The sequence below is a fragment of the Spirosoma gilvum genome (assembly GCF_054776815.1).
Genome location: NZ_BAAHBH010000007.1, coordinates 171,096 through 401,781, shown reverse-complemented (window position 1 = coordinate 401,781; position 230,686 = coordinate 171,096). Strand labels below are relative to the sequence as shown.

Below are 230,686 nucleotides of genomic sequence, written 5' to 3'. Positions count from 1 at the left end.
AAGCAAACCATATACGTCAACGTCATCTGTGAACGTCTTTACTGACAGGAAATTACGAATCATTGGCCCATTTGTCCTGTTTCTGGTGGGCACACTGTTCTTTCGGCTCGACTGGTATCTGGAGCGATCGACGGGTAGGCTGATTCGTTCGGACCTGATCGCACTGACGGCTGGGTATATCTGCTGGAATGTGACTCGATGGGCCGTGATGCGATTACAGAAGCGCTATCCTGGTCTGGATAATACCCGCAAAAGGCTGATCTGGATGGCTGTGTTGCTGCCTGTGCTGGTCAATTTCGCCTGGCTGATTCGGCAGGTCGCCCACATGGCTTTCAATAACCTACAATACCTTACCCAAACACTGCCTGACTACACCTATTCGATTGGCATTCAGATTTTTTACCATTTTGTCTATTATATCATTTACGAAGGAGGCTATGTATTGCGTGAGTGGCAGCAGGCCTACGAGCGCAATGAACGGCTAAAAAAGGCAAAACTACGTCACCAGCTCGACACGTTGAAAAGCCAGATCAATCCGCATTTTCTGTTCAACAGCCTTAATTCACTGTCGATGCTGATTTACGACAGTCCCCGTCAGGCCGAAGTATTTGTCGATGAACTGAGTAGCGTATATCGGTATTTGTTGAGGGCCAATGATCAGGAGCTGACCACGCTGAATCGGGAATTGCAGTTTATCCGGTCGTACTTCCAATTACTAAAAACTCGGTATGGCGCTGGAGTCGATCTTTCCATCAGCGTTGATGAGGATTTGATGGAGCATAGTTTACCCCCTCTGACCTTGCAGTTGCTGGTGGAAAATGCGGTTAAACACAACATCATCTTACCCGGTCGGCCCCTCGTAATTAAGATTCAGACAGTAGAGGATACATTGGTGGTGCAGAACAATTTACAACGCAAAACAACGGCCGTTCTCTCCAATAAAGTAGGCCTAGCTCATATAGCTGCCAAATACAAACTGCTGGGACAACGCAATATCACCATTCAGGAAGATAATGGATTGTTTGTCATTACGCTGCCGTTGCTGGCAACTCAACCCGAATCGAAAGCGACCTTATGAAACCCTTACAAGATCGTTGGCTTCGGTGGTTCGGTCCGGTAGGACTTTATGTGTTCGTCAGCGTATTTTTTCGGTTCGACCTGTATAGGACGATTAAAGTACAGGCGTTGTTGGCCAACGTTTTTATTGCTCTAACGGCAGGAATCGCCTGCTGGCAGCTTGCCCGTTGGGTCGTGTTAACGATTCAGCACCGTTACCCTGGTCTGGCCAATATTCGTCGGCGGCTGCTATGGCTGTTGGCTGTATTGCCAGCTCTGGTAGGATTTGCCTGGTTGCTGCGGCACCTGCTACGCTTCCTGATTGATGGGACATTCGACTATTATACGACCGCCGTTGAGCTAAGTCGTAACCTCGGCATCCAGATATTTTATCACTTCATTTATTTCGCCATCTACGAAGGATGGTACATTTTGCAGGAATGGCAACGGGAAACGGTACAAACCAGCACGCTCGAAAAAGTATCCCTGCAAAGCCAGTTGGCGTCGTTGCAGCATCAGGTCAATCCGCACTTTCTGTTTAATAGCTTAAACTCACTCTCGTCACTTATTGGCGATAGCCCTTTGCAGGCCGACGCGTTTTTGGGAGAGCTAACGGCTGTGTTTCGGTATCTGCTTCAGGCTAGTGAGCAACAGCTCGTGCCGTTGAGCGACGAAATTGCCTTTATCCGTTCGTATGCTCATTTGCTACAAACCCGCTATCAGGAGGGACTAGTGCTTGAACTGGACGATGATTTAGTAGACAAGCACGGCCTGATTCCGCCCCTGGCGTTGCAGGTGCTGATCGAAAATGCGGTACGCTATAACGTGATTCTGCCCGACAATCCACTGCATATCCGTATCTACACCACCCTCGATCAGCGACTACACGTGGCCAATACACTCCAGCGCAAAAACCTTCGGGTCGAAACCGCCGGGGCTGGATTGAGTAACCTGGCCACGCGTTACGAACTCCTCAACGAAGGCAGTCTGCTGATTGAAGAAACACCCGGCTGGTTTGTGGTTAGCCTGCCATTAGTTAGTGAAGGGCGGCTGGCCGAAGTTGGGTAATTGATTGATTTGGGCCGATACTCACATTGATAGCAAAGGCTTGATGATTGAATGACGAGGGCTACCGGAATCAATGATGCCGGTCGGATAACGTTTCTCAACAGTAAGATCAGACCAACGAGAATGGCTGGTAGGCTCAGCAACTGCCCCATATTGAAGTTCAGACTATCTTCAAAAGCCACTTGATTTTCTTTGAAGAATTCCCAGATAAAACGAAAGCCAAACACCCAGACCAACGATATGCCTAACATCGTACCTGATGCGAATTGATTTCGATACCGTTTCCAGTACCAAAATAGTCCAAAGGCTAAAATCAGGCACGATAACGATTCATAGATCTGGGTAGGGTGACGAGGGACCTGGCTAAATTCATGGTCGCGAAGAAAAACAAAAGCCCAGGGTACGTTCGTCGGTTTTCCAACTATTTCTGAGTTCATCAAGTTGCCAAACCGGATGAATGCTCCGGCAAGGGCCGCCATGATACAGATGCGATCTGCGACCCATAAAAACGTTTGCCCAGTTGCCTGACTGGATGCACGTTGCGAATAGAACCACAAACCAATACAAACACTTAGTATGCCTCCATGGCTGGCAAGACCGCCGAACGGGGGCGTTATGATTCGTAACGGGTCCTGAATGAGCATGTAAGGCTCATAAAATAAAAAGTGTCCTAGTCTCGCTCCCAAAATAGTTGACACCACCATGATCAATAGTAAGGAGTCAATATCAGAAAGAGGCTTCTTTTCGGTCTTGAAAATGTGCGTCATCATCTTAACGCCAATCAGGAAGCCGACAGCGAATAGTAGGCCATACCACCTCACCGGCCAGGAGCCAATACGAACGATTTCGGGATCAACATTCCAAATGATGTACTGAAGCATATTCGGTTAGGGATAAGGAGTTTGAGACTAGTTGACAGTTGATAGATACAGGTAATACATCTCGTCTCCTCCAAAGTAAGGAGAGACTTTGCCTAAGGTATTTCGAAATTCACCACTGAAGCTCACCTCTTTGCCAACAACCTGATAACTAGTAGGCAAATTACAGACTAGTCCTACCCATCGGCTATCAATTGTTCCGGGTACGGTATAAGCAACGGTGTACATACTCATATCTTTCCGGTAGCCAACAATGCCTTTGAGGTTCCGGGCCTGATGACTAACTGGATGATCCATAAAACAAGCTGGATTCGCAGATTCGGGTATGGGCAGGCTATCTTCTCGACAAGAAATGCTGACTCCGATTACTAGTACACCCAAGAGTTGACGGATTTTCATAAGGCTTATTTGCGTACACTAGTCAACGGATTATCAATTGCCCTGAAAGGTTGTAATCGTAAGTAATTTTTCTGTTAATGATAGCCAGTATCCCAAAAATTTGGGCTGCCTTCTTAAAATAACTAATTGCCTGATTCTATGGCTACACACTGTGCTGTTTTTCAGGATAAAAATCTCTCTCCTATAAATAAATTCTTATGCGATCGTTTGTTCATTTGGCATAATTCTGGCTTGATTTTAGGCGGCTAAATAGTTACTATTTGTAGTCTATATTGCTTAAAGAGTATTTTATTAAGGTAATATGTAGCCATATTTTAGTGAGGATGTATAAAATATAGGCGTATGCTCAACTTTACGATTAAACCAATTTGCCTGATTGCCCTTATTCTTTTCGCCTTGGTGGTGCAGTCGCAACCAGGCTTTGGGCAGACCATTACAGGTACCATTTTTCGGGATTTCAACAGCAATGGCCTATATGAGCCCATTACTGACCCTGTTTCCTACACCTATGGAGAGCCGGGCGTAGGAGGAGTAACGATTACCGCTTATGATGCCTCCGGGGCCGCCGTTGCAACCACGATGAGCAGTACTGTGGCTGCGGATTTGGGATCTTATACACTGACTGTGGGGAGTACGAATGCGTATCGGGTTGAATTTACCAATCTGTTGTCGGGCGATTTTGAAGCATTCAAAGGAGCCAATAGTGGCACATCGGTGCAGTTTGTGAACGGCGGAGACAGTAATGTCAATCTGGGAGTCAATTATCCGGCTGAGTATTGCGAATCGGTTACTCCTAATCTTGTCACTACTTGCTTTATAGCGATAGACCCTACAGCAGGTGCAAGCACTACTCAGCGAGTGGCCATAGTAGGAACACCGTATACGGTTGAGGAGAATAGTAAGACCATGACCTATTATGCAACGATAGAGGAGGTCGGGTCAACCTGGGGTGTAGCTTACAACAAATCGACCGGGCAGCTTTATTCGGCTTCGTTTACCAAACGGCATGTGGGCTTTTCGGTCAGTGGTCCCAATGTTATTTATGTAACCTCACCTTCATCCGCTACTAGCGGCAACACAACCGAATTTTTCAACTTTACAAGCGTTGGTGGAACGGCGGTAACCTCCTCTACCGAAGCCCATGGGAATGACCTGCCTACTACGACTGCCAGCCTGGCCAGTCACGACAGTATTGCCTTCGATGCAGTCGGGAAAACCAGTTTAGGAGGGATCGATCTTTCTGACGATGACAAAACGCTCTATGTAGTAAATCTGAAAGACCGGAAGTTATACGCCATCGATGTGGCAACAAAAACGGCCACAGGTGTGCTGATTCCGAATCCGGAATGCACCACAAGCAGTACGGCTACCGAAGGAAGCTACCGCCCATTTGCTGTTAAATTTTATCGGGGCAAGGTCTATGTGGGCGTCGTTTGTACCCGCGAGGATTTAGGCACAACAACTGTTCCCTATGGACCGACCGACGGCCTGAGTGCTACCGTTTATGCAATGGACCCGGCTGCCCCGGCATCGTTTACAACCGTATTGTCGTTTCCATTAACCTACCAGAAAGGGGCTTCGGGGGCCGATGTGCTGCCCGCCGACCCAACCAATCCGGCACGAAGTGAATTCTGGCGACCCTGGACCTCCATTTATCAGGCGGATCGAAACGAGGGCGTCGTGAGCTTTCCGCAAGCCTGGTTGACCGATATTGAATTTGAGCCAACTACAGGCGATATGCTGATTGGCCTCCGGGACCGTTTCGGCGACCAAACCGGTTATAAAAATTATAAACCTGCCAGCAATGATACTGATGTGATCAGCGGCATTACACCCGGTGAAATTCTTCGTGCCCGCAAATGCAACCCGACGGATATAGCCTGGACCCTTGAAAACGACGGGAGCTTATGCGGCAGTGTGACGTCGGCATCGGCTACACAAACGACCGTAGCAGGACCAGGAACCGGTAAATATTATTGGGGCGATCGGGTGCAGGATGGCGCTAACCATGGTATGAGTTCGCAGGGAAGCCTTGCGCAGCTAGGAGGTAGTCCTAAAGTAGCGATGACCGCCATTGACCCGACCGAAATTTTTAACACAGGAGGCATCAAGCGACTGATCAACGCAACAGGTGCTAAAGATGGGAATGCGACGGGGATTAGTCCAAACCCGGCGGGGGGTGTTATTCTTTACGAAGAAGATGAGTTTGGCTACGGTAAAGCCGATGGATTGGGCGATCTGGAATTGGTTTGTCAGGCTGCACCCATCGAGATCGGTAATCGCGTCTGGTTCGATGCCAACGACAATGGTGTGCAAGACCCCGGTGAACCACCACTGGCTGGAGTCGAAGTGACATTAAGTGGCCCAGGTCTTTCGTCGCCGGTTAGTGCAACAACCAACTCGACTGGCGAATACTATTTCTCCAGCGCCAATGGTACACCAACTCCCGGATTTGTCTACAGCTTAACCGGACTGACCGCCGGAGGGTCGTATTCATTAGCGTTTCCGACCAGTTTCAGCACGGTTATGCTCAGTAGCCGACATGATCTGGCTACAGGCCCAAATGCCGATAACATTGATTCAGACGCTAGCCCTGCGGGGATCATCACGTTTACATTAGGGCAGGCCGGACAAAACAACTTTTCGTTCGATGCGGCCTATGCCGTCTGCGCACTAGCTGTAACCGGAACACCCTCGACCTGTGATGGAACAACGGGCCAATATACCGTTTCGGGTACGGTCAGCTTTTCAAACGTTTCGGCCGGGACACTGACGGTAACGGATGGGACTGCCAGTACAACGCTCTCGGTAGCTGCCGGTACGCCATCCATTGCGTACTCGCTGACTGGATTAACAACGGGTAGTGGTTCGCACACAATTACAGCTACTTACTCGAGTACCGATTGTGCGCCCGCCAGTAGTACCTATACCGCCCCAACCGCTTGTCCGCAGCTCGATCTGGAAAAACGGGTAGATAAATCAAAGGCTGAAGTCGGCGAAATACTTAGCTATACACTCGTACTAACCAATACGGGAAGCTTAACAACGACCAACGTGACTATACGCGATTCATCTACCGTCGGCCTTACCTACGTGCCTGGTTCGGCATCGGCACCAGTGGGAACAGTTTTTACACAAGGTGCCCCGCTTAGTATCTGGACGGTAGCGGCTATTAGTCCGGGCGAAAGCCTGAGTCTGACCTTCCAGGCTAAAGCCGACAGTACGGGTATTTTGTACAATACGGCCAGTATCCCCGGCGATACCGCCAGAGTTTGTACATCAATTCCGGTGCACATGTGTGTCGGCGATGACTACGCGTTTGTCCTGACGGCACCATCGGGGCATGCTTCCTACCAATGGTACAAAGATGGTCAGGCGATTCCCAATGCGACAACCGATACGCTGGAAGTAACCGGGCCGGGGAGCTATAGCCTTGCTGTGGATAATGGCGGAGGAGCAGGCCAATGTCCGAATTTTAGTTGTTGCCCGCTCATTGTCGTGGAAGACTCATTGCCCAAGTTCACTGCTATGGCTTTGCCCGTCAGTTGTATTGGTAATACGCCACAAAGCAATGGTCAGATTGTGTTGAGTGCGTTTCAGATCGGGCATACTTATCAATACTCGCTGGGCGCTACCTTCAATGCGGCAGCATCATTATCAGGAGCCCCCCAGGCAATTCCGGCCAATGGCGTTATTGTAAATAATCTGGTGAATCCGGTTGCAGATCAAGTATACACAGTTCGCGTCTACAATGCGTCGGGCTGTTATACGGATGTGCAGGTAATCCTGTTAAAAACGACCTGCGGCTGCCCGGCCGACATCTGTGTACCGTATGTACTTAGCCAAAACAAACGGCCAGTCAGAATAGGAGATCCGAGATAAAAGGTAAAAAGGAGAAGGGAGAAAGGAAAAAGGAATTTAGGGCATACTCCTTCTCCTTTTTACCTTCTCCCTTACTCCCTTTTCCTTTACTCCTTATTTAAAAGAACCCTAGCTTATTCTTACTATACGAGATCAGCAGATTTTTGGTCTGACGATAGTGGTTGAGCATCATGTGGTGATTCTCACGGCCAAAACCGGACTTCTTATACCCGCCAAATGGGGCATGGGCTGGATACTGGTGATAGCAGTTGACCCATACGCGACCCGCCTGAATTTGACGTGGAATCTGGTACAGCTCATGCGCATCCCGTGACCAGAAACCAGCACCCAGTCCGTATAGTGTATCATTAGCGATCGACAGCGCTTCGTTCGCATCTTTGAAGGTCGTTACCGATACGACTGGTCCGAAGATTTCCTCCTGGAAAACGCGCATCTTGTTATTGCCTTTGAAGATCGTCGGCTTGATGTAGTAGCCCGATTCCAGGCCATTGCCCACCAATCCTGCGGGGCCACCGCCGGTCAGTACTTCGGCGCCTTCCTGCTTGCCGATGTCGATGTACGACAGAATTTTCTCGAACTGGTCGTTGCTGGCCTGAGCACCCATCATGGTGTCGGGATCGAGGGGGTGACCGAGTTTGATGGCTTCGGTCCGCTGAATAACGCGCTCGATAAACCGGTCGTAGACTTTCTCATGAACCAGCATCCGCGAAGGACAAGTACATACTTCGCCCTGGTTTAAAGCAAACATCACAGCCCCTTCAACACATTTATCGAAGAATTCATCATCGGCATCGGCAACCGAATCCATGAAGATGTTTGGCGACTTACCACCCAACTCCATCGTAACCGGGATCAGGTTTTCGGAAGCATACTGCATGATCAATCGGCCCGTGGTGGTTTCACCGGTAAAGGCAACTTTTGCGACCCGTTTGCTTTGCGCCAGAGGTTTACCCGCTTCTGGACCAAACCCGTTGACAATATTCACGACACCCGGTGGAATCAATCCTTCCAAAAACTCCATCAGCACCAGAATGGACGTTGGGGTTTGCTCAGCCGGTTTCATCACCACGCAACAGCCAGCCGCCAGAGCCGGGGCCAGTTTCCAGGTCGCCATCAACAGCGGGAAGTTCCAGGGGATAATCTGGCCTACTACGCCGATGGGTTCTTTAATGATCATCGAAACCGTATCGGCATCTAGTTCGGCAACGGAACCCTCTTCGGCCCGGATAACACCCGCGAAATACCGGAAGTGATCGACACAAAGGGGAAGATCGGCTGCCAGGGTTTCGCGAACAGCTTTTCCATTTTCAACGGTTTCGACGCGGGCCAGAAACTCCAGGTTCTGTTCGATCCGATCGGCAATTTTCAACAGCATATTGCTGCGTTCGGTAGCCGATGTACGCGACCAGGTCTGGAATGCTTTATGGGCTGCATCGAGGGCCAGTTCAATATCAGCCGCTTTCGAACGTGGAACACGGGAAATCAGGCTATCGTCAACGGGCGATGTGTTGTTAAAATATTCACCATCAACAGGGGCTACCCATTTGCCGCCGATGTAATTTTCGTATTGGGTTTTAAATACGGGCCGGGGTAGGGTTTTGCTGGGCGCTTCTTGTACTTCCATAATTCGTAGAAAAGTTATAAATAGGATTTGTTACAAAGTTTGATAGAATTGTTCAATCGCTAGTTGAGCAATCGTATCGTCAAACTGAACAATCCTATCAATTTTCTCTACGTCGTGTGGGGCAAGGCATCGTTCGAAGAATTAGCCAACTACCGAATTGAGCTACCTTTGTTTTCATCGAACCATAGAACGCAGATTATTATGATGGTTATGATTAATTATGATCTGTGTCAATCATATGGATCATAATAATCCGTGTTCTATCCATGTCAGAAACGATTCATTCTTAATTCGTATGCAGATTACCGTTGCCCGAACGCCGGAGCAGTACCTGGCCGCCATTGCTCTTTTTAAGGAATATGCTGTAGGGCTTGGCATTGATTTACAGTTTCAGAATTTCGATAAAGAATTGCAAACGCTTCCTGCCATGTATGGTCCACCAAAAGGTGAGCTGTGGCTTTTAGAAGATGACGGTAACTGGGTGGGTTGTACCGCGTTGCGGCAATTGAACGAGAAAACCTGCGAACTCAAACGGATGTATATCCAGCCCAGCTACCGAGGTCAGGGTTGGGCGGATGCACTGATGAAAACGGCCTTGACAACAGCCCGGAGCCTGGGCTATGAATGGATGAAACTGGACAGCTTACGGCGATTGACGCCTGCCCTGAAACTGTATCAGCGATATGGTTTTACAGAAATAGCTCCCTACAACTACAACCCGGAAGAGGACGTGGTGTATTTTGAAAAACATCTCTAAATGGATAGACCCGCGTCGGCGGACCGTACAGATGATTATGATCGAAGCTGTTTAAACTTTACCTAATCAATTCATAATGCATGTGCTTTGTCATCCCGACGAAGGAGGGATCTTCGGAAATTGACTATTCCATAGACTCACCTGAAGATCCCTCCTTCGTCGGGATGACAAAGGCGCTCATTTTAAGCTTATTTTCAGGAGTTTAAACAGTCTTAGTCATAACGATCATAATAATCCGCGTTCCATTCTTCGATTTTAACCATGGTTAAAATTATTGCGGGCTTTTCCCTGAACCTTTGTGTCGTAATCAAAAACGAACACGAAAATGAAAAAGCCCCAAACTATTGTTCTCATTCATGGCATGTTTGTGAACAACACCAGCTGGCAGGACTGGAAAACCTATTTTGAAAACAAAGGCTACACGGTTTATACACCTGCCAATCCCGGACACGAAGGGAACCCTGCTGACTTACGGACGCATATTCATCCCGACCTGACCAAAACAGGTTTTGAGGATGTCGTCATGAATATTGTAAAACTGATTGATACCCTGCCCGAAAAGCCTATAGTTATCGGCCATTCGATGGCCGGTCTGGTTGTGCAAAAACTGGTTGAACTGGATAAAGCTTATGCCGGTGTCAGTATCGATGGCGCACCGCCCAAAAATATAATGGCTCCGTTCTCTACGATCAAAATCGTATGGCCTGCCATTAACTTCTTTAAGGGAAACTCGGCTTTTCTGGGTACCCGCGACTGGTATAATCGTGCCTTTTTCAATACCTTATCCGAAGCAGAAGCCGCCAAAGCCTATGATGCCATTGCCGTTCCTGAAAGCCGAAAAATTGGCCGGGATACGGTGTTGAAAGCCTTTTCGAGCGTGGATCTTAAAAAGCCTCACCGACCTTTGTTCTTTATTGCTGGCGAAAAAGACACCATTTTTCCCCCAACACTTACCCAAAAAATTGCGTCGAGCTATAAGGATGCTGGAAGCGTAGTGGATTTCAAAGAATTTTCGAGCCGCAGCCATTTTATCTGTGGTGAAAAAGGATGGCAGGAAATCGCCGATAGTATTCTGGATTGGCTGAACAAGCTGAAATCGTAAACCCGGTTTATTTAGGAGTTAACGAACGGTTTGTATTCAGATAACTGACTTGGCGCAATGCCAAACAGTTTCTTAAAGACGAACGAGAAATGGGATAGGTTTTCAAAACCTAATTCCAGGTAGATGTCAGACGGTTTCTGCGCTTGTTTCTCAATCAGAAAAAAGGCTTCCTGAAGGCGTTTGCGTACGAGCCACCGGCTGGGTGTTTCGTGAAAGATGCGTTCAAAATCCCGCTTGAAGGCCGACAGGCTCCGGCCCGTTAAATAGGCGAATCGCTCGACGCTGACATTGAACCGGAAATGACGATTCATATATGCTTCGAGGTCTATTTTCTGTGGACTGCTGAAATCGAACAAAATCGTAGCCAGGTCGGGATTCGATTGCAGAAGAATAAGCAACAGTTCCTCCCGTTTCAGATCGGCAAAGGTAGGGTTGATCCTGCCTTCGCCAGTATAATAAGGATGCAGCGATTGCAGGAAAGTCGGGATCAACTCATTTTGCTGAAGGAGGAAATACGCATCGTTTGTACTGTATTTCGTCAGTGATAGGGTATGTTTTGCCTGATATGATTTCAAAAAAGCTTCATCGAATACAACCACTACTTTCTCGAACTGGTTGTCGGCCCTGTGCTTGGTATATTTCACCAGATGATTTTTGCGAACCAGACAGCATTGGCCGGGCTGTAAGTAATGGTGATTACTACCGTCGTAATAGTCGATGGAGCCTTTGATCAGGTACAGGAAGAAATGCTCGGAAACAAATTGCTCCGGCGAAATCTTTGGCCCAAGGTAGCAGGACGTAATGGCAGATACGGTGTTCATAAGCGTCAAGTTAGGCAGAACAAATCATAAATGGCCAAACTGCATTAGACTGTCGACCGTTGCCATAAGAGCCTCCTCGTTGGTTCGGGGATTCCATCCGAGCAACGTCCTGGCTTTTTCGTTGCTGGCAGTGCGGTACCGACTCAACATAGGCACTAGATTTTTAGCCGTGGGGCTGAACAGGGCCGCTATCCGAATAATCCAGTCGGGTATACGCTTCGTGGAAATATGCTTGAGTTTGCCACCGAATTTGTGGTTCATCAACTGGGCAATTTCGGGTAATGTCATGGTTTCTCCGGCTATAGCCAGAAACCGTTGCCCGTTGGCCACTGGACTGGTCATGGTGCGTATGTGCAGGTCGGCCACATCCCGTACGTCTACAATACTTAATGTCATATTCGGAACCCGCTTCATAGAACCATCCAGAATCCGCTTTAGCAATTCAAACCCACTCGATAGATCGGGGCCAAGCGCCGGTCCGAAAATACCCACTGGGTTAACAACCGACAACTCCAGATTACCGCCTTCTTTTGCCATAAAGTTCCAGGCTGCACGCTCGGCCATTACTTTCGATTTGTTGTAGGCCGACAAACCTGGCTCATTGGGATCTGTCCAGCTTTCTTCGGTAATTACCTTAGTTGTATCTGTATGGCTATAGCCGATGGCACCAAAGTTGGAGGTCATCACGACGCGTCGTACCCCACCATCACGAGCCGCTTTTAGTACCCGAAGCGTACCATCTACGGCCGGACGAATCATTTCATTCTCATCTTTCGGAATGCTTAGGTCAATCGGCGAAGCAACGTGTAGTACATAGTCGCAACCATCTACGGCTTTATCCCAATTGGCATCTTTGGTCAGGTCGGCTTCCACAAAAGTAAGGCAACTGAAATCGGTAATACCACCGTTTTTGAGCATCTTGACTACCTCATCCTTCCGCTTCAGCGAACGGACGGTCGTTTTTACGTGGTATCCTTTCTGGAGTAGTTGGAGAATACAATGCACACCGACAAAGCCGGTTCCGCCCGTTACGAGTACAATTTCCTGTTTATCTGTAGTAGTCATTTGTTCTGAAATTTGACAGAACAAATTTCCGCAGTTAGCAGACGGTTCGCTTTGTTCAAACGTCCAAACTTCTTTTGTTGAAACGTCCAGCAGCGGATTAGCGTATTAGAAGAACTTAGGCAACTGGCTAAATTGTATTAATGCCAATAAAAAATAGGGCAAAACCAATGGGGTTGTCAACAAAAAAGCTATACTTTGTGTTGCCTTACACGTGTTGGCGAATAAAAAGGTGAGTATATGTTGATTGGATACAGGACGTATCCCCAGTAAATCTCATGAAGAACGTACAGGCCCCATCACTGGATATTTCGCGTCATTTGCAGTCCCGTCGTCTGGAACAGGAGGTCGAAAATCGTACCGCCTATACCATCGATACGGCTGAACTGAATATTTACGAAACCCACCATGTGGCCGAAAAAGTAGAGTTGACGTTCAACAGTCCGGTTTTGGCCAGCATGATTCGTGGTAAAAAAGTGATGCATCTGCCAGGAACTCCCTCCTTTGATTTCTTTCCCGGAGAATCGGTGATCGTACCGGGTCAGGAAATGATGCGGATCGACTTCCCTGAAGCCGAAACCGACAACCCGACCCAATGCCTGGCCCTGGCCATTGACTCCGATAAAATACGTCAGGTAACGAATCTGCTCAACGAGCGAGTCCCGCTGATCGATAGTCCGCAAGGGTGGCAGTTTGGCCAGACCAATTTTTTTCTGACCAACGACGAACCGATTCATCAGCTTATTGCCCGGCTGATTTACATTTTCACGGAAAACAACAAGGCTAAGGACGTATTTGCCAATCTGGTTTTACAGGAACTGGTCGTTCGGCTGATGCAGACGCAAGCCCGGAACCTACTGCTCAGTCCCGATACAGTCTACACCAATGTCAATCGATTGGCGCACGTGGCTCAGTATATATCTCAGAATCTGGATCGGAATCTACACATCCGGGATCTGGCCGATAAGGCTTGTATGAGCGAACCCAATTTTTACCGCATCTTCAAGCAAACGTTTGGCCTGACTCCGGTCGATTACATTAACAACCAACGGATTGCGCTGGCCTCCCGGTTGTTGCGAACAACCGATCGCTGTTTGGCCGATATTAGCCTTCAGTGTGGCTTTAATAACCTAACCTATTTTATGCGATTGTTCCGTCGGGAAACGGGTTTGTCACCAGCTCAGTATCGGAAACAAATGCTGTCGTGCTGATTTGCCAGATCGTAATTTAATCGTGGTATATTAGTTTGCCAATACGACCCATCAGCTCCACGATTTTTCGGTCCATATTGGTTTGCTGCTTATGCCTGTCATATCCAGAAAGAAACTTATTTACCCGATTCGCAAGCGGCTTCAATCGTACCTGATTCAATACGACCGCGAACTGTCTCTACCCACTCAGTACGAAGATTTACTGCGTTACAACAGTGCCATCACGCTGTTCGACAAGCGCGACCGCGACACGCTCTGGGAAACCGTCTTCTTTGCGGGTGCTGAGGCCGAGGAAATGCAGCTTTCGTTAAAGGCTATTTATGCATTGCTGAAAGCCGATGGCGATTTGTCGATTACGCGGCACCTGACCATCGACCGGGTCGATCTGTGCCTGTATGGCAATACGAAGCCGTTTCGCATTCGGATTCGGAACCTGGTCAACGATAACTTCGATTATTTTTATATCAAACGAGCCGATGCATCCCGCATTTATGGGCTTGAGTTAGAGCATATTCTGTCGCCCAACCGCATCAATTACATCACCAGTGGCCAAACGTTGGTGGAAGAACATATTGCGGGTATTCCGGGCGATATGTTCTTCGAAAATCAACTGTTTGACCCGGCTCTGAATCCAATTCGTCTGTGTAAAGAGTTCGTTAAATTCAATGAACGATGTTTTGTCCGATTACTGGGCGATATGCATTCGAGCAATTTTGTGGTGGATATTACGCCCGACTTCGATGAGGTCTACTATCGCATTCGGGCTATCGACTTTGACCAGCAGTCGTACGAAGGCCGAAAATCAGTGTACATGCCCCAGTATTACAAGCAAAATCAGCCCATTATTGAATTGGGCTTACGATACATGACACCTGAAAGCGTTCGTCAATATCAAATTGAAGAGCGGGCACTGATTGCCAGTCGGATACGAGCCGAGACCGTTCGGCTTCATGACCTGATGGAAGTGATGCGACAGGACGAGATTGCACCTATGGCGAACGTTGTTAGTCTGCGTCAATCCTTAGCCAGGCACTACAATCATGCTGATTTTCTCCACTGCCAGACCATGGGCGAGCTGGTTTCACAAAGTATGGCAATGATTTCTGTTCACTAAACATCAATTCGTTAGGAGTAAATAAAAAGCCCCGGTATTGAAAAATACCAGGGCTTGAGAAGCGACGAACAACCTAAAAACGCTGCGATTGCGCTTTTATTGTGTACCCTGAAATAGAATCAACCTTATTTTTCACAATTTTTTTGTCTCGGCTGATAGAACCGCATCGGCGGACCGACAGATTGTCATGATGATTATGATGAACCTGTTTAAACTTTTCCAATTGTAAAAAACATAAGACTCTTTTTTGTCATTCCGACCGGGACGCGTAGTCGCAGGAGGAATCTCAAAGTTACTTATACGTCAAGCTTGAGATTCCTCCTGCGACTACGCGTCCCGGTCGGAATGACAAAAAATCGATCCAGTTATACTGAAAGTTAAAAAGTTTAAACAGGTTTGATTTATTAAGATCTGTGTAAATCATAATCATCATAATGATCTGCGGTTCTATTTGTACTCTAACAGAGCTGATGCCTCACAGGATTTATCGGTTTTAAACCGTACCCAGCGAGCCTGAAAATCCTTTGGAAATTCGAAGCTAAGGGTTTGCCCTGGTGAAACAGTGATTGTTTTATAGGTCATCCAGATGCCATTGCCTGTCGGATCGGCTTCAATGGTGAACGTAACGGGTGATGCGACTTTATGCGAAAGCTGTAAACTCCGCTGGTCGTAAAACCCAATCAGGTACGGGTCAGAAGCTTCGCTGGCTTTGACCGACGTGTTTTTCCAGGGGCCACCGTGTCCGGTTGGTTTTCCTAGTTTCCACAGATCATCGATCGCTCCTGCCCATACGGCTGCTTTTTTGTCTTCCGATACAACAATGTGCTCATTTTTACCGGCTGCTGATAGATCGATACCGGTCAGCACAAGCAGTCCTCGATACGATGCGTAATCGTTGATGCGCAGGTTGTGCGATGCTATAGGCCGAATTTTGGCATAGCCGTCGGCATTTTCGGCGGGCAGTTCGTAAAACGTACCGTGGCAGTTCAATAGGTCACGTTCGGTAGCAACTTCCCGGCAAATCCGTAAAGCGGCCTGATTGGTTAGCGCCGTATAAGCGTTGTTGCCTAAGGGGAGCCGCCAGCGACGGCCTTTATCATCAACAACCAATGCGCTTGCTTCATCAATGGTTACGGCTTTTTGCGGAATCGCGAATTTCTCTTTGACAAACGACTGCATGTCCGGGTCATCTTTTCGAACAAGCTGCATATGGCTGTTCAGTTCGTAATACCCAATATCGGTGGGTTGTCCCGTTGAGTAGGAGCGGGCTGCGAGGCCGAGTACCCGCCGATTTTTGCCCAGTCCGTACAGCAATCCGCCGGTAGTTATCGGTGAGTTGACGTTGGTTAGCCCGCTAAACATCGGATTTACTGCCGCTGTACGGGTATCGCTGGCGACATAGAAAAACTGGGCTGATATTGTTGCGTTTTTATTCGATTTTACCCGAACCCATTCGCCCAGCGCATTCGCGGCAAACGTTATATGAGCTGCGTTATGAGCACCCACGGTTGTTGTTTGCAGCGAAGTCCAGTTGCCAGTACCGGTTTTATCGACCTCAAACGTGATCGTTATGTCGTTATCGCTGCTGTTCTGTATCCAGGCAGACCGATTCGCCCAACCGGCAAACAGAAACGGTTCAGAAGGTTCATTGGCTTTTACCGCTTCGTTTTGCCAGACGGCTCCTTCAGCAGTAGTAGGACCAAGTTGATCAGGTGTATTCAACGAGGTAAACCACAAATTTGAATTCGACTGTCCTGGCCCTTCGATGTTACCTTTGGCTTTGCGTTTATTCAGAAATTCTTTTTGGGCAGAGTCGTCGCAGCCGAACACCAGTTGGTTATTCCAACGGGCAAAATCACCAATGACTTTCAGATACGCTGAGCGTGGGCGAATGCCAACCGTATTGGCCGCCGTGAATGAACCGGGAAACCGCCAGAACATACCATGCATGGTCATGAGGTAGTCGGGTTGCTGGTCGGTGCCGACGTTTCGGATACGGGGCCATTCGGTATTCCAGCCGTGGGCACCATCGTAACTATGGCTGGCTTTGGGCAGCCGGAAAAAATGCCAGCCCGTGGCTTTATCGCGAACACCCAACAGCACCGATTTATGGTCCCAGCCCGTGGTCCAGATGGGATCAGTATCCGGGTTTTTATTGCCATAAATGCCACCGGGGCCGGTTACTTCCACAAACTGATTTCGACGCACAACGGTCCAGTCTTTGCCGTTCCATTCCGAAAGCGATCCGGCGTCAATATCGAATTGCTCTAAGGCTTTGGCGCCCGGCTCGCCATTGTTGGAATACACCATAACGCCCTGCCCTGAATAAAATCCTTTGCCGTGCGCACCCGGCAACAGGCTCGAATGCTGGTTATTCGACTCGTCCGAGCCTTTCGGATTTTTAACGTTGTTGTCTTCGTAAAGCATCGTAGGAGCCAGTGTATTCACGTCGACTTCGTAAAACCCTTCTTCCATCGTGCCGTAGTAAATTTTGCCTTTCGGATCGGTCAGGTGCCGGGCGTTGCCAGTATGACGTCCGGGCATGGTTTTGTACGGGATCGTTCGCACATGGGCTTTACTATCAATGGCGTAGGGGCCGATGAATAGCTGGTTGCTTTCGGTATGGATCATGCGGTTGGCGGGCGTTCCTCCAATGCTTTCGGGCCGCACAATCTGTTTCAGGTCTGGCGTTATTTCGTAGAGTTTGTCCGATGAGCCGAAGGGTAGGTGAGGGCCATAGGTGACGACCCAGAGTTTACCTGCCCAGGGAACCACGGCGCCCGTACCGCATTCGCCTTCGTTGTTGTACATGGCCAGATGCGGATAAATGCCACTATACGAACGCTGCGCTTTCGATTGCGCGAACGACGCCCGGCTATGGAGAAACAGCAGTCCGGCGAAGCAGGCAGAAAGAATATATTTTTTCATGGATTTGTTTTTCTTCTGACAGGATTTACAGGATGAACAGGATTAAACGTTTACGAATTGAGCCAAAACAGGTGCAATTTTGTCATGCTGACGAAGGAGGGATCTTCGGCTGAGCCAATTGAATAGTAAACCCCGAAGATCCCTCCTGCGTCGGGATGACAGAAAAACTATTGCAGCAAAAGGTTAAACAGGTACCTTGTCAATCCTGTCAAAAAGTTACTCCCAACCGGGGTTTTGTGTGAGTTTTGGATTGGCCTGGATTTCTTCCAGCGGAATGGGGTAGTAGCGATGTTTAGCCTGTGGGGTACGCGTCGGATACACATCGTTTACGGCTTTGGGTATCACCGTCAGGAAGGTGTTGGTGCGTGTCAGGTCAAACCAGCGGTCGGCTTCGGCAAACAGCTCCCAAGAGCGTTCCTGAAGTACAGCCGCAATAAAGGCATCCTTACTAAGTCCCGGCGTTAAGTCGTTCAACCCGGCTCGTTTTCGAATGGTGTTGATGTAGCCGTAGGCAAGTGCTGTCGCGCCATTTTGCCGGGCTTCAGCTTCGGCCGCAATCAAGTACACATCGGCCAGACGAATAATTGGGAAGTTACAGTTGTTGGCTTCTGCAATCGAGTTGGGATCACGGTATTTGCGGATTAGTACCCCTTTGGGTGTAATAGGCGTAACATCTTTCTGGCGAACAATGGCACCGGAAACGTCGCGGTAGGTTGTATCCAGCAACTGACGACGCTTGTCTTTTGGATCGAAGGAGTCGAAGAAGGCCTGATAGGCAAACCAGGAGCCGTACGATACCTTGGCATAATCGGGGCCGCTGCTATTTTTGGGACCGGCAATACCCATCACCGTCAACCAGCGACTAGGTGTTACGCGATCAGCTTCTACGGCCCACATATTTTCGATACGAGCGGCATCTTCTTTATCGACGTCAAATACGTCCAACACGTTTGGCATCAGCGAATACTTACCTGAACTGATCGTAGCCTGCGCCAGTTGCAATGCCTTCGACCAGTCTTCGTTGTACAGCGCCACTTTGGCATACAATCCCTGAATCGCTTCTTTCGACGGACGACCTTTTACTAAGTTGGCTGAATAGGAAGGGAGCCCGGCAATGGCCTGATCCAGATCGCTGTAAATCTGCTTGTAGATGTCAGCCTTCGGGCTTTTCGGAACGAGGGCTTCGGTTTCGCTGGTGCTGGCTTTAGTTTTGACCGGCACCTCGTTGAACGTCTTGGCTAATGTCCAGTGATACAACCCGCGTAGGGCGTAGGCTTCGGCTACGATTTCGGTTCGGCGCTGGGCATCCATCTGAATAGTCGGTACCTTTTCGATGATCCAGTTTGTATTCTCGATGCCTTTGTAACTAAATCGCCAGATACCCTGTGGCCCTTCGGTTTCGTGTCGGCCCGAATTGCGTTGCGCCGTAAAATACGGATCGTAGGTGAATAGCGTAATAGTATTGCGACCAACCACCGCACGCGGATAGGCCTGATCGGCTGCGAAATCGGAAGCGGCTACCAGCGGAAACCCGTAGAGGTTAATCAGCGAACCCGCAGCCGACGCAAGGCCCGCTTCGGCATCCGAGGCTGTCTTATAAAAATTTGTCGTAAAGATGGACGAATACACTGACTCATCCAGCTTGCTGCACGAGACCGTCAGGCCCGACAACGCCATCAGCAGCAGAAAGGGTTTTTTCATAAATAGTAAAGAGTGAAAGAGTGATCTAACGAGCGGTCCGATTTCGCTCTTTAAAAGGTGATTTGCAGTCCGCTCAGATACGAGCGGGCGATGGGGTAGGTGCCGTTATCGATGAATTGCGTGGTGGCGTTGCCGAAGTTGTTGACTTCGGGATCGTAGCCGCTGTATTTGGTAAGCGTGAGCGCATTGTTGGCACTGACGTACACCCGTATCTGACTGATACCTTTGATTTTGGGTAAGGTGTAACCCAGCGATATATTTTTCAGCCGAACAAACGACGCATCTTCTACGTACCGATCCGAAAGCGGTAACCGTCCACCCTGAAAGCCGCTGGCGTATTCGTTACTGGGGTTCGTGGGCGACCACCGATTGGCCAAGCCTGCCAGTACATTCTGTTGACCCAGTGCTGTTTCGAAGGTGTAGCGGAACAGGTTCATAAGTTTGTTACCCTGCACCCCCTGCACGAACAGATTCAGGTCGAAACCCCGATAGCGAAATGAGGAGGAGAAACCAAAAATGTACTTCGGTTGCGCGTTGCCCGCAATAACCTGATCGGCGGCTGTGATGGTACCATCACCGTTGATGTCTTTTACCTTGTGGCCACCAACCCGTCCATCGTAACCCGATAAAATCGTTTCGCCCGTTTGGCTGATGCCGTCGAATACATACGTCCGGTAAAGACCCATCGGGTAGCCTACTTTGAGTAGGGCAAAGGCCGAACGAGGTAGTTCGTCGATTACACCGTCGAGGGCCAGCACTTCGTTGTTGTTGAAGGTAATGTTGGCCGACGCATCCCATTGAAGGCCACGTCCACCACCGGGCAAAATCCGCCCGTTGACGGCCAGTTCTACGCCTTTATTCCGAATCGAACCGAAATTGCCCGTTAGTGCCGTATAGCCCGACGACATGGGTAATACTTTCTGAAATAGTAGATTGTCCGTCCGTTTGTTATAATAGTCAGCTACGAGCGACAACCGGTTGTGGAACAGGCTGATGTCTAACCCTATATCCACCTGTGTCGAGCGTTCCCATTGCAGGTCTGGGTTTGGAATGGCGCTTGGATTGATACCCGTAACCGAAACGTGGTTGTAATTATAGTTCAGACCCGAAGCGCTGACGGTGGCCAATGATTGATACGGATCAATGGCACCCGCGTTTCCAGTGATGCCCCAGCTACCGCGTAGTTTCAGATCAGTAACAACCGGAACCGACTTCATAAACGACTCCTCGACAATTCGCCAGGCGCCTGCTACGGCCGGGAAGAAGCCATATTTATTGTTCTCGCCAAACTTGCTCGATCCATCGGCGCGGGCCGTCAGATCCAGAAAATATTTGTCTTTGTAGCCATAGTTGATCCGGCCCAGATACGAGTCTAGGCGGGATTTACTTTTGTCGCTACCAATCCGCTGGTTGACGGCCAGGCCGACCGAGTTGTTTTCTGTAACGTCGTTCGGGAAATTCGAAGCTGTTTGGGAATAGATCTGATTCACATTGGCTTGGGTGGCCAATACCGCCGTTGCCGTGAGGGTATGGTGTTCGGCGATCCGGGTGCGGTAGGTAAAAATGCTTTCGTGCAGGAGCGTACGACCATACGCGCTTACATTACTCGCACTGCCTCCACCCGATGCCAGTTGCGACTGACTTAACAGCGACAAAGGGGAATAGGACTCCGCCAATGTATTGCCCAGATCGGCGTTGAAACTCGGGCGGTACGTAAATCCTTTGAACAGCGTAAAATCAACGTACACATTTGCCAAAATCCGCTGAGTGGTCTGCCGGTTGATGGGCGTGATAAAGTTCAGCGGGTTCGTCACCTCCTGGTATTGCCCGTTCATCTGATCCTGAAATGGGAATACGCTGCCATCGGGCCGATAGGGAGTCAGTGTGGGTGGAGCAGCTACAGCAGCGCCCAGAACACCAGCCCGGCTACTCGTTACATCGGAGCCGGTACCGCCTACGCTCAGCCCTTTATTGACCGAATAGCCGTAGTACAAACTGGTGCCAATCTTGACTCGATCACTGAGCCGATGGTCGATGTTGGAGCGAAACGAGTAGCGGGTAAAATTGGAGTTTTTGATGATGCCGTCCTGATTGAAATAGTTCAGCGACAGCGCCAGTTGTGTTTTTTGGTTACCACCCGACACCGAAAGCTGATGACTTTGAATGGGCGCTTTGCGGAAAATCAGACTCTGCCAGTCGGTTCCCTGTCCGAGGCTGGTCGGGTCGGCATAGATCGACCGTTTGTAAACCTCATTTTCGAGTTGGGCAAACTGTTGGGCGTTCAGTACATTGAGTGTTTTATTGACCTGCTGCGTGCCACCATACCCATCGTAGCTGACGCGCGTACCGCCATCTTTACCTCGTTTGGTCGTAATCAGAACCACGCCATTGGCTGCGCGAGCCCCATAAATAGCCGTTGAGGACGCATCTTTCAGGACTTCAATCGACTCAATGTCGTTCGGGTTGATTTGTGAAAGCGGGCTCACATCCGTAATGCCACCACTGTTTGAAATCTGAATACCATCGATCACATACAGTGGTTCCGAGCTACCGTTGATGGAGTTGGTCCCCCGTATGCGAACGCTGACGTTGCCCCCCGGTGCCCCCGAGTTTTGCGTGATCTGGACACCCGCTACCCGTGCCTGTAACCCCTGCGCTACGTTGGCCACGGGGGTTTGTAACAGATCGGCAGCTTTCACGGAAGCAATGGCCCCCGTTGTTTCGATCTTGCGCTGCGTACCGTAACCGACCACCACCACTTCTTCCAGCGCTTTGGTGTCGGGGGCTAGTTGAACATCAATCGTTGTTCGACTGCCAACGGTCAGTTCCTGACTCAGGTAGCCAACAAAACTGACGACCACAACGGCCCCTTTTGTCGGAACAGCTAGCTGGAATAGCCCTTTGGTATCGGTTACGGTTCCGCGCTGGGTTCCTTTCAGCAACACGCTGACACCCGGCAAGGTCATGCCTTTTTCGTCAGTAATTGTACCCGAAATGGTTCGGTCGTCGGTAGGGCGGGCGGAGGGGACCGGCTGCGCCAGCAGGGGTGTAACCCAGCCCCAAAAAACAACGCAGTAGAGTAAAAGTTTTTGTCGCATAATATTCTGATATTTATAGTTTTTATGGCAAGAGTTCCGTCAGGTGACGGTGGTGAAATGCGAGTATGCAAAGGTAATTTTGGACTTTGCGTTGATCGTAGCATGGCCATAACCATTCTCCTGATCGAAATTTTGGATAAGCTAATACGTTGAATGATAGCGTATTGACGTGTATGATTACGGAAAATGGACAACATAATAAAGCCGAAGTCTTCTATCTGGTAGAGGTATGTTGTCAGCGCGTCAGTGAAGCATTTGGCAAACCAGATCGGGAGAAATGGACGAACAGTGATTACATTAACCTGAGTCAGGTCCTTTTTCGGAAAACACGCGTACGAATAAGTCCCAATACACTGAAGCGCATCTTTGGTAAAATCAAGACCGACTCACGGTATTATCCGCAGAGAGCGACCCGGGATGCCCTGGCTATTTACCTGGGTCATCGCGACTGGGAGCAGTTCGTACAGGTGCAGGAGTGGACAGACCGAATGGCAGATCCGAAACCGGCTGAGGTGGTCGTTCAGCCCCTTTCTGTTATTCTCGAAAAACAGCCGATAAACGCTGGTAAATCGGCAACGCGTAAGTGGTTGTGGCTTTTATTAGCTGCTATAGTGCTTCTGACCGGCCTGATTTTCCTATATACACAGCAGGTCGATGCAGACCCTGAACCGGCAACGCTGGTTTGCCGCAATCCATTGGGCGAAAATCCACATTCGGCGGTATTTGAGCTTAAACGACAACGGCCTGGCTCAGGAGAGTCGGCGCAATACACAATTCAATACGGCGATGGGAAGCGGGAGCGAACAAACGCTGCCGACAGTATGTACACGCATTATTACGAGCGGCCGGGCCGGTATTTTGCCCTGTTACAGCAAGATGGGATAACCATCGATTCGGCTACGGTGTATGTGCAAACCAAAGGATGGACCGTTACGGCCAATATGATGCACGACACTAGCCGGGTTTATCCTATAGAGATAAAAAATCTGTTTGCCAACGGACGGCGGAGTGTAAGCGCTCAGGAAGCGGCCCACGCGGGTATCGATACCAATCGCACATTCTTCATGGAGTTTATCAACAGTCAGCCGACCCGTATCGATGGGGATAATTTCGAGTTGACGACCCGCTTGGCTACATCACCCGATCGGGCTGGGGTTCGTTGTTCGCAGGTAGGATTAACGGTATGGGGCGAATCGTCACAACACTTGTTCGACGTGATGAAATCGGGTTGTGTGCACTGGATTGACCTGCAAACATCTGAGATCCATAAGAATGGACACCGTGATGACTTAAGCTTTCTGGGGGCCGACCTTCGTGGGGGAGGAACAATAAAGCTGAAAGTGATTGATAAACAGGCTCAAATTTTTATCAACAACAAAAAGGTGTACGAATCTCAATACACAAAACCACTCAAACGAATTTACGGGGTGCGGATTCAGTTTTCGGGTATTGGGATTGTTCATTCCTTTGTATTAAAGGATTTGCGAACGAATACTGGATTCGATGGTAATTTCTGAAGGCTTAATGAGCCAGCCTTCGTCTAAAAAAGAAAAATCCTCCTACTGTATACAGTAATATAGCGGCAGTTTCCAGGGTAGCTTCAATATGGTCATTTGCGTAAGCCCCCGTTTTATAATCCTGCACCCAGTCGATAAGGGCAGCACAATACACGAAAAGTCCAATGATGGTAAGCGTGACTATACCCAGGAGAAGCAGTGTCTGTCGCATAAGATAATCAAAGCCGATTTTGTATAGGCCCGACCGGACATGGCATCCAGCCAGAACCGATAGTATCACGGGAAAGCGACAATTTGTCTGCCAAATTTTAGAAACCCCTATCTATTTGGTAAGCTGAGCAGCCAGCATTCGTTTAAAAAGCCTGGATAAACGCAAATAGCTATTTATATATGCTAATGAATTCACGTATTTAGCTTACTGCTCTGGAAATCAGCCTATCTGTGTGGGGAATAAACTCTACAAAATTGAGGGGTTATACAAACAATTTTTCTACAACTGGCTTAATCGATCAGCTTGAAAAACAAGCTAAGCTAGCGGTAGAGGCTGTATAAATTCAAGTCTGCTGACTTCCACCAGGCCCTAGCTGTGATATACAATGCAGGCTTATTTTTTTGCTAATAAGCAGCTCAGTGAAACTAGTTTAGCATATGCTGCAAGGACGTTTCTGTCATCCCGAGGAACGAGGGATCTTCGGAGATGGTATAAAAGGTAATCTCCGAAGATCCCTCGTTCCTCGGGATGACAGAAATAACCTAATGTATTGTCACGAGCCTACTTAGATTTGCGCACTTAGGGTTTGTAAAAGACGATAGCAAGATTTTTTCAACCGGCAGACTAGACTGCTTAAAATCAGTAACTTCCAGACTATATAGCTTTTAAGTTCGATAGGTAGTAAGGTTGCAAAGCCCAAAGCTAGATATGATTGCTTGATAATTTTTTCTTGTAAATAAATGAGTTGCTCTAACCTTATCGCCATTAACTGGTTGTATTCTTCAATAAGTTACCACTTCCCATAATATGTAAAGGATATGTCTACTCGTGATTTTAGATTGTCTCGTCAGTCCGGTCCTGACGAACGTCCACCTGTACGATTGACAATTACGGCCTATGCCGTCTTATTTACCGCTTTCTTAGGCCTTTTAATCTTAAGGCTGAGCCGGTTTATAGACTGGTCGTGGTGGTGGATTACAGTGCCTCTTTGGGCTGGTCCAATTGGCCAATTAGTCTGGGTACTACGTGAGCGATTTCGGTCCAGACAATTCGATAGCCCCCGGTCAATTCGGTAGCCAGCCAATTCCGTTTTCTGCTCGCTGATGAATCTGTTCAGTGGGTTGTCCTTCCGTTTGAGAGTCGATTTTAGTACTGGCTTCCCTGCGTAATCGTATTTGAATAAACCGAAACGCCATATAACAATACGACAGAATGGCGATGGTTTCGCAGGTTACTTCTACAAGATCGCGTTCGTAAGCTCCTGATTTCATATCCTGAAACCAGTCGATCAATACCCAGCCATAGGCCGTAAAGCAGATGATCCCTGCCAGAATTATACTGGTGGTCAAAAAGGATTGTTTCATGACAATAAGTTAATGGGGTCCTGGACTGTAATCTCTTAGGCCAGCGCCGGTGAGGACCGGTTGATTTTGGCCAGGACTTCTATAATTCGTCGGCGCGATACTTTAGCCTTATATTCGTCAGGTAAACCGACCTCCATCGACTGTGCGTCGTGATGAAAAACGGTTTGTATAAACGTCGGGTTAATTAATTCTGATTTATGAACCCGAACGAAATCAGGCAATTGTTCCTCGAACCATTTCAGTGTTTGGGCCAGTAGAACCGGTCTGGGCTGGTTGGCCAGATACATCCAGCTATAATTCCCGTAGCCCTGTAACCGGACAATAGTTTTCAGCGAAATAACCTTTTTCAGACCCGGTAATTTGATAGAACCAGCGGTTTGGAGCATTGAATTGTTCATAAATAAGTCATCAGATTGAATGGATTGAGCCACCAGCCAAACGGTACTAACGTAAAGAGTAGACGCCAAGGATTGGTGATACACGATAGCCGATCCTACCTGTCAGACGAAACAATCAGGTAGATAGCCGATAGCCGCTAACCAAGACAAAGTTTCCTGATGAGTCGGAAAACTTGATCGGATAGGTATCAGATGTTCAGCAAATAACTCAAGGTAGTTGTTGCGAGAATCTTAAATCGGTACGAGAGACGTTCCAGGAGTCAGTCAGGGGAGGAGAATCGTAAAACAGGCTGGGTACGTCTTGATAAAAAGAGAATTGGCAAATTTGCTGGGGGGATTGGAAAGACAGCGTTGAGGGGAGGTGCGAAATAAAGCGGACAGGGTCAATAGCAAAAGCAGGCTTACCGTAGACAGCCAGTATCGATGAGCGTCTCTGTCGATCCTTGATCGACTGCAAGGGTAATTCTCCAACTAAAGGAGCCTTGCTGAAAGCATTAAAACAACGTTCCATCATCAATTTTATTAATGTTTACCACTTCTATGATCTATTCAGCAATGTGTGGTTTGTGACGAAAGTCAAAGAAGAATCGCTGACGATGGTCTTAGGTTGAACAGCAGATAAACCTGGTTCTGAATAAATTGTTTGAGCCAACCCGGAATAATATGGCTTCGGTTGATGGCTGTACAGGTAATGAATAACGGTATGATTCTGAAGTTTAGCCTTGAGAAAGCGTATTGACCGAATCCTTCGAAAAATATAATTAACTTCCCACCTGTTAGAAAATAGCTCCAGATGGCTATATGTATATTTTTTACGCCTTTGATTCAAAAGAACGTACGTAGCAGACTGGTTGGTAACGTTGCCGGGAACGATTGCATAGAAAAAGTCAATTATATACTTGCAAAAGTAAAGCATTAACAGAAGTTTACTAAGTGAAACATAGCTCACGGGTTTTGTAGATGAGCTATGTTTTATGTAAAAAGTACAATTCGTTGTACTTGCTTAAGTGGCTAAACTCTGTACGCTTGTGAATTACAAATCGTTACCGGACGAATTACTGCTGGTTTATTTGCGGACAGGGGATGAACTGGCTTTTCGGACCATTTACCAGCGCTATTGGAAAAAACTCTATTCCATTGCCCGGCGGAAAATTGAATCCATTGAGGTTGTCGAGGAAATTGTTCAGGATATATTTCTCAAGCTATGGGAGCGCCGGGGCACCCTGCGAATTGAGCAGTTAGAAGCTTACTTAGTTACAGCCGTTCGCTACGCGGCTATCAATCACATTAAGTCGATGATTATTCACGGGAAATATGCCGACTATGCCGTCGATTTTTTTTCGGAAGCCGTTAACACAACCGATGAGCAACTGGAACTGAATGAGTTGATGCGTGTAGTCGAAAAGCAGTTAAACGATCTGCCTGACAAAACCCGGCAAATTTTCCAGCTTAATCGCCTGGAGCATCAATCCATAAAAGAAATCTCTTCCCAATTGAAGGTTCCCGAACGAACCGTTGAGTACCATCTTAGTCTGGCTATTAAATCCCTGCGTGTTTATCTACGCGATTATCTCTCCGTGGTAATTTGTATACTCTCCTCCTGGTTGTCGGCCAACTAGTGCAACTTTAATTCGAAAATTGGAGATCAAAATCGTTTCTCTCCCTTCTTAAACTTTCTATAGTTACCAGTATTTAGGTTGCCTTTTGTCATTCCGACCGGAGGGAGGAATCTCAACGTCGCTTGTTAGTCAAGGTTGAGATTCCTCCCTCCGGTCGGAATGACAAAGGCACGCCAAGTTGTTCTCGAAAAAGATAAGGTTAAACAGCCTATGTTTTCTCACCGATACGAGACTTTACCATAAAATACGTAATAGGATATTCTATGATTTTATTGAGAATAATTATAGCCCAGGTCAATATTCATTGTATCTTTTGAATAAATAACTGGACCGATTGCGGTTGACGCCCCCTTTCATTGACTCTAAGAAAGGAAACCATCACTACAGGGCATGAGCCGGAAATCGTTCGGTCAACTTTTACAGAAATACCTTCGGGGTGAATGCACGCCCGAAGAAAAAGCCTTTGTTGAGCACTGGTATGGCCTGTTAGAAACCGAAACCGGTGAGTCAGGGCAGGAGCTCGACTGGACGAAGCTGGAAGATCGGCTCTGGAGCCAGATGCAACAGGAAATGCATCGTGACGAGACTAGCGACGAAGCACGGGTTATTCCCATGCCTACAACCCGGTACCGCTGGGTGGGTATCGCGGCCGCTGTTATACTACTCGTAGGCTGGTTTTTTTTCCGGCCTTCAACGCCAAAGGTAGGAGCACTTTCTGCGCAAACAACTCCGGTTGGGACTGATTGGATCGAGCGGACCAATACCTCTTCCAAAGCAATACTTGTCCGTCTGGACGATGGAAGTAACGTTCACTTAGCAGCCCGAAGCACCCTGCGCTTTCCTAAAACATTCGCTTCCGACAATCGAACAGTTTACCTGACTGGCGATGCCTTTTTCGACATTCAGAAAATGCCCTCACGACCCTTCTACGTGCATACGGGCGGTGTGGTTACGAAGGTATTGGGAACGAGCTTTTTTATTCGTACTCAGGCGGCTACCAAACTGGTTCGGGTGGAAGTAGTAACCGGTCGGGTAGCTGTGTATGAAGAAACGTCGCCTAAGAAAAAGGACGACAATGGTGTAGTGCTTACCCCTAATCAGGCCGCTACGTTTTTTGGCGAAGAACAGCACTTTGTAACCGGACTGGTCGACAAACCGGTCATGATTCAGAAACCGCCGGTTGAGGTCAAATCAATCTCCTTTCAGTTCGATGATGCGCCCCTGTCGGAGGTGCTGGAGCGATTGGAGCAGGCCTATGGTATAGCGATCGAAGTCGAAAATGAACAGCAACAGAACTGCCCGCTGACGGCCGATTTAACCAATCAGCCATTGTATACGCAACTGGATATTATCTGTGCCGCGCTTAAGTCGAGCTACAAAGTGCAGGGAACAACCATCTTAATCAGCGGCAAAGGGTGCGAATAATGGGTAATGAATAATGGAAAATGTATAATGAGAGTGTAGGTAAGTGGTTGATTATCAGAAGTTTCACTGTTCATTATGCATTGTTCATTATACATTTTCCATTACACATTATTCATTAAATCAAACAGGCCTATGTAACAACTCTTCTCCTAACTCAAAAAAAAGACGCTGGTCATGCGGCTAACATGGTCCAGCGCCGATGTACTCCCTGAACGGGCAGACCGCGAATCATGCCCCGTTACCAGGAATTCGTTGTCAAATTTCCATTTAACAAACCCTTTAAAGGTATGAAAAAAAGAGAACCTGTACCAACAGGCTGCTCAACCAGCCTACGTGCTCATCCATTTTTGTGGCTCATGAAACTATCGCTTACCCAGCTTTTCCTGATGATTGCCTGCACGAGCTTTTCGTTGGCATTCGATGGCAAGGCACAGGAGTTGATGACCCGGCCCGTTACGCTCAATGTTGACGGGCAGCGGCTGCGGGCGGTGCTCAGCCAGATCGAGCGGCAGACTTCCGCCCGCTTTGTCTATAGCTCCAAAACCGTCAATCCAAATCAGCCCGTTACGATCTCGGTCAAAGAAAAATCACTGACCGAAACCCTGACAGAACTGCTAAAACCCCTCAAACTGACCTATCGACTTGTAGGCGGACAGATTGTACTGGATACGGAGAATGAAGCGCAAACACAGGTGCTCAACCCGGCCGTTGCGCCCCTGGAACACGCGGTGGCCGGAACGGTTTCCGACGAAAAAAATACCCCTTTGCCGGGCGTCAGTGTGGTCGTGAAAGGCTCGACTCGTGGTGCCACGACCGATGCAACCGGCAAATACCGCATCACGGTGCCCGATGGCAACGGTACGACACTGACATTCTCGTTTGTAGGCTATCAGAGCCAGGATGTTGTGGTGGGCAATCAAACGACGATCAACGTGTCGATGGTGCCCGACGTTAGTTCGCTCGATGAAGTAGTCGTTATTGGGTACGGTGCCGTTCGGAAGAAAGACCTGACTGGGTCCGTTGTTCAGCTCAAAAGTGAGCAGTTGAAAGAGGTTCCGACCGCCAACGTACTGGAAGCTGCTCAGGGAAAAATTGCCGGTGCCGACATTACCCGTAACAGCGGGCAGGCCGGTGCTGGCGTCAGCATCCGTATTCGGGGGAACCGTTCGATTGGTGGTAACAACGCACCCCTGATCATTGTCGATGGTATCCAGTACAGCAACCTGGAAGATATTAACGCCAACGACATCGAAACGATGGATGTACTGAAAGATGCGTCGTCGATTGCTATTTATGGATCGAGGGGTGCCAATGGGGTTATTCTGATCACGACCAAGAAAGGCAAATTGGGCAAACCGGATATTTCGTTCAATGCCTACTCGGGTATTTCACAGGTGACCATGTATCCGAAAGCGATGGATATCAATGCGTTTCGCGATTTTAAGCGCGAAGCCTGGCGGGCTGCTGGTGTTTGGAAAAGCCCCGCCGATGATGCCGCCATTTTTACCAATGTAGCCGAATACAATGCCTTGCAGAATGGCATTTGGACGGATTATCAGGATGCACTGATTCATAACGGGTTGCAGCAGGACTACCAGGTTGGTTTCCGGTCGGGTACCGAAAAACTGAAGTCGTATGTATCGGTCGATTATTACAATGAAAAAGGGATTCTCAAGCTGGACGAAATCAAACGGTACACCGGTCGCCTGAACGTCGATTACACCATCAACGACTGGATGAAAATCGGACTGTCGACGCAGCTTACCTATTACGACCAGAGTGTCCGCCGTGACCCACTGAACCAGGCCAACAAAATCAGCCCGCTAGGCTCGCTTTACGATGCCAACGGAAACTTTAACTACATCATGCTCGACGGTCAGACGGCCAACCCCTTATCGGACGAGCAACCAAATGTATTCAACAACTCGATACTGACGACCCGTATTCTGACCAATGGCTACGTTGAACTGACGCCTTTCAAAGGCTTTACCGTACGGAGCAATATTGGCGTAAACCTGGCGTCGATTCGGAATGGTGCCTATTCATCGCCTAAATCCATCGATCGTTCCCTAACGGGCAAATCGTTGGCTACCTACGATGCTAGCAACAGCCGGAGCATCAACTGGGAAAACGTGATGACCTATCAGCGGACGGTAGGGCAACACGCCTTTACGTTCACGGGAATCGCCAGCTACATCGGCAACTCGTCGGACAACGTGTCGGCTTCGGGCGTCAATCAGTTGCTGCCATCGCAGTTGTTTTACTCGCTCGGAAGTGCGACGGAAGAGATCAAGATCAACTCGGCGTATTCAAAAAACAGCCTGGTATCGTTTGCCGGTCGATTGAATTATGCATTCCGGGATCGGTATCTGTTGACGCTGACGGCTCGCGAAGATGGTTCGTCTAAACTGGCGACGGGCAACAAATGGACGTTCTTCCCATCGGCCGCCTTTGCCTGGCGTGTGATCGAAGAGAAATTCATGCAGGGCGTAAAAGGGCTTAGCGACCTGAAACTACGGGCGAGCTATGGCGTTGCTGGTAACGATCCATCGGGCCCCTATGCCACCCAAACCACCCTGACCCGTATCGCCTTTGGGTATGATGATATTGCCGCTCCGGCTTACACATTCTCCCGGAACGTGGGTAACGCAGAACTGGGCTGGGAGTTATCGTACACCAAAAACCTGGGACTTGACTTTGGTCTCTTAAACGGTCGAATCAACACATCGATTGATTATTACGACACCCGAACTGAAGATCTTTTATTGGACCGTGGCTTGCCACCAACCACGGGTGTAACGACGGTGAAGCAGAACATTGGTAAAACCCGCAACCGGGGGGTTGAGGTTACGCTGGGGAGTACCAATATTCGCACGAACAACTTTAGCTGGACCAGCAACCTAACCTTCAGCAAAAACAAGGAAGAAATTACAGAACTGGTTACCGGCGGCAACGACATTGGCAATGGCTGGTTCATCGGAAACCCGATCAATGTATTCTACGATTACGAAAAGCTGGGTATCTGGCAAACCTCAGAAATTGATGCGGCTGCGAAACTGTCACCAACCCAATTGCCCGGCGAAATCAAGGTAAAAGATCAGAATGGCGATGGCAAAATTGATGCCGTCAATGACCGCATCATTCTGGGGACACCCCGTCCGAAATGGAGTGGCGGTTTCGATAACACCGTCAAGTTCAAAGGCTTCGACCTGAATGTATTCCTCTATGCTCGTATCGGTCAGATGATAAACTCCGACCGATCGGCTCGTTTCGATCAGCAGGGTGTGGGTAACAGCACCGCCGGACTGGACTACTGGACACCCGAAAACCCGACTAATGCCTACCCCCGGCCGAACAAAAACGGCGGTCTGAAATACCTCTCAACGCTTGGTTATGTCGATGGTTCGTACGCCCGGATTCGGAATATCACGCTGGGGTATAATGTGCCAGCTACCTTCCTGCGCTCGAAGGTCATTCGGAGCGTTCGGCTCTATGCAACGGGCAAAAACCTGTTCACCTTCACCAAGCTGAACTACGATCCAGAGCGTGGCGGTTCCGAAAACTTCCCGATGACCAAGCTGTATGTATTTGGCCTGAACGTCAGTCTATAATCCCAAAATCTGCAATTGATTATGAACTCATTTATTTTGAAAAGAACGGGGTTATTCGTGCTATCACTGCTCACCCTTTTCTCGTGTAAGGATGTGCTGGAGGAATATAACCCCAGTGGTCTGACTGCCGAAACGGTATACACGACCCCCGAAGGTTTTGAAACGCTGGTGAATGCTGCCTATACCTATCAACGCTGGTGGTACGGGAAAGAGGAAGGCTACAACATTGCTGAAACCGGTACCGACATCTGGACAAGCGGATCGGGCGAAGTGTATCGGGATCTAACGCAATACCTGAACCTTCAGGGAAGCAATGGTGCGCTGGTGAGCGAATGGCGGGAGTTTTATGCCGCTGTCAACCTGTGCAACGGGGGAATCAGCCGTATTGATAAGGCTGGACTTTCAGCAACGCTCCGGCCTATCCGCGAGGGTGAACTTAGGTTCCTTCGGGCGTTTTATTACTGGCATATTGTTGAAACCTGGGGTGGTGTTCACTTCACAACCGAAGAGACAAACGGTATTGTGTCGACGGCAAACCGCACTCCGGTCGAAACGTTTTACAACCAGATTTTCGAAGACCTGAAATTTGCCGTTGCGAACCTGCCTGTTACACAGCCGCAGTACGGCAAAGTAACGAAGGGCGCGGCTCAGGCGTTTCTGGCGCGTATGTACCTGACGCGAGGTATGAACAAAGAAGCGCTGGAAATGGCCCAGGCGGTGATTGCGAGCAACACCTACAAGCTGGAAGCCAACTACGCCGACCTGTGGAAGATGAGCAATCTGAAGACAAAAGAGGCTATTTACGTTGTCGACTATTCGACGAACCTGGCTCTCAACGACCTGGCTAACTCGACTTTCAACCCGTATGGCCATAGCCGGGGTAGCAACAACGGCCACCTGTTGTTTTTGATGAAGTACGACGACCGGCCCGGTATGACGCGTGATATTCTCAACGGACGGCCCTTCAACCGGTATATGCCAACGCGCTACCTGCTCGACCTGTACAGCGACAATGACGCTCGTTATGAAGGTTCTTTCCAGGAAGTGTGGTTCGCCAATTCGACCTCGCGTCCTGCCGGTATGAACCTGGGCGACACGGCCGTGTATTGTACCCGGAAAGAAATTCCCGATGCGTTTGAAGCGACCCGGAAATACCAAACCTACGACCGCAGCAAGATTTATAACGCCAATGGAGCCGTAAAAGACAACCTGCGTTACCCAACGCTGTCGAAGTTTATGGACCCAACACGGGCCAGCCTGAACGAAGCCCAAAGTGCCCGTGATGTATTCGTCATTCGACTGGCTGAGGTGTATCTGATTGCTGCCGAAGCACAAATGAAGCTGGGTAATCTGCAGGCGGCCGCCGATTATGTCAATGTACTGCGTACAAGAGCTGCTAAATCGGGAAAAGCCGCTGCCATGCAGGTGACTTCTACTCAGATGACCCTTGATTTTATGCTGGACGAACGCGCCCGCGAACTGGCTGGTGAGCAGATCCGCTGGTTCGACCTGAAACGGACGGGTAAGTTGCTGGAGCGCACCCGCGCTGATGCACCGGATAATGCCGTTAATCTTCAGGATTACCATGTATTGCGCCCAATTCCACAAACCCAGCTGGATGCGGTGACCAATAAAACCGAGTTTACTCAAAATGCGGGTTATCAATAGAAATTTAATAGAACACGGATTATTATGATGGTTATGATTTATTAAGATCTGTGTAAATCATAACCATCATAATAATCTGTGTTCCATCTTTTTACGATGATAAAAAGTCACCGATTACTCAGCGTTATTCTCCTGACGCCACTGGCTGTTTCGGCCCAATCGTATAGCTGGACGAATCTGCCGAAAATAACCCAGCCGACGTTTCGGAAAGACACCATTTCGATTCAGGCGCACGGCGCAAAGCCCGATGGCGTTACGCTGAACACGAAAGCCATTAATGCGGCTATTTTGGCCTGTAGCCAAAAAGGGGGCGGGGTCGTACTAGTGCCCGCCGGACTATGGATGACAGGACCCGTCGAGCTGAAAAGCAACGTTAATCTGCACCTGAAAAAGGCGGCAACGCTGCTCTTTACCACCGATAAAAGTCAGTATGCGCTGGTCGAAGGCACTTACGAAGGCAAAAAGGCCGCTCGTAATCAATCGCCTATTTCTGGGCTCAATCTCGAAAACGTGGCCATTACGGGTCAGGGCATTGTAGATGGCAACGGCGATGTCTGGCGAGCGGTCAATAAAAATCAACTGACCGAACCGCAGTGGAAAGAGAAAGTGGAATCGGGTGGTGTGCTGAAAGAGGATGGCAAAACCTGGTACCCGAGCGAGCAGTTCAAACGGGCCAGTGCCGAAAACAAAAGCATGCTGCTAACGGCTGGCAAGACCCCACAGGATTTTGTCGATATGAAGGATTTTCTACGGCCGAATCTGCTGGTATTGACGGGTTGTAAAAAAGTCCTGCTGGACGGCGTTACATTCCAGAACTCACCGGCCTGGTGCCTGCACCCACTCATGTGCCAGGACCTGACCATCCGAAATGTGACGACCAAAAATCCCGAGTACGCCCACAACGGCGATGGTATGGACATTGAATCCTGCAAAAATTTCCTGATTGAAGGCTGTACGCTCGACGTGGGCGACGATGCCATCTGTATTAAATCGGGTAAGGACGAAGAAGGTCGTAAACGAGGTATGCCGACCGAAAACGGCGTTATCCGAAACAACACGGTTTACAATGGTCATGGCGGGTTTGTGATTGGTAGCGAGATGAGCGGAGGGGCGCGGAATATTTTCGTCTACAACTGCACGTTCATGGGTACCGACAAGGGCTTACGTTTCAAATCGGTACGGGGCCGGGGCGGGGTAGTCGAGCATATTTATGCAAAAGACATTTATATGAAAGACATTGCCGGAGAAGCCATCTTCTTCGACATGTATTACTTCGTGAAATTCGCTACCGATGGGGAGCGCGACATGCGACCGGTTGTTAACGAAGGAACGCCCATATTCCGGGATATGAAATTTGAAAATATCGTCTGCAATGGGGCCACAAAGGGCGTTTTTATCCGGGGCCTCCCCGAAATGCCAGTCAAGAATATCGTGATGGAAAAGATGGTGCTGCAAGCCGATAAAGGTGTGGAACTGATTGACGCGAGTGGTATCACGTTCAGGGATGTTCAGCTCATCACCAAAAGCACAAAGCCCGTCATTCTGGTCGATAACAGCAGTAACCTGACTTTCGACGCTATCCGGTACGATCCTAAAGCGAGTCTGTTGTTCTCCATAAATGGCGAACGGAGTCAGGCCATCGAAGTCAGGAACACCGATATGACGAAAGCACAGACCAAGGCCGAGTTTGCCAAAGGTGCCTTGGAAAAGAACCTGTTGACGTCAGGTAAGTAAATAGTCATTTTATGGTCATGAAAAACCTGAGGAGATTTTTAGCTGCATGTAGTCTGCTGGTGCTTTCCGCTTTTGCCCCGCTACCCGGTAAAATTACCGTCTACCTGATCGGTGATTCAACCATGTCGATCAAGCAGGTGAAAGCCTATCCCGAAACGGGCTGGGGTATGCCGTTTGCCTATTTTTTCGATGAAACCGTTACGGTCGATAACCGGGCGCAGAACGGGCGCAGCACCCGAACGTTTATTGAGGAAAATCGCTGGCAACCGGTTGCGGATAATCTGAAAGAAGGCGACTATGTGTTCATTCAGTTTGGGCATAATGACGAAGTGCCGACCAAGAAGAGCTATACAACGGAAGCCGATTTTCGAGCTAATCTGATCCGATTCATTACTGAAACACGAGCGAAGAAAGCCACGCCGGTACTCATTACGCCCGTTGCCCGTCGGAAATTCGACGAAGCCGGGAAAATTGAAGGGACTCATACCGTCTATTCTGAACAGGTACGTAACGTAGCCGCTGATAAAAATACTCCCTTGATTGATCTGGACACACAAAGCCAACAGCTCTTACAGCAGTTCGGCGTCGAAAATTCAAAACTCCTGTTTCTACAACTGGCACCGGGCGAACATCCCAATTATCCCGAAGGCAAAGAAGATAATACGCATTTCAGCGAACTGGGCGCCCGCCGAATGGCCGAAATTGTGCTGGCCAATATTAAGTCATTAAAACTCGACCTGGCCGACCGCATTGTAAAGCCGGAGAAAGCTAAATGAGGTGATTGTGCTGGTAGCACGAGCAGCCGACGAGCGATTGTTTATGAATATGTGTTTCGGCCGATTGGCGGAAAAGCTTCTATAATAAGAGTCTGATTGTATATTCTATTTCCTATCAAATGAAACAACTGCTGCTTTTTTGCTTCGTCTTTTGCTCACATTTTGTCTGGAGTCAGGCAACGTTATCGCCTACCACTTCCGTTACGTTTACCGTCGCGCAGGATGGCAGCGGGAACTACAAAACCATTCAGGAGGCCGTCAACAGCTTTCGCGACCATATGCAGGTGCGCGTGACCCTGTTTGTGAAAAACGGTACGTATGCCGAAAAGCTCGTTATACCATCCTGGAAGCCTAATATTCACATCCTTGGCGAAAGTAAAGAAGGCGTGATTATTACGGGCGATGATTATTCGGGAAAGGCATACCCCGGTGGCAAAGACGGAACGGGCAATAGCAAATACAGTACGTACACCTCCTACGTTGTTCTGGTCGATGCGCCCGACATTATTCTTGAAAACCTGACCATCCGCAACACCGCCGGTCGGGTAGGACAGGCCGTCGCGTTGCATGTTGATGCCGACCGGTTTGTCTGTAAAAACTGCATCCTGCTGGGTAATCAGGACACGCTGTACGCAGCCGCTGAAGGCACTCGACAGTACTACGAAAACTGTTATATCGAAGGAACGACGGATTTTATTTTCGGTAAGTCCATCTCCGTTTTTCAGTCCTGTACCATTAAAGATCTGTCGGATTCGTTCATTACGGCAGCCGCAACACCTGATTACCAGAAGTACGGCTTTGTTTTCTTCGACTGCAAACTGATTGCCGACCCAGCCGCTAAAAAAGTGTATCTCGGTCGTCCGTGGCGACCAGGTGCCAAAACGATTTTCTTTCGGACGGATATGGGCGACCATATTCTGCCCGCCGGTTGGGAAAACTGGGGTAATGTCGCCAATGAAAAAACAGTCTTCTACGCCGAATATGGTAGCACTGGCCCCGGTGGAAACACATCGAAGCGGGTCGGATGGGCAAAGCAACTATCCGATAAAGAGGCCAGACAATATACACTGGCCAATATCTTCTCCGCGCAATCAATCTGGTTGCCTACCACCCAGCACCCCTAGTACAGAGAGCACACGTTGTGGTGGTTTTATTCATTGGTTCAAGCCTAACGTTTAGAAACTGATTATGAAAAAAGTGCTTTTCGTCTACTGGCTGGTATTGGTGCCAATGACGCTTATGGCCCAGAAGTCCGTACCAGTTAAGCCACGTATCCTTATTAGCACTGACATTGGCGGTACCGACCCGGACGATAATCAGTCCATGACCCATTTCCTGATGTACAGCGATCGGTTCGAAACCGAGGGGCTTGTTTCTTCTCCCTCCTACGGGAACGGCACGAAGCAGAATATCCTGACCATGATCGATCTGTACGAGAAAGATCTGCCCAAACTGCGCCAGCATAACAGGAATTATCCTTCGCCCGATGCATTGCGGGCCGTGTGCAAACAGGGACGTCATGGCGCGGCTCCGTTCAAAGGGTACACTACAGCTACCGAAGGGTCGAACTGGATTATCAAGTGTGCCAAAAAGCCAGGTAAACAGCCGCTTTGGGTGTTGGTTTGGGGTGGTTTGGAAGATGTTGCCCAGGCACTGCATGACGATCCTTCGATCCAAAACAAGATCAAAGTGTACTGGATTGGTGGCCCAAATAAAAAATGGAGCGCGAACAGCTACGCATACATTGCCGGTAATTTCCCCAACCTATGGTTCATCGAAGCAAACGGCTCCTACAATGGCTTCTTTTCGAATACGGGTGCGCCCGATAGTCTGAACACGCGCAACTATTACGACCGCTATATTCACGCTGCTGGCAATTTAGGCAACGATTTTAAGGGCTACTACAAGGGTAATCCCAAGATGGGCGACACGCCGTCTCTGCTCTATGTGATGGATGGCGACCCAAATGATCCGTTCAAAGAAAGTTGGGGGGGCAGTTTTGAAAAATTCACCCATAGCCCACGAACTGTCTTCAATCGTAATACGACCCTTACCGATACCGTAGGCGTGTATTCGGTTATGGAAATCCACTTTAAGGGACCGGAGATCAACATACCGACGGATTCTGCCTGCTTTACAATGGCCGTTCAGGCTCAGATTGGCGAGCAAAAATGGCCGGGTTATTATCTGGGTAAAGGACAGTATGCGATCATGTACGTTCCGAAACAGGCTGAAACACTGACCTACACTATCAACTCAACCATTCCTGGATTTGCTGTTCAAACCGGAAAATTTGTCGTCAACAACACCTGGCCGGGCAAACAGGATGCCGACGATTTTCGATTGGGTCCTAACTGGTTCACCGACCGATCTGACCCAGCACTTTTTGACGGCCGACAACAAGGGGGCAAAACCGTACTCAAATGGCGCAACGCCATCTTGCTGGATTGGGCCAAACGATGGACATGGTTATACTAGAGCTAAACCGCATAACAATTCGTAGCCGCATGAAATTCTTATCAGTCAGTAGTTTACTTCTTCTGGTAATACACTCAACATTAGCACAATCTCCTTCGGGAAAGCCCGTTTCGACCAATGGTTCAAGTGCCTACGTATCGAACGTATGGGTGTCGGACTTGGGAAACGGTACCTATAAAAACCCAGTCCTGAACGCCGATTACTCGGACCCCGATGCCTGCCGGGCGGGCGACGATTACTATATGGTCGCGTCCAGTTTTGATGCCATTCCCGGTTTGCCCATCCTGCATTCGAAAGATTTGGTCAACTGGAATCTGATCGGTCACGCCCTGAAACGTCAGCCGCCGTTCGAACATTTCGAGAAAACGCAGCACGGCAACGGCGTTTGGGCACCCGCTATTCGGTATCACAACAAGGAGTTTTACATCTACTACCCCGATCCCGATTTTGGTATTTATCTGACCAAAGCAACCAATCCGGCGGGGCCCTGGTCGGAGCCGGTGCTGGTGGAGAGCGGAAAAGGACTCATTGATCCGTGTCCGCTCTGGGACGATAACGGGCAGGTATATCTGGTTCATGGCTGGGCTGGTAGTCGGGCCGGTATCAAGAGCATTATCACGGTGAAGAAGCTGAATGCCGAAGGAAGCCGGGTGATGGACGAGGGCGTCATTGTTTACGACGGACACGAAACCGACCCAACTATCGAAGGTCCAAAGATTTACAAGCGCAACGGCTACTACTACATCTTTGCCCCGGCGGGTGGCGTACCCACCGGCTGGCAACTTGTGCTACGCTCGAAGAATGTTTATGGGCCTTACGAACGAAAAGTAGTCATGGATCAGGGGAAAAGCCCCATCAACGGACCGCATCAGGGGGCCTGGGTCGATACAAAGCCAATCAATGGTAAACCCGGTGAAGACTGGTTCCTGCATTTTCAGGACAAAGAAGCGTATGGGCGTGTGGTGCATCTCCAACCGATGAAGTGGGTGGCTGACTGGCCGATTATTGGCATTGATGCGGACGGCGATGGCAAGGGCGAACCCGTGTTGACGCACAAAAAACCGGCCGTTGCGGGACCTGCACCCGGTAAAGAGTACCCAATTATGACCCCGCCTGAATCGGATGAGTTTAATTCGATCGCTTTAGGGAGACAATGGCAATGGCAGGCGAATCCGAAGGGCATCTGGCACACCGCCAGTAACCAGGGTTTTCTGCGACTATATTCCTACAAAGTACCGGACGAAACCAAAAACAACTGGGATGTCCCGAATCTGTTATTACAGAAATTTCCGGCCGAACGGTTTATGGTGACCACAAAACTGACGTTCCGGCCGAATCCAAAGCTGGAAAACGAGCGGACGGGATTGATCATCATGGGGCAGAGTTACGCCAATTTGGTACTGAAAAGCACCAAAGAGGGCATAAGTCTGGTGTATGGCGTTTGCAAAAAAGCATCGGAAGGTAAACCCGAAGAGGAGACGGTTCTCGCCCGAATCAACCAGAATACGCCAGTTTATTTCCGCGTAACAGTGACAGAGGGTGCAAAATGTCAGTTCAGCTACAGCCTCGATGGGCAAAACTTTACGAAAACAAGTGACACGTTCCTGGCCGAAGTTGGCCGCTGGATTGGTGCGAAAATGGGCATTTTCTGCACCCGCACGACCCAGATAAACGATTCAGGTCATGCCGATTTCGACTGGTTCCGGGTTGAGCCTGTACAGGGTCTAAATCCTTAATGATAGATCTGTTGTAAAAAAATGATACCGTTTTGCGGTTTAAATCGGTAAAAGACGATGAAGCTATTGCCATGTTTTAATTCTGACCAAAACTCAATGTTTTTTTGTCATTCCGACCGTAGGGAGGAATCTCAAACCTGCCTAATTGGAAATCCTGAGATTCCTCCCTACGGTCGGAATGACAAAAAAACGGTTCTAAATCCGATCCGCTTTTTTGTGGCTCAGGTAAATAACTCACTGTTACTAATTATACTGACTGCCTTAACAACATTTGCTCAGCAAACCGGCGCAGACGTACCCTGGTCGGTGCGTATGGCCGATTCGGACATGAGCCGGAACCCGAAAGGCTGGATGCTCGATTTCTCGAAAGAACCGCGCTGGAACTACTGCCACGGTCTGGTTTGCAGCTCGCTCGAAAAGCTTTGGGCACAATCGGGCAATGAGAAATATTACAACTACATCAAGGAATACGCCGACGATATGATCAGCCCGGATGGCAGTATCAAAACGTACACACTCAGCCAGTATAACATCGACGCGGTCAACTCCGGCAAATTCCTGTTTGCTTTGTACGAGCGTACGCACGACCCCAAATACGAAAAAGCAATTCGGCTCCTGCGTAGTCAGATGCTTACGCACCCTCGCACGAGTGAGGGCGGATTCTGGCATAAAAAGCATTACCCGCATCAGATGTGGCTCGATGGGCTCTATATGGCATCGCCGTTTCTGGCGCAGTACGCCAACGTGTTCAACGAACCCGAACTGTTTGCTGACGTCGCCAATCAAATCCAGCTGATCGACAGGCACAACAAAGACCCCAAAACGGGTTTGTATTTTCACGGTTGGGACGAAAGTAAAGAGCAACGCTGGGCCAATAAGGAAAATGGCCAGTCTCCGCATGTGTGGGGGCGAGGCATGGGCTGGTACGCCATGACCCTCGTTGATGTACTGGATTACTTCCCGACCAATCATCCGCAGCGGCAACAGATTCTGGCCATTACGCAGCAACTGGCGCAAACCCTGGCCCGGTATCAGGACCCGCAAACCGGACTCTGGTATCAGGTAATGGACGTTGGTAAGCAGGAAGGTAACTACCTCGAATCGTCAGCGTCGACCATGTTTGTGTATTTTCTGGAGAAGGCCGCCAAAAAAGGGTATCTGGATAAGAAGTACCTGGGTGTGGCGCAGAAGGGTTATGATGGTATCTTGCCCCATTTTATCCGAACCGAACCTGATGGGCGCATTAGCATCACCGATGCCTGTGCCGGGGCTGGTCTCGGCGGAACTCCCTACCGCGATGGAACGTACGAATACTATTGCAAAGAAGCCAAACGCGACAACGACCCTAAATCCGTTGGTCCATTCATTATGCTGGCCCTGGAATTTGAGGGGCTGAAGCCTCGGAAAGAATAGCTTTGCCTTTGCTCGTCCGCGATTATATCGCGGACGAACTAAATCAACTTAATTTCATCATTCTGCGTCATAAAAAGTTTGCACAGCTTCATAGTATACATCTGCCCGAAAACGTCTTTCTGGCATAAAAACGGTTTTAATTCATGATAAAAACATACACGATTGGCTTGTTTTCAGTACTGTTTCTACTGCTCTGTATAAACAGTAGCGCCCAGCCATCTTCAAATACCTACCCCGCCCGGCAGATGTTGTTGCGTGACGAGGGACTCTCAAAACTGAACTACATTGATCTGGCGCATCCCGAACGGAATTATTACGTATCCGTTCCGGCTGGTCGCGATCTGCAACTGGTCGGGCAGGGGCGGGTGATGATCGGTACGGGCAAAGGCTACGAAGAGCGCGATATTAAAACCGGGAGTAAAGTGGCCGAACTTACTACCTACGACGGAACCATTGCCGCCCGGCGGCTGCGCAATGGGAATGTAATGCTCGTCGGGTTGAACTGGCAGGGCAAGAAGGGCATCGTTCTGCTCGAACTGGATAAAAATCAGACCATACAGCGAACCGTCAATTTTCCTGATTTCAACTATGTCCGGCTTATCCGGGAAACGGTCGATGGAAATTTTTTGATTACGTCCAATGACCGGGTGTTCGAAGGCAAGCCCGATGGGTCTATTTTGTGGAGCGCGCAACTTACCAAACAAGAGAAAGCACAGCATGCCTGGCAGGCCCAGCGACTGGGCAACGGCCAAACGCTGGTGAGTGGTGGTTATTCAGCCAATTTTCAGCGGTTCGACAGGAAAGGGGCCTTTGTCGATAGCATCAGCGGACCACCGGTCGTAAATCCACATTTTTTCGCTGGATTTCAAGTTCTGAAAAATGGCAACTGGGTTGTTGCCAACTGGCAGGGGCATGGTGCCGATCATGGTGGTAGCGGTACGCAGATTCTGGAATATACGCCAGCCGGTAAATTGGTCTGGTCGTGGAAACAGGACCCGAGCCAACAGTCGTCTATTCAGGGCGTATTGGTTTTGGACGGACTGGATTTGAGCCGCCCACACGCAGAGGATGCCCAGGGCCGCTTAGTGCCGAACTGACAAATACCCGCTTCTCAATAACTTCCGGAAAAAGAACTCAATGCAAGGCCCACACCTTATACAGAAAGTCGTTTATGTACGTCAGCGTGGGCGTGAACCACGGATTGAAGAACATGAACGTGTGGGGCGCGTTGGGAAACGTATGTACTTCTGAATACGTACCGAACGGCTTGAGTTTGGCAATCAGATCGTCGCGGCCCGCGTGCATACGGTCGACGGAACTGTTGATGAACAGGATCGGCGGAGTGCGCTTGTCGATGTGATTTAAGGCGGAAGCTTCCTGCCATAACTCGGGTTTTTCTGCTTTGGAGTAACCAAACCAGTACGTACCGGCAGAGATCGATTTTGAATCATTACCTTCGGCCGATTCAGGATGGATGAACGCCAGTACGCCATCAATATCGACAATGGCCTGAACATCGCTCGAATACTTAGCATTCTCTTTTTTCTCTTCAAAAGCTGGATTCTTATTTGTACTGCCGACCAGTGCCGCTAGCTGCCCACCCGCCGAAAAACCGAGTATAGCAATGCGCTTAGGGTCTATGTTGTACGTACGTGCGTTGGCCCGCATCCAGCGAATGGCGGCTTTCACATCATGCACAGCGGCCGGATACAAGGCTTCGGGCGACAAACGGTATTCTACAGGGATCGCTACAAATCCTTTAGCTGCCAACTGCCCGGCCAGTACGTTATTATGCGAACGGTCGCCCGAACGCCAGCCTCCCCCATGAACCATCAGAATAGCCGGTAACGGTTTGCTAGCGGTGGTCGCAGGTGCGTAAACATCCAGTAGCAACTTTCGATTGGCGACGGGTGTACTATAGGCAATGTTTCGAACTACGCGAACGCCGTTGGGTAAGGTCGAATCGGCCAGCGTAATTTCGGGATGATGTTTCTTTTCCTGAGCATACGATTTTTGTACCGTAAACGACGTATCTCGCCCGCCCGTCGGTCCAAGCTGTGCCCAGGCAGTGGTGGTTACCAGCCATGTAACGAGTACGAAAACTATTCGTTGCCTGAAGAATTGGGTCATAATTCCAGTTTATTTATTTTTAACGTATATTGATACACGTTACTTGATTAATGGAATGAAATTCATTTCCAGCAGCCAGCTTTCGCAGAGCGAAACCCATTCCTGCGTTGAGCCCGGATTGTTTCGGAGCGCAATGGCGTGAGCGCCCTGCGGGAAAATATGCAGACTGGACGGAATTTTCTTATTGACCAGCGCCTGATAAAAAAGCAAACTGTTTCGCTGATCTACGCCTGTATCATTAAAGGCATGTACCAGAAAACATGGGGGCGTATTGGGTGTCACGGCGTTTTCGAGCGAATAGGTTTTGAGCAGTTCGGCCGACGGGTTCGGCCCTAACAAATTTTTACGGCTACCGGCATGGGCATATTGGCCCATTGTAATAACCGGCGAAATCAGAATAGCGAAATCGGGGCGGAAAGCCTGCTTACTGATCGAGTCATTGATCACCGATACGTCGGTGGTGGCTGTGGCTAGTAGAGCAGCCAGATGCCCACCCGCCGATGTGCCCATGACACCTATCTTATCAGGCTTAATGCCCCATTTGGCGGCATTGGCGCGGATAACTTTAATGGCTCGTTGGGCGTCCTGAAGCGGCCCCAGTTCACGCTGTTTCAAATCGGGGGAGTTGGGTAGCCGGTAATTCAGTACAAAGGCACTAATGCCCATCGTGTTGAACCATTTGGCCATTTGCCAGCCGCTGATCATGTACGCCAGTCGTTCGTAACCCCCACCCGGACAGATGATGACGGCCGCGCCTTTGTTTTCCTGTACCGATGGTAAGAATGTGTAAAAACCGGGTGTGCCGACACGATAAACCCGTTCATTCGCTATGCTATCGGTCAGTCCCAGTCCTTTCGAATTGGGCATTTTGCCCGTAGGCCACAACGGCATAAACGTTTGCGCAGTAACCCAGGTATCAGAACAGAAAATTAGGAGGATCAGTAAGCCAATTTTGTGCATATGCCAGGAAAGGAGATAGGGCAGACAAGCCCATGCTGAGGAAAAGTCGGCCAAGGATAGAGAACCCAATTAGATTTAGCAAAGGAAATTTTGTGACTTTTTACGCAATCGTTGCCGGGAACGTTCTCAACCCGGAATTAAGCGTTCAAACGATCTACAGGTTTCTTCAAGGCCCCTTTTTTCGGGATAAGTATCCGTAAAAGCAGCCCTATTGCCCTCTTCGTAAATCGTTTGTTCAATCATTATCCGTATAAATTTGTGTACTTTAGCAAGCAGGTTCCAGCAGACTTAGGCAATCATGGACTATCGATCGCTTCCAGATACGACTTTATTGATCTACCTGAAAAAGGGCGACGAAGCTGCTTTTCAGGAGATCTATTTTCGTCACTGGAAAAAGCTTTACACCATTGCCCGCAACAAATTGCCGTCTACCGATAGTCCCGAAGACATGGTGCAGGACCTGTTCGTAAAGCTGTGGGAACAACGTGAAACGCTACTGATCGAAAACCTGGGCGCTTATCTGCATACCTCCCTCAAATATGCTGTGATCAATCTGTTTAAAGCGAGATTGACCCGCGAGAAGTACGTTGAGCATGCCCAAAGTTTCTCATCGGCCGAACACTATACCGAAGAACAAATTGCCCTGAACGACCTGATGGCTTCGGTGGAACAACAACTGAACGACCTGCCTGAAAAGACCCGGCAAATTTTCCGATTGAACAGACTGGAGTACAAGACAGCGAAAGAAATCTCGGCGCAATTGGATATTCCCGAACGAACGGTTGAATACCATATTAGCGTAGCACTCAAACAGCTCCGACCTTTATTGCAGGATTACTTTATGCTGGCCATTGCCCTATATTACTGCTAAAAGGGAATGTACTTCACGAAAAACTATTAGCTCATTGGTTCTTTAAGCTATAGTTTTGTGTCTATTTAAAAATAGAAATTATACAAAAGCTTGCCGTATTCAAAAACTATGAAAGTATGCGTGTACTGCGCTTCTAGCGCTAAAGTTGATGATGCCTATTTTGATGCGACAGAAGCGCTGGCTATAGAGTTTGTTAAGGCCAACATCGAAGTCGTTTACGGAGGAGGAGCTATTGGATTGATGGGTAAACTCGCCGACACCATTCTGTTAAACGGGGGGAAGATTAAAGGCATTATGCCTCACTTTATGAATGAAGTGGAGTGGGCTCATAAAAACGTTACTGACTTTGAGTTTACTCAGACCATGCACGAACGGAAAGCCAAATTTCTGGAGGGTATTAATGGGCTAGTGACGTTGCCAGGTGGAAGCGGCACCCTGGAAGAACTTCTGGAAGCAATCACTTTGAAGCGGTTAGGACAGTTTACCAAACCAATTGTTATTTTAAACACCAAAGGATTTTATGACCCGTTGAGGGAGATGCTAGAACGCTGCGTTCGGGAAAACTTCATGCATGAGAAACACTTGGATATGTGGTCATTTGTGGACCGCCCTGAAGATGTTATTGATGCACTGGCTGGTGCTGCAAGTTGGGATGAAAGTGCAATTAATTTTGCAACTAATAGGTAAGTTGTAGTGTGAAACGAAGCTAAGGAACGTACAAAATTTCTGTTGCCCAGAATCTTGTACGTTCCTTAACGTATGCGGCTCAATAAGACGCATTGACGGAATACTAGACAGATAATGATAAATCACTGTCTTCCCTCCTGAGTGAGACGCAGGAACTTGTTTATGTCTGTTTCTTAGATGGTGCGTGGCTGTTGCACAACTCCATTCAGACGGTAATCCGATAACTTCAGCTCCTAAGCGTAATTGGAAAATTTAGTTGCCTGGTTTAGTCAGAGATTAAAATAGGGCTGATACATACCGTCCGCCAACCTTACTACCTGATCGAATAATTCCCTTAGGCGACTGGCATTCAGGGATAATGTGTTGCGGTTTGAACTTAAGATTTCTTCTATTTGGTCGATTAGCTTATTGGGGCACCTGGGCATCTTAACGATGAGGTCAAGCGAACGTTTGTCACCCATGGCATACTCTTCATTGAGCGCAAAGAGGACATCTACAATATTTTTTACAATGCGGGTAAAACAGCCCATACAAGTATACAGATCCTGTTTGGCCGCGAATTTCTCCGCTTGCCAAAGGGCAAATGCAGCGGCCCATAATCCTTGCTGAACAATCGTTTGTTTAAGTTTAGGGGGGTATTGCTCGACTTGTTGTTTCAACTCCTTGATAATCCCATACGGGTCATAGAGCGGGTAACAATACTTCGTTTCGGCTAAATAGATAACCGAGGAAAAACCATAGGGAGGCTGTTGATCAAAATCAGTTTCCCATATACCATTCCTGGCTTTATCGATGGTCGCTTTTAGCTGTTCGATGTTGCGATAGATAAAATCAACTTCTCCCGATGCTGTGTTAATCCAGGCTCCCCCATTTACCCAGGCTCCCCATTGATAAAAGTCGGTAACCGTCAGGGTGTCTTCAACATGGTATTTGTTGGCAATAGACTTTACCTCATCAATGGCAAATGGAGCCGCTGGGTAGTAATACAGACCAACATCCAGGTCTGAACTCTCATTGGCCAAACCCATACAATGGGAACCACCCAAGACAATAGCCACCAGATTATCAATGGTTTGTAGCTCATTAACGAGTAAATCCAGGGTATTCCGTTTTGCCTGGGGGATTGTCAGTATAGCCATAGTACTTTTGCTGATGATGTATATGTCCTTCCAATGGCCTTATTCAGGTCGAGTATCTGCTGCTTTAAGCTGTTTTTATGGATCAACGCTGCAAAGTAGATGAGTCTAACCGGTTGTTGGTAATCAGAATTAATACTCGGTTGTTTTAGGGGCCTGTTTGCCTTAAATGAGTTAATGATTGGAAGGGGTGGTAAGCACGACTGGAATGCCAACGGTCCGCCGTTTGGGGTTAGATTTATAGCAATGATTATAGCAAAACTGTTATCGTAAAGTGGATTTTAAAATAACATGCTTTGGATTATACAAAGAATATGATAGTGAATATGGGTGTAGAATATAAATGTTCGACTAAATTATAAAATCATTTGCGGTCGGAGGGGAGGAAATCTGTCGTGTAATTGACGATAAACTCCAGCCGTATGAGTCGCAAGGAATTTGGGTTTCTTTTACAACAGTATCTGGAAGGGAAATGCACCGACGAAGAACGGACATTTGTCGAACATTGGTACGGCACGGTTCAGAATAACGATCGCGAACCAGTAAGGGAGACCGATTTACAGTCGCTTGAACCCTTGCTGTGGCAGCAAATCCAGAGTCGGACGCAGTCGCCGAAAGTGATTCCGATGCCGGCTACGGCCACTCGTCAGCCATGGGAGTATCGCTGGATGGCGGTAGCGGCTTCGGTCGTGCTGGTGCTTCTGGCCGGTTGGTGGTTCTATGGTCAGCAGAAAGATAGCCGGTCGGGTAATGAGGTAGCTCAGGGTATTAGCCAGCCGGGGTGGGTGCAGCACATGAACTCATCCGATACACCCGAAGCTGTCAAACTGTCGGATGGGAGTGAGGTTCGGCTAGCTCCCCGTAGCTCGATTGGCTACCCGGCTCAATTCGCGGCCGACAAACGGGAAGTACAGCTAACGGGCGAGGGCTTTTTTACGGTTCAGAAAATGCCATCGCGTCCTTTCTATGTGTATACGGGTACAGTAGTAACCAAAGTGTTAGGCACCAGCTTTCTGGTGAAAACGCAGTCAGCGGCTAAACAGGTAGTGGTTGAAGTGGTCACCGGTCGGGTGGCGGTTTATAAGCAGCCGAAAGTATTCGAATCCGTCGAATCCAGCAACACCATTATCCTGACCCCGAATCAGAAAGCGACCTATTCGTCCGATAACCAGCAGTTTGTAACCAGCCTGGTTGAACGCCCGCAAGTGATAGTCGCTGAAAAATCAGAAGCGAAATCCCAATCGTTTGTGTTTGATGATGTTCCGATGCGTCGGGTGGTCGACCGGCTGGAACAGGCGTATGGCATCACCATCCGGCTCGAAAATGAGGCTCAGAATGAATGTCCGCTCACGGCCGACCTGTCGAACCTCTCACTGTATGCCCAACTGGATATGATCTGTGCGGCCACCAAGTCAAGCTATACCGTACAGGGGACTACCATTGTCATTAGCGGAAAAGGCTGTGCTACTCTGTAAAATAAACCTCTAACTCCTGGGCCTATGTAAATTCGATACGCTGCTTCTCAAACAAAAAGAGCAGGTCATGTTTGCACCATAACCTGCTCCCGATTCTTCCCTCATGCTAGCCTGGTAAGCTATTCATCTGCGGCATTGCACTGCCCGATGACCGAGGGCCTATTTGTCAAATCGTCCATTTAACAAACCCTTAAAGGTATGAAAAATTTTGATTCAGCTCCAATGAGCTGGTCATGCAGCCGACGTACATCGTTTTTTTTGCTGCTTATGAAACTATCTGTTATACAGCTCTTTATACTGGTCACGTTTGTTGGTTTATCCTACGGCTTCGATGGAAAGGCTCAGGAGTTACTAAGCAAGTCGGTGTCGCTGCACACCGAAGGCCAACGGCTTCGGGCAGTGTTGGTACAGATCGAGAAACAAACCGCAACCAAGTTTGTGTATAGTTCCCGGAATATCGGTGCTGACCGGCCGGTTACCATTCATCTCAGTAACGTTCGGCTATCGGATGCACTGGACCAACTGCTGAAACCCCTTAATCTGAGCTATCAGATCATCAATGGACATATTGTGCTGGACAGCATTATATCGGAGACCGAAACCAGAGCCGACGTAGGATTAGTTGAGCCCGAAACCGTCGACCGAGCGGTTAACGGCACCATTACCGACGAGAAAGGGGAAAAGCTTCCTGGTGTCAGCATCGTTATCAAAGGCACTACGCGGGGAACCACCAGCGATGCCAAAGGCCAGTTCAGGCTGAACATTCCCAACGAAGGCGCTACGCTTACACTCTCCTTTGTTGGGTACAAAAGTCAGGATGTGGAGGTAGGCAATCAGTCGGTACTCAACATTAGTATGCAACCAGATCAGAATTCGCTGGATGAAGTGGTTGTGGTGGGGTATGGACAGGTGCAGAAACGGGACCTGACCGGGTCGGTGGTGTCGATCAAAGAAACACAAATTACGTCGACGCCGGTAGTTAATGCGCTGGAAACGCTGCAAGGTAAAGTCGCCGGTATGGACTTAACCCGCAGTAGTGGCGAAACGGGCGCTCCCCTCAATTTTACCATTCGTGGAAACCGGTCATTGAATGCCTCCAACCAGCCGCTGATTCTGGTCGACGGTATTCAATATGGTTCCTACATCGACGTGAACCCCAACGACATTGCTTCGATAGAAGTGCTTAAAGATGCGTCGTCGACCGCTATTTATGGGTCAAGAGGTGCCAATGGCGTTGTGCTGATTACTACCAAAACCGGTAAGGTAGGCAAAACAAAAGTAGAATTTAATAACTACTATGGGATCAATGATCCGGTTGCTTATCAGCACGTTACCAATACGGCGCAATACGTGACCATGACGCGGGAAGCCTACCGGGCGGCTGGACAATGGAGTAGCCCGGCCGACGATGAGAAAATTTTCAATGTCCAGATGGACAACATTCGGAAAGGCATTGATACCGACTGGGCCAAATTAATGACTCATAATGGAAGCGTTCAAAACAACCATATCGCCATTTCGGGCGGCAACGAAAAAACGAAGTTTCGCCTGTCGTCGGAATATTTTAACGAAAAGGGCTTGCTGAAATATGATCAGCTACGGCGGTTTGTTCAGCACCTGAATCTCGACCACCAGATTCTGAATAATCTGAAAGTAGGGGTAGTGTTGAATTTCAACTCGTCTACCCAGCAACGGCGTAACACCAGCTTCTGGAACCTCCAGAAAAACTCGCCGTTGGGTATTCCTTACAATGAAGATGGCTCGATCAAAACCTACCCATTTCCGGGAACGCTGGTGTATAATCCCCTCCTTGATGAAAGCCCTGACAATTATTCGAACCTGACCACCAGCAGCCGGATTTTTATGCTTGGTTTTGGCGAATGGTCAATCCTGAAAGACCTGTCGTTACGGTCTAGCTTTGGCATCGATATTTCCAGTAGTCAACAGGGTATTTTTGAAGGGAAAAACACCACCCTGGCGGGTGTAAACAGCGGCTATTCACGGGCAGCTCTCAACGACGTCCGAAACCGGAACTGGACCTGGGAGAATGTGCTGAATTATACCAAAACGTTCAACAACCATTCGTTGAATGCCATGGTCGGGACGAGTATGATCAGCTACCGAACTATCAATTTTTCGGGAGAAGGGAAAGATCAGCCCTTTTCGTCGTCGCTGTTTTACAACCTGAATACCAACACCAAAGACATCATTACAACCAGCAGTCTGGTCGAAAGCTCACTGGCATCAGTGTTCGGCCGCCTGAACTACAAGTTTAAAGATAAGTATCTGGTAACCGCTTCGTTACGTGCCGATGGCGCATCGGTACTGGCCGAAGGACATAAGTGGGCGTACTTCCCGTCGGTAGCTGTTGGCTGGCGTTTGCTGGACGAGTCGTTCATGGCGAGTGCCGGAAACCTGTTCTCCGAAATGAAGCTACGAGGCAGCTACGGTATTTCGGGAAACAGCGCGATTGCTGCGTATCAGACGCAGGGTGGGCTTAGTAAAATTGCCTATTCGTTCGATGAAACCCCTGCCTTTGGCTACTGGCCCAAGCTACTGGCCAATAAGGATTTAGGCTGGGAAAAAACAGCAACGGTGAACGTTGGCCTTGACTTTGGCTTTTTCAAGAATCGCCTGACCGGCTCTATCGATGTTTACAATACGAACACCAGCGACCTGCTGATGGACCGGATTCTGCCCTCACTGACAGGCTACAGCACGACGGTAGCCAACGTGGGGAAAACCAAAACCAGAGGGATCGATCTGCTGATTTCTACCCGCAATTATACCTCGCCGAAGTTTTCCTGGTCGACCGACTTGAATCTGGCAACCTATAAAGAAGAGATTGTGGCCCTGAGCGTTGGTGGTGACGACGTTTCGAAAGCCTGGTTTGTAGGCAAACCCCTTCGGGTGTTTTACGACTATGAGAAAATTGGCATCTGGCAAACGGATGAGAAAGATGTAGCCGCCAAATACAACAAAGTGCCCGGTGAGATTAAAGTACGGGATCAGAACAGCGATGGAAAGATAACCGCCAGCGACGATCGGAAAGTGCTGGGACAGGCATCGCCGAAATGGTCGGGCGGTATTACCAACAACTTTACCTACGGTAATTTTAACCTCTCGGTGTTGATTTATGCGCGGGTTGGTCAGATGATTAATAGTCAGTATCTCGGCTATTTTTATCCGGGTGGTACCACTGCGGTCGCTGATTATTGGACCCCTGAGAATCCAACCAATGCGTACCCACGTCCGTGGCTGAGCCATACCGATCAGTACATCTCCACGCTTGGGTATATCGACGGCTCGTTCTGGAAAATCAAGGATATCCGGCTGAGTTATAACCTGCCCAAAAACCTGCTGAAAAAGACGCCACTAAGCAATGTAACGCTCTATTCGACGGCGAAGAACTTTTTCACGTTCAGCAAGCTGAAGGACTACGATCCCGAACGCGGTGGTTCCGTCGATTTTCCGCTGACCAAACAGCTTATTGTTGGCCTGAATGTCAGTTTCTAAACTGAAGCGCGGGTTTCTATCCGCGGCTGTTATCAACTAATTGCGGGTTTCCACCCGCGCTACTCGTCTTTCCTGAATCTTATTATGAAAAAGCTCTTTAACTATATACGTCTTGCCACGGTTTGCGCCGGGATGTTGGGCCTGAATGCCTGCTCCGATTTCCTGACCGAAACCAACAAAAACACCGTAACTGCGGATGTCTTTTACAAAACTACCGAAGGCATTGAGAGCCTGGTAAATTCCTGCTATGCCCCCACGCGTATCTGGTACGGCAAAACCGTTGGTTACCTGCTGACAGAAGCTGGCACCGACGAAATGCTCTTTGCCAATACGGCCAACGGAACCTACCCGTATTACGATTACAACTCGAATCTACAGGCTACGGAAGGTGGGTTGATTTTTGCCTGGAAAAGTTTTTATCGGGGAATCAATGCCTGCAATACCGCCATAGCCCGGATTAAAGATTCTCCGCTTCCTGCCAATCTGAAGTCCGTTCGGGAAGGGGAAGTTCGGTTCCTAAGAGCATTCTATTATTACCACCTGGTCGAAACGTTTGGGGCTATTCCGTTGCGTACGCAGGAAACGACCGGCCCGGAAACAACCGCACTGAGAGCACCCATTGAGGATATTTATAAACTCATCTTCAGCGATCTGGAAACAGCATTGACGGGTTTGAAAGGCGTTGTGGCTCCGCAGGGAGGACGCGTAACGGAACCCGCTGTAGCCGCTTTTCTGGCACGTCTGTACCTGACTCGGGACAAAAACACGGAAGCACTGGCCATGGCCGACCGCGTCATTAAGAGTTATGACTTCAAACTGACCGAGAATTATAAGTCACTTTGGGACATTGCCAACAGCAGTGGTAGCACCAACAAAGAAGTGATTTGGTTTGTCAATTACTCCGAAAATAATACCCTCAACGACTACGGCCGGTACGACGATCTGGGTTATTATTGGCTCTGGGAGGGCGGTCATCACGGACACCTGATGTTTATTCCCTATTTCAACGGTCTGAAAGGCTGGCAATATGACCTCGAAACGGGGCGCTCGCTACTTCAGTACATGCCCTCGAAGTATTTACTCGACCTCTACGACGAAACCAAAGACGCTCGCTGGGCCGGTACGTTCCGTACAGTATGGTTTGCCAACGATGCAACGACTCTTCAATCAGGGATGAAACTAGGCGATACCATTGCCGTAGTCTCAAAACGGGCCGTGTCGGATACGTATCGCAAATCGAAGTCGTATGCGATTTACGATGTGAATGATGTATATCAGGCCAACGGCGTGCCAACCATTCCACGCTGGCGTTACGCAGGACTCTGGAAATTTGCCGATCCAAGCCGTTCGGCAAAAGATGTCGTGAATAGCAAACGGGATGCGTTCGTCTTACGTCTGTCCGAAATGTACCTGATTGCGGCAGAAGCCAGCATGAAACTAGGTAATACGGGTGCCGCAGTCGATTATGTCAATGTAGTCAGAAAGCGGGCAGCTCTGCCTGGAAAAAGCAATGACATGCTCGTAAAAGCTTCTGATATGACGCTCGATTTTATGCTGGATGAGCGGGCTCGTGAGTTTGTGGGTGAGCAACTGCGTTGGTTCGATCTGAAGCGTACGGGCAAGCTGGTCGAACGGTTGACAAAGTATAATCTGGATGCTGCGCCGAACGTAAAGCCATATCACCTCATCCGGCCCATTCCTCGTGTTGAGATCGATGTGCTCCAGAACAAGACCGAATTCGTGCAAAATCCGGGGTATAACTAGTCCACTGGTAGTCAACACGGGTACTATATAGTGAAAGTTTAAGTAAGAGATGCCTTATAGGTTGGATTGTTAAAGCCCTTCTGGTTTCCAGGAGGGCTTTTTTAGAAGTTGTCATTACGTCTGCATTTGAATCAGCCTTCTACCTGTTGACCCTTCGGAATCAGATGATTAAAACCGAAAGACGAGACCTGCTCCAACGCCAATACTGTTCATGGCTACATTGAAGCTTAAGGCCTGATTCGGTTGGGATGCGGTGGTGGAATTTACAATATTTCCCTCATCCTTGTAATCTGTGATCACGACACTATTAACGGGTTTTCCTCCGATGACATTGGCGTTGGTAACTTCGAGTCGTTTGGGTTTGAAGGATTGATTATAAGCCACCACTTCGGCAAACCCCCGAATGGCCTCGTTTAACCGGAATTGAATTCCCAGAGCAGCCTGATACCCCAGAGCCAGGGAGTTTGCTGTATAGGCACTGGTGGCTTGAAATGTATTGCTGGTCCCGTTCTTGGACAGGCTAACCGCATTGTCGACGGTCTTGTAATCCAGCACTACTCCTCCCACCAGGCCGAGTCGATTATAAATGTAGTAGCTCGGACGGGAAAGGGCCTTAAACGTAATATTAGGGATCACAGACAAAACATTCAGCGTTGTAGTCGATGAGTTGGTGTACGAATAGGTGCCATCATCATAGCTATTCGTAATCTTTATTGCTGAGCCAAACAGTATATCGGCATCAATCCCCACATTAATGAAGTCGCTGGCAATCAGGCCAACGCCGATACCGGCGCGCGGACCCGCTCCTAAGCCTTTGTTCGTTGTTTTGAATGGAAATGCGATACCTGTCTGGCTTTGTGACTCGCTGTACCTGATCTGTACCCCTGGCGTTAATAAGCCATACAGGCCATAGATTTTTACATACAGGGGCGACTCTGCGGCCTTTGTCTTGTCAGGAACAGCCTTTGGGGCAACGGTTTCTTTCGGCGAGGTTAGGGCAGTTGATGCAAGAATAGATTGGGCCTGGCCTGATACCGTATGGACAAGCAAGGTAATGAGAAGAATGATGAATCGGTTCATGATTGCAGATTTGACGATTTATCTACTATGTATAGTCAGTTAGGGACTATTGTATCGCATTCGAGTGACTAGCCGGTACGCAGCTAAAACCGGACTACCAATCCAGCCCCTACACCAACGCTGTTGATGGCTACATTGAAGGTTGGTTGTTCGTACGGGTTCATTTTGTTGTAATCGCCTATGTCCTTGAATTCAGTTGTAGATTTCTGTGTGGTCGTAGCTCCATTCGTTGTACTGGTGCTCGAGCTCTGGAGTTCTCTGGGTTTGAACGATTGATTATACGCTACCGCTTCGACAAACCCCCGGATGGCCTGGCTCAATCGAAACTGAATTCCCAGAGCCGCCTGATACCCTATCGACAGGGAGTTTTTTGTATACGTGGTATTCCCAACAATGGTAGTGGTTGCTCCTCGGCTGGGAGTTTCGAGGGCATTACTGATCGTTTTATAGTCCAGCACAGTTCCACCCACCAGCCCCAGCCGATTATAGATGTAATAGTTGGGTCGTGAGAGGGCTTTAAACGTAACGTTGGGAATAATGGACAAGACCCTCAGCGTTGTATTGGTGGAAATATTGTAGAAACTGGCTGTACTACCGCTGCCTACGAAGACATTGTAATCAACCTTAAGCGCTGTTCCGAATAGCATATCGGCATCAATCCCAATATTGATGAAATCGCTGACAATAAGACCAATGCCAATACCAGCACGCGGGCCTGCGCCCAGGTGAGTAGTGACTGGCTTGTAAATAGTGGGTGATGTAACCTGGCTTTGTGACCCGCTGTAATTAATTTCCGTTCCGGGAGTCAGCAGGCTGTAAAATCCATACGCCTTTAGAAAAAAAGGATTCTCGCTGGCTTTTGTGGCGCGGGGGCGGATTTCTGGCTTATTCGCTTCGGCTGAACGGGTCGTCGTATTTAAGGCAACGATCGGTTGTGCCTGAATGGTTGAAACACGTAGTAGAAAGCCAATGAGTATCAGACTATATCGACGCATGGTAGTCATTAGTTGTTCAGGTAAAGGACTTTGCTTTATGTATAATCCATGGTAGACATAACTCGTAAATTGTGAAGGTGTTTGAGGTATACTGTGCGTTTGACGGAAACGTGAAGTATACCTCAAACCAATCGAGTTATTGTCATGAACAGTATATAGTTCCGCTCCGTACAGGGCGGGGTGGTGGAAAAGGCCCTGAGCGGAAAACAGCGAATGCTTTGGTTCGCTGTACTAATAGAGCACAAGCAGTATAGCCAGTGCCGTACAGTTACGTTTTTGGGTGGGGTAAAGCTTAAAAACAGGAGTAAATTAAATGACCGATCCATACAAAGAGTAAACCTTTGATTAAATGGTCATAGGAGATTTGAGTAGCAGGAAAATCGCAGGTAAATCTATAACCTGAGCGCTACTGATCGGGAGTAAAATCGGAGAAGGTGAAACCAACGATCAGTTGAAAATTCGCGTCAGGAACTGATAGGCTGACTACTCCTGAATTTGACAGACTAGTCCAGAGGTGCCTTCAAATTCAGGAGTGTCTGGCTCTTGTTGCTGGGTGGCCGCGTAGTCAGATTGATCTGAACTACATGGCGTGGATAGAAGGGGCGTTTTGCCAGATCAAATGTCTTCATTTGTCCATTCGTATCCTGTCAGATCTGGGGCAGATATTGTCAGATTTGGGGCATTGAATCGATAAACGCTGGGGAAAACCAGCATCAGGTGTTTTTTGTATGACTGGCAATAAATTCAGAAGGAGTTTGCTGGTAAATCTCTTTAAAAACAAGAGTAAAATGAGAAGGTGTATTAAAACCGACCAGATCGGCGGTTTCGGCCACATTGTGTCCTTCCTTCAATAATTCAGCCGCTTTTCGCATCCGATACTGGCGAATCAGGTCGGCAGGGGCCAACTGGATCAAACTCTGCACTTTGCGATACAGTGTCTTCCGATTCATGGCCAATTGATCGGCTAGCCACTCGACGTTGATCGATGAATCATCCATGTGTCGATCCAGCAGTTCATAAATCCGCAATAGAAACGGGTCGTTGGTTCCGTCGGCCGGGGGAGTTGTTGCTATGGAAGGCAAAGCAAACTGTTGCCGGTAATGATCACCTAGTTTTTGCTGACGGGCAATCAGGTTGTTGAGCCGCAAATGTAACTCGTCGATTGAAAAGGGCTTCGCCAGATACTCGTCGGCTCCCTGCTGGAGACCTTCGATCCGGCTCGGCTGGGCCGTTTTCGCCGTCAGTACCACGACCGCAATATGATCAGTATCGGCATTTTCTTTAATGAGACGCGTTAATGTGAACCCATCCATCCGGGGCATCATCAAATCGGTTAGTACAATATCGGGTAGTTCGGCCTGAGTGATTTCCCAGCCGACTTCCCCATCCCCAGCCTGGAATACCTGATACGTTCCTTCCAGCTCACCCACCAGAAACTCCCTTAACTCGTCATTATCTTCGACAATCAGGAGCCGGGCTGCCGAAAGATCCGCAGCAGGCAGTTTCACAACGGGCTTGCTTTCACTTATGTGCAGTGTATCCGCTGGGTTTAGTGAAGGAGCCGCCCAACTGATTTTCGGAATGTCTGTGCGAGTGGATACGGATTGGACGGGCAGCGTCAATTGAAACGTAGTTCCGATGGTTAACTGGCTCTCTACCTTAATTGTACCGCCCAATAGGTTGACCAGTTCATGGACCAGTGCCAGGCCAATCCCCGTTCCTTCATACGTGCGTGTGCTGGTGGTATCGACCTGATAAAATCGGCTAAAAATATGCGGCAAATGCTCTGGAGCAATCCCAATGCCGGTATCGGTCAGTTGAATTTGGACTCCTGCCAACTCGTTCATAGTCCATTCGGGCCTGATCGTCAGCGTAATGCGGCCACCTGTATGGGTGAATTTAAGGGCATTGGCCAATAGATTGGTCATGATTTTTTCCCACTTGTCGGCGTCGAATAGGTAATCCTGGCGGGGTAAATCCTCTGCCGTAAACAGCAGACTAACTCCTTTCTGCTCAGCCGACCGCTGGAATATAGCCACAATAGGCTCCATGAAGTCAGTGATAGTCCCTTGTTTCAGGGAAATGACCATGTAGTTGCCATCCAGTTTCGACAGATCCAGAAGTTGATTGATGAGCCGTAGGAGTTGCCCGGCATTGCGATGAACCAGCATAAGGGAGGACTCGTCGAACCGGCGCTCCTTCAGAAGTTTTTCTACCGGCGAAAGGATCAACGACAACGGGGTGCGAAACTCGTGTGTAATGTTGGTAAAGAAACGGCTCTTCAATTCATCCAGTTCCTTCAGTTGTTCGGCCTCCCGTCGGTTGAGAATCAGTTCCTGGCGTTGTTTTATCCGATTGGTAAACACGACGACACTCCCCCAGACGGCCAGACCAGCCAATAGCGTGTACAGCCCATAAGCCCACCCGGTAGCCCACCAGGGTGGTTGAATAATGAGTTGGATGGACGCTGTATGGCCGCTCCAGATTCCGTCACTATTGGCCGCTCTTACCTGAAAAGTATAGGTCCCCGGCGACAAATTGGTATAGTTGGCTGAATGGGCATATCCGTTTTCAACCCAGTCTTTATCAACTCCTATGAGCTGATAGGCATATTGATTTTTACCAGAAGATGGATAATTCAGGGCCACAAACTCAAATGAAACGAAGTTTTCGTCATGCCTAAGCTGGACTCGGTTTTCGAGCAAAGGTTTTTTATGATCAAAGACACTAAAATGGGTAATGTAAATGGGAAAGTTGGCTTCCTGATAAAGCTGGTTAGTATGCACCTGCACAACCCCATTCAGGCTACCGAACAGCAGATCACCGTTGCGCCCGTAGGAAACCTTGCTCAAAAATACGTCGTGGGGTAGCCCATCTTCGGTAGTATAGCTATGAACGGTTTTGGTTTTCTCGTTTAACCGACACAGGCCACGCGAGGTACTTATCCACAAATAACCATGCTGGTCGTTGATAATAGCCGAAATATGGTTGGCTGGCAAACCCTGCTGAGTGGTCAGGCTCCTGAATTGGCCGGTAGCTGGGTCGAGCCAATTTAACCCACCCTCATTGGTGCCTACCCAGATTAGTCCGTTGGCATCTTCAAACAAACTCGTTACCTCTCGATCATTCAACTGACCTTTTGCGGCTGGTAGTACGGGATAGTAAGGGGTGAACTGGCCGGTTTTAGGGTTTAGCCGACCCATTCCTTTTCCGCGGACTGCCATCCATACATCGCCCTTTCGACTGACCATAACAATGGGCACATTCGCAGTGTCTTTGGGATTATGGAAGTAATACCTGAACTGTCCGATTTTAGGGTTAAACTGAGCCATTCCATCTTCGCCACCCAACCATAGTGCACCCGATTGATCTTCGGCAAACGAAAGTATTCCGTGAATGCGGGGCTTGTACTGGACAGATCTGCCGGTATGTCGATCCAATTTCAATAGGTAATCATTTGTACTGACCCATAGCTGCCCGGAATGGTCTTCATAGACTCCCTGGAGCCGATATGGGAGGGTCGGATTGGTTGGCGTTACCGGATCGATCGGAATAAAGGCCTTCTCTCCCGTTTGTGGATTGTATCGATGGAGGGTACTATTTCGGGAGCCAAACCAGATGATTCCGGTACGATCCTGTATCAGCGCCGATACATGGTTCACAACGGAAGGGAATTCGGCCGTGGATGGTACGAGCTGAATGGTGGTGAACTTAGCTGAGGGGCGGATTTGCTTATTGATACCCTGATACGTACCGAGCCAGAGTGTACCGGCCCGGTCCTGAAAAACAGCCTGTACCTGATCGTTGCTCAGGGTCGAGGGTAAGGCCGGATTAGCCTTATAGGTAGCGACCTGATGCGTTCGGATATCGAGGTACTGCAACCCTTCCGTTGTTCCCAGCCAAAGTTGACCGGGCTTGCTCTGATGGATCGCGTTCATAAAGATTCGGGGGTGAATAGGCTCGCTGGCAACATACCGGACAAGTTCAACGGCTCTGTCCCCGGATTTGAGCTGCATCAGGCCATAGGTGTTGGTGCCGACCCATACATTGCCTTCTTTATCCTCAACCAGTGTACTCACCCAGGGCTGTTCGCCCGCCAGAAATCGAACCAGCGTGAACCGCCCCGACTGACGATCGAAGCGATAAAGACCTTTGAGTGTGCCGACCCAAAACCGATGTTGAGTATCCTCAAATGCACAGATAACCGATGTGTTGGGCTCCGGTGATGGATATAACGCATACTGGCCTGTCTGGGGAGCATATCGGATCAAACCACCCCATGACCCAATCCACAAAATACCCTGCCGATCTTCGAAGATCCCCATCGTTCGTTTCCATAAGACAGACGGAACTTTGATGGGTATCGGTATGGCCTTTCCTGTACGTTTATCAATCTGATGAAGCCCTCCTCCTTCTGTTGTTGGTCCACTGGTTGTGGTTGCCCAAAGTCTACCGGAACGATCTTCGTAGAGCGTCGACAGTTTATTGCTGTGGAGTGACGAATCGGGGCTGGCTGGATCTTGCTGAAGGATAGTAAACGTGTACCCATCATATTTGTTAAGACCGTTGTTGGTACCGAACCAGAGGAATCCCTCCCGATCCTGCACGATGCAGTTGACGGAATTATCGGATAGACCGTCCTTTATCGTTAAGCGTTCAAATTGATTGAAGATCGGTACCTGCGACGATGTTGATGGAGAAAGATTTGTAGAAGAGTTTAACTGAGCAAAGCCAGGTAGTTCGCTAATGACCAGTAAGATTAGTAAACCTAAACGTATCATTAGTAAGTCAATCGACGTGAGTATAGGGGCCTTTTAACACTAAAAGCCTTATCTGGAAGTAAGGCCTTTTCTAGCTACTATATACTTGAAATACTTGAAAAAAGGAACATTTACACTATAAGTATAGGAATACCCATGATTATGCTGGCCGGATTCATTCTATCCCGGTGTGGAAGTCAGATTGTTGGTATTACCCCAACGTGTCCTTGACAATAATTCGGGAATCATCCAGCTCATCGTTAATGGCCAGCTCGCAGGACAGGACTCGCATACCATCTACGTAAACGACACAGGTGCCACAACTGCCCATTCCAGAGCATAAGCCAAAGCCCGGAATAGAAAGATAATCCGAAAGCAGGCTCATCAGCGAAGGATGGCTATGATGGCTGGTCTGTACCGCAATTTCCTGCTGATTATAACCCACCGTAAAATGAATCATGATCTTCGTGACGTGTATGGCTGAGTGAACGACCGTCTCATGCAAACTAGCGACTTCGCCGTATAAAACACCCTATTTGCAACGGTACGTATTGCATTATACCAGGTAGTAGCCTGTCTATTACCAGTCCTCATTCGAATTTACGTCGTTCAACAGTCCCGAGCCAATTAAGGTGTAGTCGTCAAAGTCATCAGTGGGTTTCCGCCCCTTGGGTACAAATTCAGTAAAGGGTCTGTCGCGAAACCGTTTCTTTTTGATTCGGTCTTCCTGGGTATAACCTATAGAACCCATTTGCGTAAACTGTTCAGCCTGTTTGGCTGAGTAATAAAAATCATATTGCTGCGCTATTGTTTGAGTCCGCAGGGAGCTATCGCTCTGAAAAACAGAGACGATTTGGTTTGGCCTGGAGGTCTGAGCAAACGTAACAGATGTAATCAGGAGGCATACTATAACTTTCATAGTTTATTCTTGTTGACAGGGAAATTGAAACTGATCGGATACGCTTTGCAGTGGGTTCATTTAACACAGACTTAGCAGCAAGCCTACGCTTTTATGATTAACCGGTTGGGCCGTCATGTAGGCAATGAACCCCATGGAATGCATTCAGTATGACGCTCAATTGAGGTAAATTGTTAGGATAGTAATCAAAAGAAATAACTAATCACTCTATGCGTGTAAAAGGGGACACTGAAAACCAGCTCAACAGATGAAAATAGCCACGTATAATGTCAACGGCATAAACGCCCGATTACCTGTGCTCCTGCGCTGGCTGGCCGAAACCACACCCGATGTGGTTTGCTTACAGGAATTAAAAGCACCCCAGGAAAAATTCCCCCATCAGGCTATCCACGAGGCCGGATATAGTGCGATCTGGAAAGGCCAGAAAAGCTGGAATGGCGTGGCTATACTGGCGCGAAGTGCTGACTTGCAGGAAACCCGGCGTACACTTCCGGGTGATGATGAGGACGAACAAAGCCGTTATATTGAAGCTACCATCAATGGGATACGGATTGGCTGCCTTTATTTACCCAATGGGAATCCGGCTCCCGGGCCTAAATTTGACTATAAACTGCGTTGGTTTGACCGATTTATTCAATATGCGGCACAAGTAGTCGAAGCCAGAATCCCGGCCATCCTTGCAGGTGATTTTAATGTCATTCCAACGAATCTGGATGCTGCTCATCCCGAACGATGGATGGCCGACGCCCTGTTTCGCCCCGAATCACGGACTGCGTTTGCAAAACTTCTGGAGATGGGTTGGATTGATTCGCTTCGACAACTAAGCCCAACCCAGCAGATGTACACCTATTGGGATTATTTTGGGTATGCTTTTCAGCGAAATGCCGGACTTCGCATCGATCATTTATTAGTAAGTCCACAACTTGCCAGCCAGTTGGTGGAGGGCGGTGTAGATCGATCGGTAAGAGGTTGGGAGAAAACCAGCGATCATGCTCCAGCCTGGATAAAGCTGTCCGTATAGACCTTATGAGCCTGATTGACCAGTTGCTACGCCAAAAAGACCTTCAGTTGTTGACTACTTCATCGCCTGGGTTCATACCAAACGGATGTGTGCATCGGAATCAATACACTGTAATGTAAGTTTTCCAATATTACAAACGAGAGCCTTCCCCGCGGTCTGTGTCCGCACAGACCGCTTGTGCGCCAGCCTGGTTTGCCTGCCGGATGAACATTCTGTGAGGACACAGAACGTGGAGGAGAAATATAAGAAAACTTACCTTACAATGTAATCAATACAGCAAATCGGATTACTGACTTCCCAGCGTGCTAAACCTCGCTTTTAATTGCTGATTGGCCTTCGGCTTTAAAGGCGAGCCATGACCAAAAACTGCTTGATCGAAACTGCACTCCGCCATTGCCAAAATGCTTTGCAGACCCACCGAGCGATCTTCGTACACGGTGCTGAAGTCCAGCCCCAGTATATGAGCACACGTATCGCCGACGATCATGACCCCTTCTTCTTTTAACCATAGGGCAATATGACCAACGCTATGCCCAGGCGTATGCAGTACCTGAAGCCCACCGGCTACCGGGATGATGTCATTATGGTGTAGCCGCTCATCAACGGTCACGGGTGAAATTGCCCCGTCTCCGCCTTTTATGAAAAGGTGGTAAATCAACCGATTAACCAGACCCGGTGATGGATAGATAGGGGACTGGCCACTAGAACCCGCTTCCAGGAGCGCGGCTTCCAACTGATGAGCTAGCAGGGGCACACCCAGCTTTTGTTTTATCGCCGATGCACTACCGGCATGATCCGGATGAGCATGAGTCAGAATCACTTGTTTTAGGGCATAAGGATCTTCTCCGCTTTGTTGCAGGGTGGAGAAAATAGCTTCCATACTGCCTGGGTAACCCGTATCAATCAACGTGAGGCCATCATCTTTAATCACGAAGGCATTCACGGCTCCCAGACTAAGCTGATACAGAGAAGACGTGATGGGTTTTAAGCGAGCCATACGATACATTTTTAGTTTTTAGATTTATTCCCTGAAAGAGCATCACGCAAGGAGAGCTAGGGATGAATCGGCAAATAAACCGTAAAGACGGCCCCTGCTCCCGGTTGGCTGTGCACGGTGATCTGGCCCCCATGATTCTCAACAACTTTTTTGACAATAGCCAGGCCAATCCCCGTCCCACTGTACTGACTACGACCATGCAACCGGTGGAATAAATCGAAGATGCGTTCTTCCTGCGATTCATCAAAGCCAATCCCATCATCGGTTACCCGGAGCGCGATCCACTCCTCGGGCTTGGTTACCGATGGGCGATGAGGTAATTCACTGGCCGTTAAGGAGAAACTGTCCACCCGAACCTGGGGCGGCTGGCCAGGTTTGGTAAACTTTAGCGCGTTGGCCAGTAAGTTCTGGAGCAACTGGCGAAGCTGGGTGGCATTACCCGGCAGGGTGGGTAAGGGGCCACTACTGATCTGAGCCCTGGTTTGCTGGATGGTAGCTTCCAAATCACTTAAGACATCCTCCAGCAGCGTTTGAAGCGATACCGATTCGATAGGAAGTGATGGGGTCGATAGTCGGGAATACTCCAGTAAATCCCGGATGAGGATTTGCATGCGCTGAGCGGCATTCTGTTGCCGACGAAGCAGATCCTGGCCGGCTTCATCGATTTGGTGGGCGTGCTGAGTCAGCAATAAATCGGCGAAGGCATGAATTTTTCGTAAGGGCTCCTGCAAATCATGGGAGGCTACGGAAGCAAACTGCTGTAAATACGCATTGGATCGACTTAGAGCCTGGTTGTTGGCTTCCAGTTGCTGTTGGTAAATCCGAAGGGGCGTAATGTCGGTGGTGATCATCAGTATTCCTCCCCGAAACGGCTGGATGTCATAGTCGTAGGTGAGACCCAACTCCGGATAGTCGACGGAGGTATGGAGCGGCTCTTTGGTATTTACCACCGAAAGCAGCGCCCCAAATAGCGCCCGCTGCTTTATGGCAGGAAAAAGCGTCACCAGCGTTTGATTCGTCAAGACTTCCAGCGGCCTGGCCTGGCCTAAAAAGGGAGAAAACAAACCCAGGGTGGCCGGATTAGCGAGCGGAATGTGAAAGTCGATAAGCTGCCCCTGCTCATCGGTTAGAGGTTCCAGCACCACAATGCTACTAGTCGAACTGTTGAGTACACCCTGGATTAAATCTGCCTGGCGCTGCCTCTCCAACTGGGCTAGCTTACTGGCTGATATGTCCATAAACGTGACAATCAGTCCTCCCGGTATGGCTACGGCCGATATCTCATACCAGATGGTGGTCGTATCGTTGCTCCACTCAAAGCGCTGAGAAATTCCCGTTTGGGCAACCATGGCGTAGCGGTCGAAGAGGCCATTGACCAGTTGATGGGGCATAAGTTGAGATAGGGGTTGGTCCTCCAGGCTTTGCGGGGAACGTCCCAGCGTTTGGGCCAGGGTTGCATTGGCCTTTTTCAGGATAAAATCCACCAGTTGCCCATCGGGATTAAACTGGCTTTGGAACCAGGCGATACCCGTTAGGGAATGATCCAGGACCCGTTGCAACAGCTCGGCTTCCTGCTGCTGAGCCATCTCCGCTTCTTTCTGAGCCGTGATATCCAGCGTCGTTAGCACAAAGCCTGCGCCATGACGCACCGCCCGGCAGTCGAACCAGACTGTCCGGGTAGTCAGTTGATGCGTGGTTTCGAACTGATCAGACTGCCCTGTCTCAACGACGGCTACGTAGCGATCAAACAAGCCATTGGTTTTCAGGTAGGGATACAGGTCCAGCATGCGTCTGCCAACGGTTGAATCCGCAGGTCGAAAGGGGCGGTAGGCCGCCAGTTCATTGCCCGTACTAGTCATGAAATCGACAATGCGGCCCTCTGCATCCCGGATGGCCTCGTAATAGCGAACCGAGGCTGGCGAACTGCTCATCACACTTTCCAGGAGAGAGGCTGTCTGTTGCCCCCTTGTCACATCCTGAAAACAAACCAGCAGGCCATCGCTGTACTTGACCACCGATACATCCAGCCAAAGGTCTTTGGTTGGGAGATAGAGTAGCTGCTGATGGGGTTTTCCTGTCGTGACTACTTGAACATATTGATGAAATAAATCATAGGCCTGCATGTTGGGGTAGCGTTCGCTGATGGGCCGGGATAAAATATACTCCCGCGACTGACCGGTGATAGTAGCGCCGATTGGATTGCAAAGCATCGCCTGGAAATCAATAATCTGCCCATCCTGCTGGCGAATAGCCCGAAACAGGATCAGTCCAGCGGGCAATGCGTCAATCACTTGCTCGAGTGAATCCGGCTGCTCACCGACCGGCTTTATCAACAGCAGGGAAAGGACTACCCGCCCAGGGGCCGCTTTCATCAGTTGACACTCATAGCCGTTGGCACGGCTGGCAGGGTGGTCAGGTTGTTGCAGGTAAACGTACACATGTTTATCCTGCTCGATAACTTCCTCAAGCTGGCTGATTAGTTGAGGGGCGTTAAAGGGAAAGGGTAACTGCTCAAGCGAAGCTCCTGGCACCGAAATTCCCCCAGCTAATTGCTGAGCTGCTTTATTAGCCTGAATCACTTGCCATGAGCCGCCAGAGCCTCGGTTGGCTTCCAGAACTAGAAGAGCATTATTGATCTCGGCAGATTGATCAGCACGATGTTGAGTAAATACGTTCACAAGCTAGTTCGTAGTCGGTTGGGATAAGGGATGCGAAGTTAGTCATAAGTGTAAAACCACTTATTAAAAAAGGAACCTATATCAATGGGAACTGGATTGTCGTTGACAGACAGTAAAATTTAAGAAGAATTACCGGTTGAAATGGTAACAGTGTGAGTAAACAAGACCTAAGACCTGCCTTATCCAAAGGCAGCTATACGTTAACCGTCTCGGTTAGGGCCGACTGGGGTAACTGGTCTGATAAAACGACTACGGTTTTCGTCTGACGGTCATTGTTAATGTGATCGGTCACTGTAACATTCAGCCATTTTGTGTTCATTTGTACTTTCCCCTAAACCTACTCATGAAACGCTTCTCCTACCCGGCCTTACTGCTGGCCGTTGGTCTGCTCAGCCTGACCGAAAAACCCGCTGCCACCGACTGGCCTGAATACAACGGTGGGCCAGATCGCAACCATTTTTCGCCCCTCACCCAGCTAAATCCAGGCAACGTTGCGGGCTTGAAGGTCGCCTGGGAGTATGCGTCGGGTGGAGTCGATACGCTTAAAAATAACACTCAGATTCAGTGCAACCCGCTCATTATCGACGGTGTGCTGTATGGTGTTTCGGCAGGGTCGCAGGCCTTTGCCCTCGACGCGGCTACGGGCCGGGAGCTTTGGAAAACGGCCTTCACCGATGATACCTTCGCCATGAATAGCCGGGGTGTTACGTACTGGACCGATGGGCGGGAAGCCCGAATTTTCTTCGCTTATGGTTCGCTGCTCTATGCCCTCGACGCCCGAACAGGAAAGCCGGTGACCAGTTTTGGCCAAGGCGGGAAAATCAACTTAAAAGAGGGTCTGGCCCGGCCCGGAGCCGACGACTACGTGGTAAGCAATACGCCGGGCGTCATTTATAAAAACCTGCTCATTATGGGTCACCGGGTGTCGGAGGTAGCCCCGGCTCTGCCCGGCGACATACGTGCCTACGACCTGCGCACGGGGCGGATCGTCTGGACGTTCCACACCATTCCTCATCCCGGTGAGTACGGAGCCGACACTTGGCCCAAAGATGGCTACCGCAACTTTGGGGGAGCTAACAACTGGATGGGCATGGCTATCGACCGGCAGCGCGGCATCGTGTACGTGCCCACGGGGACGGCAGCCTTCGATTTATACGGTAGCACCCGACCCGGCCAGAACCTGTTCGGCAACAGTCTTATAGCCCTCGATGCCACTACGGGAAAGCGGCTTTGGCATTTTCAGACGATCCACCACGACATCTGGGATCGCGATATTCCGGCTCCTCCCAATTTATTCACTGTCGTTCATGACGGCAAAAAGGTGGATGTCGTTTCGGTTTTATCCAAGCAAGGGTTTCTCTTTGTTTTTGATCGGGTCACAGGTAAGCCGCTGTTTCCGATTGAGGAACGGCCCATGCCTGCCTCCAACGTGCCGGGGGAAAAAGCCTGGCCTACTCAGCCGATTCCTTTGAAACCCGCGCCGTTTACCCGCCAGTCGTTTTCGGAAAGTGATATTAACGACTTTGTCGCCGACCGCGACACGATCATGGCCCAGCTCCGGCGCTGGCAAAAGGGTAAGGAGTTCATTCCCCTTCCCCTGAGTCCCAACCGGACTGTGTTCTTCCCCGGCACCGATGGTGGTGCGCAGTGGGGTGGAGCAGCGGTAGATGAAGCTGGAATTATGTACGTTCCTTCCAAACAGATTCCGGTCACCATGGGGTTGGTTCCGACCCCTTCCGGTCCGGCAAGGGTTGTTGAGCGCACCGGTAGCCAACTCTACCAAACCCATTGTTCCGCCTGCCACGGCCAAAACCGCGAAGGTAGTCACGACGGTAGCTATCCAGCCCTGATCAGTATTGCCCAAAAACGGAACGAGACATCGGTGGCCCAGGTGCTGGCCAAAGGTCAGGGCATGATGCCTGCATTCACCTCTCTGAAGGAAGCCGAGCGGAAGGCCATCGTGGATTTTTTATTCGGTAAAACAACCTCCGTCGCCAGCCAGGCAAACTTGAACACGTCTCCCTATCACCACACTGGGTTTACCCGCTGGTACGACCGGGCCGGATACCCCGTGAGCCGCCCACCCTGGGGTACGCTGACGGCGATTGACATGAATACGGGCGAACACCGGTGGCAAGTCCCGCTGGGCGAATACCCCGAACTGGTGGCGAAGGGCATACCCCCAACGGGCACCGACAACTATGGCGCACCGGCCGTTACGGCGGGCGGGTTACTGTTCATTGCCTCCTCCCGCGACGAACTGATTCGGGCTTTCGATCGAAAAACGGGCCGTGAACTCTGGCGTGCTAAACTGCCGGCAGCCGGGTATGCTTCGCCAAGTACCTACGCCGTCAATGGCAAGCAATACGTGGTGATTGCATGCGGGGGAGGCAAACTCAAAACGAAGTCGGGGGATCGGTACGTGGCATTTGCGTTGCCGTAATCAGCCGTGCCACCGTTTAAAATGCACTCCTAAACGTTTTATGAGAAACAGGAATCCGGGCAGGTAAGTTGAAATGCTAAGCTTAACTTACCCCGTCCTATAGCGAGCAGCTTCACTGTATACGGGGAGCCAATGCTTTTTCAGAGAAACGGTTGATGCTATTTTGTTGGTAGGCTCTGGAATAAGAATAATTTATTCATAAAAAAGGAATATTTTTCTTGTATTTAATCGATTAAGCGCTATTTTTGGCCTGCCTACCAATCTATGAAGTACAAGAAAGTTTCACTCAGTGATATAGCCAAGAAAGCAGGGGTCTCTACAGCTCTTGTTTCCTATGTTATGAGTGGAAAGGAAAAGGAAGAGCGTGTAGGGCTGGAAATCGCACAAACGATTAAAGCGATTGCCAAAGAACTGAATTATCAGCCAAATCTGCTGGCGAAGAGCCTGCGAGATGGACGAACCTATACGATTGGGTTGATTATTGCCGATATATCGAACCCATTCTTTGCCAACATTGCCCGTGAGGTAGAGGATGAGTCGCGTCGAAATGGTTATACAGTTATAATAGGAAGTTCGGATGAGGATGCCGACAAAGCCTGGGATCTGATGAATGTATTGATTAATCGTCAGGTTGATGGGTTTATCGTCGTATCGTCTGAAAACTCAGAACGCCTGGTGACACACCTGCAGCATATTCGGATGCCGTTTGTATTGCTGGACCGTCACTTTCCGGAATTTGAAACGGATTTTGTCGTTACCAACAACGCCAACGCATCCTATGAGGCAGGTATTCATCTGATTAATAACGGGTATCGGCGAATTGGCTTTATAGCCTATCAGTCAGCCATGTTTCACGTCAAAGAACGTATTCGAGGCTATCAGGAAGCATTGCGTGATCGAGGAATTGTAGCAGAGGAAAGCTGGGTAAAAAAGATTCGGTTCGATGCCATTGAGACTGAAATCCGAACGGCCATCGACGAATTGGTATCGACTGAATCGCCGATTGATGCCATTATTTTTTCGACCTATGGGCTGGCCGTCAATGGGTTAAAGTACCTGAATGAATTACGATTGCGTGTGCCTGATGATTTGGGAATAGTCAGTTTTGGACAGGCTGAAGTATTTGATCTGTACTACTGCCCGATCTCGTTTATGCGCCAACCAATTGATATACTGGGTAAAAAAGCCGTTGAAGTACTGATGACCCGATTGAAGGATTTTGAAGGGGCACCGCAGCAATACACCATTGATGCACAACTAATGGCCCGAGAATCGTCACGTAAAAAAGAGAAACACAATAAATAGATTTTTTTAACCAATTGCTTAAACGTTTAAGCATAGCAAATTAGCCACCTTAATCTCCCTGCTTGTATGCAACGAAGACGTTTTCTACAATCACTGGCAGCAGGTTCTGCTGTTGCTTTAACTGGCTTTCCGTTCCTTGACACACTAGCAGCTCCTCCTAAACTTAAGATTACCAAAATTCGGTACTATGCCGCTCCTGGCTACAATAAACCCTTGTTCAACCAGGCTAGAGGTATCGTTGAAATTGAAACCGATGGCGGCATCATCGGGATTGGGGAAGGCGGTTCGAAGGATATGATCGAGCAATTGGCCCAGATGATGATTGGCGAAAACCCGTTCCGTATCGAGCACATCTGGCAAAACCTGTACCGAGGGATGTTCTATCCGCCAGGCCGCGAAAAATTGCACGCGCAGGGAGCGCTGGACATGGCCTTGTGGGACATTAAAGGAAAAGCACTAGGCGTTCCGGTTTACGAACTTCTGGGTGGGGCTACCCGCGATTATGTCGAATGCTATGCTACAGGCTTCCGGGCCTCAAAAGGAAAAACCGAAGAAGAACGCGCCCGCGACTGTATTGAAGCTGGCTTACGGGCCTACCGGATTGGCCCAACCGGTGGAAATGGGGAACAGCCATTCGATTTTTACGACAATGCCAAGAAAACCATCGAGTTATGCAAACGGATCGATGCGGCTGTCGGTGGGGGAGGCAAATGGGCTATTGACCTGCATACCCGGTTTGATACAACAGAAGGCATTAAAATATGCAAAGCGCTTGAAAGTCTGGAGCCTTACTTTGTCGAGGATATTGTCCGTTCCGAAAATCCGGATGTCTACAAAACCGTGCGTCAGATGACCAATGTGCCGATAGCCGTAGGTGAGCAATTCGGTGACCGCTGGGATAGCAATACATTTATCGAGCAGCATCTGATTGATTACACGCGCTTTACGGTGCCCAACACGGGTGGGATTTCAGAATTTAAGAAGCTGGCGTCCATGTGCGAAACGCACTACGTGGGTATGATTCCGCACTTTACCGGGCCGCTGGCTACGGCGACACTCGTGCATGTATTAGGCTCCAGCAGCCCCATGCGTTGCCTGATGGAGCTGGGTGGTGGTGAGCCCGAACGTCCGGCCTATTTCAACGAGGATTTCGTCAATTTCAAAAACGGCAAACTCTATCTCAATCCAGAACCCGGTTTGGGTGTGAAGTTTGATCCGAAGAAAGCGACGTTCCTCTTCGAAGTAAAAGAGAATACCAAATTCCCGCACCCCGTTCTGAAAGCCCCTGATGGGTCGATTCATAACTGGTAATTTCTAGCCAAACGAAAGACACAATTTGAATTCGCGTGAGGGCAGGTTCTTAAACCTGCCCAGTGAGGTTTGTTAAAGCCGAACGATCCCTTATCTGTTGGGAATCTGACCTCACAAAAAAGCTCTTTCAAGAGTTTCGGGGCGTGATAAATTACTAGCCGATATTATCCATAGAAGAGCTGTTGTCTGTTGAATGTCAGTTGATTATATATTTTTCGCTTGCCTTTTATAACCATAATTTATTCCTAAATCATGAAAAGACGTGTAAAACTATTGGTGTTATTCCTGCTGGTTTGCCAGGGCTTCGGCTTTGCGCAAGGCAACAGAGTAACCGGTAAAGTGACCGGGCCTAATGACCAGGGATTACCTGGGGTCAACGTACTCGTAGGAGGCACATCGGTCGGGACAGCTACCGATGCAGACGGTAATTATTCGATAAATGTTCCCACCAATGCTTCGCTGATTTTCTCGTATATCAGCTACGTCAGCCAGACCGTTCCGGTCAATAATCGGTCGGTGATCAACGTAAAACTGGCTGAAGATGCGAAAGCCATCGATGAAGTGGTCGTAACCGCACTGGGTATTAAACGGGAGGCCAAAACGCTGGGTTATGCCACGGCTACCGTTAACTCTGACCAGATTTCAGTGAACCGTACCAACAACTTTGTCAGTGGTTTGCAGGGGAAAATGGCCGGGGTCAACATCACAACGATGGGTTCGGGACCTGCCAGTACCGCAAAAATCCGGATTCGGGGTCAGTCATCCTTCAGTGGTCAGAACAACCCGCTGATTGTTGTAAACGGCGTACCCATTGACAATTCTAACTATTCGCTTGGTGGTGATTATGGTTCCCGAGCCATGAATAACTCCGATGGGGGAGACGGTCTGAGTAGTATCAACCCCGACGATATTGAAACCATGACCGTCCTGAAAGGCGGTACGGCCGCTGCGCTTTACGGCTCCCGCGCCAAAGACGGCGTTGTGATGATTACGACCAAAAGCCGGGGTGTTGGCAAAGGAATAGGCGTTACCTATAACACCAACTTTACCACCGAAACAGCACTGGATTACACGGATTTTCAGTATGAATATGGCCAGGGCGAGGGTGGTAAGCGCCCCACTTCTGCCAATCCAACCTCAGGTGTCTGGAGCTTTGGCGAGAAATTTCAGCCGGGCATGACCCAGACCCTATTCGATAACGAAACCTGGCCGTATGAGCCGGTTTTCAATCGGGTAAAGCAGTTCTATCGCACAGGTACCAACTTCACCAATACGGTTGCGGTGTCCAATAATGGGCAGAATGGTGGTTTTAACCTATCGTTCAGCAATACCGACAATAAGGGAATCATGGAAAATAACACCTTCAACCGGAAGGTGATTAACCTGGGTTTTTCGCAGAATATCGGTAGTAAACTGACGGCTTCGGGCAACATCAATTACTCGAAAGAGAATAACGTGAACCCACCCCAGTTGAATGCGCAGGATTTTTCGGTATCGACGGTGATTTTCACCCTGGCGAACTCCATGCCGTTCCAGGCTCTTCGCGAGAACCAGACCATGCCCAATGGCGACGAGTTTGTATTTTCTCGCTTTCTGGTACGGAACAACCCGTATTACTCAATGAATTACCACTTCGAGAATATTCTGCGTGACCGGATTTTCGGCAACCTTGCCCTCCGCTATCAACTGACCGATTGGCTGTATGTACAGGGTCGTATTGCGCAGGACTATTACATTCGAAATCAGGACTATAACATTCCAAACGGTTACGCACCCATTGCCAAAGCACCGGTTGGCTACGTGAATGGTTCGTATACGCAGGACGTGCGGCAAAATACCGAACGGAATCTCGACTTCATTCTGGGTGGTAATAAAACCTTCGGTAAGATTGGTGTCGATGTAACGCTGGGCGGGAATGCCCGCTATGCCCGAAACGATTATAATAGCGTAACTGTACAGGATTTTGTGCAGCCGGGTTTGTATACGGTAGCCAACGGACGGGTTAAAAATCCAATTTATCAGCTTTCCGAGAAGAAAATCAACTCACTGTTCGGTTCGGCTACCATCTCCTACAACGATTACCTATTCCTGACCGCTACGGCCCGAAACGACTGGTTCTCAACGCTGGCCCCCTCTAACCGAAGCATCTTGTATCCATCGGTAACGGGTAGCTTCGTATTCTCGCAGGCCTTCGATAAACTGCCCGAATGGATTTCCTTCGGCAAAATACGGGCGGCTTATGCACAAGTAGGTTCGGACAACGTAAATCCTTATTCCAACGCACTCTACTATCAGGTCGATAACAATTCGTTCCCTAATCCAGCAGGACAGCTCGTGCCGGTGGGGGGTATCAACGTGTCGACCGTTCCGAACAAAAACCTGCGCCCGCTCCGCATTCAGGAGGCCGAGGTTGGTCTGGAACTGAAGTTGTTCAACAACAAAGTTGGCTTCGACTTTACATACTACCACAAAACCACCAACGACCAGATTCTGGCGGCCCAAATTTCGGATGCCTCGTCGTTTACGAATAAACTGATTAACGTAGGTCGGAGTATGAACCAGGGGCTCGAAATGTTGCTGACATTCTCACCCGTTACCACGAAGGAGTTCCGGTGGGATGTGAGCGCCAACGTATCATACAATACTTCGAAAGTATTACAACTCGGTTTATCGCCCAACGATACGGTCATTACCGTAAGTGGTGGTAGTGGTCGCGTACTCAATCAGGTGGTCGGCAAACCCATCGGGCAGTTGTACACCTTTATGTACCTGCGGGATGCGCAGGGCCGAAAAGTGTTCGATGCCAACAGCGGAATGCCACTTCGTAACAATACACTCGTAGACGTCGGGAATGCACTACCTTCTTATTTCGGCGGGATTACCAACACGTTCACGTACAAAGGAATAACCCTGTCGGCTCTGATCGACTTTAAGCTGGGTCACAAAATGATTACAGGCCGTAATATCAACTACCTGCGTCATGGCCTGTCGAAGCGAACGCTGCCGGGTCGCGATGTTGGCTATGTCATTGGCGACGGTGTGAATCCAAACGGCGAAATCAATCAGACCAAAGCGGCCGTACAGCCCTTCTATGAATCGCTTAATCCGCTGGGGATTCACGAAGATTTCGTCAACAACGCCGGATTCTGGAAACTGCGGCAGATCACTCTGGGCTATGATTTCACCAAGTTGCTTCCTGAACGGCTGTTTATCAAAGGGTTGAAGTTTAGTGCCGTCGCCAACAACGTACTGATCATCAAGAAATGGACGGAGAACATGGACCCTGAAGAAGCGATGGTTTCATCGGACAACTCCGTAGGGCTTGATTTCTGGCCTGGGCTACCTCCAACCCGTACGATGGGCTTTAACCTCAATGTTCGATTCTAAACACTTTGTCATTCCGCGATAGGAGGAATCTCAAGCTTGACTTGTAGGAAAATCTGACCGGGTCGCCGGAGCGGATTCCTCCTATCGACTACGCGTCCCGGTCGGAATGAAAAAAACTAATGAAGAAACTCATGAAAACATCCATAAAATACATCCTCACATTAACCCTCTCGCTGAGCCTGTTAACCGGCTGCGATGAGGGCTTTACAGAGGTCAATACCAACAAGGTTGACCCGACTTCGCTGGCTGCGTCGATGGTGCTGAACAAGGCCATCATCAATACCAATTATCTCGACGGATTTGGTACGTTGGGCATGTTGTGCTACAACTTTGGTATTGTGCAACAGATCATTACGCCCTATGGCAGTTCCCTGTCAGGTGCTAATTACGACCAGGTCAACAATAGCAATACGCCATTGGTCTGGCAGAATTTTTACCGCAACGTTCTAAAGCAGCTCGTATCCGTGCTTGACCAGACCAAAGCTGATCCGTTGCAAATCAATACGTATCAGGCGGCCCGAATCTGGCGTGCGTATATGTTTATGATTCTGACGGATACCTATGGCGATGTGCCGTATTCGGAAGCAGGGCAGGGGTACACAACCGAAGTGATCAACCCCAAATACGATGCACAGCAGGATATTTACAAGGATATTCTGAAAGAACTGGATGAGGCCTCGGCTGCACTGACGACAGCCCAGCAGCCCGTCGTAACGGACATTCTCTACGGGGGCGACGTCGCGAAATGGAAAAAGCTGGGTTACTCGTTTATGTTACGCGCGGCCATGCGTCTGACCAAAGTAGATCCGGCAATGGCAGAATCATACGTCAAGAAAGCGGTAGCGGGTGGGGTATTCCAGGCCAACGCCGATAATTCGATCATTCGGCATACGTCCCTGTATAACAACTACATTGCCAATCACTTACAGGCTCGCGAAAAAACGAATTTCTACCTGGCAGCGCCGTTTGTCGATTACCTGAAAGCCAACAACGATCCTCGGCTGCCCATTTTCGCGGTACGCTATGTGGGGGCTAAAGGCGGTCAGGAGCAGGTTGCTGCTCGGGCTTCATCGGAGCCAGCCGTTCAGATTGGTATGCCCATGGGGTATAATGACGTATCGATTGCGAACACGTTCCAGGCAAATGGCGTAGTCAGTTTGTGGGATTATACGCAGGTGAATCTCAATACGGTGCTGAAACTGGATGCGCCCGAGTTTCACATTACCTATGCTCAAACCCTACTTCTGCTGGCCGAAGCAGCTACACGGGGTTGGGTATCTGGTTCGGCTGCTGATTATTATGCAAAAGGCATCCGGGCTAATCTGGAACAAATGGCCTCCTATGGCACAACCATTCCTGAAGCATCGATCAAGGCCTATCTGGATGCCCACCCGTTCGATACGGCTAAAGCACTGGATCTGATCAATACCCAATATTGGGTTGCCAGTTTTCTGGATGGGAATGAAGCGTGGGCCAATTTCCGGCGCAGCGGTTTTCCGGCGCTGAAGAAAAATCCGTATCCGGGTTCTGAGGTGAAAGGGGACTTCATTCGTCGGCTACCCTATCCTGATAGTGAGATTATTGTCAACTCGGGGAAACTGAACGAAGCCATCACCCGGCAAGGGCCTAATACGATGGATACTCGCGTGTGGTGGGATAAAAAGTAGAATCAATTCTCCATTTTTCTTTGTCCTTTCGACCGGGATGCATCCCGGTCGAAAGGACAAAAAACCTCAATCACTTTACCTTATGAATAAACCTGATCAGAGCCGTCGCGAAACGTTGAAAATGCTGGGCTTTGGCTCGTCGGCCGGAGTGCTTGGTCTCTTTGGTGGCCCATCAACTGCCGAAGCGCGCGAACAACGGGGCACACCGCAGTATGCAGTTGGCGCGGCTCCTGTAAAAATTAAGAGTGTAAAGGCCATCGCTACGGCCCCGCAAGGCTCCAACCTGATCGTTGTGAAAGTGGAGACCACGGAGCCCGGTCTCTACGGTTTAGGGTGTGCTACGTTCACCCAGCGGGCTGCGGCTGTCGTCGTGGCTATCAACACGTATCTGAATGAATTTTGTGTCGGCAAAGACGTCGATAACATCGAGGATATGTGGCAGTCTGCCTATGTAAGTTCGTATTGGCGGAACGGACCGGTACTCAATAATGCCCTTTCGGGTTTAGATCAGGCACTGTGGGATATTAAAGGAAAGCGCGCCAAAATGCCTGTGTATCAGCTATTAGGTGGGAAAGTTCGTTTTGCTATTCCCTGCTACACGCACGCGGGTGGCAATACGCCCGAAGCTGCCGCCGACAGTGTGAAAAAATTCATGGAGCAGGGCTACAAATACATCCGTATTCAGCAGGGAGGCTACGGGGCCGTAGGGTCAACCACGGATAAGCCCGATTTCAAAACGGCTAGTTTTGGTTACGAAGGTGATGCTTACATGAACGTACAGGGTTACCTGAAATCCGTTCCCAAAATGTTTGAGGTGGTCCGTAAAGAGTGTGGCGATGAGATCGAACTCCTCCATGACATACACGAGCGCGTACAGCCGATGGAAGCGATCAACATGATCAAAAAGCTAGAAGATTACCATCCATTCTTCGTCGAAGATCCGTTCTCGCCCGAAAACATGAAATGGTTCGCGCAACTCCGTCAGGCTACCTCTGTGCCGATCGCGATGGGTGAGTTGTTCAATAATATCAATGAATTCAAGGAACCGATGGTAAACCAGTGGTTCGATTTTATTCGGATTCACGTATCACAGATTGGCGGTATTACACCGGCGATGAAAGTGGCTCGGTTGGGCGAATGGTTCAACGTACGCACAGCCTGGCATGGTCCCGGCGATGTATCGCCAGTAGGTCACGCAGCCCACGCACATATCGATCTGGCCGTCTGGAATTTTGGTATTCAGGAAGCGGTGCAGTTCTCCGACAAAATGAAAGAGGTTTTCAGTGGCTGCCCAACGATGGACAAAGGGTATATGTCCGTGAACGAGGTGCCGGGTCTGGGTGTCGATATCAACGAAAAAGAAGCGGCCAAGTACCCGATTACCACCAAATCGAACTGGCAGGTGCGTAAAATGGACGGGACAATCATTCGCCCTTAATTGACAACGCAGTACCACCGTGGCGTCGGGTTCATAAACCCGGCGCTGAGCGGTTTCTCAAAACCGTCTGGAACAGTACACACGGTTTTGAGAAACTAGTCAATGTCAGGTTTGAGAACCTGATATCACGGAAACCACAGGAAGCATAAGAACTTAAATAGGTTGGTAAGCCCACCGTAAACTTGTACTTAACTTTTTTTTGACCCCTTGCTTAAACGATTAAATAAACCCTTTAGCTGATAAAATGTATGAAAAAAACAGGCGTGTCCCGACGTAGCGCCATCCAATCTGTACTGGGCGTGGCTGGTCTGAGCACCATGGTGCTGCCCGAAACTTCGTATGCCAGTAATCCGGCTCCATTTCGCGATTACAGCAAAGTGAAGATCACCAAACTGGAAACGTTTCTGGTCAAACCCCGCTGGATTTTTCTGAAAATCCATACCGATGTGGGCATTCACGGCTTAGGCGAACCGCTGCTCGAAGGTCGTGCGTTGACGATCCAGACGGCCATTAAAGAAATTGAGCCATATCTGATCGGCAAAGATCCGCGTCAGGTGGTACATCACTGGCAGGCCATCTATCGCCATGCATTCTACCGAGGAGGTCCTATTCTGACGAGTGCGCTGAGCGGTATCGACCATGCCTTGTGGGACATCAAAGGGAAGCTCCTGAACGTGCCGGTTTACGAACTGTTCGGCGGCCCCACCCGCGACCGGGTGCGCGTGTATGGTCGAGCGAGTAATGCGGAAGAAATCAAGAAACGCAAAGCGGAAGGCTATACCGTCATCAAGACGGGCGTTGCCAAAAAGAACCCGGCCAATATCGTCGAGAATCCCAGATTCATCAAATACGCTGTCGATAATTTCGCGTCGCTGCGGGAAGCTGGGGGCGACGATATGGACATTGCCATCGACTTCCACGGCTCCGTTCCTCCCCAGACCTCCAAGTTGCTGATCAAGGAGTTGGAACCGTACAAGCCCATGTTCATTGAAGAGCCCGTTCAGGCGCAGAACGTGGATATTCTGGCCGATATAGCCCGTGGTACGCATCTGCCGATTGCGGCTGGCGAACGGATTTTTACGAAATGGGGCTTCCGCGAATTGCTGGAAAAACGCGCCGTGAGTATCGTTCAACCCGATCTCTGCCATGCGGGCGGCATCACCGAAGGACGAATCATTGCGGGTATGGCCGAAGCCTATTACGTGCCGGTAGCACCGCACAATCCAATGGGGCCAATCTCACTGGCAGCCGGGCTTCATCTGGCGGCTAGCGTACCCAACTTCCTGGTTCAGGAGCAAGTCTCGTTGGGCGAAGGCTACATCAAGAACCCATTCAAACTGCAAAAAGACGGTACCGTCCTGATTCCGCAAGGGCCTGGACTCGGTATCGAACTCGACGACGCCCAAATGAAAGACAAAATCGGTCACGACTGGAAAAACCCCGAATCCTACAACGCCCTCGACGGCTCCGTAGTCGACTGGTGACCGGAACCGGGATTTTTGTGATTTAACTGATTGAACTGATTTTGTTTTTCGCTTCGAAGAAGCACTCGCACACTAAATCATAGTCAGTCAATAAAATCACATAAATCCCGGTTCAGAAACATTACCTCTAAAACCTACATATACATGAAAAACTATGTAAATCTTTTCCTGCTGGCATGGCTGCTCAGTTCGAGCGTGGTCTTTGCCCAGAGTAGCCGGATTACCGGAAAGGTAACCGGTCCCGATAATCAAGGCCTTCCTGGTGTCAACGTTCAGGTGAATGGCACAACAACCGGAACGTCGACCGATGGGTCGGGAAATTATTCCTTAAATGCGGCCGGCAATGCAACGCTGGTGTTTTCGAACATTGGTTATGTCGGTCAAACGATTGACGTTGGTGGTCGTTCCGTGATCAACGTTCAACTGGCGGAGGATCTGAAAACATTGAGTGAAGTGGTCGTGGTAGGGTATGGTACGCAGCGAAAAACCGATGTGACGGGGGCGCTTACGGCCATTTCGACCAAAGAATTTGCCCAACAACCGGTTACTCGACTCGATCAGGTTCTGCAAGGTCGGGCGGCAGGGGTACAGGTAAGCCAGACAAATGGTGCACCAGGGGGCGATGCTCGGATTCGGATTCGGGGGGCTAACTCGGTGTTGGGCAATAACAACCCGTTGTACATTGTTGATGGATTCGTAGGGGCCGATTTTAACTTTGTTAACCCCAGTGATATCGAGACCATCCAGATTCTGAAAGATGCCGCTTCGACATCGATTTACGGTAGTCGCGGGGCCAATGGTGTGGTTATTATCACGACGAAAAAAGGGTCGAAAGGGCTGAAAGTTAATTACGAAGGCCAGTTCAGTACATCGGAAGTGATCAAACGATATGATGTATTACCTGCTGGCGAATTTGCCGAAATCGTGAATGCACGAGCTACGGCTGTTGGTTCAGGTTTGCCGTTTACCGCCGACCAGATCGCTCAGTTCAAACAAAACGGTGGTACCGACTGGCAAAGCCTGGTGTTCCGTAATGGGGGAGGGCAGCAGCACCAGCTTACTATATCGGGAGGTGGTGATAAAACGACCTTCCTGGTATCTGGCAACTATTTAAACCAAAATGGTATCGTCAATAATAGCGGCTTCAAACGATATATTCTGCGTACGAATCTGAACACGAAACTGAATGACAACCTCTCATTTCGGGTGAATTTGTGGGGCACACGAGCGCAGAACCACAACACCCTTGATGGCGGAGCCATTGTTCAGGCGTTGGCCTGGGCCCCGACAACACCAGCCTATGGTTCTGATGGCCAGCCTACGTTTACCGACCCGATCGGTTCTGTTTACCGTAATCCGCTCGATTATCTGTATGACCAATCAGTTGATGCGAACCGGAGCAGTATTAACATCAATGCGGGCGTAAACTACAAGCTTCCAATTAAAGGACTGTCGCTCGATTTACAGTATGGCATCAATTATCTGAATGCGCAAAACCTGAACCTGAATGGCAAACGCCTGTCGAACAATAACCCAACGGCAAGCCGGTATTCGTCAGAACAGTTAACCCTGCAAAATACGAATACGCTGAATTACGATCTCAAAGTAGGCGATCATTCAATCAACGCCGTTGCGGTTCTGGAAACACAGCAGTTTACAGATTGGAACTTCACCGCCAGCGCGTCGGGGCTGAGGTTCCCGCAACTGGGCTACGACAATATTGGTCTCAACACAGCCGCTACAGTGGCATCGGGCTATCAGAAATGGACACTGTTGTCGTTGCTGGGTCGTATAAACTACGGATACAAAGACAAATATCTGGTAACAGCAGCCGTTCGGCAGGATGGCTCGTCTAAATTCGGCGCAGCTAACCGTAATAGCATATTCCCATCGGTTGCAGTGGGCTGGCGTTTGTCGGAGGAGGAGTTTATTAAAAAGCTGGACCTATTCAACAACCTGAAATTACGGGGAAGCTGGGGTATGACAGGTAGCCAGGCAATTAATCCGTATGCTACCTTATCGACCTATAGCACAGCCGTTGTGGCTTACAACAACTCAGCAGCTACAGCCGGTGTACTCCTTGGCAACCCCGGTAACCCAGATCTGAAATGGGAAACAACCAGGCAGGTCGATGTCGGTTTGGAAATGGAATTCCTGAATGGTCGGGTGCGTATTGAAGCCGATTACTTCAAGAAAAATACGACCGACCTGCTCCTGAATGTAGCTATCCCGAGCTATGCCGGTGGCGGTACGCAGGCCCGGAACGTAGGAGAGATTGAGAACAAAGGCTTTGAGCTTTCTATCGGTGGTACACCCCTGAGCGCAGGTAGCTTCCGTTGGGAAACGAATTTGAATTTTTCTACGCTGAAAAATCAGGTGATCAGTTTGGGTGGGTTACCACGACTAGGCCAGGGTACGGGTGTCGGTGCAGGTATGTCGACGACTAACGAGTTTATGCTGATACCGGGTGAACCGCTGGGTTCTTATTGGGGACTGAATTACCTGGGTACCTGGAAGCCAAATGATGCCGATGCAGCCGCCAAGCAAGGACGCGTACCGGGCGATCCGCACTATCAGGATTTAAACGGCGACAACGCGATTACAACCGACGACTTTCAGATCATAGGTCGGGCGTTCCCAAAAGCAACGGGTGGCTGGAACAACACATTCACCTACAAAGGATTAACCCTGAACGTATTCTTTAACGGCGTATTCGGCGTTGATAAACTCAACTACACACGGGCGGCTGCGTTATCCGGTTCGGGTGATGCCCGGCAATTTATTCTGTCGGAAATCCGGGATTACTACCGGCCCGGTAACGAAACCTCTAATGTTCCGGCATTTACGAAAACGTATCAGCCCTTCACACAGTCGAGCCGATTCCTGGAAGATGGTAGCTTCGTTCGCCTGAAAAACGTAAGCCTCTCGTACACAGTGCCAACGGGTTTCATTAAAAACAAAGCGTCCATCCGGGTATTTGCCAGCGCTACCAATCTGTTTACGATCACGAAATACAAAGGTCCAGATCCAGAATCGGCGCGGGTTGGCTCAAGCACCGATACCGCTATCGGAATTGACTACGGTTCATATCCAAATGCCAAACAATACACGCTCGGTGTAAACCTGGGCTTCTAACTCCTTGATAAACCATGAAAAAATTAGTCATAGTTGGATTAGCCGCTTTACTCACAGCAGGCTGCAAAGGTTATCTTGAAGAAGATACAACCGGATTGTTATACGGCGGAAACGTACTCTCAACCCAGGACGGATTGGAATCAGCCCTGACGGGTGCCTATCGTGGATTAGGTAACCAGTGGACCTACGGATTCCTGCACCCATCGGCCAATGCAGCCACCATCGGCAGCGACGACGTAACGACACACCCCGCCAGTAACAAAGCCGACTGGCGCGAATTTGATCAATTCAACGTATCGACCACAAATCAACGTTCCGGGGCTGTTTATACGGGTTGCTACAAAGCGATTCAGGGGGCTAACAACGTCATTAACAATTACCAGAAAACTGTTGGCACCAAAGCGACAATTGACATCATTGCCGGAGAAGCGTACTTCATTCGTGGATTTTCCTACTATTGGCTGACGCGTTTTTATGGTAGCATTCCACTGGTTACGGCAGGTGAATACTCGGCTGATCTGCTCACGATCAAGAAATCGACGCCAGCCGAAGTGTATGCACTGATTGTCGAGGATTTGAAGAAAGCCGAAACAATGCTGCCCAATACCCGACGCGATCCCGGTCGGCCCAATGCCGGATCGGCGAAAGCGTTTCTGGCGGATGTGTACCTGACAATGGCAGGCTGGCCACTCAAGCAAACCGATAAGTACGACCTGGCTGCGGCTAAGGCCAAAGAAGTCATCGACAACCGCGCTGCCTATGGGTTTTCGCTGATGCCCACCTTTGCTGAAGTATTTGCGAACGATCCAGCTGTGGCCATCATCCCGGAATCGGTTTTCCAGATCAATGGCTTTACGGGTGGTAGCGGCACGGCAAATGCGACCTATGGCAACACCACCATGCCGGGTGAAGAAGGTGGTTGGGACGACATGTTTGCCGAGTTGAATTTCTTCAAGAACTTTCCCGAAGGACCACGCAAAGACGCTACGTTCCGTACGCAATTTGGTTTAGGCGCAACAACGATTCCCTGGCAGAATAGCCTGACCAAGCATCCGTACTACAAAAAATGGTATATCAAGGGTAATGTTGTCACCTCCAGCATTTCGCTGCCATCGGTTATGATGCGCTATCCACACGTGCTGACCATCTATGCTGAAGCAAAAGCACGCGGAACGGGTGGCCCTGATCAGGCTGCGTATGATGCGTTGAACGCCGTTCGGTTACGGGGCTGGGCTGCCGGTACTAAAGCATTGTCGCCGGGAGATGGCCTGACAGCCGCTCAATTTGCGGATGAAGTGGTGAAAGAACGTGCCTGGGAATTTGCCTGCGAACGCACTCGCTGGTTCGATCTGATTCGGCTTGAACAGGTAGAAGCAGCTAATGCAGCCAAAAGCCCCGACGATTTGCAGCCGATTAAGCCCATCACTAAGGCAAATTACTGGTTCCCATTGCCCTACACAGATACGTCGATCAATCCGAATTTGTAATCGGGCGTACTGATGCGAAAGTAGATTCTCTGGGTTTTGTTGTCTATAGATTGTTAATAAGTGTCCTAAAGACAACAAACCCAGAGATTCCTAACCAACCTAATTATGAACATGCTGAAACGAACACTGATCGCCCTGCCTACGCTGCTGGGGCTTGGGAGCGCTACACTACCCCTAGCCGATTTTCCACAGGCTGATCTGTCGAATGGGATTCTGCAAACCAGTTTATATCTGCCCGACGCTGGTCAGGGGTATTATCGGGGTACCCGTTTCGATTGGGCCGGTTCGTTTAAAAACCTGGATTATAAAGGACATACGTTCGTTGAACCCTGGTTTGAAAACTACGATCCTAAACTTCACGATGCGATCAGTGGCCCTGCCGAAGAATTTACGCCCTTGGGCTATAGCGAGGCCAAAGTAGGGGACACGTTTGTAAAAATCGGCGTGGGCGCACTTCAGAAAGCGGAGGACAAGCCCTACGTTTTTAGCAAATACTACGAGATTACCAATCCGGGCAAATGGACTGTAAAACCGCATAAAGATCACGTTGATTTTACCCACGAACTGACGGATGCCGCAACGGGCTATAGCTACGTCTATCAGAAAACGGTGAAACTCACAAAAGGCAAGCCCGAACTGGTTCTGGAACATCGCCTGAAAAACACCGGTAAGCTGCCGATTGAAACCAGTACCTACAATCACAACTTCTTCATCATCGACAAACAACCCACCGGCCCTACGGTCAATGTACAGTTTCCATTTGAGGTGAAAGGGGAGGGTAAAGGATTTGGTAGTACCATTGTTGCACAGGGAAATCGGTTGGCCTACTCGCGTGAGCTGGACAAAAAAGAACAGGTCTATAGCGGTGGTTTACAGGGCTTCGGGCCGACGGCGACAGATTATGACATTCGGGTTGAGAATCAGAAAACGGGTGCTGGCGTCCACATTACGGGCGACAAACCCCTGCAAAAATTAGTCTATTGGGCCTGTGCGACAACGTCCTGCCCCGAGCCCTACATACAGCTACAAGTAGCACCCGGTCAGGAAGTGAGCTGGAAAATAGCGTACGAATTTTATACCAAAACTCAATAAACTGCTGGCAACCAGCCACTACTAACACGATAGCTTTTCCTAAACTATAACTGCATTTTCAATACATGCATTCCTTTTTGAAAGTCTGCTTTGGCTTATTGATGCTGGGAATTTACTGGCCGCTGAACTGGCAAAGTCAAACCATTACAACGTACGAGTCGGGTAGCGATTGGCCAACTTATGGTGGAAATAATGCCGGGAACCGCTACTCACCGTTGACCCAGATCAATACGCAAAACGTCAAAAATCTGCAACTAGCCTGGACGTACGAGACGGGTGATAATACGAATCCGGCCCAGCGTGGCATGGACATTCAGTGCCAGCCGATTGTCGTAAAAGGGGTACTCTACGGCACATCGCCCCGCATGAAATTATTTGCGGTAGAGGCTGCAACAGGCAAGCAGCTTTGGCAATTTGATCCCTTTTCTGACCCGGAAAAACGTCCCCGGTTTCATCCGTTGCGAGGTGTTGTGTATTGGGAAGATGGAGCGGACAAACGTATTCTTTACGCCGTAGGCTCAACCTTATACGCGATTAATGCCCTGACAGGTAAGCCCGTTGCGGATTTCGGAACGAATGGCGAAGTCGATCTGCACAACGGCCTGGGTGATTCAGAAACAATGGGCCACAATATGGCGAACCTATCCATTCGGATGACAACGCCTGGGGTTATTTACAAGGATTTACTCATTACCGGTGCCAGCGTATCCGAAGGGGGAGATGCCCCTCCGGGCTACATCCGCGCGTTCAACGTACGGTCGGGCAAGCTGGCGTGGGTGTTCCGAACCATTCCGCTCCCCGGCGAATATGGCTACGACACCTGGCCGAAAGATGCGTATAAAAAAATCGGGGGAGCCAACTGCTGGGCGGGTATGGTTATCGACGAAAAACGGGGCATCGTGTATGCCGGTACGGGTTCGCCTTCCGTCGATTTTTACGGGGGAGCCCGAGCGGGTCAGAATCTGTTCGCCAACTGTGTCATCGCCATCAATGCGCAAACGGGCAAGCGGGTCTGGCATTTTCAGACCGTACACCACGATATGTGGGATCGCGATTTACCCTGTCCGCCCAATCTGATTCGGGTAAAACACAACGGGCGTATGGTCGATGCGGTGGCACAGGCCACCAAAGATGGGTATGTGTTTGTCTTTGATCGCGATACCGGTAAGCCGCTTTTTCCGGTTAAGGAAGTTCCCGTTCCAACGACCCCCGCTTTGCCGGGCGAAAAACCCTGGCCTACGCAACCCGTTCCGACCAAACCTGCGCCATTTTGTATGCAGGAATTAACGGAGGCAAACATCACCGACCGCACTCCCGAAGCGCATGCCTACGTGCTGGACCGCTACCGCAACAGTCGGCATGGCAGCAAATATATGCCACCGAATGAAGAAGGTACCCTGTATTTCGGGATGGGTGGCGGAGCTGAATGGGGTGGTACGGCAGCCGATCCGAATGGTATTTTTTATGTAAATTCCAATAACATGCTCTGGTGGCTGAAAATGCGCGATGTTCGTCAGAATCAGGGCGTTGCTATGACGAGGGGAGCGGCTTTGTTTAATTCGAATTGTTCGGTTTGTCACGGATTGAGCGATAAAAGTAAGTCGAAAGCGACGGCTAATGCGGCCAATCAGGCGTACCCCGATTTAACCGATGCGGGCAGTCGTTTGTCAGGCGATCAGATTCTCAGTTTGTTGGCTACAGGCCGTGGGCGGATGCCATCGTTTGGCCATCTTTCCAAAGAAGATCGGGAGGCCATCGTTAATTTTCTATTAAAAAAAGAGACGTCAGCCGCACCGCCAACAGCCCCGGCCGTGGTGGATGTGCACAGTTCAGTAGGCTCGGTTGCGACGGCCAAAAACGCTGAATTCCCCTATTCGCCACCGTTTCTGAACAATGGCAATACGCAGTTTCGGGACCAGGATAATTACCCGGCGCTCAAAACGCCCTGGGGCACGCTGAATGCGATTGATCTGAATACCGGTAATTTTGTTTGGCAAGTGCCACTGGGCGAATACCCTGAGTTGGCTAAAAAAGGCTTACCAACAACTGGAACCGAAAATCACGGTGGCCCTGTCGTAACAGCGGGTGGACTGATTTTTATTGCTGCCACGTATGATGAAAAGTTGCGGGCTTTCGACCAGAAAACCGGCAAAATTGTCTGGGAATATCAACTCCCTGCTGGTGGTTTTGCGACACCGATAACGTATATGGTCGATGGGCGGCAGTACGTAGCCATTGCTTGTGGCGGTACTCGATATGGCTTAAAGTCAGGAGGTTCTTATGTCGCATTTGCCTTACCTTCAACCAACAATTAACATGAATGGCAAAGCTCTTCATTCAGATCTATCCCCCAATAACCGAATGATTACTTATCTGTTATGCTGTGACTGGGGCACCTCTTTTTTTCGATTACGACTGATGCGGGCGTCTGATTATCAGTGCATTGGTGAGGTGTTGTCGCAGACTGGTATTGCGGGTACGTTCGGAAACTGGAAAGCGGTTAATGAAACGCAGCGAATTTCGCGAGACCAGTTTTTTCGCCATCAATTGAAAATTCAGATTGACCAGCTGGCCCATAAACTGTCGATGGATCTGGCGTCGATTCCGGTCGTTATTTCGGGGATGGCCTCATCATCCATTGGCATGGAAGAGCTTCCGTATGCCAACCTGCCATTTGCCGTCGACGGTTCTCAGGCCAGCATTCGCCATTTTGAGCCTATGACCGACTTCCCACACGATATTCTATTGATTTCGGGCGTCAAAAGTCAGCAGGACGTGATGCGGGGCGAGGAAACCCAGCTTATCGGACTGATCGCTTTGCTCAACCGGACGGGCGATAAACCGAACGAAGCCATCTGTATTTTTCCCGGTACGCATTCTAAGCACATGTACATTCAAAATGACCAACTAGTTAATTTCGATACGTACATGACGGGTGAATTATATGATCTGATGGCTCATCGAAGCATTCTGAAAGATTCTGTGGATACGACAAAACTGACAAATTTGACCAAAGCTGATGTGTTGGCGTTTAAAAAAGGGGTGAATCAGTCCAAATCGTTGACTATTTTGAATAGCTTGTTTACGGTTCGGACCAATCAATTGTTCGATAAGTTCTCCAAAAAGCAGAACGCGCTGTATTTGAGTGGACTCCTGATTGGCACAGAGCTGAATCCGCTCCTGAAAAATAAAAATGCATCGCTGGTATTGTGCAGCGGTACGAAGCTTTCCGCTTTCTACGAACTCGCCCTGGAGGAACTCAATCTGCTGTATCGAACCATCACCATTCCGGCCGACCTGATTGATCAGGCCGCCAGTATTGGCCAAATCATCCTATTCCAGAATCAGACCGCCAAAGTAGTCACGAAATGAATCAGACACCTTTTTCCTGGGAATTATTCACCCAGATGCCCCTGGTTGGTATCATCAGAGGGCTATCCATTGACGATATCCACCAGATTCTTCCCATGTATCACGAAGCCGGGCTGACGACAATTGAAATAACCATGAATACAGCGGGGGCCGAGCAGGTTATTCAATACGCCAGTAAGCAGTACCAGGGGCGCTTAAACGTCGGTGCCGGAACTGTCTGCAGGGAAGAGGACCTGGAAAAAGCGCTGGCGGCTGGCGCTCAGTTTATTGTGACGCCCATTCTGAACAAAAAAGTGATTAAGTCCTGCGTGAAAAGTGGCATACCGATCTTTCCGGGCGCTTTTACACCGTCGGAAGTTTATAAAGCCTGGTCACTGGGTGCTTCCATGGTAAAAGTGTTTCCGACAACAGCCTTAGGGCCTGGCTACATCAAGGATTTGAAAGCTCCGCTTCACCAGATAAAACTGTTACCAACAGGCGGGGTGAGTCTGGACAATATGCATCAGTTTATAAAAGCTGGTGCCAACGGGTTGGGAATTGGTAGTCAACTGTTTGACAAAGCGCTGATTGATCAGAAAAATTGGCCGGGTCTAAAAGCCCATTTTCAGGCATTCGTGAATCAGTTCAGCCAGGCTGTTTCTTAAACATCTTTCAGAAGTTCTCCCGTGTCTGTGTCCTCACAGACACGGGAGTCGACGGACTAACTAAAGCCATTTTTTGTTCTCATTTCTTAAACTCTTACCGTTTTGAAAATCCGTAACTATCGCTGGATCATTGTTGTGCTGCTGTTTCTGGCCACAACGATCAATTACCTCGACCGTCAAATCATCGGTTTATTAAAGCCAATTCTGGAAGTTGAATTTGGCTGGAGCGAAACGGATTTTGCCCGCATCGTGATGGCTTTTCAGGCGGCTTATGCTACAGGCTTATTGCTGCTCGGCTGGTTTATTGATAAAGTCGGCACCAAGGCTGGCTATTCCATCACAATTATTTTCTGGAGTGTCGCCGGTATGTTGCACGCTGTAGCCCGAAGTGCCATTGGCTTTGGGATTGCCCGGGTTGGCTTGGGGTTGGGTGAAGCCGGTAACTATCCGGCTGCGGTGAAAACGGTTGCTGAATGGTTTCCCAAAAAAGAACGTGCGCTCGCAACAGGACTTTTCAACGCCGGAACCAGTGTTGGCGTGGTAGCTGCCCTGATGATTGTGCCCTGGATTTTAAGTAATTACGGTTGGCAGGAGGTTTTTTGGATAACAGGCGCTTTAGGCTTCGTCTGGTTAGTTTTCTGGGTTATTTTTTACGACGTTCCGGCCAGGCAGAAACGATTAACGAATGAAGAATATACCTACATCGAAAGTGGTCAGGAAGCGGAACCCGAAGCAAACGCATCGGTAAAGTGGGCTAGTCTGTTTGCCTTACCACAGACCTGGGCGCTGATTACGGGCAAAGGACTCATCGACCCGATTTACTGGTTCTTTCTCTTCTGGCTGCCCTCTTATTTTTCATCCATGTTCAAGCTGGATTTGAAGAAACCAAGTCTGGAATTGATGCTGATCTATCTGGCGACTACAGTGGGCAGTATTGGTGGCGGTTACTTATCATCCTGGCTTATCAAAAAAGGCTGGCCAACGCTGAAAGCACGCAAGACGGTCCTGTTTGCGTTTGCCGTTATCGAGCTGTCCGTTATTCTGATTCAATTTGTTACGGATGTATGGGTAGCCGTTGGGCTGATAAGTTTAGCAGTAGCGGTTCACCAGGCCTGGGCTACCAATGTCTTTACCATGGCCTCGGATTTATTCCCCAAGCAGGCTGTCAGTTCGGCCGCCGGTATTGCCGGGATGGCTGGCGCGGTTGGCGGTATCTTTTTTCCGATGCTGGTGGGTAGTTTGCTTGATTCGTACAAAGCGGCTGGAAATCTGGGTGGTGGCTATAATATCCTCTTCACAATCTGCGGCTTCACGTACCTGACTGCCTGGGCCATTATTCACCTGCTCACCCGAAATATTCGCCGGGAAGACGCTGATAGAGTGGTTGGTTAGGCTTCTTTAGTTGTTGGACAAGGACGGTCTTTTTTATGCAGTTAACCTCATCTAAGATCTTCTGCCAAATCTGCTGACCGGTGTTGCGGTTAATAGCCGTTAAAGTACCCCAGGACGGTTTGATGGCGGGGTATCCTTTACTATCTAAAAAATTCGTGTAACCGTTAACGTGATAGAAATGTAGGGGCCATGTTTAGCGGGCGCACCGGGGGCGTAGCGACTGTTTCCACTTTCTCATCGTTAAACAAAAACGCCAGTAGCTCCTGTTTTGAGCGGTCTTCGTCGTACGTTCGGCGTGGTTTTACCACGTTGTAGTTCCTGGTACAGCTAAGTTAAGCAACTCAACTGTCTGTTAAATCTGGACTATCTCAACTAGATAGCTCAATAGTAAGCCGTTACAAACTAGGCGGTTTGCTTAGACCAGCCATTTAATGAAGGCCTAACCCCATAGAGACTCAAAGCCATTTTGCCTCTAGTATTCGTTCTGCTTATCTGTAGTAGTTAATACCGTTCCGAGCTTATTGATCAGCAAGTGGCCAATTACTTAACCAGTTTGGTGCCCGTTGATAGTTAATATAAACTACGTAATCCATATATTGACTTCATATGATTACTTCATTTTTTTAATCCGTTGAGTACCAATTATATTTCCTGCCTTTGTTGCCACCGTTTCTTCTTTGCTGACGATGATAGGCCGACGGATTGTGTTAACTATCCTGCTATGGAAATACGTTCCATTGGTATTTGCTCAGGTAGGGCCATCTGGAGACCGAACACTCACGACTGCCAATGGTCTTCCCAACTCGACAATAACAGGTCTGGTTCAGGATCGTACGGGCTTTATCTGGATCGCTACTGCCGATGGACTAGCCCGCTACGACGGACGGAGTGTTAAGGTATTTCGCCATGAAGATCAGCCCAATTCATTAGGCGAAAATAACATCATTAACCTCCAGAATCTTAGCGATGGCACGCTACTGTTGCAAACACGTACCGGAGATTTCCAGCGCTTTAATCCGGTAACTGAGCGTTTTTTTCAATTTCTCCCACTTAAACAGCAAGGTGAACGACGAATTGAAGATGGCTATTTAACTTCGGACAGAAAGGGTTTTTGGGCATTATGGCGCGGAGGGAAAGTGCAGCATTATGACCTTCAGCAGCACAGAATTCGCTTCTGGGACAAACGAATTCTGGGGGCTAATACCCGGCATATGGATACGATGATGCCCGCTTCTAACGGATCTGTTTATGTCCACTATTACAAAGGTATCATTGAGATCAACCCAAAGACCGGGACGCACCGGGAGATACCGTTTACAGGACCCATTACGCACTGGATGAGTCGCGAAATGTTGGCTCCAGACGGAATTATTATGGCCGAACGGGGCAATGGCGACATCATCATTATGGGCAAACACCATCTGTTGCTATTAAACCCGAAGACAAGTCAGTATCAGGATATTGTCATGCCGGGCTCATTAAATCCCAACAGCGCCTATGGCCTTCGCGTATTAGCCGATGGGAACGTATACGTAGGGATTGGGAAGCAACTCTACCAATTTACGAACAATAACCGTTTTGACCTGATTCATGAACGTCAGAAAGGAACACGCGAGACCGTAACCTATAGTATTCCTTATCTACTCGACCATTCGGGTGTATTCTGGATGCTGACCGAAGCAGGAATCGTTCAGTTCAATCAGCATCAGTTGCCCTTCCAGACGTACACCTATAAAGTGGACTGGAAAACGGATTTGTTGCAAATCGTACTAGGTGTTAAGCCACCTTCCTGGAAAATGTCTTCCGGCGATAGCTGGACACGGTTCACCTACGCCAACAATCATTTTTGGTTTATTGATGTAGCCTCACTATACCGCTGTAACCCAGCGAGTCATCGGCTGGAGTGGTCCTCAAGCGATTTGACCGGCGATAGATGTGCCTGCAAGATCACCTTAAAACCCGACCAGCGAGATCGGTTGTGGGTGTATGCCAATGAGAAAGGAGGACTGACCGAAATGGACTCAAACGGTCGGATAAAACAGTTTTGGCCGAATAGTCTGGTTCCGCTAACCTTTGTAAATCCGGGCCTGGACTTGTCTGATATTCAACCGATGGGATCGGTAGTCTGGATGGCATCCAATCAGGGCAAAGGCTTATACAAATATGACCTCCGGCAGAAAAAGATTGTGACCCAGTTACTGCACAGCCCTTCCAACAGTCAATCGCTGCCGACCAACCAATTACTGTGTTTACTGGCTGATCCGAAGCAGCCAACAACGGTACTTTGGATCGGAACAGTAGACGCTGGACTAACCCGGTTTGATACAAAAACCGGTCACGTTAAAACGTTTACGGAGAAAGACGGCCTGCCGAATAACACCATCAATAGTTTGCAGGCCGACAGGCAGGGTTTTATCTGGATGGGTACTAACAAAGGATTGGTACGTTTAGACCCTCATTCGTTCCATAAACGCGTTTTTACGCGGGAGGATGGCCTACAGGACAACGAATTTAACTTTGCCGTTTCGGCTCAATTACCAGACGGGCGCCTGGCCTTCGGCAGCCCAACGGGCATGACTATTTTCAATCCCGCTGCTATCAAGGAGGATACATTTGAGCCCCCCGTTGTGCTATCTGCCTTACGAGTCAACAACACCATAGTGGAACCCAACCAGACTGATTCGCCCTTGTCAGCACCAATCAACGCACTCACACAATTGTCACTCGACTACACACAAAACTTTCTGACAGTTGAGTTCGCGGGTTTGGAGTACAGCAAGCACGATAAAATTCAGTACCGATACCGATTGATAGGTGTCGATAACGATTGGGTAGATGCCGGTACGCAACATACGGCCAACTACACGCAGCTTCGACCTGGCAACTACACCTTTGAGGTGATGGCTACCAATACCGATGGCAGGTGGAACAGCCACCCTAAACAACTGGCCGTTGTTATTACACCCCCATTTTGGGCAACTTGGTGGGCTTATGCGCTGTATACATTAATCTTGGGTGGAGCTATTTTTAGTTTTGTTCAATTTCGGGTTCGGCAGGGGCGTCAACAACAGGAAATGGAACTCCGACGTCGGGAGTCTGAACAGCTAAAGGCTGTTGACGAGCTAAAAACGCGCTTTTTCTCGAACATCACCCATGAATTTCGAACACCTTTATCCTTAATTCTGTCACCAACTGAAAAGCTGTTACAGGAAACAAAGCACGATACCCTCACCCGACAGACACTAACATCGGTACAACGAAATGCCGGACAATTACTTCGGCTGATCAATCAATTACTTGACCTGTCGAAACTGGAAGCCGGAGGAATGACTATCTCACTGGCACGAGGTAATGTTGTTCCGTTTATCGAACAACTCGTCGAATCCTTTCGCCCGGCAGCCGAACAAAAAGGGGTAGCGCTCCTTGTTCGAACTGATACCATGCCCGAAGATCACGTATTCGACGCCGATAAATGGACGACAATTATTACCAACTTACTCGCAAATGCCCTCAAATTTACTCCAGCGGGAGGACAGGTGAGTATAGAGCTGATACCCATCGGTCAGGAAGCTATCCGCCTGATTATTAGCGACACAGGGATTGGTATTTCGGCGGAAAAGCTCCCCCATATTTTCGACCGTTTTTATCAGGTTGATGACACGCGCACTCGGGCTTATGAGGGTACGGGTATTGGCTTAGCGCTTGTCAACGAACTGATTGACATACTGGATGGCACTATTGCCGTTGAAAGTCAGCCTAATAAGGGAACAACCTTTACAGTACAACTTCCTGTTCTACCTGCTTTAGTCGACGCTGACATCCCCATGGTTGTTTTGCCAGCCCCCATAAAGCAGGAATTAACCTACCTTCATAATCACGCAGAAGTAACACAGCCCAGCTCGCAGGTTGATCAACCACTGATCGTAGTCGTTGAAGACAATACCGAATTGCGTAATTTCATTGCCAGTGAGTTAGCTGCATCGTACCGCATACTAACAGCTAAAAACGGGCATGAAGGCTGGCAACTGGCCCAAACCGAACTGCCCAATGTGGTGATTTCAGATATCATGATGCCTGGCATGGACGGTTATGAACTTACTCGTTTACTGAAAACCAATTCCATTACCAATCATATTGCAGTAATGTTGCTAACTGCCCGAGCCTCACACGAAAGTCGTATGGAAGGGCTGATGCAGGGGGCGGATGACTACCTGATTAAACCCTTCCACCTCGATGAATTGCACCAGCGAATACGCAATCTGCTGACCCGTCAACAAAGTCTCCGGGAGTATTATTATCAGCAATTTACCCAACCTGATGATGCGTTTAATCCCGACGTGGTGGAGGATAAATTTTTGCAACAACTGCACACAGCAATTGATACCCACCTGGCCGACAGCACGTTTGGCGTCGATGAACTGGCCCGCCAGGTAGGTATGAGTCGCCGAACGCTCCACCGCAAACTAGCTACTGTTGCCAATCAGTCGGCGAATGACATTATCCGTCAGTATCGGTTGAAACGAGCGGCTCAATTGCTGCTTGCCGGTCATAATGTATCCGAAACAGCCTACCTTGTCGGCTACGAAAGTCCAGCCCATTTCTCTCTCATTTTCAAGGAGTTTTTTCAAAAAACACCTACGGAATATACTCAGCGCTGAGCCTGTCCCAAAACCGCTCACATTTGGCTTAAAACCGATAGTGACTTTGTGGTAAGTAGGAGAATATTGTACTGCCGTCAGCAATGGCTGCTGGCAGTTATACTATCCTCTTTTTTAACCATGAACCAACAATCAACCTATCTCAGCACCTTAACACCCCTGCGTGGCATTGCTGCTTTGCTGGTCGTCATTTTTCATTCTGGACTTTATGTTACCCCGGTTATTGATCCTGCCATCACACTCTTTATTAAACAAGGCTGGCTATGGGTCGATTTCTTTTTCGTACTCAGCGGCTTTGTGCTCAGCCATGTGTATGGCCATTACTTCGAGCAATCTGTAACCAGGACTCGCTTTCTATCTTACGTAGGCGCACGCTTCGCCAGGGTTTATCCGCTCCATCTGTTTACCTTGATTTGGGCGACGATGACGGCTGTATTAATCCGCCAGGAAGCGGCCGAAATTGACCCTTTTCTGCAACCCATCTTTAGTTATTGGGGTATTCCTGCGTCGTTGCTCCTGATTCAGTCGATGCATCTCTTTCCGCTTGCACCACTGAATGCGCCCTCCTGGTCATTGAGTACAGAATGGTGGATGTATATGCTGTTTCCGCTGTTGGTAAGGCCACTACGCAACTTATCCATTTCCGGGAAAGTGCTTGCCTGGCTCGGACTAGCAGCTTTTTACAGCTTCCTGATGTACTATATAGCACCCCATTATAGCTTGACGCATGAGGTAACCATCAATCTAATTGCCGACTGGGGCTTTTTTCGTTGCGGGGCTGGTTTTGGCCTTGGTATGTTAGTATATGATGCGTACCGGCAAAACTGGGGAAGGCAGATTGCCGGAAATGGCCTGTTTTTCATGGGAGCGTTTGGCGCCGTATTACTGTCTATGCATGCCGGGCTACATGAGCTACTGACCATTGCCCTTTTCCTGCCCGTGATCCTGTCAGCAGCTTACCAAACTGGCTGGGTGAAGCACGTATTCAACATTCGGCCCCTACAACGTTTAGGCGATTGGTCTTTCTCTATTTATATGGTCCACCTCCCCATTATAAATATATTTTATGTACAATGGGTTCACAAAAACCCAATGCTGCTGGCTCATTATTCACTAAGTGGGCCAACGAATCCCAATTACACTCAGGGGCAGATATTCTGCCTGATGCTCGTTGGTATCACGCTGACAGTAGCGGCACTAACCTATTACTTCATCGAAGTTCCCGCCCGCCGATACCTCAACACCCGATTCAATGCAAAAGCCGTCAGCCCATCACCGGTTTCCGTACACTGAGTTCATTTTCCATTCACTTATATAAACCCTGTTTACCAATGAAATTCCAGTTTTTCCTGTTGGCTCTGTTGTTCAGCAGCACCGCCACGTTTGCCCAAACATTGGAGCAATCGTTTAGCACTATGATGGCGGAGTACAAACAGAACCCCTACGCCTTTATGCAGGCCCGTATGGCACCCGATGTCCGATTCATTGCCGGGCACAACGGCGAGTTTATGGACATCCACAAACTAATTACACCCGATCAGAAAGTTGAAGATGCGCAATGGAGCGACCTGAAATTTTTCGAGTCGGGCGATCTGGGTGTTGTAAGTGGCATCAGAACCACCCGGTACGCTAATCCGAAAGGAGCGGCCCTCACTTACAAAGACGCCTTTACGTACACCTACAAAAAGCAGAACAACGACTGGAAGGTTGTCGCCATGCAACACACGAAGATGGAGTACAAATAAGCCATACGACTTAACCGATTTTACCTAAACCAATAACCATCGTTTACTATGAAAATCAATTCCTGCCTTCCTGTGCTGGCTATGCTGGCTATTGGTTCGCTATACATCAGCTCGTGCCAGAAAAAAGAAGAAAGTGCAAAAAATGAAATGCAGAAATACGTGACCATCAGCGACAGTGCCGATGCCAACGCCAAGTTGCTAATGGACTACCAGACTGCTCTTACCGAGGGAAATTATGCTAAAGTTCGCACGTTGCTGGAGCCCAGCTTCAAGAGTTATGGCCCATCAGCCAGCGATTCGGTTAATGTCGATAGCCTGATCAAACGGTGGGAAGGTACACACAGCGCCTACAGTGGCTTGAAAATAGTGGACGCAAATCCGCTGGCGTTTACCTCCTCGAACAGCAAAACCAAAGGCGACTGGGTGGCTATCTGGGGCCGTTACAGCGCGACGTATAAGGCTACCGGTAAAACGGTCAATTTCCCATTTCACTTAATCGGTAAAGTTGAGAACGGCAAACTGCGGCTCACGGGCGATTACTGGGATAAAGCCCAGTTTATTGGCCCAATGGGCAACAAATTAGTAAAAGCCAATTGATGCCAACACCTTTTATGATCACCCTCTGATCCAGGTCGGAGGGTGTTTTCCCTTGCCCAATTCTTCCAAAATCCCAATTTAATCATGTCTACCATTCTCATTACCGGATGCAGTACTGGCATCGGATTCTCCACCGCCGATGTATTAGCCCGTAGCGGCCACACCGTTTATGCGACCATGCGCAATCCACAGCGATCGCCCGAATTAGGGCAACTTGCTGAAAGTGAAAACCTGCCCATTACCATTTTACCAATGGACGTTGACTCCGACGAATCGGTGAAAGCAACCGTTGCTGAGGTGCTGGCGCAGGTGGGACACATCGACGTGCTGGTAAACAATGCCGGTATCGCACCAATCGGTTCGGTTGAAGAATTACCGATAGCTACGTTTCGCAATGTGATGGAAACCAACTATTTCGGAACGTTACGGTGTATTCAGGCAGTGTTACCCAGTATGCGGGAACGCCGGAGCGGTTGTATCATCAATGTGTCGTCGGTAGCGGGTAAGCTCTATAGCCCTTTTCAGGGCGCTTATTCTGCAACGAAGGCCGCTGTCGAAGCCGTGAGCGAAAGCTTAGCCGCTGAACTTCAATTATTCGGCATTCGGGTAGTGCTTGTTGAGCCAGGTGTTATGGATACGCCCATTCTTGGAAAATTAAACGAAACGCCCGCGAATACTCACTATCCAACCATGAATCGGCTTCAGGCGTTTTATGCAGCTTCACGAAATAACCACGTATCCCCCGCATTAGCTGGTGAGTTGATTCAAGAAATTATCGTGGGTAATGACAATCGATTACGCTATCCTGTAGGCCCGGATGCGCTTCCATTACTCGGCTGGCGAGCTTCCCTCTCCGACGAAGACTGGATTGCCTCGGCAGGCATTGATGATGAAACCTGGATTGCCGGAATGGGACAGTTGGGCTTAGATGTACGACCCTATCTGGAAGCAGGGGTTCAGGCATCTTCCGTTTAGATTCAACTCCTGCGCCACGACTGACTGGATCACGAATGCCATATCTTCAGGATATGGCATTCGTTCAAGTAACTGCTCAGCTAAAATGTCTCTAACGCTTTATGTTTCAAAGTATCTGCCTCTTTTGGCGTTACGGTCTGACCACGCCAGAGAGCCGATTCCCAGTCGCCGTAAATGGCGTTAGGTAAAATAATGAACCTGGTGCCAAACTGCTTCTGATAATCAGTGACTAACTGATTTCGTTTGGTCGATGTCTGCTGGTAAAAAACCTTGTCAAAGTCATTCAGGTTATCGCCCAGTAGCATGACAATTCGATGGGTTTGGGCCACAGCTTTCCGGCGCGGTTCTTTATCCGACGATTCCGCTTTCATCTGCACGTGCTGCTCATCGGCCTGCGGAAAACCAGCAGCTTGCATGTTTCGGATAGTAGCCGCTAATTCATCCTGACTACGATTGCTGATGTAAAAAATCTGCACGCCATTTTTGGCCGCAAACTGGAAAAACTCAACGGCTCCTGGTAGTGGTTTAGCAGTAGCTTTAGCGGTCCAGGCTTTCCAGCTTTTTTCCGTATAGGTAGTATGATTCAGTAAATCGTGGGCTTGCTGCGGACTGTTGTCCAGAATGGTTTCGTCGATGTCGGTAACAATGGCTACCGGTTGTCCAGCCGCCGGAATTTGACGCAATGTATCCTGAAGCTGCATTTTGGCCAGCGCAAATGCCTGATAACAGAGCGCTTTGTATTCGCCCGAATGTTGTTGCCAAAGCAGGGCGTTCAGACTATAATCAAGCGTTGTAATACTCCTTGACGTACTTTTATGCGTAATGACCGACGTTGTTTTGGGGCTACAAGCCGATAGGAGAAAACAAAGAACAGTACTAGCTTTCAGAAACTGTATTTTCATTTGTAGTAACTAGTTGCTTTTTTGGTAACAGATAGATATTCAGGTCAATTAGATTGAGCAAATCAATTACATTGACCTGATGCTGAAAAAAATTAGCACGTCAGTTGCTAGATTAGGTAGTTGAAGGGTACTAAAAACGGATCGAAAGTGATCTTGGCTTAATCAGTTAACTCGCTGGTTACTTTCCGGAATTTGCGGAATACGTAACCCGCTAGCGTCTCGTCTTCGAAGATGATGTTGCCGCTTCCCTTCATGCCGATCCGCATGAGTTTACGCAGGTGATGATAATCCGTCACGTTTGCTGTTATCGTAAACTGCCCATTTTCGTCTGGCGTCAGCGATACATTAGAAACCTGACCTTTCACCGCTCCCCATTCATAGACCGGATAGGCATCTAATTTCATCACGACAGACTGCCCAATTTTGATCTTTCCGATTTGCGATGAGCTCACCTGTATATGCGCATAAAGCGGAGCGTCTTTATAGATGAGCTTAGCCAGAATCGTACCTGCTGGAACCTCTTTGTCGCCATTGAATACAAACGAAACCGTTCCATCTTTCGGCGCTTTCAGTAGCAGATGATTGTTTGCTGTAACGTCAAAATCACCAAATGAGCCATTGATTCGCTTTTCAGAAGCGTTCACTGAACTGCGTAATCGTTCGCCTTCTAACGATACATCAGCCTGATTTTTAGTGATTTGCTTTTTCAGGCTTTTAATTTCGAGCTGTAACGAAGCAATTTGTTTGGTCAGCGTCGTATGGTCGCTCTGGTAGGTTTGTGCGGCAACTTCCTTTGCATTCTGGCTTCTTACATGAGAAACTTCGGCCTGATTCAAATCATTTTTGCTGACATCCCCCGACTTGTATAACCCTTTCATCTGGTCCAGCAGTTGGGAGGCTTCTGCTGTTTCAGCGGTCAATTTGGTTGATTCCGACCGCCATTTGGCTTCTAAAGACGTTAACTGGGCCGTTTTTAGCGCGATTTCCTGCTCTATTTTTTGAATGGCCACTTCCTGAATTGACCGTTCGGCCTGGGCGGATACCGTTTTAAAGTCCCGAAAAGCCCGTAGATTATCCTGCGCAATGACTACCTCATTAGCCAGGGCCGAAATATCCGGAGCGCTCAACTCCAGCATGGGCGTACCGGCCTTGATGGATTGTCCGTTTTGAATGTGCAGCTTTTCGACGTACACAGCCGATGGGAAGCGGTAAATCTCTTCAGCCACTTCCGATTTAAGCACAAAAGCTGTCTGGATCATATCGGGAATTTTCACCGTAAAGCTCGTAACTACCCCCGCAACGGTGAATACTACGGCCCACCATCCGAACCGGCTAAGCGCTTTCTGACGGACATCCGCAATGGGTGCATCATCGACATGGTACAGATCTTCGTACTGCCGTTCATCTAATTCTTCGAGCAAAGCGTTCATAAGATGTATGAGGTAGGATGTATGCTATAGAATGTATGATGTATTGCTCACGTTGAAGGAACATACATCATTCATCCTATAGCATACATCAGTTAGTAGTCGATGTAGGTTTTTACAAATTGATGATAGATCCCTTGTTGGTCGATCAGTTCAGCATGGGAGCCTTGCTCGGCGATGGTGCCCTGATCGAAGACCAGAATCCGGTCGGCGTTGCGGAGGGTGTTGAGTCGGTGCGCAATCGAAATGATCGTTTTGCCTGCAAACTTCTGGTACAGGTTCTCCAGAATCCGTTGTTCTGTTTCTACGTCGAGAGCGCTGCTGGCTTCGTCCAGAATAATCACATCTGGTTCAGGGCTGCTGGCAAACAGACGGGCAAAGCCAATTTTAAGCACCTGCCCCCCCGACAGATTCGCGCCAAAACCGCCCACCATATGATTGTAACCCAGATGATTGGATTTTACATACGAATGTAAATCGGCTAATCGGGACGCTTCGACAATCTGCTCATTGCTGGCTGATAAGTTTCCGTAGCGGATATTTTCTTTGATCGTATCGTTGAAAACGTACGTATCCTGGGGGAACAAATAAATGTGTTTCCGAAGTGCTTTGGGGTGAATCTGACGGAGTTCCTGCCCATCGCACCAGATCGCTCCTTCGTAGTCTGGGTAGAGGTTCATCAGCAGTTTCACAAATGTTGATTTCCCTGATCCGTTTCGTCCGACAATACCGATGCGTTCGCCTTTGCGGATTTCGCAGTTCAGGTTTTTCAAGACGTAGCGGTCGTCTTTGCGGTTGTATTTGAAGGACACGTTATCGAACCGGATCAACTCCGTGCTCAGTACACTGGATTTTTTTCGAACATCAGTGTCTTCTTTCTCTTCCAGAAATAGCTCGTTCACTTTCTCGAAGCTGACGCTGAGTTGGGTAACCATCATCCAGAGCATACTCACGCTGTTGACCGAATTCATCAGGATCATGAAAATGGCCGTAAACGCCATATATTGCCCAATGCTTAATACGCCCGTAAAGATCTGGTAAGCGCCAATCCAGTAAACGGCAATCTGGCTGAAGACGAAGATGAGTTTCTGAATCGAGTTAATGAGAATCTGCTTCTGCTCATCGGCCATTACCGAATTAATCGACTCCCGGTGAATCTGTTTCCAGCGCATAAGCCGGTACTTCTCCAGCGCCAGCAGTTTTACCGTTTTGATGCCCAGCAGCGTATCCAGAAATCCGCCCAGCGATGCCTGATTTTTATGATAAACTTTGTTCCGCAGATTCTTTACGATCGGGATAAAATACACGCTGGTGGAGCAATACGCGATAAAACAGACCAGCGAGATCAGCCCCAATTGACTGTTGAACCCAAACAGTACGGGGAAGTAGATGAGCATGAACACGACATCCAGCAGGTTCTGAATAATGATCGGATTGGTCAATTGACGAATGCCTACCCCCTCCTGAAAGCGGGTCATAAATTCTTCCCGCTTGCGGTTGTCGTAATATTGCTGCTTGAGAGAGATGAACCGCTCAAAAAACTGCGACATGAAATCCATCTCGAAGCGGAATCGGTAGTGAACCATCAGCATCGAGCGAGTGTAGGTCAGCACGACCTGAACGAAGAACACCAGCATTAGCCCCGCCAGAATCCCGATCAGCAATTTACGATTCTGATTGACCAGCACATTATCGAGCATTGTTTGGGTAAACAGCGGGAGCACTAGCCCAACCAGTTCGAGGATCAGCGAAAAAGCGAGGATTTCAAGCAGTACTTTTTTATTGGCTTTCAGAATTGGCAGATAGAGTTGACGGAAAATAGACTGTTTTTCTTCCTTCTGCTTCTGAACAGCTTCATTTACTAATTCGCCCTTGTAAAAAGCCTCCGTAGGTTTGAGTTCCAGAACGATATGGCTCCACTTGTTGATAAACTCCTCTTTCGTCAGTCGTGCTTTCCCAAAATTTGGGTCAGCAATACGAACGTGTGTATCGGTCACTTCGTAGATGACCACAAAGTGCTGACCACCATAATGCGCAATACAAGGTAACTCGATCTGTGGGAGGAATTCGTAGTCGAGTTCATAGCTTTCGGCCTTGAACCCAAAACTTTCTGACACCTCCATCAGATCGTACAGACTGGTCCCTTCGGTCGTTACTTCGCTAAGCTTAGTTAACACGTGCCGTAGATTCTGTGCGCCGTGATACTTAAATATCATAGCCAGGCAGGTAGGCCCGCAGTCCATCGAAGCGCCTTGCCCGATGTAGGGGAACGTATCGACAATGGCGTATGGGCTGATGCGCCCTCCGAAAACCGTTTTCAATGCTGTTTTCATGGCGATCAAACGAATTCAACAGGCACACTTTCTGCCTTTGTCGATTTGGCTGCCAGTACGGTTCGCCCATACTGGATTTTGTAGTATTTGTTGAGGTGGTAGTACAAGCTGTACTCCACGAACCGTTGCCGACTTCGGAACAACCGGTTGACGGTCATGTGAATCAGACTGCCGAGTAGACTTTCGATTGATATCTGCAGCTCACTTTTTTCATGCAATGCATTAATATACTGTACGATTGGCTGCAAAGCTTCCGTTCGCTGCTGGACAATATCGTAGAAAAACCCGTGTTCAGGATTAGCCTGGCTAAACAGCTCATCGATGGCCAATTCAATAGTTTTGTATCGAGCATCCAACTGCTTTTTGAGCGTGGGATTATAGCCGAACTCTTTACCGAAATAAGTGGCCTGAAGCTCAGTAAAGTTGAGCCGTTGTTGCCAGTTGAACCCAAATTGATCGAGCAGGTCGTGCATCATTTTCATGCCAAATCGCCAGCGGCATTCTTCGCCTTCCGCGCCTTCAATCATCCCTAAGAATTGAAGGATAAATTGGCTGTCAATGTGAAAAAAGCTCTCGATGGCGTCAATTGAATTGAGGCCATAGCGCTCTAATTCACGATTATAGGTATCGTTGACAATGCTGGTGACCGTCTTATTTTTTAGATACGATGCCAGAGCCTCATGCACCTCATTGACAATAGGGCCAAGCCACTTCGGATCGGTAACATGCCAGCGGAACCGAATATGATGTTGCGGATCGGCGTAGCGAATAAAAAAGAACTTATCGATCCAGCCGTTTGCCCTGAACCGTTCCGTTAGTGGGTTCAGCAGGTCGGACAGCAGCCAATCGGCGGTTTTGATGCCCGTATAGATTTTATAGTATAGCCATTCCGAACCCGTAAAAAACTGGCGCGTCACTTCAGCGCGTTCGTGCGTCGGTAAGGCCGAAACCTGTGCGGGTACATTCGTCGTGTTGTTGAAGGCTACCACAAACTGATTGGTATGCCAGCCACTCACCGACTGCACTACCGCCGAATCGGAACGGTATAAAAATTCCTTGATCGTAAATTCGTCAAGCGATTTAATTTCATTGACAAACGTTTCCGCTAACCACTGATTTTCAAGATCGACGTACAATTCGTTGTCAAAATTTGTCAGTGTGATATAGCGAGGAATTTTGTACTGACTGCGCCAGCCATCCAATTCCGCCTTAAGTTGAGACCACTTAGTTTGCTTGAATGCCGTGACCAGAGCCTTAACGTGAGCCGCTCGGAAATGCCACTGCGCTTCCGACAGAATCAGGTTCTCGAACACAATGCGTGGATTGAACAGAAACAGCTTATTAAAACTGCCCTGGATGATGCCAATGCCTCTGTGCGCATGTTGAGTCTGTATATCGCAGAGGAAATGATAGATATCCAGCGAATCGAGACCGGAGTAATTATGAGCATTCGATAGTCTGGGAATAACCAGCTTGTTAAGCGAACGCGAACGCAGAATAATGTCGTTGCCCCGTACGCTTACCATCAAATCCGTAATGGCAATCTGATGATCCGTATCGACCGAGGCTTTCGCCAGGAACGGAATCTGGTAATCTTTTAAACCGGGTCGGATGATGACGTTGCCGGTACGGGCTTCGGGTAAATGAACAATATCGGCGAAAATGGCATGGGGGAGGGCTTCATCTTCGGTTTGGCTAATCTCACGTAATAACTTCAGTACCGACTCGTCCGTATGGCCAAACCGCCCCAGGAAATAAGTACCTGTAGAACCACCAAAGCTATGAAGAACTAGTTTCTCGCGACCTTCTTCCCGAATGACCGAAAACATTGCCGTATTGGTCAGCGGTAGTTGGGAGTGGCCTGGTTCAATATTGCGTAGATCGTCTTCCGTAATATCGATTTGATACGCACCGCTTAGTTGCGCTTCGGCTAGTTTATGAAGGAGGTATTGATGCTCTTTCGCAATTCTTACCGACTGCGCCCCATCCGAAGGCCCGAATTGAGAAATGCCATCGACAAGGGGGGAAGCATCCGATTTTTGTTGTCCCGCAGGATAGCCCACCCCAATTTCAGGGTCCAGGGCTATCACCAGCGGAACTTCCTCCTCCTCATATTTTTCGACAAACCGCGACATAAATTCAGACAGCGTTCCATGACCCGTTGGTGTCAATTTTAGCAAAGCTGGAATTTTGGCGATCAGTTTATTCAGTAATCCTTTGTTCAATTGACCCTCAGTTTGGGGTAAATAGGTATCGATCTGAAACAGGACTTTGCGGTCGAAAGGCGTTGATAACTGACTCAATTTCTGCTCAATCGCAGCAAATTTGTCCGTCGAAAAATCAACTGGTGTTTCTTCAACCTGTTTGAGGTCAGCGGCTACTTCATGGAGTATAGCCGTAATAAACCGCAACTCTTCAGCAGGATGCTGAGCCAAAATAGTTTCTAGTGAATCAATGATCTGGAATAAGAAATTGTCGCCAGTAAGGGCGGGCTCCAGTTCACTGACCAGCAGTTGAGCGGCTACGACGTCACTAATAAACCCTTGCGCTTCCTCCTCGCTGACCTCATCCGAAACCACAGCCGTCGCTAATTCGCTTAGCGTAGCGCCTGTTTGGGCTTTTCGTAAGACGGCATCCAGATACTCATTCTGATCGGCGCTACCCAGGTGGTGAACCCGCATATTGAGTTCATTATATCGGTAGGCTACATAGCGATACTGATTATTAATTTTATACAGACTCGTATTTGGAAAAAAGTGTAAATAGGGCTGAATCGCTTCGTGTTTTTCCAAATCCTGTGCCAGCGCACACAGGTAATTCATATCGAGCCGGATCACTTTTTTCAGGCTACCGGTATTGTCTATACGCAGTTCCGTTGGGCGACTATCAACGGGTATTGTTGAGAAACCACCAAATAGCCCGAAGGGTGTACAACGAGTTGCGTAGCGCGACAAATATTTGATGAGCGAGTAAACAACTCGCTTTGATTTTTCGTCGGGCAATCGGCTGGTGTCCAGTTTTTGCGCTTCCTCGTAAAGTGCCGGCGAAGCAATATAGAGGGCTTCCAGAAATTGAGGCTGCTGAATCAACTGAGTGAATGCAGTCCAGTCGATGTCCTGAATTGTTTCATAGCCTGCAATAGGCATGCGAGCAAAGGCAGTTGGGAAGAAGGAGGTAGCCATTGTTGAGGAGAAGTGAGTCAGGAGAGTAACAGAAAACGATCCCAGGTGGTAGGCGCACCCAGTTCAGCTAATAACACCAAACCGACACTGGTTTCACCATCGAGAATATCCAGATTGCTCTCATGGGTATTGGTCGGCGCAAAGTAGCTGGTATATACGGCTTCGTCGGATTCAGGCAACGCATAGTCTATGGTGCGCTGCATCCAGTAGTCAGCCGTTTCGTTCAATAACGGATGGTGAAGCTGCTGGGCAATCCGGCGGAAGATATAAGTTGCTCCGGCCGAGCCATGGCAAATTCCAGCATCCGCTATTTTTGTATCGGCGATGGATCGACGTGGCGCGGCTTGCCGTAAGGTTTGTTCGGCAATGGCCTGCCAGCGTTTATTATTTAGTTTTTGACCGGCCAGCCAGAATGTGTGGGCTATTCCCAAGTCGCCATAGCACCAGCCCATTCGACTTTCGCTATCCTCACGATTGGCGCCAATAGTAGTTGGAAAAACGGACTGACCGGATCGGTTTCGATTGTTCCACATCCATTGAAGGTTACCCTGGATTAACTCGGAACACCGTCGCCGTGAATACCCACGCGCATAGAACAGGCTTAGCATCGCAACAATACTGGCTGTCCCGTGCGAAAGGCTTGGGTTATATTCTATGGACGGTGACAGCTTCTGACGCATAATATCATAATAGGGCCAGGTAATATCCCCATTAGGTAGCTGGATGGCTGTCGCGGAAAGTTTTTCGACGATGGCGTCAATATGATGGGCAACGGCTTGGGAAGGGCGACGTTCCAGGTAATATAATCCGGCGCTCAATCCACCGTGCAGATAATCGTAGTCGCCCTGCGCCAGCCGTTCTAATGATAACTGAAGAAGTGGCTCGTCTAAATCAGCGACAATATCGTTCACATCAATATCATCAGCTTCGAGAAGGTTGTTGTTGCAGAGGTGCAGAAATGCCCAGGCTACCCCGGCGATGCCTGCAGCAAACGTCGGCAATTGATTGCCCTGCTGAATGGCATTCAGGCTGGTCACGACCCGATCCCATACCCGACTCTGCTCGTCGAATTGCTGGGTATAGTGCTGATAATAGCTTTCAAATAGCGCATACCCCATTTGCCCACCCATCAAAGAACTGTTGTTATCGACAGGTTGGCTGGCAATGTGCTGGTAGATCCGATTGAGCAAAGCCTGCTCTACAGAGGTTGTTGTTTCTGAAGAATGCATGAGGAGAGGATGGTTAACGGAGAAGGAAACAGTGTTTGCCAGAGGAATGCAAACTCCAATTGCCTGTGTCGCGCAAGAGTGAAATTCAGTTCTTGCGCGACTTAGCTTTGTTAATCCTATTCACTCGGCTTTTTCAATTTGGTTTGTTGTTCACCGAGTTGCTGAGTAATCAGTTCTTACTGAACGATTAGCACGTAATAGTGGGCTGGCAATACTGATATGACTTGGTTCTTGTTGGAATTGCCCCACCTTTTACTCCCGTTGTTGCCTGCTTCGATAGAGCGACAACCTGATCGGTTTTCAGTCCGATTTTATGAATTTGTTTTTTCATGGTACTTGTTGACAATTAAATAAAGCCTACTCTATCGACCGATTTTCGGCTGCTCCGTAACGGCTGGTTAGTAGCAAGACCAACTCTGGGTTGGGCATGCCGTAGGTAGACGCGATGTAGTAGGTAACTTAGGCATCCCACCTTTCACGGCCACTGTTTCCTGCTTCGACAGGCTTATGATCTGGTCGGTTTTCAGACCGATTTTTTTGAGTTGTTTTTTCATAATTCTACGCTGATAAAAATGGCGTAAACAGCCTTTCGCAATAAAGAAGATAGGATTCAACGTATGCTATTCAGCTGTTTACGCTTTTATCGAGGGGAAGTTGTCTACTCTGTTGAAGGTGTTCGACTTCCCCCTGCTGGCAGTTCGTGATTACATCCAGGTACACACGGTGCATCGTGTGTTACTATATGGGTCACACTTAAGGCCTGTCTGAGGCTTTTGGCCTCCTTGGATTTGACGGGCATCAGTTTTTGACATAGTAACGATCTGGTCGGTTTTCAACGCGATTTTTGAAATTTGCTTTTTCATTGTGGTTTGTTGTTAACTGTTTATTGATTTATTGGCGTAAAACGCTTGTGCTTAAGCAGGGAAGCAGCCTTTACCCGATGGGGTACAGTAAATCGAAGGGCAGCCGATTTTCGTTGATTTATCAGGCATCATGCCACCACGGATTTGCTGAGCGTCGATTTTTGACAGCGAAACGATTTGATCGGTTTTCAGAGTCAGTTTGTTTACTTGCTTTTTCATTGTTTTGTTGTTTATTCAGTTACTATTTTGAATGTTGCCTACTCTGTTAAAGATTTTCAGCGGCTTCTTTTTAATAAAATGCTGGGGTAAGAATCCCCTGGATTAGCAAACGTATTTCGAAGGGCAACCCAAAGCTGTTTTACAAGCAGTATGCTGAGTCAAGGGAATTGCACCGCCATTTACGTTTGCTGCATCGGCTTTCGACAGGGCGATAATCTGATCGGTTTTAAGGGTCAGCTTGTTTACTTGTTTTTTCATTGTTTTGTTGTTTACTGAATTGTTTAGTGCCTACTCTATTCTGTTTTCGGCGTCCCATGTCTGTCTGACGATTCAAAATTAGTTTGCCAGGGGATCTGCCAGCCAGCGCTAATCCATACTTGGTGGGTTTGACTAAACAGTTTACAAAAATCAGTAAACCGTTAACGAGAAGTACGTAAAAACCCCTTATACTGCGTTAGAATGCGTATTTCTACGTGATTTTCTTCGGTAAGAACGATTGTAATAGGCTAATTCAGTTAGGTGGTTTGATAGCCTGTAGACTACTAGATGACGGCGAAATAGACTCTACGGCCGTTTTTAATACATTGTTGTTACGAGGGTAGATGCGCCAAAACCGGCAAAACAACAAACCGCCATATCACCTAAACGGGACATCGCGGGTAGCATAAAACATACTGCTGTGGAACGTTCCAACCTAAGGATGCAAAAGCAGTAGTAGAGGCAATTGTTTTCATTGGTTGGCGTACAGAGAAATTGTTAGGAAGGGAGGAGAGATTGTAAGAACCGGGGCTGTCTATCGCCATCTCCCCGGTTCTTTTTTCTGCTACAAGTTGGCTGCGTTTAGCAGACACAGGTACCACTACCTGTAGTACCAGGACAATAAGGCGTCTGCCCAGTAAATTTAGTTTGTGCCCGCATGCCACCAGCTACATGCTGCGCCTGAGATTTTGACAGTGAAACGATTTTGTCGGTTTTCAAGGTGATTTTTGCAAATTGCTTTTTCATTGTATTTGTCAATTATGTATTGATTGATTTGCCTACTCTGGATCAGGTTTTCGGCGTCCCCTGTGTCGTTTGACAAATCAAAGATGGCAGATGAAAGCCCCCTTAAACAAAGATTTCCCCCTGAGTCGTTAGCTGTGGTATATAAATCGCAGCGTATAGAATATGAATCGCTTTTTACTTCAGGATGTCCCAAAAAACAGGGCTGTGCTAACTTTTTGAGGGGTTATAAATACAAAAGAGCAACAGATGACCTGCCGCTCTTTTGCTTCTTTTGGATTAAAAAAGAAGTCTGTCAAACCTCTTGTAACGACTGACCTTTAGTTCATCCACATTTAACAAACTGACTAATTGTGCCGGGATCGGTGGTACAGCTCCTATAAGATACTGGTGCTTTACCACCAAGTAATTGCTGGGTTTGAACACCCGATAAGGCAACAATCCGGTCGGTTTTCAAGATAATTCTGGTGATTCTCTTTTTCATTGCTTTTTGTTGTTATGGTTTGTTTTCTTGCCTGGATCAGGATAGTAGTAAGAACCGATCCCAAGTCGTCGGCGCACCTAATTCACCCAATAAAACGAGGCCAACTCCGGCTGTTCCGTCCAGTAGCCCTCGTTCAGAGACGTATTGACCGGCTTCGGTTGCATATCGTAAAAAGATATCGTCCTGGTCTTCTGGCAGAATATAAGTAACTAATTCCTGCAACCAGAACTCTGCAGCCTGCGTCAGTTGGGGGTGCTGGGTTCGCTTCGCAAATTTTCGGAACTGATAGGCGCTCCCGGCCGACCCGTGGCAGATGACAGCATCTTTTATCATAGTCTCTATAGGAGTTCGTCGTAGCGAGGCTTTCAGCATCACTTCGTACGCTCGGGTTTGCCAAATAGGTAGCCTCAGGATGGAACCCGCCATCCATAATGTATTGGCAATCCCCAGGTCGCCGTAGCACCAGGCCAGTCGGCTTTCGCTATTCAGATGTTCGGGACCGGCAAAATTTGAAAATACGGAAATGCCTTTATGATTACGCTGGTTCCAGACCCATTGCAAACTACCCAGAATCAGTTCCGCGCAGCGGGGCCGGGCATAGCCTCGTTCATATAATAAACTCAGGATGGCGATGATGCTGGAAGTGCCATGTGAGAGCCCCAGATTGTAGAGCGCCGATGGCAGGTTGTCATCCTGATAAGCCCAGGTTATATCTCCATTTGGGTAACGGACGGCCATGTCCGACAGTTGCTGAACCAGCTGATCGATATAGTGGGCTAGGGCTGGTGTCGGAGAACGCTCCAGATAGTACAAACAGGCGCTCAAGCCACCGTGCAGGTAGTCGAAATCCCCCGCCCGCAGAAAGTCCATAGATACCTCAAACAGCGGTTCGTCCAGACCGGCCAAAATATCCTGCGGGTCAATTTCATCGACGCTCAGCAAGCCCTGATTGGTCAGGTGCAGAAACCCCCAGGCCACACCTGCTATACCCCCCGCAAACGAATGGATCAACTCGCCAGCCTGTATGGCATCTAAACCAGCCTCCACTCGCTCCCAGGTTTGTTCGCTAGTGGGAAGCCCATAAAAGCGTTGAACATAAGCCTCCAGAACCGCATAACCCATCTGTCCACTCAGTAATGAAACATTATCTGTAAGGGGTTGAGACAGGATGTGTTGATAAATGCGCTGAAGTAGACTGGCATTATCGATACGAGAAAGGGGCGTATTGATTAGCATTTGGAGAAACAATTAGGTGGTGAAGTAGAGCCCAAACAGGATATATCATATTGTAAAAGGGTACCTCCTGATTAGGTACCCTTTTATGCTTAATGGATGAGTCTTAAAACGAACTCCATTGATAGCGAAACGATTCGGTCTGCTTTTGAGCCATATGTGTGCGTTGTATTTCGCTTATGGCTTTTCTTAAGGCCTGGCAGATACCCTACGCTATTCACTAGTTTTCGGCCACTGCATATCGAAGGGCTTTCACAAACGTTATTGATTCCTACAGGCATGTCGGGCGCGTATTCACCCATTTGGATTCATTCCCGGATGGGCGCATCCCACCAGCTACGTTTTGGGCCTGGGCTTTAGTCAACGAAACGATTTTGTCGGTCTTTAAGGTGATTTTTGCAAGTTGCTTTTTCATTGTGGTACTGCTCTGGCATTCCGGCCATTGCGAAATTTGTTGGTTTAAAATTGATTTGTCATTAAATCCTGTGCTCTCTTCCGATTGCTTGTGTGTTTAGCACATTTGCGAATCGCAGAAGCCAATCCAGGACAATACACTTTTAGAACGTTGGCCACCAGCCAGGTTCTGCGCCTGATCTTTCGACAGTGAGACAATCTTGTCGGTTTTCAGGGTGATTTTGGTGATTTTCTTTTTCATTGTAGTACCATTTTGGCCTACCGGCCATTTCAGGATTTGTTATTTACTGATTTGTTCCATTGCCTACTCTGGATCAGGTTTTCGGCGTCCCTGTGTCTGTTGACAAGTCAAAAATGGTAGATGACCATAGTGCTACCCAAAAATTTCAGGATGAGTCGCGGCCCTATACGCATGAATGGCTACTCACTGGACACGAACCACCTGCATCGCCTGTGACTGGGTTGGTGTACTCACCCGCACCAACAGCCGATTGCTAACCGAGCCATTCATCGACAACCGACAAGTTTCCACTGACTCGGCATGTCCCATATGCAGCTCACTTACCAGCCTACCCTGCAAATCCATCAGCTCAACTCGTAATGGCTGATCCTCTGCGCCCCGCACCTCAACCAACACCTCTGACCCCACTACCGGGTTACCCAGCAACTTGACCTGTAGCTTGCCCCTTATAGGTTCAGTGGCAGCCAGTCGTGCACTACTGCCACAGGCAGCCTGCCACTGATAGTTGAAAGAAGAGGTCACGCCATCCTGGCTAGCAATCAAGGGGATGAGGGGTTCTCTCAGGGGAAACACCCGGCTGTAAGGCCCAGCCTGCTGGGTAATAAAACCACCATAAGCCGCTGCGAAGGTGATCACATGCCCATTTTGACCCGTGTACTGGGGCATAAACGTCACTAGCCGCTCGGTTGGGCTGACAATCTGACAATCCAGGGTATTCACCCCGACCAGAGCAAACGGTTGAGCTTGGCTGGGGCCGGACGTGACGGTCAGTAGAAAGCTGGTACTTACGCTCAAGCCGCCCGGATCTTGTGCCGTTACGTTGATTGGCCAACTTCCCGTAACCTGAGGCTGGCCACTGATGGTATTTCCCGACAGGCTCAAACCAGCCGGTAAACCAGAAATCGAAAAACTCAGTGATTGTTGCTCAGGGTCTGTAAAGTAAGACGTAAGAGTAAGTTGATACGATTGACCCTGTTGGTCAGATTGATCCGGTATACCACTGGAGGTCGGGGGCTGGTTAGACCCAGCGGGTACCTGGCAGGCATTTAGCCATTGGTAGTTGAAACTGCTCACTACTCCCTGTTGGTCGGCAATCAGGGGTATTAAGGGCTGATCCAGTGGAAAAACTCGGCTGTAGGGGCCAGCTTGCGTGGTGATGAAGTCCTTATATGCGACGGCGAAGGTAATAGGCTGACCGGTGAGGCCGGTGTATTGAGGAGAGAAGGTTACCAATCGCTCGGTCGGGCTGACCACCTGACAATCCAGAGTGTTTACCCCACTGATAGCGAACGAGGGAGAAGGACTAAATTTCTGGACCCGGTGATTATAAGAGTCTGTTACATAAATATTATTGGCGTCATCCAGGGTAACCCCGGTCGGATTATATAACTGGTTAGCCGCCGAACCCTGTCCGTTTCCGCCGGCTACGGTAATGCCACTGCTGGCGCCAGGCACCCATTTCTGAATACCTTGTCGAAACGAATCGACAATGTACATATTTCCTGAGGCATCCAGGGCTATGTCAAATGGATCAGATAACTGGTTGGCAGCAAAGCCCTGTCCGTTTCCGCCGGCTACGGTAATGCCACTGCTGGCACCGGGTGCCCATTTTTGAATGCGGAAGTTACCAGCATCGGCGATATAGATATTCCCCGCCTTATCGACCGTGATGCCTTCTGGATAATCCAATTGATTAGCGGCCCCACCCCGTCCATTTCCACCGGCCACGGTAACACCACTACTGGCCCCAGGTGCCCATTTCTGGATGCGCTGGCCAAACGTATCGGTTACATATACATTGCCGGCCGCGTCTACAGCAACATGCGTTGGGTAGCTTAATTGATTGGCGGCCATGCCCGCTCCATGGCCCCCGGCTACGGTAGAACCTGTAGCCGCACCTGGTGTCCATTTCTGAACGCGGTAGTTCTGATTATCCGCTATGTATAGGTTCCCTACTTCGTCTATTGCAACATCGTCTGGGGAATGAAGCTGATTAGCAGCCGAGCCAAACCCGTTTCCTCCTGCTACCGTGGTACCAGTGACCGCACCAGGAGCCCATTTCTGAATACGATGGTAAAAGGGATCGGCGATATAAATATTGCCGGCTTTGTCTAACACTAAATCGGTTGGCTCATACAATTGGTTAGGCGCCGAGCCTCCTCCATTTCCTCCTGCTACTGTGACGCCATTCTGGGCCAAAACTGGTTTTGCTAAGGTAACCAGTAACGTAAGTAACCCCCACCATCCGATTGGAAAGAGCAGACCGCCCATATTAAGACGGGTAACATCTTGGGCGAACGGGGCCAGGATACGGCTAATACGATCTAAATTCTGTAGTTCTTTGTGCATCATTGTATTTGTATTAAAGGTGATTAGTTCAGTCGTCCCCGTGCTCAAAAACTCTTGGGGCCTATAGATAGGTAGCCTTGCAGGATCTGACGCGTGAGTACCGAATCTAAAATGACAGGTAGCAGTCCGCCCCAGCAAAATTTTCTCACTGAATTGTTTGCTGGCAGGTATGAATGGACCGTTATTAGAGACGAGTTGTCTTATAGAGAAAGCCGATAAAAAAGCTGCTTCCACATGGAAGCAGCTTTTTTATCGAAGAAAGAAATGTAGGCTGTTCCCTTGCTTTTCACTGCACAGCTTAGGGAATGGTTTACTCAATCTGTTACAGAACATATACCTGTCGACGACAGGATCGATTCATTTCGGGAGGAGCTTTTTAACGCTGAGCCATATCGACAATAGCCGCCAGATTACCACATCCACGTTCAAATTCAAACAGGCCAGATTTCATAGGCCATTTGGTTTACGTAAAGAGGGGATGATTAACTGAATGGCGATGCCTGATAGTACAGTAGATACGGGCAAGGCAATCAAGAATTCGACAGGGCCCTGTAGATGAAATTCCACTTTGCAGCCATCAGCCAGCATAGCACAAAGCGGCCAGATCAGTACATTGGCCACGATCCAACGGATGGCTTGTTTGCCTTCATGTCGAATAGCGAACCATTGCAAACTACCCAGTATCAGTCCGAACAGTAAGCCATGCACAAGACCTTCCAGAACTTTAGTCTTTAGATCATATCCACGTCCAAAAGCACCGGCCATGTTTAACGACCAGAAGACTATCCAGCCTAGACAAGTTGACCATATCCAGCCTTTTAGAGAAGGAATATATTTCTTTAGAATCATCGACTGAACTATCCCAGACAACAACCCCATAACACCACCCAACGTAGCCCCAAAGAGAATGGGGGCTACGTTATTGACCAGTCGGCCTAAACCGGCCATGAACCCGCATGCTAATCCGACGAAGCCAAATTCTTGACTTCGTCGGATTAGCATGCGGGTTCATGGCCGGTTATCGTGTAAGAATGATTGGTAGATAAAGTAACGAAGTGAATTTGTGCCTACGGATTCAGACCAATGGTCGTAACCTTATAGGTATATGCATCCGTCGCCAGTAGAACGGAGCTAGGAAATTCGTAGCGCTGGCGCTGGGTTACGTAGCCGTCGCTATTCAGTGTATAGCTGAAATAGTGGTCGCTGAATTTTACTAAAAGATTGGGATTCTGGGTGCTGGGATGGAGAATAGTAATTCGGTGAACCAGATGTTTACTGAATGTGCCATAGATGCGTAGGTATCGGTCTAGTTCGGGATCGAATTCCGGATTCAGATGGCCTAAATCGACGGTCTTTCCATCGCCAGCCGCAAACGGTTCGTAGCTGAGCTGTACGCGGGTTGTAAGCTTAGTACCTCCTTTGTTGGGCGCAGCTCCGTTGCCAGGGGAGGGGTCTAGATAATCGACCTGGATTAAGTCGCCCTGGTCGTCATAGCTATAGATTGCTTTTTCGGCCACGTTAGCTACATTGACGCGCTGCACTAACTGATTTTTGTCGTTGTAGGTATACTGGTACGTTCTGCTAAGCGCTGGGCCAAAGGCGGGGAAGACTAGTTCATCGCTTTTATAGCAGCGCCCTTTTGCATCCGTGTATAGGTGACCACTCCGGGTTATTTTACCCGATCCCAACAACACCTGAATATCGTAGAATGCGAAAAAATCTCCGTCATAACTAAGGCTATGTTGACGATAACTTTCTGGAGAAAATAGCTCTTTCATTGGTATCTCCTGACCCTCATAACTTAACGTCGTGGCACCTTCTGATAAGAGGGTATATTTTTTGCTTAATCCAGGCTGAATTTCCCCGTTAGTCTCCCCCAAGCGGGCCGAACCCAGGCTTGGTTCCGGTAAACGCGTATCGTTTTGGCAGGCTATCAGGATGACCATCAGCAGACTTGCCATGCCTGTTGACTGAATAAATTTGTTCATTTGAATTGTGTTGTTTACTGTTAATAAGCTGCCTACTCGATTCGGTTTTCGGCCTCCCCGTTGTCCATAGACGAAGCAAAATTGACGAAGCTCGAAACGAACCTGAAAAATTTTAGAACGAACAGTGCAGACAGGAAAATGAAGAGCGAGAAATGAACTTTAAATCGTTTTTGATGGGCTCGTCAACCGAGTGGCTTTTATGTGCGATCTAAATTCTGGGTAAGTATAAATTGGCCATTTGTGGTACGTAGACGAATAAATATGCTTCTTAAAAAGTGGCAGACCGCAGACAGTTTTTAGTAAAAACGTCTACGGCCTGCCTGGTAATCATCAATGGATTGAGCGTATTAAGGCTCACAAATCTTGGATGTACAGAAGCTGGCAGACTGTCTTTGTCCGCCTAGTACGTTCTGAGCTTTCTCTTTTGACAGGTTAACGATCTTGTCTGTTTTCAGGGTGATTTTTGCAAGTCGCTTTTTCATTATAGTCCGCCAAGGCGGGATTTGCTGTTTACTGATGTGCCTACTCTGGAAGGTTTTCGGCGTCCCCGTTGTCGATTGACGGGGTAAAGTTGAGTCGTGTCCTCTGGAGCCTGAAAAATTTTGCTGTCAATGGTAAAGTAGAGACAATGAACCGCTCGAAATGAAGAGCTAATCGTTTTGTTTGTATCTACATTAACCTGCGAAGTCCATCTAAGAGATTTAGAGGAATGCGTTCAGCAAAGGCAGAACACAGCGCTAGGCAGTTTTCAAAAAGGAGAGGATCAACGAACTTTGATTAAGGACTACATGCCCCACACCGGGTAATAAAATCGATTGTAGATGAGGAACATGCTGATGTAGCCGAGCCGTAATTGCCTCTGACGACCGAATGGCATCGGCTGTACCGCCAATTACTAAAACGGGCATGGTTAATTGCTCAAGTTCAGCATCGGTAAATAGGTATTCCTTCTCCACTCGCGCTTTAAAATGCGTCAGAATTAGATCCATAAAATCAAGCGTAGTCGCATCCAGCTGCTGTTGACCAACCACAATCCGATTAATAGCGCGGGCTCCGGCTCGTCCAAACAACGAATAGAGTACCGCTTTAAGAATAAAACCTGGTTTCGTGGCCACGATACCTCCGGGCGTTACGAGAACCAAATTTTCAACTCGGTGGGGGTAGCTAGTGGCAAATCGAAGCGCTACCCATCCTCCCTGTGACAGCCCAACCAGTGAAACTTGCTGAATCGCTAATCCAGTTAAGACATCGTCTAACCATTCGGCATAGGATTGATCGTGCCAGGAGGGACGATTGTGAGCACTTTTACCCGGTTCGCCGGGTAAATCCACTGCGTAAACCCGAAACACCTTACTGTAATGCTTCATCTCACTCCGCCAGGAAAGAGAATTCGAAGCCGCTCCGTGCAGCAAAATCAAAGCGGGTGCGTTTTCAGGCCCACAGGCTATAACAAATGTATCGGCATGTCGGGTAGAGACTAGTTGCGTTTCATAAGGTAAAGGCCAGTTTGCCAACATAGAATCGTAAAAAGCCAATACCTGCTGTTGCCCTGCTGTCGTTTTATAAATGGCCGTAGGTTTCATACATCTACTGATTTTGAGTTGGTTAAGTTGCTGGTTTCCTCCAGTGCTTTGTAAGAAGGGTTAATCGTGTAAACCAACAAAACCAGGGCAATCAGATCAATAAAAGAATCCTTAATGGCTCATAGTCGTAAACGAAGTGTAGTGAAGCGTTCATCAATCGTTTCTGTTCCCCCTAAAGGACTTGTAATTTCCGTTCTCGGAAAAAGAGAAACAACGGGCAGGTGAAGGCAAATGCAATCAGGAAGGTAAACAATACGTAAAGCCAGATAAACCGCATGTTCAGTCGGTAGCCTTCCCGAACCATCCAGATCAAAACGGGCGTGGTGCCAATCAGAAAATCAGTCGTTATGGAGCGAGTTAGGGGCGTGGCCATACCCGCTCGTAGCCAGGTCATTACCGTAAAGGGTGTATCGCCGTACAGAATATGCTGGATGTTAAAATACCAGGGGATGATCAGACCTGCCAGCGCACAGAGCAGGTAAAAGAGCATAATGGGCGTTAGCGGCTTTCGATTCATGGGTATCTGATCTGCGATTTTTCACTTTGCTAAAAGGAGAGATTAAGCGTCGATAGGGGCGCTAAAAAGAGGGATAGCAACCGTGAACGCCGAGTCAGTTTCGGTTACGATAACTTCGCGGGTGCCTAAATAATGATATACCGATTTCAGACTTGCCAGTCCTTGTTTATGAGACGTTTCGACGAAGACTTTCTTTTGAAGAGAATTCACGACGAATAGCGTTTCATCTGCCGTGTAAATTTGAATCGTTAATGGATCTTCGTCGCTGAGAACATTGTGTTTAATGGCGTTTTCCAATAGATTCTGAATCGTAACCGGCACGATCTGGCGGGTCAAATACCGATCATCGATACGGATGTTGATCTGCAAAGCTTCCCCGAAACGGGATTCCTGAAGGGCAATGTAATTCTGAGCAAACGTCAGTTCATCCTGAAGACTTACCAGTTCTTTGTCCTTGTTCTGTAAGATGTACCGATAAATAAACGACAGTTTCCGTAGGAATACGGATGCATCTTTTGGCTTTGAAATAATCAGGCTGTTCAAGGATGTCAGGCTATTGAACAGAAAGTGCGGATTAAGATGATTGATTAAGTTCTGGTAATGAATCTCTGCCTTATCCCGCTCCAACCGAGTGGCCTGTAAATGAAGATGATGAAGTTTGGCTGTTTGTTGAGCGCGGTACCGAATAAAGACGTATAGCAACCCCGCAACGACTAAGCTGATCAGCATCCAAAACCAGGGTGACTTATAAAACAATGTATCGATATAAATAGGCAATGAACTAATCGGCGTTTCTACACCCTTGGCATCAATAGCTTTTACACAGAAGAGATACTTGCCGCCCGGCAATTTTCCATAGACAGCCATACCCGCCCAGGACGGTTCGTCAATCCAGTGCTCATCATAGCCTTCCAATTTATATTGGTAATGATAGGTTAGTCCATTGGGAGGAGCCAGAACCGAATATTGAACGGAAAAGGCATTATTGGTCGCTGCCAATCGTATCGGGTTGGCTCTATTCTGAAGCAGATAGGTCGTATCGGCAATGCTTAGCGAACTGATCAAAACGTGTTCTTTCGCATAAGGTAAGGCTAATTTTTCGGGCCTGAATTCGACCAGATTTCCCTTTTGTGCTGAGAGAATATGCCCATTTCGCAAGGGGAACAAATAGGTTGTGTATTCAATATCCTGTTCATTCAGCAGTAGTACCAAATTCAGAAATCGATTTTTACTGGTCGAGAATACCGAAATTTTATTATAAGCACCTACCCAGATATTCCCGAATCGATCTGGCAAGGCCGAACCACAATAATCGTAGGCAAGGCCCTGATTCTCCGTCCAGTTTGTCACTTCTTTGGAATGCGGATTATACCGGAATAAGCCATAGCCATTCGACGCCATCCAGAAAGCACCCGATCGGTCCTGGTCAAGCGAAACAAGGGTAGTCTCATACGGTAGCAACTGGGGTACGTCGATCCGTTCAAACGCATTTTTCTGCCTGGAGAAGTGGGCCAACCCCTCTGGATAGAGCTCTACCCAGAAATCACCCCGTCGGTCGACCAGCGAAAAACGAATCTGAAACCGGGGATCAGTAGAGGTGGATGGAATGGGAAATGCCTGCCAGCGTTTTGACACAAGGTTATAGCAAAATACATCTTTTCCAGCACCAGCCACCCAGATCAGATCGCCCTGTCGAGTAAAACTTTGCAGGTATTTTCCTCGCACGTAATCAGGAAGTGGTAAGGGAGAAAACTGCCTTGTTTGCTTGTCAAAAAAAAAGATGGCATTCTGCGTCCCAATACACAGCGTACTGCCCAGATCAATAATACCATGTATGGGAAGGCCATACGGATAGGTAGCCGTTGCATCCGGTAACCTGAAAACGTCTAGTTTATTTTGTTTCGGAAAATAGTGTACTAGGCCCCGGATAGATGTGCCGAGCCACCAGGAGCCATCCGAATCTTCCTGAAATTTTAGGATGCCCCGCTCATCGGTCAACTCCGGGAAGAGTAGGCTCAAATCGTAAATTGTATAAAGCGAGCGTTGAGGGTTGGTATAGGAAATGCCGTTGTTTGTTCCCAACCAAACAGACCCATCGGGATGTTGCCAGGCAGCCCAGTAAAAATTAGCGGCAATGGATGTCGGTTTCGCAACTTGATGGAATAGTTCAACAGTGCGGTTCGTGGCAGACTCTATGTAGAACAGCACATTATTCCATGAACTCGTCCAGATATTGTGCTGACGATCCGTAAAAATCGTAGCAATGGGAAATACGTTTCGCCGGGTTTGGCTGACAGGTGTGATCGTTCGCTCTATCGTCTGATTTTTAAGATTATAGATTACAATCTGATGCGTCACATTATCGGAAAACAGCAACCGTTCTGAGCCGTCCAACGTAAGTCCTGAAGTCACATGCTGCGCGAAAACGGCCTGCTTTTGGGGATTGAATCGGTAGTCAATAAACTGGTGCTGCGAAATGTCGAAATAGCTTACACCATTATGCGTAGCCAGCCAAAGACCATTTCGATTAGGGTCCAGGACCAGGCCCCGTTTGGCAAGAATTCCCGTTGTCGCTTCCAGCGGATTGGCTGCCTGATATGGAAACGATCGGATAACGCCCGTTTGGGGCTGGTAACTAAATAAGCCATCCTGCCGACTCGAAAACCAAATTACTCCATGGCGGTCACAGACAATATTATTACAGTAGCCTAGGTCTTTTCCGGCTGCCTGGGTAATGTTTCGGAACTGTCCGGTTCGGGTGTTATACCCACTGATACCTCCCTGCACAGCCATCCAAATGACGCCGTCAGGCGCTTCGCACAAGGCATGAACGGCGTTATGAAGAATACCATTCTGACCAGGAGGGCGCCGTTTGAAAGTAACAAAATGCCGACCATCGTAGCGGTTTAGCCCGTCGAGTGTTCCAATCCAGAGAAAGCCATTTCGGTCCTGCAATAAGCAATTGACAAAATTGGCGGCCAGTCCCTGCGATTCCTGAATATGGCGAAACTCAAACAACGCGTCATTGGGTTGCGCGCAAAGCGACCCAAGGTAAAACCACAGACAAATGGTCAGGAAGAACCCGTTTCCTGACTTCATTTTTCCAGCCATTTTTTAAAGGAAGGGGCTTTATCACGACTGATTTCGATGTCGAACTGGTGATTGGGCACTTTCAGTTTAAGATTCAGTTTGAGATTGGCCAATCCTTTTACACTTTGCACCGCATCCCGGTTTATGATGCACTGCCGATTAGCGCGATAAAACTGTTTTGGGTTAAGTAACGTCTCAATCTCATCGAGCGTGTCGTAATCCAGAATGTAGCGTTCGTTAGTGGCCGTTACCAGAAAATTCAGTTGATCGCGGGTGAAATACGCAATGTCCGAAACTTTAATGGGGACCCAGCTATTGCGGGCACTTCCCAGAAAATACTCTTTGAAAGTCGCTTTTGGCAGCGACGAATCGCCCAGTGCATCAATAAGTTTTTGAATATCAAGCGGCATGTTGCCCTGATTTTTCAGCAATGTACGGGCTTTGGCAATGGCTTTGCGGAGTTCGTCCCAATCGACGGGCTTCAATAAATAGTCGATGCCATTCACTTTAAAGGCCTGAATCGCATATTCATTGTAGGCGGTTGTGAAAATAACCGGGCAGGAGAGTTGAAACTTCTCGAAAATGGTAAAGCTAATGCCATCGGCCAGTTGTATATCCGCAAAAATCAGGTCTGGCTCGGCATTTTCGGCAAACCAGCGCAAGGCCGTTTTTACGCTGCCAACGGTAGCCATAATCTTTATTGTCGGATCGACTTCGGCAATTGTTGCGATCAATTCGAGAGCAACTAGTTTTTCGTCTTCAATGAGGAGCGCATTCATAAGTCTCGTCAGGCTAAACTGCCCATAAAGGTTTGATTTTGATCAACTCTACCCAAAGTTTATCAATCGAACCGTATAAAATTGAACCTAAACGACGCAACGTATCGCACAAGTCGTTTCGCTTGTTCCGATTAGTAGACAGGGCGAAACGACTTAAGCCTTAAAAGTGATGGTTCGTGTTGAAAAAAGAGGTTTATACCCATATTTCGTAGTCCTTTGCGCTTGCCATCTGGTGCATCTTAACTTATTATTTAATGAATATCGAAATGACTAGTCAACAAATTATACTCGTCAAACAAAGCTGGAGGCTGTTGCGAGAGATCGATCCGAAGCTGTTGGGCGACGTATTTTACACGCGATTATTTGTAAAGTACCCGGCACTTCAATCTTTATTTAAGCATTCGATGACAAGCCAGTACGAAAAATTTATCGCGATGCTCAACCTGATTGTCTCTCGTCTGGATCAGCCAACGATTCTAACGCAGGAAATCAGTCAGCTCGCTACCCGTCATGCTGGCTATGGGATAAAACCTGAGCATTACGAAGAAGTTGGCGAAGCGTTGCTCTGGACACTGGAAAAAGGATTGGGCAAAGATTGGAACCCGGCAATTGAACAGGCCTGGGCTGCCTGTTACCACACACTCGCTAAGGCGATGTTGGAAAAGTCATAGTCATTTGTACGTTAAGTCAGGCTTGACAAATGCACCCAATCTCTTTAACAAAATCGCTGAAGGTATTGGTTGTTTTTGAATTGCCCTGGCCCGAACACCACAACGATTCAATTTCGTTTGTACACAATTCAACCAATAAATCCACCCGACTCATGTGAAAATTATTGAATGAGGCACCGGTAATAAGACACTTTCGACTCAGCAATCAACGAATTATTACCTTTTAGTCGAGTCGAATCCCAACTCATAAATTGATCATTATTGATAATAATCTCCAGGAAGCATAGGTGCGGTTGGATCGTTATTCGGCTGGTATTTATAGTCTTCAGGCCGGTACACTTGGGCAAGTTGTTAACCTCAAAGTCATAAAGCAGTAACTCTACAGCTCATTTTCAATTAATTTGTATAGGGATGAAAACGAACAAAGAATTAAAAGAGGCCTATAGACAGAAGAAATTCAGAATTGGCATTTTCCAGATAAGGAACATGGTTAATGGTAAAATTTACATTGGCGGCAGCCTTAATCTGGAAGCGATCTGGAATCGCAATCGGATGGAGTTAAACTTCGGTGGTCATCGCAATGAAACACTCCAACGGGAATGGAAGGAGTTTGGTGAAGCCAATTTTGTATTCGAGATTTTATCCGAAATCGAGCAGAAAGAAGGCAGTACAATCGATTATAGTAAAGAAGTGAAAGAGCTGGAAAAACTATATATCGATGAGTTACAACCCTTCGCAGACAAAGGCTATCACAAACAAAAGCTGAAATAGGGTCTAATTTTATAGACCGTCTAAAATAGGGTAATTCAATGAAATAAGTCGGCCAGTTGGTCAATACAAAGCCCGATCAATGTTTTCGATCAATCTGATAGCAGGTCCATATTAAGCTCAAAGTCTCATGTCGACCAGAAAGAATGATAATTGATCGTTCATAGCTGAAATCGTTCAGCTGTAGGTTCTTGAATCGGGGAGGGATGTATACAGTAGGTATTCTATTTGATTATTATCCCTTTTTACCCCTCTTAGGTAACTGTCTGGTTAGCCAACTTTCTTAATCTCGGTCGCACTGAGGGTGATCGTAAATTCGCGCCGTTGGCTATTCCAGCAATGTACCCGCTGACCATATTGACTGATTACCGGTACAGGCCAATCAATATCAGCATTAGCCGCTTCTAACTCCTGAGCAGCCTGCGGATCAATGAGCGTGACTAAGTCGTTAAGCTTGAACTCGTGGTTTGTCTTCATGAATTATTGAATTGCATGGCCAAGTAGTAAACAAACATCCCGTGCCTACGGCACTTAATTAGCCAATAATCAATGACTAAGGCTAATAAGTAGGCTCGTAACAATACATTAGGTTATTTTCTGTCATCCCGACGAAGGAGGGATCTTCGGAGACGGGATAAAAGATGATATCCGAAGATCCCTCCTTCGTCGGGATGACAGAAACGCCCTTGTAGCATTCCCTAAACTATTTACACTTGAGTACTTAGTTCACGTTAAGTTAGTTTATAAGAACAAGCCGCCATGATTTATGGCTCAGAGATAGCGAAGCCACCATTGCTCTTTATGACGTTCCTTATAGGTTCCGTACCAGCGGCAAAGCGGATACATTAGCAGAACGATGAGGAACCAAATGGCATAAATAGCCCATAATTCCACCCCGCTGCCCGTTTTGGGTCGGCCGAAGTTCGAGCCGAATACCAGATCAGACCGGTGGAATCCTTGTAGAAAAACCATCACAAAAACGAGCGGGTGGATCAAATACCAGTGCGCCAGAAAATAGAAAAGTGGCGTTTTTCCGTACACCCGCACAACACCCGTCCAGTTGTTTTTCACCCCTTGTACCCCTGCAAGAATGACAAACATGATGCCCAGAAAAAGGAGACTGAACTGCAGTGAGGGCGGATATTTGGTTACGTTAATAAAGGAGAGAACCGTATAGAGTACATTCTTTTGTGATGACCAGGCAAGGGGGTCTCCATATCGGTTAGCGACTCGTAAAACCGCAAATACCCCTATCGATAGTAAACCTGTCTTCAAAAAGATTCGTCGTTGGTCCTTTTCGGGTAGTGTAAAATAATAGCCTGCACTGTAGCCAAGAAGCATCATACCGAGCCAGGGAATCGGAGGATAGGCAACAAAAAACAGTTTTCCGGTATCGTACGGAAAAGCCATGGGAGAGAAAAGAGCGATCAGCCCTTTTGCCAGCCCGTTGTCTGGAACCCGAATCAAGGCGACCAACTCATGAAGCACGACGATCACACCACCAATAAACCCGATCGTTCGGGGAGATAATGTTAGCAACGTGCTGAGGGCCAGAAAGCCAATTCCAATAGCGGCTATCACCTCAACGATCAACACATCGAAATGCGTGTCGAACCACATGCCGAAATTGACTACGCTAAACTCTAACACAATCAGCCAAATACCTCTTGACAGCAGAAACCGCCGGGTAGCGGCCAGATTCTGTTTAGCCCTCATAGACAGAAACGCAGAGACCCCAGAAAGGAATACGAACGTCGGGGCGCATAAATACGTGACCCATCGGGTGAAAAATAACGCCGGTGTGGTGGTCGTCAGGTCCGTTGGGGACTGTGATAAGGAGGTGGTGTGTAACAGGTCGCGGACATGGTCCAGGGCCATAATGATCATCACCAACCCGCGCATCACATCAATGCTGTTGTTCCGTTTCATGTTTTCTGGTCGTTCCTTAAGCAATCCACTCGTGAGACTCATTGCCAGCGTTCGATATCGGCTACCCATTTCTGTTGCTTCATGGTTAGACCGATCAGTAAGGCCACTCCGCTGTACGCCAGCGCGTCAAACGCACTAGCCAGCAGATTTCCCCGGTTACCAACCGGATCCGACCAGGCGCCGGGGACGTGAACCAGCCAAAACCACAGAAAGATCATCAGCGAAAGTAACCCGGCGATGATCCGGATTCGTATACCCAGGATAATGGTGATGCCGGAAGCAGTTAAGGCTATTCCTGTCAGGTTTACCCAAAACAAGGGATTCGCCATCCAGTCGGGAACGGTACTGACCAGAAACTCCGCGTAGATAAGGTGGGAGATGCCATAGCTCGTCATGGTATAGAGGAAAAACAAATTGCCATAAGGCATGATTTTTTCTAAAACCGCCAGCTTACCGGTCAGTGGTGTCTCAAACGAGTAGGCCACCACAAAGGCTCCCCCAGCCAGGGCCAGCTCTTTCAAGGGCGTCGTCCACAAGCCTAAGTGATAGAGTTTATTGGGTTCGGAGATGAGCGCGTAGGTCATATGGGTACCCAGAAACAACGATAACCAGACAGCCCCCAGCAGAAGTGCCGCTTGTTTGCCGGCATTGGATATCAACAGTAAAACGCCGGTACTGATCAGATAGAGTCCGAAGAGTGAAGCGAACACACTCAGGAACGGAAGGTGTTGCTGATAGACCGAAAAAAACACGTCTCGGAAGCTGCCGAAATAAACCTGTTGACAGCCATACACAAGAAGAGCGACCGCGTAGAAGGCCCGGCCAATCCGTACCAGTAATTTCATGATGAGGGTGCTACTTGATGGAAGTTCAAAAGTAGCTAGCCGTCGTGACGCCCAAACGGATTGTCTGTACACAACCCCATTCATCGGTATACACCGTTTACCGATGAATGGGGTTGTTGATCGAAAAACGGGCATGGCAACAACTCCCTGACCCGCAAAACACGTACCTTAGTCCAGAATGGCCCGATCATGAAAATTACGAGAGAAGTCCTGTTTAATGCCGTTTTTTGGGGGCTGTATTTCCTCTACCAGTGGCTGGGTCTGGCGTCGCTGTATGGCGATTATCGGGGCTACCTGATCAATGCCTGTATGGCCCTGCCCGTCGCTTTCCTGTTTTCCTGGCTGACGGTTCATGTCCTGATGAAGAAGCGGTTAGTGGAAACCAACCAGGTAATCGATTGGGTGTATCTGATTCTGGCTTCCCTGGTGTTGCTCGTCCTCAGGCGCTACATCAATTATTACCTTATTTATCCGACGTACTTTCCCGAGGCCCAGCATATGCCCTTATTTTCGGGTGGAAAAATGCTGGTCGATTTGGTTAATCTATATACGATAACCGGCTTATACACTTTGTATTATTTTATTCGATCCTGGTATGAGCAGCGGCTTCGCGTCCAGCAATTGGTACAGCAAAAAACAACGGCCGAACTGGATCTGCTGAAAGCCCAGGTTCAGCCCCATTTTGTGTTTAATACGTTAAATAATATCTATTCGGCCGCCTTGACAAGCAGTCCCGAGACGGCCTCGCTGATTGAGCATCTGTCGGGTTTTCTGGCCTACAATCTCTACGAATCTAATCGGGCGATGGTGCCACTGGAAACAGAGATGGTCTATATCGACCATTACATTGAACTGCAAAAAAACCGGTACGGGCCTAAACTGGACGTAGCCGTTCATCGGTATGCCCCCATCGACGATCTCCTGATTGCTCCGTTGCTGTTGTTGCCCCTGGTGGAGAATAGCTTTAAACATGGTGTGGCCAGCTCGACCGGATTTAGCTGGATTCGGATCGATATTGCCAGAGGTCCTGGTCAGTTTTCAGTAAAAATCGCGAACAGTAAGGACGACCAATGCCCCGTCCCGGTAGCTACCGGGGGGATTGGCCTCTCGAATGTAAAAAAAAGATTGGCTTTACTTTATCCAGATGCGCATGAACTAAGCATTATTGATGAGCCTCATTCGTACCTGATTTGTCTGACCATTAAACCCTCGAACCATGCATTCCTGCCTAATCGTTGATGATGAAGCCCCGGCCAGGGCACTCATCAGTCAGCATCTTTCCACGCTGAACGGGTTTTCCGTCCTGGCCTCTCTTGACAATGCAGTCGATGCGTTCACGTTTTTGCAGACAAACCCGGTTGACCTGGCTTTCCTTGATATTCAGATGCCCACACTGTCCGGTCTTGAGTTGATCCGATCTTTAAAGACCCGCCCGAAGGTCATTCTAACGACGGCCTACCGGGAATATGCGGCCACGGCCTTTGACCTGGATGTGTTGGATTACTTAGTAAAACCCATCACCCAGGAGCGATTCATGCGAGCTGTTTCCAAGTACCAGCAATCTCAAAACAGCCCGGTGTTACCTTCCCCGATTACCAGTCGCTATGAGGAGAGTTATATGTTTTTTAAGGTTGGCCGGGATCAAACCAAAATTTTCCTCAAAGACATCATATTTATAGAGGGACTGGCAGATTATATCAAGGTGCACACGACCGAAAAGTGCTACGTAGCGTCCGAGAAATTAGGGCACATGGAAGCCAAACTCCCTGAGGATAAGTTTATTCGGGTACACAAATCATTTATTATTGCCTGGGATAAAGTCATCCGTTATAATGCGGACCAGGTTACACTAGCGACCGTAACACTTCCCTTGGGCCGACTGTATAAAGGGGCCTTTTTGCGAAAGATCCAGGCCGGCCACGTAAGCTTGCCAGCTCATCAATCAGTTTCACTCACCTTCAAAATCTAAAACCGCTGATGGTGGACAAGTAAAATGTCCCTCATAAATCACCGTTTTTGTTTTACTCACCAAATCATGCATATGATTCAGGATTTCAGTTGGGCTTCGGGTATGAGGGCTGATGAGCCCTGAGTAGCGTTGGAGAAACGATACGTTAACGCTTTAATGGCGTGGGCGAGTAATTCGTTATCACTCATAAGAGAAGTTTTTTTGACCGGAATCTCAGCGGGCTAGGCTTTTTCTGGACGAGATGTAGCCATAGCATACTGACAAAATACGGTTACGGCCTTACCCTGCTCATCGAGCCGAAAGACTTCGCAAGCCAGCCGGTCATTCACCGAGGTGTAGTAGATAGCCAGCGTGTCGATGCCCACAAAAACGTTGTGCAGGGTAAAATGCAGGTTGGGATAAGTAGTCAAGCCTAGCTGAAAATAGCGTTCCAGATCATGCTTGCTGGTAATACAACCGGACTCATTGAACTTCAGAAGCGGAATAAACGGTGAATAAAATGACAGCTCGTCAGCATAATGATGTAGAATAGCCGTAAGGTCGTGGGTATTAAAGGCACTGATCCATTCATCGGCAAATTGGTTGGCTTGTTCCTGGGTCATGGCGTTTCGTTTGTTTTTGCGCTCTTGTCTTCAGCCGGTTGATTCGGCTTCAGATACGCATCGGTAAAATGTTCTTTATGTCTGGGCTGGGCAAATTTCTCGGCGTTGTATTGGCTGGATTTCCCTCTTGGAATCGACAGCGATGTCCAGTGTTGGGCCAGCATTTTGCCTAGAAAAACCAACTGGCCGATATGATAGGGGTAATGAGCTAATTGCCGATTGATGGCTTCAACGACCGAATGACCTTGATTGCGGATATAAATGGTCCGGGTTAGATCGGTTTCCTGTAACGATTTGAGTGTACCTAAAAGAACGTGCCAGCCTTCGTTCCATTTCTGGAGTAATTCGTCCCGGGACTGAATATCATTGACAAACTCATCCTCCCTGTTGCGCCATTCTTTCTCGCCGTCAGTCGTGAGGAAATCTGTCCAACGACTCAGCATGTTGCCCCACAAGTGTTTTACCAGCATGGCAATGCTGTTACTTTCTGCATTGTATTGCCAGAAAAGAGCTTCGTCGGGAAGTTGATCGAGTGTTTTTTCACCCAGCAATTTGTAATACTCAAATTGACGGATCACGCTGGTTAAATAATCGTCCTGCATGCGTTCAGGTAATTTTGGTCTAATATCAACTGTCGTAGGTGCTAAACGTGGAGGAGGCTCATCGTAAAAAGCGACTCATAATACCAACTGCTTCATCCATCTCGTCCAACGTATTAAAATAGTGCGGAGAAAATCTAACTATCCAATCCACACCTTTCCGCTGAAAGTCAATCAGCGCACCACCCGAATACTGTATCGTAAAAACCACTCGCTCGGCTCGGAGGGTTGCTTCTAATTCGGTGAGGGGGCGGGCTGTATGAAAAGTTAGAATATTGCTGCGACGAGAGCCCCAATCCAGTAGGGTGATGCCATCAAGCTTTTCCAAACCGGTTCGCAGTCGGTGCATCAGTAATTGGTTCTGTTGGAAGCTAGCCTCGATGCCTACCTGATTGGCGTACCGAACGGCTTCGGCCAAGCCTACAATAAGCAGCGAAATCTCCTTAGGCTCAAACCGGCGGGCATCTGCCTGCAAGCAGTACGTATCAGGTCCTGTCCAGTTAGCCGCCCGTCGGTCGATAAACAGGGGAGACAGACCAGCTTCCAGTACGCGATCGGAGACGTACAGAAAGCCGGTATTCCGAGGGCCGCGCAGAAACTTACGGCCCGTGGCTACCAGAAAGTCAGCCTGAAGGTGGGCAACATCAATCGGCAATTGCCCTACCGACTGAGCCGCATCGAGCAGATACCAGACGCCATAGTGCCGACAGAGTTTGCCCATCTCCTCAGCCGGTAGCACTAGCCCCGAATTCGTCGGTATATGCGTAATCGCCACTAACACCGGCCGATGCGTCCGGATCAATTCCTCGGCATGCGTAAGGTCCAGATCACCGTTGGGCAGATCGTTGATCCGCAGTAGCCGGATGCCTAACCGCTGCTGCATGGACAGAAACGCCAGTTGATTGGAGATGTAATCGTTCGTCGTAGTCAGAATGGTATCCCCCGCTTGAAACGGAATGGCCGACAGCGCCTGAATCGTGGCACCAGTGGCGCTGTAAGCATAGGCGATGTTGCCCGGTTTAGTGTTCAGCAACCGGGCTGTTTCTTCGTAAAACCTGGCGATCTGGTCCGTTCGTAGCCGTTCGACTTCGTAACCGCCTAATTGAGTTTCCTGCTGAAGATATTCCTGCATGGCCGTCACCACGGGTTGTGGCATGAGGGATGCTCCAGCACTGTTCAAAAAAAGACTGTCGCGGCAGCCGGGGGTATCGGCCCGTAGTCTGGCCACATCAAGTAGTGGAGTTATTTGGGATTGCATGCCACAAAAGAAGGCTACTGAACTGTACGGAAACAGATACACTTTAGTCGATACTGACCCGTACAGATTGCTTTTTCGAAAGTAAGCTTAATTGGCCAAACTGTACGGGTTATTTTAAGGAGATCTGTATGGTAATGCGTACAGTTGAGAACCTTACATTTGCCCTGTAGAGAAGCACGTATAGACCTGGAAAAGCGAATGGCCCAATCGATTCCTAAGTATCAGCAGATCGCTCGCCAACTGGGCGATAAATTGCGGGTTGGCGTACTGGACGATGGTGATAAACTACCCTCGGTTCGCCTGCTCAGCCAGGAGCTTGGCGTCAGTATCAATACGGTACAACAGGCCTATTATAGCCTGGAAGCTGAAGGGTTGGTTGAAGCCCGGCCACAGTCGGGCTACTACGTTCGAAGCATAGCCAGGCGGATGGGGATCGTCCCACGCCGGTCGGCGCCCCAGGTAATGGCTCGTCAAACGCCACTGGCCGATCAGGAGCCTATCTTATTGAGGCTGATGCGCCAGCAACGAGAGCCGGGCTGGCTTCCGTTTTCCCTGAGTGTGCCCGCTCCTTCCTTACTGCCCGTTACTAAATTGGCGAAAGCGCTCCAGCAGGCCCAGCGTGAACTCCCGCATGGGGGCATCGAGTACGAACTGATCGCCGGCAATGCTGAACTCCGTCGCCAAATTGCCCGGTATGCGCTATTCTGGGGCGGTCGGCTCACCGACGAGGAGATTATCACAACGGAAGGTTGCACGGCTGCGCTCACCCTATGTCTGAAAACCGTCACTCAGCCGGGCGATACTGTTGCCGTCGAAAGCCCTGTTTATTTTGGTATTCTTCAGACCATTCTCTCGTTAGGGCTAAGCGTACTTGAACTGCCGACTGACCCACTGACGGGTATCGATCTGGATGTACTGGAAGGTCATTTGCGAACCGGAGACGTACAAGTCTGTTTGCTGGTTCCCAACTTTAGCAATCCACTGGGTAGTTGCATGCCCAATACTCATAAACAACGACTGGTGCGGCTACTGGAGACGAACCAAACCCCGCTCATCGAGGACGATCTTTACGGGGATCTGCATTTTGCACCCGACCGGCCGCTGCCCTGTAAGGCATTTGACCGGCAGGGGCTGGTGCTCTGGTGCGGCTCCGTTAGTAAAACCCTGGCTCCCGGCTACCGGGTGGGCTGGGTAGCTCCCGGACGTTATTATGAGGCCCTGCTTCAGGTAAAGCGGTACCAAGCCGGTTTTTCGCCGGGAATTACCCAGCAGGCTGTGGCCAATTTTCTGGCTAACGACCGCTATGAACTACACCTGCGTCGATTGCGGCAGCGGCTGAAAAGTAATTGTCAGCGCTACCAGCAAACCATACGGGCTCACTTCCCTGGTGGCACGCGTATTAGCGAGCCGCAGGGCGGATTTACGTTATGGGTTGAAGGGGATGCCCAGTTAAATACACTCGAACTGGCCGACCAATTGGCCCCCTATAAAATCAGTATTATGCCGGGGAGTTTATTTAGTCTTCAACCGCAGTACACCAACTGCATGCGGCTAAGCTACGGCCTACCCTTTGACGAGCGCGTCGAATGGGGGCTGCAAACTATTGGCCAGCTCATTCACCAGCAGTTATCAGTATGAACCCCTGGAGAACGGTTTTAGCCTGTTTCTGGCCGTACGCTATTAATCCTTACTAATTTCCAGGGCGGACACTGGTTTGCTGACAATAAACACCTACGTTTTATTGCCGTAAAGCCGATTGAGCCCTAACCCAAATCGATGCAAAAGCCGATCTACATCATAGGCGTTGGTGCCATTGGCATGACGCTGGCCGTCGTCCTGAAACAGGCTGGCAAAGAGGTTAGCCTGATCCGTGGACGCCAGGATAACCCATTGGATACCGAAGAGACCCGGATTACGCTTGACTGTGCCGATGGGGCCATTCTGGAGGCCATTGTTCCCATTCGTTCACTGGACCAATTTTCGGAGTTAAATGGAATTATTCTGCTGACCACCAAGTCATTCGGCAACCCGGAACTGGCCCAACGGCTGATCGGAAAGGTGGGTCACTCACCCCTGGTTTTGCTACAAAACGGTCTGGACGTCGAAGCGCCTTTTCTGGAAGCGGGTTTCCCCGAAGTGTACCGGTGTGTGCTCGTGGCGACCAGTCAGGTGCAAGCACCGTATAGAGTTCGCTATAAGCCGGTTGATGCTTCACCCATTGGTGTGATTCGGGGGCTGGAGCCCCGTCTGGCGGAGCTTGTCGAGCAACTTAGCACACCTCAGTTTCCGTTTCGGGTTGAGACCGCCATTCAGAAGACGGTCTGGGAGAAAGTTATTACCAATTGTGTCTTCAATGCCATCTGTCCGCTGCTAGGAGTCGATAACGGTATTTTTCACCGGAATGAATCGGCACTGAATTTAGCGCGTGAAATCATCGAGGAATGTCTGGCCGTGGCGAAGGAAACCGGTATCGTACTGAATCGAATGGAGGTGGAGAGTCGACTATTACAAATCAGTCAACGGTCGGACGGACAACTCATTTCGACGCTGGTCGATTTGAACCAGGGACGCCAAACCGAAATTGAGTCGTTGAATCTAGCCGTTGCCCGTCTGGCCCAGCGACTGGGCAAACCGGAGTTAACCAATCGAACCCAGCTTTTAGGCGAATTAATCCGCTTGAAGTCAGAACTTAACCGAGTTTCTTAGGAACTTCCTGAGTCTATTGGCTATACGGTGGTACGTTGCCGCCGTTCGTACATTGATTAAACCTAACTACATCTACTCCGAATACTTAAGTGGAGTGACTAATCGCCATTCCGATTCGGGGTTATTGCGTTCAAACATAATATTGAAGGCAAATTCTGAATTTTCTGACTTGACATCTGTTAGGCTGTGTCCATCCGGATGTTGTTCTGTGCTAAGCTGATTATATAAGGCTACTTTATAGCGATTACTACGGATAGTCATTTGGTTAAGTCGCTGCGTCAATTCTTGAGAGAAGCGTAAGGATATTGAATGCATCTTAATTAAGTAGTCACTTGTGTTACTGATGTTGTTTCGGTTTCTCGACACTACAGAATGCGATCTTAACGCAGTGCCCGGTTAAATGGCGTAAGCCCACGCTTTGCTTTACCTGATTGGTGAAGAAATTGCTACCCCGACCGTCGAAGTAAACATATAATGAAGGGTAGACTGCCATCGACTTGGATGACCGCACAGTTGTCTGTAAGGCGTCATTCATTCAGGATAGAAGAGCCTAAAATCACTCATCATTATTGTGTCTCCTTATTAGGTAAACGTACCCTTTTCGGGAATATTGTTCGAATAGAAATTTAGTTAATTAATTGATTAACAGTGGTTTATTTATTTGTCGCTTCGCTTATATTCGCAACCTGAATTAATTCTCTATCGTCTTGTATGCGCTACCAAACTAAAAAGCAGGCAATAATTATCTTCCCAAAGTGAAAGGATTCACCACCGGTTCGATTCGCCTGCTTTGCGCATAGGCATCGGGTTTGCGCACGGCAAACAGACAGAGGTAGAAAATTTCAAAAAGCAGTTCGTCAATTAACCAAACCCTACGGTTCTCTCTTTAAGCCTAGCCAATGAGTAACGAAACACAACAGCAGGAACGAGAATTCCTGGCTCAGATCAAGGAAAAACTTACGATCGAAATCAGGCGAATCGATGACGCCGTAAAGCAGTTTTCCGACGAGCTCAGAGCGAAAAAGCAATACATTCATGAGCACCAGTCAGGCATGGATGAAGCCGATATGGTGGCTGCGGGCCAATCCATTAATCGAATGGCGTTTACAGGTGAAGCCGCTGTCGCCAGAAAACGTAGGTTGATCAAGCTTGGTCAATCTCCTTATTTTGGCCGTATTGATTTTATCACCAGGGATAATGAACGGTCGATGGTGTACATCGGCATTTATGCCTTCGCCAACTCGGGGCAGCGGATGAATGTCATCTATGATTGGCGGGCTCCTATATCCTCCTTATTCTATGACTTCGAGCTGGGCGAAGCCTCCTACACAACACCCTCCGGAAAAATTCATGGCGACATCGTCTTGAAACGGCAATACAAAATCAGAGATGGCCACCTGGAGTATATGATCGAAAACGACGTGAACATTCAGGACGACATTCTTCAAAAAGAACTGGCCAACTCATCGGATGACAAGATGAAGAACATTGTCGCTACGATTCAACGGGATCAGAATGCGGTTATCCGAAACGAGACCGCCCCGGTTATGATCATCCAGGGCGTGGCTGGCTCGGGGAAAACATCAATTGCCTTACATCGAATTGCCTTCCTGTTGTATCGCTACAGAGAGACGATTGCGGCAAAAGACATTCTCATCATTTCGCCAAACAAGGTATTTGCGGATTATATCTCCAACGTATTACCCGAGTTGGGAGAAGAACATATTCCGGAAATGGGCATGGAGGAGCTGGCCAATGACTTACTGGAAAAAAAATACAAGTTCCAGACGTTCTTTGATCAGGTGTCCACGTTGCTGGATGAAAAAGATCCGGCTTTTATCGAACGTATCCGCTTCAAATCCTCGGTTGACTTTCTGGGCAAGCTGAATCAATACCTGATTTATATTGAGAATAACTACTTCAGAGTGAGTCAACTCCAGGTGGGCCAAACCCTGATACCTGCCTCGTTTATTGGTGAGAAGTTCAGGTCCTACCACCGGGTTCCGATCTTAAAGCGATTTGCGCTGGTGGTAAAGGACGTTCAGTCGTACGTAAGCGGGAAAACTGGCCAAAAGCTGAGCGGTCAGCAGAAAACAAACATCTGGGAAGCCATTCCCCGCATGTTTAAGTTTAACAATGTGCTAGATCTCTACAGGGATTTTTACCGCTGGCTTGGTAGACCCGAGCTGTTGAGGATCGACCATCGGTTGGCCCTGGAATACGCCGATGTGTTTGCTTTGATTTACTTCCGGATTCGTCTGGAAGGAATTAACCCCTATACGAATGTAAAACACTTGCTGGTGGATGAGATGCAGGATTATACGCCCGTTCACTACGCCGTCTTATCAAGATTGTTTATTTGCCGAAAAACTATTTTAGGCGATGTAAGCCAGACCGTTAATCCGTACAGTGCTTCCTCAGCCGAGACAATTGAGGGTGTGTATCCTCAAGCCGATGTGATCAGACTTTACCGAAGTTACCGATCTACCCTGGAAATAACCGCCTTTGCCCAGCGTATCCTGCCCAACCCTGACATTATTCCGATGGAAAGGCATGGTCAGGACCCAATAGTAGCCCGCTTTAGCCATAGCAACGAGGAATTGGCAGCCATTAAACAGCAGATCACAACGTTCCAGGAATCAACCTATCAGTCACTGGGCATCATCTGCAAAACTCCCCGGCAGGCCGCCAATACATATGTTGCGCTTAAAGCATCAGGGGTTCATTTGCTGACTAACGACTCGGCGTCCTTTGAAGAAGGCGTCATCATCACCACAGCGCACCTGGCGAAAGGTCTGGAATTTGACGAGGTTATTGTGCCATTTGCTTCAGCCGATACGTATAAAACAGAGACAGACAAGCAAATGCTCTATATTGCCTGCACCCGAGCGATGCATCGGCTAATGGTGACGTATTCAGGCGATCTGACCGGGTTTTTGTCGGCAAAAAAGTAAACGTGAGATGAAGCGGGTCGGATGCAGCGATCCTGTGGTATGGGAAAATCCTGGGATGAACCCTGATAGAAACTGCGAGAAAAGTAACGCCTGATCCGATTTAATTGGCCCATAAAAAAAGCTCCCACACTGGGGAGTTTACCGCTTCGGGAATGAGCTCAGTTAACGAACTCGCATCCGGTAGATCGTCCGACCACGCAGACCCACTAAGGGGCCTCCGACTTCAATGATGCGGGGCCGAGCCGGGCGGTTGATGTGCATTAATTTTGTGTTCATCGTCTTTGTTGTTTGTTATTGTGCTACAAAGATGCGGGATGTACGGCCCAAACGACAAGCGTAAACTGGTCAAGCGTCGAATTCAGGGTATAAACCACCAAAAAGGAGCCATAAGTGGTATATATCAAGAATTGACTTATTTTAATAACTGTATGGTATATCTGCTGATTTTTATAGTATAGAAGGAAGAAATAGGACTTTTTGAGAAAGATGAAAACTCTCACTACCCTTCTGTCAATTGACCTGAATTACGTAATCATCGGGTTGCTGGCCTTTTATTATTGCCTGGAGCAACTACTAAACACGCCATTTACATTCAGCAACCGGCCCAAACACCTCTTGCATAATATGCTGTTTCAGGCGGTGGTTTTCCCGATTAGCCTTTTATATGCTATCGTTCAAGTTGCCTGCATCACCTGGTTGGTCGATCATCAGGTGGGCTTACTGCATTGGGTCTACCTACCGTTTTGGCCGAAATTACTACTGGGCGTTGCCCTTTTCGATATGACAACCTATTGGTTTCATCGGATGGGACATGTTAGTCCACTACTATGGCGATTGCATCGAGTGCATCACAGCGATACGACGATGGACGCGTCGAGCACCTACCGACAGCATCCTATTGAGCCATTTCTGGTATTTGGGGTGGGTAATATTGTGGCTACTGCCGTATTTGGTCTCGATCTGACGATGTTTGGCTTGTACAATGTGCTATTGGTTCCGTTCCTGATTAGCCAGCATATCAATTTGAAAACGCCCGACTGGGTGGATAAAACCTTTGGGCTGGTTTTTATGACGCCCAACCTACATAAAGTTCATCACGAGCAGGATCAGTTCTATACCGACTCGAACTACGCCGACATTTTCATTTTGTGGGACCGCCTTTTCGGCTCGTACAAGTACAAGTCGCTATCGACTATCCGGCTTGGTCTGAGTGAGTTCGATGAAGCAGAAAAGCAAACCTTCTGGTATCTGATGAAAAGCCCGTTTATCTCCATCAGGCGAATTGAAACCAATCACCCGTCAGAAGCGGTACCAGAAGAGTCCTAACCACAGGCAATTCGCTTACACTACCGACCAATCAGCAGAAACCCCTGAGCCAAACTCTACTGTTTTCGGTTGCTCGTTACTAGTCGAGTTTAGCCCAGCCACTCATGATATGACAGTTGGACGTACTGGCTCAGCAATACGTCCGGCCATCGAATGGCGACGTATGGCAGTTTCTATCTTAATTTTTGACTGTTGAATACGAACGTTAAGCGCATAAATTTTCTCGGCAAGTTCTTACCCTCTTTGAAGAAGTATTCGATTTCCTGTCCTGTTGTCAGTACTTCAACGTTCAACGGCTGAAGAACCCAAATTCAGTTAGAGAAAGTCCGCCGAGAACAGCAGAAGAAGATACAGGGGCTGGAACAGAAACAGGCCGTCCAGCCATGATCGTCTGTTATTTCTTACGAACTCTATGTTTTCTTTCTGGAGCACAACTGATCTATTAACAGTGTTGTCAACTAAGACTCGTTTTATGGGGATTATCAGGAGCAGACTGGCCCCACAAAACGTGAGCCTGGACTAGCTTATGAGGCTGAACTCTGTGTTAGTTGCCTTACGAATTGACCGAAGATGATTACAAGAATTCCATTGCCTGACTAACCTTATCCTTCAGCCGCTCCAAGGCGTCGGTATTCCCTGTTTCCTGATACTCCAGTAGTTCCGCCAGGGCGTATTTAGCGACCGTATTCCAGCTTATCATATACGCATCAGGATCGTCTGATACTTCTATGAGTTCCCAGAGCGCTGTCCGCAACGTCATGAAAGCGGATTCTACGTCGTCACCCGCCCGTATATCCTCCAGGTTAGATGCCGCTACCATCACCCGCTGCTTGGGTGAATCACTAATTAGTTCATGTAGTGCCATAGTATACTACAAACTAAAAAACAGCGATAAAGTCAGCCAATTGCTATGTTTGATTTGCATTATATATAACAAATCCATAACATAGCGGTTTTGTGACTAACTGGGTAATTCGATGACTAAACCGCTGGATTTTATTGACCCCATTCCCCCCGAAAACATCTACCGGGTTGATGCGTCACGCAGGCAGCTTATTCCACTCTATAGCTCTACGGTAAAAGCGGGTTTCGCTTCACCCGCCGAGAATTACATCGAGGCCAGGCTAAACTTGCAGGACCTTTGTGTGGCACACCCCGACATGACCCACTTCGTCAAGGCATCAGGGGAGAGCATGATCGGCGATCATATAGTACCCGGCTCAATTTTGGTTGTCGATTCTACCCTGGAGGTGGTTACGGGCAAGATCATCGTGGTTAGCATTGACGGCAACTGGTGCGTTAAACGGTACATTGAAGAAGAGAAACGGGTTAAACTCGAATCCAGTAATGAAGCCTATGCGCCTATCTACCTGACTAAACAGGAACGTCTTGACGTGTTGGGTGTGGTAACCTACATCGTATCCAAATCACCGAAGTATGTACGCCCTCGTTGACGCCAACTCGTTTTACTGTTCTGTTGAGAAGAGCTTTAACCCTGCCCTGGAAGGCAGGCCGGTTATTGTTTTGTCGAACCGGGATGGCAACGTGATTGCCCGCAATGCGGAAGCTAAGGCATTAGGTATCAAAATGGCAGGCTACTTCTTTGAGATGAAGGAGTTGGTTGAACAGCATGACATAGCTGTTTTTTCCTCAAATTATCCGTTGTACGCTGACGTTTCCTCGCGCCTTTTTAGCTGCCTGGCCAAGTTTGTCGAGGACGTAGAGGTCTATTCGATTGATGAAGCGTTCCTGCTCGTTGATGATAGCTACAACCAGTACTTTCCCAGTTATCAAGGCTTAGGTGAGACGATTCGGGCTAAGATCAAACAGTGGTTACGACTGCCGGTCAGTATTGGTTTCGGTCCAACGAAGACCTTATCAAAAATAGCCAATAAGCTGGCGAAGCAAAATCCTGATTTTCAGGGTATCTGTGTCCTGGATACCCCAGAGAAGATCAATGAAGTCCTGGAGACATTCCCCGTTGAGGATATTTGGGGAATCGGCCACAAATCGGCCGGTAAGCTGAAGAAGTTCGATATACGAACAGCGGCTCAACTGCGGGATGTGCCCGACGATTGGATCAGGCAGCAAATGACGGTCAACGGAGTCAGGCTGGTCTATGAATTACGTGGCAAGCCCTGCAAGCTGCTGGAAGTAAATCCACCTGCCAGGAAGTCGATTTGTACGGAACCAGGGTTTGGACAGGTAACCCCCAGCTTCGAGCAGGTTCAGGATGCGTTGACGTTTCACCTGTCGCGAATCTGCGAAAAGCTACGGAAGCAGGATTCACTGGCGGGCTGTGTGATCGTTTACCTACGCACCGATCCTAACCGTAAAACACCGGGAAACGGGTTGCCCAGTAAGCAGTTTAGCAACTCCCGAACGGTACGACTACCGCACCCGACCAGTTCAACCGCCGAGCTACTACAATATGCATCGGCTGCGCTGAAAGAAATCTTTGCCTTTGGCTACCACTATCTCAGAGTAGGTATTATGTTGACCGACCTGGTACCGGCGGATTACCGACAGCCAGGACTGTTTGTCGAAGGGCCAAATGAAAAAGCATTGAAGCTCGCAAAGGTTGTGGATAAGCTAAACTACCGCTACGGAAAGGATACGCTCCGGCTCGCTTCTCAGATGCGCAATCCCGAATGGCCGATGACGCCAAAGTATTTATCGCCCTGCTACACAACTCGGTGGCAGGATATTCTGGTCGTCAAATAAAACCAGGTATAGGCGGTGAATCGGGACGAACGCGTTCGTGTATGGGCAAGAAAGGGCGAGTTAAGTAAGGCGCTTAGTCAGCTACCGGCAGATGATAACCGCTCACGGGAACATATTCAGCAACAAATTGAGACCTGTAATCAGGCGCTGTTACAGGATAAGTTTGAGCTTATCGGTCAGAAGGGTGAATGACTTTAATGGGGTAACATCAGAAAAAGGCGGTGTTAAAAGGGTGTTTTTTGGTAGTAAAGAACACATAGCTGCGCTGCTTTGAGCGAGCCCAAAAAGGGGAACGAATTTGTAGCCAAGCGTATCCCGGTATCTACCAAGAGTTTACCAATTTCTTCTATACCAAGAAGTGTCTATACTGTAGTAAAGAGTTTGAAGGTAAGAGAGTTGATGCTACTTTTTGCTGTCAAGGATGCCAGAAGGCGCATTTGAAGTTGAGAAGGTTAAGGACTTAAAGCTTAGTATGTATAAATAAAAGTTTAGAAATGTCAATCAAAATTGCCATTTCTAAACTTTTCACTTTTCAGCATTATTTCGCCAATCGGATTATAAGGCGCTCCAATGAAAAGTTTATAAATTGAAAGAATTTTTTCTTTAAATAAATCTCCTGTAATAATTACTCCTTTTTCATAATAGGTTTTACATATACTTAAAGCAAATTGACCAAGATCAGTTAATATTTTCCCAATTCTCGGGTCAGGAGTAATAGAAGATAAATGATTGTAAAATTTATCAAAAACTTCTAAGGCTTCATAGCTTTTACGTTTAGATATTTTATAGTTCACTAATGTTTTAACAAACAAGAACTGCTGATATTCAATATTTATCGGTGCAACCTGACGAGGTGTTTTCAGTATATTTAAAAATAATGTTTGAGACTTATGGTCAAAATCTTTTATATTATCAGCACCAAAATCAATACACGATTCTAATGTTACTACTTTAATTCTTGGGTCCGTGAAATTTTCACATAAGCTAAATAATCTATCAGTAAAGGTGTTTATAATATTATTTTGTAAGATTTTATTAGTACGTAATATACAATCTATAGATAACGCTTCTAGATGGGGGATTCTAGCGTCAACAACAGTATACTTTTGCAAATGCTTTTCTGCATATTCAGGGTCATTCAATTTTTCTAGCTCTTCACTTATATTGTCAAAATTTATTGTAGTATCGTCAAACCTAGGCGTGGCATCTATAATCTCATGAGGGCTTGCTTCAAAAATGTCAGTATTTTGCCTTATTATCTTATAATATTCAAACTGTTTATTAAAATCGCCATTATGATGATACACCATTATTTGACAAGCCTCTTGATAGGCACGTTTTGGGTCATCCATATACCTTTTTTGTTCAGGAGTATTATTACTGGTAATAGATAGCAACTTTATATAACCTAACATAATTTCTAAAATTGTAGTATTTTCAGAATATAGGTACTTCATCGCGTCTAATACAAGACGACAAGACATACCTAAATTATTAATTATAGAACTTTGATTACCTATTAAAAATAATTTAATTTTATCGTGATCTGGAAAGTCCTGAAGTAATCTTCTTACAAAGTCTTGATAATACGAGAAACTAAGACTTTCAACTAGTTCTATGAATTCTTTAGCTCTATTTAGGTATCTAAATTTAAACCTACTATCATTTTCTAAGCTTTTTAATGCAAAATACTCTCCTAATATATCAGGTTGGAGAGGGTGTAGTTGTAATTCATTATCAGATTCATTATGATGCCTAATAATCAGCCACTCTGCTTTTCTTTCAATTTTTGATGCATATGAAATATAGTCATATAATTCACTATCGAATTCATTAGCATCTGGTAACCAAGATAGCTTCTTTTCAAATATTGTCTTCGTATCGAATGAGTTTAAACCATAGCATACAGTAGCAATGGCAACAAAATTCACATGCTTATAAATAATACTTTCTTGATATTCATTAAAAATTTTCTGCGTTAGTTTTAAATGATCTTCAACTACGAAGTGTAACAAGTTATCTTGATTCCATTGTGATATTTGAGCTTCTCTGGCTAATGCTAGCCCAATAAACATAGCAAACAAAGGCCTCTTTAGCTTGTCTAATCTTTCTAATGAACTAATAACCTCTGCTTTATTTAAGTTGATATTTTTCTTCTCAACATTTAATATATTTTCAATGATGGCAAATAAAGAGTTATCGTTTAGTACGGATAATTCTAATGGGTCATGCCTATGAATTTTATTAGAAGCAATATAGTCATTTATAAGGCTATCCCACCATGTCCCAGTTGTCTCTCTCTCGATAAGTAAAATCCTCAATGGGTATTTTAAATCATTTCTGATTGATAAATTTCTAATTAGTGTTAACGTATCTAAATAAGAGGATTGTACATAGTCAATAATAATTAAAGTAGGTTTATGGAAATGTTGCTGCCATTCGAATGAACGTATAGCACTAGTAGGTAAAAATCCCCAATTAATACGTAAGGGTTCTAATTTATACCCAAGTTCTAATGCTAACCTACTTTTTCCTGACCCCGCTTTACCTTTCAGTATCCACCATGAAAATATGTGGTCTGATGTGAAAAAATTCTCAAGTTGAGTTAGCTCTTCTTCTCGGCCTGTAAAACTTGTTAAGCGATTGTTGAAATTAAATTTAAATCTTACTTGGTCAGATTTAAAAGGCTTAAATAACTGATTATTACTTTTTTTTCTGCCAAATTCTGCTTCTAATAAATCTAAAATCTCTTCAATTTTGTTTATATCTATTAAACTATCAATATGTTTTCCAATTATTATATTATCTAAAATGTTTTCTTCAATATCAAAGTTAATCTTGCCATTACTTAGCTGATTAATTTTGTCTTTTGTAGGTTTGTAATAGCTACTCTTATTGGTCAATAGATATATATATAATTTAGGATAGTTATCATAAATTTTTCTTTTTATATATTTTTCAACCGTTTCTATTACTTTATCACTACTTGAATCTGAAGTAACCTGAAATACTATACCACTTTTAGTATCTACTAAATCAATGGCTGGAAAGTTATCAGATAAAACCTTATTAGCATTTTTTAAATCATACCCATAAGTTAAGTTTAAGATATTTATGGCTAAATTTTCGGAATCCTTGTTTATGTCAAATTTACCACTTGCATTTTGTTGATAAATATGCTGTGTCCACTCAGCTAAATAACTATGAATCTGCTTAAGATATATTCCTCTGTTGTCCATTTATAACAATGATATGTTGCGGCTAAATAAAAATAAATATAAACATACCAAAAGTGAATACAGCTGTAACACAAAAAAGCCCCAAAACAGACGTTTTGAGGCTTTTTGCTCCCGAAGCTGGGCTCGAACCAGCGACCCTCTGATTAACAGTCAGATGCTCTAACCGACTGAGCTATTCGGGAATCGTGGTGCAAAAGTAATAGGAATGCAGATACTACGCAAGCTTTCAGTATCAAAAAATGTCTTTTTTTGACCCCATTTCGGATAACCTCATGGAAATCAAGCGCTCTGCTGCCCCTTTTTTTATCGAAATGCGTCTGGCCGGTGGTTGGGAACATTCTCCAGGATCAGTTCTTTAATCCGTCGGGCGTCGCCTTTCGAGAAATTGCGGATGACAATCTCAGGGCGAGCGCGGGGAATGACCCGGATGGTGGAAAAAAACAGCCCATTGTCGATCTCAACGCCGGAGATGTCGGAGAAGAAAACGAAATTATCGGTGCCGCCAATCAACTTGCGCGACCGGAACGTAACCCCTTTATCGTTGAACGCCACCTCATCGGGCGTGAGTGGGTCTTTAAAACTGCTGCTGCGGAATTTCTCGTTTGGCATATTGTGGGAGGAGTAGTAGGAGCGAGTAGTGAGGAGCGAGCATGCTGGCGCATAATCGCTTTAGCTTGCGCCAGCATGCTCACTCCTCGCTACTCGCTCCTAATACTATTTTTTAGGTATATAAATCACTTTCTTGGTTTCAAAAAAAGGCTCTTCGAAATAGTCCGACAAGTCGTAAACCCGATACCGATCCGGTATTTCGGCCAGCTCTTCGGTTAGGTCGCCCCCTTTGAGGTACAAAACACCATTGGGCCGGTCGTTGTTGCCCGCCTTATGAATTTTATAACGAACCCAGCCTAAAAAGGGCTTTAACCGCGTAACGGCCCGGCTCACAACAAAATCATAGGTCGTATTCAACTGCTCCACGCGCGCTTGCTCTGCCTTCACATTCCGCAACCCTAAGGCATCGGCCACTTCCTGCACAACCTTTATTTTCTTTCCAATGCTATCGACCAGATGAAAATCGACAAGCGGATACAAAATAGCTAATGGAATACCCGGAAAACCGCCACCCGTACCTACGTCCAGAATTTCGGTACCGGGTTTGAAATCTACTATCTTGGCGATGCTCAGCGAATGAAGCACATGCTTTTCGTACAGGGCGTCGATGTCCTGCCGCGAAATTACATTGATTTTCGCGTTCCAGTCCCGATAAAGTCCGTCCAGGGCCGCAAAACGCTCTTTTTGTTCAGCGGTAAGGTTCGGGAAATATTTTAAAATAAGGTCAATGTTCATTGATGTGTGCTACGCATGAACTCTACAGAACCCGAATAGCGACGATTATTTCCAGTAAAGTCGTTTTTTTCGCCGGGCAAACAGGGTGGTCAGTCCCGACAATCCATAGTATACGGCTAGCAGAAAATCCATCAGGGGCATTATGGCCCAATGGACGGTGTGCGCCAACCGATAACTGATTCGCCCGACGATGCCCCAGAACAACACGATCCGAAAGGCAAACGTACCCGTTGCGATCAGCAAAAATAACCATTCGCGCGTAGTAAACGAATGGTGCTGGATCTCATGGACCAGAACGACAGCGCCAACCGCCATCGCCAGCACCCACGATAGTACATGCGAACCCGTAAGCAGCCCCAGCCGGAACTTGTTGCCTGGCTTGTAATACTTCCCGGCATTCAGGTGTCGGCGTTTCTGCTGGCGCCATTCGGCCCAGGTTTCTTTGGGCACCGACCAGGCGAAGGTGTCTGGGTGCAGACAAACGGCCGTGTTTTTTCCGGTAGCGACTTCATTGATGAACAGATCGTCGTCGCCCCCCACCACGTTCATGTGCGAATAAAACCCTCGATTCGCAAAAAACAGGCTGGTTCGGTAGGCCAGATTTCGACCTACACCCATATAAGGTTTACCGACCAGAGCCAGTGAGAAATACTGAACGGCTGTAAATAAGGTTTCGGACCGAATGAGCAGGTTCAATAAGCCGGATTGCGGATAGTATGGCGAAAAGCCCAGGGTAATTCCTTTTTGATTAGTCACCAAAGGGCTCGCCATACCCGTTAGCCAGTCGGTGGAGGCAGGGCGGCAGTCGGCATCGGTAAAGACGGCGATGGGATAGGCTGCTTTTTTCAGCGCGATGGTCAGGGCGTATTTCTTGGGCGTTACATGCTCATGCTCCTTATCGATACGGATAAAGCGCACTCGGTCGAGGTGAGCGATGTCGTTCTCCAAAAAAAGCTGTGTACCATCGGTGGAACGGTCGTCCATCACCAGCACTTCAAAATGAGGGTATGCCTGTTCGTTCAGGAGGGGGAGGAGTTCCCGCAGGTTGTCGAGTTCGTTACGAGCGCAGACGACCACCGTAACGCCCGCCGTCGATTCGTTCGAAAATTGTCGTTGGCCGTTTGTGTCACCTGGTTCAGATTGCCGGTAGAAAGCCGTTCTGGAGTAAACAAAAAGGATGTAAATGAGCTGAATGCCGACCACAACCAGCCAGGCTATCAGTAATGCCGTAATCACCAGGAGTAAAATGTTTATTCGTTAATGTGTTGATTTTGAATGAAGGGGGCAAAGATAGTGGGCAAAGGGCAGAGGGCAAAGGGTAGGGGGCAGATGGGTAAGGACAAAGGGCAGAGGGTTAGGGGATAACTCGGTTATAGTTGGCCCACAATTCCGACTACTCTTAGTCAACCCAGCCCTTTGCCCTCTGCCCTTTCCCCTCTGCCCACTATCTTTGCACTATGACTTTTTCAATTACTGGCCATGATCCACAGTCGAAGGCCCGAACGGGTACGTTGACAACCGATCATGGTGTGATTCAGACACCAATTTTTATGCCAGTCGGTACGGCTGGTACCGTAAAAGCGGTTCACCAGCGTGAACTGGAAACCGACATCAATGCCGAGATTATCCTGGGGAATACGTATCATTTGTACCTACGGCCGGGGCTGGATATTCTTCGTCAGGCTGGCGGGTTGCATGCCTTCAATGGCTGGAAACGGCCCATTCTGACCGATTCAGGCGGGTATCAGGTGTATTCGCTATCCGAAACACGTAAGATCAAAGAGGAGGGCGTTACCTTCAAATCGCATATCGACGGTTCCAAGCATACTTTCACACCCGAAGGGGTTATGGACATTCAGCGTATCATTGGAGCCGATATTATCATGGCGTTCGACGAGTGTACACCGTATCCCTGCGAATATGGCTATGCCCGGCAATCGATGGAAATGACGCACCGCTGGCTCGATCGCTGTATTGCTCGTTTTGATGACAGTGAGGGCTTGTATGGGTATCAGCAAACGCTTTTCCCGATTGTTCAGGGGAGTACCTATGCCGATTTGCGTCGGCAGTCGGCGGAGTTTATTGCCAGCAAAAATCGCGAAGGAAATGCGATCGGTGGTCTGGCCGTGGGCGAACCTGCTGAAGAAATGTACACGACGATTGAACTGGTCAACAGCATACTACCCGCCGATAAGCCTCGCTACCTGATGGGGGTTGGCACACCCGCCAATATTCTGGAAGCCATCGCGTTAGGCGTCGATATGTTCGATTGCGTGATGCCAACCCGCAACGCCCGCCATGGAATTCTGTTTACGACAGAAGGGGTTATCAACATCAAAAACGAGAAGTGGAGCCGCGACTTTAGCCCGATTGACCCGGCGCTGGGCGGATATGCCAGTACGTTTTACTCGAAAGCCTACCTGCGACATCTGTTTAAAGCCGACGAACTGCTGAGTGGTCAGATTGCCAGCCTGCATAACCTGACCTTTTACCTGTGGCTAGTCCGGCAGGCGAGGGCGCATATTGAAGCCGGTGATTTTGTATCCTGGAAAAACCAGATGGTCATCAAACTCATGCAGCGGTTGTAACAAGCATAGCCATCGTATAATAAGAGACTGTTTAAACTTATATTATTCGACCAATAAGTGTGTGAATTTGTCATTCCGACCGTAGGGAGGAATCTCAACATCCCCATAAGGCAAACTTGAGATTCCTCCCTACGGTCGGAATGACAAATTCACATCTAATTTTTCTGTAAAAGGAAAAGTTTAAACAGGTTCTACCAAAAAAAGTCTCCTAACGACAAGCTTAGGAGACTTTTTTTGTGATTTGTCGTCAAAGGTGGGTTCAGGGCACTTTGGGGAAACCCAGGGCTAGTAAATCGCCTGATGATGAGTATGGTTTCACCGACGGAGGTAAGCTCAGTTTTACAACCTGATCGCCGGTATGTATCGGCCGATCAGTTGCTGCGAATTGCGTGGCAAACCCGGTATCGTGCCTTACCTGTTATACTTGTTTCTGCGATTATTGGCGTATTGGTGGCGTTTTTACTGCCTCAGGAGTTTCGGGCCGAAGCACGAATAATGCCCGAAATGAACACCAGTGCCGGTAGTTTATTCAAGCGTTTATCATCAGTAGCGGCCTTCGCCGATCTGGATTTGTCGGAGGCTGAAGGTATGGATGCCATTCGGCCGGATTTATATCCGAATGTATTGCAGAGTACGCCTTTTGTCCTTCACCTGATCGATCAGGCTGTAACGATGAGCGATGGGCGACGTACAACAGTGGGCCATTTCTTACTGCCTGACTCTACCGGCTGGTCGTTGAAAAAATGGGTTTCGTTCCGGGAAGTTGAATCAATACGACCTGTTTCAGCCAAAGGCTCGGGTACCGTCCGCTTATCGAATCGGCAACAGGAACTGGCCGAGGAACTAGATGAACGGATAAGCGCCCGGCAGGATACCCGCTCAGGAATTATCACCATCGTTGCCAGCATGCCCGATGCCGAGGTGGCTGCCCAGGTAGCACAACTGGCCCTGAATTACCTCACGAATTACGTCACCAGTTATCGGACGGAGAAAGCACGCAAGGATTTAGCTTTTTATACAAAACAGTTGGCCGAGGCTCGTCAACGCTACCAGGCTGCGCAGCTTAAGGTGTTTCAGTACAATGACAACCACCGGAATCTGGTCTTGCAGACGGTGGCGATGGAACGGTATCGGTTAGATGCCGATGTGGTCACAACGGAGGCTGTGTTTGCCGAGATGGCCCGTCAATATGAACAGGCGAGGCTGAAGGTACAGGAGCAAACGCCAGTCTTCAAAGTGCTCGAACCGCCTAAAGTGCCCCATAAACGAACCTCTCCTAAACGAACACTCATCGTACTTGGCTTCGCGCTGGCCGGGTGGGCCGTGAGTATGTTGCTGGCCATTGTCCAGCAACCTGATGTAAAGGCTCATCTGAAAACAATGGTAACGAGCGTGGCGGCTGAAGCTGTTTGATCCTAATCCTTACCCAACCGTGAATACCCATATGAACGTAGTAATTGTAGGAAGCCGGGCCGACGATTCACTGGAGCAACACCTTTGTGATTCGTTCCGGGTATTAGGGTATGAGGTTGTGCTTATCGATGTCGTTTCGATGGGGGCCATGGCAACAAAAGTCAATTATTGGCTGTCACGCTTTGTAGAAGCTTATGATCGTTTTTTTTGCCAACGGGTGGCGGATAAAATCGTAAGCTATGAACCCGATCTGGCGCTGGTCGTCTACCGATATATGAATCCGGCTTTGGTAGAGCGAGTGAAAAAGCAGTTGCCCGGTACCACCATTGTGCAAGTCAATCCTGACCCAGTATCAAACCTGGAAAAGCAGCAGATTATAGCCACCGATTTCGATTATTACTTTTCCAAAGAACCTTATATCGTTAAGACCCTGCGGCATAAAGCGGGTTTGAATGCACATTACCTGCCTGAAGGCTTTAACCCCCGGTATCACCGGAAGCCACCCATCGAAAAGGCCGTTGCCGAATGGCTGACGGATATTGACGTACTGGTATTTGGAAGTCTGTACCCCTATCGGGTTCGCATGATTGAGCGGCTCATGCGGGCAGGGCTCAAGGTAGTTGTCTATGGAACAAAAGGGTCCTATATGCGCCAAAGCATGGGGTCTGTGTTTAAGCCGCAATACCTGGTTGGTGAGGAGAAAAACCGACTGCTTTATGGGGCCAGAATCGTTTTCAACAACTTTCATTATGCCGAGGTGACCTCGGTTAACCAAAAGTATTTCGAGATCAACGGCATTGGTGGCTTCCAACTCTGCGACTATAAACCGACCATAGCCGAGTATACAGGGGTTCCGGCCGAATCTGTAACGTACCAAACGATAGGCGAGGCTATTGATAAAATCCGGTACTATCTGGCTCATCCGGTCGAACGGCATGAACTGGCGGCCAGCCAGTATGCGCATTTTCAGCAACACCATACGTTCGACCATCGGGTTTCCCAACTGCTGCAAACGGTTGGGGTAACTCCAACGGTCGATTTGAAGCGGGTAAAACTCATTGCCGGATGATTCGACTGCTACTGCCTACGGCGACTTTTCTGGTGGCTATCTGGCCTGTGCACAGTTCGTTTTACGAAGCGTTGGCTGTTGCGTTCTCTGTGTATTCATTTCAGACGTTCTTCAGTCAGATTAGTCAGCGTGTGGCTGTTTTGGAGTGCGCCGGGGCTATTGCTACGTTTGAAATTCTGCTGATTCCGGCGGTTACGTATTGGGTATTTCCGGCGTCGATGCCGATCGAATCAGACATCTACTTCAGGTATGCGCTTCCGGCCTGCGTGCTGTTTTATGTAGGAATAAGTGGGTGGGCGAACCCTTCGGCAGAACAGCCCCATCGGATCATTCTCAGCCAGGCTGCCCAGTATCTCCAGCATCGACAAGCGGCCGGTATTAGTCTGTTCTGTATTGGACTGGCTGGCTTTATTGTCAAGCGAAGCTGGCCGGAGGGTCCGTCATTTATGGGAACATTGCCCATGAATTGCCTGCTGACCAGCGCCTTGTATGGGCAATATGCCAAAAGCGCCTTTCGTATCCCGTTGATATGTGTTGTAGTGGCTGTTCTGCTCATGAATACGATTCAGACGGGCATGTTCGGCGAGCTATTTTTCTGGAGTTTACTAGGCTTACTGGTTAGTTCTGTTGGGCTGGCGCATCCACTTACAGTCCGAACCAAAATTACTACACTCAGCCTGGCTTTTGGTGTTCTGCTGCTTATCCAGTCGATTAAAGGAGAGTATCGCCACCGGACCTGGGGACATGTGCGTACCGAACGATCGGCCGATCCGGCCCTGATGGCCGACTTAGTGGTCAACCGGCTAACCCACCCCGAAAAATTACTGAATGCCGCTCAGTTCTTCCGGTCATTTGTACGGTTTAACCAGGGTATCATGATCGGAAGCGCTATGACTAAAGTGCCTGTTTATGAGGATTATGCGGATGGTGAAGTACTACTGTCATTTCTGTCTCCGTTTGTTCCGCGTTTTATATGGGCCAGCAAACCTTTGGCCGGTGGCTTTGAAAATATCCGACGGTATACCTCCTTACCGCAGTTCGACAATACCAGCATGAACCTGTCGCCCATTGGGGAAGGGTACGCCAATTTCGGTTATGGTGGGCTGCTGTTTGCCTGGTTCTATGGTGTGGTATTGCGGAGTTGCTTTCAGGCTGTTTTTCGTTTTGCCGGGCAAATGCCTTCGGTTGTTCTCTGGATTCCCATGCTATTTATCGGATGCCTGACGATGGAAACAGACGTGTTTTCGACCTGGGGGAGTCTGGTTAACAGTGCGCTGTTTATCGCATTGCTATACTGGATACTGAAGCGAATAGGGATTGATCTATAAAGCCAACGGATAAACAGCTTGCCTATGCAGATTACGTACTTATTTCGCAGTCCTGGTACCGGCTATAGTATTGAAGCGCTGTTTGAGACGATTCAGCAAACGACTTCTCAACGACCGGGTATTCGAACAAAACGCGTTCAGTTGCCGCATGTCAGTCGTAATCTGTGGCGGGTCGGGCAAAATCTAAACTTCATACGTCGATTACGTGCCGATGTTTTTCACATTACCGGCGATTGTCAATATGCGGCTCTGGCCTTGCCAGCCTCGCGCACCATACTGACGATTCATGACTGTGGGCCGCTCAAAAAGTTTCAAAACCATCCCCTTCGCTACGCCGTATTTTGGTGGCTTTGGTATTATCTGCCCGTCCGTCGGCTTCGATGGATAACCGTTGTGTCGGAGAAAACCCGGCAGGAACTCATTCACTATGTCGGGCGGGTCGGTGAAAAGGCCGTAGTCGTCGCCAATGGCTATGATCCTGCCTTTGTGTACGCACCAGCTGCATTTCGGGCCGAACGTCCGGTACTGCTTCAGGTCGGCACAGCACCAAACAAAAACCTGACAAACCTGATCGATGCCCTTGAAGGAATCAATTGTACACTGGTCATTGTGGGGACATTGACAAGCCAACTGACGACAAGGCTCCAGAACCATCGGATCGATTACCAGAATTACATCGATCTGAGCCGGGCTGAACTCATCGAATGGTATACGTACTGCGATATCGTCACGTTTCTGTCGACGTATGAAGGCTTTGGTATGCCCGTTCTGGAAGCCAATGCCATTGGTCGGGTTGTGCTTACATCAGCCATTGCACCTATGCTCGATGTAGCGCCTGGTGCAGCCCATTTTGTTGATCCAACTGATCCGGCGGCCATCCGACAGGGCGTTCTGCGCCTGATTCAGGATAGCGTGTATCGGCAGAGACTCATTGACGTCGGGCGAGAAAATGCACAACGATATTCGATCGACAAAGCGGCTGATCAGTACGTGGCTATTTACCAGAAAATTGTATCTCCTAACCGTTCGGCTGAACCTATTGCATGAAGATTGTTCTTTCGGCCGATTACTTTTATCCATCACAGATGGGCGGCCCCAGTAATTCAATTTATTGGCTGGCAAAAGCCCTGAACCAGGCAGGTCATGATGTAACAGTGGTGGCAACTGCACAGGCAATTTCATTAGCTGTGCCGTTCAATCATTGGCTTACACTAGACTGTGGGCGGGTGATGTATACCCAGAATCCACACTTTTATCTTCCCCTGACTCATATCTGGTATGGCTGGCAGGCTATGAAAAAAGCCGACATTGTTCATGTAAACAGCTTTTTCTACCCCGCTTCTATAGTTTGGATATTCCTGAGTCGGATGTTAGGAAAACCTGTACTATGGGCACCACATGGCGAGTTAAGTCCGGTCGTGTTAACTGTTCGGTCGGGTCTTAAACGGTTCATCCTACAGACCGTGAAGCGAATCAACCCTAAAGTGTGGTTTCAGGCAGCGAGTACACGCGAAGCCGACAGCATTCGGCAGTATTTTGGACCCGATGTCGTCATCCTTGAAATTCGGAATCGGATAGAATTGCCTGTTTTACGGGTACATGCCCCCGTCGGACAACCATACCTGCTCTTTATTGGGCGGCTGCACCCCGTCAAAGCGATTGATCGATTATTGGCGGCTGTCGGGGCATCCCGCTTATTTCGGGAAGGAGCGTATCGGCTGCTGATCGCCGGACCCGAAACGGATAAGAACTATGTCGAATCGTTACAGCAGTTTGTAACAGCACAGGGGCTTTCGGCAAAAGTATTGTTCATCGGTTTTGTGCAGGGGGAGGAGAAACAGCAGTTATACGCCAACGCTTATCTGACCATTCTGCCGTCGTATACGGAAAGTTTTGGCAATGTAGTTATCGAATCACTGGCGCAGGGCACCCCTGTAGTCGCGTCGACAAATACGCCCTGGCAAGTCCTCGAAACCGAACGGGTAGGGGCCTGGGTAGCTAACGACCCTGATTCATTACGCCAGGCCATTGAGCACTTTCTGATTATGTCGTCAGAGGAGTATCTGACGTACCGAAAGCGGGCTGTTGATCTGGCGCACCGGGAATTTTCGATTGCCGATTCGGTCCACGAATGGGAACAGATTTACGAGCAGCTACTACAGTCGAATAAATAGCCATCTGTTATGAAAATTATCAGCGTAGTAGGTACCCGGCCTAATTTTATCAAGTTTGCTCCATTGCACCGGGCCTTTTCAGGAGAGCCAGGTATTTGCTCACTCCTTGTTCATACGGGCCAGCACGAGCACCCATCTATGAGCGAGGTATTTTTCCAGCAACTTTCCTTACCTAAGCCCACCTACTCTCTTCGAATAAACCGAGGAACCCCGACGCAGCAAACGGCTGAACTGCTGGTCAAATTTGAGCAGGTGTTAGCGAAAGAACGGCCTGACTGGGTAGTCGTGATTGGTGATGTAACCAGTACACTGGCCTGTGCACTGGCAGCCGCTCAGCAGAACATTCGGGTGGCTCATGTTGAAGCCGGATTGCGGTCGGGCGACAGACATATGCCCGAAGAACGAAACCGAATTCTGACCGATGCCCTGTCGGAGCTTTTATTTGTGACCGAACAGGCTGGTGTCGATAATCTTCAGCGGGAAGGTATTGCCGCTCACAAAATTCATCTGGTCGGGAATGTGCTGATCGATGCATTGATACAGCATCAGGCGCAGGAAGTAAAGGCCGTTGAAAGCTTACAACTCCTGGCCAAAGATTATGCGCTGATAACTATGCACCGGCCGGGCAATGTGGATAGTGAAGCCGGGTTACGGAAGGTGTTGGCCTTACTGGAAACCGTAGCGATGGTACAGACGGTGGTATTTCCTATCCACCCGCGTACCCGGTCAAGTCTGCTGAAATTTGGTTTGGAAAGTCAACTGCTGGACATTCCAAACGTTCGGATACTGGAACCGTTGGGGTATCTGGAATTTCTGAATCTGATGCAAAACGCGGCCCTCGTCATCACCGATTCGGGTGGAGTACAGGAAGAAACTACCTTTTTGCAAATCCCCTGCCTAACCTTTCGGCCATCGACCGAACGACCTGGTACTATTGAGCTGGGAACCAATCAACTCATCCGCGATCTAAGCCCTGAAACGGTAAAGCAACAGCTAGGTAGGCAACTAAAGGGAGAGTTGAAAGCAGGAAGGATTACACCGCTTTGGGATGGCAAAGCTGCTGAGCGAATCGTCAGCATACTTATGGCAACACATCCCTGATACAGTCAGAAAGGCTAACGCTTTCGCAAAGTTCCTCCCCACTCTACACACTATGAACCGTATTGGTCTGATTTGGCGAACAATACGGCATCTGTCGGCCCGGCAGGTGCTTTATCAGCTGCGGTACCGATTACAGGGCTGGGGGAGGCTGCAAGTTTCCGGGAAGGAGTGCATTGGGTATTTTCTCGATGTGCCCGACGCCGATAAGCCGCTTTCATGGCGACCTGGTGCGTTTACGTTTTTGAACCAGTCCGTTTATTTCTCCACATGGGTTAACTGGAATTATAGCCAATTGGGTAAGCTCTGGACGTATCATCTCAACTATTTCGACTTCCTGAATCAGCCGCAGATGAGGCCCGAAATTGGCCTGATACTGATACGTGATTTTATAGCCCAGACGACCTCGTTGCAGGATGGTCTGGAGTCTTATCCAACATCATTACGGATCATGAACTGGGTTTGTTTTCTGAGCAAGCATCAGATTCAGGATGACGCTATCAACCGGCATTTGTTTGCCCAGGTTAGGTTGCTGAATCAGCGAATGGAATATCATTTGGGCGGAAATCATTTGATAGAGAATGGGTTTGCGTTGCTCACGGTCTCGCTTTTTTTTCGAAATAACCGCTGGGCAGCCAAAGCTGATCGATTGCTTACGCGGGAATTGACCCGGCAAATTCTGGCCGATGGTGGGCATGATGAGCGTAGTCCGGTTTATCACCAAATCCTGCTCAACCGATTGCTCGATACCCTGAAGATATTGCAGACCAACTCCTGGTATAATAACCCCCGATTGCTGCATTTTCTGACGAAGACAGCATCCCGAATGCTGGCCTGGCTACATAGTGTTACGTTTCGCAATGGAGATGTCCCTCTGGTTAACGACTCGGCACTAGGAATGGCGCCGACTACAGCACAGTTGGATGAAAAAGCGAAAGCCATTTTTCCTGAACTGGTCAGAAAAGAGGTGCAGTTACGGGAAAGTGGTTACCGGATGTTTCGGCAGAACCGCTATGAACTTTTTGCGAACGTGGGTGCTATTGGGCAAGATCATCAGTCTGGTCATGCACATGCCGATACGCTTTCGTTCATCCTATATGTCGATAATCTGCCCGTCATGGTGGATGCGGGTACTTCGACGTATGAAATTGGCGCTCAACGATCGTGGGAGCGAAGTACGATTGCCCATAATACGGTTACGATCAAAAACAGAAACTCATCTGAAGTATGGGCGAGCTTTCGGGTAGGTCGCCGGGCAAGGGTGCGGTTATTTGTCGATAATGAAACGGAGTTGACGGCTCGTCATGATGGCTACCGGTTCATGAATGTATTGCATCAGCGAACCTGGCGATTGGCCCCAGATCAGATTATCATCACCGATTCGTTACTGAGTGCGCATACAGAGGCTGAATGTGGACAATTGGGTATTGCCCGTTACCATTTTCAGCCAGGTCTGGTGTTGCAACTGGTAGGGGATATTGTTCAGGCCGGTTCGATAAAAATCCGGCTGAAATCCGATACTAAACTCAAGTATCGCGTCTCAACGTTTTCCAGAGCTGATGGTTTCAATCAGATTAGTCCGGGACAGTGCCTTGAAGTCGCTTTTACCAACCGCCTGGAAACGACTTTTCTACTCAGCGAATGAATATCCTTTATCTGACATTTTATTTCGAGCCCGACCTGGGTCCGGGGGCTTCCCGCAATACATCGCTGGTCAATGAACTGGCCAGTCAGTTAACCCCGGCCGACTCGATTCATGTCCTTACAACCCATCCAAATCGGTACGCATCGTACCCACTGATAACCAACAGCCATGAAGAGTGGTATCATGGGGGGGCTGCTATCGTTGTTCACCGGATTAGAGTTCCCCGACATAAAAATGGCTTTATCGACCAGGCTCTTGCGTTTACTACGTATTATCGACAGGCCAGTCAATTAACGAAACATCACCGTTACGATCTGGTGGTGGCTTCCTCGTCGCGGCTGTTTACCGCATTTTTAGGGGCACGAATAAGCCGTAGGTACCGCATTGCTTTGTTTTTAGACATTCGAGATCTATTTCGGGAAGCTATTCGGGACGTTTTAACGCGTCGATGGATTTTTTGGCCGGTGGTGTTGCTGATTGATCCTCTATTGCGGGCTGTTGAACGGTTTACATTTGGATACGCTCGGCACATCAATCTGATTTCTGAGGGCTTCCGCGACTATTTTGCTCCGTTTTCGCAGGCAACGTATAGCTATTTTACCAACGGTATCGATACGCTGTTTGCTAACTTTCCCGTGGCAAACGTGGCAACGGACAGTGCGGTCAAAAAGATTCTTTACGCTGGTAACATTGGCGAAGGACAGGGGCTTGATACGATTATACCGCAGGCGGCTCAGCAATTGGGAGCGGGGTACCGGTTTGTGATTATCGGTGATGGCGGAGCCCGGTCGAAGTTGAAAAAGGCGATCCGAACGAATGCCCTGTCAACTGTTGAATTACGCCCACCCGTTTCTCGTGAAAAACTACTGGCTGAATATCAGGCGGCCGATTACCTGTTCGTACACCTGAACGATATGTCGGCTTTTAGGCGTGTACTACCATCCAAGTTGTTTGAGTATGGGGCTACTGATAAACCGATTCTGGCAGGTGTAGCGGGATATGCCGCAAAATTTGTAGACACATACCTGCCCAATTCCATCGTATTTCCGCCCGGCGATGTAGCGAGCCTGATCAGGCAACTAAAAGAGACACCTTACACCACCCTGCTTCGTACCGAATTTAAAAAACAATTTCAACGGCAGGCTATCAATTCGGCTATGGCCCGTCTAATTCAGCAGATCAGCTAGTATAAAAAAGCGACAGGTCGGTTTTCGCCGACCTGTTGCTGCCAAATTGTTAATTTGGAAATGCTTACATGGCTCCCGACTTAACGCTCTTGCCAATGGCAATCAGGTCTTCGGGTGATTGATAGCCCAGTACTTTTTTCAGCACTTTACCATTACCGTCGATAAATAGCAATGTTGGATAGGCTTCGAGTGGGTACACCTGCGACAGCGCTGGCCCTTCCCCTTTTTCCATGTCCATTTTTACGTTGATGAACTTGCTGTTGTAGAAATCGCCCACTGCTTTTTTGGTGAATACGTTCTTCTGCAACATCTTACAGGGGCCACACCAGCTAGCGTAAGCATCCAGGAAGATCACCTTTTTTTCAGCCTTCGCCTTTTTCAGCACTTCTCTCCAGGAGGTTTCTGTAAACTGAATGCCTTCTGCATCGTTTTTAGGCGCAATGTTGTGGTTGCCAGCTCGGTTAGTACGGGTCGGATGGGAGCCAGCCTGAGTTGGTAAAGAAGCGATTCCTACCAGTAATAGCGCAAGTAGCCAAAAAACTTTTTTCATGATTGAACCGGCACCCCGGTGGTCTTTTAATGGTTTTTCTCTGTCTATAACGCATCGGTAAGCGATTTTCGTTTCTAATCGCTTATTTCTGAAGCAAATTAATAGTCTGCTTCTCAAAATACAAATGATGTGCCATTCTCGGTAATCTTTCCGAACTTTGCAGCCGTTTCAACCATAATCTGTCATTATGGGTCATTGATTGTCATTAAATGGTCATTCCTCGTACTGTAACGATAAATGCCAATCAATGACGAATAATGGCAATAAATGACCTGTTCGTATGCCTGTTAAGCAAGCTGAATTTTTTGTCAGTAATTCCGACCCCGCCAAATGCCCTGCGCCCGACCGGCCGGAGTACGCATTTATTGGGCGATCTAATGTCGGCAAATCCTCGCTGATCAATATGCTGACGGGCCGTTCGGGTTTAGCCAAGATCTCAGGGAAGCCGGGCAAAACGCAGTTGATCAATCATTTTATTATCGACAATGAATGGTATCTGGTCGATTTGCCGGGCTATGGATACGCACAGGTGAGCAAAACGGAACGGGAGAAATTTGCTGCCCTCATCACCGGCTACCTAACCAGCCGACCTAACTTACTCTGCATTTTTGTGCTAGTCGATTCGCGGATTGAACCCCAGAAAATTGACCTTGATTTTATGGAGAATCTGGGCGATCGAGGGCTTCCATTCGTGGTTGTCTTTACAAAAACCGAGAAGCTAGGTGCTATGAAATTGCAGGCTACACTCGAAAATTACCAGGCCAAATTGCTGGAAAGCTGGGAAGAAGCACCGACGTTTTTTGTGACCTCTGCCGTTACAGGAGCCGGTCGCGAAGACATCCTGTCGTTTATCCGACCGCTGAATGAAGACTATATCAAAGAGCGAAAGAGTGAAAGAGCGAAAGAGCGAAAAAATGGCAAGTAGCATTTCACTCTTTCACTCTTTCACTCTTTCACTCTTTCACTCTTTCGCTCTTTAAACAGGCAATACACTTATTGGAATACGCGTTACCAAATTACTAAGTCTCTCTATGGAAGCATTAAAACAAATTGCTAATGTGGCTGGCTACAGCGGCCTTTACCGAATTTTGAAACCAGGCCGGGCGGGCGTTATTGTTGAGTCACTGGACGATAAAAAGGCTAAAACCATGATGGGCCCAACAGCCCGCGTGTCGGTCCTTAATGATATTTCTATTTATGTCGATGATGATAGCAAAGAACAATCGATACCCCTAAGTGAGGTTCTGCTGGCCATCCGTGAAAAATATGGTGATGCGTTGTCGGTCGATCCTAAAGGGTCTGCCGATGAACTGGCTGAATTTATGGCTTCTGTAGTACCAACCTACGACCGCGAGCGTGTTCGTCAGGCTGATATTAAGAAACTTATAAGCTGGTATGGCATCCTGAGCCAGTATGCTCCGGAAGTATTTGAGGTAACGGCTGAAGCAGCGCCGGAAGAAGCACCAGAGGCAACGGAAGCTGTTGAAGAGGCTCCTGAGGCACCGGCCGCTGAAAAACCGGCTAAGTCAAAAAAACAAAAAGCCTAGGTTTTCGCTTTATACACATACAGCTATTGTTACCAACGTTCTTATTTTCAGTAAGAACCGAAAAGCCGTGATGACCTTTGGTTTCGCGGCTTTTTAGATTTATAAAAAGTCCGGGCATTAAATAGGCACTACGTCGACTTCGACCTGAAACGTGTGCTTGCCCGTGCTGAAAATGATGCCTTTCAGGGGAGAAACATCCCCGAAATCGCGTCCCCAGGCGGTGGTAATGTGCCGTTCCTGCGGAATCAGGTCGTTGGTCGGGTCGAAATCGCACCAGCCAATTTCTGGTACGTACACCGAAACCCAGGCATGAGTGGCATCGGAACCTTGTAGTTTAGGCGTACCAGGAAGTGGTTGTGTTTCCAGATAACCACTGACATAGCGGGCTGCAAAACCCAGGCTTCGCAGGCAGGCAATGGCGAGGTGTGAAAAATCCTGACAAACGCCCTTTCTTTCCCGTAATACCGTTTTTAGGGGTGTATAAATGGTCGTAAAGCCGGGGACGTAGGTAAACGCAGTATAAATTTTCTGACACAGGAGTCGGGCGCTATCGTAAAAAGGTAGATCATCCTTAAAACAATTGACGCCAAATTGCCGGATTTCATCGTCCCACTGAACAAAAGGGCTGGGAAGTATATAATCCAGCAACTCGTTGCGAAGCGACCGATCGGTTCGCAACCGTTCCCTGACTTCGGCATTGGTCAGCAACGAAGCTGGCGAGTTTACTGTGTGCGTCTGGAGCGTACTTTTGGCAATAATGACGAGTTTGTTATGCGGCTTATAAATTGAAAAATAATGGATGGTATTGCCATAAAAATCCGTACGTGAATCAAGCTCATCGGGAGTCGGGTAGATTGCCAGTGAAAAATCACGGCAGGTTTGATAAGCCAGATTTTTGGGCATGACGCACGCCAGCCCATGGTAATTATTTACGTTTTTGCTGTAATCATACTGCGTTTTATGAAATACTCTATAAGTCATTTACGATGTCGACAATGGTTTCGGTAATCGAGTGTTGCGTAGCGGTATGATTGAAATATTGATTGGCGGTGTAGTTGGAAACGGAGGCAATCAGCTCATATACCTGCGATAGAATAATACTGAGTTTCTCATAAGCCTGAGAGCTGGGTTCGACAGACGAAATTTCGGCTACATCGATCAGCTTGATCTGGGTAACAGCTTCTAGAATTGCTTTTCGGGATTTGCTTAATCGTTCGGATGTTTGGGGGAGCTGGCTGATGCTATAGTCCAGTGAATCAAGTAAATAAGTCAGTGAAGAAGGAATTTGCCGGTCAAGCAAAATCATATCCAGCACATACTCTTTTTCAAGATTGGTTTTGTAGATTGATCGATAGTGCGATAAGGCAAAATGATTCATCAGCACAATCTCCATCAATTCACTTTCGATGATCGGTTCGGTTCTGATACTGAATATGGAGCGGAGAATCGTGATTTTTGAGAGAATCCGTTCGATTAATTTGCCCGTTTCGAACAGGTAATAGCCGTTGTTGCGGGGTATGGATTCGTTGATGATCCCGTAGAAGGTAAACAGATTGCTCTGCAAACTATTCAGGGTATTTTGAATATCGTTGGGGTTATGAGTAGCCTGAATCTGCTGAAGTTTCTGGCTGATATGTTCAATGACATCGATTGTTCGCCAGGTTACGTTGTTCCAGCGTTCGCGGACGGCCATCATCGCTCGTAAAAACGAATTCACCGACCAGGTTATCGTACCTCCTTTGTTGCTGTTGGCAATACTTTCGGCAATAATGGGAAACGGATTTTTGAAGTCCTCCCGGTTCTCGTCCGAAAAGCTTGGCTGAATCTGAATCAGGTTCGAGACCGTTTTTAGCAGGATTTCAATGTGTTGCGTCTTGTTCTGATTACCGAAATTGCGCTGTAAACTCAGGGTATTCAGGGTGATCATCAGAAAGGTGGTGGCACTCAGGCTCCGCTCACTGTAACGGGCTGCCCAGTACAGATTTTCGGCGCTGCGGCTCGGTAGGGAAGCCTGCGATTGCTGATAAACCGAGTTGGGTAGTTTGACGCGTTCCCGGATTACCTCCGCTTCATCCGAAATAATCCAGGTATCTTTCGACACACTGCCGTATTGATTTGAGAAGGTGAATTTGTCTTTAAGGGCCGAACTTCGGGTTAGTCCACCTTCCATCACCTGATAGCCATTGGGCGTAGCCGTCAGGAAAGCGCGGATAGCGGCATAGCGCGGTTCGATCTGCCCATCGACAAACGTAGGGGTAGTCGAAAAACTAACTTCCTCCTGAGCCACATATTCGGTCGGATTTTGCAGAATCTGCTCCCGGAGCTGCTGTAGCTGCTCTTTCGAAAGCTCTTTGGCGTATACCGACCGGAATACCTGTTTGCGGTTTGCTTTTTTAATGATCAGGCTGTCCAGATTCGCCAGCGTACTCTTTAATTCCTTTGGCTGACCGCACCACCAGGTAGCAACCGATGGTAGAATCAACTCTTCGCCCAGAAAGTAACGGCATAACGATGGCAAAAAGGCATTGAACCCTGAATTTTCAACGGCGCTGGTACCAGGCGGATTGATTACCATGACGTTGCCATTCCGAATGACCTGTAGTAAACCCGGAACGCCCAGCTTAGAATCAATCCGTAATTCGAGCGGGTCGCACCATTCATCGTCGATCCGGCGGATAATAATATCGACCCGTTGAAGCCCATCGATGGCCTTTACCCAGACGACCCCATTTTTTACGACCAGATCATCGCCCTGAACCAGTGTATACCCTAAATAAGAAGCCAGATAGGCCTGCTCGAAATAGGTTTCGTTGTTGGGGCCAGGAGTAAGGTAAACGACGTTTAAGTAATCTGATTTTTCGCGGAATACTTTAAAAATGGATTGCTGGGCCTGCGTAAAGAAAGGCGACAACCGCCCTACGTACATATCCCGGGCCAGCTCAGGCATGATTTTGCTGACGATGGCCCGGTTTTCCAGCGCATAGCCCGAACCCGATGGAGCCTGTGTTCGATTGTCGACAACCCACATCCGCCCGTCGGGACCGCGTGCCATATCGGCTGCGTACATAACCAGTTGATGCTGCGTCGGTAGTTTTACATCATAGCAGGAGCGAAAAAAACCGGTGTTTGTATAAATCAATTCGGCAGGAAGCACCCGATCTTTCAACATCTTCCGTTCGCCATACATATCGCGCAGAATCAGATCGAGCAGGATGGCCCGCTGCTGCAAGCCTTTCGAGATCGCCTGCCATTCTCGCTGTTCAATTAAGAACGGAATCAAATCCAGCTTCCAGGGACTATTGAGGCCGTCGGGACGCTGGTAGATGTTGTAGGTGACGCCATTCTCACGAATTTTATTTTTGATCTCCTGCGCCCGGTTTCTCAGCTCTTCGGACCCGATTTTTTCTAAGGATGAGAAGAGTTTCTGCCAATGAAATTTGATGGTACCATCCGCGCCCAATACCTCGTCGTAGGTGTTCAGCTTTGTGCGGTATACGTCGAGCAGACTACGGACAGATTCTGAAACCATCAGGTGAAAAAGGTTACAGGATAATATGGTTAAGAAAGCAATTGAAGCGATAAAATTACCTCTATATTGTATTTGGCCAACTTTTTTAGGGAGTTTGTTGAATTAAATAAAATTTTGTTTGTGAGAATACAATTTTTACTAGCCACAAAAACAGTCAGGCCAGCATCTTAATCGTAAAGATGCTGGCCTGGTTTGTTGACAAGAATAGAACTCGGTATTCGTAATAGGTACTAATCGACCATGCTCAATTTCACAGTATTGGTCCGACGAGATTGCGTTAATGGCATACTTAGGGTATTAATAAAAATATCGCCTGATTGGAGCTTGCCCTGGCTAATTAGGGTTTGTTTGATACCTTCAACAGTCTGATCGACAGTTAAGTCCAGATCAGGTTCATACGGCATCACCTGCACACCCCAATATAAGCCTAGCGTATTGCGTAACTGCGGATCGTTGGAGAAGACGTATAAATCAGCCTTGGGGCGGTGGTGCGAGATGCGCACAGCCGTATAGCCTGAGTTCGTAATGCCGATGATGGCTTTGGCTTTGGTATCGCGGGCCAGTCGGCAGGCGCTCATCACCACATTGTCGTTCAGGACGTTTTGCGTAGGCTCCTCGTTGACGTGGGCGTGGTAGCGATAGTAAATTTTGTCGGTGGTGGCTTCTACCTGCCGGATGGTGTTAGCCATGCTTTCAACGGCCAGTATGGGGTATTTGCCCGAGGCCGTTTCGGCGCTGAGCATGACGGCGTCGGCTCCATCCAGTACCGAGTTGGCAATGTCGTTGATTTCGGCGCGGGTGGGTCGTGGCGCATCGATCATGCTTTCGAGCATCTGCGTAGCCACAATGACGGGCTTAGCCGCTTTGTTACACTTTTCTACCAGCATTTTCTGGATCATCGGAACCTCTTCGGCTGGCAACTCAACGCCCAGGTCACCACGGGCTACCATCAGCCCATCCGTAGCCGCAACGATTGAGTCGATATTCTGAATGGCTTCAGGTTTTTCGATCTTAGCAATAACCCGGCATTTCTTTCCCTGTGACTTGATAAACTCTTTAATCTCCAGAATTTCAGAAGCTTCCCGTACGAAAGAGAGAGCAATCCATTCAACCTCATGCTCCAGCCCAAATTTTAGATCGGCCCAGTCTTTGTCGGTTACGGCGGGCATCGACACTTTTGTATTGGGCAGGTTCACTCCTTTTTTAGATTTCATGGAGCCACCATACACCACTTCCGTTACTACATCGGTGCCTTCGGTCCGCAGAACGCGAACTTCCAGCTTGCCATCGTCCATCAGGATACGCTCGCCCGGATGAACGTCCTTGTACATGTCTTTGTAGGGTGTACTGACGCGGTCGGCCGTACCCATAATATCATCGTTGGTAAAGACCAACTCCTGACCGGGTACGATCATAACGCCATCTTTATTCTCAACATTGCCAATGCGGATTTTGGGACCTTGCAGATCCTGCAGCACGCAGAGGTTCAGGTTATACTCTTCGTTGATCTCGCGGATACGGGTAAGCCGCATCAGGTGGTCTTCGTGTGTACCGTGGGAGAAATTGAGTCGGAACACATTTACCCCGGCTTTGGCTAATGCCAGCAATTGTTCTTTGGTTTCGGAAGCCGGGCCAACGGTGGCCACAATTTTGGTTTTCTTAGACATAGGATGGGAAAAATTGGGCAAAATCGGCCAAAGCCGGTGCAAAAATAACCGGATGCCCTAAAAAACGGTGGTATTCAGCGAAATTTTACGGGAAGAGTTAAAAGCCTTAATCATCAGAGAGTATAGATCGGATGTTTGTGGCGGTGGAAATGATGGTCGATACCCTTTGATTTTACAGCAATATAGCCAACTGGATAAAAACCGGTCCTATATGGACATTTTGTGCATAACTAGCTTGTTTTGAGAGTAATTGATATACAAGGTCAGTCTTTAGAGATTTTCGGCCAGATCTAGTAACTCGTTGAATACGTTACGATAGCGTTATACTATTTATTACTCTCTGCTATGAGGATTATATCATTCGTTTGTCTCCTGTTGATTGGTGTACAGTCTATTGTCGCTGCCCAAAACAATCAATATATCCGGGTAAAAGCGGGGGAGAACCTGACTAATTCTCTTTCGGTCAATGAGCGCTACCAATACCCTGAATTTACAATGGGGAAGCTAGTTTATGCATCCAATAAGTCGTCAACGGCCAGGTTCAACTATAATCTTTTTTTAAATGAGATGCATTTCATCAACGCGGCTGGTGATACACTGGCGCTGGAAAATGATCCCACCGTTCAACTTGTGGTTATTGGGCCAGACTCGTTTTATTACGAGTACCCAAAGACCTATTGGCAACTGGTATCTACATATCGTTCCGCTAAATTGCTGATTAAGCATACAATGGTGTTGATTGACCGGGAAAAGGAAGGCGGTTATAAACAGTCGACGGGAGCTTCGGCGATACGAACAACGACTACTTATTCAGGGGTTAATGGGTCATTGGCCCGGTTAGACGCCCACAGTGATATGTTATTTTCAAAAAAAGCTGAGTTCAAATTACGGGATAACAATGGTAAATTTCATCCGGCAAGCCAAGCCGGTTTCCTGCACTTATTCGCTAAGAACAAACCGGTTGTTAAACAGTATTTAAAGGAAAATTCTATTAATTTCAATGAGGAAACCGATCTCAAAAATAACCTTGCCTTTTGCGCTAATCTCCCTTAGGTAAAGTGGTTTATTAACCGAACGATAGTTTGAGCAGCTATTACTCAACTGTGCTAACCAGGATGCCTTAAAAAACGGTAGTATTCAGCAAAATTTTACAGGAAACGTGTTAGGGCTGTATAACCTAGCGGATGTGCTAAAGATTTTTTTTCTGTCTAAGTTGATAAATTGGCCTACAGCATGAAGGTACATAGGTGAAATGTACACCAACCAGTGTAATCGACACAAAAGGCACATACTATTGGCAGAACTCTAAGTATATGAAACTCTATATGTTTTTTGTCGCTGTATTTATTTCTTTTTATTCAACAGTTGCCTTTGGACAGGGAGAGGCAAACACTCAGGTAGAACTGAGGTTGAAAGATCTGAAAGAGTTTAAAGCAGACATCCTTATTGTACGCACTTTCGAAGTAATAAGCGGATCGGGCTATTCATCTAAGCTGTCAATTTCAGACGGTGTAACGGAAACCTGGTATATTAATTTAAGACGCACCACGGAAAAAACGACAGACGAAAATCTTTCAACAATAGCTAAAGTATTTAATTTGCTTAAGCTGCAAGGGTATCGCTTAATACAGACCAATAGTGGTGATCTTTCCGATAATATTTTGTTGTCTAATTATATCTTTGAAAAGAAAAGAGAATAAAAGGGGAGGTGTTTCCTTAATCTTAAGTGGCATTCTGAAACTGAGTTATTCTCAGAAATATGTGGTATGAAGAAGGATGCGTTTATTAAGATTTACCCTTTGCTGATCCTGGATTGAATCGTTGAAAACGGGCTTTCTTCTCACAAACAATCCACATCGGCCACGATACTTACCTGTCGCAACCCTTTGTCGATCAGGATATCGTTGATCCGATCCTGAATGTAGGTTTTTACGGCTTTGATGTTCACCTTATCGCGTTCGATTTTGACCAGGATGTCGAACAGGAACTGGTTGCGGATGCGTTCGACCAGGGGCTCTTCGGGCCCCAGCACCCGGCTACTGCCCAGTACATCCGTCAATTCGGCGGCCAAGCGTTCGGCAGCCTGATGACTGATGAGTTTATCGGTATGACGAATGGTCAGTTTGATGAGCCGGGAGAAAGGGGGATAGTTGAAGTCCTGTCGCTCCTGAATTTCTTCTTCGTAGAGTCCTTTGTAGTCGTTGGTAATGATTTTTTGCAGAATAGGCTGCTGCGGATTATTGGTTTGAATCAGCACAGTACCCTTCCGACCGGCTCGTCGGCCAGCCCGGCCACTGACCTGCGTAAGCATCTGAAAGGCACGCTCCGTAGCCCGAAAATCTGGGAAGTGAATCAGGCGGTCGGCATCGAAAATACCGACCAGGCTTACGTTGTCGAAGTCTAGCCCTTTCGTAATCATTTGCGTACCAACCAGAACATCGACCTGCCCCCCTTCAAACTCCTGGATAATTTGCTGATAGGCATTTTTGGCACGGGTTGTATCCAGGTCCATGCGTAACACCCGTGAACCAGGGAAAATAATCTGAAGCTGATCTTCCAGTTTTTCCGTTCCGAAACCAATCGTCTTGACTTTAGTAGACCCGCAGGTCGGGCAGGTGCGGGGTACCGCTTCCTTATGGCCACAGTAATGACAGCGCAGTTCGGCGTCGCGCTGGTGGTAGGTTAGGCTGACGGCACAGTTCTGACATTCGGCGGTCCAGTCGCAGTCTTCGCATTGCATATACGGTGAATACCCCCGTCGGTTCTGAAACAGGATACTCTGTTCTTTTCGCTCCAGGTTCATTTCCAGCGCACCCAGCAGGGCCGACGAAAATTCATTCTTCATCGTCTTTTGCCGTTTCTCCTGCTGTGTATTGACCAGCACAATATTGGGCAACGTGGCATCGCCAAACCGTTGAAAGAGTTCTACCAGCCCGTATCGGCCCTGTTTGGCCTGGAAATAGGTTTCGAGCGAGGGCGTAGCCGAACCCAGTAGTACCTTGGCCTGCTGCCAGTGAGCCAGCATGATAGCTACATCACGAGCATGATAGCGAGGAGCCGGATCGTGCTGTTTATAACTCGTTTCGTGCTCTTCATCGACGATAATCAGCCCCAGGTTATCAAAGGGCAGGAATACCGACGAACGTACGCCCACCACAAACTGATACTGCCCCGAAACCACCCCTTTCCAGACCTCAACGCGTTCATTATCTGAAAACTTAGAGTGGTAAATGCCCATTTTGTCGCCAAAAACCCGCTGGAGTCGTACCACAATCTGGGCGGTCAGCGCAATCTCGGGCAGCAGGTAAAGTACCTGTGATCCCCCCAGCAACGCCTGTTGAATCAGGTCGATATAAATTTCGGTTTTACCGCTGCCCGTAATCCCGTGGAACAACACGATGTTCTGCTGAGCAAACTGCTGCATAATCTGATTGGAAGCCGTCTGCTGGGCATCGGTCAGGCGGATTTCTACCTGTGGAGCCAGATTGTCGGAAAACCGGGGCTGAATAACCTCAAAGGTTTCGAATACACCGTTTTTGATCAGCGTCGACAGCGACGATTGCGACAGTTCGTCGTCCTGGTTAAGGATCGTTTTATCCAGTCCTTTCTGATTTAAAGCAGGGTCTCGCTGCATGGGCACATGTTGCAAATACCGCATCACAACTTCCTGCTGTTTGGGCAGTTTGTCGAGCCGCTGAATCAGCGCAAGCAGTTGTTCCCGCTCCTCGTAGTCCCGGTGCAGCCTGACTTTTCGAATCATTTTGGGAATGTACTTTTCCCGGACTTCCTCGAATACGATAACCGCTTTTTTACCTACCAGCGATTTGATCAAGGCGGGTACGTTGGTACCATCGCCCGCCAGTCGGCCTAATTCTTCGTAAGAGAGGGCTGGATGCTTTTTGAGTTCGGTCAGAAGCACATCTTCGAATCCGGTCAGCAGTTCAGGATAATCGAAATCAGGATTGAACTGCACTTTCGACTGGCTCGAGATTTTAAGCCCCGACGGTAAGGCAACATTCATCACATCGCCAATGCAACACATATAGTATTCGGCCATCCACCGAAACAATTCCAGCTGATACCCAGTCACTAACGGATATTCGTCCAAAACTTCACTGATATAACGTGCCTGATATGCCGTAGGTGGTGAATTATGCAATTTGGCTACCACAGCCGTAAGTACCCGGCTATTTTTCTTACCAAATGGTACAATCACTCTGGCACCAATTTTGAGTACGTCGGCCATTCCTCTTGGAACCCGATAGGTAAACAATTTTGGAACCGGGATTGGGAGGATTAAGTCAGCAAAGAAGGTAATTTCTTCACTGTCAAAGGACGAAAACAAGGTATTTGACTGATTTTCCACTTGGTTGGCACGTATGGACAGTAAAGATACGCAGAAAGCGATAAGGGTCTGGCAAGGCTTTTGTCATACGTAAGCTCGTTGATTTGTTTTTGTAAACAAAACAAGAAATAAAGAAAATCTAATTTTTTTATGTCACCAATACGGTATCATTGTGTATTTGATTGGTGTTAGTGCGCATTCCTTTTTCCAACAAAAATTCTCAAACGTATGAAGCGTGTTTACCCACTAACAACTAGGCCGTACTGGCTCTGGTTAGTAGTATTGTTTCTCTGGTTTGGAGCTACAATAACTACAAATGCTCAGGTTAAAGGGGTTGTATTCCGTGACTTCGACTTAAATGGTATTCGATCTGATACATTACCTATTGAAGTAGGCATCTCGGGAGTAGTCGTATTGGCTTTTGTTGATCAAAGTAGCACGCCTGTTTCAACGACAACAACTGCCGATGGTTCGTATGCGTTTAACGGCACAGATGTACCGGCGGGTAAACCTGTACGGGTTGAATTCAGGAATTTCCCTTCCGGCGATTACAATGGACCCTACGGGACTGGTAGTGGAACCAGTGTTCAGTTTGCGAAAGCGCCTGCGGAGAACGTCAATCTGGGTGTAAACTACCCCGCCGATTACTGCCAACCCAGCGGTTTTAATCTGGTTACGCCCTGCTATGTGAATGGGAATTCACAAATCACGACGGATAAGGATGGGAATCCGGTGCCTGCCGACAAACAGGCAGCTTTAGCCGATGCACTGGTCAGTTTTTCGTATGTGGCATCGGGGGTGGCCGGCCCAGGTAATTTTATGCCAACGCATCTGGCAAGCGCTGGTGAGGTGGGCTCTATCTGGGCGCTGGCTTATCAACGACGGAATAAAGCCATGTTTAGTGCGGCCGTTGTCAAACGCCATGCAAGTTTCGGTCCGGCAGGTCCGGGGGGCATCTACAAAACAGACATGGTTGCTGGTACCACTACCACCTTTATGTCGGTCAATTCGGTTGGTATCGACATGGGCAATGACCCGCACCTGGACCCCTTAGCCAATCTGTTCGGTGATAAAACCCAGGCTAGCACAGATCCCGGTTCTATGTCGGCGATGGGTCGTATGAGTTTTGGCGGAATGGACATATCGGAAGATGACAAAACGCTCTACTTTGTTAACCTGAAAGACCGGAAGGTCTACAGTCTGTTTATTGGCTCACCCGCCGTTGCTCCTACATCGGCAACCGCCGTTAAATCTTGGGATATTCCGAATCCGGGTTGTTCGAATGGCGATTTTCGGCCCTGGGCGCTGAAGGTTTATCATGGAGCCGTATATGTCGGTGTGGTTTGTTCGGCCGAAACATCGCAGTTACAGAGTGATCTGAAAGCAACAATTTACCGCTTCGACCCGACTGCGGCTACACCCGTGTTTACAGAAGTACTCTCGTTTCCGCTCGATTTCCGTCGTGGTTCGGCCGATTTGACGGGTACTTGCGTCCAATACGACCATTGGATGCCCTGGACCGAAACCTGGCCGGCGGCCTGTGGGGTTGGGGATACACCCAAATTTGTGATGTATCCACAGCCTATTTTATCTGATCTGGACTTTGATGATGATGGTTCCCTGCTGATTGGTTTTCTGGACCGTTTTGGCCATTTATCGGGAATGGCTAACCACGACCCCAGTGGAAATGGGCTTTACGACGGATTTACAGGCGGAGATTTACTTCGGGCCTATAATAATAATGGAACATTTGTACTGGAGCAGAACGGAAAAGCGGGAAATCTGACGGGTAGCGGAGTTGGTAATAACGAAGGACCTGGCGGAGGGGAGTTTTACGGAAAAGATTACTGGGTATTCTTTGGCAATCCAGCCCATGCCGAAATTACAAACGGTGCGTTAAGTATAGTGCCGGGGTATAATGAAGTTGTTACGTCGGCATTTGATCCTATCACGGATGTGTACCAATCGGGCGGACTAAAAGTCTTCAATGCCAGCACCGGAGCCGAAAACCGAAACTATGTGTTGTATACGGTCAATCCGGGTTCATTTGGGAAAGCATCGGGCCTGGGCGACAATAAACCGCTATGCGATCCGGCACCTATTGAGATTGGTAACCGGGTCTGGTTTGATGACAACCGCGATGGTATTCAGGATGCCTACGAGCCGGGTATCGACGGCATTGTGCTGACGCTTCACGACATGGATGCAGGTGGCGCTCAGATTGCTACCCAGACGACTCACGACGGTGGTCAGTACTATTTTAATAACAGCACTGTACCAGGCGGACTTCAGTATGGGCATAAGTATGAGATACGGATGGATACTACCCAACTGCCAAAGCTGGATATCACCCTGGCCGGGGCCAAGCCAATCGCACCATTGTCGGGTGGACGCGTAGCCGCACGTGGGGCTCGTCAGGCGGCTACCCCACTACGCTATTATACATTGTCGCCCGCTAACCGGGGCAGCTTTGCAGATTCCAACATTCGCGATTCCGATGCTCAACTGGTTGGCGGCTCGGCAGTTATTTCGGTAACCACGCTCGATGCCGGGCAGAATGATTTTACCAACGATCTATCAATCTATTCATGCCCTGAGCTAACCAATGAAAAAGATACGGTTGGCGTATGTACGGGCGCTCCACTGGACTCAGTAACTGCCCATGGAGCCTATTTTAGCCGCGTCGATTCGGTTCGGTTTGTGCTATTTACGAGCCCGCAATCGGGGACCGCTATGTATGATAACTCCGGGACAGTGTTGGGTACCGTAAAGCCTGATGCCAACAATCGTGCGGTGCTCTACAATCCGGCTGTTAATACAACCAATACTACGTCTGGTGTATCGAGACAGTACATTTACGCGATCATCTATCCGACGCCCGAAAATCCGGCTTGTCGCCAGTCTGGTGAAACAGTGATCGAAGTAACTCCGGCTTTATCCGTAACCGCTTTGGGGGGAACCTTGACCTGTATCACAAAAGAGGTAACACTTACGTCGCAGGCTATGTATGGCGATGGGACTGTCGCTTCTAAAGCACTTTATTCATGGACTGGCCCTAACAGCTTTACCAGTTCACTTCAAAATCCAGTTGTATCAGAAGCCGGAACGTACACCGTAACGGTAAGCAGTATTGATTGCCCCAATGCGTTTACGACGGCTACTGCCGAAGTAACCGCTGATACCCAAAAACCGGTTCTGGAAGCCTACGGAGCGGCTTTGCCTTGTAAAGGCTGTAGCGCAACTCTGTTTGCCGATGCGCCCGGGGCTACTTTGTTCTGGACGGGTCCCAGTTCATTCACCAGTACCCAGGCAGAGCCTGAAGTAACCCTGGCGGGCAATTACACGGTGGTCGCGACAGGGGTAAATGGTTGTACGGTCGATATGGAGGTTGAGGTTCAACCCGTAATCGATGACCCATGCCCACCCGTATCGATCACGGCTTTAGGCGGTAAATTGACCTGTTCAGTGCTATCCGTAACCTTGACGGCTCAGGCTAGCTTACTGAATGGATCGACTCCTCCGAACCTGGTTTATGCCTGGACGGGGCCTAACAGTTTTACTAGTTCAGCGCAGAATCCGGTTATATCCTTGCCTGGTGATTATACCGTATCGGCTTATACGCTCGATTGTCCGGCCACCATTTCGTTGACCGCCGTTACCGTAGTGGCCGATACCGCTAAGCCAGTACTGGAAGCGTATGGAGCAGCTTTGCCCTGCAAAGGTTGTAGTGCTAGCCTCTATGCCGATGCGCCGGGAGCTACCTTGCTTTGGTCTGGCCCGAATGGATTTTCGAGTACCCTGGCAGAGCCGGAGGTAACCATAGCTGGTGATTATACGGTTGTGGCAACGGGAGCGAACGGCTGTAAGGTCGATATGACGGTGGAGGTTCAGCCTGCAACAGATGATCCATGTCCACCTGTATCGATCACAGCAACAGGGGGTAAACTGACTTGTTCGGTTGTATCGGTCACACTGACGGCGCAGGCTGGTTCGTTGGATGGATTGATTCTCCCGAACGTGATTTATGCCTGGACAGGCCCCAACAGCTTTACCAGTTCTGCTCAGAACCCAGGCGTAACATTACCCGGTAATTATACCGTAACGGCGCATACGCTCGATTGCCCGGACATTACTACATCGGCTACTGTTACTGTTGTGGCCGATACCATCAAGCCGGTTCTGGAAGCCTATGGGGCAGCAATTCCCTGCAAAGGCTGTAGTGCTACCCTGTTTGCCGACGCTCCCGGAGCTACTTTACTCTGGAGTGGACCCGGTGGATTCTCGAGTACCGAAGCTGAACCGGTTGTAACTGTAGCGGGCGACTATACCGTTGTCGCTACGGGTGGAAACGGCTGTAAGATCGATACGACGGTTGAAGTGTCGCCACCTGGAAATGATGATCCCTGCACAGGCCGTGAACCTCGGTGTTTACCCTTGCAGATACGACGGGTTAAATAACCTCAAAAGAGCACCCATAAATCCTACCATACACTTAAAATGAATAGGGGGCAGCGCACAAGCGCTGCCCCCTTACTATCTTTATGAATGGCTCGTACATCTATGGATAGGCCTCATACATCTATGGATATAGTGAGCGCTGCGCTGTTAAGGATACATAGTGAGCACAGTCTGAATATCGGTAGCCGACAGGCCGTCGCGTTGGCTGGTGAATGTCGATCCATCCTTTTTGGTGATGGTAGGCAGGCCATTTTTCGAAAAGTCGTACGAACCGTACATCATGACCGAGCCAAAGTCAAGACCTCCTGCTGAGTCGAAGCCGTCCATACCCCGTTGAACATAGGTCTGAAAATCAGTTTCGTAGCCCGTGATGATATTTCCCGTATTAATGTCGACGTAGGTATCGCGATCGGCGCGAGTATGCTCATGCCAGAGCCCAACCGTATGGCCGATCTCATGAATGGTATTTCCGGTTGTGCAGTTGCTGGCCAGATTCACATATTGTACACTACCTACATAGCCGACATTCGATGAACAGCCCGAACCCGTCTGAAACAGGACGTAACCTCGCTGTGTCGTACGTTGAACAAAACGAATGGGCGTAGTCGCTTCCCAATGAGCGATAGCATCCAACACGCGCGATTGATTAGGTAATGATGCGCTAATGGAATAATAGACAATTTTGTTGGGCCAGCGTGAAGACGCTTTCGTCCGGCCTGTTCCTTCGACCTGCAAATCGTCGGATTGCCGTAAGTCGTGCTCCGATAACAGAATATCACTCTCAAATACCGCCTGCTCGCCAAACAGTTGGTAAATGACTGTTTGGCCATTGAGCTTACCACTTTGTAAGGCTCCTCGCTGATTGGGGAACGCTTCCTCAGGACGGCTGGTGACAGAAACCGGTTTTACAGCCTGTAAATCATTTTCTGGCGATTCGGGAGAACAACCAATTGTCAGAATGGTTAGTGTATAAAGAATGGAAGGAAATAGCTTCTTTTTCATAAGTTTTCAGTGTTAACGTTGTTTTGCTGAAATAACAGCAATGTCATTTAACTTGTTGAAATATATATTAAACGGTTAATATAAATTAATTTTCATTTCTTATAAGTTAATGATATATTAAACATATATACAAAAAAGATGTACCTGGATCCCCTGATCGGCCCTGATGTATGGGTATACAAAGTCCACAATCATTATGTTAATCCTGATGCTAGCTTTTTGGACAGGAATCTTTGCCCATTACTCTTCGTTGCTCTTTTAGCAGGTTATTTATTATAGCTGGAAAGCCATCAGCGAGTTGGGTATCCAGAAAACTACCGATTCTCTTTTTATTAAATCATGCAATTGTTCGACGTCATTATTGTTGGCGGGGGGCCATGTGGGCTGGCGGCTGGTATCGAAGCAACCAAAGCGGGGTTGAGCCATTTAATTCTTGAAAAGGGAAGCCTTACCGAGTCGATCCGGCAGTATCCGCGCCGGATGCGCTTCTTCTCAACCGCCGAGAATATCGAAATTGGCGGACTCCCTTTTTCTATTTCAGACGTAAAAGCAAGCCGTAACGAAGCTTTACAATACTATCGAAAAGCGGCTGCTTATTACAAATTGAATTTCAACGTATTTCAGGAGGTTTGGGATGTGCGGAAGCAGGATGACATCTTTACCGTGACGATAACGTCCGGCGAACGTTATCAGGCCTATAAAGTGATTATGGCTACGGGGTATTTCACCCGTCCACGATGGCTAAATATACCGGGCGAAAATCTGCCACACGTATCTCATTATTATGATGAGCCTTTCAAGTATTCGTTTACGAATGTAGTCATCATTGGAGCCTCGAATTCGGCAGTAGAAGCAGCACTGGAATTATACCGCCATGATGTTAACGTGACCGTTGTGCACCGGGGAGACGATTTTCGTAGTACCGTAAAATACTGGCTGGTGCCCGACGTGAAGAACCGGGTGAAAGAAGGCAGGATCAAAACGGTATTTAGCTGCTGTGTCACCCAGATCGATGAGAAATCAGTAACTGTCAACGATCTGAAGACGGGTGAAGAAGTGCGCTTACCCGCCGATTTTGTGTTTATTCTGACGGGTTACATCCCGGATGCCGATCTGCTGGCTCGTTGCGGGATCGAGCTAAACCCCGAAACGCAGGTACCGGTGTATAATAAGGAAACGTTTGAAACTAACATTCCCGGCCTGTATGTGTGTGGTACGGTGCTGGCTGGTATTTATACCGAAAAGGTGTTTATCGAGAACGGCCGCGAACATGCCCAGGCCATTATTGACCACATTATGGGCCGCGAAATCCATAAAGTAGCCGAGCTAATCCAGCGTATTTGAGGAGTTGAGTGATTGAGCGAATGAGTGATTGAGTGACTTGCTGACGCATAACCACTCAATCACTCATTCGCTTAATCACTCAATTTCAGCGGAGCGGTTTTACGGATACTTCTTTGAAATAGACGATGTCGTGCTCACCGTGATTCTGTAGGCCAATATAGCCTATATTGGGTCGAAGGCCCCGGTAAGGCTCAAAGTCAAACTTACGGGCAGGCACCGGTGCCCCTTCGCGATAATCGGTTACTTTTACCCCGTTGACATACACAATGGTGCGGGGGCCATCCAGCGTGATGTCCATCGTATTCCACTGAGGACCGGGCTTGCCGGGTTTGGCGAGGGGTTTGGTCAGCGAATACAGCGTACCTGTTACGTGGTATTCGTCTTCGTCGGAGGTTTCGGGATGGTTATCAATCTGCACCTCATAGCCATAATGCACCGGCATCCATTCTTCGCGTGGTTCGACCGGAATTCGGATAAAAACCCCAGCATTACTATTCTCTTTCTGCATCTTATAGACAATACGCAGGGTACAATTACTGAATTTCTCTTTCGAATAATACAAAAGGCCCATTCCGCCTTTTCCACGAATCAATCCATTTTCGACCAGCATACTTCCTTTACCAACATGTTTCCAGCCAGTCAGATTAGTGCCATTAAACAAGGGGCGCCAACCTGTGCTAGCCGAAGGCTGGGTTGGCTGATGGAGTCTGGAAAGGAAAGCACCCGGTGACAATAAGGCACCACTTAGCAGAAAGAGTGAGATCAGAATTCCGTATGGCATAGTTGTGGGCTATAAGTAATCGACTAAGCTTGATAGGGCTATAAGCTCTCGATGGCGGTGGATTTACTGCATGGAGCTTCCATTAGTATTTTTCGACCCGTGTACGCTTATCAGATAAGTGGTCAGATGGCCAGGTATTTACAGTGCTGATACTATGCGTACACCTACGACACAATCGAACCGGCGGGCTTTTATCAAGACAGCATTGGCCAGTGCCGCCTTTGCGGTTGCCCCACAGGATTCTGGAAAGACAACTTCCGCAAGTCAGTTGCCTGGTCGGGTTCGGCTGAGTTGCAACCTGTATTCATTCAATGAGCCGTTGATGAGCAAACAGATGACCCTTGACGATGTACTGACCTATTGTGCCGAACTGGGTTTTGATGCCGTTGACCCAACCGCTTACTACTTTCCTGATTACCCAAATCCACCGACAGATGCCTTCTTGTATCAGATCAAACGGAAAGCCTTTCGACTGGGACTTGACATCAGCGGGACAGGTGTACGTAATGATTTTACGCTGCCCGATGCTACTCGTCGGAAAGCCGAGGTGGATCTGGTCAGGAGATGGACTGATGTAGCGGCTCATTTAGGCGCTCCCGTTATCCGGGTATTTGCAGGGCTTGGCAAAGAATTGCCGGCAAAGTACGACCGTGACGAAGTAACCGGGTGGGTAGTCGATGCAATTCGCGAATGTGCCGACTATGCTGCCAGACAGGGCGTAATGGTTGTACTGCAAAACCATGCCGATTTTATCCAGACGGCCGATCAGGTGCTGGACATCGTTCGGAAGGTAAACTCCGACTGGATGGCGGTGAATCTGGATGTTGGAAGCTTTAAGTTCGGTGACCCGTATGCACAAATTGCCCATGTGGCTCCGTATGCAGCAACCTGGCAACTCAAAGAAAATCTGTTTGTCGATGGAAAGGAAGTGCCTACTGATCTGGACCGAATCATACGGATTGTACGCAAGTCAGGCTATCGAGGCTATTTGCCGATTGAGACGCTCGGGAAAGGCGACCCGAAGGTGAAGGTGGCCGCTTTTTTCGGCAAGGTTAAAAAAGCATTAACGACCAACGGCTGAATGAATCGAACTGTTAACGTTTAGCGTATAATAAGATTGCTATTGCCCTTTAAGCAAATTTAACTAAACTAGTTGTCTTTTCTTTCGTTAGAAGAAGTGCCCTATTCAACGATTTACATAGAATCATTAGCCCATCATGACAACACATAATCAATCGTTTGATGTTTTAGTAGTGGATGATGATCCAACTATTTACGACCTATTGCATATGATAGGGCAGCGGGAGTTTGCTGAAGCCACATTCAGAAGTGCCGCTACTCCTCAGGATGCCATCGACACTACGGACGACCAATTTCCGCATCTGGTCTTATTAGATATCGATTTTCATCAGGAAAAAGATGGCATCGACTGGTTGCCGATGATACATACCCGCTTTCAGAAAAAAGTCCCCGTTGTTATTTTCTCGCAGTCGGATAGCCACCAGCATATCCAGCAGGCTTATCAGGCCGGAGCCGTTGCGTATACCCAGAAACCCGATGAACTAAAAGGCTGGAAAGATTACGTAACCGCGATGAAGAAGTTCTGGTACGAAACGGCCACTATACCTCAGTAACCAGCGTTAGTAATCTGTTCAGGTGAGCTTTAGGACACTTTAGGCAAGGCCCAGGGGGCTCGGTAGTGGGCTTTGGTAAGGGCTAAGGCCGACGAATCACCACTAATTATGCCCTGGGTATCGTCCCAGATCAGTTTGTGCCCGATTCGGTAGGCAATATTGCCCAGGTGCGAATGCAAGGCCACGTTCCGACCAGCTTCTGCCGGACAATTGGGCTGTTGCCTTGACCGAATGCACTCCAGAAAATTTCGGGTATGGCTATCCAGATCCCGTCCGTTGCCATACTGAGTCGGCTGGGCCGGAACCAGATAGCGTCCTTGTTCTACCTCGGGCAGTACTTCCCATTTGCCCCGATCAATAACCACCGTTCCGAGATTGCCGATGAACGCTACGCCATGATCGCGGTCATAGGGTCCACGCATCGTTCCTAACGACTGTTCCCACAGGATCGAGAATTTACCATAGTCATACACCACCTGCATGGTATCGGGCGTATCGCCGTCCTGATCGGGGAAGCCAAATTTGCCACCTGTAGCCACGACAGATTTGGGAGCGGTCACGTTCATTCCCCAAAGGGCAATATCGATCATGTGTGCTCCCCAGTCGGTCATCAGCCCTCCGGCATAATCCCAGTAGTACCGAAACGTGCCGTGGAACCTATTTCGATTAAAAGGTCGACTCGGTGCTGGCCCTAGCCACATATCGTAATCGACACCGGCAGGTACGGGTTCATCCGGGCGCGGAGGAAACTCTTTGCCGTAGTTCATAAATGCCCAGGTTTTCACCGACCGGACCCGGCCAATTTTTCCAGACTGAATATAATCCAGCGCGGCTTTCCAGTGTGCACCACTCCGTTGCCATTGTCCCACCTGAACAATTCGGTTATAACGTTTGGCGGCTGCTACTATTAGGTTACACTCTTCAATAGTGGTAGCCAGTGGTTTTTCGACGTAAACATCTTTCCCGGCCTGACAGGCATACACAGCAGGCAGACAATGCCAATGGTCAGGTGTGCCGATAATGACCGCATCCACCGTTTTATCGTCGATCAGCTTCCGAAAGTCGTTGTAGAGCGTAACTTTTTTGCCGGTTTGCTTCTCCAACTCATCCGACCGCTTTTTCAGGACATTATTGTCTACATCACATAGGGCAACGCAAACGGCACCGGGATTTTTCAGCATCGACGTTAAGTCGGCCCAACCCATGTTGTTGACACCAATCAACCCAATGCGGATCGTATCAGAAGGAGCCGCTGCTGAATAGCCCATTTCAGGCAGGGCCGCCGACAGACCTATACCGGCTGCTAGCTGGGTTGATTGGTGCAAAAAATTGCGTCTTGATGAAGGCATACCGTTAAAATAGAAAAGGCTAAGGGCTACCTAAAAAAGACAACAGCAAATCGAAACTACTACCCTTGTGGTCGGTGATTTATTAAGCTTATGGCTCTACAAATATCTTCCCTGGGCAGTAAGCTGACTGTATTTTAAACCGGATACTGCCACTCGCCCCGGTAGGCCCGGCTGAGTAACTTGTTGGCTTCGGGATCGTTCGGGATCTGACTACCATCCCATTCAACACTCCGACCAAGTTTCAGCGATAGCATTCCCAGGAGTGCCATATTGGTGGAGCGATGGCCGATCTCGATATCGCAAACGGGGAGTTTATTGGATTTAATACTTTGCAGGAAGTTGGCCCACAGCAGCGCAATGTTCTGATCGTCGGGTTTGTCTAGCTGGGCGTCCTGATGGATAACGGGCTTTTTCGAATCAGCGGGGTAGAATGTCCAGCCATCGAGCCAGCCCATGTGGAAGGTACCTTCGGTACCATAGAAATACACGCCAACGGCCTGTTGAGGGTGCGTTTTCTCGGCGTTATTGCCGGCAAATGTCCGATGTTCCCAAACGGCGGTAAAATTTTCAAATTCAAAGGTCGCGACCTGATGATCGGGCGCATCCGTATTGTCCTGTTTGATGGCTCGTCCGCCCGTCGAATAGACTTTGCGGGGATGTTTTTCTTCGGTTACCCATAAAATCTGATCCATCCAGTGAATACCCCAGTCGCCGAGGGTACCATTGGCATAATTCAAAAAATTACGCCAGCTTCTAGGGTGCATTGCTTTGTTGTAGGCATGCAGCGGAGCCGGGCCGCACCACATATTCCAGTCAATTTCCGGTGGGGTTTCGCTATCGGGTGTTGGCTGTCCCGCGCCACCTGCATAGTGTACAAACGCTCTCGCCATCCCGATTTTACCTGCCTTTCCTGACCGCAAAAACTCCATACCGGATACATTATGGGGCGATACCCGGCGGTGCATCCCCACCTGACAGATACGACCCGTTTGCCGGGCCGCTTTAACCATGGCCTTTCCTTCGTTGATGGTATGGCTAATGGGCTTTTCGACGTATACATGGGCCCCAGCCTGCATGGCGGCAATAGCGGCCAGTGGATGCCAGTGGTCGGGCGTGGCCACAATCACGATCTGGGGCTTTTCGGTAGCCAGCATTTCCCGGTAATCCTTGTATAGCTTCGGTTTGTCGGAAGTCAACTTAGTTAACTCTTCACTCGTTTTCTGAAGCTGACGGCTATCTACGTCGCATAGAGCCACTATTTTCGATTCGCCCGCCTGTACAGCACAACGCAGAATATTGTTGCCCCACCACCCGGCGCCAATCAGCGCGGTACGGTATTTCTGGGCAGGCTGACGTGTAATAAACGCACGTACCTGAGTTGGATCGGTGATGAGGGTGGCACTGGCAAGAGCAGACGTTTTCAGGAAATCGGAGCGGTTCATCGGAAAACAAGGTTTCGGTTATGTCAGTAGAAGCCCAATGAGCAGGCCTCCATTGGTCAAAGATGAACCCAATGTTTTTTTACCGTCGATTTTATAAACCCGATACCGGTGGCTGGCCTTTCAGCGCTTCCAGAAGCAGAAAAGTGACAGCCCCGGTGTACAAAACTGCGAACAGGAAAACCTGAAGCGGTCGTCGGGCAATATAATAGCCAAATAGGGGAATAAACTGAAGCGCATGCATCCCAAAAAAATGAGCAATGCGCAGATCGCCGTAGCGCATAGACCAGTTTGTTATCGGTAATCCTGATCCGCCATCGGGAGCGCCTACCGTATGACTAAGCTGGGTAGCCATAATGAAGCCTTCAAACGCAAAAACAACGAATATCAAAATGCCGATCCGAATGGCCCATAGATAACTTGTTGCCAGTGAATTGCTGTGAATGCGAAAAAAGAGATAACCGATATAGCCCGTCCAGATCGCCATCACTGTAATAGCTATCCCCATTACATTGAATAGGGCAGTATCAAGTGGTGAGTTGAGATTAAAGTGAGAAAGCTTACCCAAAGCGGCCTGGCCTGTTATGATGATCATCTCGATGGTCATGGCCACGATAACCACCCAGCTATAGATTGTCACGTTACGAGTCTGGCCCAGATAACCCGTGTACCAGGCCATGGTCCAGCAGAACAGGGTAATCGACACGAAAAACTTCATGGGCTTACTAAACGCGTTGATGCCCAGAACCTGTACGTTAGTTGTAAGTGCCAGTATGGCACAAACGAACGTACCGATCAGGCATAGCCAGCCGAAGTAATAGAGCAGCGCATTCCGTTTTTTTAGGGTTTCCAGGAAATAGCTCATGCGTGTGTCAGTTGGAGTAAAAGCGTCGGCCCCTGGTAACTGAACGATACAAACTCTGACAAGTTTTCATTTAAGCCTTAAAAATCGATTAGATCGATAACTGGCGGGTTCGAATCAATCGGACGACCCAGTACAGAAGCAAACCGACCGGGCCAAGCATGAAGCAGAAAAATAGTGGAACGATAATAAACCCATGCGGAATGCCTTTTTCCTGCGCATCCCGAACAATAACACTGCCAACAACCAGATCGAAGGCGAGGTAATGCACCCAGGCAGCCAGTATAACCCCACTACTGCCGTTGGCAAATAAGTGTTTGATACCCGCCAGCGAGCCGAATGCGCCAAAATCGATGGCCCCATCGCCGAATAGATAAGCAAGATAGATGATGGCAATACATACCGGAATCAGGTAGCTGTGCATTAGCCAGCGCGTCACTCGCCAGCGCGGAGCAAACGCCATCAACAGCCACTGGGGCAATACCAGCGTACTCGCGATCTGGAAAGCAGTTTCGGGAGACATGTTTATTGTTTAAAGTCTGAAGTTTAACGATTCAGTTTTCAATGGATCAACAACTTGAAACCTGAAACATTAAACAGGTCAACTCAATTAACCACCTTCGCTTGCCCCAGTACCCGTAGCAGATTACCACCCCAGATTTTGGCAATATCGGCTTCTGAGTAGTTGCGACGGACCAATTCGGCGGTTAGGTTTTCGATCTGGCTAACATCTTCCAGACCATTAACACCACCACCCCCGTCGAAATCAGAGCCAATCCCAACGTGGTCGATGCCCGCGATTTTGACAATGTGGTCGATATGGTCAACTATGTCCGAAAGACTGGCCCGCTCCGACGCGTATATTTTAGAAACCGAATCGCTCATGGCCTGAATACGGGCTTCCATTTCGGGCGTAGCCACTTTGCCCACCCGCGACATTCGTATTTTGGTTTTAGCGGCCCGGTGTTCGTCCGAGGGTTTCTTCAGGTAATCGCTCACGAAATTTACCTGCACCACACCCCCTTTAGCTGCAATCGCTTTGATCATATCGTCGGTCATGTTCCGGGGAAAATCGCAAATAGCCCGGCAGTTGGAGTGCGAAGCAATTAACGGCGCTTTCGACAAGGCCAGCGCATCGTAAAATGTGCTGTCGGCCACGTGCGAAACGTCGATCAGAATGCCCAGCCGGTTCATTTCAACCACTACTTTTTTGCCAAAATCGCTGAGTCCGCCATACATCGGCCCATCGGGGTCGGTCGATGAATCGCCGATCAGGTTATTGGCGAAGTGGGTGAGGGTAATGTAGCGAGCGCCCAGATCATAATATTTCTGAAGCATCGACAGGTCGTCACCAACCGGATAGCCGTTTTCCATACCAATAAACACGGCCCGTTTTCCAGCTTTCTGAATTCGATAGGCATCAGCGGGGGAGGTGGCTAATTCGGCCAGATTCGGATGTTTTTTCAGCGCCTGATGGATCAGATCAAATTGGTTCAGCGCATCGCGTTTGGCATCGGCATGGCCTTCGGGTGTGCGAGGCCCTTGCGAGGTATACACCGCAAAAAACATGGCGTCCATACCGCCCTGCTTCATACGCGGGAAGTCGATCTGCGAGCCATCCCGTTTGGTGTCGTGTGCTTGCCCCACATCAAAGCCCTCTTTTTTCATCATAATCGGTGCATCGGCATGGGTATCGAGCGTCAGCACCCGCTGGTGAATTTTATGAACTTTTTTAGCCACAGGATCATCACCACCGGATAGATGAGTACCGACAGAGTTCAGGGCAAGAAGCGCAGACAAAACGATTGGAAGCATATGTAAGTCAGGTTGTATAGATACGAAGAGGCTGAAGTCGAAACTACACAATGCCCACCGAAATGACAAACTTTCGACGGAAACCTCCCGTTATGGCACTACCTTTGCACGAAGACTAATTTTGAATGAGTGAATGATTGAATGATTGAATAGGTTCTTGCAGCAGCTATTCAATCATTCAATCATTCACTCATTCTATCATTGAAAAATGGCTGTTGTTCCTTATAAAGATAAAGATACATCGAAACGCGAGCAGGTTGCGCAGATGTTCGATAGCATTTCGCCCAAGTACGATTTACTGAACCACGTACTGAGCGGAGGAATTGATATTCTCTGGCGTAAACGGGCCATTCGCGAATTGAAGCCGTATGCGCCCAAAACCATTTTGGACATTGCTACCGGTACAGGCGATTTTGCGCTCGAAGCACTGGCGCTGAAGCCCCAGAAAATTGTCGGTGTGGATATTTCGGAAGGCATGCTGGCCATCGGTCGCGAAAAGATGAAGAAGCGCGGTGTCGATTCCATCATTGACCTGCGCACGGGTGATTCAGAACGTTTGCCATTTGCAGACAATGAATTCGATGCTGTCATCGTTTCGTTTGGTGTACGCAACTTCGAGAACCTGCTCAAAGGCTTAACCGACATGTACCGCGTCACGCGTCCGGGTGGGGTTTGTGTGGTTCTGGAGTTCTCGAATCCGCGTCAGTTTCCGTTTAAACAACTTTATTCGTTTTACTCCCGAACCATTCTGCCGCTTATTGGGCGCATAGTAAGCAAAGACGCATCGGCCTATACGTACCTACCCGAATCGGTACAGGCTTTCCCCGATGGTCCCGACTTTCTGCGGATTTATGAAGCTGCCGGATTTACAACTACTAAATGGATACCGCTTACCTTTGGCATTGCCTCAATTTATATAGGTCACAAATCGGTTTAATCACCATGACCTGGATGAGCCGAACGGCGCTATCTCTGGGCGTAGCTATTATACTAGGTTTTCTGAGTACAACTCAGAGTCAGGCCCAATCATCCTATAAATACGTTCGGAAACACCTCGAGCGCTACGACGATAAAGAAATTCACTACGGTTTTTTCTTCGCGGCTCCTGTCACGCGGTTCAGCGTAACGTACAGCCCTGCGTTTATGACGGCCGATTCAGCCTATCGGATTCACTCGCCTAATAAACCGGCTTTCCGGGTAGGTGGGGTGATCAATTTATTTCTGGATGATCGCTTTGATCTCCGGTTTACGCCATCAGTATCGCTTTTCAGCCGGGAGGTGCATTATGACTATCCGGGCGGAACCTCCAAAACCGAAACCCGCGAGTCGACCTGGGTCGATTTCCCGCTGTTGCTCAAATATAAATCCGAACGGCGCAACAATACGCGCATGTATCTGCTGGCCGGAGGAACCTTTAGCATCGAAAGTAACGTCCGCCGGAAAGAGCTTCAGGGTGCCAGTCGACTCAGTACGGGCACGATGGATTTCGCGATTGAATACGGCATTGGTCTGGAGCAGTTTTTCGAATATTTCAAGCTGGCGCCCGAACTGCGTTTTTCGCATGGCCTTGTCAACCTCTTTAACCCAACCAGCAATGCGGCTGGTGTCGGAATCAGCAAATTGACAACGCATTCGGTGACCCTGTACCTGAATTTTGAATAGAGTGCTCTATTGGCATCGAAAGCGGATCATCGGCATAGGTCGTGATCCGCTTTTTTATTGCCAAATCAGTTAGGTGTAAATTTGATTTATTTTATCGAAACAAAGATTTCTTGTAAATTATTTTACAGTACGGCTCCCGTGGCGAATAATACATAAGATTATCGTCAAAATAGATTTATTTTAGCAGATGCGGTTTTGCATTGCGCCATACTCCTGCCTTACAGCAAACCAACGCATCATGATTACAATACGCACGCACTACCAGGCTTTGGGAGCTTTATTCGTCTGGGCTTTTATTTTAACTGGCATACCATCGGCAAAGGCTGAATTTGCCGCCGATTCCATCCGGGTGACGGTTACCGAAGGAACCAACATGGCTGCTGACCTCTCGCCCGACAAGAAAACAATTGCTATCGATTTGCAGGGGACCATCTGGCTGCTTCCGGCTGCGGGCGGCACAGCCAAACCCATTACCGATGCGCTGGGCGACTGTCGGCAGCCGAGTTGGTCACCCGACGGGAGTCAGATTGCTTTTCATGCATTCTGGGACGGCCGATACCATATCTGGACAGTCTCAAAATCGGGCGGAAAACCTCACCAACTGACCAGTGGCCTTTTCGATGATCGCGAGCCACATTGGTCGCCCGATGGCAAAAGTATTGCATTCTCGTCGGATCGGGGAGGAAATTACGACATCTGGCAGTTGACGCTGGCCGATGGAAAACTTACCCGGCTTACGAAAGATGCCGCTAATGATTTCAATCCGGCTTTCTCGCCCGATGGTAGGCAGATCGCCTTTATTTCTGACCGAACTGATGCCCCTGGCATTTACGTACTTGCACCCGGACAATCCGAAAAACTTGTTGCGGCTTCCAACGATAAACTGGCCAGCCCAGCCTGGCAACCCGATGGCTCGAAACTTTACTACAACCTGCTCAACAAGTTGCAGAGTGGTTTGGCCCGCGTTAGTTTGTCGGTAGGAGAGGCAATAATTCTGACCGAACCGGCTGAAGATGTGTTCCCATTCCGGCTAGCTTGGCTTTCGGCTGATGAATATCTGTACACGGCGGACGGGCTTATCAAACGGTGTAAAATCGGGAGTAAAGCCGCGCAGCCTATTCCGTTTCAGGCAATTATTTCGCTGCCACGTAACACCTACAAACGCAAGACATACGATTTTGACACGAAAAGCCCGCGCCCAGTTTTAGGTATTAAAGGACCAGTCATCTCGCCCGATGGCAAGCAGATTGCCTTTGCCGCCCTGGGCGACATCTGGGTACTGACCAAAGGAGATAAAACACCCAAAGCCCTTACTAGTGGTTCTTCGATGGAAGTTGACCCAGCCTGGTCGCCCGATGGCACTAAGCTGACGTATGTATCGGACCGAAACGGAACGATGGATGTGTGGATTCACGATCTGAAAACGGGTCAGGAAAAATGCCTGGTCGATATGGCCGACGATCTTCATTTCCCAACCTGGTCGCCCGATGGAAGTAAGATCGCTTTTTACCAAAGCGATCCGCGCAATGCCTGGGGGCGGAGTACGCTGTATACGGCCGATGTGACCTATACCGCCGATGTCAATACGCCCAAAACGCAGAAAGTGCATGAGTCTGTTTTTGTGCCCAGTCAGGCCAGTTGGTCGCCCGATGGTAAAACCATTGCTGTATCCGCCCTGCATCCGTATTCCTCGCGGTATCGGGAAGGGGTTAGTGAAGTGCTGCTGATCTCGTTCGATGGCAAGAATGATCGGTACGTATCGCCCGCGCCCGGTCATAGCCTGGGCACCCGCAGTAAAAATGGGCCGGTCTGGTCGCCCGACGGCACACAGATGGCCTATATTCTGGATGGATTGCTGTGGGTGACGGCTGTTTCGCCCGATGGAACGCCAACCGGTCAACCCCGTCAGTTAACGACTGAGCAATCCGAAACGCCAACCTGGACGGGCGACTCCAAACACCTGCTTTTTCTGGCTACTGAGGTCCTGAAAGAGGTATCTTTGGCCGATGTGCGTATCGACACCATTCCAATGGAACTAACCTGGCAGGTACGTCAACCTGATGGCCAAACGGTCGTTCATGCTGGACGTCTGTTCGATGGGCGCACTGATAGCTACCAACAGAACGTCGATATTCTAATTGAAGGGCATCGGATCAAGGCCATCCTGCCGCATCAGGCGGGCCGTCCGGGTAAGTTTGTGGATGCATCCGACAAGACCGTTATTCCTGGCTTATTTGAGATGCACACGCACCAGCATGCTATGACGGGTGAGCGGCTGGGACGGCTGTGGCTATCTTATGGCATTACATCTATTCGGGAACCGGGAGCCGATCCGTACGATGCCCTCGAACGCAAGGAATCGTGGGCCAGTGGAGTTCGGCCGGGGCCAAGGCAGTTTTTTACCGGTGGCCTGACCGATGGAACCCGGATTTACTACGGAGCCGCCACAAGCATCAATTCCGACGAGCAGCTCGACCGTGAACTGAACCGGGCCGTCCGGCTTGGCTATGACCTGATCAAAACCTACGTGCGTATGCCCGATGCCATGCAGCAACGCATCACGACCTTCGCCCATGCCCATGGATTACCCGTATCCTCACATGAGATTTTCCCGGCCATGCGGTACGATGTCGATGCGGTTGAGCATATCGGTGGTACCAGTCGACGCGGCTATTCACCAAAGATTACGGCTATGAACCGAAGCTATCAGGATGTGATTCAACTGCTGGCTAAATCGGGCATGAACATTACCCCAACGGCTTCATTGCAGGGAGGATTCTTTGTGATGAGTTCGAAAAATCCGGCTATCAACGAGAACCTACAGTACAAAACCTTCTTCACCGAAGATTTTCGGAATGCGCTGCAAGCTGGAGCCGCTCAGATTACGAAAATTAATCCGGGCTATTTAACCAATTTTGGTAACCTACAGCAGGGTGTCAAAAAGTTGATTGCGGCAGGTGCTCATGTCACAACCGGTACCGACAGCCCTTTTGTACCCTACGGATTGAGCCTGCACACCGAGCTTCAATCGTTTGTCGATGCCGGGCTGACACCCTACGAAGCATTAAGGTCGGCAACCCTTTGGGCAGCAGAGACGGTCGGTGTGAGTAAAGACCTGGGTTCGATAGAGCCGGGTAAGCTGGCGGATCTGGTTATTGTGCAGGGTGATCCCCTAAAAACGGTTCAGGACGCCCTCAATGTGGAGCAGGTGATTAAAAACGGCGAAATTTTTTCGATAGATACCCTACTCAAACCTCGTTGATGATCAACGAGTTGATACTGGTTGGTAAAAAGGTGGCGATATTTTTTTGAAATTTTCTTGATCATTATTTGGAAAACGGCGAAATCGACCCCTATATTTGCACTCCCAAACGACGGGAAATAAAGGGAGTTTAGCTCAGCTGGTTCAGAGCATCTGCCTTACAAGCAGAGGGTCGGCGGTTCGAACCCGTCAACTCCCACAACTGAAGATCAGGCACTTAGCATGTAATGTTAAGTGCTTTTTCGTTGTTAAGTACAACAAAAACTGGACTCCATATTTATCATAACGGATCAAGATCGAAAGTTGTGGAGAGCGTTGTATTTTTCTAGGTTTGTGACTTTCATTAAACCTAGCTGATTTGGGAAGTTTCCTGCCCATCGTTCAGTTTCTGTTGCTTGAGTTTTTTGTAAAATTTCAAGTTGACATCATCAACTGTCCTGACGGCGTTTTCCAATAATGATCCTAAATCGACAAACTGCCAATAGGTTGGGCTTCAGGCTGCTCCTAGAGTGCTTCTATTTGACAAAAGAAAACGCTATAATTCTCTCAACCGCACTGAAATAACAAATAGTCATCGGCCCTTTTGCTCGATCTGCCGATGAAGGAGGAGAAGAATACAGAAAGAGGGTATTACTGGTTGTAAATAAATTCAATGGTACTGGTCATTCGTTCGTCGCGGTAGATGGTGGCGCGGGATGGGTAGCCATCAGGACGATATTCATATGTATAGCGCCATTGTATATTCCCTTTTTCTGAATTGACTGATGAAACGCTTGTTGCATTATTGATAGCCGTCAAATCAAAGCCACTTAAATCACCAAAGTCAAGGGATTGAATATCCCCAGTGGTTCGGAAGGGATTGGGGTTGTTATCATACCTATACCGAAGAGTCTCCCATCGGTTGTTGAGGAGGCCCGTCCGACGGAGAGCCACGTTTCCTGACTCGTTACGATGGTACAGTGTATACTGGTTTACAGCGCCCTTTGTGTCTAGTTTTTCTTCCCAGATCAGCGTTCCAGCTGGGCTGAATCCCAGACGAGAGATGCTGGTGCCGGGCTTCTGGTACCCATCCAAAAACTCAACAGTGGTTGTTTTGCGAATCCAGCCTGCACTATCGGTCAGTGTAGTTTGCGTGCTGGGCCGTAACTCGTTGTTGCGTGGATAACTCGTCGTGGAGTTGGCTTCCTTATTTAGCTGCGAGACAATGTTGACCGGCTTTCCGGCTTGATACGTATAGCTGAAGGTTTTGTAGATATGCGTGCCATCGGTATAATAATCCGTCCGATCAGTCAATCGCCCCTGCTCATTATAGGCATACGTTCGAATCGGTCGCCCGTTGTACAGAACCTTGGTTAATCGGATACCGATACCGGGCTGATTGGTGGCACTATATGGAAACTGACGAACCGTACTGGCGTTCCCAAAAGTAGGTCGGTAGGCAGCGATTGAATCGGGCACAAGTGGATCGGCCGAAGACCGTGCGCTCATGGTCATCGATTGCGAATCGGGAGTTTCAGTGGGCTGAACGGAATTGTCGACGCGGGACGTACAGCTAAGTTGTAAGGTCGCTAAAACGGCTAACGAAAGAAAAAGACACTTATCCATGGCTTCGAACTAGTTAAATAATCATACGACATGGTGTCTTACTACAACGTGTTTTGAGGAGATAGGTTGTATTTTTTGTGATTAGTGAGCAACGGTATACTTATTCTGTGGCCCAATCGGAAGTACGCTACTATAAAAATACAGGTATTCCTATAAGCTGAATCTAGGGGTTTCGCTATTTCAGCCGCAGGGGCTAGCGGCCAACTTTGTATCGTTCACTAAAACAAAATCTGAGCGATGAAAACCTTTCTGCTTCTGCTTTTATCTACATCTATATTAGGGTTATCAGCTAGCTGTACCCAGCGGAAAACAACGAATCGAACCATGGATGAGGTGCTGATTGATTATGTTCAGGCTATGCAAACAAACGATACGGCCATGCTAGCCGATTGCTTCCATTCAACGGTATTTCCACTTTTCAAAACAACGCGACAGGAGTTTGCCAATCAGATTTTTACGGTCACGAAGAAGATGGGGTTCGACGTTTACGTTGAGCGATTGCCGTACCAAAGTATAAAGCGAGAATTTACATTCGATAAAATCGATTACAAAACGCTCGGCATGGTTTGGAAAGTAAACTATCATGCTAATACAGCTAATAAAGACCAATTGGAAACGATGAAAGGCATGACTGAATACTACCGATCGTTGTATAAAGACTTGCAGGAATCGTACCAGGCAGTCTACCATATTCCCGGGGATGTAGAGATGATTTCGCTTAATGAAAAGACAGGTGATTTATCGGTCTTACAACCCGAAAACATTACGTTCATCTATGAAAAATCAAAACAGGAATGGCGTCTAGTGCCAAGTACGTATAGTTTTCTGAGGATGGCCAATCTCGGATCGTCGGATAAACTAAAAACAGTCAAAAAACAATAGGTAGGTTGCGGCACATCCGGCAGAATAGCCTGTTTTTTCAGCATAGGATTGTCTGGCATAGTGAAGAGTGCCCAAGATCACAATTGGGCTCAGCAGCAGTAAATCAGCGGCCTTTTTACCTTCGTCAATAAGTTGATTGTCTGCCTTGCCTGACGTACTGATTTGGTCTTTCGTAGCATGAAAAAAATAGCGTTACTCAGCCTGTGCCTGTTTGTGTATATGCATACTTATGCCCAGCAGAAGGGTGTTTGGAATGGGAAAAAATGCGCCGTAGCACTCACCTACGATGATGCCTTATTGGTTCATCTGGATAATGTGATTCCGGTTCTGGATTCGCTGGACCTGAAAGGAACGTTCTATCTGTCGGGCTATTTCCCTGGCTTTGTTAATAACCTGGCCCGCTGGAAATCGGCGTCTGATAAAGGCCATGAGTTGGCAAATCATACGTTGTTTCATCCCTGCGCAGGCGACCGGCCGGGCCGCGAATGGGTCAATCCCAACTATGATCTGAGCAAATACACCGTGAAGCGGATGACGGACGAGATGAAAATGACCAACGTCCTGCTCAACACCCTCGACGGACAGAAAGCCCGAACCTTTGCCTACCCTTGTGGTGATACCAAAATTGGCGATGTGGATTATTATAAAACCGTTGAAACAGATTTTGTAGCGGCAAGAGGTACTACCAGCGAGATGAAACCGATTACCGAAATCAACCTCGCCGATGTTGGTTCCTACGCCATCAACGGGCAGTCGGGTGAGCAGTTGATCGAACTGGTCAAAAAAGCGCAGGCAAGCGGTTCGCTGTTGGTGTTTCTGTTTCATGGGGTAGGTGGAGGGCATTCGCTGAATGTTGCCCTGCCAGAACATACTAAGCTACTGCGGTACCTAAAGCAAAATCTGGGCGACATCTGGGTAGCTCCGTTTATTGACATCGCCCGCTATGTAAAGACCAATCAGGTAAGTCGAAAATGAAAAGCCATGCGTTACAAGTTCCTGATTGTACTCCTGATTTTGGTGAGCTATTCAATCCCTTCAATAGCCCAACGGGTATTTGTTCAGCAGGCGGAGCCATCTCCGCAAAGTCGGTATGCCGCGAGTCAGCTTGCAAAGGCGCTTATTGCCAAGAACTACACCGTTCAATCGGAGGCTAAGGCTGTTGATTACTTTATTCGGCTTGAAGCTGTTGATCCGCGTTTAGGTGTCGAAACGTATAGAGTGGACCGTCAGAAAAATAGGATACTCATTACCGGGAGCGATGCACGAGGACTACTTTATGGCTGTCTGTCGCTGGTGGAGGAAATTCAGAACGGTACGCCGTTGGCCAAAATCACATCTGGCAGCGAAAAGCCACACTTGCCGTTGCGGGCTATCAAGTTCGACCTGCCCTGGGATACGTACCGCCATAGCTACGCCCTCGATTTACACTACGACACCTGCCGCGATACGCTCTACTGGAAAGCGTTTCTGGATATGATGGTTGCCAATCGGTTCAACGCGCTGAGTCTCTGGAATCTGCATCCGTACACATTTATGATTCGGCCCCGAAATTTTCCGGCGGCTACACCCTTCAATGACCAGCAACTGGCGGAATGGCAAGCGTTGTTCCACGCCATTTTTCGGATGGCTAGCGAACGGGCTATCGATACGTACCTGGTTCCGTTCAATATCTTTACGAGTCCTGAGTTTTCGAAAGCCTACAACGTCAATCCAAAGTTGAACAATCTGGAGCACCACCATTTTATCGATGGCGACACGTCGGCGGTTGTGAAGCGATACACGCGTGAATGCGTTACGCAGGTGTTGCAGGAGTATCCTGAATTAACGGGTTTTGGGTTGACGCTGGGCGAGGCCATGGGCGGCATGACACCCCAGCAGCGCGAAGACTGGATGAAGGCAACCATCATCGAAGGCATGCGGCAGGCCGGGCGAAAAACCAAACTGATTCACCGAATTCCCTTTTCGAGCACGACGGGTTCGCTGGGTATTACAAGTATCGATACGGAGAAGTTGACTCGAAAATCGATTGAAAGCGAGGCTGCCTTGCCATTTATTGAAGGGCCAATCTGGGCCGATCTGAAGTACAACTGGTCGCACGCACACTCGACGCCTACACTCGTAAAAGTGCATGGCGGTAAACTGTACGACACCTATTTCAGCCCGTTACCCACAACTTACAAAATCACTTGGACGGTGCGGAATGAGGATTTTTTCTGTCTGCGCTGGGGTGTACCTTCGTTTGTTCGGGCGCATATTGCCGAGAACAATCAACCGTATGTAGGCGGCTATTTTCTGGGTTCAGAAACCTATATTCCAGCTAAAGATTACTTCACCGTTCCCGGTGGCCCGGTCGACTGGAAGTATGCGTTTGAACGGCAATGGCTGTTTTACAAACTCTGGGGGCGATTGCTCTATAATCCGACTACACCCGATGCCATTTTCAAGGCCGAGTTCGTTCGTCGGTATGGCTCATCGGCGGCTTCATTGCTGGAAGCCTATGCCCTGGCGTCGTCTACCCCGCTTCGACTGGCGGCTGATTTCGATTTTACCTGGGATTTTTCGCTGTATAGCGAGGGCATGATGGCCTTCGATGCCGCCAAAAATGTGGCTTATATCTCCGTCAATCAGCAGATAACCCAACCGACTCTCGATCCGAAGTACGTATCGGTGGCTGACTATATAAAAGTGAAAAATGCGGGAGGGACATTCGGGACTGAAAAAATTACCCCGCCGGGTTTAGCTGCTCAACTGGAAACGGATTGCCAGAAAGCCTTACTACTGGTCAAGTTGATCAATACCACATCGAATCGGACCTTACGCTATGAAGTGGCGGATGTGAAGGTGTGGTCAAATTTAGGATTGCATTTTGCCGAAAAATTGAAAGGGGCGGTAGCCTTACAAACCTATCGAACCACGGGGCAAGAAGCTCATAAACAGGCCGCTATCCAGCACTTGAAAGCCGCCCTCCGCTATTGGGACGAAGTGGTGGCCATCACGCGTCCACTGTATAACGACATGCCGCTGGTGCATCTGACTGAGCAAAAAGGCCATACCTGGGCCGAAAACAACCAACTCCGCTTCCACTGGGAAAAACTTCGTCCCGATGTAGCAAAGGATATTTCCATCGCTGAACAGGCGCAATTCTCTTCAAAATAATCTGTTCAGGTTTCCTTCACCGAGGTCTGTGCGAAAACAGACCTCGGTGATACTTCTGTGGGCATGTGGTGTCAGATGTAAGCATCTGACACGGTGCGGTTTCTCAAAACCGAACGGTTCCTATCAATCGGTTTTGAGAAATCTTGCTCGTCTCTTGCTCTCTTGCTCGTCCGCGATTGTATCGCGGATGTGCGAGGTACGCGTCTGTGACGCGAAAACACCATTCGTATTCCTTAATGTTCGCGTCAAAGACGCGGGCCTCAGCCATCCGTGATACAATCGCGGACGAGCGGGGATACTACAGAACCCATTCTAGTAGATAAGCGGGTATAATTCAATTTTTCAAAAAAATAATTAAAAAACGACTAAGTGTTTTATCCTACTTAACCGTCTCTTCTACTAGACGGGTTAAGGCAGCAGGCCTATGACTTCGCCTGTCTGGCTATTCCACAAACAGATCCTGGTTTTTTTGTCGCAGCATCCAAGCCTCTTACCATAACCTAGCAGCACAAACTACATAAACCCTGTACCATATGGAAAGATCAGTACGTATTCTACTCCTTTTGGGAGTAGTGATGGGAGGAGTACACCCTGGCTTTTCCCAAACCCTGGCGAGAGCCGAACAACTTCAGCCGAAAGAGGCCTATACCAAAGTCTCGACGAAGCGATTAAAAGATGTGCTTAAGAAATTACAGGATCATTATGCCACAGACATCCTGTATCTGGACCGTAATGTTGACGGGCTAACGGTTGCGGCCGATGCCATAGATCTGAATGCCAGAATTGAAGATAATCTGAGCGCCATACTGAAACCGCTTGGCCTGCGCTATAAGAAGGTCAGAAACGGTAGTTATGTCGTCACAACGAAGGAGTCGTCGGGAAAGGCAGAGTCCACCAACGCCCGATTTCCGGCTGCTGCCCCGATAACGTCGACGAACGTCGAACCGGAAACAACGTCACAGCCTTCCTTATTAATCGCATCGACGGATGTTACCATCGAGAAAGTGCGCGTGGCCGATATATCGGTTCAGGGAAAGGTGTCCGATGAAAAAGGAGAAGGCTTACCTGGTGTAAGTATCCTGCTGAAAGGCACCCAGAAAGGAACCACTACCGATGTTGATGGGCGGTACAAAATCGACGTGCCTACTGCATCGTCTACGCTGATTTTTAGTTTTGTTGGCTACGCTTCACAGGAAATTGTGATCGGCAACCGAACCAGCCTGAACGTCACGCTGGCAACCGACAACAAGACGCTGAGTGAGATCGTCGTCATTGGGTACGGGTCTATCGAGAAAAAAGACCTGACCGGTTCGGTAGCGTCTATCGGCAGCAAATCCATTCAGGAGGTAGCTGTTCCTCGGGTCGATCAGGCCCTGATGGGGAAAATTGCCGGGGTGCAGGTGAAACCCGTTTCGGGCGAACCCGGTGCCGCTCCGCAAATCCGTATTCGGGGTATTGGAAGTATTTCGGCCGGAGCCGGTCCGCTGTATGTGGTCGATGGTTTCCCGATTTCCAGCATCCAGACGCTCAATCCGAACGACGTTGAGACCATTGACGTCTTGAAAGATGCGTCGGCAACGGCCATTTACGGATCTCGGGGCGCTAATGGGGTGGTGATTATCAACACCAAACGGGGGAAATCGGGTAAGGCGGCTATCAGTTTCAGCTACCAGTTTGGCTTCCAGAAAATAGCCAAACGTCCTGCCTTGCAATCAGGCATGGAAGAAGCGCAACACTATTTTGACGGCGTACGAAACCGGAACCTCGACGAAGGAAACGATGTGTCGGGCGATCCGCTGAAGTGGAAAGCACCGGTTCCGCAAACCATTCTGGATGTACTGTCAGGTAAGATTACGACCAACGAAGACCCGCTCGATGCCATTCTGCGTACGGGACCTCAACAGCAGTATCAGTTAAATGCATCGGGTGGTACCGAGAATATCCGCTACGCCGTCAGTGGTGAATACTTCAATCAGGACGGTATTATTCTCAATACCAACTTCAAAAGGTATTCGGTTCGGGCCAATATCGATGCTAAACTGGCCCCCCGGCTTACGTTGAAGGTGAATCTGAATCCCTCGTATACCGATAAATTCAACGTGGGTGGTGCCGGTGCCGAAGACGTAGCTACTTACTCGGATATTACCAACAATCCGCTTTATAATGCGTTGGTTATTCCGCCCTACCAGTCGTTATACAATCCGGATGGGAGCTATTATCCCTTTGGCAACGGCCTGGATGCGGTGGTGACCAGTAAGAACCCGCTGGCGCTGGCGAATGAAATAAAGGCCCGTCAAAAAGGGATCGGTTTCCTGGGGAATACGTTCATGGAATATGCTATCCTGCCGAACCTGAAGGTCAATGTGATGCTGGGTATCAACCTGATGAGTATCAAAGGGAGCTATTTCAAACCCCAGATGGCGGCCTTCCTGAATGAGCTGGCCAGTGGTACCGACAACGCATCGCAACGACTGAACTGGATTACGGAAACAACCGTAAATTATACCAAGAGTGTTGGTAAGCATAACTTTACGGGACTGTTAGGGTATACGACTCAGAAGGAAACGTTCGAATCCAATACGCTGACCAGTAACCGGTATCCTAACAATCTGGTGCCCACGCTGAGTGCCGTGAGTGGGATTCTGACGGGTGGTTCGTCGAACGTAGCGGAGTGGTCGCTGCTGTCGTATTTAGGCCGGATCAATTATAACTACAACAGTAAGTACTACGTAACGGCTTCGTTGCGGACGGATGGTTCGTCCCGTTTTGGGGCAGAAAACAAATACGGCGTTTTCCCCTCATTTGCGTTGGCCTGGCGGATTTCTGATGAGGCCTTCATGAAAGATATCCGGGCTATCAATGAGTTGAAGTTGCGAACCAGCTACGGGAAAACCGGTAACAACAACATCGGCAATTACGACCACCTGGCCACGATCAACTACGAAAAGTATGTGTTGGGCGGAACTGGGGTAGGGGGGTTCTCACCTGGCCGACTGGCGAATCCGAACCTGACCTGGGAAACCCAGCAACAGATCAACGTTGGCGTTGATGTGAGCTTCCTGAACAACCGGCTGGCCTTGACCTTAGACCATTTCCGATCGAAAAACTCCGACCTGCTGCTGAACGTCAACATCCCGGATATTACAGGCTTCAATACGGCATTGCAGAACATCGGTGAAGTACAGAATACCGGTTGGGAAATTACCCTGAATACGGTCAATACGCAGGGGGCTTTCAAATGGCAGACGGCCTTGAACTTCTCGATGTACAAAAACAAAGTGACGCGCTTAGGTCCATCCGGCGACCCCATTATTGCGAGCCAGGGAGGAAACATCACCATGATTGGGCAACCGATCGGTATGTTCTACGGCTGGTTGACCGATGGTATTTTCAAGACCAAAGCCGAACTGGACAAAGGGCCAATCTGGAACCCTGGTGGGCGTGATGCTTCGCGGGTGGGCGATGTTCGGTTTGTGGATGTCAGTGGGCCAAATGGTGTACCCGATGGGATCATTAATAGCTTCGACAAAACCATCATGGGCTCGCCTTATCCTGATTTCTACTACGGCATGACCAATAGCTTCTCGTATAAAAACCTCAGCCTGAGTGTGAGTCTGCAGGGTGTACAAGGCAACAGCGTGTTAGCATTATCGCGAGAGCAACTGGCCAACGACCGGGCTCGGTTCCGGCAGTATGCGTTCATGAATAACTACTGGAAATCGGAGTCGGATCCCGGCAATGGCTATTCGGTACGGCCTAACGATGTGCCTACGGGTAACTTCAGAGGCACCTACAGCCAGCGCTGGCTGGACGATGGCTCGTACTTGCGGATCAACAACATCGTGTTGGGCTATGTACTCCCCGAATTTATAGCGCAAAAAGCCAAACTCAGTTCGGTACGTCTGTCGGTAACGGCCAACAACCCCTTCCTCTTTACGAAGTTCATTGGCTTTAATCCCGATGTGAGCCGTACCGATAGCCCACTTACACCGGGTAATGAACGGTACGACTATCCGACGGCAAAAAGTATTTTGTTCGGCATCAACATTGGCTTTTAACCCTTTCTTCTCCAATGAAAAAGACAATTTCAATGGTTGCGCTGGTCATGTTGCTGACGACCGCCTGCCGAAAGGATTTTATCGAGATTCTGCCCGTCGATACCGTCACGGTCGATGTGTTGTATAAAACGGACAAAGACTATCAGGATGCTATTATTGGCGTCTACGGGATTTATCAGGATCAGTACGCTAACATGTACTACTTTGGCGACATCCGGGGTGATGACGTATGGGATGAGTTGGTGAAAGGTACAGCGGGCGCGGTCGATAACTTTACGCTGGCCAACGACGACCCGCTGCTGATCAGCACATGGCGGAACTATTACAAAGCCATTACCCGGGCCAACACCATTCTGGAACGTATTGCTACGGCCGATGCGTCGATCACCAACAAAAACCGACACATTGGTGAAGCCGAATTCCTGCGGGCACTGGCGTATTTCGACCTGGTTCGGATTTTCGGCGATGTGCCAATGGTAACCAAAACCCTGAGCATCGAAGAATCGTATAAAACACCGCGCGAGAAGGTCGATAAAATCTACGACGAAGTCATTATAAAAGACCTACTGGATGCTGAGAGCAAGCTGCCAGCCAGTTATGCCGGTTCAGAGGTAGGGCGGGCGACTAAAGGAGCTGCCAAAGCCTTGCTGGGCAAAGTCTATCTGACTCGGAAAGACTTTACCAAGGCTGAATCCAAACTTCAGGAGGTGACCACGATGGGGTATTCGCTGCTGCCAAACTGGGCTGATCTTTGGGATTATACCAAGAACGAGCATCATAGCGAATACATTTTCGACATTGAGTATGAGCAGGGCTTAGGTGGTGAAGGCAGTATTTACACCAACCGCTTTACGCCCAAGGTTACGTCGATGATTGCATTCTATGGCATTGCCGGTTCGGTCGATGATCAGAATACACCCCATCAGGTGCTGTTCGATCTGTTCGAAGCCAAAGACAAACGAAAAGACCTGACCGCCAGTCGGGGGTACACCGATGCAACGGGCAAGTTTATTCCGCTCCTGATTTCATCGAACAACATGTCGGCCTATACCCGCAAATACATCGTTAAAATCAGTACGGCTAACGATAGTCCGGCCAACTGGAAAGTGATTCGGTATGCCGATGTGCTGCTCATGTATGCCGAAGCCTTGAACGAGAACGGTAAAACGGCCCAGGCTCTGCCTTATTTGAATCAGGTTCGGACGCGGGCCGGAATCGACGCGTTAGCAACTCAAACACAGACCGAATTGCGCGACCAGATAGTGCTGGAGCGTCGTCGGGAGCTGGCATTTGAGGGCCATCGTTGGTTCGACCTGGTCAGAACCGGACAGGCGCTTAATGTGATGGGAAAATATGGGATGAAAGCGCGGAATCTGGTATTCCCCATTCCATTGGCTCAGATTCAGTTAATTAACGACCGGACAATTTTCCCCCAGAATCCAGGGTATGATTAAAAATACGTTTGAGCCTTTTGTCATTCTGCTCCATGGTCTGTGAGGACACAGACCAATCATCTGAATAGTTAGTCACTGGCTGACGCCTAGGTGGTCTGTGAGGACACAGACCATGGAGCGGGGACTTGAAACATCAAACCCGAAACAATAAAAAAGCACATCAACCAAATTAGTCTTTAAACCTTTTCTTTTATGAAGACGACAAAAACCGTTTTTTCACTCCTCTTCTGCGGTATACTCTTTATAACGGCAACCGCCTGGATAGCGGCATCGAAAGATAAACTGGGCACCAATCCCACAAAGCCTACGAAGCCAGCTCCTAAAGTTCAGCGCCTTTTGTATGTAGCAACCCCCGGTATTCGGAACTACCTCGGTTATGGTGGGCATGGTATACAAGTCTTTGATATTGATAATAATCACAAGTTTGTCAAGTTCATCAATACTCCCGGTGGTCTGTTAAGGAAAGACATGCCATCGCCCACGGGCTCGTCGAAAAAAGGCGTTCCATCAAATGTGAAGGGCGTCGATGTGAGCCTGGCTACCAATTGTATTTATATCAGCACGCTGGAAGCGATTCAGTGTATTGATCTGGTTACCGAAAAAACACTGTGGGAAAAAGACTACGAAGGTGGTGTTGACCGCATATCGATATCGCCCGATGGGAAGATCATTTATGCCCCATCGCTCGAAAAAGCCCACTGGAATGTCGTCGACGCTAAAACGGGGGATGTCATCACCAAGATTGTCACCAACTCAGGTTCGCATAATACCATTTATGGACCCGATGGCAAAGAGGTCTATCTGGCTGGCCTGAAATCGACGATGCTCAATGTCGCTGATACCAAAACCCATACCGTTAGCCGCCAGGTGGGTCCGTTCAGTGCGGATATTCGCCCCTTTACGATCAATGGTTCGCAGACACTGGTGTACGTGAATGTCAATGGCTTACTTGGGTTTGAAGTGGCTGATTTAGTGACGGGAAAATTCCTGCACCGGGTTGTCGTTGAAGGCTGGAATATGGGTGAAGTAAGACGGCATGGTTGCCCCAGCCACGGCATTGGCTTAACTCCTGACGAGAAAGAGCTATGGCTTTGTGATGGGCATAACCTGCGTCTGCACGTTTTTGATAATACGGTTATGCCTCCTGTGCAGAAAACAACAATAGCGTTGAAAGATATGCCCGGCTGGATTACGTTTAGTCTCGATGGTAAATATGCGTATCCGGCAACGGGTGAGGTTATTGACGTAAAAACGCGGAAGATCGTAGCCAATCTGGAAGATCAGGATCATAACGATGTACAAAGTGAGAAAATGGTTGAAATTCACTTTAGTGGTGGTAAGCCTGTTGCCGCCGGTGACCAGTTTGGTCTTGGTCAGGTAAGAAAGGTGACCAAAAATTAATTTTTTAAACGCAGAGAGCGCCAAGGAACCGCAAAGGACGCGGATAAAATTCATTAGCGCTCTCTGCGAAGACGTTGCGCCTTTGCGTTAAAATCACCTTTAAATGGTATGAGAAAGATGACTAATAACTCACGACCTTTTTTGTTACTAATTGCAGTTCTGGTTGCTATTTCCGTCAGAGGACAATCGTCGACAGAATGGACCGGTAAAAAGGCGGAGCAGTGGTTCAGCAAAGGAGAGTGGTTGAATGGATTACCTGCCAAACCCGCCGAAGTGATTAATAAGGAAGAGTTTGCCCGGCAATATCATGGTAATAAAGCGGCCTGGGACAAAGCCTTTGCGTTTCTGAAAAATACCGATTTTACCCGGCTCCGGCCCGGCAAATACCCCATCGACGATGAAACGGTATTTGCCACCATTTCAGAAGGGCCACCGCGCGAAATCTCCAATGCTAAATTCGAAGCCCACCAGAACTACAGCGACATTCATTTTGTGGTAAAGGGCAAAGAGCAAATTGGCATTATCCCCGTCGAGAAGGTAAAAGGGAATTTAGTAGAGGAATACAGTTCGGCCAAAGACATCGTGTTTTACTCGTCCGATCAGGGGAAATTCTACGTAGCCGAACCGGGCATTTTCTACATCGTTACGCCCAAAGAAGCGCATAATCCAAGCAATAAAGTAGACGGGTACGACGGGGTCAAAAAAGTAGTAGTCAAAGTACGGACGATTCCTTAAAAGAAGGTGATAGGTCCTTTTTTGTCATCCCGACGCAGGAGGGATCTTCGGTCAATTTTTTCGGCTCGCCCGAAGATCCCTCCTGCGTCGGGATGACAAAAACTAGCTCGAATAAGCTAAACTATTTAGGTTGATTATGCAGTACATCAACCTCGTATTTATAATCCATTCGCGGCCGGCTCCGCATTACCGTTTTACGATACCCTTCTTATGGAATTAGTATTTCTGGATACGAAAACCATTGGTAATATCCCAAACCTGAAGTTACTGGAAAAATTTGGTCGGGTCACGTACTACGAAACTACGCAGCCCGATCAAACGCTGGAGCGGATTAAGAACGCCGATATTGTGGTCTCTAACAAGGTTGTGCTGGATAAAGATATTATTGAGCAGGCGCATAATCTGAAACTGATCTGTATTGCCGCTACCGGGACCAACAATGTCGATAAAGTAGCCGCCGAAAAACGGGGCATTCCTGTCAGGAACGCTATGGATTACTCGACCCAGAGCGTGACTCAGGGAACGTTTGCCATTCTGCTGCACCTGCTGGTCAATGTGCCGTATTTCGATCACTATGTAAAAGACGGGGAATACGCCAAAACAGACATATTTACCCATTTCGGTCCGGGATTCTGGGAGCTGGCTGGTAAGCGATTTGGCATTGTCGGGCTGGGCAATATCGGTCGGCAGGTGGCCAAAATCGCCTACGCTTTCGGCTGCGAAGTGGTGTATTATTCTACATCAGGTCAGAATAATCAGCAGCCCTACCTACGACTTGAATTAGACGAATTTTTACAGACCTGCGACATTGTTTCTATCCACGCTCCTTTAAACGACAATACGGCCAATTTTATCAACTACGACCGATTGACCCAGATGAAAAAAACCGCCATTCTGCTCAACGTGGGCCGGGGCGGTATTGTCAATGAAACCGATCTGGCTAAAGCGCTGGATGAAGGACTGATTGCCGCAGCCGGTATCGATGTGTTTACCAAAGAGCCTATTCTTCCCAAAAACCCGCTTTTGCACATAAAGCATAAAGAAAAACTGGCCCTGACTCCGCATGTAACCTGGGCCAGTATTGAAGCCCGTACTCTCTTGATGGAAAAGGTTGGCCAGAATATCGAAGAATTTTTGAAAAATGAGTCGTTAGTCAATAGTCATCAATCGTCAGTAGCTGACGCATAACTATTGCTATTGATCACCAAGTAGGTAGTTCAAAATACATTATATTATTTTTTGTCATCCCGAAGAATGAGGGATCTCGAAATGCCTGATACTTGAGATCCCTCATTCTTCGGGATGACAAAAAATAGCATTTGACCATTTTAGGTTGAATACTTAACGACTAGTATATGAAAATTAGGGCAGCCGTATTACACGAAATGGGCAAAGAGCGCCCCTATACAACCAGTAAGCCATTAACGATTGAAGAGATTGACTTACAGGCACCACAAGCAGGCGAAGTGCTGGTGAAAATCAGAGCCGCCGGACTGTGTCATTCCGATCTGTCGGTTATTGATGGAAATCGACCCCGGCAGATGCCGATGGTATTGGGCCATGAAGCCGCTGGCGAAGTGGTTGAACTTGGGCCTGGTGTGAATGATTTAGCCGTTGGCGACCATATTGTCTTCTCATTCCTACCTATTTGCGGGCATTGTATGCCATGTATGACAGGCCGCCCGGCGCTCTGCGAAAATGGTCTTGACGCTAATAGCAAGGGTGAGCTTTTAGGTGGAGGTGTTCGATTTTACGATGTGGCTGACCATCAGCCTTTTCACCACCATTGTGGGGTGTCTGGTTTTGCCGAGTACACAGTCGTATCCCGCAAATCCATCGTAAAAATTGATCAAACGCTTCCGTTCGATATTGCCGCCTTATTTGGTTGCGCAGTTATGACCGGCGTTGGCGCTGTGATCAATACAGCCAAACTGTCGCTCGGGCAAACGGTACTCATTACAGGCATGGGGGGAATTGGCTTTTCAGCACTGCTGGGCGCATTGGCCGGAGGAGCCAGCAAAATCATTGTGGCCGATGTCAACAAGGATAAACTCGACAAAGCGCTAGAGCTTGGTGCCCACCATGTCGTCGATTCATCGCAACCGAATGCCGTTGAGCAGGTAAAAGACTTAACGCAGGGTGGCGTCGATATTGGTTTCGAGTTTGCCGGGGTTGTTCAGGCGCTCGAATTTACATACGATGCAACCGGACGGGGTGGCAAGACGGTTACGGCCGGACTACCCCATCCGAGCAAGCGATTTCAGCTTTCGCCGACAAAGTTGGTGGCCGACGAACGTACGCTGCAAGGCTCCTACATCGGTAGCTGTATTCCGGCGCGCGATATTCCAGCCTACATTTCGCTCTATCAGGCAGGTCGGTTGCCCGTCGATAAACTGATGACGCACAAAATTAGCCTGGACGATATAAATGAAGGATTTGAACGACTGGCGAAAGGGGACGCCATCCGCCAGATAATCACGTTTTAGCCATGAATTCAATCAGCACTTCCGAAGATCGTATGGAGTCGAATTCGCTCATCCGAACACAGGCGTATGTGAATGGCCAATGGGTGAGTGCGGCCAGTGGTGATACATTCGATGTGACAAATCCGGCTACCGGCGAAGTGATCGCGTCGGTCACCGATATGGATCAGGCCGATGTGCGGAAGGCCATCGACGCGGCTCACGCAGCCTGGCCTGCCTTCCGCGATCTGACGGCCAAAGAACGGGCTACTATGCTCAAGAAATGGTTCGCGCTGATTCTGGAAAATAAGGACGAACTGGCCCGGCTGATGACCATGGAGTGCGGTAAGGTCATTACGGAAAGCCGGGGCGAAGTTGACTATGGTGCATCGTTCATCGAGTGGTTTGCCGAAGAGGCCCGTCGAACGTATGGCGATGTGATTCCGGCCAATACCAAAGACAAACGGCTGGTGACGATCAAGCAGTCCATTGGGGTTGTTGCGACCATCACGCCCTGGAATTTTCCGCTGGCGATGATTACCCGCAAGGTTGGTCCGGCGCTGGCGGCTGGCTGTCCGGTTATTGTGAAGCCCCCTTCCGAAACCCCATTGACGGCGTTAGCAGTATCTGAACTTGCCGAAAAAGCAGGCTTTCCGCCGGGTGTTTACAATACAATAACCACTTCGAAAAACGCAGAAGTGGGGCTGGAGCTTTGCGAAAACAGCAAAGTGCGTAAGCTGTCGTTTACAGGCTCAACGGCCACGGGTAAGCTGCTGATGAAGCAGTGCTCGTCGACCCTGAAAAAAATCTCACTCGAACTCGGGGGTAACGCACCCTTTATTGTCTTTGCCGATGCCGATATCGATGCTGCCATAAAAGGCGCTATGGCGTCTAAGTTTCGCAACAGCGGTCAGACTTGCGTGTGCGTTAATCGCCTGTATGTGCATGATGCCGTCTACGATGAATTTGTCGAAAAACTGTCAAAGACCGTAGGGGCATTGCAGGTAGGGAATGGGCTGGATAGCAATTCGCAGATTGGTCCGCTGATCAATGAAAAAGGGCTCGATAAAGTAAAACGCCATGTGGCTGATGCGTTGGCCAAAGGGGCCCATGTTCGTATCGGTGGGCATGAACTGGAAGGGCTGTTTTTCGAGCCAACGATCCTGACCGATGCCACGGCCGATATGATTATTGCCCAGGATGAAGTGTTTGGCCCCGTCGCGCCCATCTTCCGGTTTACCGACGAACAGGAGGTGATTCAGAAGGCCAACGATACCCCTTATGGATTGGCTGCCTATTTCTACAGCAAGGACATCAATCGGTGCTGGCGGGTAGCCGAAGCGCTGGATTACGGCATGGTGGGTATTAACGAAGGCATGATTTCGACCGAAGTAGCGCCCTTTGGTGGGGTAAAAGAATCCGGTATTGGGCGGGAAGGTTCCAAGTACGGCATGGACTATTTTACCGAAATCAAATACATGTGCTTTGGGGGAATGTAAAGTCCTTTTATAAATAAAGCGTTAAAATAGACGTTTTTGTCATCCCGACGAAGGAGGGATCTTACTATTTCCTGACGTGTTAGTAGTGGCAGATTAAGATCCCTCCTTCGTCGGGATGACAAATTTGCCAGTAAACGCAAACGAACTATGATTGAGCCTGTTTACAAGAATAAACCGACAGCCGCGAGTCGTAAATCACTGATTCGGCAATTGCTGCAAATTCCCGTCATCGTGGCGGCACTGGGTTACTTTGTCGACATCTACGATCTGCTGCTGTTCAGTATCGTTCGGGTGCAAAGCCTGAAGGATTTGGGCGTTGGTGATGCGGAGATGCTGCCGACCGGAATATACCTTATCAATATGCAGATGGCGGGTCTGCTCGTCGGGGGTATTATCTGGGGTATTCTGGGTGATAAGCGTGGTCGGTTGTCGGTCTTGTTTGGCTCCATCTTGATTTATTCCCTGGCCAATATTGCCAACGGCGTAGTTACCTCGGTCGATCAGTATGCGCTGCTTCGGTTCATTGCGGGTATCGGCCTGGCTGGCGAACTGGGAGCAGGTATCACGCTGGTAGCCGAAATTCTTCCTAAAGAAATTCGGGGATACGGCACTTCGTTGGTGGCGTCGGTTGGGCTACTGGGGGCGGTACTGGCCTATTTCATTGCCGACATGTTTGCCTGGCGAAATGCCTACTTCATTGGCGGAGGCTTAGGACTGTTGCTGTTGTTGATGCGGGTCAGTGTGATCGAATCGGGCATTTTTACCAATATCAAAGAGCGCGAAACGGTGTCCAGGGGTAATTTCATGAAGTTGTTTTCGTCCTGGAGCCAGTTCAATAAGTACATACGCTGTATCCTGATTGGTCTTCCGGTTTGGTTTGTCGCCGGGATTCTGATGACGTTCTCGCCCGAATTTGGAAAGGCCCTGCACCTGAGTGAGCCTATCGTAGCGGGCAAAGCCGTTATGTGGGAATACATCGGCCTGTCGGTTGGCGATCTGTCCAGCGGAGTATTTAGCCAGTACATGAACAGCCGGAAAAAGGTGCTGGGGATGTTTCTGCTGCTGACGGCTACGTTGATAGCAGTATATCTGTACGTGCCATTTCAGTCGGCAGCCGTGTTTTATGCCATCTGTGTGGGTTTGGGCGTCGGGGTAGGGTATTGGGCGTTGTTTGTAACCATTGCTGCCGAGCAGTTTGGCACTAACCTTCGTGCTACCGTTGCCACTACTGTACCCAATTTCGTTCGGGGCAGTATCAATATTATGACCCCGTTATTTCTGCTCTTCAAGGGTGAGTTAGGCATTATCAATGGGGCTGCTTTACTCGGCTTACTGACCATTTCCATCGCTTACCTGGGCCTTTGGAAGATGGAAGAAACATTCGGTAAAGACCTCGATTTTCTGGAGCATTAACAACCTTATCCGTTACAAACCTGATTAGTGCTAAAAGTAAGTAGTAAAACCTATTTGGCTTGCTTCTTTGGAGAAGAGTAGAAATAAGCCTTATATGCCATGACCGTCGGACTTTTTATACCCTGTTACGTCAATCAATTTTACCCCAACGCGGCTATTGCTACCCTGCAATTGCTGCAAAAACTAGGGGTAAAGGTGGTCTATCCACCGCGTCAGACCTGTTGTGGCCAGCCGATGGCAAACTCAGGATTCGAACATCTGACCCAGGAATGCAATAACCTGTTTCTGGAAAATTTTGCGGAGTTCGATTACATCGTAGCCCCGTCGGCCAGTTGCGTATTGCATGTAAAAGACCACCTGTATTCGTCCGAAGACCCGGCCAAAGCGGAGCAGGTACGTTCGAAAACCTACGAGCTGGTAGAGTTTCTGACCGATGTGCTAAAAGTCGATAAACTAGCGGCTCGTTTCCCGCACAAAGTCGGCATTCACCAGAGCTGTCATGGCCTACGTGGTCTGCATTTAGCGCAAATGAGCGAACTCAATGCCCCGGCCTATTCCAAGCCGGTTCGTCTGCTAAACATGGTGGATGGGCTGGAGCTGGTGACCCTGGAACGGCCCGACGAATGCTGCGGGTTTGGGGGTACGTTCTGCGTGGCCGAAGAAGCCGTATCGGTTAAGATGGGCAAAGATCGGGTATCGGATCATGTTCGACATGGTGCTGAGTACATTACGTCGGTCGACTTATCCTGCCTGATGCATATGGAAGGCATTTTGCAACGGAATAAAAGTGCCGTAAAAGCGGTACACATTGCTGAAATTTTAAACGCGACCCGGTAATGGAAAAAGCAGAAAAAGACCACGCAACCCTGGCCGAAGACTTTATCAAAGACGAAGAGCGTGTCGACTGGCACGATGGTGCTCTTTGGTGGATTCGGCAAAAGCGGGATATGGCCGCCAAAAACATACCGGAGTGGGAAGCCTTACGAGAAGCGGCCTCGCAGATCAAAAACAATGTGCTGTCGAACCTGCACGACTACCTGCTGGAGTTCGAAGCCAACGTGACGAAGAATGGCATCAAGGTACATTGGGCGGCTGACGCCGAAGAGCATAACGCCATCGTGTATTCGATTCTGAAAGAAAAAGGCATCGAGCAGATGGTCAAGAGTAAATCGATGCTCACGGAAGAATGTCATCTGAACGAGTACCTGATTGAGCGTGGTATCGACGTGATTAATTCCGATCTGGGCGAATACATCCAGCAATTGGACAATGAGCCACCCAGCCATATTGTGCTGCCCTGCATCCATAAACGCAAAGAAGAAATTGGGGAAATTTTTCATGAACATCTGGGTACGGAGAAGGGCGTATCAGATCCCACAACGCTCACCCGCTTTGCCCGCCGACACCTGCGAAATGTGTTCGTTACACGACGGGCTGCCCTCACCGGAGTCAATTTTGCCGTCGCCGAAACGGGCGAATACGTGGTCTGTACCAACGAAGGCAATGCCGATATGGGCGCTCATTTGTCGGAAGTCCAGATTTCGTCGATGGGTATCGAAAAGATTATCCCGCAGAAGCAGCACCTGGGTATTTTCCTGCGACTACTAGCCCGTAGTGCTACCGGCCAACCGATCACGATTTATTCGAGTCATTTCAAAAAGCCGCGTAAAGGGCAGGAGATGCACCTGATTCTGGTCGATATGGGGCGCAGCCGTCAGTTGGGTAGGCCCGATTTCCGGGATTCCCTAAAGTGCATCCGGTGCGGAAGTTGTATGAATACCTGCCCTGTGTATCGGAAAAGTGGTGGTCTTAGCTACCACAACACCGTTGCCGGGCCAATCGGCGCTATTCTGGCTCCGAATCTGGATATGCGTAAACATGCCGATCTGCCTTTTGCATCCACCCTTTGTGGCTCCTGCTCCAATGTTTGTCCGGTCAAGATCAACATTCACGAGCAGTTGTATAAATGGCGGCAGGTAATTGTGCAGGAAGGATACGCGGCTAATACAAAAGTGTTGGGTATCAAAGCAATGGCCTGGACACTGTCGTCGCCCACTTCGTATTCGACCATCGGCAAGGCCGGACGGTGGGTATTGAACAACATCCCGTTTGCGGTCAACAACAAGTTCAATCCCTGGTACAAGCAGCGTGACATGCCCGACAGCCCGAAAGAGTCGTTTGGAGAGTGGTATGCGAAGCATGGAAAGGATGAGGTTAAATAGGTTCAAACTGACATGATGAGCACGAGAGAACGTATATTGGCTGATGTCTTGAAAAACCAGCCTTCGGCCAGTCCATTGCCCGATATGAGTGCCTTTAAGGGGAGCAATCAGGATGTTGTTGCAACCTATTGCGAGGTGTTTACCGGAATCGGTGGCAAAGCTTTTCGGGTTAAGGATTTTGCCGAAATCAGATACCTGATTGCCGAACAGTTTAATACAACCCAACGCATCATTACCTCCATGCCTGAGCTAAGTGATTCGTTTGGACGCCTGTCGACGGATATTGACCCGCATACGTTCGATGACGTAGAAGTCGCCGTAATCGAGGCTGAACTGGCCGTCGCTGAAAATGGGGCTGTCTGGTTGCCCGAACAGCGCATGGGGCAGCGTATTGTCCCCTATATCTGTCAGCATCTGGCTGTGGTGATCCCCACCGAACGGATCGTTCCGACACTCCACGAAGCCTATGCAAAAATCGGTGAAGGCGATTACGGCTTTGCCGCTTTTATTGGTGGCCCCTCAAAAACCGCCGACATTGAACAGGCATTAGTTTTAGGCGCACACGGTCCCATTTCGATGAGTGTATTTGTGCTGGAACAGGCCCCAATACCCGTTTAGACAATGTATTGATGACGCAACTATGAGGACTATAATGCCGATTTTGTATGACCCCGTTGGGGTCAAATGTTTATAGTCAGAATAATTCCCTATAGACATTTGACCCCAACGGGGTCATAGAAAACGCCCAAATCTATATTTGGTTACTTACCATGTCTAAACCAAACCGCCAAGACACAACGAGTAGTGGTTGAGCCCTTGCGCCTATAGCGCCCCAGCGGTTATTTCATACATCCATTTTACATTTTTGGCTATGCTAACTTACTTGATCTCCATTCGTGACAACCTGAACGAGACCTATTCTGACGTGTATACTCACGAGGCAATCGATGCGCTCTCGGCCCTGTCCCCTTTTAACAAACGCATCAAAGATGTGATGGAAAAGCGGATGAAACGCCGGGCTGCCCGTCAGGAATCAAAAACCCGGATTAGCTTTCTGGACCCCGAAAGCCTGATTCCCGGTACATCCATCAAGGTACAGGATGCTCGTGATGGGAAATTTGAAGGAGCTGCGGTGCCGACCGATTTACAACGGCAGTGGATACAGGGAACCGGACCGGCTGCCAAACCCAATGCGCCTGTTGAGAGTAGTATCCGAAATGTAGCGTATGCGCTGCTGTCGGGGGCCGATGGCTGGATGTTCGATGGCGAAGACGCGCTGGGGCAGATCACCACCATGTCGCTCGACAACCAGCGGAACCTGAAGCTGGCAATTCATAAAGACCCGATGTTCCTGAACGTAGCCGAACAGGTAGCCGCCGAAATGAACAAATGGGCCGAGTCGTTTCTGGGTCGAAAAACGATTGCGAACTGGGAAGAACAACTCAATTTTACCACCAAGATCTTTCGGGCACGTGGCCTCCACCTCGACGACCGTCATATTCGGGATGGCGATGGCATAGCGATGGCCGCTTCGATTGTCGATGCGACGCTGTATGTTGTAAACAATTATCAGGCACTGCAACAGGCGGGGTCTTCCATTGTGATGTACCTGCCCAAAATCCAGACGGCCGAAGAAGCGGGTGTCTGGAATGAGATGCTCAGCGCCCTTGAAACCCATGTTGGCTTGCCAGTCGGGACGATTAAGGTATATGTACTGGTTGAACAACTGGAAGCAACGCACCAATTAATGGAAATTCGGGCGGCATTAGGCAAGCATTTTGTTGGCTTTAATACAGGTCGTTGGGATTACATCAACAGCGTGTCGGATGCGATGGCCTGGGATAAAACGTTTGTGAATCCCAACATCGAAGCCATCACGATGACCTACGGCTACATGCGGAATTATGAAGACCGCGTTCGTCGGGCCGTCAATACGCCGGATCTCAACGGCAATTTCGCCCTTTGGCAGGGTGGCATGGAGCCGAATATTCCGGTGGGTTCCGAAGCGGGCGTATCGGCCAGTATGGCAAAGGCCGTGGCCGGTGCCGAACGCGAACAACGCGAAGGAGCCAGCGGCAAATGGGTCGCTCACTGGAAAATGGTACATATCGTGCGGCCCGTTTGGGAAAAAGTAGGTGAAGCCAATCAACTTGGTCGATCGTTTCCGGCACTCACCTATACGCAGGCCGATGCCGATGGCTTAATCCTGATTGAACCGGCCCCCCGCGATATTCGCGGAGCGCGAAACCTGCTGAGTGTGGCCCTGCAATACGGGAATGCGTTTGGACAGGGAATGCAGGCGGCCGCGTTGAAAGCCGCTGATTTCTTCGGCAACGACGATATTCTGTATTTGATGGAAGATATGGCAACGGGCGAAATTCGGCTGAGTATTCTCTGGGAGTGGCTGCATAAAGGCGCCGTTCTGACCGAAGATGATCCCGAGGTTGGGGTTAATGCAGGTGATACGTTTTCTGAATCCCTATTCAACACATTACTGGAGCAGGAATATGATAAGTTGCTGAAAGCTGGCAATAAAGATGTGTTCGACGCGTCGAAAACCACAACGCTACCGATTGCAAAGGAAATCGCAACGGTTTATGTGCTGAGCCCAGAAAAAGCGCCCTGGTTTATAGACCTGCTGAACATCAATCTGAACAATATGGATTTGGCTGAAGCACAGGATCGTATTCGGCTGTATATGGATACGCTGGCCAGTGAGGGAAAACGGATTACCGAAAATCTGGATTTTGCTGTGAGTTAGTTATCCGTCATTTCGCATACAGATCCTGACGAGGGTATGGTTTCCAATCAGTTGGGAAGCCATACCCTCGTGATTTTTTGGCCACTTTAAATGCCTTGTGAGTCTTTATTACCCGTTATCTGCTATTTTTCATAAAAATTATGCAACCGATTGCAAATGATAATTTTATTGTGATATTTGTGCTAAGAAAATTAATAAAGGCTTTCATCAACATACTAAAAAAGCCACTTAGATTATCCGATATAATTATTCTATAGTTCGATAGTAGCGTACCATTGTCCGTATACTTGAATTAAGCAATTGGTTGTTATTTACTCCTTAAAAGGTTAATAGGTCTACTTTTTGGGGATTTTATGACTAGTAGAATACGTGCCCATTCTGATTTATATGATACCTGTTTCCTATCCCAACCTTTTAACCCGTTTGTATGCCTATGCCATAACCCTGCCTAATAAAAAAGTCAGTAATGCGCCAACATTACTGACTCACTAAGTAATCCCCTATACGATCGCTAGAACGACATCCTGAAAATGGATGCAGGGATTTTTATTGCCGTTGCTAAACCGACAAACCCTTAAAATTATGCCAAACAAATTACAATTCCATGCTTTAGTGAGTAAAATCGTGAGGCAGGGTTTTGCACTGTTCGTTTTAATCAATTGCCTGATTACGACGACCTGGGCCAGACCTGCCGATCAGCCGGTAACGGGTACTGTGCTGGATGAAAAAGGAAGCCCTTTAGTGGGCGTAAATATTCAGCTCAGAGGTACCACACGCGGTACGACCAGTGATGCCCGAGGCACCTATCGAATCGATGTGCCGAATGGGAGTTCAGTGCTGGTATTCAGCTATATAGGTTATAAAAAACAGGAAATTACAGTAGGTAACCGGAGCGTTGTCAACGTGTCGCTGGAAGCCGATGCCGGGTCACTGGAAGAGGTGGTCGTGGTTGGGTACGGTACACAGAAACGATCCTCGCTGACTGGTGCTGTATCGACCGTCACCCCTAAAGAAATAACTGCTCTGCCAGTGCCAAACGTGGCATCAGCGCTTCAGGGCCGGGTTCCGGGCGTGTCGGTCGTGAATAATGGTGGCCCAGGAAGTTCGCCCATCGTACAAATCAGGGGTATTGGGTCGATTTCTTACGGGTCAGGCCCATTGTATGTGATCGATGGCGTACCGACCGGCGATCTGAATAGCTTCAATACCAATGATATCGAATCGCTGGAAGTGTTGAAAGATGCCAGTTCAGCGGCTATTTATGGGTCGCGGGCGGCTAACGGGGTCATTCTGATTACGACCAAAAAAGGAGGCCGGGACAGCAAAATCCGTGTTACGCTGGATTCATACGTGGGTACGCAGAGTGCAAGCCATAAAATTGATGTGCTGAATCGGGATCAGTATGTGCAATATGCCAAAGCGCTGACCTCCAACGCTGGTATTGCCCTTCCTTCACGGCTGAATAACCTGAATACACCCATTTACGACGGCGCTACGCAGACCTTTGCCCAGACCGAAACCAACTGGCAAAACGAGCTTTTCCGCAATGCACCCATTGCCCAGCATCAGCTTTCTCTGTCAGGGGGCAATGCGGTATCCCGATTTTTTGCGTCGGGCAGCTATTTCAAGCAGGATGGTATTATGATCGGAACCGACTTCGAGCGGGGTTCACTTCGACTAAACTCCGACCATCAGGTATCTAAATTCCTGTCGATTGGTCAGACGCTGACGGCTGCCTACAGCAACCAGCGGGGCGAAACCACTGGTGACCGGTCACAACTGATGCACGCAATTCGGATGATGCCCTACTGGCCAACAATGGACCCAACGAAAGTCGGAGGGTATAGTGCGCCGACGGCGGCTGATGGATCAGACCCTGAAAACCCACTTCGGGCTCCTGCTATGGATGTTACCCGGACGAAATTCCTGAAAGCCTTTGCTACCGTCTATGCGGATGTTCGGCTGACGAGTTTCCTAAAATATCGCTTCAACTATGGCGTTGATCTAGGCTTCTCGAATGGTAGTACGTTCAACCCGATCTATAATGACGGCTATATCCAGCGGGTATCGTCTACAGTTTCGCAAACACGTAACACGAATATTACGCAGACCATTACCAATCAACTTTCGTTCGATAAAACGTTTGGGAAGCATACTATTACGGCTGTGGCTGTAGCCGAAACCCAGAAAGTACTCTCAACCGGCATGACAGGATCGGGTAACCGCCCCAACAATGATCTGGACGTGATTCAGGGGATAAGCAACCCCTCTGTTAGCAGTACCCGGGCCGAAATCGATCTGATTTCGTATGTGGGTCGTATCAATTACGATTATGCCGGTAAGTATTTACTAAGTGCGTCGATTCGGCGGGATGGGTCTTCCTTATTTGCACCAGGCAGAAAGTGGGGTAACTTTCCATCGGCCTCGGTTGGCTGGCGTATTAATCAGGAAAACTTCATGAAGGATATGCCGAATCTGTCGGAACTAAAACTGCGGGTGAGTTACGGTAAAACGGGCTTCAACGGCATACCTAACTACGCCTGGCAATCGCTTGTATCGGCTGATGCAACCCAGTACCCATTTGGTTCATCAACCAGCCTGGGATCGTATTTTAACGCGTTGGGTAATACCGAATTGCAGTGGGAAACGACCGACATGGTCAATGGTGGTATCGATCTGGGCCTGTTCAACAATAAAATTACGTTTACGGCCGAAGTCTATAACCGATTCACCGACGGACTTATTCTGGGCGTACCCATTCCAAACTCGATTGGCTACAGCAATGCACCGTCGGCCAACATTGGCAGTATGAAAAACTGGGGGTATGAATTCCAGGCGGGCTATAACTACGCCAAAGGTGATTTTCGTGGGAATGTATCGGCCAACATCGGTATTACCCGCAACCGGGTGCTGAGCCTGGCTACACCGACCGCAGCCATCTACGCAGGTTCGAATGCCGACTACGGCGGGGCCGATATTACCAAGACCGAGGCCGGTCAACCGATTCAGTCGTTCTACGGCTATGTAGTCGATGGTATTTTCAAATCAGTCGACGAAGTATATAGTGCGCCTGTCCAAAACCGGCCTGCTACACGCGATGCTGATAACCCGGCCAAAAACACGTCGGCTGGCGACATTCGCTTCAAGGATCTGAATGGCGACGGTAAAATTGATGCCAACGACCGGACCTACCTGGGAAGCTACCTGCCAAAGTTCAACTACGGAGCCAACTTTACAGGAACTTACAAAAACTTCGACTTCACGTTGTATTTGCAGGGCACCTACGGCAACAAAATTTACAACGGTACGAAGGTCGTTACGCAGGGTATGTTACGGCTGTTTAATGCAGGTCCTGCCGTGTTAAATGCCTGGACACCAACCAATACCAACACCGACGTGCCCCGGGCAGTAGCCGGTGACCCGAACAACAACAGCCGGACCTCGGATCGGTTTATTGAAGATGGGTCATACATGCGGGTCAAAAACCTGACCATTGGCTACTCGATTCCGGCCAAGGCATTGGGAAGCCTGACCAGTGGTGTAGTAAACAAAGTTCGGGTATATGTATCGAGTCAGAACTTGCTGACATTTACTAAATACACTGGATATGACCCGGAAATTGGCTCCCGGAACGGCACCTTACTGCGGAGTGGTATCGACTATTCAAATTACCCGCAGGCACGTACCTTACTGGCAGGTCTTCAGATTACGTTCTAACCGACTTTAACGAACTTAACGCATACGTTTTCTATGAAAAGGCACTATTTCTCAATCGGTGTTTTACTGCTGGGCCTGGCGGTTGGGTGTAACGAAAAAAGCCTGGATCAGCTAAATCCTAACGCGGTTACAACCGACAGTTATTTTCAAAACGATGTCCAAATCAGGAGCGCTGTTAACGGGGTTTATGCGGCACTCCAATCCACAAACCTGGTGGCCCGTGAGTGGTTTTTTACCCACGATCTGCGGTCCGACGATGTGTCGGCAGGGGGCGGACAGCTCGAAACACCGCGCAACCAGTTGTTGCTGGGCGTTCATAGCACCGACAATTCGCTGGTAAGTTCCGTCTGGACGGGTGCTTACCGGATCATTCACCGGGCCAATGTGGTGGTGGATAAAGCGGCTGCTGCCAAAGCCCTGACGGCTAGCGTGGCTACACAGGCTGTGGGCGAAGCCAAGTTTCTGCGGGCCTGGGCTTACTTCGAACTGGTAAGTATGTGGGGCGGGGTTCCGCTCTATAAAAACTACGTTACATCGGTAGCAGGTTCGTTACCACGTGCGTCGGAGGGCGATGTGTACGCGTTCATCATCGCCGACCTGAAAGCGGCTCAGGATGCACTTCCGGCTACTTATGATGCGGCCAACCAAGGACGGGCTACCAAAGGCGCTGCCCAGATGCTACTGGCCCGCGTCTATATGCAGCAGGGCGATTATACCAATGCCAAAACTGAGCTTCAGAAAATAATAACTTCTGGTACGTATGGTCTGGTGGATGAGTATAATGATAATTTTACAGAAGAAGGCGAGTTCAACAAAGAGTCGATCTGGGAAATAAATTTCCTGCCATCGGGCGGTAATTTCAACTGGAACGGCGACGGGGATGGAACAGCGGGTGCCGAAGAAACCGTTCGGACGCAGGAGTACTCGGGTATTGGCTGGCGCAATATTATTCCATCGAATAGTCTGCTGGCTGAGTTCGAACGTCCCAGCAAAGGCGATGCGAAGATGGACCCTCGGTATGCGAAATCGGTTTATACAACTGGCGATAAGTACAACAAAGATCAGACGATCCTGACCGACGAAATCCAGAACGGTAATAGTTCAACGGTTGACGGTAAAGTACAAAAGGTAAGCTGGCGGAAGTTTACGCTAATGTACAAAGCCGGAGTTTCGACAACGGGTGGTATCAACCAACGGATCATGCGCTATGCCGAAACACTACTGTCGATGGCTGAGTGCGAAAACGAACTGGGCAATCTGACCAGCGCAGTGTCGTATCTGAATATGATTCGGAGTCGCCCGAGCGTGGCTATGCCAGCCTACCCAACGGCCAACTACCCTGTATCGACCAAAGATCAGGTATTCACGGCCATTGTACACGAACGGCGGATCGAACTGAATGGCGAGGAAATTCGGAACCGGGACATTCTGCGCTGGCGGAAACTGGGTAAGCTAAAAACCGAGCCTATTGCGTATTTCCAGAAAGGCAAACATGAACTGCTTCCCATTCCTCAGCAGGAAATTGACAATAACCCGAACATCGGCCTGAAAGGTCAGAATCCTGGTTATTAGTACATCGTTGGTTCCAAATAGAACACGGATTATTAAGATAATTATGATTTACACAGATCATAACAATCATAATAATCCGCGTTCTATTTTACTCAAAATGCTTTCTATGAGACGTGTACAATTTTGGATGGTCGGAATGGTAGCCAGTGGCTTATTGGCCTGTCATCAGTCGACTCCGACGCGATTCGAACGGCTCTCCAGTGATCATACGCACGTTACGTTCAGCAATTCGCTGACACCTACTGAGCAGGTAAATGGTTTTACCTTCACCAATTTCTACAATGGTGGGGGCGTAGGTATAGGCGACGTTAACAACGATGGGCTGGTAGACCTGGTCTTTACGGGTAATCAGGTGAGTTGTCGGCTGTATCTGAATCAGGGGAAGCAGGGCCAGAAGGCCTTTTCATTTGATGATATTACCCAGTCGGCTGGCCTAACCACTAATCGTTGGTGTTCGGGCGTGGCGATGGTCGATGTGAATCAGGACGGCTGGCTGGATATGTACATCTCCGTTGCTAGTCATCCGGCTTTAAAGCAGACCGAAAACCTATTATTTGTCAATCAGGGGCTTAAAGACGGTAAGCCGGTTTTTAAGGAAATGGCTGCTGAGTATGGGCTGGCTGATCCCGCTTTCACAACCCAATCGGCTTTTTTTGATTATGACCAGGACGGTGATCTGGATGTCTTCCTGCTCAACACCGCTCCTGATTTTCAAAACCCGGCCCATGTTCGTCCGGTCGTAGCTGATGGATCGCACCCAAGTACGGGCAAGCTATATCGCAATGAAGGCGTAGGGGCTAAGGGGCATCCGGTTTTTAAAGACGTTTCGAAAGAAGCTGGAATAACCTACGAAGAGTTGGGCTTGGGCTTGGTTATCAGCGATTTTAACAAGGACGGCTTTCCTGATATTTATTGTTCCAACGACTTCACCAGCAGCGATATCCTCTACCAGAACGACGGGAACGGTCATTTCACCAATGTGATTAAGCAGGCTACCGCGCATACCAGTATGTATGGCATGGGCGTCGATGCGGCCGATCTGAACAACGATGGGTTGCCCGACCTGATGCAACTGGATATGCTGCCGAAGGAGAATGATCGGCTTAAAATGATGCTGGGCGGGCAGGATTATGATCGGAAGCAGATGAGTATTTCGCCCCAGTTTGGCCATCAGATGCAGTACATGCGCAACTCGCTTCAGATGAATCTGGGCGTAGGGCAGGGGGCAGAGGGCCTGGGGCCTGGGGCAAAGGGTGTGAGGCAATCTGGTTCAACCGCTGATCCCGCTGCCCCGAACCCTCTGCCCCAGGCTCCTACGCCACTTTTTTCTGAAGTTGGCTTGATGGCGGGTGTCGCGCAAACCGACTGGAGCTGGGCAACCGTGCTGGCCGATTTTGATAACGACGGACGGAAGGATATATACGTCACGAATGGCTATCGGAAAAACGTCACCGACCGCGATTTTATCAATTTTACCGAAGATTTTTCGGGTTTTGGCACTACTGAATTCAATACGAAAAAACGTCTGGAGCTACTCGACAAGGTTCCTGAGATTCCACTGGCCCATTACGCGTTTCGGAATGGTGGCGATGGAGCCTTTGAGGATGTTTCTCAAGCCTGGGGGCTGCATGACAAATCCTACGCGAATGGAGCCGCTTATGCCGATTTCGACAACGATGGTGATCTGGACTTGGTCGTAAATAATGTGGATGGTGAAGCCTTTATTTACCGGAATCAGAGCCGCGAGCAAAACCCGACCGATCATTACCTGACCATTTCATTGCAGGGAAGTTCGGTGAATCGGCAGGGCGCTGGAGCTACTATAACGAGTTGGTCTGGCGGAACGATGCAGTACTTTGAAGCGTCGGTTATCAGAGGGTATTTGTCATCGGTCGATCCCCGAATCCATATCGGACTGGGCAAAACCAGTAAAATTGATTCCCTGCAAATCAGATGGCCCGACGGACGTGTTGAGTTAAAACGAAATCTGTCTGTTGATCAACGGCTTACGCTTTCGTATACGCAGGCTACTGAGGGGGGGAAGTCTAAGCCAACTCTGGCTACGAAAGCACTTTTTGCGGATGTAACGGACCAGTATCCAATTGATTTTGCCCATACCGAGTCGGACTTTGTCGATTTTAAACAGACGGCAGCCTTGCATAAAATGCTCTCCCGCTCTGGCTTTGCGCTGGCGGTTGGCGATGTGAATGGCGACGGTCTGGACGATTGTTTTATGGGTAGTTCCTACCGGGGCAGTTCAGCCGGTCTGTTCTGGCAAACGGCAACTGGTGGATTTGTCAAACGACCCTTTCCTGCAACACCCGATCAGGAAGCAACCAGCGCCTTATTTTTTGATGCCGATGGCGATACCGATCTGGATCTATATGTAGTGTACGGAAGCAACGAACGTCCATCGACCGAAAAAGCCTTTTATCAGGATCAGTTGTACCTCAACAACGGCAAGGGTGATTTCAGTATGGCCCCCGCTGGCACCTTACCGGATGTATCGGGCAGCGGCTCCTGTGTTGTAGCTGCTGATTTTGACCACGATGGCGATCTGGATTTGTTTGTGGGAGGGCGACAAATACCGGGTAAGTATCCGCTGCCAGCCCGTAGTTATCTACTTCGAAATGATCGGTCGGCGCAGGGATGTCGGTTTGTGGATGTCACCCAGTTGCTATGTCCCTCGCTGATGCAGGCTGGTATGGTGTGTTCGGCGCTCTGGTCCGATTATGATCGGGATGGCTGGGCAGACCTGGTGCTGGCTGGAGAATGGATGCCCCTTACGATCTATAAAAATACCAAAGGCGTATTTCAGAAAACGCCACCAATTCAAATTTCGTCTTCAACGGGCTGGTGGAATAGTATCGCTCAGGGCGATTTCGATCACGATGGGGATCTGGATTACATAGCCGGTAATGAAGGGTTGAATACGCTCTACCGGGCTTCGGAGAAAGAACCCGTTACCATCGTTGCGAAGGATTTTAACAATGATGGCACAATAGATCCCCTTATGGGCTATTATATCAATGGCGTAAATTATCCGGCTGTACCGCGCGATGCCCTGAACCAGCAGGTTATCCAATTCCGGCGTAAATACCAGCGTTTTGCCGATTATGCGGCTGTTACGTTCGACCAACTCTTTACGGACGATGATCGGAAAAATGCCTTTCAGGCTAGGGCAACCTATCTGCAAAGTGCGTATATCGAGAATTTGGGCCAGGGTAAGTTTGCCCTTCGCGCTTTACCCCGCATGGCTCAGGTGGCTCCCGTCTATGGCATTGTTGTGCATGATTTTAACCTGGATGGGCAATTGGATGTAGTGCTAACCGGCAACTTTTACCCAAATGAAGTAAATATAGGCCGTGAAGATGCTTCAGTTGGCCTTGTACTGCTGGGCGATGGGCATGGCCATTTTAAACCACTGAGTCCGGCCGAGAGCGGATTGGTGATTCGGGGTGATGCACGAACATCGGCCTTGTTGACCGGAAGAAATAAGCAGATGCTGCTGCTAACGGCCATTAACTCAGGTGGGGTACGGCTAAATCGTTGCCTGACACCAAAATCCACTCCATCAGAGAGAACAGTTGCTTCTCTGCAGTAGCTGAAAAAAGTATCTTCCCCGTACCTGTCAGGATACAGGTACGGTGTCAACTGTAGTTGCGTTTAGTCGTAATACACTTTGCCGTAGAGCTGCTGTATTTTATCCCGGCTTCGTTTGAGCCGCATTTTTACGGTACTGGGATTAAGGCTATACAGGTCCGCAATATCATGGACGCTCATGTCATCTTCATACTTGAGCTGCAACAAGGTACGCTCCTTCGTTGAAAGTGTTTTCAGAATTCGATTGACAAGGTGCATCGACTCTTCGGGAACCGAATTGTCTTCGGGCTCAGGGATATTCTGATCCAGCTCTTCTTCGGTCGTAATAAAATTCATCCGTTTGGCTAAACGGATCTGGTCGGAGCAATAATTGAAGGAGATGGCATACAGCCAGGTCGAAAAACTCGACCGCTCCTGAAAAGCCTCCAGTCGGTTAAATACTTTCAGAAATATGTCGTGAGTGAAGTCTTCAGCCTTAAGCGGGTCTTTTGTCATTGACAGACAACGTCTATAGACCTTGTTGACATATCGTTTATAGAGTATCTCAAAACAGTGGTTAGGCTGACTCGTCCGGTACTGACGAATCATATCCTCGTCGCTGATCAGATCAGTCATAAGTCAATAAAATTATCTCTATGGGTTAGGGCATAATGCCATTGAAAAGTTACGTTAAAACGTACATACTTAGATGATTACACTCTCATAAATATATTAAAAGGTAGGTGACCTTGGATATATTTAATCGTACGGCTTTATAATACAATATTATGTTACCACTAATAGGGGTAAATATATAATTAGTAACCTTTTTGTATATCCAAAATGGTATGATTAGTTATATTGTAAGTATCAATATTTAATAGTTAATATAGTTAATGTTTGCCTGGTTTTGCCCGTTTCTTGAGTTTAGAGCTATTTATGTAGTCTTATTGCGGGTATTTTACAAAAAACTGACCAGCCGGTATCAGGTAAATTTGAGTCGTTAAACTTAAATCTAGTTGACGGATGCTGTCGTCTATCGCAACCAGTGGGCTGGCTGAAAATTGCCAAAATGGAAAATCGTTATAAAGGGCGACTTGGGGATGATCTGATCAACAAGTATAGACCGTTTTACGATGGGGTGGAAGAGGAAATCTGATTTTGGTAACGACATCCTCAATACGGTTAATATGAAACAGGCGCTGAAAATCAGACTGATCAAATAGCCCTTCTGTCCCAAAATGATGAAGAGTTAACTCTTTGGGGGAGAGCGGTATTAATTTGCTATATGGCTGCTCTGCCATGCTGAGTGAAGAACTAACCGGATATGATCACCAACTTCCTTCCGTCGAAAAGTTTAAGCCGGTTTGACGGAAAACGTGCAAGCCCCAGGAAAGCACATAAGGCAATTCTTTGTCATGGATTCAGCCATGACAAAGAATCGAACTCAAGTAAACTGTGGTAGGATGAGTACTTACTATCGTTTAGGGCGTGATGGTTTCCAGCGAGCCGTCCGGATTACGTTTTAGCTCCCGAACCTTGATGTTACGCAGATGCGTTTGACCGGATAGTTCAACATCATGGTAGAAAATATACCACTTGCCCTGAAACTCCACGATGGAATGATGCGTGGTCCAGCCCGTTACGGGTTTCATTAATACACCCTGATAAGTAAATGGCCCGTATGGGGACTTGCTGGTGGCATAAACCAACAGGTGGGTATCGCCAGTCGAATAGGAGAAGTAATACGTGCCTTTGTATTTATGCATCCAGCCACCTTCGAAGAAACGCCGATCGTGGTCACCACCCAGCAAGGGCTTGCCTGCCTTGTCGACAATGACCAGATCTTTCAGGGGCTCGTCGAATTTGAGCATGTTAGAACTCATCCGGGCAACCTTGGCATTAAGGGCTGGTTCGTTATCTTTTTTCAGGTCCGTTTTCATACTGCTATCATACTTTCCTGTGTGCCAGCGCTGTAGTTGGCCACCCCAGATGCCACCGAGATACATATACGATTTGCCATCCGTGTCGGTAAATACGGCTGGGTCGATGCTGTAGCTGCCTGGAATAGGGGCCGGTTCGGCTTTGAATGGACCCGTTGGCGATTTGCTGGTGGCTACCCCAATCCGGAAAGCGTCCTGTTTGTCTTTTACGGGAAAATAGAGGTAATACGTACCATTTTTATAAGCCGCATCGGGTGCCCACATCTGACGGCCCGCCCAGGGCACATCCTTAATATCGAGTGCAACGCCATGATCGGTCACCTTCCCATCAATTTTGTCCATCGAAAAAACGTGATAGTCCCGCATATTGAAATGACCTCCTTCATCGTCCTGCGGCACATTGGCTTCAATATCGTGGGAAGGGTAAATATAAATTTTGCCATTGAATACATGGGCCGATGGGTCGGCTGTGTATATATCGGTGACCAGTGGCTTCGGCTTTACAGAGCTGGAGGTAGAGTTTTGGCAAACACCTGTCTGAAGGGCAAAAAGCGTCAGGGAAGCTGTAGCGTAAATGAATTTGGTTAGACGAATCATAAAACAGGAAAAGGTATGTTGTTTTACAGGCAGGAAGCTTACGATGCCGCTTCGCTAGTCGATTATTCGGATTTAGTACGCTGTGACGATTGCCGGATAATCAGTTCGTAGTTCAGCACAATGCTGTTGGTTGTACTCAGAGGTAGCAGACCATTCAGGTGATTGATCAGCGTTTGAGCCGCAATCTCGCCCATTTCCTGGCCGGGGTAATGAATGGTTGATAGGTTTGGCTCAACAACCTGAGAGACTGGGTCGTTATTGAAGCCGATTACCGCCATATCGGTCGGTATGGTAAAGCCATATGTACGTAAGGCGCCCATGCAACTGGCTGCGCAGAAGTCACTGGCGATAAAAAGACCATCAGGAGGAGTAGCCATCTGTCGAATTTGGCCTGCTACATCCAGGCCGGCCTGGCGTGTTAGATCCGTTAATTGAACAAGATCGTCTGAAAGCGAAAACCCACGATCAATTAAGGCCATTTTGTAGCCTTTCAGGCGGTCGGCATACACGTTTCGCTTAATATTACCTGTAACGTGCATAATTCGCTGACATCCCTGATCCAGCAGATGGGTAGTGGCGTCGTAACCGGCTTTTATATTGTCGATAGCAATACTGGTGCAGTTTTTCTGAGGCATCACCCGATCAAACAGAATCATTGGAATGCCTTTGCGAAAGAACGTATTAAAATGTTCCAGGTCTTCAGTATCAGCGGCTAGGGAAACCAGCAAGCCATCGACCCGACTGTCGAACATCGTTTTGGCGTTAGCAACCTCTTTCTTAGCGGATTCCAGCGATTGGCTGATAATCAGGTTGTAATTACTTTTATTGGCTACTTTTTCCATGCCAGCCAGCACTGTCGACATAAATGCACTATCGAGACGGGGTACAATCACGCCGATTGTATTGGTCCGCTGACGGCGTAGATTGCTGGCAAACAGATTGGATCGATAGCCCATTTCCTTCGCCTTACTGGTAATCAGGGTTTTGGTAGAGGGGCTGATTGCTGGATGGTCATTTAGAGCCCTACTTACCGTGGCCGGAGAGAGTTCCAGTAGTTTAGCAATATCATAAATTGTTACATCTTTTTGCATGATAAAGTAGGCTTATCACCCAGAAACTTGCAATCGGTTGAAATTCCTTACCTACTGATGTATGTGTGCCGACAAAGATATATTTTTCTGTTCATCAGCCCGGAAAGGGTCAGGAATAGTTAAGTGTTATCAGGATTATGTGCAATAATACAAAAAATATACTAATAGGTCTTCTTCAAAAAACTTTTTATGCAACCGATTGCTTTTTGGATAAATTAACGGAGATTTATAGGCATATTCTGCTCATACTCTGCTTAGGTAATGGCAGAAAAGCCCCTCTTTTTGTGATTTATCATAGGTTAAAGTCAACACCTCCTGCCAATTGGCAGGAGGTTTGTTTTTGGGCACCTGGCTACATTCGGCCAGGTATATAAAAAATGCCCGGCTCAATGGACGACCGGGCATTTCTAATGATTCCTCTATTTAACTAGTATAATTCCCATGACATACGTAGGCTAAGAGGTATTGGATTGCTGAAACCTGGGTTGTACAAAAAGTAACATCCCGCTCTACTGGGCGGGATGTTAGCTGCATTCTCTTCTTAACTTAACAAATACCGTTCTTTAACTGCCTATACCAAATGAAATCGGTTAATGAGTAAAAGCGGGTAATCCCGATAAACATTTACTGTTTTCCAGAAGCGCTATGGCTTAGGTCCGCATTCTCATAGCAACCGAACTCAGACCTGTATAACTGTAACACGGATTCAGAGCCGGTGGCCCTGCACCAGTAAAGAGATTGTAGCGAGTATGATTTGCTGATTGAACTAGCCATGTGATAAAGCAGGGCCCAGACTGCTATTAGATAGGTTACAGAGTTAATGCATTAATAAAGTAGGTATTAATGCATTAATTAGACTTGCTTGTTACTATTTAGTTGAATTTTTGCCTAATTTGTTATCGATTGTAGTTGGGTGTGAACTCGGCTGCAAGCTCTTATGGGTTAGATTTAAACGCTGGTACTTTTAGTGCCAGCGTTTTTGTTACCTGACGGTACTTTTCAGAGTCAAAAGGGTGTATTAGTAATCTAACCCATAGGCGTAATCTTACCTTGAACGTTCAACCCCGCTAGTTCTAGCGGGGTTTTTTGTGGATAATTAGCTGATAACCAGCAAACAGGTCGATCTATGACTTCGAAAGGGTGTACGTCTAAGAGTATGTAAAAGTTAAATAGGGAAGGCGCAAAGCCGCAAGGAATGAGTAATCGATCCTTTGCGGCTTTGCGCCTTCCCTATTTAAGAGGAAAATAATTTGCCTTACTTAGCTGGCTTTTTGAAAATACTATCATCCACCGGACCATTGACGGTGATTTTTTCCGTCGAGAAGGTCAGGGCACCTTGTGGTGAAGCCATTTCCATCGTATTGGCGAATTTAATCCCATCCTTGTCTTTGTAGTCAGAGAAGGCGATTTCGGCGGCTTGACCGTTCATAGCCATTTTGACTTTATTGATCAGGTAGGTAGTTGCATCCAGATACTCATCTACTGCCTGCCCTTCTTTGGTCGTTACTTTCAGGTGATAGACATCTTTGCCATCCACTTTCTCTTTACCGACCAGTTCAATCTGATTGCCTTTGGCTTTGTAATTGACCAGGGCACCGAACGGGTCAAGTTGGCCCTTTGAGCTTTTTAACTGATCGGCCGGCATGTCTTCTGGATCGCCAGTGCCACCCATCATTGCCGGACGAATCATCCAGCCCGTTGACCCATCGACCACCTGGACCATCGAATTGCCCATCACCGATGTTTCAGTACGCATGGATTTGCCCACTACGATAGTCGACTTGCTGGGAATTTCCATGCCATTGATGGCCATCGACCGTTCGATATATAACGTTTTGACGTTGTTCAGTTTATCTGCGCCCCCCAGTGCGGCAACGTGTTTATCAACTAACTCATCGACGGTTTGGGCTTGTGCAAAACCCGAAAGGCAAACGGCAAAACTGAGGGCCAGGAACTTGTTGGTTTTCATGCTGAAGAATTAGGTTAAATTGTTGTTTGGGTATTTATATACGTTCTGTGATTGGTTAGATGCTGGATCAACTGCCAACGTTTAACCAATCACAGAATTAATGATTACTGACGAGGCTGGCCACCGCCCGGCGCTCCACCTGACTGAGTCTGGCCATTGCCGTCGCTCTTCACGTCATCGTTGTTGACCGACTTGGCTTTCTTACGAGGTGCATCCATCGTCATTTTGCCAATCTTAAGTGTAAAGGTAAGTCGAACTCCCCGATTGTACAGATATACGTCATTTACTTGACTGAATAAGGGTGAGTTCAGCGTCGTATGGATATTGAAGCGGTTGCTTAGGAAGTTTTCAGCGGCTAAGCCCAGACTGGCTTTTTTGTTCGCGAATTCTTTCTTGACACCGATCGTATAGAACCCAAAACCGCCCTGACGACCCTGCAACTGTACCTGCGATCCCTGCATGAATCCGAAGGCTTGAGCACCCCAGCCATTTTTGAAGGTCGCATTCACGAATGTACCCCCACTGATGTTCATGCCACTGTTGGTGATTTCGGCCGAAGCGCCGTCCAGACCCGTTGTTTGCCCAGTCAGACTTGTATAGAACGCGTTCAGGAATATACCGATGTTAATTTTAGACGTAGCGGCTACGTTGGCAAACAGGTTGGTACCGTAGGCATGCTGACGACCGATGTTCTGATACGTGGTGACAATGGCCCCTTTGATCGAGTCGGATGGCGTGCTGACCTGCGTAATGGCATTGTTGGTGATCCGACCGAAGAACGTAGCATTGATAAACGTTTTGCCAATGGTTTTGCTTACACCCAGTTCGGCATTGTTGGTCAACTCTGGTTTCAATTTGGGGTTACCAAGCGTAATGACCTGTGGGTTGGCAGCATTGAAGTTCGGGTTCAACTGTTGCAGACCCGGCCGCTGAATCCGACGGTTGAAACCAAGCTTAAAGGTCGTTCCTTTAACGGTCTTGGATGCATTCACGCTGGGTACCAGAACGCCGTAGTCACCTACGCCCAGACTACCTCCCTCACGGGTGCTGGCATCGATAAAGGTGTGCTCGTAACGAACCCCGCCTTTCAACGTATACCGGCTTTTGGTGGTATAGGTGTACGAAGTGTACCCCGCAGCAATGTTCTGATGGTAGGTCAACTCACCCAGTGTGTTGTTCGATTCGGTCGAGAATTGGCCCGAAGGACCAGCAAACAGGTACTTGTAATCGCTGTTTACTTCCCGGAAAATCGCCTTGCCACCAAATTCCAGCAACTGGTTTTTCTTGATCGGCGTCTGATAGTCGGTTTGCAGCGTGAATTCCTGGTTAACGTTCTTATTCAGGTTCCGCTGACGACCCGATAGCTCACCCGTGCCCTTGAACAGATTCGCATCGAAGTTGTTGGTCAGGTCGTTTCGGCTGTATAGCGTCGAAATGCTCCACTCCTGCTGAGGTTTAAACGTGTGCAGGTAATCGATGTTGGCATCAACCGTACCCGACAGGTTTTTAGCATCCACATTCCGGTTTGTCGAGGAGTTGAGCGAACCGTTGTTGAATAACTGAGTAATCAGATCCTGCTGCGTATTGAAATTACGGATGCCGTATCGCACACCGGCAGTAATGCTTTGGTTTTTAGCCAGATCATAGTCGAAGCCCAGGTTGTATTGACCAAACAGACCAGAGCTATGTCCATCGCCACTTTGGCGGGTCAGGGTTGTTACACCACCCGACTGGCTGGTCTGGTCAAGGTTGGTTTTCGTGATGGTATTATACATCGCCCGACCGAAACCACCTAAGGTGAACCCGGTTTTCCCTTTACGATAATTGCCGTTCAGCGACAGCATAGAGCCCCGGTTACCCACACCCGAATCGATGTTCAGGTTCAATCCTTGCAGGCTATTCTTTTTGGTGATGATATTGATGATACCACCCGATCCTTCGGCGTCGTATTTGGCCGATGGGCTGGTGATTACTTCAACCGTTTTGATCTGATCGGCCGGAATCTGCTTCAGCGCATCCGAAACGCTGCTGGCGACAATCGTAGAGGGTTTGTTGTTGATGAGCACTTTAATGTTCTGACTGCCCCGGAGCGATACATTCCCGTCCAGGTCAACAGTCAGCATCGGTACTTTACGCAGAATGTCGGTAGCGTCGCCCCCTTTGGCCGTAATGTCTTTATCGGCGTTATACACCAGCCGGTCTACTTTTTCTTCGATCACAGCTGCCTGACCGACTACGGTTACCTCTTCCAGCGTTTTAACACTGGACGACAGTTTGA

170 protein-coding genes, 2 tRNA genes and 1 pseudogene (1 of these 173 running past the window's edge) are annotated in these 230,686 nt (G+C 48.5%); 95 read left to right on the top strand and 78 right to left on the bottom strand.

Translation table 11 applies throughout. The annotated features are described in order from the left end of the window. The first annotated feature begins 28 nt into the window (after window positions 1-28). Both ACYVFD_RS20335 and ACYVFD_RS20330 read left to right on the top strand, forming a co-directional pair. The gene (locus tag ACYVFD_RS20335; RefSeq protein ID WP_461092335.1) at window positions 29-1,078 is read left to right on the top strand and encodes a sensor histidine kinase; all 1,050 of its coding nucleotides are present in this window, start codon (window positions 29-31) and stop codon (window positions 1,076-1,078) included. Then, on the top strand, window positions 1,075-2,124 hold the full coding sequence (locus ACYVFD_RS20330) for a sensor histidine kinase (protein ID WP_461092334.1): 1,050 nt from the start codon (window positions 1,075-1,077) through the stop codon (window positions 2,122-2,124). Before ACYVFD_RS20335 ends, ACYVFD_RS20330 begins: the two co-directional genes overlap by 4 nt. Here ACYVFD_RS20330 and lgt read toward each other — a convergent pair. Continuing rightward, window positions 2,019-3,005 (bottom strand): prolipoprotein diacylglyceryl transferase, encoded by a 987-nt coding sequence (gene lgt / locus ACYVFD_RS20325; RefSeq protein WP_461092333.1) that lies wholly within the window; start codon window positions 3,003-3,005, stop codon window positions 2,019-2,021. The two genes, ACYVFD_RS20330 and lgt, sit on opposite strands and share 106 nt — an antisense overlap. Window positions 3,006-3,032: 27 nt before the next feature. Beyond that, window positions 3,033-3,299, bottom strand: coding sequence for a hypothetical protein (locus ACYVFD_RS20320; protein WP_461092332.1), 267 nt, complete (start codon window positions 3,297-3,299; stop codon window positions 3,033-3,035). Between the two features lie 444 nt (window positions 3,300-3,743). On the opposite strand from ACYVFD_RS20320, the gene ACYVFD_RS20315 reads away from it, so the two are divergent. After that, the gene (locus tag ACYVFD_RS20315; protein WP_461092331.1) at window positions 3,744-7,283 is read left to right on the top strand and encodes an SdrD B-like domain-containing protein; all 3,540 of its coding nucleotides are present in this window, start codon (window positions 3,744-3,746) and stop codon (window positions 7,281-7,283) included. A gap of 97 nt (window positions 7,284-7,380) precedes the next feature. On the opposite strand, the gene ACYVFD_RS20310 is transcribed toward ACYVFD_RS20315, so the two are convergent. Next, entirely contained in the window at window positions 7,381-8,907 is a 1,527-nt protein-coding gene (locus tag ACYVFD_RS20310; RefSeq protein ID WP_461092330.1) for an aldehyde dehydrogenase family protein, read from the bottom strand. 295 nt (window positions 8,908-9,202) lie between these two features. Between ACYVFD_RS20310 and ACYVFD_RS20305 the strand changes: the two genes are divergently transcribed. Both ACYVFD_RS20305 and ACYVFD_RS20300 read left to right on the top strand, forming a co-directional pair. Continuing rightward, complete coding sequence (locus ACYVFD_RS20305; RefSeq protein ID WP_461092329.1) at window positions 9,203-9,664, top strand: GNAT family N-acetyltransferase; 462 nt, start codon at window positions 9,203-9,205, stop codon at window positions 9,662-9,664. 325 nt (window positions 9,665-9,989) lie between these two features. Next, entirely contained in the window at window positions 9,990-10,766 is a 777-nt protein-coding gene (locus ACYVFD_RS20300; protein WP_461092328.1) for an alpha/beta hydrolase, read from the top strand. Window positions 10,767-10,777: 11 nt separating this feature from the next. Here the strand turns inward: ACYVFD_RS20300 and ACYVFD_RS20295 are convergent, their stop codons facing one another. Together ACYVFD_RS20295 and ACYVFD_RS20290 are read right to left on the bottom strand one after the other, a co-directional pair. Then, window positions 10,778-11,587, bottom strand: coding sequence for a helix-turn-helix domain-containing protein (locus ACYVFD_RS20295; RefSeq protein WP_461092327.1), 810 nt, complete (start codon window positions 11,585-11,587; stop codon window positions 10,778-10,780). A 24-nt stretch (window positions 11,588-11,611) separates the two neighbouring features. Continuing rightward, window positions 11,612-12,652: an SDR family oxidoreductase gene (locus ACYVFD_RS20290; RefSeq protein WP_461092326.1), complete on the bottom strand. Its 1,041-nt coding sequence runs from the start codon at window positions 12,650-12,652 to the stop codon at window positions 11,612-11,614. 275 nt (window positions 12,653-12,927) lie between these two features. Between ACYVFD_RS20290 and ACYVFD_RS20285 the strand changes: the two genes are divergently transcribed. Both ACYVFD_RS20285 and ACYVFD_RS20280 read left to right on the top strand, forming a co-directional pair. Further along, window positions 12,928-13,860, top strand: a complete 933-nt coding sequence (locus ACYVFD_RS20285; protein ID WP_461092325.1) for an AraC family transcriptional regulator — start codon at window positions 12,928-12,930, stop codon at window positions 13,858-13,860. A gap of 91 nt (window positions 13,861-13,951) precedes the next feature. After that, window positions 13,952-14,974 carry a hypothetical protein gene (locus ACYVFD_RS20280; RefSeq protein ID WP_461092324.1) on the top strand — a complete coding sequence of 341 codons (1,023 nt, stop codon included), beginning with the start codon at window positions 13,952-13,954 and terminating at the stop codon, window positions 14,972-14,974. A 447-nt stretch (window positions 14,975-15,421) separates the two neighbouring features. On the opposite strand, the gene ACYVFD_RS20275 is transcribed toward ACYVFD_RS20280, so the two are convergent. The 3 genes from ACYVFD_RS20275 to ACYVFD_RS20265 all read right to left on the bottom strand — a co-directional run bounded on the left by ACYVFD_RS20275 (window position 15,422) and on the right by ACYVFD_RS20265 (window position 22,701). Beyond that, entirely contained in the window at window positions 15,422-17,902 is a 2,481-nt protein-coding gene (locus ACYVFD_RS20275; protein WP_461092323.1) for a hypothetical protein, read from the bottom strand. Window positions 17,903-18,118: 216 nt separating this feature from the next. After that, complete coding sequence (locus tag ACYVFD_RS20270) at window positions 18,119-19,603, bottom strand: RagB/SusD family nutrient uptake outer membrane protein (protein WP_461092322.1); 1,485 nt, start codon at window positions 19,601-19,603, stop codon at window positions 18,119-18,121. 50 nt (window positions 19,604-19,653) lie between these two features. After that, entirely contained in the window at window positions 19,654-22,701 is a 3,048-nt protein-coding gene (locus tag ACYVFD_RS20265) for a SusC/RagA family TonB-linked outer membrane protein (RefSeq protein WP_461092320.1), read from the bottom strand. A 173-nt stretch (window positions 22,702-22,874) separates the two neighbouring features. Here ACYVFD_RS20265 and ACYVFD_RS20260 point away from each other — a divergent pair, with 173 nt between their 5' ends. Further along, window positions 22,875-24,218 carry a hypothetical protein gene (locus ACYVFD_RS20260; protein ID WP_461092318.1) on the top strand — a complete coding sequence of 448 codons (1,344 nt, stop codon included), beginning with the start codon at window positions 22,875-22,877 and terminating at the stop codon, window positions 24,216-24,218. Between the two features lie 4 nt (window positions 24,219-24,222). Here ACYVFD_RS20260 and ACYVFD_RS20255 read toward each other — a convergent pair whose 3' ends face one another. The 3 genes from ACYVFD_RS20255 to ACYVFD_RS20245 all read right to left on the bottom strand — a co-directional run bounded on the left by ACYVFD_RS20255 (window position 24,223) and on the right by ACYVFD_RS20245 (window position 26,191). Beyond that, window positions 24,223-24,429: a hypothetical protein gene (locus ACYVFD_RS20255; protein WP_461092316.1), complete on the bottom strand. Its 207-nt coding sequence runs from the start codon at window positions 24,427-24,429 to the stop codon at window positions 24,223-24,225. A 1,064-nt stretch (window positions 24,430-25,493) separates the two neighbouring features. Further along, complete coding sequence (locus tag ACYVFD_RS20250) at window positions 25,494-25,793, bottom strand: hypothetical protein (RefSeq protein ID WP_461092314.1); 300 nt, start codon at window positions 25,791-25,793, stop codon at window positions 25,494-25,496. 35 nt (window positions 25,794-25,828) lie between these two features. After that, window positions 25,829-26,191: a LytTR family DNA-binding domain-containing protein gene (locus ACYVFD_RS20245; RefSeq protein ID WP_461092312.1), complete on the bottom strand. Its 363-nt coding sequence runs from the start codon at window positions 26,189-26,191 to the stop codon at window positions 25,829-25,831. A 1,028-nt stretch (window positions 26,192-27,219) separates the two neighbouring features. Between ACYVFD_RS20245 and ACYVFD_RS20240 the strand changes: the two genes are divergently transcribed. From ACYVFD_RS20240 to ACYVFD_RS20190, 11 genes are all read left to right on the top strand, one after another. After that, window positions 27,220-27,810: an RNA polymerase sigma-70 factor gene (locus tag ACYVFD_RS20240; protein WP_461092310.1), complete on the top strand. Its 591-nt coding sequence runs from the start codon at window positions 27,220-27,222 to the stop codon at window positions 27,808-27,810. Between the two features lie 390 nt (window positions 27,811-28,200). Continuing rightward, a complete protein-coding gene (locus tag ACYVFD_RS20235) occupies window positions 28,201-29,235 on the top strand; it encodes a FecR family protein (protein ID WP_461092308.1) in 1,035 nt (344 codons plus the stop codon). A gap of 287 nt (window positions 29,236-29,522) precedes the next feature. Next, entirely contained in the window at window positions 29,523-32,846 is a 3,324-nt protein-coding gene (locus tag ACYVFD_RS20230; RefSeq protein ID WP_461092306.1) for a TonB-dependent receptor, read from the top strand. A 21-nt stretch (window positions 32,847-32,867) separates the two neighbouring features. Beyond that, entirely contained in the window at window positions 32,868-34,514 is a 1,647-nt protein-coding gene (locus ACYVFD_RS20225; protein WP_461092304.1) for a RagB/SusD family nutrient uptake outer membrane protein, read from the top strand. Window positions 34,515-34,610: 96 nt separating this feature from the next. Further along, entirely contained in the window at window positions 34,611-36,248 is a 1,638-nt protein-coding gene (locus tag ACYVFD_RS20220) for a glycoside hydrolase family 28 protein (protein WP_461092302.1), read from the top strand. A gap of 17 nt (window positions 36,249-36,265) precedes the next feature. Then, window positions 36,266-37,024 carry a rhamnogalacturonan acetylesterase gene (locus ACYVFD_RS20215; protein WP_461092300.1) on the top strand — a complete coding sequence of 253 codons (759 nt, stop codon included), beginning with the start codon at window positions 36,266-36,268 and terminating at the stop codon, window positions 37,022-37,024. Between the two features lie 119 nt (window positions 37,025-37,143). Continuing rightward, window positions 37,144-38,148 carry a pectinesterase family protein gene (locus ACYVFD_RS20210; protein ID WP_461092298.1) on the top strand — a complete coding sequence of 335 codons (1,005 nt, stop codon included), beginning with the start codon at window positions 37,144-37,146 and terminating at the stop codon, window positions 38,146-38,148. A gap of 64 nt (window positions 38,149-38,212) precedes the next feature. After that, window positions 38,213-39,502: a nucleoside hydrolase-like domain-containing protein gene (locus tag ACYVFD_RS20205; RefSeq protein WP_461092296.1), complete on the top strand. Its 1,290-nt coding sequence runs from the start codon at window positions 38,213-38,215 to the stop codon at window positions 39,500-39,502. 29 nt (window positions 39,503-39,531) lie between these two features. Next, window positions 39,532-41,238, top strand: coding sequence for a glycoside hydrolase family 43 protein (locus ACYVFD_RS20200; RefSeq protein ID WP_461092294.1), 1,707 nt, complete (start codon window positions 39,532-39,534; stop codon window positions 41,236-41,238). 96 nt (window positions 41,239-41,334) lie between these two features. Continuing rightward, entirely contained in the window at window positions 41,335-42,651 is a 1,317-nt protein-coding gene (locus ACYVFD_RS20195; RefSeq protein WP_461092292.1) for a glycoside hydrolase family 88/105 protein, read from the top strand. A gap of 143 nt (window positions 42,652-42,794) precedes the next feature. Then, the gene (locus ACYVFD_RS20190) at window positions 42,795-43,748 is read left to right on the top strand and encodes an NHL repeat-containing protein (protein ID WP_461092290.1); all 954 of its coding nucleotides are present in this window, start codon (window positions 42,795-42,797) and stop codon (window positions 43,746-43,748) included. A gap of 37 nt (window positions 43,749-43,785) precedes the next feature. On the opposite strand, the gene ACYVFD_RS20185 is transcribed toward ACYVFD_RS20190, so the two are convergent. Continuing rightward, complete coding sequence (locus ACYVFD_RS20185) at window positions 43,786-44,781, bottom strand: alpha/beta hydrolase fold domain-containing protein (RefSeq protein ID WP_461092288.1); 996 nt, start codon at window positions 44,779-44,781, stop codon at window positions 43,786-43,788. A 39-nt stretch (window positions 44,782-44,820) separates the two neighbouring features. Then, the gene (locus ACYVFD_RS20180; protein WP_461092286.1) at window positions 44,821-45,672 is read right to left on the bottom strand and encodes an alpha/beta hydrolase; all 852 of its coding nucleotides are present in this window, start codon (window positions 45,670-45,672) and stop codon (window positions 44,821-44,823) included. 367 nt (window positions 45,673-46,039) lie between these two features. Here ACYVFD_RS20180 and ACYVFD_RS20175 point away from each other — a divergent pair, with 367 nt between their 5' ends. After that, window positions 46,040-46,612 (top strand): RNA polymerase sigma factor, encoded by a 573-nt coding sequence (locus ACYVFD_RS20175; RefSeq protein WP_461092284.1) that lies wholly within the window; start codon window positions 46,040-46,042, stop codon window positions 46,610-46,612. 108 nt (window positions 46,613-46,720) lie between these two features. After that, window positions 46,721-47,299 (top strand): LOG family protein, encoded by a 579-nt coding sequence (locus ACYVFD_RS20170; protein ID WP_461092282.1) that lies wholly within the window; start codon window positions 46,721-46,723, stop codon window positions 47,297-47,299. A gap of 269 nt (window positions 47,300-47,568) precedes the next feature. Here ACYVFD_RS20170 and ACYVFD_RS20165 read toward each other — a convergent pair whose 3' ends face one another. Further along, window positions 47,569-48,438: a DUF4037 domain-containing protein gene (locus ACYVFD_RS20165; RefSeq protein ID WP_461092280.1), complete on the bottom strand. Its 870-nt coding sequence runs from the start codon at window positions 48,436-48,438 to the stop codon at window positions 47,569-47,571. A 419-nt stretch (window positions 48,439-48,857) separates the two neighbouring features. Between ACYVFD_RS20165 and ACYVFD_RS20160 the strand changes: the two genes are divergently transcribed. The 3 genes from ACYVFD_RS20160 to ACYVFD_RS20150 all read left to right on the top strand — a co-directional run bounded on the left by ACYVFD_RS20160 (window position 48,858) and on the right by ACYVFD_RS20150 (window position 55,190). Then, window positions 48,858-49,910 carry a FecR family protein gene (locus tag ACYVFD_RS20160; RefSeq protein WP_461092278.1) on the top strand — a complete coding sequence of 351 codons (1,053 nt, stop codon included), beginning with the start codon at window positions 48,858-48,860 and terminating at the stop codon, window positions 49,908-49,910. A 267-nt stretch (window positions 49,911-50,177) separates the two neighbouring features. Further along, window positions 50,178-53,426: a TonB-dependent receptor gene (locus ACYVFD_RS20155; protein WP_461092277.1), complete on the top strand. Its 3,249-nt coding sequence runs from the start codon at window positions 50,178-50,180 to the stop codon at window positions 53,424-53,426. An 84-nt stretch (window positions 53,427-53,510) separates the two neighbouring features. Further along, complete coding sequence (locus tag ACYVFD_RS20150; protein ID WP_461092275.1) at window positions 53,511-55,190, top strand: RagB/SusD family nutrient uptake outer membrane protein; 1,680 nt, start codon at window positions 53,511-53,513, stop codon at window positions 55,188-55,190. A gap of 168 nt (window positions 55,191-55,358) precedes the next feature. On the opposite strand, the gene ACYVFD_RS20145 is transcribed toward ACYVFD_RS20150, so the two are convergent. The 5 genes from ACYVFD_RS20145 to ACYVFD_RS20125 all read right to left on the bottom strand — a co-directional run bounded on the left by ACYVFD_RS20145 (window position 55,359) and on the right by ACYVFD_RS20125 (window position 62,944). Next, window positions 55,359-56,270 (bottom strand): hypothetical protein, encoded by a 912-nt coding sequence (locus ACYVFD_RS20145; RefSeq protein WP_461092273.1) that lies wholly within the window; start codon window positions 56,268-56,270, stop codon window positions 55,359-55,361. A gap of 83 nt (window positions 56,271-56,353) precedes the next feature. Then, window positions 56,354-57,265 carry a hypothetical protein gene (locus ACYVFD_RS20140; protein ID WP_461092271.1) on the bottom strand — a complete coding sequence of 304 codons (912 nt, stop codon included), beginning with the start codon at window positions 57,263-57,265 and terminating at the stop codon, window positions 56,354-56,356. 713 nt (window positions 57,266-57,978) lie between these two features. After that, the gene (locus ACYVFD_RS20135; protein ID WP_461092269.1) at window positions 57,979-62,046 is read right to left on the bottom strand and encodes a hybrid sensor histidine kinase/response regulator transcription factor; all 4,068 of its coding nucleotides are present in this window, start codon (window positions 62,044-62,046) and stop codon (window positions 57,979-57,981) included. Window positions 62,047-62,236: 190 nt separating this feature from the next. Next, window positions 62,237-62,485, bottom strand: a complete 249-nt coding sequence (locus tag ACYVFD_RS20130) for a (2Fe-2S)-binding protein (protein ID WP_461092267.1) — start codon at window positions 62,483-62,485, stop codon at window positions 62,237-62,239. Between the two features lie 120 nt (window positions 62,486-62,605). Then, window positions 62,606-62,944, bottom strand: coding sequence for a hypothetical protein (locus tag ACYVFD_RS20125; protein WP_461092265.1), 339 nt, complete (start codon window positions 62,942-62,944; stop codon window positions 62,606-62,608). Between the two features lie 247 nt (window positions 62,945-63,191). Here ACYVFD_RS20125 and xth point away from each other — a divergent pair, with 247 nt between their 5' ends. Continuing rightward, window positions 63,192-63,965, top strand: a complete 774-nt coding sequence (gene xth / locus ACYVFD_RS20120) for an exodeoxyribonuclease III (RefSeq protein WP_461092263.1) — start codon at window positions 63,192-63,194, stop codon at window positions 63,963-63,965. Window positions 63,966-64,251: 286 nt separating this feature from the next. Here the strand turns inward: xth and ACYVFD_RS20115 are convergent, their stop codons facing one another. Together ACYVFD_RS20115 and ACYVFD_RS20110 are read right to left on the bottom strand one after the other, a co-directional pair. Next, entirely contained in the window at window positions 64,252-64,962 is a 711-nt protein-coding gene (locus ACYVFD_RS20115; protein WP_461092261.1) for an MBL fold metallo-hydrolase, read from the bottom strand. A gap of 56 nt (window positions 64,963-65,018) precedes the next feature. Then, window positions 65,019-67,640, bottom strand: a complete 2,622-nt coding sequence (locus ACYVFD_RS20110; protein ID WP_461092259.1) for a PAS domain-containing sensor histidine kinase — start codon at window positions 67,638-67,640, stop codon at window positions 65,019-65,021. A 343-nt stretch (window positions 67,641-67,983) separates the two neighbouring features. Between ACYVFD_RS20110 and ACYVFD_RS20105 the strand changes: the two genes are divergently transcribed. From ACYVFD_RS20105 to ACYVFD_RS20040, 14 genes are all read left to right on the top strand, one after another. Next, window positions 67,984-70,083 (top strand): outer membrane protein assembly factor BamB family protein, encoded by a 2,100-nt coding sequence (locus tag ACYVFD_RS20105; protein ID WP_461092257.1) that lies wholly within the window; start codon window positions 67,984-67,986, stop codon window positions 70,081-70,083. A gap of 264 nt (window positions 70,084-70,347) precedes the next feature. Further along, window positions 70,348-71,388, top strand: a complete 1,041-nt coding sequence (locus ACYVFD_RS20100; protein ID WP_461092255.1) for a LacI family DNA-binding transcriptional regulator — start codon at window positions 70,348-70,350, stop codon at window positions 71,386-71,388. 66 nt (window positions 71,389-71,454) lie between these two features. Beyond that, window positions 71,455-72,699: a mandelate racemase/muconate lactonizing enzyme family protein gene (locus ACYVFD_RS20095; protein ID WP_461092253.1), complete on the top strand. Its 1,245-nt coding sequence runs from the start codon at window positions 71,455-71,457 to the stop codon at window positions 72,697-72,699. A gap of 252 nt (window positions 72,700-72,951) precedes the next feature. After that, window positions 72,952-76,086: a SusC/RagA family TonB-linked outer membrane protein gene (locus ACYVFD_RS20090; protein ID WP_461092251.1), complete on the top strand. Its 3,135-nt coding sequence runs from the start codon at window positions 72,952-72,954 to the stop codon at window positions 76,084-76,086. Between the two features lie 131 nt (window positions 76,087-76,217). Further along, window positions 76,218-77,753 carry a SusD/RagB family nutrient-binding outer membrane lipoprotein gene (locus ACYVFD_RS20085; RefSeq protein WP_461092249.1) on the top strand — a complete coding sequence of 512 codons (1,536 nt, stop codon included), beginning with the start codon at window positions 76,218-76,220 and terminating at the stop codon, window positions 77,751-77,753. An 82-nt stretch (window positions 77,754-77,835) separates the two neighbouring features. Then, window positions 77,836-79,191 (top strand): enolase C-terminal domain-like protein, encoded by a 1,356-nt coding sequence (locus tag ACYVFD_RS20080; protein WP_461092248.1) that lies wholly within the window; start codon window positions 77,836-77,838, stop codon window positions 79,189-79,191. A gap of 248 nt (window positions 79,192-79,439) precedes the next feature. Beyond that, window positions 79,440-80,675 (top strand): galactonate dehydratase, encoded by a 1,236-nt coding sequence (gene dgoD / locus ACYVFD_RS20075; protein ID WP_461092246.1) that lies wholly within the window; start codon window positions 79,440-79,442, stop codon window positions 80,673-80,675. 144 nt (window positions 80,676-80,819) lie between these two features. Next, window positions 80,820-83,810 (top strand): SusC/RagA family TonB-linked outer membrane protein, encoded by a 2,991-nt coding sequence (locus ACYVFD_RS20070; RefSeq protein WP_461092244.1) that lies wholly within the window; start codon window positions 80,820-80,822, stop codon window positions 83,808-83,810. Between the two features lie 14 nt (window positions 83,811-83,824). After that, window positions 83,825-85,297 carry a RagB/SusD family nutrient uptake outer membrane protein gene (locus ACYVFD_RS20065; protein WP_461092242.1) on the top strand — a complete coding sequence of 491 codons (1,473 nt, stop codon included), beginning with the start codon at window positions 83,825-83,827 and terminating at the stop codon, window positions 85,295-85,297. 111 nt (window positions 85,298-85,408) lie between these two features. Next, window positions 85,409-86,389, top strand: coding sequence for a hypothetical protein (locus ACYVFD_RS20060; protein WP_461092240.1), 981 nt, complete (start codon window positions 85,409-85,411; stop codon window positions 86,387-86,389). A gap of 65 nt (window positions 86,390-86,454) precedes the next feature. After that, the gene (locus tag ACYVFD_RS20055) at window positions 86,455-88,704 is read left to right on the top strand and encodes a pyrroloquinoline quinone-dependent dehydrogenase (RefSeq protein WP_461092239.1); all 2,250 of its coding nucleotides are present in this window, start codon (window positions 86,455-86,457) and stop codon (window positions 88,702-88,704) included. A gap of 46 nt (window positions 88,705-88,750) precedes the next feature. Next, entirely contained in the window at window positions 88,751-89,761 is a 1,011-nt protein-coding gene (locus ACYVFD_RS20050; RefSeq protein WP_461092237.1) for a 2-dehydro-3-deoxygalactonokinase, read from the top strand. Continuing rightward, on the top strand, window positions 89,758-90,405 hold the full coding sequence (locus ACYVFD_RS20045; RefSeq protein WP_461092235.1) for a bifunctional 4-hydroxy-2-oxoglutarate aldolase/2-dehydro-3-deoxy-phosphogluconate aldolase: 648 nt from the start codon (window positions 89,758-89,760) through the stop codon (window positions 90,403-90,405). Before ACYVFD_RS20050 ends, ACYVFD_RS20045 begins: the two co-directional genes overlap by 4 nt. Before the next feature lie 102 nt (window positions 90,406-90,507). Continuing rightward, a complete protein-coding gene (locus ACYVFD_RS20040) occupies window positions 90,508-91,797 on the top strand; it encodes an MFS transporter (RefSeq protein ID WP_461092234.1) in 1,290 nt (429 codons plus the stop codon). Here ACYVFD_RS20040 and ACYVFD_RS20035 read toward each other — a convergent pair. Next, a pseudogene (locus tag ACYVFD_RS20035) lies at window positions 91,751-91,945 on the bottom strand (hypothetical protein); the annotation flags it as partial. The gene ACYVFD_RS20040 and the pseudogene ACYVFD_RS20035 sit on opposite strands and share 47 nt — an antisense overlap. Before the next feature lie 16 nt (window positions 91,946-91,961). Beyond that, on the bottom strand, window positions 91,962-92,105 hold the full coding sequence (locus ACYVFD_RS20030) for a hypothetical protein (protein ID WP_461092233.1): 144 nt from the start codon (window positions 92,103-92,105) through the stop codon (window positions 91,962-91,964). A 378-nt stretch (window positions 92,106-92,483) separates the two neighbouring features. Between ACYVFD_RS20030 and ACYVFD_RS20025 the strand changes: the two genes are divergently transcribed. The 5 genes from ACYVFD_RS20025 (at window position 92,484) to ACYVFD_RS20005 (ending at window position 99,772) form a co-directional block, all read left to right on the top strand. Further along, window positions 92,484-96,455: a hybrid sensor histidine kinase/response regulator transcription factor gene (locus tag ACYVFD_RS20025; RefSeq protein WP_461092375.1), complete on the top strand. Its 3,972-nt coding sequence runs from the start codon at window positions 92,484-92,486 to the stop codon at window positions 96,453-96,455. A 120-nt stretch (window positions 96,456-96,575) separates the two neighbouring features. Beyond that, window positions 96,576-97,748, top strand: a complete 1,173-nt coding sequence (locus ACYVFD_RS20020) for an acyltransferase family protein (RefSeq protein WP_461092232.1) — start codon at window positions 96,576-96,578, stop codon at window positions 97,746-97,748. Window positions 97,749-97,786: 38 nt separating this feature from the next. Then, entirely contained in the window at window positions 97,787-98,200 is a 414-nt protein-coding gene (locus ACYVFD_RS20015; protein ID WP_461092231.1) for a nuclear transport factor 2 family protein, read from the top strand. A gap of 48 nt (window positions 98,201-98,248) precedes the next feature. Further along, window positions 98,249-98,797 (top strand): nuclear transport factor 2 family protein, encoded by a 549-nt coding sequence (locus tag ACYVFD_RS20010; RefSeq protein WP_461092230.1) that lies wholly within the window; start codon window positions 98,249-98,251, stop codon window positions 98,795-98,797. A gap of 84 nt (window positions 98,798-98,881) precedes the next feature. Then, a complete protein-coding gene (locus ACYVFD_RS20005) occupies window positions 98,882-99,772 on the top strand; it encodes an SDR family oxidoreductase (protein WP_461092229.1) in 891 nt (296 codons plus the stop codon). An 80-nt stretch (window positions 99,773-99,852) separates the two neighbouring features. Here ACYVFD_RS20005 and ACYVFD_RS20000 read toward each other — a convergent pair whose 3' ends face one another. The 23 genes from ACYVFD_RS20000 to ACYVFD_RS19890 form a co-directional block, all read right to left on the bottom strand. Beyond that, the gene (locus tag ACYVFD_RS20000) at window positions 99,853-100,674 is read right to left on the bottom strand and encodes a 5'-nucleotidase, lipoprotein e(P4) family (protein ID WP_461092228.1); all 822 of its coding nucleotides are present in this window, start codon (window positions 100,672-100,674) and stop codon (window positions 99,853-99,855) included. A 158-nt stretch (window positions 100,675-100,832) separates the two neighbouring features. Then, window positions 100,833-102,104: an HlyD family secretion protein gene (locus tag ACYVFD_RS19995; protein WP_461092227.1), complete on the bottom strand. Its 1,272-nt coding sequence runs from the start codon at window positions 102,102-102,104 to the stop codon at window positions 100,833-100,835. Window positions 102,105-102,196: 92 nt separating this feature from the next. Next, window positions 102,197-104,434: a peptidase domain-containing ABC transporter gene (locus tag ACYVFD_RS19990; protein ID WP_461092225.1), complete on the bottom strand. Its 2,238-nt coding sequence runs from the start codon at window positions 104,432-104,434 to the stop codon at window positions 102,197-102,199. A 5-nt stretch (window positions 104,435-104,439) separates the two neighbouring features. Continuing rightward, complete coding sequence (locus ACYVFD_RS19985) at window positions 104,440-107,616, bottom strand: lantibiotic dehydratase (protein WP_461092224.1); 3,177 nt, start codon at window positions 107,614-107,616, stop codon at window positions 104,440-104,442. Between the two features lie 17 nt (window positions 107,617-107,633). Further along, complete coding sequence (locus tag ACYVFD_RS19980; RefSeq protein WP_461092222.1) at window positions 107,634-108,845, bottom strand: lanthionine synthetase C family protein; 1,212 nt, start codon at window positions 108,843-108,845, stop codon at window positions 107,634-107,636. 187 nt (window positions 108,846-109,032) lie between these two features. Continuing rightward, a complete protein-coding gene (locus ACYVFD_RS19975) occupies window positions 109,033-109,176 on the bottom strand; it encodes a class I lanthipeptide (RefSeq protein ID WP_461092221.1) in 144 nt (47 codons plus the stop codon). 67 nt (window positions 109,177-109,243) lie between these two features. Beyond that, complete coding sequence (locus ACYVFD_RS19970) at window positions 109,244-109,399, bottom strand: class I lanthipeptide (RefSeq protein WP_461092220.1); 156 nt, start codon at window positions 109,397-109,399, stop codon at window positions 109,244-109,246. A gap of 150 nt (window positions 109,400-109,549) precedes the next feature. Beyond that, window positions 109,550-109,708, bottom strand: a complete 159-nt coding sequence (locus tag ACYVFD_RS19965; RefSeq protein WP_461092219.1) for a class I lanthipeptide — start codon at window positions 109,706-109,708, stop codon at window positions 109,550-109,552. A gap of 51 nt (window positions 109,709-109,759) precedes the next feature. Next, on the bottom strand, window positions 109,760-109,927 hold the full coding sequence (locus ACYVFD_RS19960; protein WP_461092218.1) for a class I lanthipeptide: 168 nt from the start codon (window positions 109,925-109,927) through the stop codon (window positions 109,760-109,762). A gap of 102 nt (window positions 109,928-110,029) precedes the next feature. Next, complete coding sequence (locus ACYVFD_RS19955; RefSeq protein WP_461092217.1) at window positions 110,030-110,185, bottom strand: class I lanthipeptide; 156 nt, start codon at window positions 110,183-110,185, stop codon at window positions 110,030-110,032. Window positions 110,186-110,767: 582 nt separating this feature from the next. Beyond that, the gene (locus tag ACYVFD_RS19950; protein WP_461092216.1) at window positions 110,768-110,932 is read right to left on the bottom strand and encodes a class I lanthipeptide; all 165 of its coding nucleotides are present in this window, start codon (window positions 110,930-110,932) and stop codon (window positions 110,768-110,770) included. Between the two features lie 322 nt (window positions 110,933-111,254). Next, window positions 111,255-111,413, bottom strand: coding sequence for a hypothetical protein (locus tag ACYVFD_RS19945; RefSeq protein WP_461092215.1), 159 nt, complete (start codon window positions 111,411-111,413; stop codon window positions 111,255-111,257). Between the two features lie 36 nt (window positions 111,414-111,449). Beyond that, window positions 111,450-112,649 carry a lanthionine synthetase C family protein gene (locus ACYVFD_RS19940; RefSeq protein WP_461092214.1) on the bottom strand — a complete coding sequence of 400 codons (1,200 nt, stop codon included), beginning with the start codon at window positions 112,647-112,649 and terminating at the stop codon, window positions 111,450-111,452. A gap of 268 nt (window positions 112,650-112,917) precedes the next feature. After that, entirely contained in the window at window positions 112,918-113,061 is a 144-nt protein-coding gene (locus ACYVFD_RS19935) for a class I lanthipeptide (protein ID WP_461092213.1), read from the bottom strand. A 96-nt stretch (window positions 113,062-113,157) separates the two neighbouring features. Further along, window positions 113,158-113,301, bottom strand: a complete 144-nt coding sequence (locus ACYVFD_RS19930) for a class I lanthipeptide (protein WP_461092212.1) — start codon at window positions 113,299-113,301, stop codon at window positions 113,158-113,160. 183 nt (window positions 113,302-113,484) lie between these two features. Further along, window positions 113,485-115,653 (bottom strand): SBBP repeat-containing protein, encoded by a 2,169-nt coding sequence (locus ACYVFD_RS19925; protein ID WP_461092210.1) that lies wholly within the window; start codon window positions 115,651-115,653, stop codon window positions 113,485-113,487. Between the two features lie 444 nt (window positions 115,654-116,097). Then, window positions 116,098-116,598 carry a hypothetical protein gene (locus tag ACYVFD_RS19920; RefSeq protein WP_461092209.1) on the bottom strand — a complete coding sequence of 167 codons (501 nt, stop codon included), beginning with the start codon at window positions 116,596-116,598 and terminating at the stop codon, window positions 116,098-116,100. 119 nt (window positions 116,599-116,717) lie between these two features. Beyond that, a complete protein-coding gene (locus ACYVFD_RS19915) occupies window positions 116,718-117,638 on the bottom strand; it encodes a hypothetical protein (RefSeq protein ID WP_461092208.1) in 921 nt (306 codons plus the stop codon). 347 nt (window positions 117,639-117,985) lie between these two features. After that, window positions 117,986-118,120: a class I lanthipeptide gene (locus tag ACYVFD_RS19910; protein ID WP_461092207.1), complete on the bottom strand. Its 135-nt coding sequence runs from the start codon at window positions 118,118-118,120 to the stop codon at window positions 117,986-117,988. Between the two features lie 255 nt (window positions 118,121-118,375). After that, window positions 118,376-119,221: an alpha/beta fold hydrolase gene (locus tag ACYVFD_RS19905; RefSeq protein WP_461092206.1), complete on the bottom strand. Its 846-nt coding sequence runs from the start codon at window positions 119,219-119,221 to the stop codon at window positions 118,376-118,378. A 172-nt stretch (window positions 119,222-119,393) separates the two neighbouring features. Then, window positions 119,394-119,738 carry a DUF2834 domain-containing protein gene (locus tag ACYVFD_RS19900; RefSeq protein ID WP_461092205.1) on the bottom strand — a complete coding sequence of 115 codons (345 nt, stop codon included), beginning with the start codon at window positions 119,736-119,738 and terminating at the stop codon, window positions 119,394-119,396. 42 nt (window positions 119,739-119,780) lie between these two features. Continuing rightward, the gene (locus tag ACYVFD_RS19895; RefSeq protein WP_461092203.1) at window positions 119,781-122,837 is read right to left on the bottom strand and encodes a ligand-binding sensor domain-containing protein; all 3,057 of its coding nucleotides are present in this window, start codon (window positions 122,835-122,837) and stop codon (window positions 119,781-119,783) included. Further along, window positions 122,834-123,607 (bottom strand): LytR/AlgR family response regulator transcription factor, encoded by a 774-nt coding sequence (locus ACYVFD_RS19890; protein WP_461092202.1) that lies wholly within the window; start codon window positions 123,605-123,607, stop codon window positions 122,834-122,836. The genes ACYVFD_RS19895 and ACYVFD_RS19890 overlap by 4 nt, the downstream gene beginning before the upstream one ends. A gap of 266 nt (window positions 123,608-123,873) precedes the next feature. Here ACYVFD_RS19890 and ACYVFD_RS19885 point away from each other — a divergent pair, with 266 nt between their 5' ends. Together ACYVFD_RS19885 and ACYVFD_RS19880 are read left to right on the top strand one after the other, a co-directional pair. Beyond that, window positions 123,874-124,278, top strand: coding sequence for a globin domain-containing protein (locus ACYVFD_RS19885; RefSeq protein WP_461092201.1), 405 nt, complete (start codon window positions 123,874-123,876; stop codon window positions 124,276-124,278). 411 nt (window positions 124,279-124,689) lie between these two features. Then, window positions 124,690-125,049, top strand: a complete 360-nt coding sequence (locus tag ACYVFD_RS19880) for a GIY-YIG nuclease family protein (protein ID WP_461092200.1) — start codon at window positions 124,690-124,692, stop codon at window positions 125,047-125,049. A 267-nt stretch (window positions 125,050-125,316) separates the two neighbouring features. Here ACYVFD_RS19880 and ACYVFD_RS19875 read toward each other — a convergent pair whose 3' ends face one another. The 3 genes from ACYVFD_RS19875 to ACYVFD_RS19865 form a co-directional block, all read right to left on the bottom strand. Next, window positions 125,317-125,523: a hypothetical protein gene (locus ACYVFD_RS19875; RefSeq protein WP_461092198.1), complete on the bottom strand. Its 207-nt coding sequence runs from the start codon at window positions 125,521-125,523 to the stop codon at window positions 125,317-125,319. A gap of 294 nt (window positions 125,524-125,817) precedes the next feature. Beyond that, entirely contained in the window at window positions 125,818-126,975 is a 1,158-nt protein-coding gene (locus ACYVFD_RS19870) for a DUF1624 domain-containing protein (protein ID WP_461092196.1), read from the bottom strand. A gap of 38 nt (window positions 126,976-127,013) precedes the next feature. Continuing rightward, complete coding sequence (locus tag ACYVFD_RS19865; RefSeq protein ID WP_461092194.1) at window positions 127,014-127,820, bottom strand: hypothetical protein; 807 nt, start codon at window positions 127,818-127,820, stop codon at window positions 127,014-127,016. Between ACYVFD_RS19865 and ACYVFD_RS19860 the strand changes: the two genes are divergently transcribed. The 3 genes from ACYVFD_RS19860 to ACYVFD_RS19850 are packed head-to-tail and all read left to right on the top strand — an operon-like array spanning window position 127,819 to window position 129,789. Then, a complete protein-coding gene (locus ACYVFD_RS19860) occupies window positions 127,819-127,971 on the top strand; it encodes a hypothetical protein (RefSeq protein ID WP_461092193.1) in 153 nt (50 codons plus the stop codon). The two genes, ACYVFD_RS19865 and ACYVFD_RS19860, sit on opposite strands and share 2 nt — an antisense overlap. A gap of 38 nt (window positions 127,972-128,009) precedes the next feature. Beyond that, window positions 128,010-129,059 carry a sensor histidine kinase gene (locus ACYVFD_RS19855; RefSeq protein ID WP_461092192.1) on the top strand — a complete coding sequence of 350 codons (1,050 nt, stop codon included), beginning with the start codon at window positions 128,010-128,012 and terminating at the stop codon, window positions 129,057-129,059. Continuing rightward, the gene (locus ACYVFD_RS19850) at window positions 129,037-129,789 is read left to right on the top strand and encodes a LytR/AlgR family response regulator transcription factor (RefSeq protein ID WP_461092191.1); all 753 of its coding nucleotides are present in this window, start codon (window positions 129,037-129,039) and stop codon (window positions 129,787-129,789) included. The genes ACYVFD_RS19855 and ACYVFD_RS19850 overlap by 23 nt, the downstream gene beginning before the upstream one ends. Window positions 129,790-130,010: 221 nt before the next feature. On the opposite strand, the gene ACYVFD_RS19845 is transcribed toward ACYVFD_RS19850, so the two are convergent. Genes ACYVFD_RS19845 through ACYVFD_RS19835 form a run of 3 tightly spaced genes read right to left on the bottom strand, consistent with a single transcriptional unit; the run spans window position 130,011 to window position 132,248 of the window. Beyond that, window positions 130,011-130,391: a nuclear transport factor 2 family protein gene (locus ACYVFD_RS19845; protein ID WP_461092190.1), complete on the bottom strand. Its 381-nt coding sequence runs from the start codon at window positions 130,389-130,391 to the stop codon at window positions 130,011-130,013. After that, the gene (locus tag ACYVFD_RS19840) at window positions 130,388-130,993 is read right to left on the bottom strand and encodes a DUF1572 family protein (protein WP_461092189.1); all 606 of its coding nucleotides are present in this window, start codon (window positions 130,991-130,993) and stop codon (window positions 130,388-130,390) included. Before ACYVFD_RS19840 ends, ACYVFD_RS19845 begins: the two co-directional genes overlap by 4 nt. 58 nt (window positions 130,994-131,051) lie before the next feature. Further along, a complete protein-coding gene (locus ACYVFD_RS19835) occupies window positions 131,052-132,248 on the bottom strand; it encodes an aminotransferase class V-fold PLP-dependent enzyme (protein WP_461092188.1) in 1,197 nt (398 codons plus the stop codon). A 198-nt stretch (window positions 132,249-132,446) separates the two neighbouring features. Between ACYVFD_RS19835 and ACYVFD_RS19830 the strand changes: the two genes are divergently transcribed. Then, window positions 132,447-133,886 carry an aminotransferase-like domain-containing protein gene (locus ACYVFD_RS19830; protein WP_461092187.1) on the top strand — a complete coding sequence of 480 codons (1,440 nt, stop codon included), beginning with the start codon at window positions 132,447-132,449 and terminating at the stop codon, window positions 133,884-133,886. 138 nt (window positions 133,887-134,024) lie between these two features. After that, the gene (locus tag ACYVFD_RS19825; RefSeq protein ID WP_461092186.1) at window positions 134,025-134,954 is read left to right on the top strand and encodes a ketopantoate reductase family protein; all 930 of its coding nucleotides are present in this window, start codon (window positions 134,025-134,027) and stop codon (window positions 134,952-134,954) included. 72 nt (window positions 134,955-135,026) lie between these two features. Here ACYVFD_RS19825 and ACYVFD_RS19820 read toward each other — a convergent pair whose 3' ends face one another. After that, window positions 135,027-135,215 carry a hypothetical protein gene (locus ACYVFD_RS19820; RefSeq protein ID WP_461092185.1) on the bottom strand — a complete coding sequence of 63 codons (189 nt, stop codon included), beginning with the start codon at window positions 135,213-135,215 and terminating at the stop codon, window positions 135,027-135,029. A 76-nt stretch (window positions 135,216-135,291) separates the two neighbouring features. Next, the gene (locus ACYVFD_RS19815) at window positions 135,292-135,489 is read right to left on the bottom strand and encodes a hypothetical protein (protein ID WP_461092184.1); all 198 of its coding nucleotides are present in this window, start codon (window positions 135,487-135,489) and stop codon (window positions 135,292-135,294) included. Window positions 135,490-135,853: 364 nt separating this feature from the next. On the opposite strand from ACYVFD_RS19815, the gene ACYVFD_RS19810 reads away from it, so the two are divergent. Continuing rightward, entirely contained in the window at window positions 135,854-137,908 is a 2,055-nt protein-coding gene (locus ACYVFD_RS19810) for a HelD family protein (protein ID WP_461092182.1), read from the top strand. A gap of 486 nt (window positions 137,909-138,394) precedes the next feature. Continuing rightward, window positions 138,395-139,234 carry a sterol desaturase family protein gene (locus ACYVFD_RS19805; RefSeq protein WP_461092181.1) on the top strand — a complete coding sequence of 280 codons (840 nt, stop codon included), beginning with the start codon at window positions 138,395-138,397 and terminating at the stop codon, window positions 139,232-139,234. 574 nt (window positions 139,235-139,808) lie between these two features. On the opposite strand, the gene ACYVFD_RS19800 is transcribed toward ACYVFD_RS19805, so the two are convergent. Then, window positions 139,809-140,099 carry a hypothetical protein gene (locus tag ACYVFD_RS19800; RefSeq protein ID WP_461092180.1) on the bottom strand — a complete coding sequence of 97 codons (291 nt, stop codon included), beginning with the start codon at window positions 140,097-140,099 and terminating at the stop codon, window positions 139,809-139,811. Window positions 140,100-140,211: 112 nt separating this feature from the next. Between ACYVFD_RS19800 and umuD the strand changes: the two genes are divergently transcribed. Genes umuD through ACYVFD_RS19785 form a run of 3 tightly spaced genes read left to right on the top strand, consistent with a single transcriptional unit; the run spans window position 140,212 to window position 142,150 of the window. Beyond that, entirely contained in the window at window positions 140,212-140,688 is a 477-nt protein-coding gene (umuD, locus tag ACYVFD_RS19795; RefSeq protein WP_461092179.1) for a translesion error-prone DNA polymerase V autoproteolytic subunit, read from the top strand. Then, window positions 140,672-141,958: a Y-family DNA polymerase gene (locus ACYVFD_RS19790; protein ID WP_461092178.1), complete on the top strand. Its 1,287-nt coding sequence runs from the start codon at window positions 140,672-140,674 to the stop codon at window positions 141,956-141,958. Before umuD ends, ACYVFD_RS19790 begins: the two co-directional genes overlap by 17 nt. A 15-nt stretch (window positions 141,959-141,973) precedes the next feature. After that, window positions 141,974-142,150 (top strand): hypothetical protein, encoded by a 177-nt coding sequence (locus tag ACYVFD_RS19785; RefSeq protein WP_461092177.1) that lies wholly within the window; start codon window positions 141,974-141,976, stop codon window positions 142,148-142,150. 305 nt (window positions 142,151-142,455) lie between these two features. Here ACYVFD_RS19785 and ACYVFD_RS19780 read toward each other — a convergent pair whose 3' ends face one another. From ACYVFD_RS19780 to ACYVFD_RS19760, 5 genes are all read right to left on the bottom strand, one after another. Further along, window positions 142,456-145,197: an SMEK domain-containing protein gene (locus ACYVFD_RS19780; RefSeq protein ID WP_461092176.1), complete on the bottom strand. Its 2,742-nt coding sequence runs from the start codon at window positions 145,195-145,197 to the stop codon at window positions 142,456-142,458. 108 nt (window positions 145,198-145,305) lie between these two features. Next, a tRNA-Asn gene (locus ACYVFD_RS19775) sits at window positions 145,306-145,379 on the bottom strand. A 121-nt stretch (window positions 145,380-145,500) separates the two neighbouring features. Further along, the gene (locus ACYVFD_RS19770) at window positions 145,501-145,806 is read right to left on the bottom strand and encodes a hypothetical protein (protein ID WP_461092175.1); all 306 of its coding nucleotides are present in this window, start codon (window positions 145,804-145,806) and stop codon (window positions 145,501-145,503) included. Window positions 145,807-145,911: 105 nt separating this feature from the next. Next, window positions 145,912-146,541 carry a 16S rRNA (guanine(527)-N(7))-methyltransferase RsmG gene (rsmG, locus tag ACYVFD_RS19765; RefSeq protein WP_461092173.1) on the bottom strand — a complete coding sequence of 210 codons (630 nt, stop codon included), beginning with the start codon at window positions 146,539-146,541 and terminating at the stop codon, window positions 145,912-145,914. A gap of 45 nt (window positions 146,542-146,586) precedes the next feature. Continuing rightward, the gene (locus tag ACYVFD_RS19760; protein ID WP_461092374.1) at window positions 146,587-147,780 is read right to left on the bottom strand and encodes a glycosyltransferase; all 1,194 of its coding nucleotides are present in this window, start codon (window positions 147,778-147,780) and stop codon (window positions 146,587-146,589) included. A gap of 218 nt (window positions 147,781-147,998) precedes the next feature. Here ACYVFD_RS19760 and tgt point away from each other — a divergent pair, with 218 nt between their 5' ends. The 9 genes from tgt to ACYVFD_RS19715 all read left to right on the top strand — a co-directional run bounded on the left by tgt (window position 147,999) and on the right by ACYVFD_RS19715 (window position 159,043). Next, window positions 147,999-149,129: a tRNA guanosine(34) transglycosylase Tgt gene (gene tgt, locus ACYVFD_RS19755; RefSeq protein WP_461092172.1), complete on the top strand. Its 1,131-nt coding sequence runs from the start codon at window positions 147,999-148,001 to the stop codon at window positions 149,127-149,129. Window positions 149,130-149,438: 309 nt separating this feature from the next. Next, complete coding sequence (locus ACYVFD_RS19750; RefSeq protein ID WP_461092171.1) at window positions 149,439-150,542, top strand: GumC domain-containing protein; 1,104 nt, start codon at window positions 149,439-149,441, stop codon at window positions 150,540-150,542. A 31-nt stretch (window positions 150,543-150,573) separates the two neighbouring features. Further along, window positions 150,574-151,611 carry a CgeB family protein gene (locus tag ACYVFD_RS19745; protein ID WP_461092170.1) on the top strand — a complete coding sequence of 346 codons (1,038 nt, stop codon included), beginning with the start codon at window positions 150,574-150,576 and terminating at the stop codon, window positions 151,609-151,611. Then, on the top strand, window positions 151,608-152,939 hold the full coding sequence (locus ACYVFD_RS19740; RefSeq protein WP_461092169.1) for a hypothetical protein: 1,332 nt from the start codon (window positions 151,608-151,610) through the stop codon (window positions 152,937-152,939). The genes ACYVFD_RS19745 and ACYVFD_RS19740 overlap by 4 nt, the downstream gene beginning before the upstream one ends. Window positions 152,940-152,963: 24 nt before the next feature. Further along, window positions 152,964-153,986: a glycosyltransferase family 4 protein gene (locus ACYVFD_RS19735; RefSeq protein ID WP_461092168.1), complete on the top strand. Its 1,023-nt coding sequence runs from the start codon at window positions 152,964-152,966 to the stop codon at window positions 153,984-153,986. Further along, on the top strand, window positions 153,983-155,113 hold the full coding sequence (locus ACYVFD_RS19730; RefSeq protein ID WP_461092167.1) for a glycosyltransferase family 4 protein: 1,131 nt from the start codon (window positions 153,983-153,985) through the stop codon (window positions 155,111-155,113). Before ACYVFD_RS19735 ends, ACYVFD_RS19730 begins: the two co-directional genes overlap by 4 nt. A gap of 9 nt (window positions 155,114-155,122) precedes the next feature. Further along, window positions 155,123-156,214, top strand: a complete 1,092-nt coding sequence (gene wecB, locus ACYVFD_RS19725; protein ID WP_461092166.1) for a non-hydrolyzing UDP-N-acetylglucosamine 2-epimerase — start codon at window positions 155,123-155,125, stop codon at window positions 156,212-156,214. 52 nt (window positions 156,215-156,266) lie between these two features. Next, complete coding sequence (locus ACYVFD_RS19720) at window positions 156,267-157,856, top strand: heparinase II/III domain-containing protein (protein ID WP_461092165.1); 1,590 nt, start codon at window positions 156,267-156,269, stop codon at window positions 157,854-157,856. Then, window positions 157,853-159,043, top strand: coding sequence for a glycosyltransferase family 4 protein (locus tag ACYVFD_RS19715; RefSeq protein WP_461092164.1), 1,191 nt, complete (start codon window positions 157,853-157,855; stop codon window positions 159,041-159,043). The genes ACYVFD_RS19720 and ACYVFD_RS19715 overlap by 4 nt, the downstream gene beginning before the upstream one ends. 64 nt (window positions 159,044-159,107) lie before the next feature. On the opposite strand, the gene ACYVFD_RS19710 is transcribed toward ACYVFD_RS19715, so the two are convergent. Beyond that, entirely contained in the window at window positions 159,108-159,593 is a 486-nt protein-coding gene (locus tag ACYVFD_RS19710) for a thioredoxin family protein (protein WP_461092163.1), read from the bottom strand. A 280-nt stretch (window positions 159,594-159,873) separates the two neighbouring features. On the opposite strand from ACYVFD_RS19710, the gene yihA reads away from it, so the two are divergent. Beyond that, window positions 159,874-160,518, top strand: a complete 645-nt coding sequence (yihA, locus tag ACYVFD_RS19705; RefSeq protein WP_461092162.1) for a ribosome biogenesis GTP-binding protein YihA/YsxC — start codon at window positions 159,874-159,876, stop codon at window positions 160,516-160,518. Between the two features lie 106 nt (window positions 160,519-160,624). Continuing rightward, window positions 160,625-161,140: a DUF5606 family protein gene (locus ACYVFD_RS19700; protein WP_461092161.1), complete on the top strand. Its 516-nt coding sequence runs from the start codon at window positions 160,625-160,627 to the stop codon at window positions 161,138-161,140. Between the two features lie 117 nt (window positions 161,141-161,257). Here the strand turns inward: ACYVFD_RS19700 and ACYVFD_RS19695 are convergent, their stop codons facing one another. From ACYVFD_RS19695 to pyk, 3 genes are all read right to left on the bottom strand, one after another. Further along, entirely contained in the window at window positions 161,258-162,121 is an 864-nt protein-coding gene (locus ACYVFD_RS19695) for a transglutaminase family protein (protein WP_461092160.1), read from the bottom strand. After that, window positions 162,111-164,669, bottom strand: a complete 2,559-nt coding sequence (locus ACYVFD_RS19690) for a circularly permuted type 2 ATP-grasp protein (protein WP_461092159.1) — start codon at window positions 164,667-164,669, stop codon at window positions 162,111-162,113. Before ACYVFD_RS19690 ends, ACYVFD_RS19695 begins: the two co-directional genes overlap by 11 nt. 230 nt (window positions 164,670-164,899) lie before the next feature. After that, window positions 164,900-166,336, bottom strand: a complete 1,437-nt coding sequence (gene pyk / locus ACYVFD_RS19685; RefSeq protein WP_461092158.1) for a pyruvate kinase — start codon at window positions 166,334-166,336, stop codon at window positions 164,900-164,902. A gap of 345 nt (window positions 166,337-166,681) precedes the next feature. Between pyk and ACYVFD_RS19680 the strand changes: the two genes are divergently transcribed. Together ACYVFD_RS19680 and ACYVFD_RS19675 are read left to right on the top strand one after the other, a co-directional pair. Continuing rightward, on the top strand, window positions 166,682-167,389 hold the full coding sequence (locus ACYVFD_RS19680) for a hypothetical protein (protein WP_461092157.1): 708 nt from the start codon (window positions 166,682-166,684) through the stop codon (window positions 167,387-167,389). A gap of 260 nt (window positions 167,390-167,649) precedes the next feature. Continuing rightward, window positions 167,650-168,036, top strand: a complete 387-nt coding sequence (locus tag ACYVFD_RS19675; RefSeq protein ID WP_461092156.1) for a hypothetical protein — start codon at window positions 167,650-167,652, stop codon at window positions 168,034-168,036. 140 nt (window positions 168,037-168,176) lie between these two features. On the opposite strand, the gene priA is transcribed toward ACYVFD_RS19675, so the two are convergent. Further along, window positions 168,177-170,702 carry a replication restart helicase PriA gene (gene priA, locus ACYVFD_RS19670; protein ID WP_461092155.1) on the bottom strand — a complete coding sequence of 842 codons (2,526 nt, stop codon included), beginning with the start codon at window positions 170,700-170,702 and terminating at the stop codon, window positions 168,177-168,179. 207 nt (window positions 170,703-170,909) lie between these two features. Here priA and ACYVFD_RS19665 point away from each other — a divergent pair, with 207 nt between their 5' ends. Beyond that, window positions 170,910-175,139, top strand: coding sequence for an SdrD B-like domain-containing protein (locus ACYVFD_RS19665; RefSeq protein WP_461092154.1), 4,230 nt, complete (start codon window positions 170,910-170,912; stop codon window positions 175,137-175,139). Window positions 175,140-175,286: 147 nt separating this feature from the next. On the opposite strand, the gene ACYVFD_RS19660 is transcribed toward ACYVFD_RS19665, so the two are convergent. After that, window positions 175,287-176,141: a M12 family metallopeptidase gene (locus ACYVFD_RS19660; protein WP_461092153.1), complete on the bottom strand. Its 855-nt coding sequence runs from the start codon at window positions 176,139-176,141 to the stop codon at window positions 175,287-175,289. Window positions 176,142-176,480: 339 nt separating this feature from the next. On the opposite strand from ACYVFD_RS19660, the gene ACYVFD_RS19655 reads away from it, so the two are divergent. Then, the gene (locus ACYVFD_RS19655) at window positions 176,481-177,485 is read left to right on the top strand and encodes a YpdA family putative bacillithiol disulfide reductase (RefSeq protein ID WP_461092152.1); all 1,005 of its coding nucleotides are present in this window, start codon (window positions 176,481-176,483) and stop codon (window positions 177,483-177,485) included. Window positions 177,486-177,570: 85 nt separating this feature from the next. On the opposite strand, the gene ACYVFD_RS19650 is transcribed toward ACYVFD_RS19655, so the two are convergent. Next, the gene (locus tag ACYVFD_RS19650; RefSeq protein WP_461092151.1) at window positions 177,571-178,266 is read right to left on the bottom strand and encodes a 3-keto-disaccharide hydrolase; all 696 of its coding nucleotides are present in this window, start codon (window positions 178,264-178,266) and stop codon (window positions 177,571-177,573) included. Between the two features lie 154 nt (window positions 178,267-178,420). On the opposite strand from ACYVFD_RS19650, the gene ACYVFD_RS19645 reads away from it, so the two are divergent. Beyond that, the gene (locus ACYVFD_RS19645) at window positions 178,421-179,347 is read left to right on the top strand and encodes a sugar phosphate isomerase/epimerase family protein (protein ID WP_461092150.1); all 927 of its coding nucleotides are present in this window, start codon (window positions 178,421-178,423) and stop codon (window positions 179,345-179,347) included. A 136-nt stretch (window positions 179,348-179,483) separates the two neighbouring features. Next, the gene (locus ACYVFD_RS19640; protein ID WP_461092149.1) at window positions 179,484-179,900 is read left to right on the top strand and encodes a response regulator; all 417 of its coding nucleotides are present in this window, start codon (window positions 179,484-179,486) and stop codon (window positions 179,898-179,900) included. Between the two features lie 29 nt (window positions 179,901-179,929). On the opposite strand, the gene ACYVFD_RS19635 is transcribed toward ACYVFD_RS19640, so the two are convergent. The 5 genes from ACYVFD_RS19635 to ACYVFD_RS19615 all read right to left on the bottom strand — a co-directional run bounded on the left by ACYVFD_RS19635 (window position 179,930) and on the right by ACYVFD_RS19615 (window position 185,365). Continuing rightward, on the bottom strand, window positions 179,930-181,249 hold the full coding sequence (locus ACYVFD_RS19635) for a Gfo/Idh/MocA family protein (RefSeq protein ID WP_461092148.1): 1,320 nt from the start codon (window positions 181,247-181,249) through the stop codon (window positions 179,930-179,932). Between the two features lie 134 nt (window positions 181,250-181,383). Further along, window positions 181,384-182,691, bottom strand: a complete 1,308-nt coding sequence (locus ACYVFD_RS19630; protein WP_461092147.1) for a Gfo/Idh/MocA family protein — start codon at window positions 182,689-182,691, stop codon at window positions 181,384-181,386. 91 nt (window positions 182,692-182,782) lie between these two features. Then, entirely contained in the window at window positions 182,783-183,553 is a 771-nt protein-coding gene (locus tag ACYVFD_RS19625; RefSeq protein WP_461092146.1) for a hypothetical protein, read from the bottom strand. Between the two features lie 88 nt (window positions 183,554-183,641). Further along, window positions 183,642-184,073, bottom strand: a complete 432-nt coding sequence (locus tag ACYVFD_RS19620; protein ID WP_461092145.1) for an ABA4-like family protein — start codon at window positions 184,071-184,073, stop codon at window positions 183,642-183,644. An 83-nt stretch (window positions 184,074-184,156) separates the two neighbouring features. Further along, on the bottom strand, window positions 184,157-185,365 hold the full coding sequence (locus ACYVFD_RS19615) for a dipeptidase (protein WP_461092144.1): 1,209 nt from the start codon (window positions 185,363-185,365) through the stop codon (window positions 184,157-184,159). 208 nt (window positions 185,366-185,573) lie between these two features. Here ACYVFD_RS19615 and ubiE point away from each other — a divergent pair, with 208 nt between their 5' ends. From ubiE to ACYVFD_RS19595, 4 genes are all read left to right on the top strand, one after another. Then, on the top strand, window positions 185,574-186,302 hold the full coding sequence (gene ubiE / locus ACYVFD_RS19610) for a bifunctional demethylmenaquinone methyltransferase/2-methoxy-6-polyprenyl-1,4-benzoquinol methylase UbiE (RefSeq protein ID WP_461092143.1): 729 nt from the start codon (window positions 185,574-185,576) through the stop codon (window positions 186,300-186,302). A 14-nt stretch (window positions 186,303-186,316) separates the two neighbouring features. Beyond that, window positions 186,317-187,027, top strand: a complete 711-nt coding sequence (porT, locus tag ACYVFD_RS19605; protein WP_461092373.1) for a type IX secretion/gliding motility protein PorT/SprT — start codon at window positions 186,317-186,319, stop codon at window positions 187,025-187,027. Window positions 187,028-187,265: 238 nt separating this feature from the next. Further along, the gene (locus ACYVFD_RS19600) at window positions 187,266-190,289 is read left to right on the top strand and encodes an amidohydrolase family protein (protein WP_461092142.1); all 3,024 of its coding nucleotides are present in this window, start codon (window positions 187,266-187,268) and stop codon (window positions 190,287-190,289) included. Window positions 190,290-190,413: 124 nt separating this feature from the next. Further along, window positions 190,414-190,488 (top strand) — tRNA-Val (locus ACYVFD_RS19595). A 431-nt stretch (window positions 190,489-190,919) separates the two neighbouring features. Here ACYVFD_RS19595 and ACYVFD_RS19590 read toward each other — a convergent pair. Then, window positions 190,920-191,894, bottom strand: coding sequence for a hypothetical protein (locus ACYVFD_RS19590; RefSeq protein ID WP_461092141.1), 975 nt, complete (start codon window positions 191,892-191,894; stop codon window positions 190,920-190,922). Between the two features lie 237 nt (window positions 191,895-192,131). Between ACYVFD_RS19590 and ACYVFD_RS19585 the strand changes: the two genes are divergently transcribed. From ACYVFD_RS19585 to ACYVFD_RS19500, 18 genes are all read left to right on the top strand, one after another. Further along, complete coding sequence (locus ACYVFD_RS19585) at window positions 192,132-192,776, top strand: hypothetical protein (RefSeq protein WP_461092139.1); 645 nt, start codon at window positions 192,132-192,134, stop codon at window positions 192,774-192,776. A 177-nt stretch (window positions 192,777-192,953) separates the two neighbouring features. Further along, window positions 192,954-193,751 carry a polysaccharide deacetylase family protein gene (locus ACYVFD_RS19580; RefSeq protein ID WP_461092138.1) on the top strand — a complete coding sequence of 266 codons (798 nt, stop codon included), beginning with the start codon at window positions 192,954-192,956 and terminating at the stop codon, window positions 193,749-193,751. A 6-nt stretch (window positions 193,752-193,757) separates the two neighbouring features. Then, window positions 193,758-195,932, top strand: a complete 2,175-nt coding sequence (locus ACYVFD_RS19575) for a glycoside hydrolase family 20 zincin-like fold domain-containing protein (protein WP_461092137.1) — start codon at window positions 193,758-193,760, stop codon at window positions 195,930-195,932. 533 nt (window positions 195,933-196,465) lie between these two features. Further along, a complete protein-coding gene (locus tag ACYVFD_RS19570) occupies window positions 196,466-199,990 on the top strand; it encodes a SusC/RagA family TonB-linked outer membrane protein (RefSeq protein WP_461092136.1) in 3,525 nt (1,174 codons plus the stop codon). Window positions 199,991-200,004: 14 nt separating this feature from the next. Continuing rightward, window positions 200,005-201,444 carry a RagB/SusD family nutrient uptake outer membrane protein gene (locus tag ACYVFD_RS19565; protein ID WP_461092134.1) on the top strand — a complete coding sequence of 480 codons (1,440 nt, stop codon included), beginning with the start codon at window positions 200,005-200,007 and terminating at the stop codon, window positions 201,442-201,444. 192 nt (window positions 201,445-201,636) lie between these two features. Continuing rightward, the gene (locus ACYVFD_RS19560; protein ID WP_461092133.1) at window positions 201,637-202,845 is read left to right on the top strand and encodes a YncE family protein; all 1,209 of its coding nucleotides are present in this window, start codon (window positions 201,637-201,639) and stop codon (window positions 202,843-202,845) included. Between the two features lie 108 nt (window positions 202,846-202,953). Further along, a complete protein-coding gene (locus ACYVFD_RS19555) occupies window positions 202,954-203,580 on the top strand; it encodes a NanQ anomerase/TabA/YiaL family protein (RefSeq protein ID WP_461092132.1) in 627 nt (208 codons plus the stop codon). A gap of 210 nt (window positions 203,581-203,790) precedes the next feature. Next, window positions 203,791-204,768, top strand: a complete 978-nt coding sequence (locus tag ACYVFD_RS19550; protein WP_461092131.1) for a D-2-hydroxyacid dehydrogenase — start codon at window positions 203,791-203,793, stop codon at window positions 204,766-204,768. 167 nt (window positions 204,769-204,935) lie between these two features. Continuing rightward, window positions 204,936-206,066, top strand: a complete 1,131-nt coding sequence (locus ACYVFD_RS19545; protein WP_461092129.1) for a zinc-dependent alcohol dehydrogenase family protein — start codon at window positions 204,936-204,938, stop codon at window positions 206,064-206,066. Between the two features lie 2 nt (window positions 206,067-206,068). After that, window positions 206,069-207,541, top strand: a complete 1,473-nt coding sequence (locus ACYVFD_RS19540) for an NAD-dependent succinate-semialdehyde dehydrogenase (RefSeq protein ID WP_461092128.1) — start codon at window positions 206,069-206,071, stop codon at window positions 207,539-207,541. Between the two features lie 147 nt (window positions 207,542-207,688). Next, on the top strand, window positions 207,689-208,954 hold the full coding sequence (locus ACYVFD_RS19535; protein WP_461092127.1) for an MFS transporter: 1,266 nt from the start codon (window positions 207,689-207,691) through the stop codon (window positions 208,952-208,954). A gap of 99 nt (window positions 208,955-209,053) precedes the next feature. Further along, on the top strand, window positions 209,054-209,791 hold the full coding sequence (locus ACYVFD_RS19530) for a (Fe-S)-binding protein (RefSeq protein WP_461092126.1): 738 nt from the start codon (window positions 209,054-209,056) through the stop codon (window positions 209,789-209,791). Next, complete coding sequence (locus ACYVFD_RS19525; RefSeq protein ID WP_461092125.1) at window positions 209,791-211,176, top strand: lactate utilization protein B; 1,386 nt, start codon at window positions 209,791-209,793, stop codon at window positions 211,174-211,176. Before ACYVFD_RS19530 ends, ACYVFD_RS19525 begins: the two co-directional genes overlap by 1 nt. Window positions 211,177-211,188: 12 nt before the next feature. Next, window positions 211,189-211,794, top strand: a complete 606-nt coding sequence (locus tag ACYVFD_RS19520; protein WP_461092124.1) for a LutC/YkgG family protein — start codon at window positions 211,189-211,191, stop codon at window positions 211,792-211,794. A 253-nt stretch (window positions 211,795-212,047) separates the two neighbouring features. Continuing rightward, window positions 212,048-213,937, top strand: a complete 1,890-nt coding sequence (locus tag ACYVFD_RS19515; protein WP_461092123.1) for a malate synthase — start codon at window positions 212,048-212,050, stop codon at window positions 213,935-213,937. Window positions 213,938-214,519: 582 nt separating this feature from the next. Then, complete coding sequence (locus tag ACYVFD_RS19510) at window positions 214,520-217,654, top strand: SusC/RagA family TonB-linked outer membrane protein (protein ID WP_461092122.1); 3,135 nt, start codon at window positions 214,520-214,522, stop codon at window positions 217,652-217,654. Between the two features lie 33 nt (window positions 217,655-217,687). After that, complete coding sequence (locus tag ACYVFD_RS19505) at window positions 217,688-219,226, top strand: RagB/SusD family nutrient uptake outer membrane protein (protein WP_461092121.1); 1,539 nt, start codon at window positions 217,688-217,690, stop codon at window positions 219,224-219,226. Between the two features lie 106 nt (window positions 219,227-219,332). Next, window positions 219,333-222,830 carry a VCBS repeat-containing protein gene (locus ACYVFD_RS19500; RefSeq protein WP_461092120.1) on the top strand — a complete coding sequence of 1,166 codons (3,498 nt, stop codon included), beginning with the start codon at window positions 219,333-219,335 and terminating at the stop codon, window positions 222,828-222,830. A gap of 62 nt (window positions 222,831-222,892) precedes the next feature. Here the strand turns inward: ACYVFD_RS19500 and ACYVFD_RS19495 are convergent, their stop codons facing one another. The 5 genes from ACYVFD_RS19495 to ACYVFD_RS19475 all read right to left on the bottom strand — a co-directional run. Next, window positions 222,893-223,444 (bottom strand): RNA polymerase sigma factor, encoded by a 552-nt coding sequence (locus ACYVFD_RS19495; RefSeq protein ID WP_461092119.1) that lies wholly within the window; start codon window positions 223,442-223,444, stop codon window positions 222,893-222,895. 848 nt (window positions 223,445-224,292) lie between these two features. Further along, window positions 224,293-225,348: a glycoside hydrolase family 43 protein gene (locus tag ACYVFD_RS19490; RefSeq protein ID WP_461092118.1), complete on the bottom strand. Its 1,056-nt coding sequence runs from the start codon at window positions 225,346-225,348 to the stop codon at window positions 224,293-224,295. Window positions 225,349-225,410: 62 nt separating this feature from the next. Further along, complete coding sequence (locus ACYVFD_RS19485; RefSeq protein WP_461092117.1) at window positions 225,411-226,439, bottom strand: LacI family DNA-binding transcriptional regulator; 1,029 nt, start codon at window positions 226,437-226,439, stop codon at window positions 225,411-225,413. 1,255 nt (window positions 226,440-227,694) lie between these two features. Next, window positions 227,695-228,408: an outer membrane lipoprotein-sorting protein gene (locus ACYVFD_RS19480; RefSeq protein WP_461092115.1), complete on the bottom strand. Its 714-nt coding sequence runs from the start codon at window positions 228,406-228,408 to the stop codon at window positions 227,695-227,697. A gap of 104 nt (window positions 228,409-228,512) precedes the next feature. Further along, window positions 228,513-230,686 carry the 3' portion of a TonB-dependent receptor gene (locus ACYVFD_RS19475; protein WP_461092114.1) on the bottom strand. The gene runs 394 nt beyond the window's last position, so the window shows 2,174 of its 2,568 coding nt (coding positions 395-2,568); its start codon lies off the right edge, out of view; it ends in the stop codon at window positions 228,513-228,515.

Excerpts from the sequence above, each read along its gene's own strand:
- ACYVFD_RS19875 (WP_461092198.1), bottom strand. The coding sequence starts at position 125,523 with ATGAAGACAAACCACGAGTTCAAGCTTAACGACTTAGTCACGCTCATT.
- ACYVFD_RS19600 (WP_461092142.1), top strand. The coding sequence starts at position 187,266 with ATGATTACAATACGCACGCACTACCAGGCTTTGGGAGCTTTATTCGTC.
- ACYVFD_RS20315 (WP_461092331.1), top strand. The coding sequence starts at position 3,744 with ATGCTCAACTTTACGATTAAACCAATTTGCCTGATTGCCCTTATTCTT.
- ACYVFD_RS20295 (WP_461092327.1), bottom strand. The coding sequence starts at position 11,587 with ATGAACACCGTATCTGCCATTACGTCCTGCTACCTTGGGCCAAAGATT.
- ACYVFD_RS19480 (WP_461092115.1), bottom strand. The coding sequence starts at position 228,408 with ATGAAAACCAACAAGTTCCTGGCCCTCAGTTTTGCCGTTTGCCTTTCG.
- ACYVFD_RS20275 (WP_461092323.1), bottom strand. The coding sequence starts at position 17,902 with ATGAAAAAATATATTCTTTCTGCCTGCTTCGCCGGACTGCTGTTTCTC.
- ACYVFD_RS19645 (WP_461092150.1), top strand. The coding sequence starts at position 178,421 with ATGCGTACACCTACGACACAATCGAACCGGCGGGCTTTTATCAAGACA.
- ACYVFD_RS19985 (WP_461092224.1), bottom strand. The coding sequence starts at position 107,616 with ATGGCTACCTCCTTCTTCCCAACTGCCTTTGCTCGCATGCCTATTGCA.
- ACYVFD_RS19715 (WP_461092164.1), top strand. The coding sequence starts at position 157,853 with ATGAATATCCTTTATCTGACATTTTATTTCGAGCCCGACCTGGGTCCG.
- ACYVFD_RS19950 (WP_461092216.1), bottom strand. The coding sequence starts at position 110,932 with ATGAAAAAGCAATTTGCAAAAATCACCTTGAAAACCGACAAAATCGTT.
- ACYVFD_RS19695 (WP_461092160.1), bottom strand. The coding sequence starts at position 162,121 with ATGACTTATAGAGTATTTCATAAAACGCAGTATGATTACAGCAAAAAC.
- ACYVFD_RS19650 (WP_461092151.1), bottom strand. The coding sequence starts at position 178,266 with ATGCCATACGGAATTCTGATCTCACTCTTTCTGCTAAGTGGTGCCTTA.
- ACYVFD_RS20090 (WP_461092251.1), top strand. The coding sequence starts at position 72,952 with ATGAAAAGACGTGTAAAACTATTGGTGTTATTCCTGCTGGTTTGCCAG.
- ACYVFD_RS19745 (WP_461092170.1), top strand. The coding sequence starts at position 150,574 with ATGAACGTAGTAATTGTAGGAAGCCGGGCCGACGATTCACTGGAGCAA.
- ACYVFD_RS19710 (WP_461092163.1), bottom strand. The coding sequence starts at position 159,593 with ATGAAAAAAGTTTTTTGGCTACTTGCGCTATTACTGGTAGGAATCGCT.
- ACYVFD_RS20305 (WP_461092329.1), top strand. The coding sequence starts at position 9,203 with ATGCAGATTACCGTTGCCCGAACGCCGGAGCAGTACCTGGCCGCCATT.
- ACYVFD_RS20280 (WP_461092324.1), top strand. The coding sequence starts at position 13,952 with ATGCCTGTCATATCCAGAAAGAAACTTATTTACCCGATTCGCAAGCGG.
- ACYVFD_RS19585 (WP_461092139.1), top strand. The coding sequence starts at position 192,132 with ATGAAAACCTTTCTGCTTCTGCTTTTATCTACATCTATATTAGGGTTA.
- ACYVFD_RS20195 (WP_461092292.1), top strand. The coding sequence starts at position 41,335 with ATGTTTTTTTGTCATTCCGACCGTAGGGAGGAATCTCAAACCTGCCTA.
- ACYVFD_RS19520 (WP_461092124.1), top strand. The coding sequence starts at position 211,189 with ATGATGAGCACGAGAGAACGTATATTGGCTGATGTCTTGAAAAACCAG.
- ACYVFD_RS20070 (WP_461092244.1), top strand. The coding sequence starts at position 80,820 with ATGAAAAACTATGTAAATCTTTTCCTGCTGGCATGGCTGCTCAGTTCG.
- ACYVFD_RS19565 (WP_461092134.1), top strand. The coding sequence starts at position 200,005 with ATGAAAAAGACAATTTCAATGGTTGCGCTGGTCATGTTGCTGACGACC.
- ACYVFD_RS20080 (WP_461092248.1), top strand. The coding sequence starts at position 77,836 with ATGAATAAACCTGATCAGAGCCGTCGCGAAACGTTGAAAATGCTGGGC.
- ACYVFD_RS19620 (WP_461092145.1), bottom strand. The coding sequence starts at position 184,073 with ATGTCTCCCGAAACTGCTTTCCAGATCGCGAGTACGCTGGTATTGCCC.
- ACYVFD_RS19975 (WP_461092221.1), bottom strand. The coding sequence starts at position 109,176 with ATGAAAAAACAAATTCATAAAATCGGACTGAAAACCGATCAGGTTGTC.
- ACYVFD_RS19580 (WP_461092138.1), top strand. The coding sequence starts at position 192,954 with ATGAAAAAAATAGCGTTACTCAGCCTGTGCCTGTTTGTGTATATGCAT.
- ACYVFD_RS19780 (WP_461092176.1), bottom strand. The coding sequence starts at position 145,197 with ATGGACAACAGAGGAATATATCTTAAGCAGATTCATAGTTATTTAGCT.
- ACYVFD_RS20045 (WP_461092235.1), top strand. The coding sequence starts at position 89,758 with ATGAATCAGACACCTTTTTCCTGGGAATTATTCACCCAGATGCCCCTG.
- ACYVFD_RS19720 (WP_461092165.1), top strand. The coding sequence starts at position 156,267 with ATGAACCGTATTGGTCTGATTTGGCGAACAATACGGCATCTGTCGGCC.
- dgoD (WP_461092246.1), top strand. The coding sequence starts at position 79,440 with ATGAAAAAAACAGGCGTGTCCCGACGTAGCGCCATCCAATCTGTACTG.
- ACYVFD_RS19615 (WP_461092144.1), bottom strand. The coding sequence starts at position 185,365 with ATGCTTCCAATCGTTTTGTCTGCGCTTCTTGCCCTGAACTCTGTCGGT.
- ACYVFD_RS20215 (WP_461092300.1), top strand. The coding sequence starts at position 36,266 with ATGAAAAACCTGAGGAGATTTTTAGCTGCATGTAGTCTGCTGGTGCTT.
- ACYVFD_RS19510 (WP_461092122.1), top strand. The coding sequence starts at position 214,520 with ATGCCAAACAAATTACAATTCCATGCTTTAGTGAGTAAAATCGTGAGG.
- umuD (WP_461092179.1), top strand. The coding sequence starts at position 140,212 with ATGACTAAACCGCTGGATTTTATTGACCCCATTCCCCCCGAAAACATC.
- ubiE (WP_461092143.1), top strand. The coding sequence starts at position 185,574 with ATGGCTGTTGTTCCTTATAAAGATAAAGATACATCGAAACGCGAGCAG.
- ACYVFD_RS20150 (WP_461092275.1), top strand. The coding sequence starts at position 53,511 with ATGAAAAAGCTCTTTAACTATATACGTCTTGCCACGGTTTGCGCCGGG.
- ACYVFD_RS20155 (WP_461092277.1), top strand. The coding sequence starts at position 50,178 with ATGAAACTATCTGTTATACAGCTCTTTATACTGGTCACGTTTGTTGGT.
- ACYVFD_RS19485 (WP_461092117.1), bottom strand. The coding sequence starts at position 226,439 with ATGCAAAAAGATGTAACAATTTATGATATTGCTAAACTACTGGAACTC.
- ACYVFD_RS19640 (WP_461092149.1), top strand. The coding sequence starts at position 179,484 with ATGACAACACATAATCAATCGTTTGATGTTTTAGTAGTGGATGATGAT.
- ACYVFD_RS20180 (WP_461092286.1), bottom strand. The coding sequence starts at position 45,672 with ATGCCGTTGTGGCCTACGGGCAAAATGCCCAATTCGAAAGGACTGGGA.
- ACYVFD_RS20050 (WP_461092237.1), top strand. The coding sequence starts at position 88,751 with ATGATTACTTATCTGTTATGCTGTGACTGGGGCACCTCTTTTTTTCGA.
- ACYVFD_RS19840 (WP_461092189.1), bottom strand. The coding sequence starts at position 130,993 with ATGCAGGACGATTATTTAACCAGCGTGATCCGTCAATTTGAGTATTAC.
- ACYVFD_RS19740 (WP_461092169.1), top strand. The coding sequence starts at position 151,608 with ATGATTCGACTGCTACTGCCTACGGCGACTTTTCTGGTGGCTATCTGG.
- ACYVFD_RS19815 (WP_461092184.1), bottom strand. The coding sequence starts at position 135,489 with ATGAATGACGCCTTACAGACAACTGTGCGGTCATCCAAGTCGATGGCA.
- ACYVFD_RS20230 (WP_461092306.1), top strand. The coding sequence starts at position 29,523 with ATGAAAAAAAGAGAACCTGTACCAACAGGCTGCTCAACCAGCCTACGT.
- ACYVFD_RS20235 (WP_461092308.1), top strand. The coding sequence starts at position 28,201 with ATGAGCCGGAAATCGTTCGGTCAACTTTTACAGAAATACCTTCGGGGT.
- ACYVFD_RS19970 (WP_461092220.1), bottom strand. The coding sequence starts at position 109,399 with ATGAAAAAACAACTCAAAAAAATCGGTCTGAAAACCGACCAGATCATA.
- ACYVFD_RS20065 (WP_461092242.1), top strand. The coding sequence starts at position 83,825 with ATGAAAAAATTAGTCATAGTTGGATTAGCCGCTTTACTCACAGCAGGC.
- ACYVFD_RS19935 (WP_461092213.1), bottom strand. The coding sequence starts at position 113,061 with ATGAAAAAGCAACTTGCAAAAATCACCTTAAAGACCGACAAAATCGTT.
- ACYVFD_RS19635 (WP_461092148.1), bottom strand. The coding sequence starts at position 181,249 with ATGCCTTCATCAAGACGCAATTTTTTGCACCAATCAACCCAGCTAGCA.
- ACYVFD_RS19750 (WP_461092171.1), top strand. The coding sequence starts at position 149,439 with ATGGTTTCACCGACGGAGGTAAGCTCAGTTTTACAACCTGATCGCCGG.
- ACYVFD_RS19770 (WP_461092175.1), bottom strand. The coding sequence starts at position 145,806 with ATGCCAAACGAGAAATTCCGCAGCAGCAGTTTTAAAGACCCACTCACG.
- ACYVFD_RS19890 (WP_461092202.1), bottom strand. The coding sequence starts at position 123,607 with ATGAATGCGCTCCTCATTGAAGACGAAAAACTAGTTGCTCTCGAATTG.
- ACYVFD_RS19550 (WP_461092131.1), top strand. The coding sequence starts at position 203,791 with ATGGAATTAGTATTTCTGGATACGAAAACCATTGGTAATATCCCAAAC.
- tgt (WP_461092172.1), top strand. The coding sequence starts at position 147,999 with ATGACTTTTTCAATTACTGGCCATGATCCACAGTCGAAGGCCCGAACG.
- ACYVFD_RS19870 (WP_461092196.1), bottom strand. The coding sequence starts at position 126,975 with ATGAAACGGAACAACAGCATTGATGTGATGCGCGGGTTGGTGATGATC.
- ACYVFD_RS20250 (WP_461092314.1), bottom strand. The coding sequence starts at position 25,793 with ATGAAACAATCCTTTTTGACCACCAGTATAATTCTGGCAGGGATCATC.
- ACYVFD_RS20260 (WP_461092318.1), top strand. The coding sequence starts at position 22,875 with ATGATTACGGAAAATGGACAACATAATAAAGCCGAAGTCTTCTATCTG.
- ACYVFD_RS20165 (WP_461092280.1), bottom strand. The coding sequence starts at position 48,438 with ATGGCTATACTGACAATCCCCCAGGCAAAACGGAATACCCTGGATTTA.
- ACYVFD_RS19820 (WP_461092185.1), bottom strand. The coding sequence starts at position 135,215 with ATGACTATCCGTAGTAATCGCTATAAAGTAGCCTTATATAATCAGCTT.
- ACYVFD_RS20025 (WP_461092375.1), top strand. The coding sequence starts at position 92,484 with ATGATAGGCCGACGGATTGTGTTAACTATCCTGCTATGGAAATACGTT.
- ACYVFD_RS19830 (WP_461092187.1), top strand. The coding sequence starts at position 132,447 with ATGGCCCAATCGATTCCTAAGTATCAGCAGATCGCTCGCCAACTGGGC.
- ACYVFD_RS19660 (WP_461092153.1), bottom strand. The coding sequence starts at position 176,141 with ATGAAAAAGAAGCTATTTCCTTCCATTCTTTATACACTAACCATTCTG.
- ACYVFD_RS19965 (WP_461092219.1), bottom strand. The coding sequence starts at position 109,708 with ATGAAAAAGCAAATTTCAAAAATCGCGTTGAAAACCGACCAGATCGTT.
- ACYVFD_RS20175 (WP_461092284.1), top strand. The coding sequence starts at position 46,040 with ATGGACTATCGATCGCTTCCAGATACGACTTTATTGATCTACCTGAAA.
- ACYVFD_RS19805 (WP_461092181.1), top strand. The coding sequence starts at position 138,395 with ATGAAAACTCTCACTACCCTTCTGTCAATTGACCTGAATTACGTAATC.
- ACYVFD_RS20270 (WP_461092322.1), bottom strand. The coding sequence starts at position 19,603 with ATGAAAAAACCCTTTCTGCTGCTGATGGCGTTGTCGGGCCTGACGGTC.
- ACYVFD_RS19700 (WP_461092161.1), top strand. The coding sequence starts at position 160,625 with ATGGAAGCATTAAAACAAATTGCTAATGTGGCTGGCTACAGCGGCCTT.
- ACYVFD_RS20010 (WP_461092230.1), top strand. The coding sequence starts at position 98,249 with ATGAAAATCAATTCCTGCCTTCCTGTGCTGGCTATGCTGGCTATTGGT.
- yihA (WP_461092162.1), top strand. The coding sequence starts at position 159,874 with ATGCCTGTTAAGCAAGCTGAATTTTTTGTCAGTAATTCCGACCCCGCC.
- ACYVFD_RS20255 (WP_461092316.1), bottom strand. The coding sequence starts at position 24,429 with ATGCGACAGACACTGCTTCTCCTGGGTATAGTCACGCTTACCATCATT.
- ACYVFD_RS19955 (WP_461092217.1), bottom strand. The coding sequence starts at position 110,185 with ATGAAAAAACAAGTAAACAAGCTGACCCTTAAAACCGATCAGATTATC.
- ACYVFD_RS19575 (WP_461092137.1), top strand. The coding sequence starts at position 193,758 with ATGCGTTACAAGTTCCTGATTGTACTCCTGATTTTGGTGAGCTATTCA.
- ACYVFD_RS20205 (WP_461092296.1), top strand. The coding sequence starts at position 38,213 with ATGAAAAAAGTGCTTTTCGTCTACTGGCTGGTATTGGTGCCAATGACG.
- ACYVFD_RS20100 (WP_461092255.1), top strand. The coding sequence starts at position 70,348 with ATGAAGTACAAGAAAGTTTCACTCAGTGATATAGCCAAGAAAGCAGGG.
- ACYVFD_RS19525 (WP_461092125.1), top strand. The coding sequence starts at position 209,791 with ATGGAAAAAGCAGAAAAAGACCACGCAACCCTGGCCGAAGACTTTATC.
- ACYVFD_RS20055 (WP_461092239.1), top strand. The coding sequence starts at position 86,455 with ATGCATTCCTTTTTGAAAGTCTGCTTTGGCTTATTGATGCTGGGAATT.
- ACYVFD_RS20300 (WP_461092328.1), top strand. The coding sequence starts at position 9,990 with ATGAAAAAGCCCCAAACTATTGTTCTCATTCATGGCATGTTTGTGAAC.
- ACYVFD_RS19980 (WP_461092222.1), bottom strand. The coding sequence starts at position 108,845 with ATGCATTCTTCAGAAACAACAACCTCTGTAGAGCAGGCTTTGCTCAAT.
- ACYVFD_RS20225 (WP_461092304.1), top strand. The coding sequence starts at position 32,868 with ATGAACTCATTTATTTTGAAAAGAACGGGGTTATTCGTGCTATCACTG.
- ACYVFD_RS20005 (WP_461092229.1), top strand. The coding sequence starts at position 98,882 with ATGTCTACCATTCTCATTACCGGATGCAGTACTGGCATCGGATTCTCC.
- ACYVFD_RS20310 (WP_461092330.1), bottom strand. The coding sequence starts at position 8,907 with ATGGAAGTACAAGAAGCGCCCAGCAAAACCCTACCCCGGCCCGTATTT.
- ACYVFD_RS19905 (WP_461092206.1), bottom strand. The coding sequence starts at position 119,221 with ATGAAACCTACGGCCATTTATAAAACGACAGCAGGGCAACAGCAGGTA.
- ACYVFD_RS20105 (WP_461092257.1), top strand. The coding sequence starts at position 67,984 with ATGAAACGCTTCTCCTACCCGGCCTTACTGCTGGCCGTTGGTCTGCTC.
- xth (WP_461092263.1), top strand. The coding sequence starts at position 63,192 with ATGAAAATAGCCACGTATAATGTCAACGGCATAAACGCCCGATTACCT.
- ACYVFD_RS20320 (WP_461092332.1), bottom strand. The coding sequence starts at position 3,299 with ATGGATCATCCAGTTAGTCATCAGGCCCGGAACCTCAAAGGCATTGTT.
- ACYVFD_RS20160 (WP_461092278.1), top strand. The coding sequence starts at position 48,858 with ATGAGTCGCAAGGAATTTGGGTTTCTTTTACAACAGTATCTGGAAGGG.
- ACYVFD_RS20020 (WP_461092232.1), top strand. The coding sequence starts at position 96,576 with ATGAACCAACAATCAACCTATCTCAGCACCTTAACACCCCTGCGTGGC.
- ACYVFD_RS20145 (WP_461092273.1), bottom strand. The coding sequence starts at position 56,270 with ATGAACCGATTCATCATTCTTCTCATTACCTTGCTTGTCCATACGGTA.
- ACYVFD_RS19910 (WP_461092207.1), bottom strand. The coding sequence starts at position 118,120 with ATGAAAAAGCGACTTGCAAAAATCACCCTGAAAACAGACAAGATCGTT.
- ACYVFD_RS20170 (WP_461092282.1), top strand. The coding sequence starts at position 46,721 with ATGAAAGTATGCGTGTACTGCGCTTCTAGCGCTAAAGTTGATGATGCC.
- ACYVFD_RS19500 (WP_461092120.1), top strand. The coding sequence starts at position 219,333 with ATGAGACGTGTACAATTTTGGATGGTCGGAATGGTAGCCAGTGGCTTA.
- ACYVFD_RS19850 (WP_461092191.1), top strand. The coding sequence starts at position 129,037 with ATGCATTCCTGCCTAATCGTTGATGATGAAGCCCCGGCCAGGGCACTC.
- ACYVFD_RS20265 (WP_461092320.1), bottom strand. The coding sequence starts at position 22,701 with ATGCGACAAAAACTTTTACTCTACTGCGTTGTTTTTTGGGGCTGGGTT.
- ACYVFD_RS19995 (WP_461092227.1), bottom strand. The coding sequence starts at position 102,104 with ATGAACGCTTTGCTCGAAGAATTAGATGAACGGCAGTACGAAGATCTG.
- ACYVFD_RS20015 (WP_461092231.1), top strand. The coding sequence starts at position 97,787 with ATGAAATTCCAGTTTTTCCTGTTGGCTCTGTTGTTCAGCAGCACCGCC.
- wecB (WP_461092166.1), top strand. The coding sequence starts at position 155,123 with ATGAAAATTATCAGCGTAGTAGGTACCCGGCCTAATTTTATCAAGTTT.
- ACYVFD_RS19915 (WP_461092208.1), bottom strand. The coding sequence starts at position 117,638 with ATGAACAAATTTATTCAGTCAACAGGCATGGCAAGTCTGCTGATGGTC.
- ACYVFD_RS20140 (WP_461092271.1), bottom strand. The coding sequence starts at position 57,265 with ATGCGTCGATATAGTCTGATACTCATTGGCTTTCTACTACGTGTTTCA.
- ACYVFD_RS19920 (WP_461092209.1), bottom strand. The coding sequence starts at position 116,598 with ATGGCCGGTTTAGGCCGACTGGTCAATAACGTAGCCCCCATTCTCTTT.
- ACYVFD_RS19590 (WP_461092141.1), bottom strand. The coding sequence starts at position 191,894 with ATGGATAAGTGTCTTTTTCTTTCGTTAGCCGTTTTAGCGACCTTACAA.
- ACYVFD_RS19495 (WP_461092119.1), bottom strand. The coding sequence starts at position 223,444 with ATGACTGATCTGATCAGCGACGAGGATATGATTCGTCAGTACCGGACG.
- ACYVFD_RS19925 (WP_461092210.1), bottom strand. The coding sequence starts at position 115,653 with ATGATGCACAAAGAACTACAGAATTTAGATCGTATTAGCCGTATCCTG.
- ACYVFD_RS19665 (WP_461092154.1), top strand. The coding sequence starts at position 170,910 with ATGAAGCGTGTTTACCCACTAACAACTAGGCCGTACTGGCTCTGGTTA.
- ACYVFD_RS19625 (WP_461092146.1), bottom strand. The coding sequence starts at position 183,553 with ATGAGCTATTTCCTGGAAACCCTAAAAAAACGGAATGCGCTGCTCTAT.
- ACYVFD_RS19570 (WP_461092136.1), top strand. The coding sequence starts at position 196,466 with ATGGAAAGATCAGTACGTATTCTACTCCTTTTGGGAGTAGTGATGGGA.
- ACYVFD_RS19945 (WP_461092215.1), bottom strand. The coding sequence starts at position 111,413 with ATGAAAAAGAGAATCACCAGAATTATCTTGAAAACCGACCGGATTGTT.
- lgt (WP_461092333.1), bottom strand. The coding sequence starts at position 3,005 with ATGCTTCAGTACATCATTTGGAATGTTGATCCCGAAATCGTTCGTATT.
- ACYVFD_RS20095 (WP_461092253.1), top strand. The coding sequence starts at position 71,455 with ATGCAACGAAGACGTTTTCTACAATCACTGGCAGCAGGTTCTGCTGTT.
- ACYVFD_RS19855 (WP_461092192.1), top strand. The coding sequence starts at position 128,010 with ATGAAAATTACGAGAGAAGTCCTGTTTAATGCCGTTTTTTGGGGGCTG.
- ACYVFD_RS20220 (WP_461092302.1), top strand. The coding sequence starts at position 34,611 with ATGATAAAAAGTCACCGATTACTCAGCGTTATTCTCCTGACGCCACTG.
- ACYVFD_RS19860 (WP_461092193.1), top strand. The coding sequence starts at position 127,819 with ATGATGAGGGTGCTACTTGATGGAAGTTCAAAAGTAGCTAGCCGTCGT.
- ACYVFD_RS19940 (WP_461092214.1), bottom strand. The coding sequence starts at position 112,649 with ATGCTAATCAATACGCCCCTTTCTCGTATCGATAATGCCAGTCTACTT.
- ACYVFD_RS19680 (WP_461092157.1), top strand. The coding sequence starts at position 166,682 with ATGAGGATTATATCATTCGTTTGTCTCCTGTTGATTGGTGTACAGTCT.
- ACYVFD_RS20245 (WP_461092312.1), bottom strand. The coding sequence starts at position 26,191 with ATGAACAATTCAATGCTCCAAACCGCTGGTTCTATCAAATTACCGGGT.
- ACYVFD_RS20060 (WP_461092240.1), top strand. The coding sequence starts at position 85,409 with ATGCTGAAACGAACACTGATCGCCCTGCCTACGCTGCTGGGGCTTGGG.
- ACYVFD_RS19690 (WP_461092159.1), bottom strand. The coding sequence starts at position 164,669 with ATGGTTTCAGAATCTGTCCGTAGTCTGCTCGACGTATACCGCACAAAG.
- pyk (WP_461092158.1), bottom strand. The coding sequence starts at position 166,336 with ATGTCTAAGAAAACCAAAATTGTGGCCACCGTTGGCCCGGCTTCCGAA.
- ACYVFD_RS20115 (WP_461092261.1), bottom strand. The coding sequence starts at position 64,962 with ATGGCTCGCTTAAAACCCATCACGTCTTCTCTGTATCAGCTTAGTCTG.
- ACYVFD_RS20190 (WP_461092290.1), top strand. The coding sequence starts at position 42,795 with ATGATAAAAACATACACGATTGGCTTGTTTTCAGTACTGTTTCTACTG.
- ACYVFD_RS19800 (WP_461092180.1), bottom strand. The coding sequence starts at position 140,099 with ATGGCACTACATGAACTAATTAGTGATTCACCCAAGCAGCGGGTGATG.
- ACYVFD_RS19835 (WP_461092188.1), bottom strand. The coding sequence starts at position 132,248 with ATGCAATCCCAAATAACTCCACTACTTGATGTGGCCAGACTACGGGCC.
- ACYVFD_RS19655 (WP_461092152.1), top strand. The coding sequence starts at position 176,481 with ATGCAATTGTTCGACGTCATTATTGTTGGCGGGGGGCCATGTGGGCTG.
- ACYVFD_RS19535 (WP_461092127.1), top strand. The coding sequence starts at position 207,689 with ATGATTGAGCCTGTTTACAAGAATAAACCGACAGCCGCGAGTCGTAAA.
- ACYVFD_RS19880 (WP_461092200.1), top strand. The coding sequence starts at position 124,690 with ATGAAAACGAACAAAGAATTAAAAGAGGCCTATAGACAGAAGAAATTC.
- ACYVFD_RS19930 (WP_461092212.1), bottom strand. The coding sequence starts at position 113,301 with ATGAAAAAGAAAATCACCAAAATCACCCTGAAAACCGACAAGATTGTC.
- rsmG (WP_461092173.1), bottom strand. The coding sequence starts at position 146,541 with ATGAACATTGACCTTATTTTAAAATATTTCCCGAACCTTACCGCTGAA.
- ACYVFD_RS19505 (WP_461092121.1), top strand. The coding sequence starts at position 217,688 with ATGAAAAGGCACTATTTCTCAATCGGTGTTTTACTGCTGGGCCTGGCG.
- ACYVFD_RS19990 (WP_461092225.1), bottom strand. The coding sequence starts at position 104,434 with ATGAAAACAGCATTGAAAACGGTTTTCGGAGGGCGCATCAGCCCATAC.
- ACYVFD_RS20285 (WP_461092325.1), top strand. The coding sequence starts at position 12,928 with ATGAAGAACGTACAGGCCCCATCACTGGATATTTCGCGTCATTTGCAG.
- ACYVFD_RS19730 (WP_461092167.1), top strand. The coding sequence starts at position 153,983 with ATGAAGATTGTTCTTTCGGCCGATTACTTTTATCCATCACAGATGGGC.
- ACYVFD_RS19560 (WP_461092133.1), top strand. The coding sequence starts at position 201,637 with ATGAAGACGACAAAAACCGTTTTTTCACTCCTCTTCTGCGGTATACTC.
- ACYVFD_RS20125 (WP_461092265.1), bottom strand. The coding sequence starts at position 62,944 with ATGAAAGTTATAGTATGCCTCCTGATTACATCTGTTACGTTTGCTCAG.
- ACYVFD_RS20135 (WP_461092269.1), bottom strand. The coding sequence starts at position 62,046 with ATGATACGTTTAGGTTTACTAATCTTACTGGTCATTAGCGAACTACCT.
- ACYVFD_RS19490 (WP_461092118.1), bottom strand. The coding sequence starts at position 225,348 with ATGATTCGTCTAACCAAATTCATTTACGCTACAGCTTCCCTGACGCTT.
- ACYVFD_RS20330 (WP_461092334.1), top strand. The coding sequence starts at position 1,075 with ATGAAACCCTTACAAGATCGTTGGCTTCGGTGGTTCGGTCCGGTAGGA.
- ACYVFD_RS19895 (WP_461092203.1), bottom strand. The coding sequence starts at position 122,837 with ATGAAGTCAGGAAACGGGTTCTTCCTGACCATTTGTCTGTGGTTTTAC.
- ACYVFD_RS19810 (WP_461092182.1), top strand. The coding sequence starts at position 135,854 with ATGAGTAACGAAACACAACAGCAGGAACGAGAATTCCTGGCTCAGATC.
- ACYVFD_RS19790 (WP_461092178.1), top strand. The coding sequence starts at position 140,672 with ATGTACGCCCTCGTTGACGCCAACTCGTTTTACTGTTCTGTTGAGAAG.
- ACYVFD_RS19825 (WP_461092186.1), top strand. The coding sequence starts at position 134,025 with ATGCAAAAGCCGATCTACATCATAGGCGTTGGTGCCATTGGCATGACG.
- ACYVFD_RS19540 (WP_461092128.1), top strand. The coding sequence starts at position 206,069 with ATGAATTCAATCAGCACTTCCGAAGATCGTATGGAGTCGAATTCGCTC.
- ACYVFD_RS19900 (WP_461092205.1), bottom strand. The coding sequence starts at position 119,738 with ATGAATCGAAAGCCGCTAACGCCCATTATGCTCTTTTACCTGCTCTGT.
- ACYVFD_RS19960 (WP_461092218.1), bottom strand. The coding sequence starts at position 109,927 with ATGAAAAAGCAAGTAAACAAACTGACTCTGAAAACCGATCAAATCGTT.
- ACYVFD_RS19630 (WP_461092147.1), bottom strand. The coding sequence starts at position 182,691 with ATGAACCGCTCCGATTTCCTGAAAACGTCTGCTCTTGCCAGTGCCACC.
- ACYVFD_RS19735 (WP_461092168.1), top strand. The coding sequence starts at position 152,964 with ATGCAGATTACGTACTTATTTCGCAGTCCTGGTACCGGCTATAGTATT.
- ACYVFD_RS19845 (WP_461092190.1), bottom strand. The coding sequence starts at position 130,391 with ATGACCCAGGAACAAGCCAACCAATTTGCCGATGAATGGATCAGTGCC.
- ACYVFD_RS19885 (WP_461092201.1), top strand. The coding sequence starts at position 123,874 with ATGACTAGTCAACAAATTATACTCGTCAAACAAAGCTGGAGGCTGTTG.
- ACYVFD_RS20130 (WP_461092267.1), bottom strand. The coding sequence starts at position 62,485 with ATGATTCATTTTACGGTGGGTTATAATCAGCAGGAAATTGCGGTACAG.
- ACYVFD_RS20200 (WP_461092294.1), top strand. The coding sequence starts at position 39,532 with ATGAAATTCTTATCAGTCAGTAGTTTACTTCTTCTGGTAATACACTCA.
- ACYVFD_RS19545 (WP_461092129.1), top strand. The coding sequence starts at position 204,936 with ATGAAAATTAGGGCAGCCGTATTACACGAAATGGGCAAAGAGCGCCCC.
- ACYVFD_RS20290 (WP_461092326.1), bottom strand. The coding sequence starts at position 12,652 with ATGACTACTACAGATAAACAGGAAATTGTACTCGTAACGGGCGGAACC.
- ACYVFD_RS20185 (WP_461092288.1), bottom strand. The coding sequence starts at position 44,781 with ATGACCCAATTCTTCAGGCAACGAATAGTTTTCGTACTCGTTACATGG.
- ACYVFD_RS20000 (WP_461092228.1), bottom strand. The coding sequence starts at position 100,674 with ATGAAAATACAGTTTCTGAAAGCTAGTACTGTTCTTTGTTTTCTCCTA.
- porT (WP_461092373.1), top strand. The coding sequence starts at position 186,317 with ATGAGCCGAACGGCGCTATCTCTGGGCGTAGCTATTATACTAGGTTTT.
- ACYVFD_RS19530 (WP_461092126.1), top strand. The coding sequence starts at position 209,054 with ATGACCGTCGGACTTTTTATACCCTGTTACGTCAATCAATTTTACCCC.
- ACYVFD_RS19555 (WP_461092132.1), top strand. The coding sequence starts at position 202,954 with ATGAGAAAGATGACTAATAACTCACGACCTTTTTTGTTACTAATTGCA.
- ACYVFD_RS19515 (WP_461092123.1), top strand. The coding sequence starts at position 212,048 with ATGCTAACTTACTTGATCTCCATTCGTGACAACCTGAACGAGACCTAT.
- ACYVFD_RS19675 (WP_461092156.1), top strand. The coding sequence starts at position 167,650 with ATGAAACTCTATATGTTTTTTGTCGCTGTATTTATTTCTTTTTATTCA.
- ACYVFD_RS19865 (WP_461092194.1), bottom strand. The coding sequence starts at position 127,820 with ATGAAATTACTGGTACGGATTGGCCGGGCCTTCTACGCGGTCGCTCTT.
- ACYVFD_RS20210 (WP_461092298.1), top strand. The coding sequence starts at position 37,144 with ATGAAACAACTGCTGCTTTTTTGCTTCGTCTTTTGCTCACATTTTGTC.
- ACYVFD_RS20085 (WP_461092249.1), top strand. The coding sequence starts at position 76,218 with ATGAAAACATCCATAAAATACATCCTCACATTAACCCTCTCGCTGAGC.